This window comes from Pantoea sp. AS142 (assembly GCF_037152305.1).
In the GTDB taxonomy this organism is placed as follows: Bacteria; Pseudomonadota; Gammaproteobacteria; order Enterobacterales; family Enterobacteriaceae; genus Pantoea.
This window is the reverse complement of the sequence record NZ_JBBCMO010000005.1, coordinates 53,081-283,766: the sequence shown is the minus strand read 5'-3', so window position 1 is coordinate 283,766 and position 230,686 is coordinate 53,081. Positions and strand designations below refer to the sequence as shown.

Sequence of the window (230,686 nt, the reverse complement as noted above, 5' to 3'; positions counted from 1 at the left end):
GAATTTGAGATTGACACTGCGCGCCAGCAGCTGAACCTGCAGTTCGGCACCCGCGATCTCAATGGCTTCGGCGTGGAAAATGCGCACTCTGGACTGAGTGCGGCGGGCTGCCTGCTGCAATATGTCAAAGATACCCAGCGCACAACACTGCCTCACATCCGCTCGCTGAGCATGGAGCGGCAGCAAGACAGCATTATCATGGATGCCGCCACCCGCCGTAATCTGGAGATTACCCAGAACCTGGCAGGCGGCACCGACAATACCTTAGCCGCCGTGCTGGATAAAACGGTTACCCCGATGGGTAGCCGGATGCTGAAGCGCTGGCTGCATATGCCACTGCGTGACGTGCGTATCATTAACCAGCGCCAGGAGTCGATTGCTGAACTGCAAAATCTCAGCGAGGTTCTGCAACCGGTGCTGCGTCAGGTCGGCGATCTGGAGCGAATCCTGGCTCGCCTGGCACTGCGCACCGCACGTCCGCGCGATCTGGCCCGCATGCGTCACGCGTTTCAGCAGCTGCCGGAACTTAATCAGCGGCTGGCTGATGTTGAAGCACCACAGTTGCAAAAGTTACGCACCCAGATGGGCGAGTTCACCGCGTTACGAGCGCTGCTGGAGCAGGCGGTGATTGAGTCACCGCCGGTACTGATTCGCGATGGCGGAGTGATTGCGCCGGGCTACAACGCCGAGCTGGATGAGTGGCGCGCGCTGGCCGATGGCGCAACCGACTATCTGGACCGGCTGGAGATCCGCGAACGCGAGAAGCTGGGACTGGATACGCTCAAGGTCGGCTTTAACGGCGTACATGGCTATTACATCCAGGTCAGCCGTGGACAGAGCCATCAGGTTCCGATGCACTATGTCCGTCGGCAGACGCTGAAAAACGCGGAACGCTACATCATCCCCGAGCTGAAAGAGTACGAAGACAAAGTACTCACCTCCAAAGGTAAAGCGCTGTCGCTGGAAAAAAGCCTGTATGAAGCCCTGTTCGATCAACTGCTGCCGCACCTTGAAGCGCTGCAGCTGAGCGCCGCGGCGCTGGCCGAGCTGGATGTGTTAAGCAACCTGGCAGAACGCGCCTGGTCATTGAACTATTGCCGTCCGGTGTTGCAGGATAAAGCCGGCATTAAAATCAGCGGCGGTCGCCATCCGGTAGTTGAACAGGTTCTGAAAGAGCCGTTTATTGCTAACCCACTGTCGCTGGCACCCCAACGCAGAATGTTGATTATCACCGGCCCCAACATGGGCGGTAAGAGCACCTATATGCGGCAGGCGGCGCTGATTGCGCTGATGGCATGGATTGGCAGTTTCGTTCCCGCCGATGAAACACTGATTGGTCCGCTGGATCGCATCTTTACCCGCGTCGGTGCTGCTGATGATCTCGCTTCCGGCCGCTCGACCTTTATGGTTGAGATGACCGAAACCGCCAACATCCTGCACAATGCCACCGAAAACAGTCTGGTATTGATGGATGAAATTGGACGCGGAACGTCAACCTATGACGGTCTGTCACTCGCCTGGGCCTGTGCCGAGAATCTGGCAAACCGGATCAAGGCGATGACACTGTTTGCGACTCATTACTTCGAGCTAACAACTCTGCCGGAAAAAATGGAAGGCGTGGTGAACGTCCATCTGGATGCGGTTGAGCATGGTGAGACCATCGCCTTTATGCACAGCGTCCAGGAGGGTGCAGCCAGTAAGAGCTATGGTCTGGCGGTCGCTGCGCTGGCTGGCGTGCCCAAAGAGGTGATTAAGCGGGCGCGCAACAAGCTAAAAGAACTAGAGAACGTTTCAAACCACTCAGCGTCATCAACGGTCGATGGTTCTCAGCTGCCGCTGCTGGTGGAGGAAACCTCGCCTGCGGTAGAGGCGCTTGAGGCGCTGGACCCGGATACGCTGACACCGCGTCAGGCACTTGACTGGATTTATCGTCTTAAATCGCTGGTGTGATGGCACGCCGCACCGCGTTAATGCGCGGTGCGGCGTGGATGTTCATACACAACCGACTTTTCTGCAGACATAAAAAAAGCGATGGTTTTCACCATCGCTTTTTGCATTCTTACTCAGACCATCTTACAGACGGTTATTCACGAAACAGTGCTTCAATGCTGAGGCCCTGCGCCTGCAGGATTTCGCGCAGACGGCGCAAGCCTTCAACCTGAATCTGACGTACACGCTCGCGGGTTAAGCCGATTTCACGACCGACATCCTCAAGAGTTGCCGCTTCGTAGCCCAACAGGCCGAAACGACGAGCCAGCACTTCACGCTGCTTGGCGTTCAGTTCGAACAGCCATTTGACGATGCTTTGTTTCATATCATCGTCTTGCGTGGTGTCTTCCGGGCCGTTGTCTTTCTCATCGGCCAGAATATCCAGCAGCGCTTTTTCAGAATCACCGCCCAATGGCGTATCAACTGAGGTAATGCGTTCGTTAAGACGTAACATGCGGCTTACGTCATCAACCGGTTTATCTAGCTGCTCGGCAATCTCTTCCGCACTCGGCTCATGGTCGAGCTTGTGGGAAAGTTCACGCGCAGTACGCAGATAAACATTCAACTCTTTAACAATATGAATCGGCAGACGAATGGTACGGGTTTGGTTCATGATTGCCCGTTCAATAGTCTGACGAATCCACCAGGTGGCGTACGTTGAGAAACGGAACCCACGCTCAGGGTCAAATTTCTCTACGGCGCGAATCAGGCCGAGGTTACCTTCTTCAATCAGGTCCAGCAGGGCTAAACCACGATTGCTGTAACGACGGGCGATTTTCACCACCAGGCGTAAGTTACTTTCGATCATACGGCGACGGGAAGGGATATCACCCCGCAATGCACGACGAGCGAAGAAAACTTCTTCCTCTGCCGTTAACAACGGAGAATAGCCAATCTCCCCGAGATAGAGCTGCGTCGCGTCTAACACACGTTGCGTCGCACCCTGTGATAGCAACTCTTCTTCCGCTACGTCGCTATCACTGGCTTCGTTTTCAACGAGTGCTTTCTCGTCAAAAATTTCAGCTCCGTTCTCATCGAATTCCGCGTTCTCATGTAACTCGTTTACTTTCAGCGTATTCTGGCTCATAAGCGGCTCCTACCCGTGATTCCAGGGCAGAACATAAAAGGGTTTGTTCTGCCGGATTATCGCTGCGGTAAATAACGCAACGGGTTTACGGATTTCCCCTTGTAACGAATTTCAAAGTGTAATCTGACTGAACTGGTTCCGGTGCTACCCATGGTAGCGATCTTTTGCCCCGCCTTAACTTCCTGTTGCTCCCGAACCAGCATTGTATCGTTGTGGGCGTAGGCACTCAGGTAATCATCGTTGTGTTTAATGATGATTAAATTACCGTACCCCCGGAGTGCATTACCTGCGTAAACCACTCGTCCCGAAGCAGTAGCGACCACAGATTGTCCGCGCGTTCCGGCGATATCGATACCTTTATTGCCACCTTCGGCGGCAGAGAAGTTATCGATAATCTTCCCGTCAGTCGGCCAACGCCAGCTTCCGACCGGCGTTGAACTGTTGGTTGTACTGCTAACCGTTGGGGGTGCGGTAACTACTGGAGCTGTTGTCGTTGCAACATTTGCTCCTTTCGAAGGCAACAATTTGCTGCCACCCGAATTACCTGAATCATCAGAATACGTAATAACAGGTTGCTGTGCAACAGCAGGCGATTTAATTTGTGGCGCCGCCGGAACACCGCCCTGCGTTGCATCAGCAACGGTAATGGGATTACCGCCGGTAATCGGCTGACCAGACCCATTGCTAATCTGTAAAGTTTGCCCGACATTCAGGCTGTAAGGCGCTGCAACGTTGTTACGCTGGGCTAAATCACGGAAATCATTGCCAGTAATCCAGGCAATGTAAAACAGTGTGTCGCCACGCTTAACGGTATAAGTTTCACCGGAATAGCTACCCTTGGGAATATTCTGGTAGCTACGGTTGTACACTATCCGGCCATTCTGCATCTCAACATTACTGTTGGTACTAATCATTCCACCGTTGCTGGGTACAGATGCTGAATTTCTGCTTAACATTTGTCCCTGGGCTGGCGTGGCAGGAATGCCACCTGAACCCGTATCTGCTCCAGCCTGACTATCATTCATGCCGGCGTTATCGCCGACGCGACTGATGGGTGCCTGTGCGTTGTCGCTGGAGCTGCAGCCTGCCAGCCAAAAACCTACCAGTGAAAGCGCCGCCAGACGGCGTAACTGAAAAAGTGTGCTTCCCGTGCTCATTGATCCCCCGTGATGGCAACTCTGATCTATCTGTTTCACTGTACCTGCCAGCGGAATGCTCTGCGTGGCACGATAATTTCTGCGTTTTCGTTGATTAAACTGGATAGTAACAATATCAAGTAGGTGGTGCCATGAAACAGTTGTGAAGGAATACGAAGAGAGTCAGGCCAGATCGCCCTGTACCAGCGGGACAAAACGCACCGGCTCAATAGTCTCTTCTGTTACCTCTTCGCCCTGACGACGCAGGCGCTTAAGTACCTGCTGATCTTCGCCAACCGGCAGCACCATAATGCCGCCTTCTGCCAGTTGTGCTATCAGCGCAATCGGAATTTCCGGTGGTGCGGCTGTCACAATAATGGCATCGAAGGGACCACGTGAAGGCCAGCCCTGCCAGCCATCGCCATGACGGGTAGAGACATTATGCAGATCCAATTGTTTAAGGCGGCGCTTGGCCTGCCATTGCAGTCCTTTGATGCGTTCCACTGAATAAACATGATCTACCAGATGGGCAAGAATCGCCGTCTGGTAACCTGAACCCGTACCAATCTCGAGTACACGTGAATGCGGATTAAGCCCAAGCAGCGCGGTCATCCGCGCGACCATGTAGGGTTGTGATATCGTCTGACCGGAGCCGATAGGCAAGGCAACATTGTCCCAGGCTTTATGCTCGAAGGCTTCGTCGATAAAACGTTCGCGTGGCACCTCGCTAATGGCTTTCAGCAGGTTGTCATCATCAATGCCCTGCTGACGCAGTTGTGACAGCAACGTCTCAATACGCCGATTCACCATGCCAGGTTCACCTCAGCTTTAGCCAGCCAGTCACTGAGCACGTTCTGCGCGCTGTGCGCCGTTAAATCGACATGCAGCGCCGTGACAGAAACGAAGCCCTGATCCACGGCGGCGAAGTCCGTATCCGGGCCTGCATCCAGTTTTTCACCTGGTGGACCAATCCAATAGAGTGTATTGCCGCGGGGATCTTGCTGCGCAATCACCTGATCCGCAGGATGGCGGCTGCCACAGCGCGTCACGCGGATACCTTTGAGTTCGGCCAGCGGCAGATCGGGTACATTAATATTGAGAATGCGGCCGGTGCGCAGCGGTTCATGCGTCAGCGCCCTGAGAATAGCGCAGGTCACAGCCGCTGCGGTGGCGTAGTGTTGATGGCCATTCAGCGAAACTGCGATTGCCGGTAAGCCAAGATGCCGCCCTTCCATCGCTGCCGCCACCGTGCCGGAGTAGATCACATCATCGCCCAGATTGGGGCCAGCATTGATACCTGACACCACAATGTCGGGACGTGGCTGCATGAGTGCATTCACCCCCAGATAGACACAATCGGTCGGGGTGCCCATCTGAACCGCGATATCACCGTTTTCATAGGTGAAGGTGCGCAGGGGCGTTTCCAGCGTTAATGAGTTCGAGGCACCGCTTCGGTTACGATCGGGGGCAACCACCTGCACGTCAGCAATCTGCCGCAGGGCTTTCGCCAGAGTCTGAATACCTGGTGCATGAATGCCGTCATCGTTGCTGAGCAATATCCGCATTTCGTTCTGACCTTTTTTTATTCGACTGGTCGCCGTGACTGAACCTGTTTTAACGGCATGGCAACAGGTGAGGAATGGACAGCGATTTTTGCATTCTAGCGAGGCGCGCAAGGAAGTGGTAGGCGTAAATCACACGACGGTGGGGGTTTGCCACAACATTATCCACACTGCGGGTAATGTTGCGACAAAGATTACTCATCAGGCTGATCGGGCGACTCTGCGTGAGTCAGCAGTTCCCGGACTACGCTGGTGGCAAAGCTGCCCGCGGGCAGCCAGAACGCCAGTTCCAGCGTAACGTCATCCCACCAGCTCCACTGCATATCGCGCGGCACCACCAGCATAGCGCGGCGTGCTGCATCGACCTTCTCTCGTTCAATCAGTCCGGGCAGCAGCGTGTCATCAGCCAGCGTCTGCTGTTCAAAAGCCAGCGCGTCAGCCTGCGGGCCCGGTTCGCCGCCTCCCGGTAGCGGCGCGGTGATGCGCAGCTCATGCTGATCAACCCGGCGCTGTGATTCAGCCAGTTCTTCAGGCTGTGCGACAAACCAGCTGCCTCGCCCGGTCAGCTGCAACGCATCGCCGTTAAGCACCTGAGTCAGTCCGCCCTGCTGTTGCAAACGCGCACTGGTCACCTGATTAAACAGCGCACTGCGCGCGGCAGAGAGCATCAGGCTGCGCTTGTTGCGGTCGCGTATGATGATCTCATTGCGCGCCCACTTCTCTGCCATCACCAGGTTGTTGCCACCGCGACCAAAACGCTGTTCACCAAAATAGTTCGGCACGCCCGCATCGCGAATCTGCGCCAGACGCGTTTCAACCGCATCACGGTCACTGATCTGACGGATGATCAGACGGAACGCATTCCCCGCCAGTGCGCCAATGCGTAGCTTACGTTTGTGGCGCACCGCCTGCAGGATCTCGACCCCTTCCAGCGCGAAACCGCGCAGATCGGGCATTGCATTACCTGGTAAGCGAAAACAGAGGGTCTGTTCAGTCACGGCATGGCGGTCTTTCATTCCGGCATAACTCATGTCGCGCTGATGAACACCGAGGTACTTAGCCAGCGCCTCAGCCACAAAGCGGGTATTCGCCCCCACTTTACGGATACGCACCAGCAGGTGCTCACCTTCACCATCCGCGCCATAACCGAGATCTTCCACCACCACGAAATCTTCCGGATTGGCTTTGATCACGCCGGTGGCCGCGGGCGTGCCGTGCAGGTAATTCAGAATCATTGGCTATCCGCTTTCAGTACTAACGCCACCGCTTCACAGGCGATGCCTTCACCACGCCCGGTAAAGCCGAGCTTCTCGGTGGTGGTCGCTTTAACGTTAACCGCATCCATGTGGCAGCCCAGATCTTCTGCGATGTTGATTCGCATCTGCGGCACGTGCGGCAGCATTTTCGGTGCCTGCGCAATAATCGTGACGTCGACGTTCCCGATGCGATAGCCTTTGGCTTCGATACGACGCCAGGCCTCACGCAGCAGGCCCCGGCTATCTGCCCCTTTAAAGGCCGGATCGGTGTCAGGAAACAGCTTGCCGATATCGCCCATCGCCACTGCGCCCAGCAGCGCGTCAGTCAGCGCATGCAGCGCCACATCGCCATCCGAATGGGCGATAAAACCCTGCTCAAACGGGATCCGCACACCGCCAATCACTAACGGACCTTCTCCGCCAAAGGCGTGAACGTCAAAACCGTGACCGATACGCATCATGCGCTCTCCTTTAATTGAATCTGACTCAGATAAAAAGCCGCCAGCGCCAGATCTTCTGGCCGGGTGACTTTGATGTTATCACTGCGTCCGCTGACCAGCAGCGGATGGTAGCCGCAATACTCCAGCGCCGAGGCTTCATCGGTGATGGTTGCGCCTTCCGCCAGCGCCCGCGTCAGGCAGGCGGTGAGCAGCGCATGCGGAAAAAATTGCGGCGTCAAAGCGTGCCAGAGATCGTCGCGCTCTACGGTATGGGCCACTGCGGCTTTGCCCGGCTCGCCCCGTTTCATGGTATCGCGCACGGGCGCAGCCAGAATCCCGCCCACGTGGCTCTGTTGACGCACGTTGAGCAGTTGCTGAAGATCGTCGGGATGCAGACAGGGACGCGCAGCGTCATGGACCAGCACCCAGGCTGAACCCTGCGCGGCCTGCAATCCGGCCAGCACCGATTCGGCGCGCGTCTCTCCGCCTGTCACCCTGAGCACGCGCGGATCGCGTGCCAGCGGCAGTGAAGCGAAGTGCTGGTCATCAGGGCTGAGGGCAACAATAACCTGTTTGATGGCGGGATGGGAAAACAGACGCGCAATGCTGTGTTCCAGAAGGGTGTGCTGACCAATCGTCAGATACTGCTTAGGACAGGTTGCCTGCATGCGGCTGCCGATCCCGGCAGCGGGCACCACGGCAATCACATCCGCAAGGGAGGCCAGAGTGTTCATGTTTTTATCGTTGTTGGTTTTGCGCAGCTTGTTGCGCGTTGCGTTTGTTCTGGTCAGGCACCAGGCGATAGAAAGTCTCACCAGGCTTAATCATGCCCAGTTCATTGCGTGCACGCTCCTCGATCGCTTCCGAGCCGCCATTGAGATCGTCAATTTCGGCAAACAGCTGATCGTTTCGCGATTTCAGTTTGGCATTGTTTGCCTGTTGCACCGCGACATCATCATTGACGCGCGTATAGTCATGGATGCCATTTTTCCCCAGCCACAACGAATATTGCAGCCAGCCAAGCAGCACCAATAACAGTAACGTCAGTTTTCCCATCCCGCCCCCTAAAAACGGCCCAATCATCCCATAACTTTGCACAGGACTCCACACCAGCCGAGAAAATGGCGTGCTTTGCTGCGCGTGTGCGCAATCAGTACCGATTCTGACGGGAAAAGATTTGTAACCTGCCGATGCGTTTGCACATCAGCACGGGCGCAGTGACGGCTTACCAGCCGGAGAGAAATGAGAACATTAACCAGAAGAGCGTGACCACCATAATCACTGTGGCGAGCGCGGCCCAGAGCCACTGTCCGCTGAGCAGTGTATTCAGTGCAATACCTGTGACCACGGCAACCGGCAGCAGCGCCAGAAAGAATGGCCAGGTATAAAGAAAGAAGAACAGCGTGTTAGAGCCGAACAGCAGGAAAGGGAACGCCAACGCGCACCCGTAAGCGAGAAAGCCGATAACGCCGCCCGGCAGCAGTGAGCGCGGTTCATCCGGGGCGGAGTCATCTTTACGAATGAGCATTGGGGTAATGTTCTGCATAGGCATCCTGTTGGCGCGAGGGCGGCAAACCAGAAACCATTTGCCGCTGTCTCTTCAGGATTTAATGATATCGCGGTCACGCAGCAGGTCTAACAATTGGGCGGCTACTTTTGTAACCAATTGTTCGCCATCCAGCTGGATTTCCGGACTATCCGGCGCCTCATAGACACTGTCGATGCCGGTGAAATTACGCAGCTCACCGGCGCGCGCTTTGCGATATAACCCTTTCGGATCGCGCGCTTCACACACGGCTAATGGCGTATCGACAAACACCTCAATAAACTGCCCTGGCTCCAGCAGGTCGCGCACCATCTGACGCTCGGCGCGATGCGGCGAAATAAAGGCGGTGAGCACCACGAGCCCGGCATCCACCATCAGTTTCGCCACTTCACCGACCCGACGAATGTTCTCTTTGCGGTCGTCATCGCTGAAACCGAGGTCACGGCACAAGCCGTGGCGCACATTGTCGCCATCCAGCAGATAGGTGCTGACACCAATGCGGTGCAGCGCCTGCTCCAGCGCGCCTGCGACCGTGGATTTCCCCGAGCCTGAAAGCCCGGTGAACCACAGCACCACGCCCTGATGGCCGTGCTGCTTTTCGCGTGAGGCGCGTGTTACCGGATGGTCATGCCACACCACGTTATCATCGTGCAGAGCCATTATTGACCGCCCAGCAGGTCGCGCGCGTTCCAGTGTGGGAAGTGACGGCGCACCAGCGCATTCAATTCCAGCTCAAATGCGCTGAACTCGCCGGTGTGAACCGGGGCATCCTGGTTTGGCTGATGGATCATGCCGGCACCCACGGTGACATTGCTCAGGCGATCGATAAAGATCATGCCGCCGGTCACCGGATTCTGCTGATAGCTGTCGAGCACCATCGGTTCATCAAAGGTTACCTCTATGCGACCGATTCCGTTCAGCGGCAGCGTATCGACCTGACGCGTTTCCAGCGAATTAATCTCGACCTGATGCAGCACCTTCTCTACCCGGCCACGGGTTTTCTTACCGGCGATTTTCAGGTCATAGCTCTGACCAGCCTGCAGCGGCTGTTCCGCCATCCACACCACGTCAACGCTGGCAGATTGCACCGCAGACAGCGCTTCGCTGGCATCCACCAGCAGATCGCCACGGCTGATATCAATCTCATCCTGCAGCACCAGGGTGATCGCTTCGCCTGCCCCCGCTTCCTGCAGATCGCCATCAAAAGTCACGATGCGGGCAATGGTCGACTCCACGCCAGAGGGCAGCACTTTAACCCGCTGGCCTACCTGCACGCTGCCTGACGCCAGGGTACCGGCATAGCCACGGAAATCCAGGTTAGGACGGTTAACATATTGCACCGGGAAACGCATCGGCTGATGATCGACTACACGCTTCAGCGCCACGTTTTCCAGCACATCCAGCAGTGTCGGGCCGCTGTACCACGGCATGGTCTGACTGGCGGAGGCAACGTTATCCCCTTCCAGCGCCGACATCGGTACAAAGCGGATATCAAGGTCTGCAGGCAGCTGGGCAGCAAAATCGAGGTAATCCTGTTTGATCTGCTCAAAGCGCGCCTGATCGTATTCCACCAGATCCATCTTATTGATCGCCACTACCAGGTGTTTGATCCCCAGCAGCGTCGAGATAAAGCTGTGGCGGCGGGTCTGATCCAGCACGCCCTTACGGGCATCGATCAGCAGGATCGCCAGATCGCAGGTTGATGCGCCAGTCGCCATGTTGCGGGTGTACTGCTCATGTCCCGGCGTGTCAGCGATAATAAATTTTCGCTTTTCGGTCGAGAAATAGCGGTAAGCGACATCAATAGTAATGCCCTGCTCACGCTCAGCCTGCAGGCCATCTACCAGCAGCGCCAGATCGAGCTTCTCGCCCTGCGTGCCGTGACGTTTGCTGTCGTTGTGCAGCGATGAAAGCTGATCTTCATAGATCTGTCGGGTGTCGTGCAACAAACGTCCAATCAGGGTACTTTTTCCGTCATCAACGCTGCCGCAGGTCAGAAAACGCAACAGGCTCTTATGCTGTTGGGTGGTGAGCCAGGCTTCAACGCCGCCCTGGTCGGCAATCTGTTGTGCAATTACAGTATTCATCTGGCGTCTCCTTAGAAATAACCCTGACGTTTTTTCAGTTCCATCGAGCCGGACTGATCGCGGTCGATCATGCGGCCCTGACGCTCGCTGGTGGTGGAAACCAGCATCTCTTCAATGATCGCCGGCAGCGTCTGCGCCCCGGACTCTACCGCGCCAGTCAGTGGCCAGCAGCCGAGCGTACGGAAACGAACCATCCGTTCGGTGATCTCTTCACCCGGCTGCAGGTTGATGCGATCGTCATCAATCATCATCAGCATGCCATCACGCTCCAGCACCGGACGTGGCGCAGCGAGATAGAGCGGCACGATCTCGATGTTTTCCAGGAAGATGTACTGCCAGATATCCAGTTCCGTCCAGTTCGACAGCGGGAAGACGCGAATGCTTTCACCCTTGTTGATCTGGCCGTTGTAGTTGTGCCACAGCTCAGGGCGCTGGTTTTTTGGGTCCCAGCGATGGAAACGATCACGAAATGAATAAATACGCTCTTTGGCACGTGACTTCTCTTCATCACGGCGTGCGCCGCCAAAAGCGGCATCAAAACCATATTTGTTCAGCGCCTGCTTCAGCCCTTCGGTTTTCATGATGTCAGTGTGTTTGGCACTACCATGGACAAAGGGGTTAATCCCCATCGCCACGCCTTCGGGATTGCGATGAACCAGCAACTCTGCGCCCATCGCTTTCACGGTGCGGTCACGAAACTCGTACATTTCACGGAATTTCCAGCCGGTATCCACATGCAGTAACGGGAACGGCAGCGTACCTGGGTAAAAAGCTTTACGCGCCAGATGCAGCATGACCGACGAGTCTTTGCCGATGGAGTACATCATCACCGGGTTGCTGAACTCCGCCGCCACTTCGCGAATGATATGGATACTCTCCGCCTCCAGTTGACGCAGATGAGTGAGTCGTTTTTGGTCCATGATTTTCCCTCAAGCCAGATTGACAACGGCGGACTCGCGAGCCCCCTGCTGTGCTGAATGTTTAAACCAGGCGAGTTGCCCGTGCAGATTAACCACTTCTCCGATCACCAGCAGCGCCGGAGTGGGTGCCGAGGCGGCCAGCGCCTCGAGTTGTTCTAAGGTGCCAGTCAGCACCTGTTGATCCTGGCGGGTGCCGCGACTGATCACCGCGACCGGCGTCAACGCCGCGCGACCATGCTGAATCAGCGCCTCGCTGATGGCAGCCGCTTTAACCGTGCCCATGTAGATCGCCAGCGTCTGGCGCGCGCGCGCCAGCGATGGCCAGTCAATATCATCGCCATCGGGACGGCAGTGACCGGTAATAAACATCACGCTCTGCGCGTAATCACGGTGCGTCAGCGGAATACCGGCATAGGCAGTGGCACCGGCAGCTGCGGTGACACCGGGCACCACCTGGAACGGAATACCCGCCTGCTGCGCCGCCTGCAGCTCTTCACCGCCCCGGCCAAAGATAAAGGGATCGCCGCCCTTGAGGCGGACTACCCGCTTGCCTTTAAGCGCCAGCGCGACCAGCATCTGATTGGTTTCTTCCTGCGGCACCGAATGCGCACCCGCCCGTTTGCCGACGCAGATGCGATCGGCATCGCGGCGCACCAGCTCCAGCACCTCATCACTGACCAAATGGTCATAGAGCACCACATCGGCTAACTGCATTACCTGCAAACCACGCAGCGTCAGCAGGCCGCTGTCGCCCGGCCCGGCCCCCACCAGAAAGATCTCGCCCTGACGGGTCGGCTCTTCCAGCAGTTCACGGTCAAGTGTGCGTTTCGCCTCATCGACATTACCGGCTGACATCTGACTGGCGAACAGACCATCAAAGGCCCGCTCCCAGAAACGGCGACGGTCAGACATGCGGCTGAAGCGTTGTTTGACTTTATCGCGCCAGAGTCCGGCGACCTCAGCCATCTGGCCCAGGCTCGCGGGTAGCAACGTTTCAAGCTTTTCACGCAGCATCCGTGCCAGCACCGGTGCGGTGCCACTGGAAGAGATCGCTACCACCAGCGGTGAGCGGTCAACAATCGAAGGGAAGATAAAGCTGCATTTGGGCTGGTCATCCACCACGTTGACCAGCTTCTGCCGCGCATTAGCGGCTTCAAAAACCTGGGCGTTGAGATGATTGTCGTCGGTGGCGGCAATCACCAGGAAAACGCTATCCAGCTGGGCCGGATCAAACGCGGTCGCCAGCCACTCCAGCTGCTGGTTATCCAGCAATGCCTGCAGTTCCGGGCAGAGTTCACGTGCGGCGATCTGAACGCGCGCACGCGCACGACGCAGCAGTTCAATTTTTCGCGCCGCAATATCTCCACCGCCGACAACCAGAACCGGGCGGCCAGAAAGATCGGCAAAAAGAGGCAGATAGTCCACGTTAACCTTGATGTTTTAACTTTGTATTAACGCGACTATACGTTGCTGAGTTTATCCAGATGAAATTACGAATTGGAATGAGTAGTTACCGAATGGAATAACAACGCCGTAAAGCACAGAACAATTTCTTCTTAACGGATGAAATTTAATGGCTTTTTCGTGAACAGGCTCACATATTTAAGACCGTGCCTGCAGCAGCAAAAGCAGATAAGTGCCCGCGATAAACGCCCGTTCACGGTTTCGGTTGAAGCAGCGCCCGATTCCGCTAACAAACTCGCGGGACAAAAAGGGTATAATACGCCCGGCATGACCGGCCCTGTGCCGCATGCCGCTCGGCTCCTGGATAATGAAAAGAAGGATGTACTATGTTTTGTTCCCTCCGCTTGAGGGTAGCGACAGTTTTGTTTGGCGCACTCATCTCCCCGCTGGCTCTGGCCACCCCACCGGGTGAGTTTGCCGAGCAACAGGTTCGGCATATCGCCACTTATTTTCCTGGCCGGATGAGCGGCAGTCCGGCTGAGCTGATGGCAGCAGATTACCTGCAACAGCAATTTACCGCGTTGGGTTATAAGACCAATACCCGTCAGTTCAACACCGGCTATAAGTGGCAGGAAGATGACGGCACGCAGCGCTGGCATAAGCTCACGGCCACCTCGGTGATTGCCGCGCGTGCAGGCAGCGTGCCGCAGGAGATTCTGATCGTGGCACATCTGGATACCTGGACGCCGCAAAATAGCAGCCAGGCCCACCACAATCTGGGCGGCTTACGCCTGCAGGGCGTCGATGATAATGCGTCGGGTCTTGGCGTGATGCTGGAGCTGGCGCAGCAGCTGAGTCACAAACCACTGCACTATGGCATCCGCTTTGTGGCGCTGAGCGCCGGACAAGCCGATCTGCACGGCATGGATGATTATGTTGAGCGAATGAGCACGCGTGAGAAAAAGAACACCCTGCTGGTCATCGATCTGAATAGCCTGATAACCGGCGATCATCTCTATTTCAATAGCGGTATGAATACGCCCCGGGCGGTGCGCAAGCAGACCAGCGATCGCGCTCTGTCACTGGCACGTCAGCAGGGTATTCCCGCTGCCAGTCATCAGCTGAATCGTAAGGACTTCAATGGTCTGAATGCCTTCGACAAGGCAGGCTTTCCGCTGCTGGATGTGACCGCCGGTAACTGGACGCTGGGTAACAACGATGGCGCGCTGCAGCGTCATCGCAGCCACCACTTTCCTGATGGCGTCACCCGCCATCAGACTGACATGGATAATCTAAGCTATCTCGACCGCTGGCTGCCAGGTCAGATAGCCTTGCGAACCCGCGACAGCGTCCGCGTACTGCTGCCGCTTGTCAGTGAACTGACTAATCCCAAAGTGTAAGGATCTGACATGTACGTGGTCTTTCTGAATTACGTTCGTCCAATAGAAGAAGTTGAAGTGCTGCTGGCAGCCCATATCGAATGGCTCAATCGCTATTTTGAAGCGGGCTTTTTTATTGCCGCGGGTCGTAAAGATCCGCGCACAGGCGGCATGTTGCTGGTCAGGGATATCGAGCGTGAACGGCTGGATGCGATGTTAGCGGAAGACCCATTTGTCGCCGTAGCGCAATATGAGGTGACAAAAGTGAATGTGACCCGGGCAGCGGAGGCGTTTGCCGGATTACAAGGCGTTTAACTGTCCACCCTGGCAAACCGGGGCGCTTCTCTCCCTGTATTCAGGGAGAGAAATCCTGCGTTAGCCTTCGTGCAGCCCGCACTCGCGCTTGAGACCAAAGAAGCGCGTCTCTTCTTCTGCCATACCCGGCTCCCACTTGCGGGTGGTATGGGTATCACCCACCGAAAGGTAGCCTTCATCCCACAGCGGATGGTACTTCAGCTTATGCTGTTCCAGGTATTGATGAATCTGGCGGTTATCCCAGTCGATAATCGGCAGTAGCTTAAAGACGCCACGCTGGACGCCCAGCACCGGCAGATTCGCCCGGCTACCGGACTGGCCGCGGCGCAATCCGGCAAACCAGGTCTGCGCGCCCAGGGTTTCGATAGCGCGATTCATTGGCTCGACTTTGTTGATCTCGTTATATTTCTCAATCCCCTCGACACCCTGCTCCCACAGTTTACCGTAGCGCGCTTCCTGCCAGGCCGGTGAAGTTTCGGCGCGGAACACGTTGAGGTTGAGATTGAGCTGATCTGCCAGTTCATCAATAAAACGGTAGGTCTCCGGGAACAGATAGCCAGTGTCGGTCAGGATCACCGGAATATCGGGCTGCTGACGCGTCACCAGATGCAGCGACACCGCGGCCTGAATACCGAAACTGGAGGAGAGCACGTAGGCGCCCGGTAAATTCTCCAGCGCCCAGCTGACCCGCTCTTCTGCTGATGACTTCTCCAGCTGTGCATTGGTCGCGGCCAGCGCCATCGCACGCTGGACTTTGGACATCTCATTCAGTGCTGCGAGGTCAAGCTGACTCATTTTGCTTCCTCCCAGAAGTCGCGTGCCGGGTCCAGCACCGGCGCAACAATGCCTGCGCGGATGGTGAAGTCACCAAAGCCTTCAGCGGCCTGGCGTTCGGTGGCCCAGCGTCCCACCAGCTCATCAATGGTGGCGAGAATTTCGCTTTCGTTAATGTTTTCACGGTACATACGGGGAATACGCGTTCCGCTGCGGTTTCCGCCCAGATGCAGGTTGTAGCGGCCTGGCGCTTTACCCACCAGACCCAGCTCAGCCAGCATTGCACGGCCGCAACCGTTCGGACAACCGGTAACGCGTAACACGATGTGCTCATCGCCGACGCCATGCGCGTGCATGATGCCCTCGACTTTGGTCACAAACGCGGGCAGGAAGCGTTCGGCTTCTGCCATCGCCAGCGGACAGGTCGGGAACGCAACGCAGGCCATGGAGTTTTCGCGCTGTGGCGTCACATGATCCATCAGACCATGTTCGCGGGCGATCGCTTCAATCTGCGCCTTTTCGCTTTCCGGCACGCCCGCCACAATCAGGTTCTGGTTGGCAGTCAGGCGGAAGTCGCCCTGATGGATTTTCGCAATTTCCGCGATGCCGCTTTTCAGCGGTCGGCCCGGATAGTCGAGCAGGCGACCGTTTTCGATAAACAGCGTCAGATGCCATTTGTTGTCGATACCTTTAATCCAGCCTATACGATCGCCACGGGTGGTGAACTCATACGGCCGGATTGGCTCAAACGTCACGCCTGCGCGTTTTTCAACTTCCGCTTTAAAGGTCTCGACGCCAACGCGTTCCAGGGTGTACTTGGTTTTCGCGTTTTTACGGTCGGTTCGGTTACCCCAGTCACGCTGGGTCGTCACGACCGCCTCGGCAACGTCGAGGATCTTCTCTACCGGGAAGTAACCAAACTCGCTGGCAGTGCGCGCATAGGTCGCTTTGTTACCGTGCTCAATCGACAGCCCGCCACCCACCAGCAGGTTAAAACCCACCAGTTTGCCGTGTTCGGCGACAGCGACAAAGTTGAGATCGTTGGCGTGCAGATCCACATCGTTATGCGGCGGGATCACTACGGTGGTTTTGAATTTACGTGGCAGGTAGGTTTGACCGAGGATCGGCTCTTCGTCGGTGGTGGCCACTTTTTCCTTATCCCACCAGATCTCTGCGTAGGCACGGGTGCGCGGCAGCAGATGCTCAGAAAGCTTCTTCGCCCACTCATACGCTTCCTGATGCAGCTCCGACTCAACCGGATTCGACGTACAGAGCACGTTACGGTTGACATCGTTGGCGGTCGCCAGCGCATCCAGCCCCACTTCATGCAGCATCTGATGCGTCGGCTTGACGTTCTTCTTCAGAATGCCGTGAAACTGAAAGGTCTGACGGTTGGTCAGACGGATGCTGCCATAAAGGGTTTTATCGGTGGCAAATTTGTCGATAGCCAGCCACTGGGTCGGCGTAATAATGCCGCCCGGCAGTCGGCAACGCAGCATCATGGCGTGGCGCGGCTCCAGCTTCTGCTCCGCACGTTCGGCACGAATGTCGCGATCGTCCTGCTGGTACATGCCGTGAAAACGGATAAGCAGGAAGTTGTCGCCAGTAAAGCCGCCTGTCAGCCCCTCTTCCAGATCTTCTTTGATGGTGCCGCGCAGATAGTTGCTCTGCTTTTTCAGACGCTCAGCGTCTGCTAATTTGCCTTCTACAACCAGCGGTCCAGGGTGTTTATCGCTCATTAGTAAACGTCTCGCTGATAACGGCGCTCAATGCGCAGCTCACTTAAAAATTCGTCGGCCGTTTCACGATCCATTCCGCCGTGTTCGACCACCACATCCAGCAGTGCCTGCTCGACGTCTTTTGCCATACGATTCGCGTCGCCACAGACATAAAGATGCGCGCCCTCTTCAATCCAGCGCCAGACTTCGGCCCCTTTCGCGCGGATCTTATCCTGTACGTAAATCTTCTCTGCCTGATCGCGTGACCAGGCAAGGTCGATATGGGTCAGCAGACCATCCTTAACATACTTCTGCCATTCCACCTGATAGAGAAAATCGTCGGTGAAATGGGGATTGCCAAAGAATAGCCAGTTTTTGCCGCTGGCCCCGTCGTTGTCGCGCTGCTGCATAAAGGCGCGGAACGGCGCGATGCCGGTGCCCGGGCCAATCATGATCACCGGCGCATCCGGATTAGCTGGCAGGCGGAAATTGTCGTTGTGCTCGATGAAGAGCCGTACTTCGCCCTCTTCTTCGATACGATCGGCCAGCCAGGTCGATGCACCGCCGCCGCGCTGACGACCTTCAATATCAAAGCGGACAGCACTCACAGTGATATGGACTTCGGTATCCGTTTCAGCCTGTGACGAGGCGATAGAGTAGAGTCGCGGCGTCAGCGGTCGCAGCAGTCCGGTCAGTTGTTCAGCGCTAAGTTCAGCCGGTGCCAGACGCACCATATCCACAATCGGATAGTGCTGTGCATAGTGCTGCAGCCTGGCTTTATCATCCACCAGCGACAGCAGCTCTGCGTTGCGTGACAGCTGGGCGTATTGCGCCACGATTTGCGCAGTGTTAACCGTCAGCTCGAGATGTTTTTGCAGTGCCTCAGCCAGAGGCAAAGTTTTGCCCTGAATCTCTACCGGCTCATCCCCTTTCAGCCAGACCAGCGCCAGCAGTTCGCTGACCAGTGCCGCATCGTTTTCATACCAGACGCCCAGCGCATCACCGGGCTGGTAACGCAGACCGGAGTCGCCCAGATCGATTTCGATATGGCGCACATCTTTGTCTGAGTCACGTCCGGTAATTTTCTGATTCACGGCCAGACTGGCGCTGAGCGGTGACTCTTTAGTATAGGGGCTGGTGGTGACTTCATTGATGCTGCCTGCCGCTGTCGCCTCAGCCTGCGCCGGGGATTCGGTCGGAACGCGCTGTTTGAGAATGTCTGTCAGCGCAATGCGCCATGCCGCGGCCTGCTCCGCATACTCAACATCCGCATCAACCCGATCCAGCAGCCGCTCGCCGCCCAGTTCTGCCAGACGGCTGTCAAAATCTTTGCCCGCCTGACTGAAGAATTCATAAGAAGTGTCGCCCAGGCCAAACACTGCGAAGGCGGCACCCTCCATTTTCGGCGCCTTTTTCGACATCAGGAATTTATGTAGCGCTACCGCCTCTTCTGGCGGTTCGCCTTCGCCCTGAGTCGAGGTCACGACCACCAGCATTTTTTCCTGGCTAATCTGTTTGAACTTGTAATCACCGGCATTCACAAGGTTTACGTTCAGTTTCGCGGCCAGCAGGTCATCACGCAACTGCTCAGCCAGACGACGGGCGTTGCCGGTCTGGGAAGCAGAAAGCAGCGTAATGGCAGGTGCTGCAACCGGAGCGGGTGTGCTGCTGGCAACGGCGCTACCTGGCGTCTGTTCTACCCGGCCCCAGAAATAACCTGACAGCCATGCCAGTTGAGTCGGGGAATAATCTGTCGTAGCCGCCTGTAAGCGGGCGAGTTGTTCCGGGGAGAGCGGAAGCATTGAACCAGGTGCCTGAGTCGTCATCGCGTTAAAAATTCCAGTATCTGAAGTCCGGACCGTAAAATGGCGGAAGAGTGCGTAGGTTACCGGTCCGTATATTAACGATTAAATACACCTTCGACATATCAAATAACCAAAATGACTAAATGGTTTTACAGGTAGAGGTAATCATTAAAAGTGGTAAGTCAGGCGAAAAGATAGTCGTTAATGGGTTGGATACCTGTCGGCAATAGGGTGTGAAAAGGATCGCTTTGTGCGGTGCGGGTGCGATAAAAACGGTTATCAGGTAGAATTCAGCGGTTTTTTAATGTCTGAGAACCACTATGTCTACCACCTTGTTTAAAGAGTTCCAGTTCGAAGCCGCGCACCATTTACCGAATGTGCCGGCCGGACACAAATGTGGCCGTCTGCACGGTCATTCGTTCCTGGTTCGTCTGGAGATTACCGGCGAAGTGGATGCGCATACCGGCTGGGTTATGGATTTTGCTGAACTGAAGGCGGCGTTTAAGCCGGTCTACAATCGGCTGGACCACTACTACCTGAATGATATTCCTGGCCTGGAAAATCCCACCAGCGAAGTGCTGGCAAAATGGATCTGGGAGCAGATGAAGCCGCAACTGCCACTGTTAAGCGCGGTCATGATAAAAGAAACCTGTACTGCGGGCTGCGTTTACCGCGGCTAACCCTGTCGGATCGAACCCTTCGATCCGACGTTGTTTTCCTCTGCGTCCCGCGTCTGACGTACACCGCTTCCCTGTGGTTAACGGATCAAACCACAGCTTTATCAGGCGATATTGAGATATTTGTGGGTCTGCATCGACAGACGCCAGTTACGTGCAATGCAGGTCTCAATGCAGAGTCGGGTTGCATCATCTTTACGACTGATCGGCTGCAGGGCGATGATACGGGCTTTGGTGTCACTAATCCCTGCCAGCAGCAAATCCAGCGCTTCCACATCACGCTCGCGTGCCACCGGATGTTTGATTTCATCGGCCCGGCTCAGCGCCTGGGGCAGAACATCGTAGCCGCCGCGCATGTTGACCTTCGGGGAGACGGTCACCCAGGTCTGCTCAGAACAGTGAATCTCATGGGTGCCACTGGTCTCGATCTGGCACTGGAAACCGTGCTGTTCCAGCGCATAGGTTAACGGACGCAGGTCGTAAATCGCCGGTTCACCGCCAGTGATCACCACGTGACGCGCCGTCCAGCCCTGCTGCTCAATGGCACTCACCAGGGTCGCCGCGTCGGCATCCCCCCAGGCATCGCTTTCCACCGTCTTGATCAAAATATCGCCCAGTGACGTCTCCCGTTCTGCCCGCTTTTCCCAGGTGTGTTTGGTATCGCACCAGCTACAGCCCACCGGGCATCCCTGCAAGCGAATGAAGATGGCAGGCACGCCGGTGTAATAACCTTCGCCCTGCAGTGTCTGGAACATTTCGTTAATCGGGTAGAACATTTTTTACTCGCCTGGATAGCTCGGGGCGCTGATTATGCCAGCGTGTGCCGCACAACAACAGCGGCGCGACACGAAAAAGCAAAAGCCCCGCATAGGGCGGGGCTTTCAAATTATGCGATGCCGCATTAAGCGACATCCGCACAGAGTCATTACTGGCCTTTAACTTCTTTCAGACCGTTGAATGGCGCTTTAGAACCCAGCGCTTCTTCGATGCGGATCAGCTGGTTGTACTTAGCAACACGGTCAGAACGGCTCATTGAACCGGTTTTGATCTGGCCCGCTGCAGTACCTACCGCCAGGTCAGCGATGGTTGCATCTTCGGTTTCGCCTGAACGGTGAGAGATCACGGCAGTGTAGCCCGCATCTTTCGCCATTTTGATCGCAGCCAGGGTTTCGGTCAGAGAACCGATCTGGTTGAATTTAATCAGAATGGAGTTAGCGATACCTTTATCGATACCTTCTTTCAGGATTTTGGTGTTGGTTACAAACAGGTCGTCACCCACCAGCTGGATTTTGTCGCCCAGTACTTTGGTCTGGTAAGCAAAGCCATCCCAGTCAGATTCGTCCAGGCCATCTTCGATAGAAACGATCGGATACTGCTTAGTCAGATCTTCCAGGAAGTGGGTGAACTCTTCAGAGGTGAACGCTTTACCGCCCTCACCGGCCAGAACGTATTTGCCATCTTTGTAGAACTCAGATGCCGCACAGTCCATCGCCAGGGTGATATCTTTGCCCAGCTCGTAGCCTGCTGCTTTTACCGCTTCAGCGATAACAGCCAGTGCTTCGGCGTTGGAACCCAGGTTTGGTGCATAACCACCTTCGTCACCGACTGCGGTGCTCATGCCTTTGCTTTTCAGCACTTTTGCCAGGTTGTGGAACACTTCAGAACCCATACGGATAGCTTCTTTCAGGTTCGCAGCGCCAACCGGCTGAATCATGAATTCCTGGATATCGACGTTGTTGTCGGCATGTTCGCCGCCGTTGATGATGTTCATCATTGGCAGTGGCATTGAGTATTTGCCTGGGGTACCGTTCAGTTCAGCGATATGCTCATACAGCGGCTGACCTTTAGAGGCTGCTGCGGCTTTAGCCGCTGCCAGTGAAACGGCCAGGATGGCGTTAGCACCGAAGTTAGATTTGTTCTCAGTACCGTCCAGGTCGATCATGATCTTGTCGATGTTCGCCTGATCTTTCGCGTCTTTGCCTTTTACCGCTTCAGCAATCGGACCGTTTACCGCAGCAACGGCTTTGGTTACGCCTTTACCCAGGAAACGTGATTTGTCACCGTCACGCAGTTCCAGCGCTTCGCGTGAACCAGTAGAGGCACCTGATGGCGCAGCTGCCAGGCCTACGAAACCGCCTTCCAGATGCACTTCAGCTTCAACAGTCGGGTTACCACGTGAGTCGATAATTTCGCGACCGATGACTTTTACGATTTTGGACATTACGATTTTCCTCAGTACAAGTTAGTCAATCCTAAGACAAACAACGCGCGAAAAGTTCGCGCGCTGCCTGTGAAACTTACTTCGCTAAACGCTTCTGATGCTCATGCGCGGCTTTAACAAAGCCGGCAAACAACGGATGGCCGTCGCGTGGGGTCGAGGTAAACTCAGGGTGGAACTGGCAAGCGACAAACCATGGATGGTTTGGAATCTCGATAATCTCAACCAGTTGATCATCACCAGAGCGACCCGCTACGCGCAGACCGGCTGCTTCAATCTGCTTTAAAAGCATATTGTTCACTTCATAGCGGTGACGATGGCGTTCAACGATGGTATCAGAGCCGTAAAGCTGGCGAACCTGGCTGCCCGGCGTTAATTGACACTGCTGGCTGCCCAGACGCATGGTGCCGCCCAGATCGCTCTGTTCGCTGCGGACTTCGACGTTGCCATCTTCGTCACGCCATTCGGTGATTAACGCCACCACCGGGTATTTACAGTCTGGCACAAATTCTGTGGAGTTGGCGCCCTGCATACCAGCGACATTGCGGGCGAACTCCATTAGTGCGACTTGCATGCCCAGGCAGATGCCGAGATACGGCACGTTGTTTTCACGTGCGTACTGCGCAGTCATCAGCTTGCCTTCAACACCACGGTAACCAAAGCCACCTGGGATCAGAATCGCATCCAAATCTTTCAATAATTCGACACCGCGTGATTCAACATCCTGCGAATCGATCAGTTTGATGTTCACGGTGACGCGATTTTTCAGGCCGCCATGTTTCAGCGCTTCGATGACGGACTTATAGGCATCCGGCAATTCAACATACTTGCCCACCATACCGATGGTGACTTCACCACCCGGATTGGCTTCTTCGTAGATCACCTGCTCCCACTCGGCCAGGTTAGCTTCCGGTGCATTCAGGTTGAAGCGCTTGCAGATATAGTCATCCAGCCCCTGCGATTTCAGCATGCCAGGAATCTTGTAGATGGAATCAACGTCTTTCAGCGAGATAACGGCTTTTTCAGGGACGTTACAGAACAGCGCGATTTTGGCACGTTCGTTGGCCGGTACGGCACGGTCAGAACGGCAAATCAGCACATCTGGCTGGATACCAATCGACAGCAGCTCTTTCACCGAGTGCTGGGTCGGTTTGGTTTTCACTTCACCGGCAGCCGCCATATACGGCACCAGCGTCAGGTGCATATACATGGTGTGTTCGCGGCCCACATCAACGGCCATCTGGCGAATCGCTTCCAGGAACGGCAGTGATTCGATATCTCCGACCGTGCCGCCGATTTCGACCAGCACCACATCATGACCTTCACCGCCTTCAATAATGCGTTCTTTGATGGCGTTGGTGATGTGCGGGATAACCTGAATGGTCGCGCCCAGATAGTCGCCACGGCGCTCTTTGCGCAGGACTTCTGAGTAGATACGGCCAGTGGTGAAGTTGTTACGGCGCGACATTTTGGTACGGATGAAGCGCTCGTAGTGACCCAAATCGAGATCGGTTTCAGCGCCGTCATCAGTGACGAAAACTTCACCGTGCTGCGTCGGGCTCATGGTGCCTGGATCTACGTTGATATACGGGTCCAGCTTCATGATGGTCACGTTCAGACCACGGGCTTCGAGAATGGCTGCGAGGGAGGCTGCGGCAATGCCTTTACCCAGAGAGGAAACGACCCCGCCGGTCACAAAAATATAATTCGTTGTCATGCTGAACCTGAGAGTTTAGGTTTAAAGACGGTGGAATAACCAGGACGGGAAAACAGTATACTGGAAACCGCTATCAGCCACAATTGATGAATCACAGCCATCCTCCAACGCATTGCTGCGGCTAACATAGCCGATAGCCGCCGATGAAATGTTGATGTGCGTCACAAAGTTGCTGCACGGCTGAATCGAGTAAGCTAAACGGCTAATTTATGCTCAGCGATGGAATAATCAGCGCTTTTCGCCCGATTTTACCTGCTGCCAGGCGGCTTCCATCTGCTCCAGCGTGGCACCCGGCATACTTAGTCCCTGTGCCGCAATGATCGCTTCGACTTCGCGGAATCGGCGCTCAAACTTATCATTGGCCTTTTGCAGAGCGGTTTCCGCTTTACTGCCAAGATGACGCGACAGGTTGACCGTAGCGAACAGCAGGTCGCCAATCTCCTCTTCCAGCTTATCGCCATCCACCACGCTCTGCTGCGCCTCGTGCATCACTTCATCAATCTCTTCATGCACTTTAGCCACCACCGGCCCCAGTGTGGTCCAGTCGAATCCGACATTGTGACAGCGTTTCTGAATCTTGTGAGCGCGCATCAGTGCAGGCAGTGCCTTAGGGATATCGTCCAGCGCTGAATGCTGGGCTTTATCAGCCCGCTCGGCAGTTTTTATCGCTTCCCAGTTTTTCAGCACCTCGCTGCTGGTTTCTGCTATAGCATCACCAAAAATGTGCGGATGACGGTGCTCCAGTTTGTCGCTGATCGCGTGGCAGATATCCTCAAAATTAAAGTGGTCCTGTTCGCTGGCCATCTGAGCATAAAACACTACCTGAAACAGCAAGTCGCCCAACTCACCGCGCAGATCGTCAAAATCCTGGCGCTGAATGGCGTCGAGCACCTCGTAAGTCTCTTCCAGCGTATAGGGCGCGAGGGTGGCGAAGGTCTGTTCACGATCCCACGGACAGCCATATTGGGGATCGCGCAGGGTTTTCATTATGCCAAGCAGGCGCTCAATCGCGTTCATTCAGGAGGCTCCTTGATTAGTCAGATGACAGGCAACAGGCGACGACGCGAGGCGTGCACTGCCGGATGGGGTAAACCGCATCCGGCAGTCGGTCATGATGCAGAAAATGCCCGCGCAACCTCCTGCTGCCGGTTGCTTCAGTGCCTGACTGAATATCAGTGCAGGCGGCGAGCGTCAATGATATCAGAGACCTGATTCAGGCGCGCCAGGACACGTCCCAGTACCTGATGGTTGTAGATCTCAATATCCATATCGATGGTCGCCAGCTGCTTTTTGGTATCGCTGCGACTTGAGACACCCAGCACATTGACTTTCTCGTTGGCGAGAATGGTGGTGATATCACGCAGTAAGCCGCTGCGATCGTTAGCCGTCACGCGCACCACCAGCGAATAACCGCTGGAGTAGCTTTCGCCCCACACCGCATCAACGATACGTTCCGGCGCATGCGAAATCAGTTCAGCCAGCTGGTCACAGTCAGCGCGGTGAATCGAGATGCCGCGTCCCTGGGTGATGAAGCCAACAATATCATCCCCCGGAATCGGCTGGCAGCAGCGAGCAATGTGATGCATCAGATTGCCCACGCCTTCTACCACTACGCGTCCACTCTCTTTGCGTGCGGGCTGCGTGTACGATTTCTGCGTCAGCTGGCGCAGCGCTTCGCGATCTTCCTCTTCGGCACTCGGTTTGTTGAGCTTCGCCTGCAGGAAATTGACCATCTGGTTGAGACGAATATCACCGCCGCCAATCGCCGCCAGCAGCTCTTCAAGTGAGGTCACGTTGTAGCGCGGCAACAGCAGTTTTTCCGCTTCACGCAGGCTGATATCGAGCTGATTCAGTTCGTTATCCAGAATCTGCCGTCCGGCGATAATGTTCTTGTCGCGATCCTGCTTGCGGAACCAGTTATGGATTTTCGAGCGTCCACGGCTGGTGGTGATGTAACCCAGATTCGGATTGAGCCAGTCACGGCTCGGATTCGGCTGTTTCTGGGTAATCACTTCAACCTGATCACCCATCTGCAGCTGGTAGGTGAACGGCACGATGCGGCCACCAATTTTCGCGCCAATACAGCGGTGACCGATGTCACTGTGAATATGGTAGGCAAAGTCGAGCGGCGTCGATCCGGCCGGCAGATCTACCACGTCGCCTTTCGGGGTAAAGACGTAGACCCGGTCGTCAAACACCTGGCTGCGGACTTCTTCCAGCAGCTCGCCAGAGTCTGCCATCTCTTCCTGCCAGCTGATCAGCTTACGCAGCCAGGCGATTCGCTCTTCATGACCGGCCGCACCACGCGCACTGCTGGAGGTGGGCCCCTCTTTATATTTCCAGTGCGCCGCTACGCCCAGTTCAGCATCTTCATGCATCTGGCGGGTACGGATCTGAATCTCTACCGTTTTGCCCTGCGGCCCTAACACCACGGTGTGAATTGACTGGTAGCCGTTTGGTTTGGGGTTAGCGACGTAGTCATCAAACTCGCTGGGCAGATGGCGATAGAGGGTGTGCACCGTACCCAGCGCGCCATAACAATCCTGCAGGCGGTCGGCCACGATACGAACCGCCCGGACGTCAAACAGCTCATCAAAAGCCAGCGACTTCTTCTGCATCTTGCGCCAGATACTGTAGATATGTTTCGGACGACCATAGACTTCGGCGCGAACGCCCTCTTTGGCCATCTCTTTGCGCAGATTGCTAACAAAGTTATCGATGTATTGCTCACGGTCGATCCGCCGCTCATGCAGTAATTTGGCAATGCGCTTATATTCGTCGGGATGAAGATAGCGGAAACAGTAATCTTCCAGCTCCCATTTCAACTGACCAATACCGAGACGGTTAGCCAGCGGCGCATAGATGTTGGTGCTCTCTTTAGCAGCCAGCACCCGTTCATCTTCTGGTGCATCTTTCATTTCGCGCAGGTTCATGATGCGTTCGGCCAGCTTCAGCACCACGCAGCGAAAATCTTCCACCATCGCCAGCAGCATGCGCCGGACGTTATCCACCTGTTCAGAGGCCATGGAGTCATTGTGAATCGCTTTCAACTGGCGGATGGCGTCCATGTCGCGTACGCCGTGTACCAGCGAGACGATGCCTTTACCGACGGCGTTTTCCAGCTCTTCCTCACTCACCACTTCATCGTTAGCCAGCGGGAAAATCAGCGCCGCACACAGGCTTTCAATATCCATGCTGAGCATTGAGAGAATTTCTACCATCTCGATACCACGCCACAGCAGCAGCGACTGATCGGGATGGCCCTGCGTCTGCGCTTCGCAGTAGCGCCAGGTCTCGGCAACGCGTTGACATGATTGCGGGTTGGCAATACCGAGACTGGCGATCCACTGGTCGAGGGCGAAATCCCCCTCAGTATTTAAATGCGCACTTCTGACCGCAACCATAACCTCTCCTGCACAACGACATACATCGCTTATATTTTTCTGAACAGCACCATGGATTCGAGATGACGGGTATGTGGGAACATATCCAGCATTGCGACCCTTTCCAATTGGTAGCCTGCCGACAGCAACATCTGGCTGTCGCGGGCGAGTGTAGTGGGATTACACGAAACATAGACCACGCGTTCTGGTGCAAGTTTAACCAGATGCGTCATGACGCCCGCAGCCCCGGCGCGTGCCGGATCGAGTAAAACCTTGTCAAATCCCTGTGCCGCCCACGGCTGGCGCGACATGTCCTCTTCCAGATTATGCTGAAAGAAACTGACATTTTTAAGATTATTCAAATCAGCATTATACGCTGCCTGCCGCACTAATGCTGTAATCCCCTCCACACCAACCACATTATGTACGAAGATTCCTATAGGAAGTGTGAAGTTTCCCATGCCGCAAAACAGATCCAGCACCCGATCTTCCGGTTGCAGATCGAGCCAGGTGATCGCCTTTGCCACCATCTGCTGATTGACGCCATCGTTAACCTGAATAAAATTCTGTGGGTTAAAGGTTAGCTTAAGCTGATGAGCCTGATAAAACGGCGTCAAAGCACTTAAAGAGGTCAATTCTGCATCACCTGCATCCAGGAACAGCATCAGCTGATGCTTATGCGAAAACTGTTCCAGTTTTTCACGGTCATTCGCATGCAGCGCATCAAGATGGCGCAGAACCATCAGCGGGCCGTTGTCCGCCAGCACCAGTTCCACATGCCCAAGACGCCTGCCAGCCCGCAATCCGCTGAGACACTGGTGTAGCGGAACCAGTAACGCCTCAAGTTCGGGCGCTAAAATGGGGCATTGTTGAATATCGACCAGATCGTTGCTGGCCGCCTGGCGGAATCCCATCAGCAACCGCTGCGCCCTATTTTGCCATTGCAGACCCAGACGAGCGCGACGACGATAGCCCCACGGCTGACCGGCGATAACCTCATCTACCGCCACGTTTTGTGCCGCGGCCTGGCTCAGCATCCGGCTCAGCGCCTGGGTTTTGCTTTGCTGTTGCAGCGCCACATCCGCATGCTGCTGCTGGCAGCCACCGCAGCGTTCATAGTGCGGGCAGCGCGGCGTGACGCGGGCCGGACTGCGACTAATCAGTCGTGTCACTTTCGCCCGGGCAAATTGACGTTTATCCTCTGTCAGCACAATCTCCGCCTGTTCACCAGGCAGGGCTCCGGCGACAAAAAGGGTTTTGCCCATATGACGAGCCACCCCTTGTCCATACGGATCGAGCGCCTCAATGGTGACGGTGATCCGTTGTTGCGTCGTCACGCGCTGTTTTGCAACGTAAAATTGCGCCATAGTGTTATTAATTCTCTTTCTTGAAAACGGCCTGCATCGTTTTGTCGACAGGATGCACAGGGACGTTAATGCCGGAGTAGCCAGGCGACTATTATGACCAAATACAGCCTGCGGGCGCGAATGATGATTTTAATTCTGGCACCTACACTGATGGTTGGCCTGCTGCTCAGCTCATTTTTTGTGGTGCACCGCTACAATGAATTGCAGCGGCAGGTGATCGATGCCGGGGCCAATATCATCGAACCACTGGCGATCTCCAGCGAATACAGCATGACCTGGCACAACCGTGATGCCATGCGTGAACTGGTCAGTTTGCTGCACCGCCGCCACTCGGGTATCGTCCGGGCGATCTCGGTGTTTGATAACCAAAACCAGCTTTACGTCACCTCCAATCACAAGCAAAACCTCAGCCTGCTGCAACAGGATGATATCCGCGCCCTGCCCGACGATGTTTCAATGGAGCGTCACGGTAGCATATTGATTCTGCGCACACCGATTACCACCGAACGTTACGATGTGGATGAATTACCGGATGAAGATGCCAAGCCATCGGGCAATCCGCTGGGCTATGTGGCGATAGAACTGGATTTGCAGTCGGTGCGCCTGCAGCAGAATAAAGAGGTGTTTGTCGCTACGCTGATGCTGCTCTTCTGCCTCTGCCTCGCCATGCTGTTTGCCTATCGTCTGATGCGCGATGTCACCGGCCCGATCCGCAATATGGTCACCACTGTTGACCGCATCCGTCGCGGCCAACTCGACAGCCGCGTTGAAGGTTACATGCTGGGTGAACTCAGCATTCTGAAAAACGGTATCAATGCGATGGCGATGTCGCTGACCGCCTATCACGAAGAGATGCAGCACAATATCGACCAGGCAACCTACGATCTGCGGGAAACGCTGGAACAGCTGGAGATTCAGAACGTCGAGCTGGATCTGGCGAAGAAACGCGCCCAGGAAGCCGCGCGTATCAAATCTGAGTTTCTGGCTAATATGTCGCATGAGCTGCGAACGCCGCTTAACGGCGTGCTGGGCTTTACCCGACAAATGCTGAAAACTCAGTTGCGCACCACCCAGCGCGACTATATGCAAACCATTGAGCGCTCTGCAAATAACCTGCTCAGTATTATCAACGACGTGCTCGATTTTTCGAAACTGGAGGCAGGTAAGCTGATGCTGGAGGCGATCCCCTTCCCGCTACGTGCCACGCTGGATGAAACACTGGTGCTGCTGGCCCCTTCAGCGCATGACAAAGGGCTGGAGCTGACAGTGGTGTGTGACAGTAGCGTACCGGACAATGTGATTGGCGATGCGCTGCGCCTGCAACAGATTTTGATTAACCTGATCGGTAACGCCATCAAGTTTACCGAGCAGGGATACATTGCCCTGCGCGTCGGACAGCGGGTAATGACTCAAACGCGCGTCGAGCTGGAGATTCAGGTTGAGGATAGCGGTATCGGCATCTCTGAACAGCAACAGACGCAGCTGTTTCAGGCGTTCCGTCAGGCGGACGCCAGCATTTCACGGCGTCATGGCGGTACCGGACTGGGGCTGGTCATCACCCAGAAACTGGTGCGGGAGATGGGCGGCGAAATCACCTTCAGCAGCCAGCCGGATCAGGGCTCTACCTTTGTGATTCGCGTGCAGCTGGATCTCAATCCTAATGCGCCTGGCATGCCACGCGTACTTGATGCGCTGTCACATGCGCGCATCGCCTATGTGGAAGCGGATGCCATCGTCGCCAACGCGGCGCTGGAGATGTTAAGCGCCACGCCGTTGCAGATCGATTACAGCGCAACGCTGGAGGGATTAAAAGCGTCACACTATCCGCTGCTGCTGATGGCAATGCCGGTCGGGATCAGCCAGCCCGAGCTACTAAATGAGCGCATGATCAACGGGTTGCTGGATAGGGCAGACAATGTCCTGATGGCGCTTCCCAGCCCGATGATGTTGCTGGCGGATGAGCTTAGGGTACGCGGCATTGACGGCTGTATCGCTAAACCGATCTCTCTGACACGACTCCTGCCGATGTTACTGGATCTGCACACCCGCCAGGTCAGTGAATTGCCGCTTTCACCGCGTCTGCCGCTGACGGTGATGGCCGTGGATGATAACCCCGCCAACCTTAAGCTGATTGGCGCGCTGCTGGAGGAGCAGGTGCAGCACATTCTGCTGTGCAACAGCGCCGAACATGCCATCCGCGAGGCTCGCCAGCAGTCGCTGGATGTGATTCTGATGGATATTCAGATGCCTGACATCGATGGCATCCGTGCCAGCGAAATTATTCGCACTCTGCCCCATCATGCCAGTACGCCCATTGTGGCGGTGACCGCTCATGCAATTGATGGCGAACGTGAGCAATTGATCAAGGCGGGCATGAATGACTATCTGGCCAAGCCCATTGATGAGAGCAAGTTAAGACAACTGCTGGCACGCTATACGCCTCCACCGGTGGTGTCCGTGCCGGAACTGCTGCCGATATTACCGACGCTGGACTGGCAACTGGCGCTGCGTCAGGCGGCAAATAAACCCGATCTGGCGCGCGATCTACTGCAGATGCTGCTGGAGTTTTTGCCGGAAGTGCACACAAAGATGGCGCAGTTTATGGCGACTAATGAGGTCAACGCCCTGCGTGAGATTATCCATAAGCTGCACGGCAGTGCCAGCTACAGCGGCGTGCCGCGCATGAAGCAACTCTGTCATCAACTGGAAAGAGAACTGCTTCAGGCCAGCGATATCGCCGCGCTGGAGCCGGAACTGCTGGAGCTGCAGGATGAGATGGAGAATGTCGCCAGAGAAGCCCGCCAACTTTTAGGGATCGGCTAAGTCATGCAACGGCTGCCGCCGATTTTGTCGCTATCGCAGAAATTAGCCGGGACGTGCATCAGCGGTCATCCAGCCACGGCCCGGCGCGGTAAAGAGCGTGCGGTTTAAGCCATGAGTTTCAGTATCGACGCCCTCTTTACAACAGGCTGAATCCGGCCCGTATTGACTGGCCGGGTGAGGCTGGTGGTCAGTTAAACCCGGCCAGTTTTAGCGTGGCCGCCACATTACGCGCGGTCATCTCAACATTCTTTGCGGCACTGGCAAGTGCCTCATCCAGCGTACAAATGCTATAGAGTACGCTGAACACCGCATCGATCCCGTGCTGATGCACCACGCCGACATCCGCCGTCAGGCTTCCGGCGATGCCAATGACCGGCTTGTTAAAGCGCTTTGCGACGCTGGCGACTCCAATCGGCACCTTGCCATTAATACTCTGGCTGTCGATACGCCCTTCACCGGTAATCACCAGGTCAGCATCTTTAACCTGTTCAGCCAGCCCCAGCGCCTCCGTGACAATCTCAATGCCGCGACGCAGTTCCGCCTGACAAAAGGCGTGCAGCGCCGCCCCCATACCGCCCGCCGCGCCGCCGCCTGAAATATGCAGCACATCAATATCGAGATCGCGGTGAATAATCGCGGCGTAATGGGCCAGCGCCTGATCGAGCTGCTGCACCAGCGCCGGTGTCGCCCCTTTTTGCGGACCAAAAATGGCCGATGCGCCCTCTTTGCCGGTCAGCGGATTGGTGACGTCACAGGCCACTTCAATGCGACACTGATGAATGCGGGCATCCAGCGCGTCAATTTCAATTGAGGCGAGATCAGAGAGCGCACCGCCTCCGTAACTAATCTCGTTGCCACTGGCGTCCAGCAGCCGGACGCCCAGCGCCTGCATCATCCCGGCTCCGCCATCATTAGTGGCGCTGCCGCCGATACCAATGATGATGTGGCCAACCCCCTTATCCAGCGCATGTCTGATCAACTCGCCGGTGCCAAATGAGGTCGTTATCATCGGGTCACGCTGTGGTGCGGGCACCCGCTCCAGACCGCTGGCCGCGGCCATTTCGATATAGGCGGTGGACTCATCGCCGGACAGGCCATAAAAAGCGTCGACCTGCGTACCCAGCGGCCCGGTCACCTTCAGCCTGACGATTTTTCCCTTCGTCGCCGCCACCATCGCTTCTACCGTTCCTTCGCCGCCATCGGCAACCGGTATTTTCACGTAATGCGCCTCGGGAAAGATGTCACGGAAACCCGCTTCAATCGCCGATGCCACATCCAGGGCGGATAAACTCTCTTTATATGAATCCGGTGCGATTACGATTTTCATAGGCAATCCGAGCACAGTTGAGTTATTGAAACGGCCCTGAAACCAGTCCGCTACCCGCAGAGATCGGCACCGGGTTTTAGCGGGCGATGTCAACCTTCGCTAACTTCTCATAATAGCAGGCCAGCGCACTGTGGTCGGCGTTGCCCTGACCGTCGTTACGCAGCGCTTGCATCATCTCCATTACCGCCGCCGTCAGCGGCAGATGCGCACCGATGCTGTGCGAAGTATCCAGCGCGTTCGCCAGATCTTTGATATGCAGGTCAATACGGAAGCCGGGTTTGAAGTTGCGATCCATCACCATCGGCGCTTTGGCGTCCAGGACCGTGCTGCCGGCCAGGCCGCCACGAATCGCCTGATAGACCAGTTCCGGATTCACCCCTGCTTTAGTCGCTAGCGATAACGCCTCTGACATCGCTGCAATATTTAGCGCCACAATTACCTGGTTGGCCAGCTTCGTTACGTTACCCGCGCCGATGTCGCCGGTATGCACCACCGATCCCGCCATCGATTTCATGATGTCGTAGCAGTGATCAAACACCGCTTTCTCACCGCCAACCATCACCGAGAGCGTACCTTCAATCGCTTTGGGTTCGCCGCCGCTGACCGGCGCATCCAACATTTTTATCCCTTTTTCTGCCAGCGCATCATGGACTTCACGGCTCGCCAGCGGTGCAATAGAACTCATGTCAATCACCACCAGGCCAGGCTTCGCCCCTTCGATAATGCCATTTTTCCCCAGGCAGACGTCAATAACCTGCGGCGAGTTGGGCACCATGGTAATCACCACATCACACTGCTCAGCCACCTCTTTTGGCGATTTCGCCACGGTCGCGCCCAGTTCAGTCAGTTCCGCTTCGTTGTCAGCGTTGTGATCGCGCACCACCAGTGAATACCCGGCTTTCACCAGATTTTTACTCATTGGTTTGCCCATAATGCCCAGGCCGATAAATCCAATTTTCATTACGTTTCCCCTTGATTGATTAGCGCTTAAATTTGTCGCATAACGCCTGCGAAGCGTTGCGGAACATCCCCACATCGCTGCCGACGGCCACAAAGGTGGCTCCCCACTCCAGATAGCGACGCGCGTCTGCTTCCACCGGGGCCAGAATGCCGCTCGGCTTACCGGCGGCTTTGGCACGTTCAAAAATATGTTTAATCACTTTCAGCACGTCAGGATGCGCGGGCTGGCCGAGATAGCCCAGCGCAGCAGAGAGATCGCCCGGCCCGACAAAGATACCGTCGACACCGTCAACCGCCGCGATGGCGTCAATGTTGTCGACCGCCTGCTGGGTTTCGATCTGCACCAGCACCGTGATGTTATCGTTAATGCTACTGTTGTAATCCGGCAGCGTGCCGTACATGTTGCTGCGGTGCGACACAGAGACACCGCGAATCCCGGCGGGCGGATAGCGGGTTGAGGCGACGGCACGCAGTGCTTCTTCTTCGGACTCGACAAACGGCACCAGGAAGTTGTTAAACCCGATATCCAGCAGACGCTTAATGATGACCGGTTCATTGCAGGGCGGCCGCACCACAGGCGCGCTAGGGCTTCCTTTCAGCGCCATCAGCTGCGGCACAAAGGTAGTGATATCATTGGGCGCGTGTTCTCCATCCAGTACCAGCCAGTCGAAACCGGCCAGCCCCAGGATTTCAGTAGAGACGGGATTGGCCAGCGCGCACCAGCTGCCAATCAGGGTATCGCCCGCTAACAGGCGGCGACGAAATCCATTTGGCCAGGCTGCATTACTCATGGTTGAACTCCTGTGACGATGGCTCCACAGAGGAAGCCAGAAAGGTTAACGTACCAGGCACGGACGTTTATTGTCGAAGGTCCATCCCTGCACTAAAAATTGCATCGCTTCGGCATCGTCACGCGCACCCAGCCCCTGCTTCTGATAGAGCGCATTGGCCTGCATCACCTGATCCATATCCAGCTCAACGCCGAGACCGGGCTTCTGCGGCACCTGCACCATGCCACCTTTGATCTGGAATGGCTCTTTGGTCAGGCGCTGATTGCCCTCCTGCCAAATCCAGTGGGTATCAATGGCGGTGATCACGCCCGGCGCGGCGGCGGCAACATGGGTGAACATCGCCAGCGAAATGTCGAAGTGGTTATTGGAGTGGGAGCCCCATGTCAGGCCGAAGTCGTGACACATCTGCGCTACCCGCACCGAGCCCTGCATGGTCCAGAAGTGTGGGTCAGCCAGCGGAATGTCCACCGACTGCAGCGACAGGGTATGGCCCATCTGACGCCAGTCGGTGGCGATCATATTGGTGGCAGTTGGCATGCCGGTGGCGCGGCGGAACTCCGCCATCACTTCACGGCCGGAGTAGCCCTGCTCCGCGCCACAGGGATCTTCCGCGTAAGCCAGCACATCTTTAAGCTGTTTGCCGAGCATGATCGCTTCGTTGAGCGACCAGGCCCCGTTGGGATCGAGGGTGATGCGGGCTTCAGGAAAACGTTTTGCCAGTGCCGTGACGGCTTCAGCCTCTTCGCCGCCGCGCAGCACGCCGCCTTTGAGTTTGAAGTCGTTGAAGCCATATTTCTCATATGCCGCTTCAGCCAGACGCACCACCGTATCCGGGGTAAGCGCCTCTTCGTGGCGCAGGCGATACCAGTCGCACGGATCGCTCTGCTGGTTCTGATAAGAGAGCGAGGTTTTATTGCGATCGCCGATGTAGAACAGGTAGCCGAGCATCTCAACGCGGTCGCGCTGTTGTCCGTCACCCAGCAACGAGGCGACGTTAACGCCCAGGTGCTGGCCCAGCAGATCCAGCAGCGCCGCTTCAATACCGGTCACCACATGGATAGTGGTGCGCAGATCAAAAGTCTGGTTGCCACGCCCGCCCGCATCGCGGTCGGCAAAGGTGCTGCGCACCAGGCTGAGGGTATTTTTGTACTCACCCAGCGTTTTGCCGATCACCAGCGAGGCGGCATCTTCCAGCGTCTGGCGAATTTTCTCGCCGCCGGGGATTTCGCCGACGCCAGTATGTCCGGCGTTATCTTTGATAATCACAATGTTGCGAGTAAAGAATGGCGAATGAGCGCCACTGAGGTTCAGCAGCATGCTGTCATAGCCTGCAACCGGAATAACCTGCATGGCGGTGACTTTCGGTGTTGAACTCATCTCCTGCTCCTTATGCTGTTGCACGGCCAAATGCCGGGCGTTTGCGATCAAATGTCCAGCCGGGGACCAGATATTGCATCGCCGTAGCGTCATTACGCGCACCGGCGGGCAGTGACTGATAAAGCTGATTGGCTTTGTTTACCTGCTCCCAGTCGAGCGCAATGCCCAGGCCAGGCGCATCCGGCACGGCAATTTTCCCGTTGCGGATTTGCAGCGGATTTTTCGTCAGGCGCTGATCGCCCTCCTGCCAGATCCAGTGGGTATCAATCGCGGTAGGGTTGCCTGGCGCCGCCGCACCCACATGGGTGAACATCGCCAGCGAAATATCAAAGTGGTTATTAGAGTGACACCCCCAGGTGAGGCCCCACTCATCGCACAGCTGTGCGACCCGTACGGCACCGCTCAGCGTCCAGAAGTGAGGATCCGCCAGCGGAATATCGACTGCATTGACCATTACGGCGTGATTCATCTCGCGCCAGTTGGTGGCGATCATATTGGTGGCTACCGGCAGGCCAGTGGCACGCCGGAACTCGGCCATCACTTCACGCCCTGAATAGCCCTGCTCTGCGCCGCACGGATCTTCAGCGTAGCTCAGCACATCCTGCATTCCTTTACAAAGTGCTATCGCCTCGTCCAGCAGCCAGGCTCCGTTCGGGTCAACCGTAATGCGGGCTTCGGGAAAGCGCTGCTTCAGCGCCGCCGCCGTGGCAATCTCCTGTTCGCCCGGCAGCACCCCCCCTTTGAGCTTGAAATCTTTAAAGCCATATTTATCCGCAGCCGCCTCAGCCAGCCGCACCACAGCATCGCTGGTCAGCGCTTCCTGATGACGAAGGTGATACCAGTCGTGACTGGCTTGCTCACCACAGAGATAGGGCAAATTGGTTTTGCAGCGGTCGCCAAGATAGAACAGATAGCCCAGCACCGTGACTTCATCACGCTGTTTACCTGGCCCCAACAGTTCAGCCACCGGCACGCCCAGGCATTGTCCCAGCAGGTCGAGCAGTGCCGCTTCCAGTGCGGCTACAGCATTGACCCGCAGCTCAAAAGTCCAGGCCCCGTTACCAAACGTCGTGAAATCAGCCGACTGGTTCCCCTTGTGCACCTGCTGCACCAGACGATTCATTCGGGCAATCTGCTGCCCTTTAACCTGAGGAATCGCCGCCACCAGCGTCTGATAAATGGTGTCGCCGCCGGGTGCTTCACCAACACCGGTGTGACCGGCGCTATCGGTGAGCACCACAATGTTGCGGGTAAAACAGGCGTTGTGCGCACCGCCAATATTGAGCAGCATGCTGTCGTAACCGGCGACCGGGATAACCTGCATCTCAGTAATCACCGGCGAACTTTGCGTATTCATGATGCGTCCTTACCGGGCCAGGATTTTAGTTCGACACGTTTAATATCCCCCGCAATCACCAGGAAGCTGAATGCGGCGACAAAGGCATGAAGACCGACATAGACCAGCGCACCTTCAAAAGATCCGCTGGTGGCAATGATGTAACCGATGGCGATAGGGGTCACGATGCCGGAAAGATTACCAAACATGTTGAACAGACCGCCGCTCAGACCGCTGATCTCTTTCGGTGCGGTATCCGCCATCACCGCCCAACCCAACGCACCGATTCCTTTACCAAAGAATGCCAGTGCCATGAAGAACACCACCACCCATTCGGTATCGGTGTAGTTGCACATCACCATTGAGATGGAAAGCAGCATGCCGAGTACGATTGGCGTTTTACGCGCGATATTCAGTGAGCCAGTTTTACGCATCAGCCAGTCAGAGATCACCCCGCCCAGTACGCCGCCAAGGAAGCCGCACACCGCCGGAATCGAAGCTATAAAACCCGCTTTAAGGATCGACATGCCGCGTGCCTGCACCAGATAGACCGGGAACCAGGTGATAAAAAAGTAGGTTAAGGCATTGACACAATATTGACCGAGGTAGATACCCAACATCATGCGTGAGGTCAGCAGCTGTTTGATCTGGAAACACTTCTCGCTCCAGCTCACTTTGCGGCTATCTTTCTTGACATCCATGTTGGTCAACGCGCCGCCTTGCTCCATATACTCCAGTTCAGCTTTATTCACGCCAGGGTGATCGGTGGGATCGTGGATCACTTTCAGCCAGATGAAGCTGAGGATGATGCCCAGGCCGCCCATGAACCAGAATACGTGCGCCCAGCCCACTTCAGAGACCAGCCAGCCCATGATGGGTGCAAAAATCACGGTGGCGAAGTATTGCGCGGAGTTGAAGATCGCCACCGCCGTGCCGCGCTCCTGCGCCGGGAACCAGGCGGCTACAATCCGGCTGTTGCCAGGGAAGGAAGGCGCTTCAGCCAGCCCCACCAGGAAGCGCAGGATAAACAGCGACATGATGATGCCGAAGCCGCTGAACAGATCGACGAAGCCCTGCAGCAGCGTAAACAGCGACCAGGTAAAGATGCTCCAGAAATAGACGCGTTTAGAGCCGAAACGGTCGAGCAGCCAGCCGCCCGGAATCTGCCCGATAACATACGCCCATGAGAAAGCAGAGAAGATATAGCCCAGTCCGACCGAATCGAGGCCGATATCTTTGGACATCGCCGAACCGGCAATCGAAATGGTGGCGCGGTCACCGTAGTTGAATGAGGTGACGATAAATAACATCACCACAATCCAGTAACGGGCATTGGTGCGTTTCTGCACCGCTTCCGCGGTCTGGCTGAAACTATTCATGATGCACTCCTGAAATATAGCGTGAGCTACATTCGCTCTGACTGCATACACATCGCGTTGGGTATCAGAGAGAAGTTGGGTTAACACGGCGATCTTTTTGTTTTGGCAAACTTTTATTTATCCATCCGGCAGCTGGCCGCCGCGGCCGGTAATGCACCTTTGCCGCCGCTGCGGATGAGTAATACGTCGTGACAGATAACCTGACTTTGGGCTAACGGAATTCAGTATAAGAACAGCCTGTGGCGATCACATTGGCGCTTCGCCCTGGAATTACCGATGCGCTGAACTTATTATCTGGCGGATGCACAAAACCCTGCGGGATGGCTCACGAAAGTGGTAAATACCTTTGCGAATTCCGCCTCAGTTAACACTTTCCCCCGCTGTTTGTGAGGATCTTCACTTGTTTTTGGATAATCGACCCAAAACAGCAAGGTGAATTGTCTTAATGGTGGTCATTTGCACAATGCGCGACTCGCCCTGCCTCCCTATACTGAAGCTGGCAAACACTATGCATGTGACAGATCAGATCATGACAGCGTGCCGCACAAGTACGGTACGACAGACAGGAAGGTGAGCGATGAACCCTAAATCAGATGAACAACCGCTCTATATCAAAGTCCATGAGCACGACAATGTGGCAATTGTGGTCAATAGCCTGGGTCTGCCAGCCGGTACGCAGTTTGCAGATGGTCTGACACTCACTGAACATGTGCCGCAGGGCCACAAAGTGGCGCTGCGCGCGATTAACCAGGGTGCTGAGATCGTGCGTTATGGCGAAGTGATTGGCTTTGCGCTGCGGGATATTGCCCGGGGCAGCTGGATTGATGAGTCTCTGGTGGCGCTACCCGAGGCGCCTCCGCTGTCGAGCCTGCCGTTAGCCACTCAGGTTCCCCCTGATTTGCCGCCGCTGGAGGGCTATACCTTTGAAGGTTACCGCAATGCGGATGGCAGCGTGGGCACGCGTAACCTGCTTGGCATCACCACCAGCGTCCACTGCGTGGCGGGAGTGGTAGATCATGTCGTACAGATCATTGAACGGGATTTACTGCCACGCTATCCGAATGTGGATGGCGTGGTCGCCCTGAATCATCTCTATGGTTGTGGCGTGGCGATCAATGCACCCGCTGCGGTGGTGCCGATTCGCACCATTCACAACCTGGCACTGAATGCGAATTTTGGTGGCGAAGTGATGATCGTCAGCCTCGGCTGTGAAAAGTTACAGCCGGAGCGCCTGCTGACCGGCTCGCCTGACGTGCAGGCGATTTCACTGGACGACCATGACATCGTGCGTTTGCAGGATGAGAAACTGGTGGGCTTTGGTGCGATGGTGAATGAGATTCTGCAGGTGGCGGAGCGTCATCTCCAGCGGCTGAATCGGCGTCAGCGCGAAACCTGCTCCGCTGCAGAACTGATTGTCGGCATGCAGTGTGGTGGCAGTGATGCGTTCTCTGGCGTGACGGCGAATCCGGCGGTGGGCTTCGCGTCCGATCTGCTGGTGCGCTGTGGTGCCACCGTAATGTTCTCTGAAGTGACTGAAGTGCGTGATGCGATTCACCTGCTGACGCCGCGGGTGATTAATCAGGAAGTCGGTAAGCGCTTACTTGAGGAGATGGCCTGGTACGACAACTACCTCGACCAGGGCCAGACCGATCGCAGCGCGAATCCATCGCCGGGCAATAAAAAAGGTGGGCTGGCGAACGTGGTGGAAAAAGCGCTGGGGTCGATCGCAAAATCGGGGCGCAGCGCCATTGTTGAAGTGCTCTCTCCCGGCCAGCGCCCCACGCGACGTGGATTGATCTACGCCGCGACACCCGCCAGCGATTTTGTCTGCGGTACACAGCAACTGGCATCGGGTATCACCCTGCAGGTATTCACCACCGGTCGCGGTACGCCTTACGGTCTGGCAGCCATTCCGGTGATCAAGATGGCGACGCGTAATGCGCTGGCAGAGCGCTGGTACGATCTGATGGACATCAATGCCGGGACGATTGCGACCGGTGAAGAGAGTATTGAGCAGGTGGGCTGGCGGCTGTTTGAGTTGATTCTGGATATCGCCAGTGGCAGGAAGCAGACCTGGTCCGATCGCTGGGGCATCCGTAATCAACTGGCGGTGTTTAACCCGGCACCGGTTACCTGACAGCGCCGTGCGCACACGCCAGGCTTATCCTTATGCTGCTAAAGCAGAGATAAGCCTGGCGTCGCTATCAAAGCTGCGCGCCCCAGGCTTCAACCCACGGAGAGGTCACTGCTTCCGGCTCAGGATTTTCAGTGGCATCAACCAGTAACACCTCACCAATCCGCTGCGCGCCCTGCTCCTGCAGCAGCGCATCGAAAGCTTTACCCGCGCCACAAAAATGGTCGTAACTGCTGTCACCCAGCGCAATCACGCCGTAACGCAATGCGGGCTGATGACCGAGCTTATCTTTAACCGCATGGAACAAACCAGAAATTGTGTCGGGAAAATCGCCCTGCCCGGTGGTTGAGGTGATGATTAACGCCACGTCGCTGGCAGCGTTCTGCCAGTCCGCCAGCGTCGGATCGTCAAACACGGTGACGCTGTGACCCTGCTGCTGCAGTAACGGCTCCGCTTCTTCTGCTACCAGCAGCGCATTGCCATATACCGTACCCACAAAAATGCCAATCTTTGCCATCTGCTTTCTCCCTTATTCTGAAACGTTATCCTGTCCTGGCGCTGCGTCAAACTCAACCCGCGGCACCTCTGGAATGCGATCCTGCCAGCCAAACTGGTTCATCAGATTCTGCCAGACGCTATCCAGTCCCGCGCGTAACAGCAAAGGTTCACCGGTCACCGGATGGGTCAGTGCCAGGCTGCTGGCATGTAGCATCAGGCGATTAGCGCCAAAGTGTTCGGCGGCGCCCCGGTTCTGGCGCAGATCACCGTGCGCCGAATCGCCAATAATCGGATGACGCAGGTGCGACATATGACGACGCAGCTGATGCTTGCGACCGGTTTTAGGGGCCATTTCAACCAGGCTGTAACGCGAAGTGGGATAGCGGCCAATGCCGACCGGCATCTCGACCGTCGCCAGTGACTGATAATCGGTGACGGCGGGCTGTGCGGTGCGCGCTTCAGTGGCGTGCTTGTCAGCAATTTTATCCCGCTCTTCGACCAGCGGGTAATCGAGCGTTCCGCCGCTTTCCAGCCACCCGCGTACCACAGCGTGGTAGGTTTTCTGCATCTGATGCTGTTCGAACTGCAGAGAAAGCAGATGTCCGACTTCACTGGAAAGCCCCATCAGCAGTACGCCTGAGGTAGGTTTGTCCAGACGATGCGCAGTAAACACATGCTGTCCAATCTGATCGCGAACGGTCTGCATGACAAACACCGTTTCATGCCGATCCAGCCAGCTACGATGAACCAGCCAGCCGCTGGGCTTGTTGACGGCAACCAGCCACTCATCCTGATAGAGTATCTCCAGCATCAGTGGGCTGCATCCTTGATCAACGCATCAAGCTGACGCAGGGTCAGCAGCAGCGGTGCAATGCCGGGCTGGTCAGGCACCAGCGCCATCTCGTAGTACGGTGCAACGGCAAAGTTTTGCGGTAACGGATGATGAGCAGCAATCAGGGCATGCATCCGGGGGACTAAGACCCACTGGAGCCACTGCAGCGGCTCAAGCGTATCCAGGCAAAAGGGTTCACGGCTATCAAGTGCGCCCTCGGCCGGAGGCGTACTTTGCCAGAGATGGTGCTCACGCATCACCGCTTCCAGTTGCTCCAGCCGTTGCGTAATCAATTGTTCAGGCGTCATGCGCCACCTCCAGCGAGCAGTCAAAAATGGGCGGCAAGCATATCATTTGTTGGCACAGGCACAAAAAAAAGGGAGCACTGTATTAACAGTGCTCCCGGTTCGTTTGCAGCCATCCCGCTACGTTAATGCTCCCTGCTCTTCCATGACAACTTGTCCCATGCGAACTCCTGTCGCGCATCGTCCTGATGTATCCTTAGCCTCCTGGCCCACCACCTCTTCTGAGGGGCTCTCATTCTCCATCCTGGAGGTGTCCCTTGCTCAATCCTGAGCTGTCCTGTTTCATCCTGAAACCTTCCGTGTGCCGTAAGCTCCGTTACGTTCCTGCCTCATGGCTTATCGTCATCCTGACGATAACTTTTTTCCTAAGCATCCTGCAGTGGGAAACATTTTGACAGAACTCGTTACGCGCACAAGGGACTTACAGGGAAACTTTACGAAATTTGCTGAGCAAATTCAGAAAAAGGCCATTAAGTTGATGATTCACAATATTTTTACATCTTAGCCTTCCAGATGTCTCAAGTGTTATATGGCGATCTCTCACAGCATATGTAAGAGATATCTCACAAGGCAACCGGCAAATAACTGCAATTCAGATGATAAACGGTTGTAATGTCTTAAGAAATATCTCAAGGTTTTCTGCGAGCACAACACGCTGTTTACGACCAGGCTGCTCCAGAATCACTTCGCCGCTGAGGTTAGAAAGGGAGATGATCTCCTGCTCTGAATCAGTAGTGGCAATAAACAGCGTAGGCGACTGTTTGAGGCGACGCTGCATCACCAGATGCCCAATCAGATTCTCCTGTAACCGCAGGAAATCATCTTCACTCCACACTTGCAGAAGTGTCAGGTGATTCTCACCAAAACTGGCCTGCATATCCCCGGCAAACTGCGTGGTATAGAAATCAGTGATGGGCGGCTGGAGTTGGATGTCGATCGCCCGCTCAACCGCATCGAGCGTCGGTGGCAGACTAAAAGGCTGCGGCTGCCAGACTACCCGCTGGTCGCGATCCTCCAGTGCACAGGGCGAGGGCACGCCATAGAGATCGCTACTGGCCGGCGCATGGCCAACCTCCTGCAGCCAGTGCTGGCAGTATCGGGTGGTAAAGTCGCGCAACGCGGCGGCAGTTTGCTGCATCATTCATATTCTCACTTCTGATGGGTTACACTTAGCCACTTTGATTAATTTTGGTGGTAACCGCAATGACTACTGACGAACAGAATCAGGCACTCAGCAACCTGACGCTGGGCAAATCCACAGCCTATCACGATCATTATGACAACAGCTTACTGCAGTCGGTACCACGTAGCCTGAACCGTGAACCTCTTGGCCTGTTTCCCGATAGTCTGCCCTTCACCGGCAGCGATATCTGGACGCTGTATGAACTCTCCTGGCTCAACAGCAAAGGTCTGCCACAGGTCGCCGTTGGCGAAGTCGTACTCGATGCGCAGAGCCGCAATCTTATCGAGTCGAAAAGTTTCAAACTCTACCTTAACAGTTTCAATCAGACCCGCTTTACCGACTGGGGCGAGGTCCGTCAGACGCTGGAACGTGACCTGAGTGCCTGTGCTGAAGGTCAAGCACGGGTTGCGCTGTTTCGTCTTAATGAAGTGGAAGGTCAGCCCATCGGTCAATTTGAGGGTTGCTGTATTGATGAGCAGGATATCGCAATAGAGGATTATCGCTTTAATGCTGACTATCTGGCTGATGCTATAGGCAGCGAAATCGTTGAAGAGACGCTGGTCAGCCACCTGCTCAAGTCAAACTGCCTGATTACACATCAGCCCGACTGGGGCTCAGTGATGATCCGTTATCAAGGTCCGCGTATTGACCGTGAAGCGCTGCTGCGCTATCTGGTCTCATTTCGCCAGCACAACGAATTTCACGAGCAGTGTGTCGAGCGTATCTTCAACGATGTGATGCGTTTCTGTCATCCAGAAGCGCTGACGGTCTATGCGCGCTACACCCGCCGTGGCGGGCTGGATATCAACCCGTGGCGCACCAATGTGCACTTCTCACCCGGTTTTTCGCGGCTGGTCCGCCAGTAGTTTGCGAGACTTCTCGCAGGTTGCGTGCAGTAAGCGCAGTTCCGCTTGAGCTATGCGGGCCGACAAAGCTACTCTGGTGATAGAGGTAACCTGTGGGTTGCCGACCAGGGATTTTCGTCACTGCCGTTGCAGTGCCAACACGCACCCAGGCGGGTGTAAAGGAGTTCATTTGATTACCCATATCAGCCCTCTTGGCTCAATGGATCTGCTCTCGCAGCTGGAAGTCGATATGCTCAAGCGCACAGCCAGCAGCGACCTCTACCAGCTATTCCGCAATTGCTCTCTGGCGGTGCTCAACTCCGGTAGCCAGACTGACAGCAGCCACGAACTGCTTTCCCGCTTTGAAAACTTCGACATCAATGTGCTGCGCCGTGAGCGCGGCGTCAAACTCGAACTGATCAATCCACCGGAAGAGGCGTTTGTGGATGGCCGAATCATCCGTTCACTGCAGGCTAATCTGTTTGCGGTGCTGCGTGACATCCTGTTTGTCAGCGGCCAGCTTAACATGCCGGGTCGGTTCACCGCGGCCGAAGAGAACGATTCCGCCACGATCACCAACACCGTGTTTTCCATTCTGCGTAATGCGCGGGCACTGCACATCGGCGAATATCCCAACACCGTAGTCTGCTGGGGCGGGCACTCGATCAACGCCGTTGAGTATCAGTATTGTCGCAATGTCGGTACGCAGCTTGGACTACGCGAACTGAACATCTGTACCGGCTGCGGGCCGGGAGTGATGGAAGCACCGATGAAAGGGGCTGCTGTAGGTCATGCTCAGCAGCGCTATCGTGACAGCCGCTTTATCGGCCTGACGGAGCCCTCAATCATTGCGGCTGAACCGCCGAATCCGCTGGTGAATGAGCTGATCATCATGCCGGACATTGAAAAACGTCTGGAAGCTTTTGTGCGCATCGCTCATGGCATCATCATTTTCCCCGGCGGCGTAGGCACTGCAGAAGAGCTGCTCTATCTGCTGGGCATTCTGATGAATCCGCAGAACAATGATCAGGTTTTACCACTGATTCTGACCGGACCGGAAGAGAGCGCCGATTACTTCCGCGTGCTGGATGACTTCATTGTTAATACGCTGGGTGAACAGGCACGTAAGCATTATCAGATTATCATCAACGATGCGGCAGAAGTGGCGCGTCTGATGAAGAAAGCGATGCCGCAGGTAAAAGAGAATCGGCGCGAAACCGGCGATGCTTATAGCTTTAACTGGTCGATTCGCATTGAACCCGACTTGCAGGTGCCGTTCCTGCCAACCCATGAAAATATGGCGAACCTCAATCTTTACACTAACCAGCCACCCGAGAAACTGGCTGCCGACCTGCGCCGTGCCTTCTCAGGCATCGTTGCCGGTAACGTTAAAGAGATGGGCATCCGCGAAATCCGTGAAAAGGGACGTTACAAACTGCATGGCGATCCCGCCATCATGCATCGCATGGATGAGCTGCTGCAGGGATTCGTCGCACAGCAACGCATGAAACTGCCGGGCACCGCCTACATCCCCTGCTACGAAATAATCAAATAAACCAGGAGGCAGCCCCTGGGCTGCCCATACGCTCATGGCTCTTCATCTTGTTATTATTGACGCGTTGAATCTGATACGCCGTCTCCATGCGGTGCAAGGCTCACCTTGTGTCGAAGGCTGCGTGGCCGCGCTGCGCCAGGTATTGGGTCACACTCGTCCGACCCACGCTGTGGCGGTATTTGATGGCGAAGCACGTCATCAGGGCTGGCGTCATCAACTGCTACCCGATTACAAAAGCGGCCGCCCGCCGATGCCAGACGATTTACAGGCGGAGATGCCGGCGTTACAAGCGGCTTTTCGCGCCGCAGGCGTAGGCTGCTGGATAGCGGGCGAGGATGAGGCGGATGATTTAGCGGCAACGCTGGCAGTGAAAATGGCCCAGGCCGGACATCAGGCCACCATCGTTTCCACTGACAAAGGCTACTGTCAGCTGCTGGCACCTGAGATTTTCATCCGCGACTACTTTCAGAAACGCTGGCTCGATCTGCCCTTTATCGAGGCTGAATTTGGCGTACCCCCACAGCAGTTACCCGATTACTGGGGGTTATGCGGCATCAGCAGCAGCAAAATTCCGGGCATCACCGGCATCGGCCCGAAAAGCGCGAAACAGTTGCTGGCAGAATTTCACACACTTGAAGGGATCTATCAGAACCTGAACCAGGTGCCAGCCAAATGGCGGGAAAAACTCACTGAGGGTCAGCAGATGGCAGAGATCAGCCGTCAGGTGGCAACCCTGAAGCGGAATCTGGTGTTGCAGGGGAACCTGAATACGCTGCGTTATACCGGCTGAGTGCGGTTGCACTCAGCCCGGCGATTAACGTTCGTCGCGACGACCACCGGCAGCCGCCCAGATACGGCGCACATGTACCGTCACCTCTTCGCGGTCGTGATAGAGCTGGCGGGCGCGAATCTGTACGTTAATGCCATTCTCATCAAACCGTTCCTGCATCATTGCCAGATTCTGCGTCACCTCTTCATAACGCTTTTTCATAGGCAATTTAAGGTTGAAGATCGCCTCACGGCACCAGCCGTTGACCAGCCAGTCGGTCATCAGGTTAGCCACGCGTACCGGTTTCTCCACCATGTCACATACCAGCCAGCTGATGTTAGTGCGTGGCGGACGAAATTTAAATCCATCGGCCTTTTCGTGCATCACCTGGCCCGTATCCATCAGGCTCGGGGCCATCGGTCCGTTGTCCACCGCATAGACCATCATGCTGCGCTGGACCAGCTGATAAGTCCAGCCACCCGGGCAGGCACCGAGGTCTACGGCGTACATGCCGCTGGCTAAACGCTCATCCCACTCATCCGCAGGAATAAAGACGTGAAACGCCTCTTCCAGCTTAAGGGTAGAACGACTTGGCGCATCGGAGGGGAACTTGAGCCGTGGAATACCCATGTAAAATGGCGAGCTGTTTTCCCTGATGGAATAGCCGACGTAGCAGGTGCCCGGCGCGATGAAAAACACATGTACCACCGGGCGTTTCGGGCTTTCGTAGTTCAGTAAGATCTTGCTTTCACGCAGTGCCGCGCGCAGCGGCACGGTGAACTTGCGACAGAATTTTGTCAGCTCTTTTGCTTCGTTGGTGTCCGGCACTTCAACACGCAGTTCGCCGCCCTTCTCCACCACGCCGGTCAGCATACCGACAATCGGGGTAATGCGATCTTCCTGCGGCAGGTCACGTAGCATTTCGCCGACAACCAGTATTTGACGGGCAAAAATCAGTTCGTCAAACGGCAACTCACGCGCCAGCCGCTCAGCGTCTTCAAACTGATAGCACTCAAACAGCACGTAGCCGGAGTCATCTTTAACCCGTGGAAAGCCGTAGATTTCACTTTCAGCCGCTTTGGCGCTGATTTCCGCAGCACACTCTTTTTCGAAACCGGGACGACAATAGAGTAAAACTTTATTCATGGCGTTCTGCCTTTCGTTTAAGACGCAGCGCGCCAATCAACATCAATACCCAACCGGCGAGGAAACAGACTCCGCCCACTGGTGTGATAAAAACCCAAAACTTCAGATGTGACAGCGCCAGAAAATAGAGGCTGCCACTAAACAGCACGGTGCCGAGCGCCATCAGCGCGCTGCTCCAGTAAAACCAGATATTGGCACGGCGTAACATTGCGGCCCCCAGTCCCATCACCGCTAAGGTATGATAAGCCTGATATTCCAGCCCGGTATGAATCCAGGCCATTTCAGCCGCGCCAAGCGACTGACTTAGAACGTGGGCACCGAATGCGCCAAAAGCCACCAGCAGAAATCCGCTGATCGCAGCAAAAACAAACATGGCACGACTGGACATTAACCGATCCTCAGAGTCCTTTTGCATCGTAATGCAAATAAATCAAGACGTTATTATTGGTAACGAAAGTGGAATTTTTCTTGTTCGGTTGCGGCTTTTGCCAGGATCCACTGTCGGAAGGCGGCTATTTTACCCAGTTCTGCCTGACTGTCATGACAAACCAGATAAAAAGCGTTTTTACTGACTAATACATCGTTAAACGGGCAGATTAATCGTCCGGCTTCTATTTCGCTCTGCGCCATGACGTTATTCGCCAGCGCCACGCCCTGACCATGAATCGCCGCCTGCAATACCATGGCGCTGTGGCTGAAGATCGGCCCCTGCTGCACATTGATATGCTGCAGCCCCAGCTGCCGGATATAAGATTGCCAGTCACGGCGGGAGGCATCATGCAGCAGGGTAAACCGCGACAGATCCATCGGCGTTTTCAGCGGATTATCCCCGGTCATTAGCGACGGCGAACAGACCGGCAGCAGATATTCGGCATAGAGTTTCTCAACCCGCAGGCCAGGCCAGTTACCCCGTCCGTAAAAAATCGCCACGTCGACATCATCGGCCAGTTTCTCTTCGTCCCGGTCAACCGCCTGAATACGCACGTCGATTCCCGGATAAGCCACATTAAAGCTGGAGAGGCGGGGAACCAGCCATTGAATGGCAAAGCTCGGCAGTAAACTGACGGTCAGCGCACCCTTGGCACTGCGCGCCTGTAGTTTGCGGGTCGCTTCGTTGATCGCCGAGAAAATCTCTTTGATATCGAGATAGTAGCTTTGTCCTTCTTCGGTCAGTAACAACGAACGATTCCTCCGGCGAAACAGCTTTAACCCCAAAAAATCTTCCAGAGATTTAATCTGATGGCTTACCGCAGCCTGGGTGACAAACAGCTCTTCAGCAGCTTTGGTAAAGCTTAAATGGCGCGCAGCTGCATCAAAAACACGCAGTGCGTTGAGAGGAGGAAGGCGTTTCGACATGGTTTTCCGTATCCGGAGCGGCGAAAAATACACAGGCTAATACCAGGCGCTTACGTATTAGAATTTTTAATCCGAGACATTATAATTTGTCCGTTGAGGAACCTCCAGCAAATACCTATAGTTGCTGCACTTCCTGAGCCGGAACGAAAAGTTTTTAGATTTGTGAGTGAGTTCGCAGATTTTCTGAAAGCTTTTGGCTTGTGGTCGTGATGTTGTGTTTGCAATTTTTGATCCGACGATTGCGGATCAAACTCTTAATTCCTGTAGATTTACCCTGTCTGTCCATAGTGATTTTTAAATAGCACCGCAAACTGCGGTGCTTTTTTTTGCTGCTTATTTGCCTGACTCAACCATTTCTTTGACATCAGAGCGGTTGATTTGCTGCTCGTTGCCATTCGCATCTTTATAGCTGATCATGCCGGTATCATTATCGACTTTAGGCTTGCCGGCAGCCACAATGGTGCGTCCATCATTGGTATGCATCACGTAATTGCTAGAACAGGCAGTCAGGGTAAATGCCAGACTACACACGGCCAGTACTGCGGTAAGTTTTTTCATCTGCTATCTCCTTGTCGATTGATTGCATCAAACCACCCGCGTTACGCTAACCAGAGGCAGCCGATAAGTGAGATCGACTATATAACGTCCGATCGTTATGCGGGTTTGGTTCAAACCTTGCAATATTCAGCATAACGCGCTTTTCCAGCTTTGCCAGACGCTGACCATTCTTTCAGTTTGGTCCTAATTTTTCTCATCATGGGCCAGGCATGACCGCATTTAATCCCACCGCATTTCGCCAGCAATTTCCCGCGCTTGCCGACGCCGGCGTTTATCTCGACAGCGCAGCCACCACGCTGAAGCCGCAGGCCGTCATAGACAGCACGCAGCAGTTTTACAGCCTCAGCGCGGGAACCGTACATCGCAGCCAGTTTACCGCCGCACTTGCCTTAACCCATCGCTACGAGCAGTCACGAGACCAGGTTACCCGCTGGCTTAACGCCGCTGAGGCTCGTGAAATTGTCTGGACGCGCGGCACCACCGAAGCCATCAACCTGGTGGCGAACGGCTGGCTGCGCCCGCGCTTACAGCCCGGTGATGAGATTGTGGTCAGCGAAGCAGAACATCACGCCAACCTGGTTCCCTGGCTGATGGCTGCTCAGGCGTGTGGTGCCCGCGTCGTAAAATGGCCGTTAGGGCCGGATCGCCTGCCGGATATTAGCCAGTTACCCGCCCTGCTCAACAGCCGCACCCGCCTGCTGGCTGTCGGTCAGATGTCGAACGTCACCGGCGGTTGCCCCGATCTTGCTCAGGCAATTCCGCTGGCCCATGCCGTGGGCGCTAAAGTCATGGTCGATGGCGCGCAGGGCGTGGTGCATTGTCCGCCTGATGTGCAGGCGCTGGATATCGACTTTTACGCCTTTTCCGGACATAAGATTTACGGTCCGATGGGCATTGGTGCGTTATATGGCAAAGCGGAACTGCTGGAGGCGATGGAGCCCTGGCAGGGCGGCGGTAAAATGCTAACGGAAGTTGATTTCAGTGGCTTCACGCCGCAACCGGTGCCGTGGCGTTTTGAGGCAGGCACCCCGAATGTGGCGGGCGTGGTGGGCTTGAGTGCGGCACTGAGCTGGCTGGCGCAGTACGATCTGCCCGAAGCGGAGCGCTGGAGTCAGCAGCTTGCGACGCTGGCGGAGGAGCAGCTGGCAGAATTGCCCGGCTTTCGCAGCTTCCGCTGTGGTAACGTCAGCCTGCTGGCATTTGAATTTGCTGGCCTGCATCACAGCGATCTGGTGACGCTGCTGGCTGAGCAGGGAGTCGCCCTGCGCGCCGGCCAGCACTGTGCGCAGCCGTTGCTGGCGGCGCTGGGCGTAAGCGGTACGCTGCGGGCTTCTTTTGCACCCTATAATAATGTGCAGGATGTTGATGCGCTGGTGCGCGCCATGAAGCACGCCATTTCGTTGTTATCGGAGTTTTGATTATGCGTTCATCGCTGTTAGCGCCACACCCGTTTGGCGAACAGATTACCGTTGCCAGCCTGAAAGAGAGCTTCAACCGCTTTCATCATTGGGAGGAGCGTTATCGTCATCTGATCCAGCTGAGCCGCCAGTTGCCTGCAATGCCGGAGGCAATGAAAACAGCGGAAATTGAACTGAGCGGTTGTGAAAATCGGGTCTGGCTGGGTAGCCAGTTATGTGAGGATGGCTCGCTGCATTTCTATGGAGAGAGTGAAGGACGTATCGTGCGCGGCCTGCTGGCAGTATTGCTGACCGCTGTTGAGGGCCAGACGCCGCAACAACTGCTGGCAATGGATCCCTTAACACTGTTTGATGAGCTGGGCCTGCGCACCCAGCTCAGTGCCTCCCGCAGCAGCGGCCTGCAAGCGCTGGCCGCTGCGGTAAAGCATTCAGCGCGTCAGGCGCTGACGGCGTCCTGACGGGCGGCGCGCGCCAGAAATTTCTTCAGCGCATGCGAAACGGCAACAAAGCCGAAGGTGGCGGTTACCATGGTGGCCGCGCCAAAGCCGGATGTGCAATCCATTCTCTTCGGACCCTCTGCGGTGCTGCGTGAAGCACAGACGCTGCCATCCGGCTGCGGATAGACCAGTGCTTCGGTAGAAAAGACACAATCGATGCCGAGTTTACCTTTGCTGCTTTTCACCACGCCCAGGCTTTTCAGTCGCTCGCGCAGCTTTGCCGCCAAAGGATCCTGAATGGTTTTCGCCAGATCAGCCACCTGGATCTGAGTCGGATCAATCTGCCCCCCCGCCCCCCCGGTGGTGATCAATGGGATCTTATTCCGGCGACACCAGGCGATCAGGGCCGCTTTAGGCCGCACACTGTCGATAGCGTCGATCACATAGTCGAAACCGTCTGCCAGCAGGTCGGCAGTGTTCTCTGGCGTAATAAAGTCATCAATGCAGATCACCTCGCAGTCAGGATTGATCCCGCGCAGCCGTTCCGCCATCACGTCCGTTTTGGCTTTACCAACGTTGCCCTGCAGCGCATGGAGTTGGCGATTGGTGTTGGTGATACAGACATCATCCATATCAATCAGGGTGATTTTACCAATACCGGTGCGCACCAGCGCTTCCGCCGCCCATGATCCGACGCCGCCGATACCGATGACACAGAAGTGTGCGTCAGCAAAACGTTGCAGCGCATCCTGTCCATAGAGACGCGCCGTGCCACCAAAGCGCTGATGCCAGGCGTCATTTAACACTTTCATAGTTTAACCCGTCACGTCGTGCGGGCCCGGAGGCCCGCAGAGAAGAAGTTAATTAGAGCCAAGAAGCAGTGAACCATTATTCCCGTTTTGCGGGCTGGAGAACAGCGGCTGTCCTGCACCCGGTGCGGCTTTGATCACCCATACACGTCCATAGTGATTATAGAAGCCCGCCAGATGCGCGGCGTCCGGGCCGATGCCCTGATAGATATCAAAGTGCTGCCCTTTAATCGCGCCCCCCACGTCGAGTGCCACCATCAGGCGCATCTCATATTTGCCGTTGAATTTGCCCTTCTCATTTAACTGCGGCACTTCAGCCAGCAGCACGGTGCCCGCCGGAATAATTGAGCGGTCAGATGCGACAGAGGCTTTCGCCACCAGCGGTACTGCGCTGGCACCGCGCACTGGCGTAAACGGCTCCGCCTTAAAGAAGACGAACGATGGGTTGGTTTCCAGCAGCGCACGTACCTCCTGCGGTGAGTGCGCCTGCGCCCACTGGCGAATCGCCTGCATCGACATATCTTCGCGCTTCACTTCGCCGCGATCGATCAGCTCTTTACCAATGCTGTGATAACCCCAGCCATTTTTACCGGCGTAACCAAAGAAACTCATCGGGCGGCCATCGCCAAAGTCGATGTAACCACTGCCTTGCACATCCATCATGAAGTTATCAATCAGCGAGTTGCTGTAGGCGATGATGTAGCGATCATCGAGTCCGCCACTATAGATAGAAGCGCGGCTTGGTAATTTTTCACCGCGTTTGCGCGGCGGCATGCGGTAGATTGGATACTGGAACTCACCCTGACGGGTGTAACGCGCTTCCACCACCGGCGTGTAGTAACCCGTGAACTGCACGTTACCGTAGTTGTCCGTACCCTCCATCTGCCAGGCATTGAGCCCATACTGACGAAGCTGTCGGGTATCAGCACCCGCCATCAGCCAGCTTTCAATCGCGCTGTATGTACCGTTCTGACGACTATAAAGGGCGGATGAGGCAGACTGAATCTGTCGAACCTGCTCGCCAAAGTCCCTGCCATTAACCGGCGCACCTTTGGCATTGGGCTGATTCACCAGCGCCAGCGGCTGTTCCAGTTTGCCATCTTTATATTGCTGACCGCGATCGGTCGGTTTAGAGCTACAGGCCGCCAGCAGCGTGATTAACGCGCCCGTGAGCGCATACTTCACCCAATGTGATTTCATTATTTTCTCTTTTTATAACTGTTCGCCCCGCGACGATAGCAAAGCCCCCGACAGAATGAAATGCATCCGCTTTGACGTGGCGCATATCAGTTCAATAATTAGTCAGATGGTTGAATCCTTCAGCAACTGGCTGTTAATTTGGCTTTTATCTTTAAAAAGGGGTTGCATCAATTAGCGCGGAGAGTATAGTGCGCTTCCACGGACGCGGGGTGGAGCAGCCTGGTAGCTCGTCGGGCTCATAACCCGAAGGTCGTCGGTTCAAATCCGGCCCCCGCAACCAATACTTCTGCAGCAGTTTTACAGAAGTCACAATGTGAAAAGTCGCAAAGCGCAATACGGACGCGGGGTGGAGCAGCCTGGTAGCTCGTCGGGCTCATAACCCGAAGGTCGTCGGTTCAAATCCGGCCCCCGCAACCAATACTTCTGCAGTTGTTTTACAGAAGTCACAATGTGAAAAGTCGAAAAGCGCAATACGGACGCGGGGTGGAGCAGCCTGGTAGCTCGTCGGGCTCATAACCCGAAGGTCGTCGGTTCAAATCCGGCCCCCGCAACCAATCATTTAAACACCTGAAAGGGTGTTTTTTTGTTTCTGCCGTTCCTGAGTTACTCTTTAGCCTCCCTGCGCCATAAAAAGCGCGCGGCTAGCCTTGCCTTCTACCCGCCCCCCTTTACCGATGGGCCAGCGCCGCCCCACTCTCCACATAAGCTTTGATGCCGTTCAGAATCGCCTCCGCGACCTGATGCTGATAACGGGTGGTTCGCAACTTTCGCTCCTCTTCCACGTTACTGATAAACGCAGTCTCCACCAGGATTGACGGAATATCAGGGGCTTTCAGCACCGCAAATCCAGCCTGATCTACGGTGCGCTTGTGCAGATGGTTGATGTGCCCCATGCGATGCAGCACCTCTTTGCCGAATTTAAGGCTGTCACTAATCGTCTGACGCTGCACCATATCGAACATGGTGTGATCCAGATAGCGGTCACCGCTTTTGCTGACGCCGCCAATCAGGTCTGATTCATTCTGGGTCTGAGCCAGGAAACGAGCAGCCGCCGAGGTGGCCCCGCGGGTTGATAAGGCAAAGACCGAAGAGCCACGTGCCGCACGACTGGTAAACGCATCCGCATGGATCGATACAAAGAGATCGGCGCGCTGTTTGCGCGCTTTGGCGACCCTGACGCGCAGAGGAATAAACACATCTTCATTGCGTGTCATATACGCTTTCATATTGGATTCTTTATCGATCAGCGCCTTAAGTCGCCGTCCGATCTTCAGCACAATATCTTTCTCGCGGGTCTTATATTTGCCGTGTGCGCCCGGATCCTCCCCCCCGTGACCGGGATCGATCATGATGATAATAGGACGATCGCGCCCCGCTTTGCCCGGCAACGGCGCCTGCACCCCTTCATCTTTCTCCATATCGCCCTGGTTATAATCTTTCAGTAAGGCCAGCAGCGGATCGTCTTCAATTGTGTTCTGACTGGGGTAGAGATCGACCACCAGCCTGTGATTGATCCCGGCGACCGGTGCCAGATTAAAGATTTTCGGTGCCACGTTACGTTTTAACTCCAGTACGACGCGCACCGTGTTGTTGTCGAACTGGCCAACCCGGGCATTTTTAATAAAGGGATCGTCGACCCGAACCTGCTTATCCACCCCTTTCAGAACCGGATTGAGATGCAGGCCCTGAATATCTATCACCAGCCGTTCAGGATTGCTCAGCGCAAACTGCTTATACTTCAACGCGACACTGGACTCCAGCGTCATGCGCGAGTAGGTGGATGAAGGCCAGATACGTACCGCCACAATGTGGTTCTTTGCCGCCATACCTGTCCGGCTGACGCTTAACAGCAGTAAGGCGCCTGTCCCCTGTAAAAATCGTCTGCGGGAAAAATGGGAATTAACGTCTGACATGCCGCTCCCGCTGCTGTGTTATGTGTAAAAAATCGCCTGTTAATAAAATGGCGGCGAAAACTTTACCGAATCCGCAGCATGATGTCACCCCGGAAACCCTAAATAATGCAGGCTGTTAGCGGCTTTGGCACCCAAAAAAACGTAAATTTTCGTCAGGATTAAGGCTTGCAAAATCACAGCTAAAAGCATAAAAATACAAAAAATACGAATAATCATTCACTGAGGGTTGGCCGTGAAGGAACGTAGTACTGAATTGGTTCAGGGTTTTCGCCATACCGTTCCCTATATCAATGCCCACCGGGGTAAAACCTTTGTCATCATGCTGGGTGGGGAAGCGATTGAGCATGAGAACTTCTCTGGCATTGTTAATGATATCGGTCTGCTGCACAGCCTGGGCATCCGCCTGGTGGTGGTTTATGGCGCACGGCCGCAGATTGATGCCAGCCTGGCCCAGCAGCAGCTGGAGCCGGTTTATCATAAATTTACCCGGGTGACCGATGCGCAATCGCTGGAGTTGGTGAAGCAGGCTGCCGGCCGGCTGCAGTTAGATATCACTGCCCGCCTCTCAATGAGTCTCAACAACACCCCACTTCAGGGCGCGCATATCAATGTGGTCAGCGGCAACTTCATTATTTCACAGCCGCTCGGCGTGGATGATGGCGTGGATTACTGTCACAGCGGTCGTATCCGTCGTATTGATGAAGAGGCCATTCATCGCCAGCTGGATAACGATGCTATTGTGCTAATGGGCCCGGTTGCGGTTTCTGTTACCGGGGAGAGTTTTAACCTGACCTCGGAAGAAGTTGCTACCCAACTGGCGATCAAACTCAAAGCGGAAAAAATGATCGGCTTCTGCTCAGAGCAGGGCGTGCTGAACAATGAAGGTGAAATCATTTCCGAGCTCTTCCCAAATGATGCGCAGGCCCGTATCGACGAGATTGAAAACGAAGGCGATTATCTTTCCGGCACTGTCCGCTTCCTGCGTGGTGCCGTGAAAGCCTGCCGCAGTGGTGTGCGACGCAGCCATTTAATCAGTTATCAGGAAGATGGCGCGCTATTGCAGGAGCTCTTTTCACGTGACGGTATCGGTACGCAGATTGTTATGGAGTCAGCAGAGCAGATCCGTCGCGCCACCATCAACGATATCGGTGGCATCCTCGAACTGATTCGTCCGCTGGAGCAGCAGGGCATTCTGGTGCGTCGCTCACGCGAACAGCTGGAAATGGAGATTGATAAGTTCACTATCATTCAGCGCGACAATCTCACCATCGCCTGTGCAGCACTCTATCCGTTTATGGATGAGAAGATTGGCGAAATGGCCTGCGTGGCGGTGCATCCTGACTACCGCAGCTCTTCACGCGGTGAGATGCTGTTGCAGCGCGTGGCGCTTCAGGCAAAGCAGATGGGTCTGAAAAAGCTCTTTGTGTTAACCACCCGCAGTATCCACTGGTTCCAGGAACGCGGCTTTACGCCGGTGGATATCGAGTCACTGCCGGAGAGTAAAAAAGAGATGTATAACTATCAGCGCCGTTCAAAAGTGTTGATGGCCGATCTCACCTGATTCATTCCATAAGGGACATGCACCACCATCGTGGTCTGTCCCCCTCTTTTCAGCCGATTTCCCCCAGTCGATCCACCAGACCGCTGCGACGCTGCGTTTGCAGTTGCACGGCACGCTGAAACACGCTTGGTTCGCTGTAAATTGTCAGTTGCCGACGTGCGCGTGTAATCGCGGTGTAGACCAGTTCACGAGTCAGCACCGGCAGAAACTGCGTGGGCATCACAAGGGCGGTGTGATCAAACTCCGAGCCCTGCGATTTGTGCACCGTCATCACCCAGGCCGTTTCATGCGAGGGTAATCGGCTCGGCTGGATCGCCTTGATCGACCCATTCGGCAGTGGAAAAAAGACCTTCAGGTTGCCCTCTTCCTCACGCAGCGTAATGCCGATATCGCCATTAAACAGGCCGAGCGCGCTGTCATTTCGGGTGATCATTACCGGACGCCCGGCATACCAGCGGCTGCCGATGCCAGGACGCCGGATCCGCTGCAGCTGCATCAGTCGCTGCTCAATGCGCTGGTTCAGGCCCTGCACGCCAAATGGCCCATCACGTAATGCACACAGCAGCCGATAACGGCCAAAAGCCGCAATCACCTCAGCAGGTGGTGCCTGCTGTTTGATCAGTTGCAGGAAGGGTTGATAGGCCTGGGCGACCTCATCGAGCATTGTCTGATACGCTTCCGCGCTGTTCAGCGACTGGTAACTGACATCTTCAGGGGCCGCTGCAAACACCGCCCTGACCTGCTCTGCATCGCCACGGTTAATCGCTTTTGCCAACTGGCCGATACCTGATGAGGCGTCAAAACGATAGCTTTTCTGCAGCAGACAGATGCTGTCACGTACCGCCGGTGCCTGCGCATCGTCACTGCCCTGCAGGGTGCAGCCGGTCAGCAGTGCGAGCTGTTCTGCCCGCGCCAGGCTGTAGCCGCTTTCAGTGCAGCGGCAGATATCGCCCAGCACCGCGCCCGCTTCAACAGAGGCCAGCTGATCGCGATCGCCCAGAAACACCACGCGGGCATGGGCAGGCAGCGCGGCGATCAGTTTTGCCATCATAGAGAGATCGACCATTGACGCTTCATCAACCACCAGCACATCAAGATGCAGTGGGTTACCGGCATGGTAGCGCAGTCGTTGAGTATCGGGCTGTGCGCCCAGCAGACGATGCAGCGTGGTGGCTTCAGCGGGGAAACGCTGCCGTTCTTCGTCGCTGACCACCAAATCCTGCAGTGCCCTGCCTAACGACTCGGTCAGACGTGCGGCAGCTTTGCCGGTCGGTGCCGCCAGCTGAATCCGCAGTGCACCGGGATTCAGACGAATCAGGGCGGCGAGCAGTTTCGCCACGGTGGTGGTTTTGCCGGTTCCCGGCCCGCCGGAAATGACCGCAGTCTTACGGGTTAGCGCTACGGCAGCAGCAATTTTCTGCCAGTTCTCTGGCTGGTCACCAAACAGACTGTTCAGCACGTCGCCGGCGGCACGCATATCAAACGCGGTTTTTACTTCCTGTGCAGCAAAAAAGTCGGCGACCCGGCCTTCGCTTTGCCACAGCCGATGCAGATATAAACGCTGGTTACTCAGCACCAGCGGCGTAACCAGGCTGCCGTCACTGACAGCCGACCAGTCAGCAAAGCGTAATGGCCAGTCATCTGGCGCGCCAGCAGCCTGCCAGATGGCCTGCGCCAGCGCAGGCTGACGGCCGGCAAACAGATTGGCTCCGCTAAGATTGCTCAACGGCAAACAGACATGTCCCTCACCCGCCTCAGCGCTGACGCAGGCGGCGGCAAGCAGCAGCGCAGGCTGTGATTCCGGGGCCAGCAGCTGGGCAAACTGAATATCCAGCGGCCGCAGGAGACGCTTGTCTACCGCCTGCAGTAGCAGACTTAGCATGTCACTCATAACATCTCCCCGGTTTCACCAAACAGTGCATCGATCTCATCCACAAAGGCTTCAGAAGGTCGGGTAGAAAAAATGCCGTTGTCCGGCGATCTGCCATCCATCCCGCGCAAAAACAGATAAATTACCCCCCCAAAATGGCGCTGATAACAGTAGTCCGGCAGACGATGTTGCAGATAGCGATGCAGCGCCAGCGTATAGAGCTGATACTGCAGATCGTAGCGGTGGCCAATCATCGCCTGAGCCATCGCCTCTGGCGTGTAAGCGGCGTGATTTTCCCCCAGCCAGTTCGATTTGTAGTCGAGCAGATAATATTTTCCCTGCCAGCGGAAGACCAGATCGATAAATCCTTTCAGCATGCCCTGCACCTGACGAAACTCCAGGACGGCGGCCTGCTGAGACAGGCTGTCGTGTCGGCGCAGCAGATCGTCAAGATCAGCCGCAGTCAGGAGATTGTTGATGGGCAGATAGAATTCCATCTCAATCAGGCGTTCGCTGCTTTTTATTGCCGATAGCGTCAGCCCCTCAGTGTTGAGCGGCGTATGTAAGACCCGCTCAATCCACTGTTCCAGAACCGGCATCCAGCTCAGCGGATAGCCATTATTCTGCAGTTGATCTTCCAGCCAGATGCGGTCCGGTGGTTTGGTAAAGTCGAGAGACTCAAACAGACCATGCAAAAAAGTACCCGGGGCCGCACCGCGCGGAAAATGATGCGGCGTCAATGCCGCCTCTTCCCCCTTCTCTTCTTCGCCTGCCGCATCAATATCGAAGTTGGGCAGCGCATCCAGCAGCGGCGAACTATGATGCTGTTGCAGGCCTGAATAACTGGTTACCCGCCAGACATCCGTCAGCGCGCGGGTAACGTTGCGGCTGCTTAACGCCTCATCGCCGTGCTGCATGTCCTGCCACATTACTCCCGGCAGTAAATCGGCTTCAACCAGCGCAATCCCTTCACCGGTTAACGCATTCAGTCGCTGACTCAGCTGCTGCGCATCAGCCGCCTCGCCCTGCTGCACCAGATAGCCCAGCGCGCTCTTGTGCAGATCACTGTCGCCCTCTTTTTTGCGGGTGCCCTTTATTAGCGGTGCGATGCCGACGCTGCAGTGATAGACAGAACGGGTCAGGGCCACGTAGAGCAGACGCAGATCCTCCGCCAGACGCTCCTCTTCGGCCAGCGCCAGACTTTGTACATCACCCTGTACATCCAGCAGCGCCGTGAAATTGTCGCGATCGTGATAAAGTGCGCTGGCCGCCTCGCGGAACCCGGCAGCAAACGGCAGCCAGACCAGCGGATATTGCAGCCCTTTTGATTTATGGATGGTGATGATCTGCACCAGATGGCGGTCGCTTTCCAGCCGCAACTGCTGACTGGAGGCCTGGCTGTTTGGCCGGGCAATCTGCTGCGCCAGGAAGCGTATCAGTGCGTGCGGACTCTCCAGTTGTACCGAGGCTTCCTGCAGCAGCTCTCCCAGATGCATCAGGTCAGTCAGGCGACGCTCACCGTTCGCCGAGGCCAGCATATTCTCAGCAAGCTGCCGCTTGATCATGACATCACGCAGCATCGGTAACACGCCGCGCTGATGCCACAGCTGCTGCCAGACGGCAAACTGCTCCACCAGCGCATCCCACTCGCGTTCATTCTGTGTCAGCGCGTCCAGCGTCGCCGCATCAATGGCAAAAACAGAGGTCGCCAGCGCGCTGCGCAGCAGCCGTTCCTGTTCAGGTGCCTGGATCGCCTGTAGTAACCAGAGTAATTCCCGCGCTTCCGGCGTGGTGTAGACACTGTCCCGGCTGGAGAGATAGACCGACGGAATCGACAGCGCATTCAGCGCGTCGCGGATTAAACCGGCCTCATTGCGACTGCGCACCAGCACGGTGATATCGGAAGCCCGAACCGGCTGTAGCGCCTCGCCTTTACCCAGCCAGGCTCGTCCCTGCTGTCCTGCCACCAGCCAGCGGCTGATATCGGCGGCACACTGCTGAGCCATAAACTGCTGGTAATCGCTGTTACCGACGCCCTCACCAGGCTGTAGCCAGAAACGTAACGCCGGTTGCTGCTGCTCGTCAAAAATCAGCCTCAGCGACTGATTGGGCGCAGCGGGCTTCACCGGCTGAAAGGGGATCGCCGAGAACAGGAAAGGCGAATCAAGCGGAGAAAAGAGGCGGTTAACGCTCTCTACCATCTCAGGTGAAGAACGCCAGTTGGTATCGAGTGTGTAGTGAGCACTGACTTCATTTCGGGCCCGCAGATAGGTAAAAATATCCGCGCCGCGAAATGCATAAATTGCCTGCTTGGGATCGCCAATCAGAAATAGTGCCTGTTCTGGCTGATTAATATAGAGCGAGCGGAAGATGCGGTATTGCTGCGGATCGGTATCCTGGAATTCATCAATCAGGGCCACCGGGAAACGCCCCCGGATGGTTTCTGCCAGCAGAACACCGCCAGGCTGCTGCAACGCCTCATCCAGCTTACTCAGTAAATCGTCAAAGCCTAAGAGCGCACGTAACCGTTTCTCGCGCTGCATGGTGGCACGCACCTCGATTAGCGCCTGAGCAATAATCACATCCCGCAGTGACAGCGGTTCTGCCAGAAACTGATCAATCGCCTCAAACAGCGAATGACGCGGAGCTTCGCCCTTTTTGGTTTTCTCATCCAGTACCTGCTGCCCAAAGCGCTCCAGCTCTTTGGGTAGCTGATAATCCAGCGTATCGCTGCTGGCCCACTGCGTGACGCGGGCGACCCAGTTGGGCAGATGTTTACTGCTGTAGCTGCGCTTATCCACGCCCGAGGCACTGATAATCCTCTCAATGTCGGCGCTGATCGCCTGCCACTGCTGCTTGATAGCTTTGATGCGCGCCAGGTTGCGGGTGTGGCGTGATTCCAGCGTCTCATCGGCTGCGGGCGGACATTTCAGTTCCGGCGACTCCCCCTGTAGCCAGGGGCGCAGCGTAGCCAGCAGGCTGTCGGGTCCGCTCCACTCTGTGGCGATGACGCGTGCCACATCCAGACTCAGTGGATAGCACTGACGACGCCAGAAATCGGCGGTCGACTGTTTCAGCAGCGCCTGCTCATCTTCAATCAACTCCTGTTCGAACAGCATGCCCGATTCAAAGGCATTGAGATTGAGCATTCGCTGACAGAAGCCGTGAATAGTGAAGATGGCAGCTTCATCCATCTGCCGTTCAGCGGCCAGCAACTGCGCTGCGGCCTGATTCAGGTCTGGCATCTGCTCCAGCAGTAACTGATGCATCGGATTGCTGCTTTTGCCACGGATACAGGCCAGACGTAACTGATGAATGTTCTCGCGGATTCGCCCGCGCAACTCAGCGGTTGCAGCCTCGGTAAAAGTCACCACTAAAATTTCTTCTACCGAGAGCGGTCGGCTGTACGCGTTTTCACCGCCCAGTCCCAGCAGCAGGCGCAGATAGAGCAGACCAATGGTAAAGGTTTTTCCGGTGCCCGCTGACGCCTCAATCAGCCGCTCGCCTCTGAGCGGCAGCGTTATAGGATTCAGAGAAACGGAAGGTAACTGCTTCATTGGGTCTCACTCTTTACCGATAGCGACTGCTGCAGTTGCGCCACTTCATTCCAGGTTTTCCAGCCAGGCTGGCGGGCAAATTCAATTTTGCCATTGCCGGTGCCTGCAATCTGCGAGGTCATCACCATGCCCTGGTGCTCGATCACGGCCTGCCGGAAAAAGTTTGCCAGGCTGGCCGGGGTTAACTGCTGAACCTGCTCTATCACTTTTTGCCGGGTGTTGAATTGATCATTCTGCCGATCAAAGTCGCGGCTAAAACGATCCGCTTCCTCAAAGAGCGTTTGAGGCCGCTGTTGCAAATCATTGATCATCGCCTGCTGATACTGCGCAAAGTCTGCCTGGCTCATGCTGCGCAGACGTTTTTCCGCCTGTGGATAGAAGGCCCGGTAGCGCTGCAACAGCCAGCCCGGTTGTTTACTGTTGCTTTGCAGCAGGAAGCCGATGCCCCACTGACGACCCACTGGCATCTGAAAGGCAAATACCGCGTAGCCAAGCTGCTCTTTGGTCCGCAGTTGATTGTAGAACCAGGGCTGCACAATCTGGCTCAGCATAGAGCTGTGCGCCATGCTCTGATATTCACTGTATCCCAGTGGAACATAGAGAGCGGCAAGGGCTGAGTCGGTGCTGCTGCCCTGCTTTTGCAGGTTGGCTTTCAGCGGTTTTTTAATGGTCACATACGGGCTGTGCCAATCGCGGGTCGCATTACTCTGCATCTGTTGTCTTAGCTCGTGTCCCAGCTGCTTCACGCTCTCAGCACTGAGATTACCCACCACCAGCATCTCAGGGGTGGCGTCACGGAATAGCGTGTCGCGGTAGGTCGTCACATCCTTAAGTGAGAGTGTACTTACCAGCTTGCGGCGGGTTTCGCGCTGGGTATAAGGCAGCTGCGACAGCAGTTGCATCGGCTGAATCGCCTGTTCAAACGCCTTGCCTTTTTCCGCCGCGTCCAGCTGCTCCAGATACCAGGATTTGGCCTGCTCCAGCTGCTGCTCTGTCGGCTGGAAACTGGCATAACCTTCTACCAGTTTCTTCAGCAACGTTGGCAGGCGCTGAGTGAAACCGTTGGCGCTAAACACCAGCCCTTCATCTTCACCGGTTGAGAAGCTGATGCCGCCCACTGAGGCCTGTGAGTTAAGTTCATCCAGCGCCAGGCTTGAGAGGTAATCATTGAGGCCAAACAGCACCTGCTGACGGGCATCGCTAATGGCGTGCCTGTTGCGTAACGCCAGGGTGATCGCCGCTTTTGGCTCGTCAGAATAAAAACGGCTGGGCATCCAGTAAATGCGCATACCGTCTTCGTTATCCAGCCTGACCGGGTGCTGATACGTTTTACCGTCTGACGGCAATAGGGTGAAGTCATCCGGGATATAAGGGTTCAGCGCGGGCATCGCCAGCGTAATCTGGCTGGCACGTTGCTGCCAGTCTGCAAAGGTTTGTGGGGTGATCTTCTCAACCTGATACGGCGCATCAACAAAATAGGCTGTTTTGTTGTGCGGCTCCTGCGGGCTGGTATACCAGATGCGCGCATTCTGCGGGGTCATCTCCTCCAGCCGGGCTTTAATCGCGGCGGCATCGTACTGGTCCGCCAGATAAGGCGCATCCAGCGTGTGTTCAACCGGCACGCGCAGCATGGTATCGACCAGCCATTCGATGTAATCCATATCGCGGGTGATGGAGGGATAGCGGAAGTCGAGCGCCAGCACGTGTGAAACTTCATCGAAATAGCGCCTGTCATCGGCCTGCTGACGCAGCAAATTGATGTAGCTGAATATGGCCGCTACCACTTCGTCCCGCTGTGCCAGTCCTTTATCGGTGAGTGATGCGGTAATCGCAAATACACCACTGTTACGCTCGGTCATCGGGTCAGCGCCCGCATTGACCCCGTCGGCCAGCCCCTGCTTTTGCAGCCAGTCAGTCAGCGTGTTTTTGCTGCGATTACTGAGTAAGTAGCTAATCAACGTGTCGGTTTTACTGCGGAATCTATCGCTATTGTTGGCAATGCGGAATTCAATTTTGAGCTGCTTGCGCGGCTGGGCCGGAACGTAATGAATGATGATGCCCTGCTGCGCATCCGTCACCACCGGCACCGTAATTTCCGGCACGCTGGCATCATGATTTTTCACCCGGCCAAAGGTTTTCGCCGCGATCGATGCCATCTCCGGCAGCGGTTTGTTGCTGTAGATCACCGCCTTCATCAGGTTCGCGGAGTAATGGGTGTGATAAAAATCCAGCAATGCCTGATGCAGTTGGCTGCCGGGCTTATCTTTTAGCGTCTCAAGATTGCCGCCCGAGAAACGTGACGCCGGATGCGCCGGGTTCAGGGTTTCTGCGCCGACCTGGGCCATACGCAGGCCATCGCGCGATCGCGCCATGGTTAGCTCGGCGTTCACGGCATGGCGCTCACGGTCTGCGTTAACCGGATCCAGCAGCGGCTCAGCCACTGCATCTGCCAGTCGATCAACCGCCGGTTCCAGCGAATCATTTTCCACTTCCAGATAAAAGGCAGTGCGGTATGAGGCTGTACTGGCGTTGTGGCTGCCGCCATGCTTTTTCAGGAATTCGGCCAGGTTTTCCGGCTGCGGGTAACGCTTTGAGCCCATCAGTACCATATGCTCAAGGTAGTGCGCCAGTCCCGCCTGCTGGTCGGGATCGTCCAGCGATCCTATCGGCAGCGTCAGCGCCGCCAGTGATTTAGGTGCGACAGGATCGGAAACCAGTAACACCGTCATCCCGTTATCAAGCCGGATAGCCTGATAGTGGCGGGGATCCTGTTCACTTTTGCGAATGGTGCCGTTAACTGGCTGCCAGCCTGATGATGCCTGCCCCAGTGCTGTACAAGCCACCAGGCTTAACATTAGCGACGCTATCCAGCGTGCGTGTACCCGCATGTAAACCCCTCTCGTTTCCCGATAAGCCGCCAATGTCTGACGCGGCGGCTCAAAGCAGAGCAAAATTTCTGTGTAATGTGTCAGTAAGCAAAACTACTCTCTGACCTGCTATTCATCATCCTGATGTGCAGCAAGCACCGGTAAATACCAGCGCTGTGCCGCCTCAGTTATTTGCTTCAATTGTGGCTCATCCAACACCCGGCAAAGACGTTGCAGGTAGGGATCGCTGCCTTCACCCTCAACCTGATAGCTGCCTGACCAGGCCGTCAGCAGGCGATTACGCGCCTTGAGCCGGGTTGCCTCGTCAGTCAGTAACTGCTGACTTTTTTTGTCATAGCTGGCAGTCAGCCATGCGCCGCCACTCTTGTTAAGCAGCATCAGCGGCTGACGCATCCCGGTGAGATAGCCGCTGACATACTCATTCAGCGCAGCAATGGCCTCTGTCTGCGGCACGGCAAGGAAACACCAGCGGCTCTGCTGCCGGCCAAACATCCGGCTGCTGCCGGTGCCTCCCAGCGCGCAGTAAACCAGATGCTCCAGCCAGAGTAACACTCCGTCGTTCATGTTGAGCACGCCAGGCCGCCAGCGCAGCAATCCATCACTCTGAACCTGCGTCAGCCAGCCGGTTAAGCTAACCTGCTCCAGTTGCAGATTCACTTCCCAGCTCTCACCGTCGCTGCGCTGAGTGACCACGTCTGCGGCCACTTCCTGCATCTCATCACGCTGCGCCTGCCAGAAAAGCTCACCAAACGCACCATAGGGCAGATTACCGGCTGCACGATGGTGCGAATAGAGACGCTGGGTGTCCTCGCCTTCGACCAATGCATTCAGCAACTGCGCGTTGATCTGGTAACGCTCCAGGTTGTCGAGCGCAAACGGTTCACTGTCGGGCAGTTCATTCTCCTCCAGCCAGAAACTTACGCCGAGCCGCTGATGGAACCAGGCACGAACCGGATGTCGCCAGAAGCGCAGAAACGCCTCCAGCGTCAGCGCATCAATTAACGGCATCTCAAGCGGCTGAACAAAATCGGGTTGGGGCTGCCCCGTGCCCTGCGCGGCAGGCAGCCACTCGCGGGCAAAACTCTGCAGTCTCGCAGCAGGCTGGAAGTTTTCTGCGGCAAACGGCATCCTGCTGTGCAGGTGCTGCAGGTGCATCTGCACCCGTTCGGCACTCTCATCCAGCTCAAGATGACCCTCGCCGTCCAGATAAAAACTCTGTCCAATGTAATCCAGCAGTTCTGTGACCAGCACCGACGGGTAGCGTTCCGTATTATCCTGAATCGCCCGACCGATGTAACTGATGTAAAGCTGTCGCTGTGCTGAGATCATCGCCTCAAGAAAGAGATAGCGGTCGTCATCGCGGCGGCTGCGGTCGCCTTTACGGGACTGCTGCTGCATCAGATCAAAACCTAACGGCGCTAAGGTACGCGGATAGACGCCATCGTTCATGCCCAGCAAACAGACCAACTGAAAAGGAATGGAGCGCATCGGCATCAGGGTACAGAAGTTGATCTGTCCCGCCAGAAATCGCTGGCTGATGCGCTGCTGATCAAGCCGGCTCCGCAAATCATCGCGCAACAGTGCCACCGGAATCGCCTCGTCAAACCGGGCATCCATGCCATATTCAATCAATTGCCGCCATTGCTCTTCCACCAGCAGCAAAGCGGCCTCTGTTTCTGCATCAGGGCTGAAAAAGGCGTTTAGGAGTTCCCGACACATTGGCAGCCAGGCCGCCAGTGGCCGGGGTACGGCCAGCAACTGTCGCCAGTGATTAAGCCGTGAGAGCAGATCTGCCAGATGTCCCGCCAGCTCTCCCACCAGACCACTCGACTCGTCATAAGGCAGAATCCCTTCCCAGTCTCCGTTATGGCTCTCCATCGCATAACCCAGCAGCATACGTTGCAGGCCAAAGCGCCAGGTATGCTGACCGGTAATCGGTAACGACAGGGCTTCTACGCTGGCATCATCCAGCCCCCAGCGTACACCCGACTCACTGACCCAGCGTCGCAGTAAACGCAGGCCGCTTTCATCAATGGAGAAGTGGGAAGCCAGCGCTGGGACATCCAGCAGCGCCAGCACATCCTCAGAGACAAAACGGCTGTCAGGTAGTGCCAGCAGATGCAGAAATGCCACAATGGCCGGATGAGCCTGACTGGCGCGGCGATCTGAAATCGCAAAAGGCAGATAGCGATCGGCAGGCGCATTGGCGAATACCGCCTGAATAAAAGGGGCGTAGGCGTCGATATCGGCCACCATGACAATAATGTCACGCGCTTTCAGCGTTGGATCGGCCTCCATCATCGCCAGCAGATGATCCTGCAATACTTCAACTTCACGCTGGGCGCTGTGGCAGACCTGTATGGCAATCGAGCGATCCTCAGGATCAAGGCAGCGCTTCTGATCGCTGTGTGCCAGTTCCGCCGCATTCAGTCCGATGATGGCGTTATCCTGCAGATTGAGAAGATCGTGCTGCATGCAGTGCAGCACGTTGTCCGGCTCAACATCCACAAACGCATCAATATCGTCGTTTGACTCCATCTGACTAAGAAGAAACAGGTTGTCACGTCCCAGCTTGCCCCATGAGGCGAGCAGTGGATTGGTCAGTTGCTGTTCGCCGGCGTCGTTAAACAGCGCCGGTGCCTGCTCTGCATCCCGGAAGAGTCCGCATGATTCATCTGTCCCATGGCGTCGGCGCTGACGGCTTTGCAGTTTCGCCAAAAAGGCATAATCCTGAATATCGCCCCAGTAATCGCGGCAGGGATTGGTGAACAGCAGATGGATGTCGATGTGACGTCCCAGCGCCTGCAACGCCTGCAGATAGACAGGCGGCAGTGCAGAGATACCACAGATGAAAACCCGTTTGGGCAGGTTTTCCGGCGTGCTTTTCGCCTGTTCCAGCGTCTGGATAAATCGCGCATAAAGGTTAGCGCGGTGCCATTCAGGCTGGCGCAGGGTCTGAGTATAACTGACCAGATCGCGCCACAGTGCGGCTTGCCAGCGCTGCGCTTCACCCAACTCCTCAATGGTTTCGCCGCGTTCCCAGCTGTTGAGCCAGTCAGCACGATAGACCAGATACTGGTCGAACAGATCGGCCACGCGGGAGCTGAGCTGAAACAATTTGCGTTTATCGCCGTCGTCATGGAGGTAGTGACGTAAAGAGGTGAACTCTTCATGTTCCAGCATCACCGGCAGCCGGTGCATCAGCTTCCAGCCCATGCTGGCCTTACTGAAGGCACTTTCTACCGGGATATCGGGCAGTACGCGGACGAACATCTCCCAGATAAAACTGGCGGGCAGAGGGAATTCGATATTGGCAGCAATACCAAAGGTTTGCGCCAGCTCCATTTGCAGCCATTGCGCCATACCTGGACTCTGCACCAGCACCATTTCTGAGGCGAAAGGATCATCAAGAGGATCATGTTTAATCACCGCAGCCGCCAGAATCTTCAGCACATCAAGCTGATTTGAGTGATAAACGTGAAACATGAAAACTCCTGTGATAACTCAGAACATGACGGCGGTATTGCGGCTCTGTCACTTTACCGCGTATCGCGGTTGAAACCCATCAAAAGGGCGACCCGCGACGTTTAACATCGCAGCCGTGTCAGGGTGGCTCTGCGCTGATAGGCCCCGTCACGTCAGCCCGTTCCAGGGTGCAGCCTGAAGGGCCGCTCTGCTGTTGCAACGTTGAGGACCAGCCGGGATTCTCATGCCCCATCAGTTGCTGCTCAGCAACCCGCCAAGCCTCACGTTGATACCACTGCTGGCTGAATCCCACTGCCAGTACACGATGATAGTGCAACAGCGTGCTGCTGCTTAATGCCATTAACAGTAGAGCAAACAACACTTCTAACAGGCTGAATCCACCGCGCTTACTGGCAGGTTGCAGGAGGCGTGAGCGGACAGTAGTCGATCCAGCCGTGCGGCAACGCTGTAATCTGATCACCCCGCAACCGGACCCAATGCCAGACCGCCATGCCGCTGCCGCTGCCGCTGGCCTCACCTTTAAGCAGACCTTCATCCTTTTCACCTCTCTGTAAACAACTGCGCCAGCCCTGGCGATCATCCTGCTGACAGCGGGCCGTCTCACTGGCTGGCCAGCTTAGGGATAAGCCCCATTGCAGCGCAGACTGTGCCCGCCAGAAATCCTGAACGAATTGCTGCTCATCAGCCAAAAGTCGCATTCCCTGCTCTGACATCCTGCGGCTGGCATGTAGCGTAAAGCTACCGATGACCATAATCATCAACACCATGCCAAGGGCGCTGCTGCCTTGCTGCTTCACAGATTTTCTCTCTCAACCCAACTCTCCACGGTTTCAAGCCAGTGACCGGCCCGCCCCTGTAGTACTATTCTTACCTGCGCGCTCTGCCAGCTGATGCTGAACTGCTCCAGCGTCATAAAGGCCGGATCGGAGAGCCGCTCCCAGCCCGCTGAGTCACACTGATCAACACCGCGCTGCATCTCTAGCTGTTGTTGTCGCAGGCGATAACCGTAATAGTCACTCTCTCCATGGCTCACCGCTTCCCATTTACCGTTACTGTTATCATCCCAGCGTAACAGCAGACAGTTCTCACTGATTTTCAGTGCGCCATTGCCACACTCACCATGACAATATCCGGCTCGCCGCACCGCCTTTTCCAGCGTCGCCATAATCTGATGTAACTCCTGACGCAGCTGCGCCCGTTGCAGCAGACCGGCGTTCTCAGCTAGCAACAACGGCAGAAAACGACCAGCACTTAACATCACGACTGCACTGATTGCCAGCGCGATGAGCATTTCCAGCAGGCTGAAACCGGCGATTTTCAACGGCATGTCTCCTCATCCGTCATGCAGAGGCGAATACGGGATCTGGCCGAAATAATCAGCCTTATGCGTCCGGCGCTGTTGCCCAGCTCAATGCTGCCCGCCCGGGCTACATTGCGGCGGCCATAGAAACCCGGCTCCCCCCGGATGCCATAAAGCTCCACGCCAGAATATGGTGCCACGAAATGCAGCCTTTTCCCGTTACTACATCCCGTAGCAGGGAGTCTTCCGGCACCGATGCACCAGGGATCGCCAGGCTGCGACCATAAAACCAAATCGCTATTTTGCCGGTTGGCCTGGGCACGCAGTCGTAAGAGAAATACCTGCAGTTGCTGAGCGCTGTCGCGCAATTGCTGTCGCTGTTGCCAGCCCTGCCAGCCATGGAGCGCGGCAAGACTCAGCATGCCGGCAATCACCATTACCAGCAGCAGTTCCGGCAGGGTAAAGCCGCGTAAGTATGCTGTTTTCATAGCCCCAGACTGCGGGCTATAGACAGGTGAAACAAGGCGTGTTGTCGCAGGCTGGAAAGCGAGTCGCAGAGAAAAGGCGCGGCATACAGGCAGTGGCAGATGCATGCGAGGGGTGCTGCAGATTTACCGATGTGAGGACAAAAAAAAGCCCCGGCGACGTGCCAGGGCGTTATCTATCTATCTATCGCGAATTAAATGGCGACAGGCGCTTTGATTGCGGGATGCGGATCGTAGCCCTCAATCTCAAAATCTTCGAACTTATAGTCAAACAGTGACGCCGGTTTGCGTTTGATCACCAGCTTCGGCAGCGGACGCGGTTCACGAGTCAACTGCAGGCGCGCCTGCTCCAGATGGTTGCTGTAGAGGTGCGTATCACCGCCAGTCCAGACAAAATCGCCCACCTGCAGATTGCACTGCTGCGCCACCATATGCACCAGCAGTGAATAGCTGGCGATATTAAACGGCAGACCCAGGAAGATGTCGCACGAGCGCTGATACAGCTGGCAGGAGAGCTTGCCGTCCGCCACGTAGAACTGGAAGAAGGCGTGGCAGGGCGCCAGCGCCATCTCACTCAGTTCACCGACGTTCCAGGCAGAAACGATAATCCGGCGTGAGTCGGGATCGCGCTTCAGTTGCGCCATTACCTGGCTTAACTGGTCAATTTCCTGGCCACCAGCCGTTCCCCAACTACGCCACTGTTTGCCATAAACCGGGCCGAGATCGCCTTGCTCATCCGCCCACTCATCCCAGATTGAGACGTTGTTTTCCTTGAGATAACCGATGTTGGTGTCACCTTTCAGGAACCACAACAGCTCATGAATAATCGAGCGGATATGGCATTTCTTGGTGGTGACCAGTGGAAAACCATCCTGCAGATTGAAACGCATCTGGTGACCAAAAATTGAAAGCGTACCGGTGCCGGTACGGTCAGCTTTTGGCGTGCCTTCGTGCAGCACATGTTGCATTAAATCCAGATACTGTTTCATTTTTCCTCGCGAAATTGTGGCTGCGGGCGACGACGATACGCCCAGATCATCATAATAATACCGGCAACAATCATCGGCACAGAGAGGATCTGTCCCATACTGATTCCGCCTTCAAACAGGCCAAGCTGGGCATCCGGCTGGCGGAAGAACTCAACGATAATACGGAAGGCACCATAGCCTATCAGGAACAGGCCAGAGACACTGCCCATCGGGCGTGGCTTGCGAATAAACAGGTTCAGGATAATAAACAGCACCACGCCTTCCAGCGCCAGTTCATAGAGCTGAGAAGCATGACGTGGCAGCACGCCATAGGTGTTGAGCAGTTCCTGATATTGCGGATTGGTGGCAGCCAGCGCCACATCTTCGCTGCGGGAGCCAGGGAACAGCATGGTATAGCGGAAGCCAGGATCGACGCGGCCCCAGAGCTCGCCGTTAATGAAGTTACCGAGACGACCGGCGCCCAGACCAAATGGGATCAGCGGCGCAATGAAATCAGATACCTGGAAGAAATTACGTCTGGTACGGCGGGCAAAGATCAGCATCACCACAATCACCCCGATCAGGCCACCGTGGAACGACATGCCGCCATCCCAGACTTTGAACAGATAGAGGGGATTCTCCAGGAACAGCGGTAAGTTGTAGAACAGCACATAGCCGATGCGCCCGCCCAGGAAGACGCCGAGGAAACCGGCGTAAAGCAGGTTCTCGACTTCCTCTTTTTTCCAGCCGCTGCCAGGCTGATTTGCACGGCGTACCGCCAGCCACATGGCGAAAACAAAGCCCACCAGATACATCAAACCGTACCAGTGAAGCGAAACCGGTCCGATCGAGAAGATCACCGGATCGAACTGCGGAAATGCAATATAGCCGTTATTCATCATTCACCGTCTATTTTTTCAACCCTGAAAAAGGGCGTTGTCAGCCACGTAAATTAAGGCTGCGCATCATAGCACAGCCGGTTTTATGAATTGTCGCGCAAATGTAACGCGGATAACGCGTAAAGCCTGGCCCGTCAGGCGTACATTGTTGCAGTCAGTCTGGCCACAGACAGTGCGGAACAACCGGAGCGTACACGTCGTACGTGAGGACTGTGAGCACTGCCCAGGGCCAGGATGGCAAATAAATAGCCTGCCCCGTCAGGCGGTTAGCGCCCACCACGGATCAAACCGCCCAAGCCACGCCGCTCCATAAAGGCCGAGACCTGATGGCGAACTTCAGTGGCGGTGTGAGCATTCATCCCCTGCTCGCTGAGCTTCTGCGTTTCTTCATGATCCAGATGACGCAGCAGGTATTTAACGCGCGGGACGTTTTTACCGTTCATGCTGAGATGGTGATACCCCAGGCCCACCAGTAACGCAACGCACATCGGATCGCCCGCCATTTCACCACACAGGCACAATTCCAGATTAGCCAGACGGGCTTCCTGCGCGATTGCATTCAGTGCGCGCAGCATCGCCGGATGCAGCGAATCGTAAAGGTTAGCGACGCGGGTGTTGTTTCGGTCCACCGCCAGCAGATATTGCGTCAGGTCGTTGGTGCCGACCGAAATAAAATCGACCCGTGACGCCAGATGCGGGATCATAAAAAGCATCGACGGCACTTCAATCATGATGCCAATACGCGGCGCGGGAATTGCATAGCCCAGCATCTCTTCCACTTCGCGTCCGGCGCGATCGATCAGCTTTTTCGCATCGTCGATCTCGTCGATATGACTGATCATGGGCAGCAGAATACTGAGATTGCCGGATGCGGCATTGGCACGCAGCATCGCGCGCACCTGCACCAGGAAAATTTCCGGCTGGTCAAGCGTAAGGCGGATGCCGCGCCAGCCCAGGCAAGGGTTCTCCTCACTGATCGGCATGTAGGGCAACTGTTTATCTGCTCCCACATCCAGCGTACGCAGCGTCACAGGCTTGTTGTGAAACAGCTGTAACATGCCCTGATACTGCGCTACCTGCTCCTCTTCGGACGGGAAGCCGCTCTGCAACATAAACGGAATTTCGGTGCGGTAGAGGCCGATGCCATCCACCCAGCTGCCCAGCGCCTGCTCATGTTCCGGGCTTAATCCGGCATTCAGCATCACCTGCACGCGTTCGCCACTTTTTAGCTCACCCGGTTGATCGACCACGCCTTCCGCCATTTTGCTCAGCGCATTCTCTTCACTGATCAGCCGCTGATACTCCTGCACCAGCACCGGCTCGGGATCGATCAGCAGCTCACCGCGATAACCGTCGACGATCAGCAGACGCTTGTTGAGCTGATGAGGCTGGATATCAGCGCCCATGACCGTCGGAATCCCCATGGCGCGGGTCAGGATCGCCGCATGGGAGTTGGCTGCGCCATCACGCACCACCACGCCAGCCAGCCGCTCCTGCGGCAGTTCAGCTAAGGTGGTTGCAGTCAGTTCATCAGCCACCAGCACAAAGCGTTCCGGCCAGGCATTGGTGCCAACCAGGGTGTCATCGAGGTGAAACAGCAGACGCTGGCCCAGTACTCGCAGATCGCCCGCACGTTCACGCAGGTAGTTGTCAGTAAGGCTGGCGAACTGTTCAGCAAACTTCTCGATCACCTGTTTCACCGCCCATTCCGCGACCGATCCGCGCTCGATTTCATCGAACAGATCTTTCTTCAGACGCGCATCGGTTAACAGGTGGGAGTAGAGGTCGAAAATGGCTGCGCTCTCTTTCTGTGCGCTGGCGCTGAAACGTTTGCTGAAACGACGAAATTCACTGGCCGCTTCGCTCATGGCGAGCGACAGACGCTCACGTTCACGCTGAACATCCAGCGTTGAGGCGGCCGATACCTGATCGAGCAGAGGCTGCGTTTCATCGACCCAGCCCGGCGCCACCGCTACGCCAGGCGCTGCCGCAATAGCGCGAACCCGCGTCTGCCGGAACTGACCAAACAGCTGCCCCATCTGAGATTGCGACAGCAGCGCTGCCATCTGGGTAGCCAGCGTGACCAGGAATGACTCTTCGCTTTCATCAAACTGACGGTGTTCGCGCTGCTGCACCACCAGCACGCCAAGGAGCTGGCGACGGCTGATAACAGGTACGCCGAGGAAGGAACGATAGCGTTCCTCTTTGACTGCGGGGATATATTTAAAGCTGGGGTGACTCTGGGCGTCAGCAAGGTTAATCGGTTCGGCCAGACGGCCAACTAAACCGACAATCCCTTCGTCAAACGCCAGGGTCACGGTGCGGCCACGCGGTTTTTTGAGTCCGCGCGTCGCCATCAGGTAATAGCAGCGATGATCGTGGTCGGCGAGGTAAACGGAACAGACTTCCGTTGCCATCGCCAGACAGATCTCATTGACCAGGATGTCGAGTGCTTCATTGAGACGCGGCGCACTCGCCACTTTTTCTACAATTTCGCGCAACTGAGTGAGCATAAAGGGCGTGGCCTATCCTCTCTTACGTCGATGGGCAGGATGATTTCGCTGCCCCGCACTCTCCTGCATAGACATCACCACGCCAGCGAATTCCTTCATCACCCGACGATAAACGTCGCGCTTAAAGGAGACAACCTGACGCACCGGATACCAGAAACTGACCCAGCGCCAGCCATCGAACTCCGGCGTGCTGCTGTGCTGCACATTGATATCCGCGTCATTACACATTAACTGCAGAAGAAACCACTTTTGTTTCTGGCCGATACATACCGGCTTTGTGTCCCAACGCACCAAACGTTTTGGCAACTTGTAACGCAACCAGTTGCGGGTAGAGGCAAGTATTCGAACATCTTTCCGGTGTAAGCCGACCTCTTCGAACAGTTCGCGATACATCGCCTGTTCTGCGGTTTCACCGGGATTGATGCCTCCCTGAGGAAATTGCCAGGAGTGCTGTCCAAAGCGCCTGGCCCATAACACTTGTCCCTGCCGGTTACAGATTACGATACCAACATTCGGGCGGTAGCCATCATCATCGATCACCGGACTACCTCAAAGCAAAATTTGAATGGTCTGATTGTTTCACACTCCTTACAGGCGGTAAACCACTGGATTCATGGGGGGTTCAGCCATCCATGCCGGGATAACTCACAGAAAAGGGCAAAGTTATAAACAAAGACCGCAGAAAAGATCGATCTTATTCACCTTTTCTGTGGATAGCTTTGTGCAGAACGCGGGAGTTAACTGAATAACCTTTTCGCCGTGCGCGGAAAGGACGAAAAAAGGGCACAGTTCATCTATATGATTTTTAATCAAATTAAATCTTTCAGACTTGCCATGAAACTTTCATAAAACGCTATTAATTTCGCGGCAACGAACAATTGATTAAAATTTAAGCACACAGCTTTTTATCCACAGATAATCGCTCAGGGTTAGGCCAGAGCGATGAAATTATGGTCAGATAGTGAAAAGTCAAGGCTGTAAATGGAACCAGTACCGCACGGATAAGGTGGTTATCCCATTTTTCTGTGGATAACCGGGCTGCAGATCCTGTTCATTGTTGCGGGTAAACTGGGATAACCCTGACTCACTGTGGATAGCGCAAGTTCAATCCGCTTAAAAAAGCATGATCTATCATGTTATTATCGATCCCTTGCCCGGTTTATTTTAGAAAGACAATTTACTCACCCGTCACTGTACAAATTTTAATCATTGTAGGTTATTAACATGAGTTACCAGCCAGGACCACCCGAAGATGAAATCGGCCTGCTGGCACGCGCGCAGGCTTTAGCTGGATTAACCCTGGAAACGCTGGCCGCTCGTGCTAGTTTGCCAATGCCTGCGGATCTTAAACGCGATAAAGGCTGGGTCGGCATGCTTCTGGAGTGGCATCTTGGTGCCAGCGCGGGCAGCAAAGCAGAACAGGACTTTGCCCATCTGGGTATTGAACTGAAAACTATCCCGATTGATGCGCAGGGAAAACCGCTGGAAACCACCTTTGTCAGCGTCGCGCCGCTGACCGGCAACAGCGGCGTGACCTGGCTCACCAGCCATGTGCGACACAAGCTGGCACGGGTGTTGTGGATCCCGGTTGAAGGCGGGCGTGAAATACCGCTGCGAGAACGCCGTGTCGGCGCGCCGCTGTTATGGAGTCCAAATGCGGAAGAAGATGAGATGCTGCGTCAGGACTGGGAAGAGCTGATGGATATGATTGTGCTGGGGCGTGTTGAGCAGATTACCGCACGACATGGGGCCTGGCTGCAGATCCGCCCAAAAGCCGCCAACAGCAAAGCGCTAACAGAGGGGATCGGCGATCAGGGCCAGCCAATCATGACTCTGCCACGCGGTTTCTACCTGAAGAAGAGTTTCACCGGGCCACTGCTGGCGCGCCATTTTCTCCTCTGAATCTCGCCGTCCGCGCTGACGGGTCGCAATTTTGTGGGAGATCGGCGAATTGAATGCGTATAATCGCCGTTTACTTTTCGTTTAGGATTGAATGTCGGTATGTTTGAGTGGATTTCCGATCCCAACGCCTGGCTGGCGCTGGGCACCCTGACCATCCTTGAGGTGGTGCTGGGTATTGATAACATCATTTTTCTGTCGCTGGTGGTCGCTAAACTGCCAAAGCATCAGCAAGCCAACGCACGCCGCATTGGGCTGATGGGCGCGATGCTGATGCGTCTTGGCCTGCTGGCTTCTATCGCATGGGTTGCGCGTCTGACTAACCCGCTGTTTACGCTGATGGATCATGCATTCTCGGCACGCGATCTGATTCTGCTGTTCGGTGGACTGTTCCTGCTGTGGAAATCGAGCATGGAGATCCATGAAACGATCGACGGTAGCGAAGGTGAACACAACACCCGCGTCCATTCGTTCCTTGGCGCGATTGTACAGATCATGATGCTCGACATTATTTTCAGCCTCGACTCGGTGATCACGGCTATTGGCCTCTCCGATCATCTGTTCATTATGATGGCGGCGGTAGTGATTGCTGTACTGATGATGATGTTCGCTGCACGCGCCATCGGTGAATTTGTTGAACGCCATCCGTCAGTGAAAATGCTGGCACTCTCATTCCTGATTCTGGTCGGATTTACCCTGATTCTGGAGAGTTTTGCGGTCCACGTACCAAAAGGTTACATTTATTTCGCAATGTTCTTCTCAATGGCGGTTGAGTGTCTTAACCTGATGCGCAGTAAGAAAAAGCACGCCTGAGAAAGTCAAGGGCGAGCCTGCTCGCCCGGTTATTTTCAGATTCCTACGATTAACCCCGCCGGCAAAACCATTTATTACTACACTGTTTGCACTTGACGATTTGTGAGGATAAGGCGTGATGAAAGGGTTGGCAGGCGTAGCACTGGTAATGGTAACCGCCGCATTTTTAAGTGGATGCAGTTCTGATTATGTCATGGCGACCAAAGATGGCCGGATGATCATGACTGAAGGCAAGCCGAGCATTGACAAAGAGACCGGCCTGGTGGAGTACACCGATCAGACGGGTCACGCGGTACAGATTAACAGCGATGAGGTCTCAACGATCATTGAACGTTAAGTGCCCGACTTAATCACCTGCCACCGATTCCCCGCTGGCAGGTGATTTCCCCGACTTTTCCCCCTTCCTTCCCCGCCATTGCTCGCGCTATAGTCCCTGAGGACACAACATTCCATTCCATAAAGAAAAGGAAGCTGGCAATGCACTATCATCGTATTCCCCACAGCACGCTGGAAGTGAGTCAGCTGGGGTTGGGCACCATGACGTTTGGCGAACAGAACAGCGAAGCCGACGCTCATGCTCAACTGGATTTGGCTGTCCGTTCCGGCATCAACTTTATTGATACCGCCGAGATGTATCCGGTGCCACCGCGCCCGGAAACCCAGGGTCTGACCGAACAATATATTGGTAGCTGGCTTAAACAGCGCGGCAGCCGCGACAAAATCATTCTCGCCAGTAAAGTGGCTGGGCCATCGCGCGGCAATGATGCTTCGATTCGCCCGGATATGGCGCTGGATCGTAAAAACATCCGCGCGGCACTTGATGCCAGCCTGAAACGCCTTAACACCGACTACCTTGATCTCTACCAGCTGCACTGGCCACAGCGTCAGACCAACTATTTTGGCAAGCTTGGCTATCAGTACAGTGAAACCACCGCTCAGGTAACACTGCTGGAGACGCTGGAAGCGCTGACCGAACAGGTGCGCGCCGGTAAAATCCGCTATATCGGGGTGTCGAACGAAACCGCGTGGGGCGTGATGCGTTATCTGCAGCTGTCGGAGAAACATGAACTGCCACGCATCATCAGCATTCAGAACCCCTACAGCCTGCTGAACCGTAGCTTTGAAGTGGGTCTGGCCGAAATCAGCCAGCATGAAGGCGTTGAGCTGCTGGCGTATTCCAGCCTGGCGTTTGGTACGCTGAGCGGCAAATACCTTAATGGTGCGCAGCCTGCGGGCGCACGTAACACGCTGTTCAGCCGTTTTACCCGCTACAGCGGTGAACAGTCACAGCTGGCGATTGCCGAATATGTGGCATTAGCACAACAGCATCAGATCGATCCATCGCAGATGGCGCTCGCCTATGTGCGTCAGCAGCCGTTTGTGGCCAGCACGCTGCTGGGTGCCACCACGCTTGAGCAGTTGCAGATCAATATCGACAGTTTCAATCTGACCCTGAATGCAGAGATCCTGGAAGGCATTGAGGCGATCCACCGTCGTTATACCTATCCAGCACCCTAAGCGCCTTGTTGCCAGCCGCCGCTGTGGCGGCTGGCCTCTCTTACAGATCGCGATAATAGAGTTTTACAGGCTTATCGGGATACTCCAGCGCTTCTCCCTGTAGCAGCCAGCCAGTCCGTTCGTAGTAGCCGCCAAACGTTGACCATAGCCATAACCGTGGATAGCTCTGCGCCTGTGCATAGTCAATGACATGCTGCTGCAACGCCTCACTGATACCTTTACCCCGTTCCGGCTCATCCACATAGAGCGCCGCCAGCCAGGGAACGAGATCCTGACGGCTGATCAGATCGCAGCGCCAGAATCCCACGGTGCCGACTGCCCTGCCCGCCTCCACGGCGACAAAGGTGACCGGAAAATCGGCACCGGTCAGGCTGCTGTTCACCACGCTGGCGAAGAACGCCCGGCTACTCGCTTCGCCAAATGCGCGCCACTGCCAGTCGATAATCTGATCGGCAAACCGGGGCACATCGCTGAGCGGTACAATTTCAATCACATCCGTTTCCTTTAACAATGGGCAATGCGTCCGACGTCAAGATATTGCGGCAGCCTGTGCCAGGGAATGTCATCTCTTCAGAGATTCCGGACCGATACCACCCATTGTACGGAATACGGTGAGAAAGACAGGCGGCACGGTAGCCGCCTGAATGAGGTGATTAGCTGATTTCCAGTGCCAGCAACGACTGAATAGTTTGCGCACGGCGAATTTCGCGCGGCTGGCCCTGCTCAAACAGCACTTCCGGGATCAACGGACGGCTGTTGTAGTTTGAGGACATGGATGCACCGTAAGCCCCGGTGTCGTGGAACACCAGGTAATCGCCAACCTTTGCCGCCGGAATCGCGCGCGGTTCGACCATGCCGCCCTCCAGCTGGGTAAAGACATCACCCGACTCGCATAACGGACCGGCCACTACCGTGTCGAGGGTCTGCTGCTCATCAATCGCGCGCTCATCGCCCGCCATCAGCGAGATATGGTGATAGCTGCCATACATTGAGGGGCGCATCAGGTCACTGAAACCGGCATCGACCAACACGAAGTGACGGCTGCCCATCGACTTCACCGCCCGCACCTGTGATACCAGCACGCCAGCTTCGGCCACCAGGAAACGGCCCGGTTCGATCTCCAGTTTTACCGGGTGACCCAGATGCTGAGCAATACGCTGCCGCGCTGCGTCCCACAGACCAAAATAGTGCTCGGTATCGATCGCCTCTTCGCCATAGCGATAAGGCACCGAGAGGCCGCCGCCCGCGGAGATCGCTGTCAGATCCTGACCCGACGCCATCACCAGTTCGACCATCGCATCACAGACCTGCTGCAGATGCGCATAATCCACGCCGGAGCCGATATGCATGTGAATGCCCACCAGCTGCAGGCCGTGCTGCTTAATGGCTGTCAGCGCTTCGGCTAAATCGCCGTGCCAGATACCGTGCTTGCTGTTTTCGCCACCGGTATTGGTTTTCTGACTGTGGCCGTGACCAAAACCAGGGTTGACCCGCAACCACACTGCGTGTCCCGGTGAAACTGCGCCAAGCTGATGCAGCATATCGATCGAACCGGCATTGACGGGCACCTTTAACGCGGTAACCCGCTCCAGCGTTGGCTGATCGAACAGGTCTGCTGTGAAGACGATTTCGTCTCCGCCTGGCTGATAGCCGGCGGCCAGCGCACGTTCGATTTCGCCCAGCGATACCGAGTCGACTTTCACGCCTGCCGCGCGCATCAGGCGCAGGATATGAATATTTGAGCAGGCTTTCTGCGCAAAACGCACGACATCAAACACCTGCAGCTGAGCAATACGCCCCTCAATAATCTGTGCATCATAAGTCCAGAATGGCCCGGCATAATGGCGTGCCAGCGGCAGAAGATTCGCGGCGTTGAGGGCGGTTTCGGTACTCTGTAAGGAACGTGGCATAACAATTCTCCTGTGGCGATAACTGCATTAAGCCAGAATCGTGTCATAGCGAAAAATATCTGTTTTAATAGCATCTATTCAGAATGGATATAGAGCAATTGCGTGGCGAACATTAACTGGCGACATATCGAGATTTTTCATGCGGTGATGACCAGCGGCAATCTGACTCAGGCCGCCACGCTGCTGCACACTTCACAGCCGACCGTGAGCCGGGAACTGGCACGTCTGGAACAGCAGCTGGGATTACAGCTGTTCGAGCGGGTTCGCGGTCGTCTGCAACCCACGGTGCAGGGATTACGTCTGTTTGAAGAGGTGCAACGCTCCTGGTACGGGCTGGATCGCATCATGGAAGCGGCGGAGGGGCTGCGCCAGTTCCGTCAGGGTGAACTGTCGATCGCCTGCCTGCCGGTTTTTTCGCAGTCGCTGCTGCCACCGCTGTGTCAGCCTTTTTTACAACGCTATCCGGATGTGAGCCTGAATGTGATTCCGCAGGAGTCGCCACTGCTGGAGGAGTGGCTGTCGGCACAACGCTACGATATCGGATTAACCGAAACCCAGCACGCTCCGGCCGGTACTGACCGCCTTGCCCTGCTGACCTGCGATGAAGTATGCGTATTACCGCAGCATCATGCCCTGAGTCAGCGTACAGAGCTGACGCCGCACGATTTTGCTGGCGAACAGTATGTGAGCCTGTCGCGCAGCGACAGCTATCGTCAGCTGCTGGATGCGCTGTTTCATGAGCAGGGAGTAGAGCGGCGACTGGTGATGGAGACGCACAGTGCCGCTTCGGTGTGCGCCATGGTCAGAGCGGGGGTGGGCATTTCGATTGTGAATCCGCTGACGGCGCTGGATTACGCCGACAGCGGTGTGGTGATGCGTAAGTTCAGCGTGGCGGTACCGTTTACCGTCAGCCTGGTGAGGCCGCAGCACCGCCCTGCGTCGGCGCTGGTCGATACTTTTGTCAGCCATCTGCAACAGCAGGTGGCTGACTTTCCGGCACGCATCGCCGCCCGCCTGGCCTAAGCACGAACCCTGGCGGCTGCACGGCCCGATTTGCGGAAGGTGATCAGGCAGACCAGCAGGCCGATTGCCGCCAGTGCAGCGGCAGCAACCGGCACCGCCGTCAGGCCATATCCACGGCCAATCACCGCACCGCCGACCCAGGCACCCAGCGCATTGCCAATGTTAAACGCCGAGATATTCAGGGTTGAGACCAGGTTGGGTGCCTCTTTACCGTGACGTACCACGTTGATCTGCAGGCCCGGCACCGTTGCAAAGGTCGCCATCGCCCATAGGAACAGGGTGATCTCCGCCAGCCACAGCGCATGGCTGGTCCAGCTGAACAGCAGCGAGAAAATGGCGATCAGTGAAAAGCTAAGGATCAGGCTGAAGGAGACTTTCCAGTCAGCCAGTTTGCCGCCAAGAATATTGCCGGCCGTCAGGCCCGCGCCAATCAGAAACAGCGTCCAGCTAACGCCGCGATCGCTGATGCCGGTCACCTCTAACAATAGCGGCGCAATGTAGCTGAACAGCGCAAACATCGCTGCCGCAAAAAACACCGTCATCAGCAATGACAGCCACAGTTTCCCGCTGGCCAGTGCGCCAATTTCACTCGCCAGGTGAACCGGCTTTTCCTGTTTATTGTTGGGCAGACTCACGATCAGGGCGATAAACGCCAGCACGCCGATCACCGCCACGCCCCAGAAGGTAGCCCGCCAGCCAAACATCTGTCCGAAACTGGTCCCCAGCGGTACGCCCAGCACGTTGGCTAAGGTCAGTCCGGTGAACATCAGTGCGACAGCGGAAGCCTGACGACCGGCTGGCACCAGACTGGCAGCGACCACCGCACCAATCCCGAAGAAGGCCCCGTGACACAACGCGGTGACGATGCGTGCCAGCATCAGCAGGTTATAGTTGTAAGCCAGCGCGCACAGCAGGTTGCCGACAATAAATATCACCATCAGCAAAATCAGCGTTTTTTTGCGCGGCAGTCTGGCTGTCAGCAGCGCCATAATCGGCGCACCCATCGCCACGCCGAGCGCATAGCCGCTAATCAACCAGCCCGCCGACGGGATCGATACCTGAAGGTCACGCGCCACCTCCGGCAGCAATCCCATAATGACAAACTCGGTGGTTCCGATGGCAAATGCACTCAACGCCAGCGCCATTAATGCTACAGGCATAACACTCTCCCAATCCCATTTGCAGGTGAACCACGCAGATGCGTAGCCCCTCGACGCTTATTAAAATTTGATCTGCGTCACGGTGAGTATTACAGCACAGCCCTGATTCGCGACATAGTCTGCGCGCAGCAAAGGATTATTGCCGCGGCAGCAATAATCCTGCCGCTTTGCCAGAACAAATCGCTCTGCCAGCCTGCGGACAAAGCCCGAAAAACCCGTAAAGCGCGAATCACCTGGCGTCAGGTTGTCATTTCCCGCTAACCGGTTACGCTTTTTAGTGCGTAATTAATTAATAAATCCGTAACGTTGCCGATATATCCCTTATCAATTGCCAGGTGATGTAATCAACTTCTGACGCAGGGAGAGAGAATGCAACGACTCATAGCCTTAATGGTTTTTGGCTTAACCGGCTGCTCGGTGGGTCATTATGAGTACAGTAAAGAAGCGGAAAAACGGGTCGATATGACCGTGACTGGCATTCCCACCGTGCTGGGCTTAGGCACGCTCGGTACCACCATCCCATTGACCCCGGAGTACAGCCTGACCGCCGCGCACGTAGCGAAATTTTCGCTTTACCGGGTCAAAGCCTGGCATCCGGAATGCGATCTGGCGGTGGTCTACCACAAAAACAGTGAAATGAACCTGCCACCCAGTTTCCGCAACAGCCATATCGGTGACCAGGTCAATCTCTACGGCTACAGTTTTATTTCGGCAATGCCGGTCAGTTCCAGCGGTCAGAACCTCATTAATACCACGCTGGCGAACAGCTGGAATAAGCCGGACTGCGTCGTAGTGGCGGCGAATGCGGGTGTGGTTAAAGGCATGTCGGGTGGCGCGGTTTATAACGCCTCTGACGATACGCTGGCGGGCGTGATTATCGGCTACAGCAATAACATTAATGACAATCTTAGCGGCAAGACACTCTATAAGAACGTTGCGCTCTATGTACCCTATGCACGGTTCCAGGCCTGGCTGAATGGCGTGATGAAAACCTGATGGCCGCTGAACCGACAGATGTAAAAAAGGCCGGAGGATCCGGCCTTTCTATGACTCACAACGATTACTTGCTACCTGGACGCAGTGCCGGGAACAGAATTACATCGCGGATAGTGTGGCTGTTAGTAAACAGCATCACCATACGGTCAATACCGATGCCCAGACCGGCGGTTGGCGGCAGACCATGTTCCAGTGCGGTGACATAATCTTCGTCGTAGAACATCGCTTCGTCGTCACCAGCATCTTTGGCATTTACCTGCTGCAGGAAACGCTCAGCCTGATCTTCCGCATCGTTCAACTCGGAGAAACCGTTACCGATTTCACGACCACCAATGAAGAACTCAAAGCGATCGGTGATTTCCGGATTCTCGTCGTTACGACGAGCCAGTGGGGATACTTCAGCCGGATATTCGGTGATAAAGGTCGGCTGTATCAGATTGGCTTCTGCCGTCTCTTCAAAGATCTCAGTTACGACGCGGCCAAGACCCCAGCTCTTCTCCACTTTAATGTGCAGTGATTGCGCAATCGCCACCGCTTTATCAAAGTCTTCAAGATCGGCCAAATCCGTTTCCGGACGGTATTTCTTGATCGCTTCACGCATGGTCAGTTTTTCAAAAGGCTTGCCGAAATCAAACTCCTGTTCACCGTAAGGCACTACCGTGCTGCCGAGTATATCCTGCGCCAGTGTACGGAACAGGCTTTCAGTCAGCTCGATCAGATCTTTGTAATCCGCATAGGCCATATAGAGTTCCATCATGGTGAACTCTGGGTTATGACGTGGCGAAATACCTTCGTTACGGAAGTTACGGTTGATCTCGAACACGCGATCGAATCCGCCCACCACCAGACGCTTCAGGTAGAGCTCTGGGGCGATACGCAGATACATGTCGATATCCAGCGCATTGTGATGGGTGATGAACGGACGCGCAGACGCGCCGCCAGGGATCACCTGCATCATCGGGGTTTCCACTTCCATGAAGTCGCGGCCCACCATGAACTGACGAATGCCGGCCATGATCTGCGAACGAATTTTGAACGTGTTGCGAGATTCCTCGTTGGCGATCAGATCAAGGTAACGCTGACGGTAACGGGTTTCCTGATCGGCCAGGCCATGGAACTTGTCTGGCAGCGGACGCAGCGCTTTGGTCAGCAGGCGCAGTTCAGAACAGTGAATCGACAGTTCGCCGGTTTTGGTTTTGAACAGTTTGCCGCGCGCGCCGAGGATATCGCCGAGATCCCACTTTTTGAACTGCTCGTTGTAAATCCCTTCAGCCAGATCGTCACGCGAGACATAAAGCTGAATGCGGCCACCCACATCCTGCAGAGTCACGAAAGAGGCTTTACCCATGATACGACGGGTCATCATACGTCCGGCGACGCTGACTTCGATGCCGAGATCTTCAAGCGCTTCGTTGCTCTTCTCGCCATAGCTCTCATGCAATTGCTCTGAGAGGCTGTCACGACGGAAATCGTTAGGAAACGCCACGCCATTTGCACGCAGCACGCTCAGCTTTTCGCGACGCGTTTTCAGTTCGTTATTTAACTCAACGGCGGCGTCAGCGCTCTGCGGTTGTTGTTCAGACATGTCGGTTCCTTATAACCCTGCTTTTAAACTAGCTTCAATGAATCGATCCAGATCGCCGTCCAGCACCGCCTGGGTGTTACGCGTCTCTACGCCGGTGCGCAGATCTTTGATGCGTGCATCATCGAGAACGTAGGAACGGATCTGGCTTCCCCAGCCGATGTCGGACTTGTTGTCCTCCAGCGCCTGTTTCTCAGCATTTTTCTTTTGCATCTCAAGCTCGTACAGTTTTGCTTTCATCTGCTTCATCGCCTGATCTTTGTTCTTGTGCTGAGAACGATCATTCTGACACTGAGTGACGGTACCGGTTGGAATATGGGTAATACGTACCGCAGATTCTGTCCGGTTAACGTGCTGACCGCCCGCACCTGACGCGCGATAAACGTCAATGCGCAGATCGGCTGGATTAATGTCGATATCGATATCGTCATCGACTTCCGGGTAAATAAAGGCGGAGCTGAATGAGGTGTGACGACGGCCGCCGGAGTCAAACGGGCTCTTACGCACCAGGCGATGCACGCCTGTTTCAGTGCGCAACCAGCCAAAGGCGTAGTCGCCTGAGACGCGAATGGTCACAGATTTAATGCCTGCAACTTCACCTTCAGACTCTTCAATAATTTCGGTTTTGAAGCCTTTGGCTTCAGCCCAACGCAGATACATACGCATCAGCATGCTGGCCCAGTCCTGCGCTTCGGTGCCGCCGGAACCCGCCTGCAGATCAATGTAGCAGTCGGCGCTGTCATACTCGCCAGAGAACATGCGACGGAATTCCAGCTCGCCCAGCTTGCCCTCAAGCACATCCAGCTCGGCAACCGCTTCGTCGAAAGTCTCTTCGTCTTCCGCTTCTACCGCCAGTTCAAGCAGACCCTGCACATCTTCCAGGCCTTGCGACATCTGTTCCAGCGTCTGTACGATCGCTTCCAGCGAGGAGCGCTCTTTGCCCAGCGCCTGAGCGCGCTCAGGTTCGTTCCAGACATCAGGCTGTTCCAGTTCGGCATTTACTTCTTCGAGGCGTTCTTTCTTGGCATCGTAGTCAAAGATACCCCCGAAGAACGTCGCTGCGCTCACTGAGGTCCTGAATACGGTTTTTGACCGGGTTAATTTCAAACATGGCTTTTGCGTCTTTCTTATGTTCGATGGGACAGGAAAATTAACGCACAAGTTTACCCGAAACTGACGGCAGATTGTAGCGCTGAGACAGCGGGCTGATGCCAGGGCGGCGTGATGCGTCACATTTGCTTATCGGCCGAGAGTAAATCCTCTCACAATACAGATAGCGCAGGCGGGAATCAGGCTGACGCGCATCTGCCGTGACCGGAGACACGCGCACCATACCGAACTCAGTTCAGCGGCCAGAGATGGCTGATGATCAGCTGTACCGAGCGGTTACCCCGATACTCATTGATATCCAGCTTATAGGCCAGTTCGACCTGACGAATGCTGCTGTCGGGCCACAGCGTGGTATCGACATTAAAGGCGATCCCATCGATCAGCGGACCGCCGTTCAGCGGTTCGACCATCACTTTCAGATGTCGCTCGCCCACCAGCCGCTGTTGCAGTAGCTTAAATTTGCCATCGAAAGCGGGTTCCGGGAACGCCTGGCCCCAGGGACCCGCTTCGCGCAACATCTCAGCGGTCTGTAGCGAAAACTCCTGCGGCTGCAACGCGCCATCAGACCAGATGATGCCCTGCAGAGATTCGCCATCCAGCCACTCACCGACCAGATCGGCAAAGCGCTGACGAAACTCTTCGTAGCGTGCGGTTTCCAGTGATAAACCTGCCGCCATGGCGTGACCGCCAAACTTCAGCATCAGGCCGGGGTTAAGCGTATCCAGACGCTCCAGCGCATCGCGCAGATGCAGACCGGCAATCGAGCGGCCCGAGCCTTTCAGCGTGCCGTCGCCCGCCGGCGCAAAGGCGATCACCGGACGATGGAAACGCTCTTTCAGACGCGAAGCGAGGATCCCCACAACACCCTGATGCCATTCGGGATGATAAAAGGCCAGCCCCAGCGGCAGATTGCTCTGCTCACGTTCCAGCGCCTGACACAGCGCCAGCGCTTCGCTCTGCATCCCCTGCTCTATCTCTTTGCGCGTCTGGTTCAGCGCATCCAGCTCACTGGCTAACATCCGTGCCTGGCTGAGATCGTCAGTCATTAACAGCGCCACGCCCACCGACATATCGTCGAGCCGGCCTGCGGCATTGAGCCGTGGCCCCAGCGCAAAACCGAGATCGCTGGCCGCCATCTGACGCGCATCGCGATTAGCAATCTCCAGCAGCGCCCGGATGCCTGGCCGGCATTTTCCCGCCCGGATGCGGCTAAGTCCCTGCCACACCAGAATGCGGTTGTTGACGTCAAGCGGCACCACATCGGCAACCGTGCCGAGTGCTACCAGATCCAGCATCTCCGCCAGATTCGGCTCGGTGCGGGTGGTGCCAAACCATCCCTGCGTGCGCAAATGGGCGCGAAGCGCCAGCATCAAATAGAACGCAACGCCCACGCCCGCCAGTGCGCGCGAGGGGAAATTGCAGTCGGTCAGATTGGGATTAACGATCGCCTCAGCAGCCGGTAAGGTCTCGCCCGGCAGGTGGTGATCAGTAATCAGCACCGGAATGCCGTGCTGATGCGCGCACTCAACGCCAGCGTGTGAAGAGATGCCGTTATCGACCGTCAGGATCATCGCGGCGCCTCGCGCCCGCGCCTGCCCGACCACTTCAGGACTGAGGCCATAACCATCTTCAAAGCGGTTAGGCACCAGATACTGCACATTGCTGCCGCCCATGCTGCGCAGCGCCATAACCGTCAGCGCGGTACTGGTCGCACCATCGGCATCAAAGTCACCCACCACCATAATGCGACGCCCATCCAGCAGTGCCTGATGCAGCAGTTCAACTGCGCTATCAATCCCGCTCAGGGACTGGAACGGCAGCAGATTTTTCGCACCGCGATCCAGCTCTGCAGCATCGCGCACGCCGCGTTGCAGATAGAGTCGTTTCAGCAGCGGCGGCAGCGTGGCCGGTAGCGCATCGTCAACCGTCGCCTCACGGCGACGGAGTTCCACATCCTGTTTTACCACCGATTAACCACCACGTTTCTGATTGTCCAGCACCTGCTTCAGCTCCTGCGGCGACTGATAACCCGGGATCATCATGCCGCTATCAGTCAGCATTGCGGGCGTGCCCTGAATGCCGAACAGCACACCCAGTTTATAGTGCTGGGCAATATCGATTTTACAGCTATCTGGTGCGGCCATCTTCGGCGCATTGCCTTTCATTGCCTCATCAAACGCTTTATTGCGGTCAGCGCTGCACCAGATCGCTTTCATCGCCGGTTTGATCTGACCATTCAGCCCTTCACGCGGAAACGCCAGGTAGCGCACGGTGATGCCCAGCGCATTGTAGTCTGCCATCTGCTCATGCAGTTTATGACAGTAGCCGCAGGTAATGTCGGTGAATACTGTGATCACGTGCTGCTCTTTTGCCGCTTTATAGACGATCATTTCCGGCACCAGCGCCTCGACTTTTTTATCCAGCAGTTGGTTGGTGACGTTGACCGGCTGTTTACCGCTGACGTCGTAGAGCGGTCCCTGGATCATATGTCTACCGTCGTCGGTAACGTAGAGCACGCCGCTTTCTGACAGCACGGTTTTAAACCCCGGCAGCGGTGACGGGCTGATCTCCGTCTGGTTCAGACCGAGCTTTTTAAGTGATTGCTGAATGGCGCTGTCATCGGCCTGTGCCAGACCGGAAAAGGTGCTGGCTAACAGGGCCAGCATGGCAAAATGCTTGTTCATTTTTGTCCTTATCGCCGCGGTTCAGGCCCGCGGATGGTGTTGTTGATGCAACTGACGCAGGCGCTCAGTGGCGACGTGCGTATAAATTTGCGTGGTGGAGAGATCGCTGTGTCCCAGCAGCATCTGTACGACACGCAGATCGGCACCGTGGTTCAGCAGATGGGTCGCAAAGGCATGGCGCATCACATGCGGTGATAACTTTTCGCTGTCGATGCCCGCCAGCGTGGCGTAATGCTTGATGCGATGCCAGAAGGTCTGGCGCGTCATCTGCTGCGCCCGATTACTGGGAAACATCACGTCCAGCGTCTGACCGTTGAGCAGCCACGGACGACCATGTTCCATATATTGCTCCAGCCAGTAAACCGCTTCTTCACCTAAAGGCACCAGCCGCTCTTTATCCCCTTTACCGATAACCCGGACAACGCCCTGGCGCAGACTGATGTCGCTGAGCGTCAGGCCAATCAGTTCGGAGACGCGCAGGCCAGTGGCGTAGAGCAGCTCCAGCATCGCTTTGTCGCGCAACTCCAGCGGAATATCACTATTTGGTGCCTGCAACAACCGCTCAACCTGCGCCTCGCTGAGATCTTTCGGCAAACGCTGCGGCAGTTTTGGCGCAGACAGCAGCGCGCTGGGATCGTCCGGGCGCAGCTTTTCGCGGTAAAGATACTGGAAAAGGCGACGCATGGCGCTGAGCAGCCGCGCTGAGCTGGTCGCCTTGTAGCCTCCCTCCAGCCGTTCAGCCAGAAACTGCTGCAGATCCAGCGGCGCCACGCTAAGCAGCGTCAGCTGATGATGCGCCAGCCATCCGGTCAGCGTCTGGAGGTCCTGGCGATAAGAGGAGAGAGTGTTCTGCGCCAGATTGCGTTCAATCCAGAGCGCATCAAGAAACTGTTCTGTCAGATCGCTGTCCTGCACGTTATCTCCGCCGTCTGGTGTAAAATCATGCTCATTATGCCTGATTCAGCAGCGCTTCTGGTACAATTGCGCCAAAGTCAGTCTTTACAGAGTGTTATCTGCATGAAAATCGGTCTTTTTTACGGTTCCAGTACCTGTTACACCGAAATCGTAGCGGAGAAAATTCGCGATTTTATTGGCGAAGAGTTAGTGACGCTGCATAACGTGAAAGATGACGATCCACGCCTGATGGAACAGTACGATTTGCTGATCATGGGCATCCCGACCTGGGATTTCGGTGAGTTGCAGGAGGACTGGGAGGCAATATGGACGCAACTGCCCGCGCTGAATCTGCACAACAAGATTGTCGCGCTGTATGGCATGGGTGATCAGATTGGCTATGGTGAGTGGTTTTTAGATGCACTCGGCATGCTGCACGAATTGCTGCAGCCGATGGGGGTACGTTTTGTCGGATACTGGCCACTTGAAGGCTATGAGTTCACCAGCCCTAAACCTCTGAGTGCCGATGGCTCGCAGTTTGTTGGTCTGGCGCTTGATGATGTGAATCAGTTTGAGGTCACCGATGAGCGCGTTGAACAGTGGTGCGAGCAGGTGTTAACCGAAACCGCCGCACTGCTCTGACCGGCCCGACCTGAGCGTTTGCCTGTGTCCAAACAGCATGCGAACAGATTAACGGCCGTCACCGGCTTGCCTGCCCGTCGGCTGTTAATGCCGCACCTTGCTGAAGCAGCAGGCGCGTAACGCCCGCCATTCGTCAGGCTGCATAGTGTCCTGCATCAGCCACCAGCGTAGCATAGCGCCCTGTTCGCTCTTCGCCACCAGCAGCACGCCAACCGGTAACCAGCGCAATGGCTGAGTGGGCCGCCAGCGTTTTCCCTGCCAGAGCCAGCAATGGACGCTTTCCCGCTGTAACGGGCCGTGCCGCTGATTCAACCGCCGAAAGCTGTACCCGCCCTCAGTCAGCAATAGCAGAATAATCGGTCCCCTGATTAACCAGCCGCCCACAGGTGGCGTCATCAGCGCGACGCCGGTCACTGCTGCCACCAGCCAGGCGCACAGTATTCCGCGCGCCAGGCGAGAGGGCCGCAGCTTACATTGCCACCGGGCCGCGATCATGATTACGCTGCTGGATCAGATTCACCATCCGCTTAAGTTCCGGATCCTTTGGCTCACCGTGATTCATCAGCCAGTTGAACAGGTCGGGATCGTCACTCTTCAGCAGGTCAACAAAGACCTGCTTATCGGTGTCGTTCAGCGTGTCATACTCAAATTTGAAGAACGGCATAATAGCCACATCCAGTTCCAGCATGCCGCGACGGCAGGCCCACTGAATACGTGATTTATCATTAATATCCATGCATCAATTTCCACCATTCACAACGTGGCGCCCAGTGTAACCTGGTTTTATATGGCTCGCAGGCGCAGCATCGCACGCTGTGCAACCTGACACACTTCAGACCGAATCTTTTCAGGGTTATCACGCCTTTTGTGCGCCGTTTTCCGTAAACAGGTTGCATTGCCAGTCGGCTCTTTTAACATTGAAAGCATTGTTCCGGATGAACCGTCTTATACAGGATATCTCCATGCCCACTTTTACTTTACCGCCGCGTCAGCCTGCCGCGTCGTCTCGTCTGCCGTTAACCCTGATGTCACTGGATAGCTGGGCGCTGGTTTCCATTACCGGTGCCGACAGTACCGCTTACCTGCAGGGTCAGTTAACGCTGGATGTCGCGGCACTGGATGCAGACCACCATTCACCTGCCGCACACTGCGATGCCAAAGGCAAAATGTGGAGCAATATCCGCCTGTTCCATCGCGATGAAGGCTATGCCTATTTGATCCGTCGTGAACTGCGCGACACCCAACTGACCGAGTTAAAGAAATACGCCGTGTTTTCGAAAGTGTCGATGGTGGCTGACGATGAGGCAGTATTGCTGGGCGTAGCCGGTTTTCAGGCGCGCGCCGCGCTGGCGAATCTGTTTGATAGCCTGCCCGACAGCGAAAAACCGGTGGTGGTGCACGCAGAAACTACGCTGCTGTGGTTTGCGCACCCGACCGAGCGTTTTCTGATTGTCACTTCGCAGGCCATGGCAGAGGCGCTGAAGCAGAAGCTCAACGCTGATGCGCAGTTCAATGACAGTCAACAGTGGCTGGCGCTGGATATTGAAGCGGGAATTCCGGTGATTGATCCCACCACCACTGTGCAGTTTATTCCGCAGGCCACCAACCTGCAGGCGCTGGATGCCATCAGCTTTAAAAAAGGCTGCTACGCCGGTCAGGAGATGGTGGCACGGGCGAAATATCGCGGTGCCAATAAACGCGCGCTCTACTGGCTGGCGGGTCAGGCAAGTCATTTGCCCGAAGCCAATGCCCCGCTGGAGTTGCAGATGGGTGAACGCTGGCGTCGTACCGGCAGCGTGCTGGCTGCGGTACAGTTAGATGATGGAATCAGCTGGATTCAGGTGGTGCTGAATAACGATCTGGAACCGGATAGCGTGCTGCGGGTTGAAGGTGATGAAGGCGGGCATCTGACCATTCAGCCATTGCCCTACTCGCTGGATGAGAGCTGATTGAGCCGTATGGCCCTTCCGTGAAAGGAAGGGCCTTTGCCGCTGTTCAGCCTTAAATTAGCGCACATAAAAGTAAATAGCGCCGAAGTGGCAGAGACTGCCGCCCAGCACGAACCCATGCCAGATGGCGTGATTAAAAGGAATGCGGTACGCCACATAAAAAATCACCCCCAGCGAATAGATAATCCCGCCTGCCGCAAGCAGCCAGATGCAGCCCGGCGGCAGGATCATCGCCAGCTGATAAACCACAATCAGCGACAGCCATCCCATACAGAGATAGGTCACCAGCGATAGCGCTTCAAAGCGATGCGCAATCGTGAGCTTAAACAGAATACCGGCCAGCGCCAGCCCCCAGATCACCCCCATTAATCCATAAGCCAGCGGCGTCCTCAGTCCGACCAGCAGAAATGGCGTATAGGTGCCGGCTATCAGCAGATAGATGGCGCAGTGATCCAGCTTCTTCAGCCAGGGTCTGGCCGGTCCATCCGGAACCGCATGATAGAGCGTCGAGGCCAGAAACAGCAGAATCATGCTGCCACCATAGAGGCTATAACTGATAAAGGTGACGGTATCAGCCTGCCTCTCAATGGCCTGATTAAGCATCAACACCAGTCCGACCATGCCGAACAGGCAGCCGAGGCCGTGACTGATACTGTTGGCAATTTCCTCGGCGACCGAATAGCCCGCAGCGGGGTGATGTTTGGGAGAAATTGTGGTGGTCATAACAGGTTCCTGAAGAGCGCTATAGCGGTGATAACGCTATCCAGCGTAGCCAACAATTTTTTCAGTGTACACTTGTACGCTAAAATTATCTGGTGAAATTCAGTAAGCGTTAAACCGGGTGATGAATCTGGTAAACTGACCAAAGGTCAACTGTTCAACGAGTCATCCATGTTTTCGCATCGCGATCTCGCCCGTCTTAACGATCTGGAAATGCAGGTCTATCAGTTCATCATTAAGCACCGCGAAGGCGTCAGCTATATGACGATCCGCGAGCTGGCTGAGCAGACGGGTGTCTCTACCACCACCGTGCTGCGTTTTTGCCGCAAAATGCACTGTGAAGGCTGGTCAGAATTCCGCATCCGCCTGCGCTTAAACGAAAAGAGTGCGCCGCTGCTCAACACGGCGGGCGTCAGCGAGATGCTGAGCTTTTTTAAGAGCATAAATAACCCTGAGTTTGAACAGATCATCGCCCAGGCCGCGCTTAAGATTAATCAGGCTGAGCGGGTGTTTTTTATTGGCGTCGGCACCTCAGGCAGCCTGGCAAAATATGGCGCACGCTTTTTTTCTAACCTGGGTAAATTCAGCCACGCAATAGATGATCCCTATTATCCGGTCAGTCCCGATCTCTATGAAAATGCCATTGCCATTATTTTATCGGTATCCGGCGAAACCGAAGAGATCCTGCGCATTGCCAGCCAGTTCAGCCTGAATAAGTGTAAAATCATTGCGATAACCAACACGGAAACCTGCTCTCTGGCGAAGATTAGTGATTTCAATCTCTGCTACCATGTGCCGATTATCCGCATGGCGGACAATTCTGACATTACGACTCAGGTCCCGGTCACTTATATTATTGAAGCCATTGGCCGCCAACTGGGGAAATAAAACAGCCTGTTTTTGGGATGTCACAAACACCATTATTCGCGCACTGTTATAACGTGACTTTCATTATTGCCTTGCTACACTCAGCGCAATTTCAATATCCGTAATGGGGTGAAGCATGAGTGCAGAATTGCAGTTACCGAAGGGCTTTCTTTGGGGCGGCGCGGTGGCAGCGCATCAGGTTGAAGGCGGCTGGGACCAGGGCGGCAAAGGCGTCAGTATTGCTGATGTGATGACCGGCGGTTCACATGGCGTTGACCGGGTGATTACCGATGGCGTGCAGCCTGGCCATTTCTATCCGAACCACAAGGGTGTGGAGTTTTACTCCCACTACAAACAGGATGTCGCGCTGTTTGCCGAGATGGGCTTCAAATGTTTCCGCACCTCGATTGCCTGGACCCGCATCTTCCCTAACGGTGACGAGCAACAGCCCAACGAAGCGGGCCTGCAATTCTATGACGACCTGTTTGATGAACTGCTGAAGTATGGCATTGAACCGGTCATCACCCTTTCGCACTTCGAAATGCCTTATCATCTGGTCAAAGAGTATGGTGGCTGGCACAACCGCAAAGTGGTCGACTTCTTTGTGCGCTTCAGCGAAGTGGTGCTGAACCGTTATAAAAACAAAGTGAAATACTGGATGACCTTCAACGAGATCAACAACCAGCGTAACTGGCAGTATCCGCTGTTTGGTTACTGCTGTTCAGGCGTGATCTTTACCGAACATGAGAAACCTGAACAGGCGATGTATCAGGTGATGCACCACCAGTTTGTTGCCAGTGCAAAAGTGGTGAAACTCGGCCACGACATCAATCCTGACTTTCAGATTGGCTGCATGATCGCCATGGTGCCGGTCTATCCCTTCTCCTGCCACCCGGACGATGTGGTACTGGCGCAGGAATCGATGCATCAGCGCTATGTCTTCAGTGACGTCCAGATGCGCGGCTACTATCCGGCCTACACCCTGACAGAGTGGGCGCGCAAGGGTTACGATATTCAGATGGAAGCGGATGATGCCGAGACGCTGCGCCAGGGCTCTGCAGACTATGTTGGTTTCAGCTACTACATGAGCAACGCCGTGAAGAGCGATGCCAGCGGGGTTGATGACCCGATTACCGGTTTTGAAGGTGTAGTAAAAAACCCGCATGTGAAAGCGTCAGACTGGGGATGGCAGATCGACCCGGCAGGCCTGCGCTATGCGATGAGCGCGCTGTATGAGCGTTACCAGAAGCCGCTGTTTATTGTAGAAAATGGCTTTGGTGCTATCGACAAGCCAAACGCTGATGGCCTGATTGAAGATGATTACCGCATCGACTATCTGAAGGCGCACATTGAAGAGATGAAGAAAGCCGTAACGTATGATGGTGTGGATTTAATGGGCTATACGCCGTGGGGCTGCCTGGATTGCGTCTCTTTCACCACCGGCCAGTACGACAAGCGTTATGGTTTTATTCATGTGAATAAAAACGATGATGGCAGCGGCGATTTTTCTCGTGCGAAGAAGAAGAGTTTCGTCTGGTATCAGCAGGTTATCGCCAGCAACGGCGAAAACCTGTAATTCATAACGACGCAGCTCAGACGAAGCTGATTAACGCCCACCGGCAGCGTCAATGATGCTGCCGGTGACGTAAGAAGCCGCGTCGCTGGCCAGCCAGACGATCGCTTCCGCCACCTCTTCTGCTTCACCGCCACGTCCCATCGGGATCATGCTGGCAAGCCTGTCCACTCTGCCTGGCTCTCCGCCATCGGCGTGCATCTCTGTATAGATGAATCCAGGACGTACGCCGTTAACCCGAATCCCCTGCTGCGCCACTTCCAGCGACAATCCTTTGGTGAGGGTATCCATCGCCCCTTTTGAGGCGGCGTAATCCACATATTCGCCTGGCGCACCGGTACGGGATGCTGCCGATGAAACGTTTACAATCGCGCCGCCCTGACCGCCGTGATGCGTGCCCATCCGCTTAACCGCCTCACGACAGCAGAGAAAGGTCCCGATAACGTTGGTGGCAAAGACCTTATGCAGGCGCGCCGCATCCAGCTGCTCGGTGCGGGACTGCCGAAACAAAATTCCGGCGTTGTTCACCAGCAACGTCAGCGGCACAGCGTGCTGATCAAGCTGCGCAAACATCGCCATCACCTCTGCCTCATCACTGATATCCGCCTGAATCGCAAAGGCGTCACCGCCATGCTGCTGGATCTGTGCCACCACCTGTTGAGCTTCCGCCTCGCGCTGGCGATAGTTCACCGCAATCCGATAACCCCGGGCAGCCAGTAACAGCGCTGTTGCCCGTCCGATACCGCGGCTGCCTCCCGTAACCAGTGCCAGTTTCATGCTGCTTCTCCAGTAAAAAAGGGCCGACGAAGCAGCCCTTGATAGTTAACGTTTGTCTGCGGGGAGATTACTGATAGTCGCTCATCGGCACGCAGGAACAGAACAGGTTACGGTCACCAAAGACATCATCCAGACGTTTTACTGTTGGCCAGTATTTGTTGTGGCTGCCCGCAGGGAAGACTGCCAGTTCACGGCTGTAGGGATGTGACCACTCACTGACGATTTCCAGTTGGGTATGCGGCGCATTGACCAGTGGGTTGTCGTCCAGCGGCCATTCGCCTGTCCCCACCCGGTCAATTTCCATGCGGATAGCCAGCATCGCGTCGATAAAGCGATCCAATTCGATTTTGCTCTCTGACTCGGTCGGCTCCACCATCAGGGTGCCCGCCACCGGGAAGGACATCGTCGGCGCGTGGAATCCGTAATCGATCAGGCGTTTAGCAATATCCAGCTCACTGATGCCGGTTTGCTCTTTTAGCGGACGGATGTCGAGAATACATTCGTGCGCCACGCGACCGTCACGGCCTGTGTAAAGCACCGGATAAGCAGACTGCAGGCGGCTCGCAATGTAGTTGGCATTCAGAATAGCGACTGAACTTGCCTGTTTAAGCCCTTCTGCGCCCATCATGCGAATGTACATCCAGCTGATTGGCAGAATGGATGCACTGCCAAACGGCGCCGCGGATACGGCACCCTGTTGCGTTAGGACACCGTCGATCTGCACCACGCTGTGTCCCGGAACAAACGGGGCCAGGTGCGCCTTGACACCAATCGGTCCCATACCCGGACCGCCGCCGCCGTGCGGAATGCAGAAGGTTTTATGCAGATTAAGGTGGGAAACATCCGCACCGATGTAGCCTGGCGTGGTGATACCGACCTGCGCATTCATGTTCGCGCCATCCAGATAAACCTGACCGCCATACTGATGCACAATCTGGCACACTTCACGAATGGTCTCTTCATAGACGCCGTGAGTAGAAGGGTACGTCACCATAATACAGGAGAGCTTGTCGCCGGCCTCGGCCGCTTTTTCACGCAGATCGCCAAGGTCGATGTTGCCCTGTTTATCGCAGGCCACCACCACCACGTCCATGCCCGCCATCTGGGCTGATGCCGGGTTGGTGCCGTGCGCCGAGCTCGGGATCAGGCAGAGATGACGCTCGCCCTGGCCGCGGCTTTCGTGGTAGCGACGGATCGCCAGCAGCCCGGCATATTCCCCCTGTGCGCCGGAGTTTGGCTGCATACAGAGTGCATCATAGCCAGTAAGTTGCACCAGCCACTGTGAAAGCTGACCGATCATCTGCAGATAGCCCGTGGCCTGCTCAGCCGGGCAGAACGGATGCAGTTCAGAAAATTCCGGCCAGGTGATTGGGATCATCTCTGCTGCGGCATTCAGCTTCATGGTGCAGGAACCGAGCGGGATCATGGCCTGGTTCAGCGCCAGATCCTTTTTCTCCAGACTGTGCATGTAGCGCATCATCTCTGTTTCGCTGTGATGACGGTTGAACACCGGATGGGTCAGGATTTCGCTGTGGCGTTGCAGACCTGCAGGAATAGCGTGGCTTTCGCTGGCCACTTCGCTGTCGAGCTTTTCCAGATCCTGACCGTGCTCGTCACCCAGCAGAATGGCGAACAGCGCCAGAATATCTTCGCGGCAGGTGGTTTCGTCCAGCGTGATACCGACTGCATTATGGATATCGCTACGCAGGTTAACGCCAAAGCTCAGGGCACGGCTCAGCACGGCGGCTTTGTCTGCCACCTCGACCGTCAGCGTATCGAACCAGTACTGATGGCGCAGCTTCAGGCCGCCTTGTTGCAGTCCGGTCGCCAGAATAGTGGTGAAGCGGTGAATGCGTGATGCAATGCGTTTCAGACCCGCCGGGCCGTGGAACACCGCATAGAGACCGGCGATGTTCGCCAGCAGCACCTGCGAAGTACAGATGTTGGAGTTGGCCTTTTCACGGCGGATATGTTGTTCACGGGTCTGCATCGCCATACGCAACGCCGTGTTGCCCGCGGCATCACGTGAAACACCAATAATGCGGCCTGGCATAGAACGTTTATGATCGTCGCGGCTGGCGAAGAAGGCCGCATGTGGGCCGCCATAACCCATTGGCACGCCGAAACGCTGGGCCGAACCAAAGACGATGTCTGCACCCTGCTTGCCTGGCGCTTCCAGTAAGACCAGTGACATAAAGTCCGCCGCCACGCTGACCACCACTTTGCGTGCTTTCAGCCCGGCAATCAGCGCGCTGTAATCGTGCGCTTCGCCGGTGGTACCCACCTGTTGCAGCAGCACGCCAAACAGGTCGTCATGATCGGGTGCTTTGTCGGCGCTATCGATAATCAGTTCGAATCCGAATGTCTCCGCACGGGTACGGACCACATCCAGTGTCTGTGGATGGATATCATCCGCAATGAAAAATTTATTGGCGTTTTTGAGTTTACTGACGCGTTTTGCCATCGCCATCGCTTCGGCAGCCGCGGTCGCTTCGTCCAGCAGAGAGGCGGATGCGATATCCATGCCGGTAAGATCCAGCGTCAACTGCTGGAAGTTCAACAGCGCTTCCAGGCGGCCCTGCGAGACCTCAGGCTGATACGGGGTATAGGCGGTGTACCAGCCCGGATTCTCCAGCATATTACGCAGGATGACTGGCGGAGTGATCACCGCGCTGTATCCCATTCCGATCCAGGATTTGTAACGCAGATTCTGGCTGGCAATGGCTTTAAGTTCGGCCAGCGCCTGCTGTTCAGTGGTGGCTTCGCCAACCGCGGGCGGCCCTGGCAGTTGGATGTCTGCAGGCACAATCGTGCTGATTAACGCTTCCAGAGAACAGGCACCCACAGCGTCAAGCATCAACGCCTGGTGCTCAGGTGAAGGACCAATATGGCGCTCAATAAACGCACCGTTGTGTTCAAGCTGGCTGAGAGTCTGAGTCATTAGCAGTAAATCCTGAATCGGGCTGGGGAAACCGGAGAGCAAACAGAAATCTGCGGCCTCTGCACGAGGCCGCCTGACGACTACTCGTCGATAGAGGCTTTATAAGCATCCGCATCCAGCAACGTGTCGATTTCAGACGCGTCGCTGGCTTTGATTTTGAATAACCAGCCGCCTTCATAAGGCTCGCTGTTGACCTGCTCGGGTGAGTCGGTCAGGGCATCGTTGACCGCCACAATCTCACCGCTGATTGGCGCATAGATATCCGAAGCCGCTTTGACTGATTCCGCAACCGCACACTCTTCACCCGCAGCAAACGTTGCGCCCACTTCAGGCAGATCGACAAACACCATGTCGCCCAGTAACTCCTGCGCATGTTCTGTAATACCCACGGTGTAACTGCCATCGGCTTCTTTGCGCACCCATTCGTGGCTGTCGCGGTACTTCAACGCATTCGGCACATTGCTCATTGGCCATTTCTCCTGAATAAATTTTACTGAGCGACCGGTTTACCGGCGCGGACAAAAACGGGACGGGTAACCTGTACAGGCATCTGGCGGTTACGGATCTCAACGATGGCGGTGCTGCCGACGGTGGCAGGAACACGCGCCAGGGCGATGCTGCAACCCAGCGTCGGTGAGAAAGAACCACTGGTAATGATCCCTTGCTGCAGTTGCCCCTGGTCATCGGTGAAACGCACCGGCAAGCCGTTACGCAACACCCCTTTTTCTGTGAGGATCAGCCCCACCAGCTTTTCGGTACCGCGTTCACGCTGCAATTCCAGCGCTTCCCGGCCGATGAAATCGCGGTCAGCGGGTTCCCAGCAGACGGTCCAGCCCATGTTGGCTGCCAGCGGTGAAACGCCTTCGTCCATCTCCTGACCATACAGATTCATACCAGCTTCCAGACGCAGCGTGTCGCGTGCGCCCAGTCCGGCAGGTTTTACACCAGCGGCCAGCAGACGCTGCCAGAAATCGGCCGCCTCGCCTGCGGGCATGGCAATCTCATATCCCGCTTCGCCGGTATAGCCGGTCGTGGCGATAAACAGGTCACCGGCCTGAACACCGAAAAATGGCTTCATTCCTGCGACAGCCTGACGCTGCTCCTCGCTGAACAGCGTCTGCGCTTTCTGTTGCGCCTGCGGTCCCTGCACGGCAATCAGCGCGAGGTCATCGCGTTCGGTGAGCGTAATTCCATAGCCCTGAGCGTGTTGGCTGATCCAGGCGAGATCGTTTTCGCGGGTGGCGGAGTTCACCACCAGCCTGAAAAATGACTCGCTCATAAAGTAAACAATCAAATCGTCAATGACGCCACCTGAGGCATTCAGCATACCGGTGTAGAGCGCTTTGCCCGGTTGTGTCAGTTTTGCCACATCATTTGCCAGCAGGTAGCGCAGAAATTCCCGGGTACGCGGGCCTGCCAGGTCGACAATGGTCATGTGAGAGACATCAAACATACCGGCGTCAGTGCGCACCACATGATGTTCATCCATCTGGGAGCCATAGTGCAGCGGCATCATCCAGCCATGAAAATCCACCATGCGGGCACCGCAGGCCTGGTGCTGTTCAAACAGAGGTGTTTGCTGAGTCATAACCATCCTGTGCAGAAGCGAGTGAGTGCAAAAGTGCGCCGGAATTCAGTACCGACGCAAACGTTCTCTTACGGCTGACGTTACCACCGAATCTGACGATTAACCATAAGCAAAACGGGGTCGAAAACAGAAGAACAGCCTAACCAGGATCGCCTGCTAACAGGATAAAAACCTATATTTTTGTGATTAATCGCGCAGTAAATGCAGAGTTTATAAATATGCGCAGCAAATTTATGCGATATACGGTTCAGGATGTTAAAAAAATCCCGCTGGTAGTGGAGGCATAAATGAGAAAAAGTAATGCGAATACAGCCGCAAAATTAGAATAAATCAAACGAAGATCGCTACTGGTGCAGCATTGCCTTTTTGTGGTGCAGAAGGGGGGCAGACATAAAAAAGCCAGCATAGGCTGGCTTATCAGAAGGCACTAATTTAGCGTAGCCAGGCGGGCAAATCATTCAGGCCCATCGCCTGCTTCAGCATCACGGGTTTGACCCCCGGCAGGCGGTCAGCCAGTTTCAGACCGACGTCACGCAGCAGTTTCTTCGCCGGATTATTGCCAGCGAACATTTCACGGAAGCTCTGCATACCCGCCAGCATCATGGCGGCGCTGTGCTTACGACTGCGCTCGTAGCGACGCAGATAAAGGTGCTGGCCAATATCTTTGCCCTGCTGATGCAGACGGCGAATCTCACCAATCAGTTCGGCTGCATCCATAAAGCCAAGGTTAACACCCTGACCTGCCAGCGGATGAATGGTGTGAGCCGCATCGCCCACCAACGCCAGACGGTGTGCTGCGAAGTTGCGGGCATAGCGCGCCACCAGCGGAAACGATTTGCGCTCGCTCTCCAGCTGACACAGACCGAGCCGCATATCAAACGCCACTGAGAGGTGCTGATTGAACAGCGCTTCCGGCATGGTTTCCAATCGGTTCGCTTCCTGCGGCGAGAGCGACCAGACGATTGAACTTAGATGCGGATCCTGCATCGGCAGGAAAGCCAGAATGCCGTCGCCGTAGAATACCTGGCGTGCCACCGCGTCGTGCGCCTTTTCCGTGCGGACGTTAGACACTAACGCATGGTGATCGTAATCCCAAAAGGTCAGCGGAATATCAGCTTTGTTGCGCAGCCATGAGTTCGCACCGTCAGCAGCAATCATTAATCGCGCGCTTAACATGCTGCCATCCTGCAGGGTAATAAAGGCTTCGTTGTCGCCAAATGCAACCTGCTGTAACTGCGAAGGTGCCATCAGCGTCACGTCGCTGCAGGCGCTGGCTCGTTGCCAAAGCGCATTGTGGATCACAGGGTTTTCGATGATATGGCCCAGATGCGATAAGCCCTGATCCTGGTCATCAAAGGTGATAGAGCCGAAACTGTCCTTATCCCACACTTCCATGCCGTGATACGCGCGGCAGCGCAGCGATAGTATGGTTGACCAGACATCCAGCTTCTGCAGCAGCCGTTCACTGGCGGCATTAATAGCGGAGACGCGAATTGACGGTGACGCACTCAACGTCAGTGGCGGCTCAGGCGATTTTTCCAGTACGGCGATGCGCAGTCCGCTGCCCTGCAAGCCGCAGGCCACCGCCAGCCCCACCATACCGCCACCGGCAATCACCACATCAAAAGTTTGCATCTGAGCCTCTTTATTAACGCTTAACCCAGCCAAGCGTGCGCTCAGCCAGTTGATTTCGTAGCCACGGCAGATGATCCATCGCCAGCAGGCCCAGGTTACGTCCTGCCACCAGCGGGCCATAGCGATTCGCAAAGACACGAACCAGTCCGTCAGTGATACCAATGGTGGTAGCGCGATCGGACTGACGACGCTGCTGATAGTGATTCAGCACCGCATAGCTGCCGGGATCCTGCTGTTGCCGATGCGCCATTGCCAGCGTTTCAGCCAGCGACATAACATCGCGCAGGCCAAGGTTAAAGCCCTGCCCGGCAATCGGATGCAGCGTCTGCGCCGCATTGCCTACCACCGCCACGCGATGCGTCACCGGCGAGACCGCCTGGTGTAGCCCCAGCGGGTAATATTCGCGCTGGCCGGTGTGGGTGAATTTCCCCAGTCGCCAGCCAAAAGCACGCTGCAGCTGGCTGAGGAATTCAGCCTCGCTCCACTTCGCAATCTGTTCACGTTGCGAAAGAGGATGGCACCAGACCAGCGACAGACGGTTGCCGGACATAGGCAGCAGCGCTAGCGGGCCGTGCTCGGTGAAACGCTCAAACGCCCGGCCCTGATGAGGCAGCGTGGTGGAGACATTGGCAATTACGGCAAGCTGCTGATAGTCGTCCCGGTGCCATTGAATGCCGCACGAGGCGGCCAGCGCAGAGCGCGTGCCATCCGCCGCCACCAGCAGTTTGCCGCTGAGTTGCTCGCCACTGTCCAGCGTCACCTCAACCTGCTGCTCGCTACGGTGAGCCTGGGTAACGCGTGCCGGACAGCGCAGCGTCACGCCTGGCGCTTTTTCCAGTTCAGCAAACAGCCGCTGGCCGACGTCAAACAGCTCGACCACCTGTCCCAGCGCCGGAATACGGTAGTCCGCCGCCGCCAGCGACACAAAGCCAGCGTGACCACGATCGGAAACATGAATGTCGGTAATCGGCGTGGCACAACTGGCAATGTGCTGCCACAGGTTGATATCCGCTAACTGCTGGCAGGTTCCGGCAGAGAGCGCAATAGCGCGGCCATCGAAACCGGGATGCGCCCGGCTGCCAGGCTTACTGCTCTCTATCAGCGTGACTGGCAGTGTGCCCTGGGTCAGATGGGCGATCGCCAGCGCCAGCGTCGCCCCGGTCATGCCGCCACCGGCAATCAGAATCGTCATGCCTGTTTTGCCGCCGCCATCAGCGCCTCAATATCATCGGCCTCTTTCACCACACTGTCTGTGAGATTTTCATTGCCATCTTCAGTGATCACAATGTCATCTTCGATTCGGATACCGATGCCGCGATACTGCGCTGGCACGTCCGCATCCGGCGCGATATAGAGGCCCGGCTCGACAGTTAACACCATGCCCGGTTCCAGTACCCGTTCGCGGCTGGGAGTGCCGTAGTGGCCGACGTCATGAACATCGAGCCCTAGCCAGTGGCCCAAACCGTGCATGTAGAACGGCCGATGCGCTTCTTCAGCGATCAGGGTATCGACGTCCCCCTCCAGGATGCCCAGCTCAACCAGACCAGTGATCATGATGCGCACCACTTCATCATTCACTTCACGAATGCTAACGCCAGGCCGGAATAGCGCAAGCGATCGATTCAGTGAAGCCAGAACGATGTCATAAATCGCGCGCTGCGCCGGACTGAATGTGCCGTTAACCGGGAAGGTGCGGGTAATATCGCCCGCATAGCCGTGAAACTCACAGCCTGCATCGATCAGCACCAGGTCGCCGTCACGCATTTCACTTTCGTTTTCGGTGTAATGAAGAATGCAGCCGTTATCCCCGGCACCCACAATGGTGTTATAGGAGGGGAAGCGCGCACCGTGACGGGTAAATTCGTGATGAATTTCCCCTTCTAGTTGATACTCGAATAGGCCCGGCCGACAGGCTTGCATGGCGCGGGTATGCGCCATTGCGCTGATTTTCCCGGCGCGGCGTAACAGCTCAATCTCATCCGCATCTTTAAACAGGCGCATCTCATGCACCCAGGGACGCCAGTCAGTAACGGTGGCGGGGGCGCTGAGATTTTGTCGGAAACCGCGACGCAATTTATCCAGGGCGCTGAACACCAGTGCATCCGCATGGGCATATTCGCCCTGGGCGTGGTAAATCACATCCAGGCCATTAAGCAGTAGGTGCAGCTGTTCACCGATATCGTTCCAGGGCAAGGCGCGATCAACACCCAGTTTGTCGGGCGCGGCCTCCTGGCCAAGCCGACGGCCAGACCAGATTTCCGCCGTCAGGTCACGCACGCGGTTAAACAATACGCTGTGATTGTGATTCTCATCGCTCTTGATCAGCACCAGCAGCGCCTGCGGCTCGTTAAAACCGGTGAAATACCCGAAGTCGCTGCTCTGGCGGTACGGATATTCAGTGTCATTACTGCGCGTCACTTCTGGCGCAGCAAAAATTAACGCTGCGCTGCCAGGCGCCATCTTCGCCAGCAGCGCCTGACGACGCTGCAGGTATCGTTCCAGTGAAATCATCTCTGCACTCCCTGTAAACTGACCAGTTGAATTCGTTGACTTGACACGTCAGGCTTAGTGTAGCGTCGGTTTTTGTACTTCTGGCGCGGTTGACTGCGGACGGGTAAATGTATCGTGGCACAACAGTGCGGCAACACGCACATACTCAATCACCTCTTCCAGCGACTGCTCCAGCTCTTCCTGGTCTTCATCTTCTTCGTAACCGAGCTGTGCAATAGTGCGCAGGTCATCGATTGCTTCGCCGGTTTCGCCGGTGACTTTATCTAGTTTAGGCTGTGTTACGCCCAGCCCGAGCAGAAAATGGTTAACCCAGCCTGCCAGCGCATCAGCTCGGTCAAATACGGTGATGTCATCATCAGCAGGCAGCAGCAGCTGAAACAGGAAGCCTTCATCTTCCAGCGTGGTTGCCGTGTGCTCGTGCAGCGCCGCCAGCGGCACGGCGAGACTGTGTGAAAACGCCATGCCTTCGTTAGCCAGATCGTGTACCAGCGTCTTCCAGCTGGTGTCCTGGTTACCGCCGCAGAGGATCCCGCTTAGCAGGCCATGCATTTCCGCGGGCGTCATTCCAACGCCCTGCTGTAAGAGCACTGCTGCAAGCGCGTTGTAATCGGGGGTTGCGTTCTGTGAGGACATAAGTTTTCATCGTCGTTGGCAGAATAAGTTCGTGTTATGCTACCACTAGCTGCCTCAAGGTTTCCAGAAAAGGGGTTGTATCTTATTTCGTGGGTCTATATAGTTGCCCGCCTCCCAAGCCATTGACTGCTAAGGGAGTTGCGAGCGAAGTAATCAGTCAGGAAGGTGGCATGTCTGCACAACCGGTAGATTTACAAATTTTTGGTCGTTCGTTGAGAGTGAATTGTCCGCCAGAGCAGCAAGATGCGCTCAATAGCGCGGCTGAAGATCTCAATCAACGGTTGCAAGATCTAAAAGTTCGCACTAGAGTCACCAATACAGAACAACTGGTGTTCATCGCCGCGTTAAACGTTTGCCACGAGCTGGCGCAAGAGAAAGTGAAAACGCGCGATTATGCTGCTAATATGGAACAGCGTATCCGTATGTTGCAGCAGACGATTGAACAGGCATTAGTTGAGCAGGGTCGCATCTCTGAGCGTGAGGGTGCGAAGTTCGAATAAAACTTCATGGTTGCTATACTTAAGTAACGGTGAGGTAAATTTTCTCTGAGATGTTTGCATGTGGGCCAGTCCCCTGAGCCGATATTTCGAAAAAACAGAATGTGACGCTCTGTAACCTGTGTGCATGCTCGGTTCGTCCGAGAAGCCTGATGGTTACGACGGCATGTTCACCTTGAACCAAGGGTTCAAGGGTTACAGCCTACGGCGGCATCTCGGAGATCTCCCTTCCTGTTAGTCCTGCTTTTTTCCCCTGAACGACATGTTATAGTCGCTGCTCAGCGACTTATCCGGCGGGGAAATTATGTCAGAACCTTCCATGTCAGAACCTTCAATGATACAGCGTCAGGCTATCCGGCAGCAGATGCGCCACCTGCGTCGTGCATTGACTGATGAGCAACAAACCCTGGCGGCTGAACATCTCGCTGAACTTGCCCTTAACTACGCTCCCCTTTCTGCCGCTCGCAATGTTGCCCTGTTTTTATCGGTTGATGGTGAGCTAAATACCCGTCCGCTGATTGCCAGGCTCTGGCACCAGAAAAAAGCTGTCTATCTGCCGGTTCTACACCCCTTCTCTCCCGGTAATTTGTTGTTTCTACGCTACTCGCCTGATACCCCGTTGATTACAAATAAACTGCGCATTCCTGAACCGCCACTGGATATCCGGCAGTTGATCACCCTTGATCAGCTGGATTTGATGGTGGTGCCGCTGGTGGCGTTTGATCAGCATGGGCAACGTCTGGGGATGGGCGGAGGCTTTTACGATCGCACCCTGCAGAACTGGCGACAGCACGGTTTTTTGCCCGTGGGTCTGGCACACGATTGTCAGCAGGTCGATACCCTGCCGATTGCGGAATGGGATGTGCCTTTGCCGGCGGTGATGACGCCGTCAAAACTCTGGCTGTGGGAGTAAAAGAGTCGCTTTTTCAGGCGGCTGAAAAGCCCGAACCAGAGTGAATCTGGCAGCGATGAAATAGCTCAACGCGCAGGGAACACGGTCAGAAGAGGAAAGCGGCCCATGACAGCGACAAAAACGCCGGGAGCGTTTTTGAACAACGCAAAGCGTTGGCCCGGCCAGGCTTGCACCTCAGGGATGAGGTGCGTAATTGCGCGGGCCGAGCAGTCATGGATGACGTCTTTGCGACTTTCCGATCTGACCGTGTTCCCTTAGCAGGCTCAGTCTCACAGCAGATCGGGCCAGACTTTGCCAGTAACCCCAAGTGTCGCCATCCAGCGCGACCGGCGGTACAGATCGCTTAGTAAAGCAGACGGGCACGGATGGTACCTGGAATCGCCTTCATTAGCTGCAGCGCGTTCTCTGCCACTTCTGGTTCCGCATCAATGTCGATAACCACATAGCCCATAAACGGCGAGGTTTGCAGATATTGGGCGGCGATGTTGATGCCCTGCTCAGCAAAAATCTGGTTGATGGCCGTCAGCACGCCTGGACGGTTCTCATGAATGTGCAGCAAACGACTGGCGCTGACACCGTGTATCGGCAACGACACTTCCGGGAAATTTACCGCCGACAAGGTAGAACCGTTATCGGAGTATTTCGCCAGTTTGCCTGCGACTTCAATGCCGATGTTCTCCTGCGCTTCTTCGGTCGATCCGCCAATGTGCGGGGTCAGGATCACGTTGTCGAACTCACTCAGTGGAGAGATAAACGGCTCGCTATTGGTGGCCGGCTCTACCGGGAACACGTCGATAGCTGCGCCACCCACCTGTTTACTGGCCAGCGCATCACACAGCGCCGGAATATCCACCACCGTGCCGCGTGAGGCGTTAATCAGCAGCGCGCCAGGCTTCATCTGAGCCAGTTGCTCTGCGCCGATCATGTCCTGCGTGGAGAGGGTTTCCGGTACATGCAGGCTGACAACGTCGCTCATGTTGAGCAGATCAGCCAGATGGCGTACCTGAGTGGCATTACCTAGTGGCAGCTTGTTTTCAATGTCGTAGAAGAAAACATGCATGCCCAGACTTTCTGCCAGCACGCCCAGTTGCATCCCGATATGACCGTAACCGATAATACCCAGTTTTTTGCCGCGTGCTTCAAATGAGCCTTTGGCATTCTTGTTCCAGATGCCACGATGTGCTTTCGCATTCGCTTCCGGGATGCCACGCAGCATCAGCAGCATCTCACCAATCACCAGCTCCGCAACCGAACGGGTGTTAGAGAACGGCGCGTTGAACACCGGAATACCACGGCTGGCAGCCGCCTGCAGATCCACCTGGTTGGTACCGATACAGAAACAGCCAACGGCAACCAGCTTTTCAGCCGCCGCAAAAATCTCTTCAGTAAGCTGGGAGCGGGAACGGATACCGATGAAGTGCGCATCGCGGATCGATGTTTTTAACGCGTCGGAGTCCAGTGCGCCCTTGTGGAATTCGATGTTGGTATAGCCTGCAGCCCGCAGGTTTTCCAGCGCGCTCTGATGGACACCTTCCACCAGCAGGAACTTAATCTTATCTTTTTCCAGTGATACCTTTGCCATTTCCCGATCCTATTCAGCATTCAATGAGGACTACCATAAGCCAGCCTTCTGTCAAAATATCAAAAAAATCGCGCCGGGCAATACAAACGATTGCCCGCCAGCCAGCACGGCAATAGCTGACAGCAGCACATTGCCGGACAAAATCATGAGGTCGGGGGATAAGAGAGAACGAAACCGCTGCCGATGGCGGTTATGTGACATAAGTCACCAAATTTAACCCAGGCGAGAAAAGATGATTTGCAGGCAGAAATAACCGGCGCCGGACGGACGCCGGACAGATCATTTTTTGATGGTTTTGACCCCATCTGGCCTGCCAATCAGCGCGATATCGGCACCGCGCGCGGCAAAAAGGCCCACGGTGACCACGCCAGGCAAGGCGTTGATGGTTTTTTCCAGCTCAATCGGATCGAGAATCCGCAGATTATGCACATCGAGAATAATGTTGCCGTTATCTGTGACCACATTCTGACGATACTCAGGTAAACCGCCCAATTTCACCAGCTGACGCGCCACGTAACTGCGCGCCATCGGAATCACCTCGACCGGCAACGGGAAACGGCCCAGCACATCGACCTCTTTTGAGGCATCAGCGATACAGATAAAGGTCTGGGCCACCGCGGCCACGATCTTTTCGCGCGTCAGCGCTGCGCCGCCCCCTTTAATCATCTGCATCTGGGGGTTGATCTCATCCGCGCCATCTACGTACACCGACAGCACGTCAATCTCGTTCAGGTCGAATACCTGTATACCCAGGCTCTTCAGCTTCTGGGTTGAGGCGTCCGAGCTGGAGACCGCGCCTTCAATCTGATGCCTGACCGTGGCAAGCGCATCGATAAAGTGGGCGGCGGTGGATCCGGTGCCCACACCAACAACGGTGCCCGGCTGCACGTACTCAAGTGCAGCCCAGCCAACGGCTTTTTTCAGTTCATCCTGGGTCATGGTATGTTTAAAACCTGTGCGACAACGAAGTGCGCGTAGTATAAAACAAGGCTTGCTGAAAATGCTCGGCTGACTGACGTGGATTTATCGCTTTGGAAGCCAGCCCACAAAAAAAAGAGAGCCATCACAGGTGACACTTTTGTGACATAGTGACGTCCATCCTGAAGGAGAGAGAAGAATAATGAAACGCCCGGATTATCGAACGCTTCAGGCGCTGGATTCAGTAATCCGCGAACGCGGATTTGAGCGTGCCGCTCAAAAATTATGCATCACTCAGTCGGCGGTTTCGCAGCGTATCAAGCAGCTGGAGAATCTGTTTGGTCAGCCGCTGCTAGTGCGCACCGTGCCACCACGTCCGACCGAACAGGGTCAGAAACTGCTGGCGTTACTGCACCAGGTGGAACTGCTGGAAGAGGAGTGGCTGGGCGATGAGAACAGTGGCACCACGCCGCTGCTGCTGTCGCTGGCGGTCAATGCTGACAGTCTGGCGACCTGGCTGCTGCCTGCGCTGAAAGATGTGCTGGCAGATTCACCCGTACGCCTGAATCTACAGGTAGAAGATGAAACCCGCACCCAGGAGCGTCTGCGTCGTGGTGAAGTGGTGGGTGCGGTGAGTATTCAGCCGCAGCCGCTGCCTAGCTGCCTGGTGGATCAGCTTGGCGCACTCGACTACCTGTTTGTAGCATCACGCGACTTTGCCGATCGATTCTTCCCTAACGGCGTCACCCGCTCTGCCTTGCTGAAAGCACCTGCTGTGGCGTTTGACCATCTTGATGACATGCATCAAGCCTTCCTTCAGCAGAACTTTGACCTCTCACCAGGTAGTGTGCCCTGCCACATCGTCAATTCCTCTGAAGCCTTTGTGCAAATGGCAAGACAGGGTTCGACATGCTGTATGATCCCGCACCTGCAGATTGAGCGTGAGCTGGCGAGCGGTGAGTTAATTGATCTGACGCCAGGTTTGTGTCAGCGCCGGATGCTTTACTGGCATCGTTTTGCGCCGGAAAGCCGGTTAATGCGTCGGGTGACCGATGCGCTGATTGCGCATGGACATCGGGTGCTGCGTCAGGATCACGTTGTAGCCTGAAAACAAAAACGGGGCGCAAACCCCGTTTTGCATTATGGCGTGTTGGGCTTGATCTCAAACACCACATCAACCTGATCGTCAAAGTTGATGCTCTGCTGATCGTAGGTCTCCTGCGCCGAGGTATCTGCCGCTGAAGCCGCTTTATACATGCGGTTCATCGGCATCGGCTGATAATTGGCAACCTGATAACGAATGCTGTAAATTGATCCCAGTTTTGCGTTAAAGCCTTCAGCCAGTTGCGATGCCTGCTGAGTCGCATTTTTAATCGCCGCTTTACGCGCCTGCTCTTTATAACTCTCCGGGTTTGCCACGCCTAACTCGACGCTACGCACCTCATTCAGACCGGACTTCAGCGCCCCATCCAGTAGCTCATTCAGCTTATCCAGCTGACGCAGGGTTACCTGTACCTGACGCACCGCACGGTAGCCTTTCAGAACTGATTTACCCTCTTTGGTGTAATCGTACTCTGGCTGGGTGCTCAGGTTAGCTGCATCGATATCTTTCTTCTCAATGCCGTTTTTCTGCAGAAAATCGAAATATTGTGCAACCCGACTATCTGCCTGCTTTTTTGCATCTGCGGCATCTTTTGATGACACGTTTACCACAATAGAGAGCGTCGCAATATCGGGACGGGCATCGACCGTTGCCTTGCCTGAGGTCACCACATGCGGCCCGTTCGGTAACTCATCAGCGTATACGCCAGGCAATGCCCCGGCACTCATGATTGCGGCCAGAGCCAATGCTTTCAGTCTCATGAAAGTCCTCCTTGAAAAGGTCACTATGACGGCTTCCAACCGGCGAAGCCAAACAGCGCATCGGTATGCGCCATGCTTTGAGTGGTCATTATGGCAAAAGTTCGCCCGCAGCGCGGCAATTACCGCTGCGGACAGGCGCTGTGATCACAAACCGGTTATGCCCTGGCGCGCCAGTTGCAGGGCGATAAACCACATGACTGCACCCACCAGCAGGTTAATGATTCGCTGTGCTTTGGCAGTACGCAGACGCGGCGACAGCCACGCGGCCAGCAGGGCCAGGCCAAAGAACCACAGGATCGACGCGCTGATGGCGCCCAGCGCGAACCACTGACGCGCAGTGGTGGTCGGCAACTGACCGCCAAGACTGCCCAGCACCACAAAAGTGTCGAGATAGACGTGCGGATTGAGCCAGGTAACCGCCAGTAGCGTCGCGATAATGCGTCCTCTGCTCTGCTTTAACGGTCCACCCTCTGCCAGACTGACGTCGCTTTGAAAAGCGCTACGCAGCGCGCCCCAGCCATACCAGAGTAAAAAGGCTACGCCCGCCCAGGTGATCACCATCAGCAGCAACGGAGACTGGCTCAGCAACGCGCTGCCACCAAAGATACCGCCGCAAATCAGCAGAATATCGCTTAACGAACAAAGTGCCGCCGTCATCAGGTGGTATTGACGCTTCACACCCTGATTCATCACAAAAGCGTTCTGCGGCCCTAGCGGCAGAATGAGCGCGGCGCTAAGGGCAAACCCCTGAAAGTAGAGAGATATCACAGGATTACTTCCTCACGTCGTCAGATGTTGAGAAGTATAGAGAGAGGGAATGATTAGCGGAAATTGAAAAAATTAATCAGGGATTAGCAAAATGAATGGGCGACGCAGGCCGCCCATTGGAAGATTACTGTGGCTGAGTCTCTGGCGCAGTTGCGTCAGATTGTCTGACACGGTGCAGATGCACATCCATCTGCGGATAAGGAATACCAATCCCTTTTCCATCCAGTGCGCGCTTGAAATTCTTCAGCAGATCCCAGTACACGTCCTGCAGATCTCCGCTGTTGCTCCAGCAACGCACCACAAAATTCATTGAGGAAGCCGCCAGCTCATTCAGACCGATCTGCACGCCTTTATCCTGTAATACACGGCTGTCAGCATCGACCACATCACGCAGCAGCGTCAGAACTTGATCAACATCGGCATCGTAAGAGACGCCAATGATAAATTCATTACGGCGTACCGGCTCACGCGAGAAGTTAACAATGTTTCCGGCAATGATTTTCCCGTTAGGCACCACCACTCGCTTGCCGTCGGCTGACTTGAGCGTGGTGGAAAAAATCTGCACATTCATTACCGTACCCATAATACCGCCAAGATCGACAAACTCGCCGGCACGGAAGTGACGGAAAATCACCAGCAGAACGCCCGCAGCAAGGTTTGACAGCGAATCTTTTAATGCCAGACCCACAGCCAGACCGGCCGCACCGAGGATTGCGATGACCGAGGTTGTCTGTACGCCAATGCGCCCAAGCGCCGCGATAAGTGTGAATGCGATAATGCCGTAGCGCACCAGCGCAGACAGAAAATCAGCAACCGTCGTATCAATGTGGCGGGCGCGCAGCAGACGATTAACAGTATTGGAGATGATACGTGCAATCATCATCCCCACAACGATAATCGCAATGGCTGCGACAATGTTTACCGCATAGCTAATCAAGAGCTCCTGATTACGTACTATCCAGTTTCCGGCGTTGTTAAGTTCACCGAGCATACCCGTATCCTGCATGTAACCATCCTGTAATTAAATTCCCAAGGGAAGTTGACAACACATTGCCAGAACCGCTCTGACAATCCCTGACAAAAGGGTAAACAATAAATGCCAGTGTGCCAAACCTGCATGACCTTTGATGCAAATCTGGCGATAAAAGGCCAAAAAAAAGGCCCTTTCGGGCCTTTTTTGTACGGTAACTGAATTTCAGTTACAGCACGTCGACAGCGTTAAGCTCTTTGAAAGCCTGCTCCAGACGCACCACCATAGAGGCCTGGGCAGAACGCAGCCAGACGCGTGGGTCGTAATATTTCTTGTTTGGTTTGTCATCGCCTTCCGGGTTACCCAGCTGCGACTGCAGATAGCCTTCGTTCTTTTTGTAGTACTGCAGGATGCCGTCCCAGGTTGCCCATTGGGTATCGGTATCGATGTTCATCTTGATCACACCGTAGCTGATAGACTCTTCAATTTCTGCCGCTGAAGAACCTGAACCGCCGTGGAAAACGAAGTCCAGCGCATTGTGCGACAGGCCATGTTTTTCACACACATATTTCTGCGAATCACGCAGAATGGTTGGGGTCAGTTTCACGTTACCTGGCTTGTAAACGCCGTGTACATTACCGAATGATGCCGCAATGGTGAAACGCGGGCTGATAGCGTTCAGTTTTTCGTATGCGTAGTTCACATCTTCTGGCTGGGTGTAGAGCGCAGAAGCATCCATGTGGCTGTTATCAACACCATCTTCTTCACCACCGGTGCAGCCCAATTCAATTTCCAGCGTCATGTCGAGTTTCGCCATGCGCGCCAGGTATTTGCTGCTAATCTCGATGTTCTCTTCCAGGGACTCTTCTGACAGGTCGATCATGTGAGAAGAGAAGAGTGGCTTACCATTTTTCTGGAAATATGCTTCACCCGCGTCCAGCAGACCGTCAATCCACGGCAGCAGTTTCTTGGCACAGTGGTCAGTGTGCAGGATAACCGGCACGCCATACTGCTCAGCCATCAGATGAACATGGTGCGCACCAGCGATAGCACCAAAAATCGCCGCGCCCTGTGGTTTGTCAGTCTTGAAGCCTTTGCCGGCGATAAATGCGGCACCGCCGTTTGAGAACTGGATGATGATTGGCGCTTTGACTTTTGCCGCTGCTTCCAGTGCCGCATTGATAGAGTCAGTGCCGACGCAGTTTACGGCTGGCAGTGCGAATTTGTTCTCTTTCGCAACTTTGAAGATCTTCTGTACGTCATCACCAGTGACAACGCCGGGTTTTACGAAATCAAAAATTTTAGACATGATTGTGTCCTGTTTCGTGACCGTTGTTCCCCTTAGGGAACGTCGATTTAAACGCCCATACGGGCAAGACTTCAGGCGATGCCACCAGGCATCACCCCCAAAGGATTACTGCTTCGCACGCTCTTCCAGCATGGCAACTGCAGGCAATTTTTTGCCTTCCACGAACTCAAGGAATGCGCCGCCGCCGGTAGAGATGTAGGAAATTTTGTCTTCGATACCGAACAGGTCGATAGCCGCCAGGGTATCGCCACCGCCTGCAACAGAGAAGGCATCGCTGTCTGCAATGGCGTTAGCCACGATCTCGGTGCCTTTACGGAAGTTAGGGAACTCAAACACGCCCACCGGGCCGTTCCACAGGATGGTTTTGGCATCCTTCAGGATAGCAGCCATTGCTTGTGCAGTTTCATCACCAAAGTCCATAATCTCTTCGTTATCCGCCACTTCCGAAACCTTTTTCACGGTAGCTGGTGCAGTTTCAGAGAATTCTGTGCCGACACGTGAGTCAGTTGGAACCGGGATACCGTGCTGATCGCGCAGGCCTTTGGCCGCTTCAACAAAGTCTGGCTCATAAAGTGATTTACCGACATTGTTGTCGATAGCCACGAAGGTGTTAGCAATGCCGCCGCCCACAATCACGGTGTCGGCGATTTTGACCAGTGATTGCAGCACGTCAAATTTGGTAGAGACTTTAGAACCGCCGACCACAGCCACCAGCGGACGCTCCGGGTTGCTCATGACTTTGCCCAACGCTTCCAGTTCTGCAGAAAGCAGCGGGCCAGCACAGGCGATAGGGGCAAACTTGCCGACGCCGTGCGTAGAAGCCTGTGCGCGGTGCGCGGTACCAAAGGCGTCCATCACGAATACGTCGCACAGGGCAGCATATTTTTTAGACAGCGCTTCATCATCTTTCTTTTCGCCTTTGTTAAAGCGAACATTTTCCAGCACAACCAATTCGCCAGCGCCCACTTCAACGCCATCGAGGTAATCTTTTGCCAGCGTCACGTTCGTACCGCTAAGCTTCTCTTTCAGATAGTTAACTACCGGCAGCAGCGAGAACTCTTCGTTGTATTCACCTTCGGTCGGACGACCCAGGTGAGAGGTAACCATTACTTTCGCGCCCTGTTTCAACGCCGCTTCAATGGTGGGCAGAGAAGCACGGATACGTGCATCAGACGTCACTTTACCTTCTTTAACTGGTACGTTCAGATCAGCACGGATCAGAACGCGTTTGCCAGCCAGATCCAGATCGGTCATCTTAATTACAGACATGGTGAACCCTCTCGTTGATTCTCATAAGTTTTGCCAGACGCAAACCGCGTCTTACCTGAAACCGCTTGCGGCCATCGCTAACGTCGTGTCGAGCATTCGATTAGCAAAGCCCCATTCATTGTCACACCAGACCAGGGTCTTGATAAGGTGTTGACCGCTGACCCGCGTTTGTGTTCCATCCACAATGGCACTGTGCGGATCATGGTTAAAATCGACTGAGACTAACGGTAATTCCGTATAGTCAACTATACCACGAAATGCCCCTTCTGCCGCGCTTCGCAACAGGGTGTTAACTTCATACGCCGACACCGCCTGATGCACAGAAACACTGAGATCAATGGCTGTCACGTTAATTGTCGGAACGCGGACGGCTATCGCCTCAAAGCGATCGTTGAATTTCGGAAAAATACGGGTAATCCCTGCCGCCAGGCGAGTATCCACCGGGATGATCGACTGACTGGCGGCACGTGTACGGCGCAGATCGCTGTGATAAGCATCGATCACCTGCTGATCATGCATCGCCGAATGGATCGTGGTGACAGTGCCGGATTCGATACCAAACGCATCATCCAGCAGTTTAATCACCGGGATAATACAGTTTGTGGTGCAGGACGCGTTGGAAACAATGCGGTCGCTGGCGGTCAGTGCCTGCTGGTTCACGCCATACACCACTGTTGCGTCGAGATCGTTGCCGCCGGGATGAGAGAACAGCACTTTTCTGGCACCAGCCTGCAGGTGCGCTTCGCCATCAGCGCGTAAGCCATAGACGCCGGTGCAGTCAAGGACCACATCCACGTCAAGTTCACGCCACGGCAGATCGGCAATGGCTGCCCGGTGCAAAATGCGCAGGGTATCCCCCCCCACCCACATCACATCGCGCTCCTGCCGGACATCGAAAGCAAAACGGCCATGGCTGGTATCGTATTTCAGCAGGTGCGCCATACCGGTGGCTTCTGCCAACTCGTTGATCGCGACCACGGTGATCTCTGTACGTCGGCCCGTTTCATAAAGCGCACGTAGGACGTTGCGTCCAATCCGGCCAAAACCATTTATCGCTACCCGTACCGTCATTTCTCTCCTGCCACGTCAGATTGAAAAAAACGTGCCGTTAGCCTGAGCGTTTCACTGCATTTTGTACAGGAGATTCTTACCCGGCATTGTCCGAAACCAGGGTTGGTTGCCCGGTAACTGAAACGGTTCAGCTACAATAATAGAAGGAAGGAATAACAGGAATGACTGTGATCAATCTGGTTGCTTAAAATTGGATCTTTGTCACAATTTAAGGCCAAAGGTAATTATTACTACAGGAATAAATAAGTAAAAGGGACGAGATTTTCGCCCCTTTGTTTTTGTGAAAGCCAGACGGGAGCAGGCCCCGCTAACTGGCTTTTTACGCCAGCAGCGCTTTCGCTTTCGCGACCACGTTGTCGACGGTGAAGCCAAACAGCTCAAACAGCTGATCCGCAGGTGCAGATTCGCCGAAGCCGGTCATCCCCACGATAGCGCCGTTCAGGCCAGTGTATTTGAACCAGTAATCCGCAATGCCCGCTTCGATCGCGATGCGTGCACTGACTGCTTTAGGCAGCACCGATTCACGGTACTCATCGCTCTGCTTGTCGAAGGCATCCGTTGACGGCATAGAGACGACGCGCACTTTGCGGCCTTCGCTGGTGAGTTTGTCCCATGCCCCGACAGCCAGTTCAACTTCTGAACCGGTGGCGATCAGGATCAGCTCAGGGGTGCCGTCGCAATCTTTCAGCACATAACCGCCGCGTGCCACGTTAGCCAGCTGTGCAGCGTCACGCTCCTGCTGCGCCAGGTTCTGACGAGAGAAGATCAGTGCCGTCGGGCCATCTTTGCGCTCAATGGCATATTTCCACGCCACAGCGGATTCAACCTGGTCACAGGGACGCCACAGGCTCATATTTGGTGTGGTACGCAGGCTCGCCATCTGCTCAACCGGCTGATGCGTCGGGCCATCTTCGCCCAGACCGATGGAGTCGTGGGTATAGACCATGATCTGACGGATCTTCATCAGTGCCGCCATACGCGCGGCGTTACGCGCATATTCAACGAACATCAGGAATGTCGCGGTGTAAGGCAGGAAGCCGCCATGCAGCGCCAGTCCATTGGCGATAGCGGTCATACCGAACTCACGCACGCCGTAATGGATGTAGTTACCCGCAGCATTTTCGTTGATTGGCTTAGAGCCAGACCAGATAGTCAGGTTGCTAGGTGCCAGATCGGCTGAGCCGCCCAGGTATTCCGGCAGAATTTTTCCGAAGGCTTCGATAGCATTCTGTGAGGCTTTACGGCTGGCGATCTTCGCCGGGTTCGCCTGCAACTGCTCAACAAACTTCTGCGACTCTTCCTGCCAGTTCGCGGGCAGTTCGTTGCTAATGCGACGTTTAAACTCGGCAGCCAGTTCAGGATATGCCTGCGCATAAGCGGCGAATTTCTCATTCCATGCAGATTCTTTCGCCTGGCCCGCTTCTTTCGCATCCCACTCCGCGTAGATATCAGAAGGAATAACGAACGGTGCGTGGGTCCAGCCCAGCTGTTTGCGGGTCAGAGCGACCTCTTCATCGCCCAGCGGTGCGCCGTGTGAATCATGGGTGCCCGCTTTGTTCGGTGAACCAAAGCCGATAATGGTTTTGCACATCAGCAATGAAGGCTTGTCACTGACGCTCTTCGCTTCGTCAATCGCTTTAGCAATCGCATCAGCATCGTGACCATCGACACCACGCACCACGTGCCAGCCGTACGCTTCAAAGCGCTTAGCGGTGTCGTCGGTGAACCAACCATCAATGTGACCGTCGATTGAGATGCCGTTGTCATCATAGAACGCCACCAGTTTGCCCAGCTTCAGCGTACCGGCCAGTGAGCAGACTTCGTGCGAGATACCTTCCATCATGCAGCCATCACCCATGAAGACATAGGTGTTGTGGTCTACGATGTCATGATCCGGGCGGTTGAACTGTGCGGCCAGCGTGCGCTCAGCAATGGCGAAACCCACGGCGTTAGCAATGCCCTGACCCAGTGGACCGGTAGTGGTTTCAACGCCCACGGTGTAGCCATATTCCGGGTGACCTGGAGTTTTTGAGTGCAGCTGGCGGAAGTTTTCCAGCTCGCTCAGTGGCAGATCGTAGCCGGTCAGGTGCAGCAGACTGTAGATTAGCATTGAGCCGTGGCCGTTAGAGAGCACAAAACGGTCGCGGTCAGCCCACAGCGGGTTGGTTGGGTTGTGATTCAGGTAGCCGCGCCAGAGTACTTCAGCGATGTCCGCCATACCCATTGGGGCACCCGGATGTCCCGATTTCGCTTTCTGTACTGCATCCATACTTAACGCACGAATGGCGTTGGCAAGCTCTTTACGAGAGGGCATTTTCTACTCCAGGTCGGATTAATGCTTCACACCTTAACTTATTGTTATTGATGAGTTAATGGGCAAAACAAGGAAAAAGTTGCCCATCAATGTACATGAAAATCGGGGCAAAAGTACATGTTGTAAAACGCTAAATGTGCCGCTTCGTATGGCTTTTCCGGCCAACTCTGCTAGCAAAGTGCAGACTGGCACGCTATAACCAAATCGTTTATTCACCTGACTGAGTTTCAGGTATTTGTTTTTCTTACCTTGTTATGAATGGGATAGAGCATGAAAATCCAGAAAACGGTGTTAGCGCTTGGGCTGGCAACGCTGCTGAACGGCTGTCAGGGTTTAGACAATAATGCGCTGATGCAGTCGGGCACGCAGGCATATCAGGCTTATACCCTGAGCGACAATCAGGTAAAGCTACTGAGCGACAAATCCTGTGAGCAGATGGACAAAGATAACCAGATTGCGCCTGCTAACAGTGAGTATCAGCAGCGCCTGAACAAGATCGCGGCCGCACTGGGCGATAACATCAACGGCGTACCAGCTAACTACAAGGTTTATCAGACTAAAGATGTCAACGCCTGGGCGATGGCAAACGGCTGTATTCGCGTTTACAGCGGCCTGATGGATATGATGACCGACAATGAAGTAGAAGGCGTGCTGGGTCATGAGATGGGTCACGTCGCGTTAGGTCATACCCGTAAGGCGATGCAGCTGGCGTATGCTACGACCGCAGCCCGCACGGCGGCCGCTTCGGTTGGGGGTGTGATTGGTTCACTGTCGCAGTCGCAGCTGGGCGAATTGGGTGAAAAACTGGTCAATGCGCAGTTCTCCCAGACTCAGGAGTCACAGGCGGATGACTACTCCTACGATCTGATGAAGAAACGCAACATTGATCCAATGGGCCTGGTCACCAGCTTTGAGAAACTGGCGAAGCTGGAACAGGGACGTCAAAGTTCGATGTTTGACTCCCATCCCGCTTCTGAAGCGCGCGCCGCACACATCCGTGAGCGTATCGCTGCTGACGCGAAGTAATGCAAAACGCGGGCGCATGCACGCTGTTACGTGCATGCGCCCGTATAGTGAATCAGGTCACACTATCACTGACCTAACGTTTGAATATCTGATCCACCATTGAGCCTAAATCGAGTTTATTCTCATGCAGCGACGCTTCATCCATGTGCCCCTGGGGTGACATCTTGTCGATCAACTGCGGCAGGATAACGGCCAGCGTGCCTGCTGCGCCCTGCACGTCTGTTCCCAGCTTATCCGCCAGTGACTGTAGCTCAGCCTGACCAAACACCGAGTGGATGTCGCTGTGCGCCACAGGCTGATTACTGCCGGTACCGATCCACGAACCAAACACCTCACCCAGCCCGCCCTGCTGGAATTTTTGCAGCAGCACTTCAATCCCCCCCTGCTCCTGTACCCAGTGCCAGACCGCCTGCAACTGTCCAGGTAAATGCCCTTCACTCTGGCTGCCCTGCAGTGATCCCGCCAGTTCATCAAGAAAGCCCATGGCTGCCTCCACGTTGAGAATTGATATCAGTCAGTTTAGTTGCTGATGCGAGTTTGCGCCTGAGGCGCGTGGATGGGACCAGCAGGGTGTCACAAGGGGAAGCAAGGTACAGGGGAAAGCCGATGGGAGTTATTGTCAGCACTGCGCCGCGTCAGGCGGCGGCGCAGTGCCTGCCAGGTAACCCCGGCTGGCCTCTCTTGCCCCGGAGGGGGATTAGCCTTTGTTGACTGCCTGAACATGCAGCATATCCAGCGCCAGCGTAGCTGCCGCCAGTGCGGTTAGATCAGCATGATCATAACCGGGTGCAACTTCCACCAAATCCATGCCGACAATGTTCATGCCCTGCAGACCACGGATCAATTTGGTGGCTTTATCGGTGGTCAGGCCGCCAATCACCGGCGTGCCAGTGCCAGGCGCATGAGCCGGATCCAGACAGTCGATGTCGAAGGTCAGATAGATCGGGAGATCAGCAACGGTGCGTTTCACTTCGGCCAGGATATCGTCAACACTGCGATCATTGACCTGCGCGGCATCCAGCACGTTGAAACCCAGGCTTTTGTCGAATTCAGTACGGATACCGATCTGCACTGAGTGTTGTGGATCGATTAGACCCTCTTTCGGCGCAGTAAAGAACATGGTGCCGTGGTCGAAGGTCGGGCCGTTGGAGTAGGTGTCGGTATGCGCATCAAAGTGTACCAGGGCCATCTTTCCGAAGTGTTTTGCATGAGCGCGCAGCAGTGGCAGCGTGACGTAGTGGTCGCCGCCAAAGGTCATCATGCGCTTGCCATTAGCCAGCAGCTTCTCAGCATGGGCCTGTAATTTGTCGGAGAGATCCTGCGAATCGCCGAAGGCGTAAACCAGATCGCCGCAATCAACGACGTTCAGACGCTGACGTAGATCGAAATCCCACGGCCAGCGGCAGCCTTCCCAGGCCAGATTAGTGGAGATCTGGCGAATCGCGCCTGGCCCCAGGCGGCTGCCCGGACGACCAGAGGTCGCGGCATCAAACGGCACACCGGTGATAACCCACTCGGCGTCGCTGTCATAAGGCTGGAAATTCAGCGGAAAACGCATGAAGCCAAAGGCGTTAGAAACCAGGGAGTTGTCGTACTGATTGCCAAGCGTGTTATACATAATTGCTCTCTCTATGTGCGTAAGTCGGGCCAGGCCCGCAAGCCATTAAGGTTGAGATGAAAAAAATCCCCTCCGCGTCGTTAGGCCCGACGAGGAAGGGATTGAGTGAATCAGATTATCGACATAGTTAACGGCAACTGCAATATGCGATTGCGGGCTGCCTGGGTCGATTATTCATCTTCTAAATAGGTGTATCCGTAGAGGCCGCTCTCAAACTCTTCCAGGAACTGCGCGCGCAGCTCCTCGTCAAGATCGGACGCCTGAACCTGATTACGGAACAGCGCCATCAGCTCATTGGGATCAAGCTGCACGTAACGCAGCATGTCTGCCACGGTGTCGCCTTCATCGGACAACTGCACTTCCACTTCACCATTTTCACGCGCGTAGACATCCACCGCTTCGGTGTCACCAAACAGGTTATGCATGTTGCCCAGGATCTCCTGATAAGCACCCACCATAAAGAAGCCAAGCATTGGTGGGTTATCAAGGTCATATTCCGGCATCGGCATGGTAGTGGCGATACCGTCGCCATCCACGTAGTGATCGATGGTGCCATCGGAGTCACAGGTGATGTCGAGCAATACTGCACGGCGCTCTGGCTTCTTGTTCAGCCCTTCCAGCGGCAAGACCGGGAACAGCTGATCAATCCCCCACGCATCCGGCATTGACTGGAACAGCGAGAAGTTAACGTAGATCTTATCTGCCATCCGCTCCTGCAATTCGTCGATGATCGGGCGGTGTGCACGGTTGCTTGGATCAAGATGCTGCTGAATATAGTGGCAGATGCTCAGATAGAGCTGCTCAGCCCATGAACGCTGCTTGAGATCGTAGGTGCCGGAAGAGTAGCCGGTATGGATATCAAACAGATCCATCTGGCTGTCGTGCAGCCACTCACGCAGCGAACGACGGGTGCTCGGCTCATGCATCTCCTGCCAGGTTTCCCACATGCTGAGGATTGGGCGTGGCGCATCTGCATCTGGCGTTTCGGGTTCGCTGAACTCGTTGCGCTCCACACCAATGATGTTGGAAACGAGAACGGTATGGTGCGCAGTCACCGCACGACCCGATTCCGTGATCACCGTCGGATGCTCCAGACCGTGCTCATCACAGGCAGCACCAATCGCCCAGATTACATTATTGGCGTACTCATTCAGGCCATAGTTGACCGAGCAATCAGACTGCGAGCGCGTTCCTTCGTAATCGACGCCCAGACCACCGCCGACGTCGAAACATTTGATGTTCACGCCCAGCCTGGCCAGTTCGACATAGAAGCGCGCAGACTCACGCACACCGGTGGCGATATCGCGGATGTTGGACATCTGTGAGCCCAGATGGAAATGCAGCAGCTGCAGGCTGTCAATACGACCGGCTTCGCGCATGATCTCAACCAGTTTCAGCACCTGCGTGGCTGACAGGCCAAACTTCGACTTTTCGCCGCCGCTCGACTGCCATTTACCGGAGCCCTGCGAAGCCAGACGCGCACGGATACCAAGACGCGGCACCACATTCAGACGTTCCGCTTCTTCCAATACCAGCCGCACTTCGGTCATCTTTTCCAGCACCAGATAGACCTTGTGGCCCATCTTCTCGCCGATCAGCGCCAGACGAATGTATTCACGATCTTTATAGCCGTTACAGACGATCACCGAGCGTGTCTGTCCGGCATGCGCCAGCACCGCCATCAGCTCTGCTTTCGAACCCGCTTCCAGTCCCAGCGGTTCGCCGCAGTGGATCAGCGACTCAATCACGCGTTTGTGCTGGTTAACTTTAATCGGATAAACCAGGAAGTAGTCGCCGGTGTAACCGTAAGATTCACGCGCACGTTTAAAGGCGGCGTTGATGGAGCGCAGACGGTGTTGCAGGATTTGCGGGAAGCAAAACAAGGCGGGCAAACGCTGGCCCTGTGCTTCACGCTCTTTGACCAGGCGAGCTAAATCGACACGCACATCCGGACGATCCGGATCGGGGCAGACACTGATGTGGCCCAGTTCGTTAACGTCATAATAGTTGTTGCCCCACCAGGCGATGTTGTACGTACGCAACATTTTGCTCGCATCCTGATCGTTCATTGCAACCTCCTGCATAGAGCGGAGCGTACCCTGTTCGCCAGCTGACGAACCTTTGATATTCTTCATGTCGTCAGACATCGCGAACCTCAATTTTCCGTTGAAAGATTAAACTGTTAACCGGCTTTATGGCCGCTAATCTGAAAATCTGTTGCCACATTAAACGCAATGTCCTGTTCACCTGACGTTGCCGTCAGCACCATTCACGCATGAGAGATAAGTGTAAAACACCCTGGCCATTTCCGTTTCAGCAGAGAACATTTAACCGATCTGTATTGACCATGGATAACCTGCGTCGTTCCACTGCACGCGCGCAGAGAAGAGACAAACCCTGAGAACAGAAGTAAAGATTAGCCGGCGCCTGTGTCGGTAAAATTACCGCATCGGGCATCGTGTCGCAGGAAAGAGAAACAGATGGGAGGCAGGAAAGAGCCAGCGCCACAGCGCAGATAACAGGAAGAAGAGAAAGCGTGGTTCATTACTTGTATCACCTCCGCATATGCCAGGGACACATGGAAAACAACCTGGGTGAAAGCCAGACCAGAGTCTGACAGGCGCGCCGCAAACCGTGGCGTCATCCTTGCTGCTGCTATCAAAGCAGCGGCGTTTTATACCGTTTACAGCGGTAAAATGCAAAAACATTCTCCGGGGATTGCGTGCAGTGTCAGCAAATTATGCCGATAACGATGACAGGTTAAATGCTGTAACAGAAAAAGGGCTGGTAATTAGTTTACCCTCTATCCTAAAATAGCCGTCCAGATGGTTTTCCATCTAAACAGGTTACTATCCAGGCGGTGTTGGCCTGCTGTGCTGACACAACCTCACTGCTCGCGGCTTTGCCTGAAGGGGCGTCAGGTCAGACAACCTCACTGGCGCTATGCAGTCGTACTCAAACCATATTTAAGGTAAAGAACAAAATGGCTAAACACCTTTTTACGTCCGAGTCCGTATCCGAAGGACATCCCGATAAAATCGCCGACCAGATCTCCGATGCTGTGCTGGATGCAATCCTTGAACAGGATCCTAAAGCGCGCGTGGCCTGCGAAACCTACGTTAAAACCGGTATGGTGCTGGTTGGCGGTGAAATCACCACCAGCGCCTGGGTCGATATTGAAGAGATCACCCGTAAAACCGTACGTGAAATCGGCTATGTTCATTCCGATATGGGCTTTGACGCCAACTCCTGCGCGGTTTTAAGCGCGATTGGTAAACAGTCTCAGGATATCAATCAGGGCGTTGACCGTACCGATCCGCTGGAACAGGGCGCGGGCGACCAGGGCCTGATGTTTGGCTATGCCACTAACGAAACAGACGTGCTGATGCCTGCGCCGGTGACCTATGCACATCGTCTGGTACAGCGTCAGGCTGAAGTGCGTAAAAACGGTACACTGCCGTGGCTGCGTCCGGATGCCAAGAGCCAGGTCACTTTCCAGTATGACGATGGCAAAATCGTGGGCATCGATGCAGTCGTGCTCTCTACCCAGCACGCTGAATCCGTCAGCCAGAAAGATCTGCAGGAAGCGGTGATGGAAGAGATCATCAAGCCGGTTCTGCCAGCAGAATGGCTGAGCGCCGCAACCAAATATCACATCAATCCAACCGGTCGCTTTGTGATCGGCGGCCCGATGGGCGATTGCGGTCTGACCGGTCGTAAAATCATCGTGGATACCTACGGCGGCATGGCTCGTCACGGTGGCGGTGCGTTCTCCGGTAAAGACCCTTCAAAAGTTGACCGCTCTGCAGCTTATGCGGCGCGTTATGTGGCGAAAAACATCGTCGCGGCTGGTCTGGCTGACCGTTGTGAAATCCAGGTCTCCTACGCTATCGGCGTGGCTGAACCGACTTCCATCATGGTGGAAACCTTTGGTACCGAGAAAATCTCAACCGAACAGCTGACACTGCTGGTACGCGAGTTCTTCGACCTGCGTCCATACGGCCTGATTCAGATGCTGGATTTGCTGCACCCAATCTATAAAGAAACCGCAGCTTACGGTCACTTTGGTCGTGAACATTTCCCCTGGGAAAAAACCGACAAAGCGGCCCTCCTGCGTGAAGCGGCTGGCCTGTAAGGTCATCACCTGCTGATAAAAACCCTGCCCTCGCGGTGGGGTTTTTTATCGCCTTTTCAGCCCCAGGGCTGACCGGAGAAGTTTTGCTCCCGCCCTCTTTCTGAACGGCATACCAGCACGCTTTTCGGCGAGCACCAGACGGTAAAAAAACAAATCTGCGCACCATCTTCTTCACTCTGCAGCAAATTTTCAGTTATCAGCTACACTTCCTTTCGCTTTTTCTGACGACAAAATGTTAGCGATTACAAATTGAAAAGCTTTGTTTATCCAATATTTAGGAATTAACGCACGTAGTTATTATGCTGAAAATGCGTTATTTTCAGCGTCGTCTGATAGCCAATAAATAGAGCATTGTCAGAAACTTAATGAGTGCTATACCTCACTGGTTAATTAATCTTTCCGGGAAAAATATGCTGAATTTCAGGGTTTCAGCGTGTGTAAGCGATTACACTGATGTGATCAAACTCACTTTTTTCCCGCAAAAGGTTTTTTAACATTGATAAAAACAATGATGGATAAACCTGGAGGCTCCCATGCCTGGTAATACACACAAAAGCAGAACTTCAAATAAGGCGATGACCTTATTTGTCTGCTTTCTGGCGGCCCTTGCGGGTCTGCTGTTCGGTCTGGATATCGGCGTTATCGCCGGTGCTCTGCCGTTTATCGCAAAGGACTTTAATGTCACGCCTCATCAGCAGGAGTGGATCGTCAGTTCCATGATGTTTGGTGCGGCGGTGGGGGCTATCGGCAGCGGCTGGATGTCATCCCGCCTGGGCCGTAAAAAAAGCCTGATGGCTGGTGCGATTCTGTTCGTTATCGGTTCACTCTGGTCGGCGATGGCGCCAAACCCGGAAATGCTGATCAGCGCCCGCGTTCTGTTGGGTCTGGCGGTGGGTATCGCTTCTTATACCGCCCCGCTTTATCTTTCTGAGATCGCTCCGGAAAAAATTCGCGGCAGTATGATTTCGCTTTATCAGCTGATGATCACCATCGGTATTCTTGGCGCTTACCTTTCTGATACGGCGTTCAGCTTTACCGGCAACTGGCGCTGGATGCTGGGCATCATCACTATTCCGGCACTGTTGCTGCTGGTCGGCGTTTTCTTCCTGCCAAACAGCCCACGCTGGCTGGCGGCGCGAGGCAACTTCCGCGATGCACAACGCGTTCTGGATCGTCTGCGTGACACCAGCGAGCAGGCAAAACGTGAGCTGGAAGAGATTCGTGAAAGTCTGAAGATCAAACAGTCTGGCTGGGGTCTGTTCACCAGCAGCAGCCATTTCCGCCGTGCGGTCTATCTCGGCATCCTGCTGCAGGTGATGCAGCAGTTTACCGGCATGAACGTCATCATGTACTACGCGCCTAAAATCTTTGAAATCGCAGGCTTCACCAACACCACTCAGCAGATGTGGGGCACAGTGATAGTGGGTCTGGTCAACGTGCTGGCAACCTTTATCGCCATTGGTCTGGTGGATCGCTGGGGTCGTAAACCTACTCTGATTCTGGGCTTTATGGTGATGGCAGCCGGCATGGGCGTTCTGGGTACCATGCTGCACTTCGGCATTCACTCACCGGGCGCGCAGTACTTCGCGGTAGGTATGCTGCTGATGTTCATCATCGGTTTTGCGATGTCCGCCGGTCCGTTGATTTGGGTACTCTGTTCCGAAATTCAGCCGCTGAAAGGCCGCGATTTCGGTATCACTGTCTCCACCACCACCAACTGGATCGCAAACATGATCGTGGGTGCGACCTTCCTGACAATGCTGAATACGCTGGGCAACGCGAACACCTTCTGGGTTTACGCACTGCTTAACCTGTTCTTCATTCTGCTGACGGTGATGCTGATCCCTGAGACCAAAAACGTCTCGCTGGAACACATCGAACGTAACCTGATGGCAGGTAAAAAACTGCGCGACATCGGTTCACGCGACTAACTTTACCCGGTAAAAAAACGGCGGGGTTTCTCTGGAAACCCCGCCGTTTTTATTTGTTCAACGCCCCACTACGCTGTGGTTACCCGCGTTACCGGCAGGGGCCGCCGTATGCAGCAGAGTGCCAGCGCCATAATGAAAATGGTGGCGGTCTGATTATAGGGCAACACCGAATCGGTCAATCCGGTGATAAATAGCGCCAGCATCGGCAACGCCACGCCACGCAACTGACACTTCTTCAGCCAGCCAGCCAGCGTAGCCAGATAGAGCAGCGCCAGCGACAGCATACCCAGCCAGCCCTGCAGCGTCGTGACTTCCAGAAACTCATTATGCATGTTGTATTTAACATTGGTGTAGCCTTCACTATTGCGAGGATAGTGCGCCATGATGAATTTACGCGCCTCGGTGGTACGCGCATCCGGCGTCGCAAAACCACCATGGTGTTCAATAAAGTTGACCGCCCCGCCCCAAATGGCGACACGTGCGCCCAGCGATGTCGAACTGTTTGAACCAAAGTTCTCAATATCCTGCACCCCTTCCACCCAGCGGTTGCTGGTCATCAGAATCAGCACCGCCATTACGCCCACCAGCAGAGCGCTAATCCGCCAGTTAGTCAGCAGCGACAGCCGGTAAGTCTGCACCAGGAACAACAGCCCCACAGCAATCAGCGCAATCAAAGTCACGCGGGTGCCGCACAGGTAAAGCAAGGCAAAGGTTACAGCCAACGCAGCGATATCAGCCACTTTCCAGTAAACCTGCGTCTCATAGCGGCTTAGCCACAGCCAGGCACAGTAGATAAACAGAATCATGTAGGAGGACATGGAGGCGGCTTCAGTGGTGAGCTTGATGCGGATATTCTCAGTATAGAGATGCTCGTGGATACCAAAGCCCAGCGTAATCAGCAGTCCGGCCAGGATTAACACTTTTCCGATGCGTAGCGTGGTTGTAGAAATCCGATGCCCGTAAATGGCCAGACTGAGCAGCACAAAAGCCCCCATCAATAGCCGCTTCGCGCCCAGCAGATAGTTGCCCATATTAGTGATGGCATCGCTTGAGGGCGCTGTCTCAATCCCCTTCACGTGAATCGCCCAAAACAGACGAATCAGGGCAAAGATAATCAGCACAGCAAACAGGGCGATATAAAAACCATTCTCTTTAAAATCCTCTCGCCGGCGCACCAGGCCATACAACACGGACGCGACAGAGAGATAAGAGACCAGATAGAATATTTTTTGCGGCAGGCCAGTAACAAACATATTCAGTGACAGCGCCAGGCAGATCGCAATGACTGAAAAATTAACCATTAACGTTAATCCATTGCGCTCGGTTTTATTCGTCATGCTTAACCTCAGTCAGGCGGTTAAACACACTCATCAGGTGCTTCATATAATTTTCCTCATAGAACCCGGTAATGCTCGCTTTAATAACCTGATGATCAGGGAAGTGGAAATCCCCGCTCATGGCGTTGAGAATAGCGGCCAACGCCATGCTGTCGTTGGTAGGGTAGAGCTGGCCATTGAGACCGTTCTGAATAATTTCCGCTGGACCACTGATGCAGTCGGATGAAACGCAATAGACGCCCCGCGACATCGCCTCAAGCAGAATCAGCGGGAAGCCTTCAAAGTTAGAGGTCATGATCAGACAGGTAACCTGCCTGATATGGCGGATGACGTACTCCCAGGCATTCTCCTGCCAGCCATGCCAGATGATGCGATCCTGAATGCCGAGTTGCGCAACGTAGTGCTGACACTGGGTCATATCTTCCCCGTCACCCACTATCTCCAGCGTCCAGGGCGCATCCAGCTGCTGCAGGGCGTCAAACAGATCTTTAAGTTGTTTCTGCCGCTGATAATGGACGCGACCGATATAGAGAAACTTCAGCGCCTGGGGTCTGCCGATAACGGCGTCATTACGCTTGATCGGGTTATAGATCACGTCAATGTCAGTGGCGCGTGCGCCCAATTCCACTAGCTGCGCTTTGATCTGATTACTGATAGCAAAATGGTGATCGGCCCGCAGCAGATAGTGAGGGCGGTAGCGTTCCCGCGGTGGCAGGTGCATCCAGCTCGACAAAACGATTTTGCGTCCTGACAGCCCAATGGCCCGGCGCGTCATCAGACAGGGAATGGTGTTGAGGGTCAGGACATGATCGGGCTGATAGCGACGAAAGAAGGCGGCCATTCTCAGGGTGTGAATAAGATTTTTTATTTTCTTGTTGCGCAGCGTGCAGACGCTCTCTGCCAACACCGCGTTGGCGGTCCAGCCGCGGGAGTGGCTCTCCTCTCCGCTGTTGATAATAAACAGCCCCGCTTCCGTTCCGGGTTCCGCATTCAGGGCGGTGATCAATTGGCAGGTCACATTCTCCATACCGCCGCGGCCAGCCATTAAATCGGTAACCAGCACAATCCGCTGTTTCCTGATGTTATTATTTTTCATTGCGATGTCCGTACACTGTGCCTTCCGCGTCTCATCCATTCACTGTGCAGTGAACATTATCAATAGGATATTCTAAAAAAGACCATAACAATATTTAATCCAGAAAATTCAGCCAATGGCAGAGGGCACTTCAGGTGACGCACCTACTGCAGGACCATATCACTGGAAACGGGCGGCAGAGTCTGGCCACTGCGTGACCGTTTTCGCTGGCAACGTTGAGTTCCTGCGCTGCGGCGATTATTCTGAGCCCCATGAAAACACCTCGTCTCCCCATTGCCCTGCAGCAGGCCGTGATGCGATCGCTGCGCCAGTCGCTTGAGCGTGCGAATCAGGCACTAAACACCCATTACCCCGAACCAAAACTGCTTTACCAGCAGCGCGGTACGGCGGCAGGCACCGCCTGGCTGGCGTCATGGGAAATCCGCATCAATCCGGTGCTGCTGCTGGAAAACCAGCAGGCGTTTATCGATGAAGTGGTGCCACATGAGCTGGCGCATCTGCTGGTCTGGAAGCAGTTTGGTCGCGTTGCACCGCACGGCAAAGAGTGGAAGTGGATGATGGAGCAGGTACTGGCTGTTCCGGCACGGCGCACCCATCAGTTTGAGATAGCATCCGTGCGCAGCAATACCTTCGCGTATCGCTGTCAGTGCCAGCAGCATCAGCTTACGGTGCGCCGCCACAATCGGGTGCGTCGCAAAGAGAGTGAATATCGCTGCGTGCGCTGTGGCAGCCTGCTGACCGAGGGCGAGTTTGTCGCTTCCTGAGAACACTCCCCATTCCGCCCTATTCCACATTCTGTTAATCTGCCGCCCTTTTTCTAACTAAATAGAAATCTGGAATATGTCTCGCATAATTACTCTTACGGTTGCGCTGCTGTTCGTGCCCGCCGCTAACGCCCTCAACCTGAATAACTATCATCAAAATAATTTTCAGCAAGCCAAAACCTTTGCAGCAGCAATCAACGCCGATGCACCAGGTTCTTTTTACTGTGGCTGTAAGATTCATTGGCAGGGGAAAAAAGGCATTCCCGATCTCAATAGCTGCGGCTATCAGGTTCGCAAAAACGCCAATCGCGCCGCACGCATTGAGTGGGAACATGTGATGCCGGCCTGGGAGTTTGGCCATCAGCGCCAGTGCTGGCAGGAGGGTGGCCGTAAAAATTGCAGCAAGGATGCCGACTATCGCCGCATCGAAGCTGACCTGCATAATCTTCAACCTGCGGTGGGCGAAGTGAATGGCGACCGTGGTAACTTCGCTTATAGTCAATGGAACGGCAGCGAGAAGCAGTATGGCCAGTGTGAGATGAAGATCGACTTCAAACTCAAACAGGCGGAGCCACCCGCGCGCGCGCGGGGAGCCATTGCCCGTACCTATTTCTACATGCGTGACCAGTATCATCTACGTATTTCGCGCCAGCAGACGCAGCTGTTTACTGCCTGGAACACGCTCTATCCCGTATCGAAATGGGAGTGCGAACGCGACCAGCGCATTGCGAAGGTTCAGGGCAATCACAATCCTTATGTGCAGCAGGCTTGCCAGCACTAAAAACCCTGCCCTACACTAGCTGTTTTTCCAATGACGCCGCTGCAGCACGGCGTCCGGTCTCAGGAACCTTATGCGCATACCTCGCATCTATCACACCGGGCCATTAAGCACCGGCAGTGAAATTACCCTGGATGAAGATGCATCCAATCATGTAGGCCGGGTACTCCGGATGACGACAGGTCAGCGTCTGGAACTCTTTGATGGCACTAATCTGACTTTTGCTGCAGAGATCACGCATGTCGATAAAAAGCGTGTAAAAGTATCGGTCACAGCGAGCCAGCCGGACGATCGCGAGTCGCCTTTACATCTGCATTTGGGTCAGGTGATGTCGCGCGGTGAAAAAATGGAATTCACTATCCAGAAATCGATTGAACTTGGCGTAAATGTCATTACACCCTTGTTTTCCGAGCGCTGTGGCGTAAAGCTTGATGCTGAACGTCTGGCTAAGAAGATCCAACAGTGGCAGAAAATTGCTATTGCCGCCTGCGAGCAGTGTGGCCGTAATCGCGTGCCGGAGATTCGTGAAGCGATGACGCTGGAAGCCTGGTGTGCGGAAGCTGACCGCGGTCTGAAGCTCAACCTGCATCCACGCGCCAGTCACAGCATTAATACGCTGCCACAGCCTGTTGAGCGGGTACGGCTACTGATTGGCCCGGAAGGCGGATTGTCAGCCGACGAGATTGCGATGACGGCGCAGCATGATTTTACTGACATTCTGCTTGGCCCACGGGTACTGCGTACCGAAACCACCGCGCTGACGGCCATTACGGCACTTCAGGTGAGGTTTGGCGACCTGGGTTAAGCGATACTTTCAGCGGGGAGAAAGCAGGCATGATGTCCTGACCAATCGGCCCACTGCAGACCGAACCAGACGAGGCGGTAAATGCCGCCTTACCGAGGAGATAATAATGATTAAACTTGGCATCGTAATGGACCCTATTTCGTCCATCAATATCAAAAAAGACACCAGCTTCGCCATGCTGCTGGAAGCACAGCGCCGTGGTTACGAAATTCACTACATGGAGATGCACGATCTCTCAATGCGCGGTGGCGTGGCGTCTGCCCGTACCCGCCTACTCAGCGTTGAACAGAACGCAGATAACTGGTATCAGTTCGGCTGCGAGCAAGTGATCCCGCTGGCGGACCTGAATGTGGTACTGATGCGTAAAGATCCCCCATTCGATACCGAGTTCATCTATGCGACCTACATTCTGGAACGTGCTGAAGAGCTGGGTACCCTAATCGTTAACAAACCGCAGAGCCTGCGTGACTGCAACGAAAAGCTCTATACCGCCTGGTTTGCCGAGTTTACGCCTGATACCCTGGTGACCCGCAGCAAAGCGCAGCTGCGCGCCTTTTGGCAGGAGCATGGCGACATTATCATGAAGCCGCTGGATGGCATGGGTGGCGCCTCGATTTTCCGCGTGAAGAAAGATGATCCAAACTTTGGTGTAATTACCGAAACCCTGACCGAGCATGAGAGCCGTTTCTGCATGGCGCAGAACTATATTGCAGCGATCAAAGAGGGTGACAAACGCGTGCTGGTCGTGGATGGCGAGCCGGTGCCTTACTGCCTGGCACGTATTCCGCAGGGCGGTGAAACACGTGGTAACCTTGCCGCGGGTGGTCGCGGTGAAGCGCGTCCGCTGAGCGAAAGCGACTGGGAAATTGCGCGCCGTGTGGGTCCGACGCTGAAAGCAAAAGGGCTGATTTTTGTCGGTCTGGACATCATCGGTGATAAACTGACTGAAGTTAACGTGACCAGCCCAACCTGCGTACGTGAAATTGAGGCTGCGTTCCCGATCTCCATCACCGGCATGTTGATGGATGCCATTGAGAAACGCCTGGGCTGAGCATGACGCCGGGGCGAGGCTCCGTGATCAACCCAATACCGGTGCGGACGTCGCGTGCCGGTTATTTTTTTGGTGCATCGTGTGAGAATGAATTTACAACATCACTTTTTGATTGCCATGCCTTCATTGCAGGATCCTTTCTTCAAACGTTCTGTGGTTTATCTCTGCGAACACAACGAAGAGGGTGCAATGGGACTGATCATCAATAAACCCATGGAAAACCTGACGGTAGAAGGCATTCTGAAGAAGCTGAAAATCTCTGCCGACGATCGCGATCCAGCCATCAGGCTGGATAAACCGGTGTTCACAGGCGGTCCGCTGGCGGAAGATCGCGGCTTTATCCTGCACTCAGCACAACGCACTTTTACTTCCAGTATTCGCGTCTCAGATAACACGATCATTACCACCTCCCGTGACGTGCTGGAGTCGATCGGTACCGCGTCTCAGCCCACCAATGTGCTGGTAGCACTGGGTTACTGCGCATGGGAAAAAGATCAGCTAGAGAATGAGCTGATGGAAAATGCCTGGCTAACCACGCCAGCCAACAGCAACATCCTGTTCCAGACGCCTATTTCAGAGCGCTGGCGCGAAGCGGCGCGCAGTATTGGCGTCGATATTCACAACATGGCCAGCGACGCCGGACACGCCTGATGTCAACTCAAACTCTGTTAGGTTTCGACTTCGGCACCAAAAGTATTGGTGTCGCCATAGGGCAGGAACTCACTGGCAGCGCCCGTCCGCTGACTGCGCTGAAAGCGCAGGATGGCACCCCGGACTGGCTGGCAATCGAAAAGCTGCTGAAAGAGTGGCAGCCCGATTTTGTGGTGGTAGGTTTACCGCTAAACATGGATGGCACTGAGCAGCCGTTAACGGCTCGCGCGCGTAAATTTGCTAATCGCCTGCACGGTCGCTTTGGTATCCGGGTCGAGTTGCAGGATGAACGACTCAGCACGGTAGAAGCGCGTGCTGGCCTGTTTGAACGCGGCGGCTACCGCGCACTCAATAAGGGATCGGTCGATTCGCAGTCCGCTGCCATCATTTTGCAGGACTGGTTCGAAAACCATTACTGACACCCTCACTCAATCAGTCCGGCTGCCTGACGCGCCAGCCGACTCTGCTCAAACGTCTGCATACCGGCCTGTGCGCCGGTCTGTAACAGTGCAGGGATCTGGTGCATCTTGCCTTCTCTGATCAAATTCGTGATGCCGGGTGTCGCGACCAACACTTCAAACAGTCCGATGCGCGATTCGGCAATAGCAGGCACCAGCCGCTGCGCAATCACCGCTTTCAGGCTGCCCGCCAGCTGTGTACGCACCAGTTGCTTCTCCTCCGCCGGAAAGACATCCACCAGCCGATCCACTGCCTGTGCCGCGCCACGCGTGTGAAGCGTTGCCAGCACCAGATGGCCAGTCTCCGCCGCCGTCAGCGCCTGACGAATGGTGTCACTGTCGCGCAGTTCGCCCAGCAGAATGACGTCGGGATCTTCACGCAGCGCCGCCTTTATCCCCAGCGAAAACGAACCACAGTGCAGGCCAATTTCGCGCTGTTGGATCAGCGACTGCTGGCTGTGATGGATAAATTCAATCGGGTCTTCCAGCGTGATGATATGACGCGCCTGCTGACGGTTCAGCGCATCAACCAGTGCCGCCAGCGTGGTAGATTTGCCGCTGCCGGTCGCGCCGGTCACCAGAATCAGTCCATCCTGCTGCTCAAGAAGCGCCGGGACAATGTCGGGCAGTTGCAGGCTCTCCAGCGTTGGGCACACCGTGGCTATTATACGTAGCGCCAGCGACAGGCCATTGCGCTGCATAAACAGATTCGCACGCAGACGCTGGCCGTCGGCCAGACTCAGGGCGAAATCGAGCTGCCCTGCGCGCTCCAGCTGCAGACGCTGAGGGGCACTGAGCCAGCGTGCCATAAACTGCTCCATCCAGTCCGCAGAGAGCCTGGCCTGCTGCGGAATCGTCTCCAGCCTTCCCTGCCGCCGCCAACAGGGCAAATGTCCGCTGCAAAGGTGCAGATCGGCGGCATTATGCTTTACACTAAGCCCCACCATTTCATCCAGATTCATAATTTCTCCTGACTATGACCTCAATCCAGCAGAACCTACAGCAAGTACGGCAACGAATCGCTGCCGCTGCCGCGCGTTGCGGCCGCACACCAGAAGAAATTACCCTGCTTGCAGTCAGTAAAACCAAACCTGCGAGCGCGGTCGAAGAAGCCTTTGCCGCTGGCCAGATTGCCTTTGGTGAAAATTACGTCCAGGAAGGGGTTGAAAAGGTTCAGGTACTGACCGCACATCCTGAGCTGGAGTGGCACTTCATCGGCCCGTTGCAGTCCAATAAAAGCCGTCTGGTGGCGGAAAATTTTGCCTGGTGTCACACCATTGACCGTCAGCGCATTGCGCAGCGGCTAAACGATCAGCGGCCTGTCACTCTGCCACCGCTGAATGTGTTAATTCAGGTAAATATCAGTGACGAGAACAGCAAATCTGGCATCATGCTGGAGGCTGTTTCCGGCCTGGCTGAACAGATCGCAACCCTGCCGCAACTGCGTCTGCGCGGATTGATGGCGATTCCGGCGGCTGAGAGGGATTACCCGCGGCAGCTGGCGGTGTGTCAGCAAATGGCGGATGCCTTCCGGCAGTTGCAACAGCAGTATTCGCACATTGATACGCTTTCACTGGGAATGAGCGATGACATGGAGGCGGCAATCGCTGCAGGCAGTACGATGGTGCGTATCGGCACCGCCATTTTTGGCGCACGAGATTATGCGCAAAACTCACAACAATAATAGAGGAACTTCATGTTAACACTGACGTTTTTAGTAAAAACGCTGATCGATCTCTACGTCATGGTGCTGCTGTTACGCATCTGGATGCAGTGGTCCCGCTGCGATTTTTACAATCCAGTGGCGCAGTTTGTCGTAAAAGTGACACAGCCGATTGTTAAGCCGCTCCGCCGCATACTGCCGGCGCTGGGACCGATTGATACCGCGTCGCTGCTGCTGGCCTTTGTGCTGACCACGCTGAAATACCCGATTTTATTACTGATTCAGGTGGGCGTCTTCTCGGTCGACCCGACCAATCTGCTGGTCGGCCTGCTGTCGCTGGTCAAATCCGCCGGCTATCTGGTCTTCTGGGTGATTATTATTCGCTCCCTGATGAGCTGGATCAGCCAGGGCCGAGGTCCTGTCGATTATCTGCTGGTGCAGTTAACCGAGCCGATGATGGCACCTATTCGCCGTATTCTGCCTGCGATGGGCGGCATCGATTTCTCAGCGATGATCGTCATCCTGGTGCTGTATGCCCTGAACTTTCTCGGCATGGACCTGTTCCCGGGTCTCTGGTATCTGCTGTAAATGAATCAAACTGGAACTGTTATGCAAAAAGTTGTCCTGGCAACCGGCAATCCCGGCAAAGTGCGTGAACTGGCGGAGTTACTCTCCGCCTTTGGTCTGGATATCGTCGCACAAACCGACCTTGGGGTTGAATCGGCGGAAGAGACCGGCCTGACCTTTATTGAGAACGCGATTCTCAAAGCGCGTCACGCGGCACAGATCACCGGCTTACCGGCCATTGCCGATGATTCCGGTCTGGCCGTTGACGCACTGGGCGGCGCGCCCGGCATCTACTCGGCGCGCTACGCCGGTGAGGGAGCCAGCGATCAGCAGAACCTGGGTAAGCTGCTGCAGGCGCTGGAAAACGTGCCGGACGGTCAGCGCCAGGCGCAGTTCCACTGCGTGCTGGTCTATCTGCGTCATGCGGAAGATCCGACCCCGCTGGTGTTCCATGGCAGCTGGCAGGGTGAGATCACCCGCTCGGCCACTGGTGCCGGTGGCTTTGGCTATGACCCGATTTTCTCTGTACCGGCGCTGGGTAAAACCGCGGCCGAGCTCAGCAAAGCGGAGAAAGGTGCTGTTTCTCACCGGGGTAAAGCATTGACGCTATTGCTGGAAGCGATGCGTAATGCCTAATCTGCCGCCGTTGAGTCTCTACATCCACATTCCATGGTGCGTACAGAAGTGTCCCTACTGTGATTTTAACTCCCACGCGTTGAAAGATGAGGTGCCGCACGTTGAATATGTGCAGCACCTGCTGCGCGACCTGGAGATCGATTTACCGCTCATCAATGGCCGGAAAGTCCGCACGATCTTCATTGGTGGTGGCACGCCCAGCCTGCTGAGCAGTAGCGCGATGCAGATGCTGATGGATGGCGTGCGGGCGCGTCTGACGCTATCGGATGATGCGGAAGTGACCATGGAAGCCAATCCTGGCACCGTGGAAGCGGACCGGTTCAGCGCCTATCAGCGCGCCGGTATCAACCGTATTTCCATTGGCGTACAGAGTTTCAGTCCGCAAAAGCTGCAGCGTCTTGGCCGTATTCATGGCCCGGAAGAGGCGGTTCGCGCCGCTGAACTGGCAGAGTCGCTGTCGCTGCGCAGCTTTAACCTCGACCTGATGCATGGCCTGCCCGATCAGTCGCTGGAGGAAGCGCTCGACGATTTACGTCAGGCGATTGCGCTGAATCCTCCGCATCTCTCCTGGTATCAGCTCACCATTGAACCCAACACCCTGTTTGGCTCACGTCCGCCGGTGCTGCCGGATGATGATGCACTGTGGGATATTTTTGAACAGGGCGATCAGCTGCTGCGGGCCGCCGGTTATCAGCAGTATGAAACTTCCGCCTACGCGAAGCCGGGTTATCGCTGTGAACACAACCTCAACTACTGGCGCTTTGGCGACTATCTGGGGATTGGGTGTGGCGCACACGGCAAGCTGACGCAACCGGATGGCCGCATTGTCCGCACGGTGAAAACCCGTCATCCGCGTGGCTTCATGCAGGGTAACTACCGCGAAAAGCAGTATGAGGTTGCCGACAACGACAAGCCGTTTGAATATTTCATGAACCGTTTTCGCCTGCTGGAGGCCGCGCCGCGCGACGAGTTCAGCCGCTACACCGGTTTGTCAGAACAGGTGATCCGTTCGCAGATGGATGCCGCAATTGGTGCCGGTTACGTGACCGAAACCGCTGAGCAGTGGCAGATTACGGAGAAAGGGAAGCTGTTCCTGAATTCGCTGCTTGAGCTGTTTTTAGCGGAAGAGTAAGCGTGGAAGGGTAAAAAAAGCGCCTCAGCCCGTCAGGCTGAGGCGTTAACTTATTTTTTCAGTGCGCGGGTAAGCTGTTTACGCTGATCTTCCAGCGAAATAACGCGATTACACACTTCGTGTCCGAAGTTCTGGAAATCCTGCTCCTGCTTGCTCCACTCAGCCTGAATCGACTGTTGCAGACCGCCCAGATTGCCCATAATCGCCTGTAGCGGATTACTGCCACCGCTGCCCTGCTTACTGCCCATCTCATTCAGACTATCCTGCATTACGCCGCCCAGCGTCGACTGCACCAGCCTTTCACCTTCGGCGCGCACCTGATCAATCGCCTGATGGTGGAACGTCAGACCGTCTTCACGGTGTTCAATGATGCGGTTCATCTGCTGTTTCAACTGGCCATTCAGCGTGGTCAGGCGATTACGCACGTTGCTGTCGGTGCCCAGTTTTTCAACGATGACCCGATCCAGTGCCACACGCCCTTTCTCCAGACGGGACGTCGCCCCGCTGTCAATCCACGGCAGATCGCGACGCAGCGCGTTCTGATAGTCGATCGCTTTCTGACGTTCAGCGATATCCAGCGAAACTTTCTGGCCGTTGAACTGCACGTCGCCCTGCGGCGAGATTTCCATATTGCCACTGGCACCGACCACCTGCACACTCTGCGGCCTGATGACCACATCGTCCTGCGGCTTAACGCTGCATTCATACGCAGCCTGAGCCTGAGTCGCTGCCATCAGCAGCACAGCAAGAAGCGCTTTACGCATCATATAAACTCCCTAACATCTGGTCTGTAACCGTTCAGAGATCGGGCCTCAGCCCGACGCTGTGTGACGACTTAGTCCCACCAGACGTCAAAGAGTTCAGTCATCTGCACGTCCTGCAGCTTGCGCTCTTCCAGCCATTTGCGGACCAGCGCCCGATGCTCATCGGTACATTTGCCGGTTTTCTGCAGGCAAACCAGACCTTCCCACACCAGGTAACCACTGCCATCAAAGGCCAGACCGTTAGGGTCGATCGCTTCATTGATGAACTGGTTCAGCGTCTCATCAATTTCACTTTCGCTGGTGCCTTCCGGGAAGCGCCAGGCAACCGAGAAACCCAGTTCCTGAAACTCGTCGATGTGCAGTTTTTTACGTAATCGGCGGCTGCGTTGTGTGGCCATTATTTCACCCTCTCAAACATTAAATCCCATACGCCGTGGCCTAAACGCTGCCCGCGCTGCTCAAATTTGGTCAGTGGACGCGTCTCGGGACGCGGCACATAATTCTGTTGCTCAGACTGGTTGCAGTAGCCATCAATGCTGTTCATCACTTCAAGCATATGCTCCGCGTAGGCTTCCCAGTCGGTCGCCATGTGGAAGACGCCGCCCAGCTTTAGTTTGCGCATCACCAGCTCGGCAAAGGGCACCTGGACGATACGGCGTTTGTTGTGCCGCGCTTTATGCCACGGATCGGGGAAGAAGAGCTGGACCATGCGCAGCGAGTTATCCGGAATCATCTTCTCCAGCACTTCTACCGCGTCATGACACATCACCCGCAGGTTCTGTACATCCGCGTCTTTGGCGGCGGCCAGACAGGCACCCACGCCCGGCGCATGCACTTCAATGCCCAGGAAGTTCTGATGCGGCGTGTTCTGCGCCATGGTCACCAGAGATGCGCCCATACCAAAGCCAATTTCCAGCGTCACCGGGGCCTCGCGGCCAAACAGCGCGGGCAGATCAATCGGCTCCGGCTGATATTCCACCCCCATGACTGGCCACAGGGTGTCCAGCGCCTGCTGCTGGCCTTTAGTTAAGCGACCCTGGCGGCGCACAAAGCTGCGGATCCGGCGTAATGGCCGCCCGTTCTCATCAAATTCTGGGGTGATGACGTCATTAATCATGTAAAAGCCTGCTGGTTAGCCTGTTCCGGGAAACGGGCATTATGCAAAGTTCATAAGCAGAAGCAAGCCTTTGCAATCTTCCGGTTTACACCCAGGTGCGCATGTGCTGGAATTCCTGCCTGAGTGTAGAGTAAACACGGAAAATTTCCTTCTTATGATGCAAGCGCCGCAGTTCGCGCAACAGGTGCTGGACTGGTATCAGCGCTTTGGTCGCAAAACCCTGCCGTGGCAGCTGGAAAAGACGCCTTATAAAGTGTGGCTCTCGGAAGTCATGCTACAGCAAACCCAGGTTGCCACGGTTATTCCCTATTTTGAACGCTTTATGGCGCGCTTCCCCACGGTCACCGATCTGGCTGCAGCTCCGCTGGATGAAGTGCTGCATCTCTGGACCGGCCTCGGCTATTACGCCCGTGCGCGTAATCTGCACAAAGCCGCAAAACAGATTGTCGAGGTTCATCAGGGCGAGTTCCCGCGTAATTTCAATGATGTCTCTGCCCTGCCCGGCGTTGGCCGCTCCACGGCGGGCGCAATCCTGTCGCTGTCACTGGGGCAGCATTTCCCGATTCTGGATGGCAACGTCAAGCGCGTGCTGGCCCGTTGCTATGCCGTCAGCGGCTGGCCGGGTAAAAAAGAGGTCGAAAAGCGGCTCTGGCAGATCAGCGAAGAGGTCACACCCGCCGAGGGCGTCAGCCAGTTTAATCAGGCGATGATGGATCTGGGTGCTATCGTCTGTACCCGCTCCAAGCCGAAGTGTGATCTCTGCCCGCTGAACAGTGGTTGTGAGGCGTATGCCAACAGCAGCTGGGCGAGCTATCCCGGCAAGAAGCCTAAGCAGGTGCTGCCGGAGCGGAGCGGCTGGTTCCTGATGATGCAGGATGGCGATGATGTCTGGCTGGAGCAGCGTCCGCCCGTGGGTTTATGGGGGGGGCTGTTCTGCTTCCCCCAGTTCACCACCGAAGCGGCGCTGACCGACTGGCTGGCGGCGCGTGGCATTCATGCAAAACCGCAGCAGCTCACCGCCTTTCGTCATACCTTCAGCCATTTCCATCTCGATATTGTGCCAATGTGGCTGGCGTGGCCTTCTGTCGGGGCGGCGATGGATGAAGCAGGCGGTCTCTGGTATAACTTAGCGCTGCCACCATCCGTGGGTTTAGCCGCACCCGTTGAGCGCCTGTTACACGAGCTGCGCCACCCCCGACAACTGGCTTTGAACAGTTGTGAGATTAATGAGGAAGAATAATGAGCCGCACCATTTTTTGTACTTTTTTACAGCGCGACGCGGAAGGGCAGGATTTTCAGCTCTATCCGGGCGATCTGGGTAAGCGCATTTACAATGACATCTCTAAAGAAGCCTGGCAAAAATGGATGGCGAAACAGACCATGTTGATCAACGAGAAGAAGCTCAACATGATGAATCCCGATGATCGTAAAGTGCTGGAGAAGGAGATGATCAATTTCCTGTTCGAAGGTAAAGACGTTCATATCGAAGGCTATACACCGCCAGAAGCGTAAACATTCCGGGCCTCATCGCTGAGGCCGGTCATCCAGGTCAGGCTTGCACTCCCAATGAATAAAAAATTAATCGCCCTGCTGGTGATAGCACCACTTTTGGTTTCCTGCTCCGGGTCAAAGAATCAGCAGTCCCACGAGGAGTGGGTAAAAGATACCAACGGCTTTGATATTCTGATGGGGCAGTTTGCTCACAATATTGAGAATATCTGGGGTATCAATGAGGTCCTGATCGCTGGGCCTAAAGATTACGTCAAATACAGCGACAATTATTACACCCGCAGCCACATCAACTTCGAAAGCGGTAAGCTGACCATCGAGACGATTTCTGGCACTGATCCGATGGCCAGCCTGCGTCAGGCGATCGTGACCACCCTGTTGATTGGTGAAGATCCGGGTAATGTCGATCTCTACTCTGACGCCAATGACATTGAGATCAGTAAAGAGCCGCTGCTGTATGGTCAGGTGCTGGATAATACCGGTCAGCCCATTCGCTGGCAGGGCCGCGCTGAAGCCTTTGCAGACTATCTGATCCAGAATAAATTGCAGCGCCGCACCTCGGGCCTGCATGTGATTTACACCATTTCGATTCCGATGGTGCCGAACCACCTGGATAAGCGTGCGCACAAATACCTGCCGATGGTGCGTAAAGCCGCGGAACAGTATGGTGTCGATGCCTCGTTGATCCTGGCGATCATGCAGACCGAGTCGAGCTTTAACCCCTACGCCGTAAGTCATTCTGATGCACTGGGTCTGATGCAGGTGGTGCAACATACCGCCGGCGTTGACGTGTTCCGCATGAAGGGGAAATGGGGCAAGCCGAGCCGCAGTTATCTGCTGGATCCGGAGAACAATATCGATGCCGGTACAGCATATCTGTCGCTGTTGCAGCGCAGCTATCTGGGCGGTATTCAGGATCCGCTGTCACGCCGCTATGCAGTGATCACCGCCTATAACGGTGGTGCGGGCAGCGTGTTGCGCGTCTTCTCCAGCGATAAAGATCGCGCGTTCTCAATGATTAACGGCATGTCACCCAACAAGGTTTATTCGACCCTGGCGAATCAGCATCCGTCGGCCGAGTCACGGCGTTATCTGTATAAGGTGAGTACCGCGCAGAAGAGTTATCGGGGATTCTGATCGGAGCTGCTGTAGCGGGGGGTTGTTCGCTGCGCGAACGGGCTCTGAGAAGGGTTTCGTTCGCCTGATCAGTTGGGCAGTTTCAGACATGCCTCTGCAGGCGACCGACAAGGGGCGCCAGTCGCCGCGCCCCTTGCCCCCCGGCTCCGGCCTGCTTCACCGCCGCTTCGCGGTTCCTTCGCGTCTTCCGGATTTCTCACGGACCGGCAGGACGCGCCATCCCTGGCGCGAACCCGCCTCTTCGCGACATCCCTGTCGCTCGTCCTGAAATCCCTCATCCGCTCAGCGGCTCTGACGGCCTCCCTACCCCCCTGCTGTTATCTCTTCTTTCTATGTTGGGTACTTTATCGCTGTGGTTTTTTTGGGACTGGCTTTGACTGTGGCTTTAAGTCCAGCAGACTACACAGCACCACAGTTAACACAAAGAAATCACAGGCAGGGGTTTCTCAAAGGCATCCGAAGCGCTGAGGAACAACCGGAGGCAAGGATGAGCCGACAGGACGTCGGCGAAAGGACAGTTCGCGCCAGGGATGGCGCGTCCGGACGGTCCGTCGGCCGCAGGGCGTGACGAGGGTACCCCGCAAAGCGGGGCGCGCAGGCAGCCGGACGCCGGGATTGTTAAGGGGCGGGCGTACGCCCCTTAACGCGTCCGCCTGCACCGAGAACCTGAAACTGCCCATCGCCTGGCGGGCGAAACCTTCTCCGTGCCAGCCCGCTGCAAGCGAAACCTTCTCCGTGCCAGCCCGCTGCAAGCGAAACCGTCTCAGTGCCAGCCCGCTGCGAAGCGTGCCCCGTTCGCGCAGCGAACCAAAGGCAGGCGGGCCGCTCCCCGCCTCTGCCCCCGCTCAGATCAGCGCCCCACCATCATATTCGCCACCAGATACTTCCGTCCCTGTTCATCCTCCTCGGTATAAACACCCTGCAGTTCGGGCGAGAAGCCTGGCAGCAGATTAAGCCCCTCTTCCAGCGCAAGGAAGTAACGCTGCACCGCGCCGCCCCAGACTTCACCGGGCACCACGCACAAAACACCTGGTGGATAAGGCAGCGCACCTTCCGCGGCGACCCGACCCTGGGCTTCGGCTATCGGCACCAGCTCCACTTCGCCGCGAATATAGGCCTGATGCGCATCCTGCGGATTCACCCTGACCGGCGGGAACTCCGCTGCCCGGAACATCAATCGCTGCAGATCCTTGACGTTATGGCTGACGTAAAGATCGTGCATCTCCTGACAAAGGCGACGCAGGGTATATCCGGCATAGCGCTCGGCGTTTTTACGGTAAATGGTCGGCAACACTTCGGCCAGCGGCGCATCCTCTGTGACGTGCTGCTCAAACTGCGCCAGCATCGCCACCAGATTCGCCATCTTCTCCGGGCTCTCTGCCGGGGTCAGCAGGAACAGGATTGAATTGAGATCGCACTTCTCAGGCACAATGCCGTTCTCACGCAAATAGTTCGCCAGAATGGTCGCCGGAATCCCGAAATCACTGTATTCACCGCTGGCCGCATCAATCCCCGGCGTGGTTAGCAGCAGCTTGCAGGGATCCACCCGATACTGATCGCGCGCATAACCGGCGAAACCGTGCCACTGAGCCTGCGGTTCAAAGCTGAAGTAGCGCAGATCGCGGGCGATGGTCTCTGTGGGCGCATCCTGCCAGCGCTGACCATCCACCGTTTCCAGCACAAACGGCAGGATCATTTCACAGCGGTCCAGGATTGCTTTGCGCGCCTCGATACCCAGCGTGACGCACTCATCCCACATGCGTCGCCCCGCTTCGCCCTGATGCATTCTGGCGTTGATATCCAGCGCGGCAAACAGCGGATAAAACGGACTGGTTGATGCGTGTAGCATGAAAGCGTTATTCAGTCGCTTGTGCGGGCAGAAGCGCCGCTGTCCACGAATGTGATTATCTTTTTTGTGGATCTGCGAAGTCTGTGAAAAACCTGCCAGCTGCTTATGCACTGACTGAGTGACAAAAATACCGGGATCATTCTCATTTAGCTGCAGGGTCAGTGGCGAACAGCTTTCCATCAGTGGAATGAACTGCTCATAGCCGAGCCACGCGGAATCAAACAGGATGTAATCACACAGATGACCGATGCGATCCACCACCTGACGCGCGTTGTAGACCGTACCGTCATAAGTGCCCAACTGAATGATCGCCAGACGGAAAGGTCGTGCCTCAGCCGCGCGCTGCGGAGCTACTGCCGCGATCTGCTCACGCAGATAAGCCTCATCAAAGCAGTGCGCGTCAATACCACCAATAAAGCCGAAAGGATTGCGCGCCGCTTCAAGATAAACCGGTGTCGCGCCTGCCTGAATCAGCGCGCCATGATGGTTCGACTTGTGATTGTTACGGTCAAACAGCACCAGATCGCCCCGGGTCAGCAGCGCATTGGTCACCACTTTGTTAGCGCTTGAGGTGCCGTTGAGCACAAAGTAGGTTTTATCGGCGTTAAACACTTTTGCCGCATATTTTTGCGCATCTTTAGCTGAGCCTTCGTGGATCAGCAGATCGCCCAGTTTGACGTCGGCATTACACATATCCGACCGGAAAACATTCTCACCATAGAAGTCATAAAACTGTTTGCCCGCCGGATGTTTTTTAAAGAACGCGCCGCCCTGATGGCCGGGACAGGCAAAGGTGCTGTTCTGCATATCGACATAGCGGGTCAGCGTCTCGAAAAAGGGTGGCAGCAGTGCCGCTTCATACGCCTGCGCAGCCGCTTCAAGGGCGATCCACGCCTGCGGATCACCATCCAGCTCCCCGCTGACGCCGGGCAGATGCATGACTTCTTCTTCAAACGCATTAGCGACAAACACCGGCAGATTAAAGCCGGTGTGACGCAGGAGTGCCAGCACACCGCTGCGGGTATCCGCCAGCGAGACGACCACCGCCGCCACATCCGTAAAGTCGGTGTTATCCAGCGTCACCACATCACGCGCGGTGTTCAGGGTCAGATTGGGTGCTACAGCGGCGCTGGCAGCAATTTTCAGTGGAGTCATAACAGAATCCCTAACGTCAGGGAGGAGGTGCCAGAGGCACAATTATGGGGACAGCGCCCCGGCGAATAATTAACAGTCAGAAGGCATTCCGCAGCCGATGGAGAGCAGATCCATAGCGGCTGCCTGGCTGGCCTCACCGCATGGTGGATAACGAAGATAGCGGAAAAGAGGAAAACCCGGTGTGCGCCGGAAAAAGCGAACGGTAATCCGGGCGGATGCACGGTGAACCGGACATGGGGACGTCCTCTGCGATAAAGAAGCTGGGTCAAAAAGTGGCGGTCATAATGTCATCTTTTTTATGCACGGACAACCCGAACCAGGCAATTATTCAGCCACCCGATAAAAACATAACAATATGATTTTTATACACTATTTATCTTAATAAATTCGTAATACGACTAATTATTTGAATTATATGCTGATTTATGCAGCGGGCACACTGCAGTTGTCAGCCTGCTTTTACGGTTCTGCCGTCTCCTTCCCCCGGAGAGGCGGCCATTGCCCTACCGCATTGTCTCTGCCAGGCGTAAACTGCTCTCCTCTTTCCCACTCTGCCGGAGGCTGCATGTTCAAGGCACTGGTCATTGAAAATGACGAACAGGGTTACCGTTCCCTGCTGAAAGATCTCCCCGAATCTCAACTACCCGATCACGATGTCACGCTCGACGTCAGCTACTCATCCCTGAACTACAAAGATGCCCTGGCCATCTGTAACAAAGGCCCGATTGTGCGCCAGTTCCCGATGGTGCCGGGTATCGATTTTGTGGGGCGGGTGACGGCCAGCCGCCATCCCGACTGGAAAGAGGATGATGTGGCGCTGCTGACGGGCTGGGGTGTGGGCGAAAAACAATGGGGCGGCCTGGCTCAGAAAGCCAGCGTCAGCGGCGACTGGCTGGTCCGTGCACCCGCCACGCTGAGTCCGTTGCAAACCATGGCAATCGGTACCGCGGGACTGACCGCGATGCTCTGCGTGATGGCGCTGGAAAAACAAGGTATCACGCCTGAACATGGGCCGGTGCTGGTGACCGGAGCCAGCGGCGGCGTCGGCAGCTATAGCGTCAGCCTGCTGGCGCGTATGGGCTATCAGGTGATCGCCTCCAGCGGGCGCGCCAGCGACCACGCGTATCTGATCGACACGCTGGGCGCGGCATCAGTCATTGACCGCGATGAACTCTCCCAGCCCGGTAAGCCGCTGGTAAAAGAGCGCTGGGCCGCCGCGATAGACAGCGTAGGCAGTCACACCCTGGCGAATGTGCTGGCCGCCACCCAGCGGGATGGCGCAGTTGCCGCCTGCGGGATGGCGCAGGGACTCGACCTGCCAGCCAGCGTCGCACCCTTTATTTTGCGTGGCGTTACGCTGGCCGGTGTTGATAGTGTGATGTGCCCGAAACCGCTTCGTCAGCAGGCGTGGCTGCGACTCAGTGAGCTGATGGATAGCGAACGACTCAGCAAGCTGAGCCGGGTGATCCCGCTCAGCGAAGCCAGAGAGGGCGCACAGGCATTGCTGGATGGCAAAGTGCAGGGTCGCCTGATTGTCGACTGCCGTTAATCCGCTTTTGAAGGCGCGTTTCTCGCATCAAATAGCTCACAAAACCCATTCACGGTGAATCTGGCCGCAACGTATAAATTCAGAGCGCAGGGAACAGGATCAGAGGAGGAAAGCAGCCCGTGCCATGGACAGCGCGGGCCAGGCGGCCATGGATAGGCTTTAGTGTCTTTCCGAGCTGGCCCTGGGTAGTACGCAGGCTCGGTGTTAAAGCTAACCGCTCCAGAATTTATAAGTAACATCTTCGGCGGTCGCCAGATGTCGTCCGGAGAAGAGTAAAATATTACCCAGTTGCTCAGCCGTTTTATCTAATGATTTTGCCATTATGGTCTTCTTAGTCGTCTGTCCGGAAGTTCCAGGCATAGCGCAAAACCGGTGAATAAAACTATGCAAGTCAATGTTTTTTAAGCGAAACGGTTTAAATCCGTAGCTGGATATGTGGTTGTCCACTCTCCACATGCGCCACCACCTGCAAATCAGCCTGATACCAGTGCGTTAGAGTCGCTTCAGTCATCACCGTCTGTGGCGTGCCCTGAGCCACCAGCCTGCCTGCGTGCATCAGCAGTAGACGATCGGCCCACAACGACGCCTGATTCAGGTCATGTAACACGGTACAAACGGTGAGATTCCCGGCACGCGTGAGCTGACGCAGTAAACGCAGGATTTGCTGCTGCCAGAAGAGATCCAGCGCTGACGTCGGTTCATCCAGAAACAGCCATCCGCGCGGTGCGCCATCCTGCCAGAGTTGCGCCAGTACCCGTGCCAGTTGCACCCGCTGCTGCTCACCGCCGGAGAGCTGACGGTAATCGCGCTGCGCTAACGAATCACAGCCGGTCAGTTGCATGACCTCAGCCACAATCTCCTGCGTCTGCGCCTCCGGCCAGGGCGCACGACCCATCGCCACCACTGACTGCGCCGACTGTGCAAAAGTCAGGTTGTTCTGCTGCCGCATCACTGCCCGACGACGCGCCAGTTCCTCACGCGGCCATGCTGCCAGCTGCCGATCGCCCAGCCAGCAATCGCCCCGGTCGGGCGACAGAAAGCCGGTGAGCATTCGCAGCAGCGTCGATTTACCCGCGCCGTTAGGGCCGATTAGCGCCACCAGCGCGCCGCCTGACAGCGTGACGCTGAGATTATCGATAATGGTTTTTCCACCGCGTGCGAGACACAATCCTCTGGCTTGTAAAACTTCCATCATTCGAACCCTCGCTGTTGACGCAGGATCAACCAGAGAAACCACGGGCCGCCAATTAAACTGGTCAGCAGCCCGACCGGCATCTCCGCCGGAACCACGATGGTACGCGCCAGGGTATCGGCCAGCAGCAGCAGAATGGCCCCGGCCAGCGCGGAACCAGGCAGCAACCAACGATGATCGCTCCCGAGACAAAAGCGCATTACATGCGGTACCACCAGGCCAACAAAACCGATCACACCACTGACCGAGACGGCCGTGCCCACCAATAGCGCGCTGAGGGTCAGGAGCTGATGCTGGGTACGTTTCACATCAACCCCCATGTAGTGCGCATCTTCTTCGCCTGCCTGAAGCAGATTGAGGTGGCGGGCGCGGGTCTGTAACAGCAATAAGGCAGGCAGAATCAGCAGCAGGCAAATCAGCAGCATGGGCCACTGCGCCTGGCTGAGGCTGCCCATGCCCCAGAGCGACAGCTGGCGTAATTGCTGGTCGTCGCTCAGCCAGGAGAGCACACCCACCGCGGCCCCGCACAGCGCATTAATCGCAATGCCCACCAGCAGCAGCCTGGAAAGATTGCCGCGTGCCAGCTGGCTGAAACTGAAGATCAGCAGCGTGACCACCAGGCTGCCGATAAACGCGGCGATCATCGGGATCCATAATGTCAGCGGTGGCGACAACGCCAACGGGAGAATGATCGCCAGTGCCACCGCCAGTCCGGCTCCGCTGCTGATACCCAACAGGCCCGGATCGGCCAGCGGATTGCGAAAGACGCCTTGCATCACCGCACCTGACACCGCCAGCGCCATGCCGATCACCACTGCCAGCAGCACGCGCGGCAGACGAATATCCAGCCAGACCTGCCAGATGAGATCGCTGAGCGGTGCCTGCCACAGCGCCCGCAGCGACAGCGATATCGCCCCCAGATTCGCCGCCAGCACCATCGCAACCAGCAGAACAATCAGCATCAGCACCAGGCCACGCAATGCATTGCCATTAATCATCGTGGAGCGATTCCGCAGCCTGACGCAGTTTCACAATTGCCCCCGGCGTATCAAGGCCAAATCCCAGCAGCGCCATGGTGTCGATCACCAGCAGACGGTGATGCTGCCCGGCTGGCGTCAGCGCCAGGCCCGGTAACTGCCAGAGCTGTGCTTCGCCGCCGAGGGTTTTCAGACCATCCTCGCCCATCACCACCAGATCCGGCGCGGCGGCGATCACGCCTTCCTGCGACAGCGCCTGATAATGTGGCACTGAGCCCATAGCATTCTCCAGCCCGGCGCTGCGAATTGCGCCATCGGCCGCGGTCTGATTTCCAGCCGCCATCGACTTCATGCCGCTGTTCGCCATGATGTAGAGCACTTTTACTGGCAGCGGTTGCTGTGGCAACTCGCGAATCTGCTGCGTCACCCGCTGCGCCAGCATCTGAGCCTCACTTTCGCGCTGCATTGCCTGACCCACCGTCGCGATTTTCTGAGGGATTGCCTGCAGGCTGTTTTCGCCGCTCACCGTTACCACTCTGACGCCAGCGCGGGCAATCTGTTGCAGCACAAGCGATGGCTTCGCCAGCTCGCTGGCAATCACCAGCGTCGGTTTCAGCGCCAGAATACCTTCGGCGTTGAGCTGGCGCATATAACCCACGTCCGGCAGCCGGGCGGCCGGCGCCGGACGCAGGCTGGTACTGTCGCGCGCCACCAGTTGTGACTGCGCATCCAGCGCGTAGATAATCTGAGTGATGTCACCGCCAATCGACACCACCCGCTCCGCCGCCAGCGTCAGTGATGGCAGCGCCATCAGCAGCCACAACAGACTCAGACGTTTCATGCCGCGGCTCCTGGCGTGCAGAGTGCACGTACCTGCTCACGCCAGCAGGCTTGTTCTGGCGTGCCTTCCGTGCGCTGTCCATAGAGCTGAGCGATCTGCGTGCCGTCGGCCGCGAACAGTTCCAGGCTGGTCACGAAGCCATCCCCGGTTGGCTTGCGCGTTACCCAGCTTTCGCTTATCTGGTCAGCCATCAGGTGCAGCGTGAACTGAGGGTTGAAGATGTTGAGCCAGTTCTCCATTGGCAGCAGCTTCTCCACCCTGCCGGTGAAAATCTGGGTGCAGCCCCGGTTGCCGACAAAAATCATAATCTCATTGCCTGCCTGCTGTGCCATCTGCAACACGCGCTTAAGCGCATCGTTGCTGGTTCGCCAGGCAAGATCCTCACCTACCGCGCGGAACGCCTGAGGCCGTGAAACCTGATGGCGTTTCAGCAGCGCAAAAAACTGATGAACATCGGTCATGGCGCGCCATTCACGGTCAATGGTGGTGACATCAATCGCGTCGGTCAGGGCGGTTGCCGCAACCGGCTCAACCCTCAGTGGCGCGACGTCGCCAGCACTAAAACGGGCGATAAGCGCCTGCCACGCTGCCATACTGGTCTGCTCTGTCACATAGATCTTCAGCACCGCATCACCATGGCGATCGAAAATCTGAATACTGTGACGCACACCCTGTGCGGACCGCTCCTGCAGGGCAAAAGCGCTGAACCACTGGGCGACAAACAGACGCAGATCGAGCGCACGTGGATTGAGCACAATGCCGCCATGTGCGCCGATCTGCACATTGTGGTACTCGCCCAGATGCTCATGTACCGCATAAGCATTACGGGTGATACTTTTGGTCTCGCCAACTGCCCCCAGCGCGTTTAGCAATGCGGGGAAATCATGTTTCAGCGCCACGGCATCAACGCCGATGCGCGCTTCGCACAGTTCCGCTTCACTGATACCGATCAGCGCAGCCAGATCGCGGGCATATTTCTTCGGATGTTTAACCTTAAGGGTGAGATAGTGCTGGTATATCGGATTCATCGTTCAGGCTCTCATGGCAATGCCCTGCGTGATGCAGGGCGACGGTTATCAAAAGTCGACGTTAACACCCAACTGGAAGGTGCGGCCTGGCATCACGGCCAGCGCCTGATCGTTGCGTTCCTGCTGGGTGGCGCTGGTCAGTTCACGGCTGCTGAGATAATCCCAGTATTTGCGATCGGTAATATTATAAAGTCCACCACTCAGCCTGACGTTGTGCGTAACGCGCCAGTAAGCGGTCATATCCACCATGCCATATCCTGGCACCCGCATATAATCGGTGCTGGAATCGCTCAGGCTGCTGCCGGTGTTGGCAAAGCTGTTGCGATTCGTGGCGCTGGCTTTTTTGCCTTTGACAAAGGTTGCGGTGACGGCGGCTCCGTAGCCGCGTGCCTCATCGTCCCAGGCGAGTCCGACAATGGCTTTCATCGGTGCAACGCTCTCCAGATCGATGTAGCGATCACCGAGGTAGCTCGACTTTGCCGCGCCCTGGGTATAGCCAAAGGCCAGATTTGCGCTCAGCCCCGCGACCTCGCTAAACCAGCTGCCGAAGTTCACTTTGCTGCTGATTTCAGCCCCATAGATGTAGGCTTTGTCACGGTTTTCTGCCTGATAGGTGGTGTAGATGTTGCTGGGTACATTGACAAACTTATCCGGATTCGCCGCCCGGCTGTAACGGGTAAAGGCGATGAAGTTTTTATAGTCGTTATAAAACGCAGCTGCATTAAACGTGACGCCTCTTGCCACCTGACCTTTTACGCCCCACTCGATGTTGTTGCTGGTTTCAGTTTTCAGGTCTGCATTGCCAATCAGCGCGTACTGCGCGGTACCGGCATAGCTGGAACCAAGGTTCCATGAGCCATAAAGCTGGGAGTCGTTGGGGAACTGCGCGCCACGGGTATATTGCAGATAAGTCATTAGCTCAGGCGTCAGATCGTACTCGAAAGCGATCGATGGCAAGACCTGGGTGTCGCTGTTTGGCGAACCATAAAGCGCTGAGACTTCGCTGGCGTCGAGCACGCTGCTGTTGGTGGTCAGCGTCGCCACATCGCGCGGTCGGGTATTCTGATAGGCCACACGTACCCCCGGCACGATGGCCGCCCGGTGTCCGTCAGCATCGAAGCTGATACTATCCTGCAGATAACCGCCCAGGGTGTAACTGCGGCTGTTAGCCTGTGGCTGCATGATGGCGGTATAGGCGCTCGGCGTGGGTGACTGACGGAAAGGCCGTTCCGTGTCCACCAGACGCGCATTCAGCCCCGCGCTCAGTTCATGTCGCCCGATGTTTTTGAGCGCACGGGTGTCAACACCATAGCTGTCACTGTTGTAGTCGGAATAAACCGTTTGTCTGGCAGTGGCGCTTGATGGCATCCGGGTACTATCATGGGCCTGGGTTTGCTGCCAGTAAATACGGGTCGTCAGGCTGTCGATCAGGTCATTGTAAGGGGTATATTCATCCGCCAGGCTGATGCCCCAGCGGCGGGTATCACTCTGCTGCTGTGCCTGACCCCATACGGTATTGCCGGTAGTGCTCCAGCTGTCGTAATGGCTGTGGTTAGTTTTATGATAGTAATCGACGGTTGCGCTGAGCTTGTGCGCATCATTGGGCTGCCAGATGCCGGAGGTCATAAAGGCGTCGGAGTGCCAGTTGGCCGGATAAGCATCGAGCGTATCGCTGTTGTTACGGGTCTGCTGTCCATCGCGGCGACTATAAACAAAAATCCCACGCAGCGTGTCATCGCCTGCCGCTGCAGTCATGCCGTTGTGCCAGCTGCGACTGGATGAGTCATAGTCGCTTTGATAACCTAAAAAGGTGGGCTTGCCGGGATGCAGATAGTCGTCCGGGGATTTGTTACGGAATGAGACGTTACCGCCAATCGAGGTGTTCGGCTGATCCACTGCTGTGGCGCCCTTTTCGATCTCAATACGGCCAAACATATAAGGATCGATGTAATCGCGGCCAATGCCAAAGCTGTCGAGACCGGCGCGTCCCACATAGCTTCGGCCGGTGGCCTGCGGCAATGGAATGCCATCCACATCCAGACCGACGCGGTTGCTCTCCAGACCACGAATGTTGTAGCCGGTATACCCTGCCCGATCAAAGCCACTTTTCCCGGCTGAGGAACCGCCACTGCTGCCGGTGGCACTGATCAGCGGTTCATAGCGCATGATCGACCCAAAGTCAGTGGCGCCACGTTGTTGCAGATCGCTGGCAGAAAGCGTGGTTTTGCTGCCCGCCGTTTTTTTGATTTCCGGCGCCGTCACCGTCATTACCGGCTCGGCACTGCTGCCATAGCGGTCAGAGAGGGCTAGCGTGGCAGATTCACTGCCCGCAGCATACGTGCAGGTGGTATTGATGAAAGTGGCGAGCAACGCCAGTTGAGTCAGACGCGGTTGCATCAATCTCTGAAAACGTGGTGACATAGGCGCGAATTACCTGATTAATTGTTAGTATTCGCTCACTTGCTTGCTGGCAACGTAAAAACGGCTCTGTATAAACGCCGTGAAAAGTCAGAACATCATGCTGGTGTAATAATTATCGCCGGGAATTTAATGCAACTGATAATCATTATCAATATTATTTACATTTAGATATAAACCACAGCGCACAAATTGTTAACCCGAATGCATTGGCATTTATCAACACGTAAAGGAATAGAGTTATGGCGCAAAAACCTGTGGTTGTTATTCACTACTGTATGCAATGCAACTGGCTGATGCGGTCAGCATGGATGGCACAGGAACTTCTGCATACCTTCGCTGAGGATCTGGCGGAGGTGACGCTGAAACCGGGCACCGGCGGTGTTTTTGAGATTACGCTGGATGGGCATCTGCTGTGGGAACGTAAGCGGGATGGGGGTTTCCCTGATGCGACCACGCTGAAACAGCGTGTGCGCGATATCTGTTTCCCGGATCGTACGCTGGGTCACATCGACAAACACAAAACTGAAATCAGCTAAGTCCGCTATTCACTGTGGGTGATTTTTTCTGCCGCGTCGTGCAGCACCTTAACCAGCGTCTGCAGCGCGGCATCAGAGATATCTTCCTGCGACAGCCGGCAGTTCAAAGCGATTTTTAGCCCATGAATCGCCTGCTCAACAGCCGGAATGCTGCGGTTATTGACCAGAATCGCCAGCGCAGAGAGCCGGGTAATCAGACGGGTGACCGTTTCGCGGTTATCCGCTAACAGTGCCTCTCCCGCCGCCGTCAGGCGGTAGGCTTTACGCGTTGCCTGCGCATCCACAACCTGAATCGCCTCCCTCTCTTCCAGCAGCGTCAGATTGGGGTAGATGATCCCCGGACTGGGCGAATACTCTCCCTTTGACAGATCCTCAACTGACTTGATCAGCTCATAGCCGTGCGCCGCATTCTGCGCCAGGAAATGAAGCATCAGCAGGCGAACCTCACTCGCTTCCAGCCTCTTTTCACGTCGTTTGCGTCGTCCGCTGCAACCGCCTGCGCGCGCAGTCTGATCGTCAGATGCAGTGGAAGTCGGGTACTGTTTCATGGCCTGCCCTGCGGGGAAGAAAGGGGGTTGATGGTAGTCCGCCGCCTGGCAAAACTCAATTACCAGAGCGGCTTACTTCTGATGCCAATAGGCTACCGCCCGCACGAAGTCGCTATCCAGGCCGCGCTGCACCGTGAAGTAGTCACACAGCGCTTTAACAAACTCCCCTTCGCCGGTCAGCCAGACAAAGTAATTTTCCGTCGGGATAGTGATCTGATCCAGCTGGGTAATCAGCTGGCTGAGCTGCGCTTTCTGCATCTGACCACTGCCAAGCCAGTTTGTCGTCAGATTAGCAGTATCAGATAAATAGTCGCGGCCCGTCGCTTCATCGGTAAAGGCATAGAGATGCAGCGCCTGCGCCCGGGCGTCACGCTGACGGCGCGCAAAGGCAGGCAGCCCGGTTTCGTCGCAGACGTAAAGCTGGAATGCGTAATCGGTCGGCACCACCAGCGAACCGCGTGGCCCACCGACAATTAATTGATCGCCAACCTGCGCCTGAGTTGCCCAGTCACTGGCTACACCCTGCTGATGAATATAAAAATCGAGGGTCAGTGAAGACTCACCATCGAATTCCAGCGGCGTGTAGTCGCGCGCCTGCGGTCGTAAACCTTCGGGCCAGACAATCCCCGCCTCAGTAATGTGTGGCAGAACCAGTTCAGCCCCTTCAACTGAAGGGAAAAACACCTTGATGTGGTCATCAAAGCCCGGAGACGTAAAGCCTGCCAGATCGCTACCGCTGAATCGGATACGCCAGAATTTACCGGCAATGTTAGTTTTACTCGCGACCTGGATATGGCGGAAACGCAGTTCATTACGGACGCGCTGCGGTGCACGCTGATTGGCTGATGTCGTCAAAATCTCTCTCCTGAAACAGGGTGTATGCCCGCAATTCACGGGCATGCTGGCCATGATTAAACAATAATTGAATAACAATCATTCTCACCTTAAGCCGCAAGATTAGCTATGATATATCTTCATCACAAGAACGAAAAATGCGATTCTGCGGCTAAAGATATATTTTATACATATTGAGATGTGCGTAACGCAGGCGGAGAGCGGCCTGAATAAGAGAGATCAGAGGGAGGTAAGCAGCCGGCGCGGCGCGTTTACGCAGGCAGACAAGGCTGAGGCTGTCCGGCTCCTGACGAGCCGGCAATTTTGCCCCCGCTGAGTGTGGCAGCGCACCAACACTTACCGTGTGTCGTTGGATCCGGAGAGGGAAGAGTTACTGCTGGTGTGTTCCGGCAGCTCACCGTCTCCCAGAATTTCATGCTGAGAGATCTGAGAGTGCGGATGCAATCCGGCAGGCGGTGAGAAAGGTTCAGCCTGCTGCGCCATCGCCATGACAGGCAATGCCAGAATCAGTGAAATTATTACGCGTCGCATAGTTGTCTTCGTTTGTCGTTTTGGCCAGAAACGGCCTGAAATGCAGATGAATGTTCCAGCCCCATCACAGATCTACGATGATTAAGGTATGACAGGGTTTCGGGAGAAGATTTTACGCCAGACTAGCGAGTTATTTTATAGAATCGTGCGGTTTGTCACGGTTTACCGCACGAAAGATGCATTACCAGGGCCACACGCGCTGCGCTACTGGCTACGCCTGCATCACCGGAATAGAAAATACGCCGCTCAGCCAGTCGGACTGACAATGCGCAAAATCGAGACGCAGTAAATCTTTACCCTGACGCCGTGACACACCCATTTTTGGCAGATGCTGATAGTAGATGTCTTCAATAAAGCGCGTTAGCTGTTCCGGCCTGCCGCTCCAGCGGATCAACGCATAGTGACCTCGAATCTCGCTCCAGCTGGCGGTGTTGTCGCCTAGCAACCCGGCATGTTGTGGCTCCAGCGCCTGAAACAGGCTAATATTTTGCTGGTCAGCAGAACTATGGCCGGGGCCATATTGAAAGCCTAACCAGCCCTGCGTTGCGTGGCTGCCCGCCCGCGCAACCAGTTGCCGCGCCTGCTCAGCGACACGGTGATCGTGATCGGCGATATAATCACCAAACTTACACTCCCATTCCAGCGTCTCTCCGCACAGGTGAAGTTCTTCCTCGCGTTCCACCAGCGTTGGGTGCTCAACTGGCGATCGCACCAAAATGCGGCCATGAAAGTTTTTAACCGGCAAATGAGGAATACGGCGAAATGCACCCGGCGTCAGCGAAAAGTGACCTTTAAATACCCGGGTAAAATTTTGCTGGTTGTCGAAACCAAAACGTACGGCAATATCGATCAGTGTCATGCGCGTCAGACGCAGCGCCATGGCGGCCATTGTCAGACGCCGTTTACGGGTATAGGCCGCCAGTGTCTGTCCGGTCGTCTCTTTGAACATGCGCTGCATGTGCCATTTGGAATAACCTGATTTAAGGGTGATTTGATCGATATTGATATCGTCGGTGAGATTGGCTTCTATCCACTCGACCAGATCGTTGATGTGCTGTTTTTTAATGGCCTGACTGAGCATGATGGCGATTTACGACGCGGGTTAGGACTGGGATTTTCGTTACAAAAGCATAACAAAGATCGCGAATCGGTGTAAGGAATGGGTAAGGAGCGCACGCCAGTTCGGAGCGATTCCGCATTAATTGCTTAGCTTACTAACTAAAAAAGAGTGACTGACGCCAGCCTTCTGATTATTTGCACAGTTTAGACTGGAAGCGGTGAGATCGCGCCTGCCAGCTATCAGAATTTACCGACGTCATTTCCAGACAGTTCACAAACTTAAAGTGATGGGAGCGTACGCCTGGAGTAAAACAGCGCGGGTCACGGATGGCCCGCGCTGAGCCTGCCGGGGATTGCGTCTGTGCGGAAGGCGTATGTTCCCTGAGCCTGTTCTGGCCTCTGCCAGACAGTTAGTGGCTGCGCATACCTGCTGCTGTCATCATCATGCGGAACAGTGAGGCGACCACGCCCAGCGCCAGCACGCTGGCGGCATAGATACACACCAGCCACATCACACGCTTCCACCACGGCGCTTTCGTTTCTTCATTGTGGTCTTTCATGCTGCTGAGGCTTTTCATATCAATGATATCCTGCGTCTGCTTTGATTTTTCCACGGAACACGTAGTAGCTCCAGAAGGTGTAGCCCAGAATCATCGGAATAATCAGCAGGCTACCCACCAGCATAAAGGCCTGGCTCTGTGGCGGTGATGCGGCAGCCCAGATGGTGACTGATGGCGGAATAATGTTTGGCCAGATACTGATGCCCAACCCCGAGAAGCCCAGGAAGATCAGCGCCAGCGTCAACAGGAACGGTGAATAATGCGCTTCGCGTTTAATGGCACGCACAATGCCCCATGAACAGAGCAGCACCAGCACCGGAACCGGCAGAAACAGAAACAGGTTTGGCTTGCTGAACCAGCGATGAGCGATATCGGCATGGGCAAATGGCGTCCACAGGCTAACGATGCCGATTATCACTAACAGCGCCATCACCAGCGGTGTGGCCAGCGCAGACATTTTACGGTGCAGCTCATTTTCGGTCTTCATGATAAGCCAGGTGCAGCCCAGCAACGCATAGGCAACAACCAGACCCACGCCGCAGAACAGCGGGAACGGTGCCAGCCAGTCCATTGCGGAACCGGCGAAACGGCGTCCCTCGACCGGAATGCCATCCAGCAATGCCCCGACTGCCACACCCTGACTAAAGGTGGCGATGATCGAACCGGCTATAAACGACTTGTCCCAGAATGCCCGATGGCCTTCAACTGCCTTGAAGCGGAACTCAAAGGCAACACCACGGAAAATCAGGCCAATCAGCATGGCGGTCAGCGGTATCGACAGCGCATCTGCGATTACTGCATAGGCCAATGGAAATGCACCAAACAGGCCTGCGCCGCCCAGAACCAGCCAGGTTTCATTACCATCCCAGACCGGCGCGACGGTGTTAACCATCATGTCGCGCTCACCCGCATCTTTATTAAACGGAAACAGCAGACCAATACCCAGGTCGAAACCGTCCATCACGATGTACATCAGGGTTGCGAAGACGATAATCACAAACCAGATAACGGAATAATCGATCATCTTAGTGGTCTCCATCCTTAAAGGTGGCAGCCGAAAGCGGACGCGCCGGTGTTTTCTTCTGACCAGGTCCACCCTCTTCGGTGATATGGCCTTCGCCGACAACCGGTCCGTGCTTAATCAGGCGCATCATGTAGTGATATCCCACTCCGAACACTGAGCTGTAGACCAGAATAAAGGCCAGCAGGCTGATGCTCATATGCATGTCGCCATGTGCCGAGACCGCATCGAGGGTGCGCTGCACGCCATAAACTACCCATGGCTGACGACCGATTTCGGTGGTAAACCAGCCAGCCAGAATCGCAATCAGCCCCGATGGCCCCATCAACAGGGCAAACCACAGGAAAGGACGCGACTCATAGAGACGTCCTTTGAAACGCAGCCACAGGCTGACCACGCCCAGCGTAATCATCAGCAGGCCCAACGCCACCATCACGCGGAAGGACCAGAAAATCACCGTGGAATTGGGTCTGTCCTCTTTCGGGAACGACTTGAGCGCCGGAACCTGTTTGTCCAGGCTGTGCGTCAGAATCAGGCTGCCGAGATAAGGGACTTCCAGCGCATATTTGGTGCGCTCCTGCTCCATATCGGGAATCCCGAACAGGATCAGCGGGGTGGCTTCACCCGGCGGGTTTTCCCAATGTCCTTCAATCGCCGCGATTTTGGCGGGTTGATGCTCCAGGGTGTTCAGACCATGCGCATCACCAATCATCGCCTGAATCGGCGCGACAATCAGCGCCATCCACAATGCCATTGAGAACATCCTGCGGATGGCGGGGTTGTTATTCCCCTTCAGCAGATGCCAGGCCGCCGACGATCCTACAAAGAAGGCGCTCGCCAGGAAAGCCGCCACCGACATATGGAACAAGCGGTAAGGGAAAGAGGGATTGAAGACGATTTTGAACCAGTCCTGCGGAACCACGATGCCATTCTCGATGATGAAGCCCTGAGGCGTCTGCATCCAGCTGTTAGAGGCGAGTATCCAGAAGGTCGAAATCAGCGTGCCGAGAGCGACCATACAGGTGGCAAAGAAGTGCAGTCCGGGACCCACACGATTCCAGCCAAACAGCATCACGCCCAGGAAGCCCGCTTCCAGGAAGAACGCCGTCAGCACTTCATACGTCAGCAGCGGACCGGTGATGCTGCCAGCAAACTCCGAGAAGCCGCTCCAGTTGGTCCCGAACTGATAAGCCATGACCAGGCCTGATACCACACCCATACCGAAGTTAACGGCAAAAATTTTCGACCAGAAATGGTAGAGATCGCGATAGGTGTGATCGCGGGTTTTAAGCCACATACCCTCGAGTACAGCCAGAAAGCTGGCGAGACCGATGGTGATGGCGGGAAAGATAATATGGAAGGAAACAGTAAATGCGAACTGAATCCTGGCCAGATGAAAGGCATCTAATCCGAACATTGCTTACCTCTTTGCCACATAGAACACTATGTATTTACTTATAATTAACAACCTGAGCTTGATGCGCTGAATTCTCTGCGCTTATTGAAATTCCCGCGGCAAATGTAAAACCATTCGCGACGAGGAAAAAGAAACAGTGGAGTTAATGAAAACTATAACAGTCTTTTTTGATTTTTATCATTGTTTTTGGTGGGGATTTTTTATTTAAAAACAAGGCATGAAGGTTAATCATAGTGTGCTTATGTGTCGTTATTGTTACGGTAATTGCCACTTTAAAAATAGAGTGAGCTAAAGCAAATCCTGTCTGAAAAACACCTACAACGGGCTGTTTTCAGGCACTATTTCATAGTAATCCCTGATAACAAAAAGGGTAAAAATGAGGTTACAGCAATTAAATAGGCTTATTTTTTAACAGGTTAAAAGCGTAAATTATCACCTCTGCCGTGTTGTTTTCTTTTTTGTTTTACCCATACCAATCCCGCGATGAAATCTGACGTAATAAATTGACAACGGCGCAGTTAAGCCGCCCTTAAAAATGTTAATAAAATGAGTCAAAAATCAGGTTTGGATTAACTGGTTACTCCAGGCAGTCGATTATTATTGGCCAGAGACTGACAAAACGATTTAATAAGCAGTAATGGTGCGAAAAGCCGCCGGGTTTATTTGCACCATCGTTACATCATTGCGATGTCGGAGAGTCAGACGACAGAAAAGCGGGGTCAGAAATTTTCCGGAAAGGTTACACATGCCACCACATTCTGACGGCTGATGCGAAAATCATTTTACTCTACTGCGGATTTAGGGCGCTGTGACAGAATCCTTCCCAGGTTCAGCTCCAGCCAGTCCGCCAGCCCCACAACCTGTTCGCCAACTTCGCGACCAAGCGGGGTCAGGCGATATTCCACGTGCGGCGGTACCACATCGTAGGCGATACGCTGCACGAAGCCATCTTCTTCCAGGTAACGCAGATTCTGCGCCAGCATCCGTTCGCTGACGCCACCGACCGCCCGGCGCAATGCACTAAAGCGCAGTGTCTGGTCCTGCAGGGCCAGTAAAATCAGTACGCTCCAGCGGCTCGTCACACGTTTCAATACGTCACGCGACGGGCAATTGACGTTGAGCAACTCACCACGACTAAATTTTTCACTCAATTTTTCAGACATTTAACTTGCACGCTCCAAACTAACAATTCTGTAAGTACTTACTAAAAATTAGTTTATACCCTAATCTGAATCTCACCAATAGTCAGATAGTCGGAGTATTAACATGATTGCAGTAACAGGTGCCACCGGCCAGCTGGGCCGTTTCGTGATCGATGCATTACTGAAAAAAGTTCCGGCGGCAGAAATCGTCGCCGCGGTTCGTACACCCGCCAAAGCGGCTGATCTGGCGGCGCTGGGTGTCATTGTCCGCCAGGCCGATTACAGTCAGCCAGAGACGCTGGAGGCCGCTTTTGCAGGTGTGGACAAACTGCTGCTGATCTCCGGCAGTGAAGTTGGCCAGCGCGAAATGCAGCATAAAGCCGTTATTGAGGCTGCACGTGCGGCGGGCGTGGGCTTTATCGCCTACACCAGTCTACTGCATGCCGATACTTCACCGCTGGGCCTGGGCGTTGAACACCGCGCGACAGAAGCGCTGCTCAAAACCTCTGGAATCCCGTTCGCCCTGCTGCGTAACGGCTGGTACAGCGAGAACTATGCAGCCAGCATTCCACCGGCACTGGCACATCATGCGTTTATCGGCGCGGCGGGTGAAGGCCGCATCGCCTCGGCAGCCCGTCAGGATTACGCTGAAGCGGCAGCTGAAGTGATGACCCGTGCGGATCAGGCGGGCAAAGTGTATGAACTGGCAGGTGATGACAGCTACACGCTTGCACAGTTTGCGGCAGAAATTGCCGCACAGAGTGGCGAGAAGGTCGATTACGTTAATCTGTCCCAAAGTGACTTTGCCGCAGCGCTGAAAAACGCAGGTCTGCCAGAGGGACTGGCGGAGATGCTGGCGGATTCAGATGCCGGTGCAGAAAAAGGCGGTTTGTTTGATGATTCCCGTCAGTTGAGTACACTGATTGGTCGCCCGACCACCACCTGGCAGGCAGTCATTCGCACGGCGCTGGCGAATCAATAATTCTGTCATTCTCCGAGCGGGCAACCAGGCCCGCTCATCTCCCTCGCCTGTCCGACCTTCCGTTACGTATGCCACTTTCTGCACCCTTTTGCAGCTACGATTTCTTTTACAAAATGTAAACAGAAGCCCGTTTTCTTCAGGTTAAATTTTTTATTCATGGCGCTAAGAGATTCATCTGAAATGCGTTTTTTGTAGACACTGTTATATTTGGTTGAATTGTCTGGAATTTATTCAAAAACCTCGATTAATCGACAATTTTTATTGGGTTCATAGATATTCTGCATTGTTGTTCCATCGGATGAGAGGTCTATAATTTGTCCTTTGTGCAACCATGACCGCTCAGGAGGCCGCTATTAATACTTATCGCCAGCAACAAAATGCACTTGAAGAGGTTCGTGCCGGGGCGGAAGTTGAGTATCAATACGATCCCCATGAACTGAAACTGGATCGCATGCAGGATTCTGAGCCGGAGCCGGAGTTGATTGAAGGCTTACCGGCTCCAGATGCGTTGACACCTGCCGATCGTTATCTGGAACTGTTCGAACATGTCCAGATGTCGCGAATTTTTGAGGACAGTAAAACCTTCCCCGATTGTTCGCCCAAGTACGATCCGCTGGATGTGCTGATGCGCTATCGTCGACAGAAACGCAGCAGTGATTTCGACCTGTCGCGTTTTGTCGCCGATCACTTTTATCTGCCTGGCGTAAACGAAAGCTTTTATGTCTCCAACCCGGATAAATCGCTCAATGAGCATATCGACGATCTGTGGCCGGTTTTAACCAAAATGCCGCAGCAGCATATGCCGCACTCGTCGCTGCTGCCGTTACCGAAACCCTATGTGGTGCCAGGCGGACGCTTTGGCGAAACCTACTACTGGGATTCCTACTTCACCATGCTCGGCCTGGCAGAATCGGGCCGAGATGATCTGCTGCGTCACATGGCGGATAACTTCGCCTGGCTTATCGACAACTACGGTCATGTTCCAAACGGTAACCGCACTTACTATCTCAGCCGCTCTCAGCCGCCGGTGTTTGCCCTGATGGTGGAGCTGTTCGAAGAAGATGGCGTGCGCGGTGCAAAGCGCTATCAGGAACAGCTAATGAAGGAGTATCAGTTCTGGATGGACGGTGCCGGTTCATTAATGCCGAACCAGGCTTATCGTCACGTGGTTCGGATGCCAAACGGTTCGCTGCTAAACCGATACTGGGATGACCGCGATACGCCGCGTGATGAGTCGTGGATCGAGGATGTGGAAACCGCTCGCGAGTCTAAACGTCCGGCCAGTGAAGTCTATCGAGACCTGCGTGCAGGCGCAGAGTCGGGCTGGGATTACTCGTCGCGCTGGCTGCGTAACCCAAAACGGCTTTCGAGCATCCGTACGACGCAGTTTATTCCTGTTGATTTGAACTCATTCCTGTACAAGCTTGAGCTGATGATCGCCACATTGTCGCACGCCAAAGGTGAAGAGCTGACAGCACTGGCGTGGCAGAAAAAAGCGGAAGCTCGCAAACGTGCCATCACCCGTTATCTGTGGGATAGCACCGCAGGCGTGTTTCGTGATTATGACTGGCGTCGTGAGCGTTTCGGTGCGTTTACCGTTGCCTCTGTGGTTCCGCTGTTTGTAGGTCTGGCGACGCCACACCAGGCACACCTGCAGGCGATCTCTTTACGTCACCTGCTGCTGAGCAACGGTGGTCTGCTGACCTCAATGGTTGAGAGTGGTGAGCAGTGGGATCGACCCAATGGCTGGGCACCGATGCAGTGGATGGCGATCGTCGGCCTCAATAACTACGGTGAAGAGACACTGGCGAGTGAAGTGGCGGTAAACTGGCTCAACACGGTGAACAATTTCTATCAGTTGCATCATAAACTGGTCGAAAAATATGACATCAGTGGCGATCGCGCCCGTCCAGGCGGCGGCGGTGAATACCCGTTACAGGATGGCTTCGGCTGGACAAATGGCGTTACCCGCAAACTGATGACGATGTATGGGCATTTAATGGCTGACTGAGTATCGCAGCCTGTAAACCTTTAAAACGCAAAAAGCCGGGTTATCCCGGCTTTTTCATGTTTCATACAGGCTATTCAGCGCTACTTCTTCGCTTCAGTGCCTGGTTGGGACGCACGTTGCAGGAACTTCTGTGTCACTTCAGGCAGGTGCTGCTGCAACCACTCCGCCATCGCCACTTCCTGGTCACGGATCTCACTAAGTACGCGTACGCCCTGAGCATCACCGACCTGCTCAGCCGCGGCGATCAGGCTGGTGTAGCTGGCGATCTCGGCATTCTCGAATACATAGCCACTGATGGCGCCCTTCACCACTTCATCTGAGTTAAACATGCCCCCCACGGCCTGGCCGGTGGCTGCCATTTTGCCCATCGCATCTTTCATTACGGAGTGATCGATACCGTGGCTATCGAGCAGTTGCTCCAGCAGAGTCAGCTGATGTTTAGTTTCATCCAGATGTTGCGCCAGACGCTGTTCCAGCGCCGGATAGTGTTCAAGACGACCTGACATCTTGCTCAGCATGCTTTCTGCTTGTTTTTCCATCGCATGCGCATCGCGCAGCCAGTCGTGATAATGTTCAATCGCAGTCATGTGTTACTCCTTAAGAGACGGTAATAGACTCGGCTACCGAGGTGAGCTTCTCATCCGTTTGCTTCTCTTCATTCAGGGTGGCTTCCAGTAACTGCGCGGCTTTGGTGTAACCCAGCTTCAGCGCCAGCGCCTGCAGCGTACCGTAGGTGGCAATCTCATAGTGCTCCACTTTCTGCGCTGCACCGATCAGCCCCTGATCGCGAATCTCACCTTTCTCAACTGAGTCGATAATTTCCTGCGCTTCTTCAACCAGACCTTCCAGCGCATGGCATTTCATTCGTTTAATTTTGACTTCAGGTGTTACTTCCACCAGTTCGTCGAGTCGTTCAATCTGAGCACGGGTCTCTTCCAGATGCTGATTAAACGCAGCGATAAGATTTTCGTCAGTGGCTGCACGCGCCATTTTAGGCAAGGCACGGGTTATCTGTTTCTCAGCGCTGTATACATCGGATAAGTCGTGGATAAACAGGTCGTTTAACGTTTTCACTGTCATAAGATAGCCTCATTGGTTAAAAAGCTGGGTCGGTAATAACGCAACGCCAGTGATATCGTTGACACCTGAAAATTCTAGTGGAGATTTTTAATATCACACACTGTGTCAATGTGAATTGAAGATAAAAGTAGCATGTGAAATGCATTTTCCTTTTTACAGCAATATGTTAGCTAAAAAATGTTTTTTATGGTTGCGGCTTCGCTAATAGTATTGAGATTGTACAAAGCGATAAAATTTTGTATAAATTTTTAGAATAAATGCACTAAAACTGTGCCAGTTAAATGTTACCTGTACAGGGTTTTATTAAACTGCATAACTTCAGACTTTCATAAATAAAGAACCGGAAGGGATACCCCATCCGGTTCAATTAATAATCACTGGCACTATCAATGATTGAGCACCGACATAATTCAGCAGGTAATTATCTTGCAGGAAAATCAAACAGATTCTGTCTAGCCCGGCAGACGAATTAAACTGCTGTCACAGCAGCATCAAAGGCGCTTAGCTCCGGCGGCTAACCTTACCTCCCTTGCGCCCCGCTTCAATGGCACGTTCAGGATCGTTTTTGAAATTCCCACCGCTTTTCTGACCGCCTTTGCGCCCGGCTTCAGCAGCACGTTCTTTGTCGGCTGCAAAGTTTCCGGCTCCGCCGCGATATTGAGTCATTCTGTGTTCCTCTTTGAATTTAAAATTAGAATTGTCACAGTTAACGCTTCATCAGACCGATTCAGCAACCTAAATGTAGACAGAACATCGGGCCGATCAAGTACCAAAAATAAAAAACCCGTCACGGTTCTTAATTATTGGTGGCACTAGCCTTACCAATGGCAATAACGCAATTCAACTCTCGCTCTTTTGCATTCAAAAAAAGAGCGTCGGCGCGAAACCTTTATAACGAAAATCGCCGCGCCCTATTAATCGTTCATTTTCAAAAAATGTACAATTAAAAAATTATAAGCGAAGCGCTAAATAGGATAATGCGGCCCTGTTTTCACTACGAAAATAAGCGAAGCGTAAGGTATTGATCGCATCGTGTGTAAACAATCGATAGTGATCAATAAATAATCGATAATCATGAATTAGAAAAATTTTTAATCTGAATGAAACTCCAGGCTTATCTCTTTTTTTCAGAATAAACGAAGCGGTAAAAAGAGGGAGTTTGCTGCAGGAAGTCAGGATTTAGGATTAGTACTAAAAAGTGTTTTCTGTCAGAGTGCGCAAATATCCTCCGCGCTGGAAAAGGGTGTGGTACAAAAATAAGGGTGTAAATGAGGCATGTGAGGAGAAGCGTTTTGCCCTGACGGCTTGTAAAAAATCTGTCCGGCTAAGCAGAGTTGTGGCGTCAGAAAGAATCAGGCAAGGAGGGATCGAAGGCTACACCGCGCTTGCCATTCTTTTTAATGCGATACATCGCCTCATCGGCGCGCGCGAGTGCGGTATCAAAATCATCTGTTCCCTGCACCTGTGACACCCCCACTGAAGCGCCTATCAGAGCATGGCCATTGGCCATGTCGAAAGGTGTAAGCACCGCATCAAGGCAAGCTTGCGCAAGCTGCCTGACCTGCGGATGATCCAGTGTAAGGGGCATTAACAGGACAAATTCATCGCCGCCGAGCCGGCCAATAATCACCTCTGCCGGAGAGAGTTGAGTCAGTCGCTGACTTAACTGGATCAGCACGTCATCACCGCTGCGATGCCCCAGGGTGTCGTTGACGTGTTTAAAATTATCCAGGTCAAGAAAGATAACGCAAAGCGGTCCCTGCGCTTTCATTTCACAGAAATAATTTTGCAAGGCATGGCGATTGTTGAGCAGCGTAAGTGGATCGTGCAGCGCCAGCATGGCGAGCTGCTCTTCATATTGTTTCTCTTTAGTCATATCGATGTGAGTGCCGATCACTTTGACCGGCTCGCCATGGGCATCCCACTCGCTCACCCGGCCCCGATCCAACACCCAGGTAATACTGCCATTTTTAGCAATCATGCGGTGGAGTGCCTCATAGTAAGGCGCTTTCCCGATGATATGATCGTTAAATGCCTGTAAAACCTCGGCGGCATCATCGGGATGCAGGCTCTCTTTCCATGATTCGAAGTTGGCGTCGCTTTCTTTCGGCTGAAAGCCCAGCATCGCGCCCCAGCGCCGGTTGAAGATCACCAGTTTGCCGCTAGGAATATCAAGCTGCCACAGGAACAGTCCGGTGCCATCCAGTGCCGCGTTGAGTTTTGTGCGAGCATCATGCGCTATACGCTTGAGACGCGCATTGTGCTTTTTCAGGTTCTGTATCTGCAGGCGTAGCGCTTCTTCTGACATGACCGTAAGAGAGCTGGAAAAAGGGTTATTGTGCCTGTCAGACTGATTCTGTAAAGCGTGGCTTATAAAACACGATTAGTCGCGCTCAATTGCAGGCTGGGCAGGATATCAGGCGGCAACATTCTGGCAACGCAGCACAGAGCCGGTGCGGCAAATTGATTTCGCCGTGAAATCTGTTTGCATTGCTACAGACTTGTAAGGGGGAATACGCTGGGCAGAGGTGAAATTCGGAAATTTCGGGGAGGTGGCGAGTCTGTCGAACCTTCGATAACGGGGTCGCGCCAGAATGGCTTTGTTGAATAAATAGAACTTTTGCCCATCGTCAGGATCGGATCACCGCACGCCTGGTCCTGCAGCGATATCACGTGGCAAAACAAACGTTCAAAATCACCAACCGGGCTACCTGCAATAAGGCGCTCATCAATCGGGGCTCACTGACATGCTGGCCTGATGAGTCGGCTATTCAGGCCTGGTATGACGAGTTCAACACATCCTCACATGGTCCTCCGCAACGTTATTCTGAGCTCGCTATTGCTACCGTACTGATGCTCAAACGCGTTTTTCGCCTCACGCTGCGCGGCGCGCAGAGATGCCAGAAAGTGGGCGGATTGCCTGAGGAAGTCAGTGATGGGGGCGCTTTTATCTAAATCCGATTTATTCAACAAAGCGGCGTGAAGCTGTTTCGTGCTGGCCTTTGGCCTCAATTTTACGCAGAGGAAGAAGTAGGTCACGAGTGGTTAGCTTCGTAATATCTTTTGAACCAGGGACCGGGAAAAGATGATTGATGAGGCTGTTTAAACTGGTTCACTATGCTGAGGTATCCACCGCTCACTGACCAACTTTTTTTGTGCCAATCGTGCTACAGCTTCAAACGTAAAATCTCCACGCTCTTCAGCCTTTTTTGTCGAAGTAGGTATATCCAATGGCTAACAAATATTTCATCTCTAAGGCGTGTACGAGCTTCTGCGAGTGATACGCAAGGTGAAGTGCCAATTGAGAAGACTTTTTCCTTACCATCATAGCGATAAGCAGATTGGCAGTATTTAGTGCCGTTGGGATGAATAAGAAGATACCGGCCTTTACCATCTGATAGCTTGATCTGCTTGTCGGAAGGCTTGGCGTTTTTTACAGCAATATCCGTTAGCGCATGGCGAGCCTCCGGTGAGGTAGATCTGGGTGAAAAACTCATCGAACTGAGTTTACCCACTCTATTACCAACAAAAAGTGGTGACTGCCAGTGTATTTTAATGAACAGAAGTGAACATGAAGAATGGGGTAACATGTTGACTTTATAAAGCAAAACGGACGCCAAAGGGCGTCCGCTTCTGAATGGTTGGTGCCCGAACCCGGAATCGAACCAGGGACACGGGGATTTTCAATCCCCTGCTCTACCGACTGAGCTATTCGGGCAACGGGGCGCATTAAACCAAAGCGGCCCGGCAGCGTCAAACGCTTTTCACCAAAATCAAAACGACTGACCGCTTTTCCACCAACTCAAATACCGGGTTTGATCTGGCGCAATACCCTACGGCTGGCCGGATAAATTTTAGTCAGAAGGCAGCCAGAACCTGCATTGTGCCGCGATATTGCCGATATATGTGGCGAGGCCAACACTAATAATAAGGATCGCCATGTTTTCCACCATTACATCTGGTATTGCTTCACGCCACCGCTGGCAGAAGCGATCGCACTCAGCCGCCACGCTGAGCTCACTCAACGGCTCCATCGCCATGATTGAATTCTCCCCCGATGGCACCATTCTCAGCGCTAATGCGCTGTTTCTGGCGCGCATGGGCTACACCCTGGCGGAGATTGAGGGCCAGCATCACAGCCTGTTTTGTACCCCGCAACAGCTTCAGTCGCGGGAGTATCAGGATTTTTGGCTGCGGCTTAACCGGGGCGAAAGCTTCAGCAATAAGTTTCTGCGTATGGCGAAAAACAGCCGTCCGGTATGGCTGGAAGCCAACTATGTGCCGGTGCAGAACCGACATGGCCGGGTGATTAAAATCGTCAAACTGGCCACCGACATCACCGATCATATCAACGACGCGCAGGAGCAGCGTGCCATCACCACCGCCATTGAACGATCAATGGCGGTGGTCGCTTTTAACCTCAAAGGCGAGGTGCTGAAAGCCAATAACAATTTCCTGAAAACCATGGGCTACCGTCGTGAGGAGGTAGAGGGTATTCACCACAGTCGTTTCTGCTCGCAGGCGCTGCGCGACAGCCGCGAATATAGTGAGTTCTGGCAGCAGCTGAACCGGGGGGAATTTGTCTCTGGTCAGTTTCCCAGAGTCAACAAAAAGGGCGAGACGGTCTGGCTGCGCGCCACCTACAACCCGGTGTTTGATGAACAGGGCCGGCTCTACAAAATCGTGAAATTCGCCACTGATGTGACCGCACAGGTGGAAAAGAATCAACAGGAGCATGATGCGGCTCAACAGGCTTATCACACCGCGCTGCAAACGGATCACAGTACAAAGCTGGGTGCCGATGTTATCGCCAGCAGCGTGCAGACCATGAATGCCCTGGCGGGCGAACTGCAGGGAATCTCCGGTGATATCACCGGCCTGAGTGAATCCTCAGATCGTATCGGCGCGATTGTGGAAGGTATCCGCCGGATAGCCGATCAGACTAACCTGCTGGCGCTGAATGCCGCCATTGAAGCAGCGCGCGCCGGAACCCATGGCCGCAGTTTTGCGGTGGTGGCTAACGAAGTCCGCACGCTGGCGGCCAACATTAACCGCGCCACCACAGACATTGAAAATCGGGTACAGCAAAACCATCTGCTGGCGAACCGGGCACTGAAAGGAATTGAGTCGAACCTGAAGCGCGCCGATCAGGGCGTGCAACTGGCCCAGGAAGCGGGCGGCGTGATTGCGGACATCCGTGAAGGCGCAACGGACGTGGTGCGCGCCATTGGCCAGGTGACTAAAACGCTTAAAATCTGACGCTCTGTGGGGGCAATCGCCCCCTTTTAAGGGGTTGCCTGAACCGGCGCGTCTGGCGTCGACGGGATAAAGATATGGTCCAGAATATCCCGCATCACTGGCGCTGCCGTTACCCCTTCCCCGCCACCATTCTCCAGAATCAACGCCACCGCCACTTTCGGCTCATTAAAGGGCGCAAAAGCGGTATAAAAAATATGGTCACGCAGTCGCACCGGGATCATTTTCGCGTTATAGGTCTGGTTCTGACGCAGGCTGAACACTTGCGAAGTCCCACTTTTCGCGGCGATGCCATAGGGTGCCGTATGGAAATATTTATATCCGGTGCCGTTGGGCGCGTTCGCCATGCCAAACATCGCGTGCCGCACCAGCGACCAGTACGGTGAATGTGGGTCGCCAATCTGCGTCTCGCGCTGCTGCGGATGGTAGTTCTCCACCAGGTTGCCGCGCTGGGTTTTCTCCAGCAGATGGGGGGCAATCACCCGCCCATTGTTGATCAGCGCCACCATCGCTTTTACCATCTGAATCGGCGTTGCAATCCAGTAGCCCTGACCAATGCCGACTGAAACCGTATCGCCCTGATACCAGGGTTTCTTATGCACTTTCTGCTTCCACGCTCGGCTCGGCAGTAAACCGTTGTACTCCTCATTTAGGTCGATACCGGTCAATTTGCCATAGCCAAACTGACTGAGCAGAGTATGAATCCGATCAATGCCCATCATAAACGCCACTTGATAGAAAAAGGTGTCAGCGGACTCTTCAATGGCCCGGGTCACATCCAGCATGCCGTGCCCGGTTTTCTTCCAGTCGCGATAGCGCCGGTCAGTGCCTGGCAGCGTCCAGGTGGGCGCGCCAAAGAATTGCGACTGTGGCGTAATCACATGGGTCAGCAGCGCCGACATCGCCATGTAAGGCTTCACCGTTGAGGCGGGCGGATAAAGTCCCTGCGTGACGCGGTTGATCAGCGGCAGGTCTTTATCCTGTAACAGCTTTTTGTAGGCCTGATAGCTGATGCCTTTCACAAATGGATTGGGGTCGTAGCTGGGGCTGGAGACCATCGCCAGCACGGAGCCGTCGTGCGGATCTTCAATCAGCAGCGCCGCACGCTGTCCCGCCAGTCGGCTCTCCACATACTGTTGCAGGTGCAGATCCAGCGTCAGCGTCAGGTTCTTACCCGCGACCGGCGGCACCTCTTTCAACACCCGTACAATGCGGCCATGGTTATCCACTTCCACTTCCTGATAACCCGGCTTGCCATGCAGCAGCGCTTCGTAAAAACCCTCAATCCCCTGCTTACCAATGTTGTGATCTGCCGCATAGCTTTCGGCGATACCCTCAGCATTTAGCCGTTTGTAGTCGCTATCATTGATTTTCGACACATAACCGATGACGTGCGCCAGATCCGCGCCATAGGGATATTCACGATCCTGGTAGGTTTCAATGCTGGCGCCGGTAAAGTGAAACTGATTGACCGCAAAGCGGGCGACCTGCTCTTCGCTCAGCTCCTCTTTCAGCACCACCGGCTTGAAACGGCTGGTCTGCTTCAGCGCATGGCGAAAGGTATCAATCTCGTCGGGCGTCAGATTAACGATCGGCGTCAGCGCCCGCAGCGTAGCGTCCATATCGGCGATTTTGTAAGGCGTCAGCGTAATGGCATACCAGCTGACATTACGCACCAGCGGAATGCCGTTGCGGTCATATATCAGCCCACGCGTCGGGGCGATGGGGATCATCTTGATGTCGTTCTGATTGGAGCGTGTCTGATAGTAGCCATGGTCACGTACCTGTAAGCGAAAAAGGTTTATGCCAAGAATGGTGAAACAGATACAGACCAGAGCAAAGGCTATCGCGGCGCGGCGGGCAAACAGCTTCTCTTCAGCTTCGAAGTTACGAAAGTTCATCAGGGGGCATGATCAGGCGATTAATTATTATCGGTTGTTGCACACCATGATAAAGCGCGAACATAGCCGTACCAGCGCGAAGATGCACAAGCCTGAGCAAAAGTGTATCATTTGATGTGAATGTTACGGGGAACCGGCGGGGAAAGGCAGATCCTCCGGTTAAGGAGGATCTGAGCAGGGGATCAGTCAGCAGGCGAGAATACTCACCCACCACGCGGATCAATCACCCAGCAGGACAGACTCCAGCGCAATCTTAATCATGTCGTTGAAGGTCGTCTGACGCTCAGCAGCAGTGGTCTGCTCGTGCGTACGGATATGGTCTGATACGGTGCAGATGGTCAGCGCTTTAGCACCGAACTCAGCGGCCACACCGTAGATACCAGCGGCTTCCATCTCAACGCCGAGGATGCCATATTTTTCCATCACGTCGAACATCTGCGGATCCGGAGTGTAGAAGAGATCGGCAGAGAAGATGTTACCTACGCGCGCTTCAACGCCCAGGTTTTTCGCCGCATCAACCGCGTTACGCACCATGTCGAAGTCAGCAATCGCCGCGAAATCATGATCTTTGAAACGCATACGGTTCACTTTGGAATCGGTGCAGGCACCCATACCGATCACGATATCACGCAGTTTTACATCGGCGCGCACAGCACCACAGGAGCCCACACGGATGATCTTCTTCACGCCAAAGTCAGTGATCAGCTCTTTGGTGTAGATAGAGCAGGAAGGGATACCCATTCCGTGACCCATCACAGAGACTTTGCGGCCTTTATAGGTGCCGGTGTAGCCCAGCATCCCACGCACGTTGTTCACTTCTACCGGATTTTCCAGGAAGGTTTCTGCGATATGTTTTGCACGCAGCGGATCGCCGGGCATCAGCACGACGTCGGCGAAATCGCCCATTTCAGCATTAATATGAGGGGTTGCCATTGTTTAATCCTTATTAAATTGCTGATTTACAGCATGTTCTTGCCATAGTCCATCTCGGACAGGCCAAAATAGTGTGCGATTGTCTGACCAATATCGGCGAAGGTTTCGCGGTACCCAAGTGAACCCGGCTCCACTTTCGGTCCATAGATCAGAACAGGAATATGCTCACGTGTATGCTCAGTGCCTTCCCAGGTCGGATCACAGCCGTGGTCAGCAGTCAGGATCAGAATGTCATCTTCTCCGACCCGCTCCATCAGCTCAGGCAGACGACGGTCAAACAACTCCAGGCCGCCAGCATAACCGGCCACATCACGACGATGCCCCCAGGTTGAGTCGAAATCAACAAAGTTAGTGAAAACAATCGCCTGATCCGGCGCCGTTTTCATCTCCTGAATCGTGGCGTCAAACAGCGCATCCAGACCGGTCGCTTTAACCTTTTTGGTAATGCCCTGTTCAGCATAGATATCGGCGATTTTACCCACTGAGATCACGTGACCGCCCTTCTCATCCACCAACTTTTTCAGCATGGTGGCTGACGGCGGCTCCACCGCCAGGTCGTGACGATTGCCGGTACGCTCGAACTGACCCGCTTTGTCACCCACAAACGGGCGGGCAATAACGCGGCCAATGTTGTAGCCACCTTCGGTCAGCTCTTCACGCGCGATTTCGCACAGCGCATAGAGACGATCAAGTCCAAAGGTCTCTTCGTGACAGGCAATCTGGAACACGGAATCCGCAGAGGTATAGAAAATCGGCTTGCCGGTTTTCATATGCTCTTCGCCCAGCTGGTCGAGAATCACCGTACCTGAAGAGTGGCAGTTACCGAGATAGCCCGGCAGGTCTGCGCGCTCAACCAGCTTGTCCAGCAGTTCCTGCGGGAAGCTGTTCTCTTTGTCGCTGAAGTAGCCCCAGTCAAACAGCACAGGTACACCCGCAATCTCCCAGTGGCCTGATGGCGTATCTTTACCTGACGAAAGTTCGCTGGCGTAAGCGTACGCCCCGGTGATCTTCGCCTCAGGATCCAGACCCGGTGGGAAGCGGCCGGTCGATAGCTCAGCGGCTTTGCCCAGACCCAGCGCGGTGAGATTTGGCAGATGCAATGGACCTTTACGTCCCTTATCTGCTTCGCCTTTAAAACAAGCTTCGGCGATATGACCTAAGGTATCTGAACCCACGTCGCCGAATTTATCGGCATCTTTGCTGGAGCCAATTCCAAAGGAATCAAGCACCATAATAAAAGCACGTTTCATGCAAGTCTCCTGCGCATTGGCGCGTGACAAGTCAAAAAAAAGCGATCAGATCAGTATACCCGAATGCATCGCGGCTGGCACCGGTTACTGGTCAGTTAGCTGATAGCGCTCACACGGCGATAGACAACCGGCATCTCAGCCGGGGCGGAATCACCCAGCACCAGCGCGGCTTTGACCGCAGCGGCGGCCTGCTGCCATTTGTCTTCACTATTGGCGTGAATGATCGCCAGCGGACGCTGCGCATCGGCACGTTCGCCCAGCGTGATCATCTCGCTCAGGCCGACGCTATAGTCAATGCTGTCGCTGGCACGCTGACGCCCGCCCCCCATTGCCACCACAGCCAGACCCAACGCACGAGTATCCATGCTACTGACGATACCTGGCTGGTCGGCATAGACCGGTTTGCTCAGCATTGGCGCGGGCAGATAAGTGTCATAGCGTTCAACGAAATCAGCGGGTCCCTGCTGGGCGGCGATCATGCGACCAAACACGTCGGCAGCCTTGCCGTTATCCAGCACCATCATCAGCTTTTGACGCGCGTCGGTATCGCTGGCGGCCAGTTGGCCGGAGATCAGCATTTCGCTGCAGAGCGCCAGCGTCACTTCCAGCAGGCGCGGATTGCGCTGTTCACCAGTGAGGAAGCGCACCGCTTCTCGCACTTCCAGCGCGTTACCGGCTGAAGAGGCGAGAACCTGATTCATATCAGTCAGCAGTGCGGTCGTCCGGCAGCCTGCGCCGCTGGCAACGCCAACAATCGACTGCGCCAGACTTTCTGACGCTTCATAGGTTGGCATAAATGCACCGGAACCCACTTTGACATCCATCACCAGCGCATCCAGCCCTTCTGCCAGCTTCTTCGCAAGAATAGAGGCGGTAATCAGTGGAATGGAATCGACGGTGGCGGTGATGTCACGCGTGGCGTAGAAGCGCTTATCCGCCGGGGCTAGCGAGTGGGTCTGACCGATAATCGCCACACCGACCTGCCTGATTATCTCGCGGAAACGGTCATCGCTGGGGAAGATCTCGAAGCCCGGAATCGCTTCCAGTTTATCCAGCGTGCCGCCAGTATGGCCCAGGCCACGACCAGAGATCATCGGCACATATCCGCCACAGGCGGCGACCATCGGCCCTAACATCAGCGAAGTGACATCGCCGACACCGCCGGTCGAGTGCTTATCCACCAGCGGTCCATTAAGGTTGAGTGACTTCCAGTTAAGCACCGTACCGGAATCACGCATCGCCATGGTCAGCGCGACCCGCTCAGGCAGCGTCAGGTCGTGGAAATAGATGGTCATCGCCAGCGCGGCAATCTGACCTTCCGAGACGGTGTTATCACGCACACCGTTGACGAAGAAGCGAATCTCCTCTTCAGTCAGCGCATGGCCGTCACGTTTTTTGCGAATAATTTCTTGTGGCAGAAACAAAGTCGCCCCCTGGTTCAGGGAAATCAGGATGGGGAACAGACGGTCAGCGACCGCCTGAGGGATCAGTAACCCGCTTTGCTGGTGTCGCTGTCATGACCCAGGGTATTAAGCAGGCTCGCCAGCAAGCTGGATGCACCAAAACGGAAATGACGCGCATCGGCCCATTCGACACCCAGCGTCTCTTCCGCCATTTGCAGATAGATCGCGGCATCCTTAGCGGTGCGCACGCCGCCCGCAGGTTTAAAGCCAACCTGTTGACTGACGCCTTTATCACGGATCACGTTCATCATGATCTGCGCAACTTCAGGCGTGGCGTTAACCGGCACTTTACCGGTTGAGGTTTTGATGAAATCGGCACCGGCATCAATAGCCATTTCAGAGGCCTGACGGATCAGCGCTTCCTGCTTGAGTTTACCGGTTTCGATGATCACTTTCAGCAGCACGTCCGCTTCGGCACAGGCAGTTTTACAGGCTTTCACCAGATCGAAACCGACCTGGCTGTTACCAGCGATCAGCGCGCGATACGGGAACACCACATCCACTTCATCAGCACCGTAGGCGATGGCGGCGCGGGTTTCTGCCAGCGCAATGTCGATGTCGTCATTGCCGTGCGGGAAGTTAGTCACCGTGGCGATGCGGATCTCCGGGGTACCCTGTTCACGCAGCGTTTTACGTGCAATCGGAATAAAACGTGGATAGATACAGATGGCGGCGGTGTTGCCTGCCGGGGATTTGGCCTGATGACACAGGGCGACCACTTTGGCGTCGGTGTCGTCGTCATTCAGGGTGGTTAAATCCATCAGTTTCAGGGCACGCAGGGCAAGGTGCTTGATATCAGTCATGAGGCTCTCCAGGGAATCGGGGTGCTAACCCACCGGCTCGCCGGCGGAATGTTATAATAATAACACTGTGAAGCGGCCTATTATGCGCGAGAAGTCACATAAGAATAAGAGATTAGTGAAATAATACCACGGACACTGTGACTAATGTCACATATGACACTATCTGCTGGCCATTATAGGCCAGCCAGCGCAATGTTAACATTATCACATTAAGGCGTAATCGGTGTAGATCGCCCGGGATAGGGCCAGTCAGTTACGTCGCGCCGGGAAAGCGGGATTGAGCTGAAACAATTGCTGGCTGTTGTGCCACAGCGCATCGGCAATTTTATCAGGTGACTCTTCACGCAGACTGCACAGTACTTCCCACACCTGACGCGCCCGCTCTGGACGGTTTGGCTGGCCCTGAAAGCCCTGCAACGGCATGTCGGGTGCGTCGGTTTCCAGCAGCAGCGAAGAGAGCGGCAGCTGTGCCACGGTCTGACGGGTTTTGCTGGCGCGTTCATAGGTAATGGTGCCGCCGATGCCAATCGCATAACCCAGCTTAACAAAGGCCTGCGCCTGCTGCAGGCTCCCGGCGAAACCATGCACCACGCCACGACGTGGCAGATCATGACGACGCAGAATCTGCGCCAGCTTGTCATGGGTTCGGCGCGAATGCAGGATCACCGGCAGCTGATAACGCTTTGCCAGTTTAAGCTGCGCCTCAAGAAAGCGTTGCTGCTTATCAAACTGCGGGTCGTCGCGATAGAGGTCCAGCCCGATCTCGCCGATCGCCACCAGCTTACGCGGTCGCTGTTGCAGTAGGGTTTCCAGCTGGTCGAGGTGCATCTCCTGATGATTTTCGATCACGATCGGATGGAGCCCCAGCGCAGCATAGAGCGCCGGATGTGCCGCTGCCAGCGCACAGACCCGCCCGAAGCGGCTGGCATCGATTGCCGGGACGATGATCTTTTCCACGCCAGCCTCAGCAGCGCGCGCCAGGCTGGCAGGAATATCCCCTTCAAACGGGGGAAAATCAAAGTGGCAGTGTGTGTCAATAAACGTCATGCCAGCGATCCTTTATCGTAATCAGCATCATTGTCCGCCAGCGGCGGCGTGATGATCTGTCGGGTATCGAATGCGTTGGCTACCGGCGCTGGCGGCCTGACGATGCGCGCTGAGGTCATTGGTTCTGCATCGATCAGCCACTGGCCCAGCGTGGCGAGGAAATAGCGACCGCAGCGCCGTCCCAGATGATAATCCTGATTCAGCGAGGTGATGCGGCTACCCAACGCACTGCTGGCCAGTGCATGCGGCGGAAAGATTTCAATAATGCGCAAATCATCGGGGGGATTCTCAATGAACTGCTGAATTTCCCGATAGCTCTGTTCATGCTTATTCAGCACGTTAATCATCGGCTGCAGTGCCCCGGTGCTGATCCACCGCTCCATCCGTTTAAACCATTTTGGGGTATAGAACATCTGCGATGGCACCGTGCGGATCACGACAATGGTATCGGCACCGCGGCGGGCGGCTTCACGCACCGGAATCGCATCGCTGATGCCCCCATCGAGATAACTGATCCCTTCCAGATTGACCCCCAGCCGGTAAAAACCGGGAATGGCACTGGAGGCTTTAATCAGATCCAACCAGTTGTCGGCGGTGGGGTTGAAATAACCGGGTGTGTAGTCGTCGCTGCGGCAGGCACACATATAAAATTCGCGGCCACTAGAGAACCACTGTTCCGCGCTGCTCATTGCCAGCGGAAATTCAGTGCGGGTGATATCGATCAGCCAGTCGAGATCAATCAGATTGCCCCCACGCACAAAGCGCAGCGGATCAAAAAAGAGCTTACTGGTGGTATAGCGGGTAATGACACGACGGGCATAGCCAGGCTGGCCACAGATAAAGGCAGAGAGATTTTGTGCGCCGGCAGAAGTGCCGAGCATCAACTGAAAAGGATTGAATCGTGCACGCTGGAATTCATCTAATACGCCTGCGGTGAAAATGCCGCGCTGACCGCCGCCTTCACAAACCAGGGCAATTTTCTGAGATTTAAACGGTGTCAGGGCCAGAGGTTCAATGGCACCGAGCGTGACGGGAATACGTAAACCCACTGTACGAACCTCAAAAGGGTTCCGGGCATGCTGGAGGATCGATCCGTTAATTACGGCAGCATTCCGGAGAACCAGTCATATGTTCCTTTAACCGGCTGGCCAGCTGGACTGGCTTACCATTGCAGCGATGTGAAGGTGTCCCTCTCTTCACGTCATTCGCTACAGATGACTGGTCTCCGCTCTATGCTTTGCGTTGCATTACACCGCAGGACTCATCGGCTAAAGCTTTTTACGGCCGGTAAACAGGCTGATGAGGAACAGGATAATACCTACGACGAAGACAACTTTAGCTGCCCATGCTGCTGTGCCCGCTAAACCGCCAAAACCTAACGCTGCAGCGATCAGTGCGATCACCAGAAAAATAATGCCCCAACGAAACATAAGCCTCTCCTTACCCTATTTAAAAATCGAACTGCTTATTTCATCCCCGGATGGGTCTCTTTTATTCGTGCGGCCACAGCGATGACCGCACGTTTGCTATTAAGATTTAACCGTCAGGTCATTCTTAACGCTTTTCACGCCTTCAATGGCTTTAGCGATGCTTTCTGCACGATCTGACTGTGCCTGAGTAGCAACATGCCCTGAAAGCTGAACAACACCGTCGGTAGTCTCAACTTTTACGTTGCGCGACGGAACAAGGTCATCTGCTAATAGCTTAGCTTTAATTTCGCTGGTCGTAGCGGCATCACCGGCATAACCTTTCACTGAAGATGATTTGCTGTCTCTGACGTGTAGTTTGTCGCTGACGGATTTAACACCTTCGATTTTTTGCACCACAGCCACAGCCTTTTCAGCCTGATCCTGTGAGGTGACGAAACCGCTTAAGGTTACGACGCCCTGATGCGTTTTTACCGAGATATCCGTGCTTTTAATGGCGTCGTCATCTACCAGTGCCGCTTTGGCTTTGGCAGTGATGCCGCTGTCATCCATATAGCCATCGACTTTTTTCATAGAACTATCGATTTTTGAACCCGCGCTGTCGGCTGTCTGCGACGTTTTCTGAGAAAGCGATTCGTCGGCCAGTGCGCTGCCGCTGATCAGTGCTGAGCCAATCATGGCGGCCATCAGGGTTTTAGCAATCTTAGTCTTGTTCATCGATATCTTCCTTCTATCAGTTAACTCACCCAAAAACTGTGGGCGCAACAGAGGCAACCAGGGCCGCTGCGTTACAGGACGTAAGGACAAGAGAAGTCTCTTCCGCCGTCCGATAGAGTAATCATAGACGGCATTTTGCGGTTTGCCTGGCTAACTGGTTGATCACACGTTAAAACAGAAGAAAAACGGGGTTTTTAGGAGGAGTCTGTAGCAGGGAAAACAGGGCCACTCGCAGCTGGAATGGCCCGGAAACAGGCGATTAGTGCTCGCGCGTTTTACGGAAACGGACGTCGGGATAACGTTCCTGCGTAATAGTAAGATTGACCATGGTCGGCGCGATATAAGTCAAATTATTACCGCCATCCAGTGCCAGGTTAACTTCGTTTTTACGCTGGAAGTCTTCAAACTTTTTCGCATCGTCGCATTCGACCCAGCGCGCCGTTGAGACGTTGATCGCTTCGTAGATTGCTTCGACGTTATATTCGCTTTTCAGACGTGCCACCACCACATCAAACTGCAGTACCCCAACCGCGCCAACGATCAGATCATTGTTATGCACCGGACGGAACACCTGAACCGCACCCTCTTCTGACAGCTGAACCAGCCCTTTCAGCAACTGTTTCTGCTTCAGCGGATCGCGCAGACGGATACGCCGGAACAGTTCGGGTGCGAAGTTCGGAATACCGGTGAACTTCATGTTTTCACCCTGAGTAAAGGTGTCGCCAATCTGAATGGTGCCGTGGTTATGCAGGCCGATGATATCGCCGGGAAACGCTTCTTCAACGTGTGAACGGTCGCCCGCCATAAAGGTCAGGGCGTCGGAGATCACCACATCTTTGCCGGTGCGCACCTGACGCAGCTTCATTCCTTTCTCATATTTACCGGACACCACACGCATAAAGGCCACGCGGTCACGGTGTTTCGGGTCCATGTTGGCCTGGATCTTAAACACGAAGCCGGTGAACTTATCTTCTTTGGCTTCAACCGTACGGGTGTCGGTCTCACGCGGCATTGGACGCGGCGCCCAGGAGACCAGGCCGTCCAGCATATGGTCAACGCCAAAGTTACCCAGTGCGGTGCCAAAGAAGACCGGCGACAGTTCGCCACTCAGGAAAGCTTCCTGCTCAAACTCATGCGATGCACCCTGAACCAGTTCCAGCTCTTCACGCAGCTGTGCCGCCAGATCTTCACCCACAGCGGTGTCGAGATCCGGGTTGTTCAGCCCCTTCACGATGCGCACATCCTGAATGGTGTGGCCTTTACCGGTCTGATAGAGATAGGTCTCATCTTTGTAGAGGTGATAAACCCCTTTGAACAGCTTGCCGCAGCCGATGGGCCAGGTAATAGGTGCGCAGGCCATTTTCAGCTCGCTCTCAACCTCATCCAGCAGCTCCATGGGATCGCGGATGTCACGGTCAAGTTTGTTCATAAAGGTCAGGATCGGCGTATCACGCAGACGGGTCACTTCCATCAGCTTACGGGTACGATCCTCGACGCCTTTGGCGGCATCAATCACCATCAGACAGCAGTCAACGGCAGTCAGGGTGCGGTAGGTATCTTCCGAGAAATCTTCGTGACCGGGTGTATCCAGCAGGTTCACCAGACTTTCGCGATAAGGGAACTGCATCACCGAGGTGGTAATGGAGATACCACGCTGTTTCTCCATCTCCATCCAGTCTGACTTAGCGTGCTGGTTAGAGCCACGGCCTTTTACCGTACCGGCGGTCTGGAGAGCCTGTCCGAACAGCAGCACTTTTTCGGTAATGGTGGTTTTACCGGCATCCGGGTGCGAAATGATCGCGAAGGTGCGGCGACGTGCCACCTCTTCTAAAAAGGGATTAGACATGGAATTCTTCTCAATGGAGCAGCACAACTTACAGGCGCTGCTGATAAATCACGGTGGCCGGCAGAACCTTACCGGCGGGTAAACGGTGCCAAAACGACCTTTCATCGTTGACGAGTCAGCGCGAAGTTACATTGGCGTGAATTCCGGTTACCTGGTCAGCTTTAAGGCGGCATAGCATACAATATTTTGCGCGCGCGGCCTACAGGGAGAGGGGCAGGATTTCAATGGCGGAAAATCGGGGAACGGGGGATGCTGCAACCGGGCGGGACGGATCGGCGCCCGCCCCGCTCCCGTTATCCCAGCACCTTTCTGACGCAGGCTTTGAAAATCTGCACACCAATCTCCAGCGAGCTGAGATCGAAATGCATATCGGGATGATGCAGTCCTGGCGTCAGGTTAGTTCCCAGCCCCCAGAAGCCTGCCTTCACACCCGGACGTTTCACCGGATAGTAGAAAAAGTCCTCGCTACCAGGCGTGGTTCGGGTCGGGAGTGCGCCCTCTTCTCCCAGCACCTCGACGATCGCGGCGCGGATTACCGCCGTCGCCTCATCATCAATTTCGGCGGCGGGCATCTCTTTCAAAACGCGGACCTCGGCAGTGGCACCCAGAGCGGCCACGCTTTGGGTAATGGCGCGCGTGACCTGCTCTTTCAGCAGCGTCATCGGCCCGTTCTCCTGCGAACGCAGATCCCACACCACGCGGGCTTCATCCGGCACCGAGTTGGTCACCCCGGCATCACACAGGAAGCGGGTTGCTTTGACGCTCCAGGTCAGGCCGGGTGAAAGGTGGATGGCATTGACCGCCTGAACTGCCTGCACGGCAGCATCCAGCGCATTGACGCCAAGATGCGGACGTGCCGCATGGGCAGGCTGACCTTTGATGGTCGCTTCCAGCGTGCTGCAGGCCGAATAGAGCACCGCAGGCACCGCCTGGCCGACGACGCACTCTTCCAGGGGACGCAGATGGAACCCCAGAATCATCTCCACATCATCCAGTGCGCCACCTTCAATCATCGATAGCGCGCCCGCGCCCAACTCCTCGGCGGGCTGGAACAGGATCTTCAACCGGCCACGCTTCACCGTGCCCTCCTGCAGCAGAGCCGTCGCCGCCGTCAACACCACGGAAGAGTGACCGTCGTGACCACAGGTGTGACGCGCACACGGCACGCCATCAATGATGTGCCCCAGCGCATCCATATCCGCGCGCAGCGCCAGCACCGGACCCGGCACACCGCTGTCAATCTCCGCGACAATGCCGGTGGTGTTATTGATGTTGCGCGTCACCTTCAGGCCCGCTTTCTCCAACTGGTCAGCGATGTAGGCCGAGGTTTTCACCTCCTGGAAACCCAGCTCCGGAATTTCGTGTAAATAGTGGTAATGCTCTAATACCTCAGACACAGCGTTACTCCTGAATAAACAGACGCATAACAGACATCGCGATCAGCGCGTTGATAATGCTCACCAGCATCAGCAGCGGCCAGTATTTTTTTGGCACATCGGCCACGCCCAGCAGCCGTCCCATATATTGCAGCTGCGACCCCATCAGAAAAATCGCCGGAGCCAGAATAGTGATATCCGCGCCGGTCAGCAGCCCTTTGGTCAGCAGGCTTACTGCCACGCCAGTGCCCGCCGATGATGAGAGCCAGGCGGTGAGCAGCACGGTAATCGCCTCGCCCGGCAGGCCGAACAGCCCCATCACCGGCGCAAAAACATGCCCGAGAAATTGCATAATACCGAGCAGATTGAGCACTTCTGCCAGCACGTAGGCCATCACCACATTCGGCATCAGGTTATGAATGGCGATGTGAAAGCCTTTGCGCGCGCCGGTAACAAACACATCAAATGGATTAGTGCGGGTTGCCATATTATTTTCCATCGGCGAAATCCTTCTTATAAACACTGTTTAGCACCGCGCGCGTTATCGCCGCACCGACAAATTTCATCACGAACATTAATAACAGCGGAATAATAATCGGCAGCGTCATTGAGGCGAACAACGCTGACCCGATGGCAAAGTAATTATTGATCAATCCGGCACCGGAATATTGCCAGGCACTCATCACCACCACCTCTTTTTTATCGATCTGTTTCTGGTCAGCCATCTCTTTTGTTAATGCCGCACCCGCGTCGGTACTTTGCAGGTCGGTGATTAACGCCAGGCCGCAATGGCCCGGTAACCCCATCAGCGGCTTAAGCAAGGGTGTCAGCAACCGGTGCGCCGCGCGAATCGCGCCGTAATGGGTGAAAATTTCCAGCACCCCCAGCGCTAGCATCACCGTGGGCGTCAGTGACAGTGCAAACAGGAAACCCGCTTTGGCACTGAGTCCGCCTGCGCCGAGAAAGGTATTGCTGGCGGGATCTTTCATGGTGCCAAAACTGCCGCCCAGCGTGGTGAAGTCAAAGGCACCCAGCCATTTGAGACCCTCAACGTTATAAAACAGCCCTGAAAAAAACAGGATGGCAACAATTAACGCGGCATAACTCCCTTTGGTCGCGGTCATTTTTACCGGATTTACCACACTCTCATCTGACATGACTTTCTCCTGATAACTGCCTTGCCGCAAATCCCCCTGGCGTAGCAAATTTCAATTTAGGGAACGGAGTTGCAAGCAGGATTTATGCCAGAGCAGTTCAGAGCACGATTATTACTGTCTCGTCTGTCGCGACTGGGCGTTTAATCCGCCCCATCCGTCTGTCGCTCGGCGTAATAACTTTTTCAAGCCGCGAGCTTCTATTTTCGGGACGTCATCAGATGGCGGCTATTTCGCCTGCTTCAGCAACAGTTGCACCAGCAGGACAACACCCGCCCGCACTATCGTGGTGCTGATCCTCCTGACGTTGTTGTCTGACAAAGGGGGATGCAGAATGAGAATTGGTCGCATTCAATTTCCGAAATAATTATAGTTAAATCAATTAGATAAATTGGCTTATTTTGTCGAAAAGGCTTCACTTTACTAACATGTTTGATGCATAATTCACCGCCTATACCTCTATTTTTAACATCTTATTAAAAGGACTCGGCCATGCTGACTGCTGAAATGACTGGGCGTTTAAACGACCAGCTGAACCTGGAATTTTTCTCTGCCAATCTTTATCTGCAAATGAGCGCCTGGTGCAGCGACAAAGGCTTTGAGGGTGCCGCTTCCTTCCTGAAGATGCATTCACGCGAAGAGATGCAGCACATGCAGCGTTTGTTTGACTACCTGAGCGATACCGGCGGCATGCCGGTGCTGGGTACCATCGCTGCGCCGCCAGTCTCTTTCACTTCACTGAATGAAATCCTGCAACAGGCGCTGGAGCATGAGCAACTGATCACCAGCAAAATCAACGAACTGGCCCATGCCGCCATGACCTCACAGGATTACTCTACTTTCAACTTCCTGCAGTGGTATGTTGCCGAGCAGCACGAAGAAGAGAAGCTGTTCAAAACCGTGCTGGATAAACTGGCGCTGGTCAGCAACAGCGGCAACGGTCTGTTCCTGGTCGATAAAGATCTGGGCCGCATGAGCACCGAGAACCACGCAGAATAATATCTGTTGGGGCCGCTCCAAAGCACTGACAAATCCTAATCAGATATCAGGCAGCAACGATGGGGCATAGGTAGCAGGGAATACGGTCAGAGGAGGAAAGCGTCCCGCGCCATGAATGGCGCGGGACGAACAGGTCATGGATGACGGCCTTTGCGTCTTTCCGATCTGACCGTATTTCCTGCGCATGCACGATCTCATAGCAATGCAGATCCGGTTTTGCTATTCCAGCCGGTAACGCGCGGCTTTCTCGCCATTCACCCACAGTTCCCGGCTTTCACCCGCAGGCAGTAACAGCGCGATCTCCCGCCAGGCGGGCTGATAATCTCCACGTTTTTCCACCGTCAGGTCGATACGCGTTGTACCGCTACAGAGCGTCCAGCTGAGCCACAGTGCATTGCCCTGTTGCCAGCCGTGGCTCTCGCCATCGTCATCAAACATTTCGCCTTGTGTCTTCATGCCTTCGGGGGCAGGCCATAGCTGCCATTGCCGCACCGTATCGCGCCGCGCATCGGTGGTGCTTTCGCACTCGCCCAGCGGAATCACCGCACCGGCCCGCACCAGCAGCGGCAGCCGATCCAGTGGCGCATCCAGCGTGATGGTCTCGCCGCCCGCAAACACTTTGCCGCTGTGCCAGTCATACCAGCCGCCGCGGTTACGTGGCAAATAGACCTGACGGCTGCGCGCGCCCTGCTCCACGACGCTGGCGACCAGCAGATCGCGTCCCAGCATAAAATCATCACACTCCTGATACGTTAACGGATCCTGTTCATGATCGAGGAAGGTCGGGCGCAGCATCGGCTCATCTTCTGCACTGGCCTGCCACGCCAGGTTATAGAGGTAAGGCATCAGACGATAACGCAGCCGGATCGCCTCGCGGATCATCGGCGTGACCTCCGGGTACATCCACGGCTCGTTCACGGTGTGGTCATCATTCCACGAATGGATGGTAAAACGCGGATGCATCACCCCATTCTGAACCCAGCGCACAAACAGCTCGGCATCCGGCTTGTCGCCCGAGAAGCCGCCGACATCGTGTCCGACATTAAACAGCCCGGAAAGGCTCATTCCCAGCCCCATTCGGATGTTGTAACGCAGGGTTTGCCAGCAGGTGCGGTTATCGCCGCTCCAGGTCTGCACATAGCGCTGCATCCCGGCACAGCCAGAACGCGAGATGAGATAGGGACGCTTGTGCGGCGCAAACTGCTGTTGTGCTTCCATCGAGGCGCGCATCATCAGCAGCGGCATCACCGGTCGGATATGCTTGATGGCGATCGGCTGACCAAAACCGTGACAGCGCGCTTCGCCATCCCACACCTCATATTCGTTGTTATCGTTCCAGGTGGAATCGATGCCCTTTTCCAGTAGCTGCTGGGTGATATTCTCCTGCCACCAGCGCACCGCCTGCGGATGGGTGAAATCGAGGTGCGATCCCTCATCATCCCAGAAAACCGAACGCTCCGGACGATCGTACTCAGAGTCACGAATAAACAGCCCCTGCGCCGCCACTTCCTGATAGCGCGGATGATCCTGCAGCAGGCAGGGCTTGATGTTGGCCGCCAGCTTCATTCCGGCGCGGTGAAATGCGTCGCTCAACGCATTGGGCGTCGGGACTTTGTCGTAGTTCCAGTTGAAGACATAGCGCTTGTTGTTGATCGAGGTGTAGCCGGAAGAGAGCTGGAACGAGTCGCAGGGAATTTCATGCTCACGACACAGACGGATAAAGGATTGCAGCTGCTGCTGCGCGTCGGGGGCGTCGGTGTAGTGCATGGTGGACCCGCTGTAGCCCAGGCTCCATTTCGGCTGAAACAGGGTGCGCCCGGTCAGGCGGACAAACGCTTTGGTGACGTCGAGCAGCGTCGGCCCCAGCATCATGTAGTAGTCGAGATCGCCCGCCTCTGCGTGGTAACGGCGATAAGGGAGATGGTAGTTATCCAGCTCATTACCCAGATCAAGCCAGCTGCTGCTCAGGTTGTCATAAAACAGGCCGAAGCTGACGCCATCGCGCTGCGTCAGGGTAAATGGAATATGTTTGTAGAGGGGATCGGTGCTGGCGGCGTTATAGCCCATGGCATCGAGATTCCGCATCTCGAAACGCCGGTTAACGCGATTTAGATCGCCGCTTTTTTCGCCCAGGCCATAAACCCGATCCTGCGGCTGGCGACGCTGATAGTGCTCGACGCCGTCGCCGTGGGCATTGAGCAGATAGGCACCGGTGTGACGATCGGCGGTCAGCGGCTGCCAGCTCTCACCATCAAACTGTTCCCAGCTCAGGCAGAGCGGCTGATGCACCGTGACCCGCAGCTGCTGCGTGCTGATGCGCAGCTGCTGCGCATCGTGCTCTAGCTGAAATGCTGGCAGCGTGAAGCCGTCCAGCGCCTCGCGGTCACGTCCCTGCCAGGGCACATCACTGGCAGGCGCAATGCTCCAGGTACGATTCAGCGCCAGCTCACCGTCGCGCTTCAGCAGCACGCGCATCAGCTTTTCTTCCAGCACGTAAAGTCTCAGGAAATGTCGATCTTCGACCTTGAGTTCAACAAAGTGATCGGCCTGCTGATGCAGCGTCCAGTTCTTCAGGGTTTTCATCGCGATATCCTTATGGGTTGGCAGGCCGCTGGCGGCGTTCGGCGATCAGCATCACCAGGAAAACGGCACCAATCAGGTCAAAGAAGCCCATCGCCACAAACAGCGGATTGAAGCCGATGGTATCGGCGGTGACGCCGATAATCAGCGAGAAGATAAAGCTGGCGATCCAGGCGCAGGAGCCACGCATGCCATTGACCGTGGCCATCTGGCGGCGATCAAAACGCTCTACCACCAGCGCGCTCAGCATGCAGGAGATCACCTGATGACCAAAGCCACCGATGGAAATCAGGGCGATTGCCAGCCAGGGATCTTTCACCAGGGTCATCAGTGCCAGCGAGACCATCAGCAGTGCACCGGTTACCGAACTGGCAACAATCGAGTTCACGCGGGTGAACCCGAACCCGCGCACATAGATTTTGGTCAGATAGCCGCTGGCGACGCTGCCAAGATCGGCGGCCAGAAACGGCAGCCAGGCGAACATCACAATCTGCTTGAGATCCATGCCGCGCTCATTGGCGAGATAGAGCGGCACCCAGAAACTCAGTACCGCCCAGGCGGGTTCGGCCAGAAAGGCCGGGATGGCGATGCCATAGAATTTCTTCTCCTTACCAATTACTTTCAGCGCGGTGAAGAACGGCAGCTTTTCACCGATCGCTTCGTTGTCCTGATTAATAAAGGCGCGCTCTTCAGTTGAGAGACGAGGATGGCTGTCCGGCGAGTGATAGCCCCACCACCAGAGTGCCACCCACAGCAGTCCCAGCCCGCCGGTCAGTAGGAATGCGCCCTGCCAGCCAAAGGTAATGTGCGCGATATAAATAATTGGTGGCGCCAGCATCGCACCAATCGAAAAGCCGACGCCCGCCCAGCCCGCGGCGACCGGGCGCTCCTTTTTCGGAAACCAGTCACCGATCGCTTTGGCGTTAGCGGGCGTAGCCGCCGCTTCCGACGCGCCCATGACAAAACGCAGCAGCGCCAGATGCAGCCAGCTTCCCGCACCAGCGTGCAACAGACAGGTCACCGACCAGATCAGCGCGCAGATCAGGAAGCCCATCTTCAGTCCGATCACATCGATCAGCCAGCCGCAAATCGGCTGAAACAGGGTATAGGCCAGCTGAAATGCCGCCACTACCCAGGAGTACTGTTCGGTACTCATGTTCAGGCTGTTTTTCAGTTCCGGTGCCAGAATGCCGAGCGAATTGCGGGTGAGGTAGTTAACGGTCACACCCAGCAGGAACATTCCCAGCATCCACCAGCGTAAATTTTTAATCACGCGCACCGTGCGTGAAGCACTGATGGGTTTCGTCGTTGATTCGAGGCTCATTGTGCCACTCCTGATTGCCATTAATGACGCACACCGCCTGCTGGCGTACCGCGTGTTCTGTTAGCGAACTTAGAAAAGTGCGAAACGTGGGGACAGCCACTTTTTTGCAACGCTTTTCATGGCAGGCTTAATCGCGGCATAAATTGGCACTGAAACGCTTATCTGACGCGATTCAGCAAGCTATGAAAAATTTTTCATCGGCAGATTTGAAGGCGATCACAGAATGAAACAAAGGCTGAAAATAGGCGAGATTGCGGCGCTGAGCGGGGTCTCTATCAGCACGGTATCGCGGGTGCTGGCGGGGAAAGCCAATACCCGACCTGCTACCCGTGACAAAGTGCTGGCCGTGGCACAACAGCAGGGCGTGCTGAACAACCTGCACAGCGGTCGCCTGCTGCTGAATAATCTGATGGTCTTTGCGCCGCCTCGTGCCTTTGATGTGCGCAGTGACATCTTCTACTACAAGGTGATTCAGGGGATTAGCCAGGCGGTGGAGCCGCATGAAGTGCGGCTGCGCTATTGCCCGCTGGAAGAAGTAGAAAGTGACGCCGCGCTGTTTATCGATAAGATGCAGCAGACCGAAGCGGCGCTGCTGATCGGCATTGATGATGAGCATATTCATCAGCTGGCGGCGGAGATGAACAAGCCCTGCGTGCTGATTAACGCCCGCGATCGCCGCATGCGCCTGCCTTCAGTCTCGCCGCATCATCAACTGATTGGCGAATTCTCAGCGCGTTATCTGTTTGGGCAGGGGCACCGGCAGATCCTGTCGCTGCACTGCCTGCGCCGCTACACCATGGAACAGCGGTTACAGGGCGTGCGCGATGCCTGGCAGGCGATGAACCTGCGCTTTGACAGTCGCCAGCATCTGCTGACCCTCAACAGCTTCAGCAGCAATGAAGCCGCGGAGCGGCTCAGTGAATACCTGCGCCACTGCCCCCAGGCGCTGCGCCCGACCGCGATTCTCGCCAGCGGTGATTACATTGCAGCAGGCGCCGTCACTGCGCTGGAGCAGGCCGGCCTGCGGGTGCCGCAGGATATTTCGGTGATGAGCATGGATGGTTTTAACCTGGCCGCTATCCATGATATTCCGCTGACCTCGGTGCAGGTGCCGCGTGATGAACTGGGCGCAGCGGCAGTAAGAATGCTGCAAGAGATGCGACTGAATCCCGGCACACCCACCGGCAGCCTGCTGATGAATGGCAGGCTGGTGGTGCGCGAGTCGGTGCGCCGCATCCGCGATAACCTCAGCCATGCGCCGGTCCAGCAGCATGGCCTCTATGATTAACCCAGCATTGATTAACTCAGCATCGATTAACCCAGTGTTTTCAGCCGCAGTTCCGACGGCTGAGGCCGACCGAACAGGAAGCCCTGGAACAGCGTACAGCCCTCATCGCGCAGCTGAGCGAATTGCTCATCGCTCTCCACACCTTCGGCGGTAATCTGAATATCCAGGCTGCGGCTCATGCCGGTGATGGCGCGGATAATCGCCAGCGCCTCGCGACTGTCGCCCATATCGTTGATAAAGGATTTGTCGATTTTGATTTTGTCGAACGGGAAAGATCGCAGATAGCTCAGCGACGAATAGCCGGTGCCAAAATCATCCAGCGCAATCTGCACGCCCAGCGCCTTGAGGTTTTGCAGGGTACGGATATTCCCCAGCGAATCATCCAGCAGCACCGATTCGGTGATCTCCACCTCCAGTCGCGCCGGATCCAGACCCGACGCCTTCAGCGCGCCTTCAACCACCGGCACCAGCGAGCTGTTTTTAAACTGCAGCGGTGAGAGGTTGACCGACACCGATTGCTCCCCCTCCCAGCTCGCCGCTTCACGGCAGGCTTCATAGAGTGCAAACGCCCCCAGCATATGAATCAGGCCGGTTTCTTCCGCAATCGGGATGAAGTCGTTGGGCATGATCAATCCCCGGATCGGATGATGCCAGCGCATCAGTGCCTCGTAGCCAATAATCGTGCGGTGATCGCCGTTGGTGATGGGCTGATAGTAGAGCCGCAGGTGCCCGCCACTGATCGCATCGCGCAGATCGTTTTCAATCAGGCGTCGGCTGCGCGCCACATCGTCCATCTCCAGCGTGAAGTGCTCATAACGATTGCGACCGTTGCGTTTAGCTTCATACAACGCCATGTCAGCACAGCGCAGCAGCTGCTCCGGTGTATTGATGATGGTGGTGCTGAGCGCAATGCCTACGCTCAGCCCGACCGACAGATTATGGCCTTCAATGTTAACCGGTGGACGAATTGCCTCGATCAGGCGCTGCGCCACAATGCTCACCTCTTCATTACTGGTTACTGAGGGCAGCACGATGGCGAACTCATCCCCGCCAATACGCGCCAGCGTATCCTGATCACGCAGCACGTTACGCAGACGCTTAGCCACGCTGCGCAGCAACTCATCGCCAATCTGGTGGCCCAGCGCATCGTTCACATTTTTAAAGTTATCAAGATCAAGGCAGAGCGCGGCGGTCTGGCGCGGTGTCTGAGCCGCGGTGCGCAAAGCCTCACTCAGACGCTGGCGGAACAGCATGCGGTTCGGCAGGCTGGTGAGATTGTCGTGGTGCGCCATATGGTGAATACGGGCGTCGGCCGCGCGCTGGTCGGTGACATCTTCCACCAGCAGCATCAGGTAGTTGCGGCGTGCATCCTGGCCATTAATTGCGGTGGCGCGGGTATGCAGAATGCGTTCGCCGCTGGCGGTCATTAGCAACTGCTCACGCGCATGTATGCCTTCACTGCGCAGCGCAACATCCGCCAGATTATTGAAGTAGTCGCTGAGTTCAGGCGACATGCACTCGTGCGGGCGCTTGTTCATGATCAGTGATTTCGACAGGCCGAACAGTTGTTGGGTACGGTCGTTAACCAGCAGGATCTCGCGGGTGATGGCATCTTCAACAATCACGCAGGAGGGAATGTTGGCAATGATGTTATCCAGGAATTTAGACAGCGCGGTTTTCTGGATGCTCTGAGCTTCAGCCAGATCACGGGCGCGCAGCACCTGCTGCTCCTGCTCACGGCGCTCCGTGCGGTCACGGGTGATCTTGGCGAAGCCGACCAGCTTACCACTATCATCGTGGATCGCGTCGATCACCACATGCGCCCAGAAAGCACTGCCATCTTTGCGGTAGCGCCACCCCTCATCTTCAAAGCGGCCGGTTTTCAGCGCGATACCGAGGTTAGCTTCCGGCGTCCTGTTCAGCCGATCCTGGGCACTGTAAAACAGCGAGAAGTGCTGACCTACCACTTCGTCCGCTTTGTATCCTTTGGCGCGCTGGGCACCGGCGTTCCAGTTCACCACCACGCCGTCGACATCGAGCATATAGATGGCGTAATCGGTGACGCCTTCGACCAGCAGACGGAAACGCTGTTCCTGCTGCCGCTGCTGGCTACGGACGCGCTGCTGTTCGGTGCAGTCGCGAGTAATTTTGGCGTAACCCAGCAGCTTGCCCTGATCGTCGCGGAGCGTGTCGATCACCACATGCGCCCAGAAGGCACTGCCATCTTTGCGGTAGCGCCAGCCCTCATCTTCAAAACGGCCGGTGCGGTAAGCAGTTTGCAGGTTCTGACTGGGAACATGATTGAGTCGATCCTGCGCGCTGTAGAAGCGGGAAAAATGCTGGCCGACAATCTCTTCTGCCACATAGCCTTTGGCGCGTTGTGCGCCAGCATTCCAGTTCACCACATTACCGTCATGATCGAGCATATAGATGGCGTAATCAGTGACGCCCTCTACCAGCAGACGGAAGCGCATCTCCTGTTCCCGCTCTTTGCGCTGCTGCTCCTGCTGCCGGGTACAGTCGCGGCAGACAACAGCGAATCCCACCAACTGAGACGCTTCATCGCGGATCGGATAGATCACCACGTATGCCCAGAAGGTGCTGCCATCTTTACGACAGCGCCAGCCTTCGATTTCGTAACGCCCGACGGTGGCCGCACTATCGAGTTCGCGCTGCAGCTGACCGCGACGACGATCCTCTTCGTTGTAAAACAGGGTGGCGTGCTGACCAATAATTTCGTCTGGCCTGTAACCAAGGACATGCAGACCCCCGCCGTTCCAGCTGGCGACGGTTCCGTCCGGTTTAAGCAGGGTGATCGCGTAATCGATCACGCTTTGTACCAGCATGCGATACATGACATCAGAGTTATTATCCATTGTTATTTGCCTGCTGCTCGGTAGCCGGGTAATGGCTTAGAAATATTCTTAAACGCGAGCCGGGACTAAAGCGGAAAAGGTCTGCAAAGACAAGCGTAGTAAGAAGAATAACTCATCTTAACAGGGGATATATCGGCAGCGGCGGGCAAAGGTTCAATGGTGTGACAATCAGAATATGCGAGTAGGCGTGACCGTTAAAAGTGATTTCAGAAGCGGTCAGGAGAAGCGCGAGGCATGCCCGCGCTTAATCATTTAGCGACTGGTCCGGGTGTTTACACATCCATCTGTTGCTGTAATTGCATAGCGGCGATGGGTTGCCAGATCTCTGTTAATGCCCCCTCTTTGCCGGTAAAGGGATCCTGCGGTGGCAACGGCACTTTTTTCACCTGCGCCTGCGCCATTTTAAGCTGAGCCGGCTCATCGCGCAGCGTCTCCGGCGACATGCCGTGCGGATAAGCGCCGATCACCATAAAATCTTCACTGGCGCTGACCTGCCGATGACCGACGCCCGCCGGAATCAGTACCGCATCGCCTGCGTGCAACGTGACCATCCGGCCACTGTCGCCGCCGAACAGCACTTCCGCCCAGCCTTCAGCGACGCCCAGCAGTTCATGGGTGTTGGGATGATAGTGGGTATAAGGAAAAATCGGATAGCGCCAGGCGGGCGGCCAGCCATTTTCATCGAAGGTTTTCTCAAACCACGCAGCGATCTCCTCCTCTTCCGGCACCACACGCGGCCAGATAATCAGAGGTAACGGGTTATTGGGCACGCCGCCCGATGGGGTGGCGAACATCAGATGTTGAGGATTATCAGAGGCCCCGGCCGAGAAGGTCACTGCGGCAAAAGACATCATTAATAACAGACTGGAGGATGAGGCTGGCATACAGGTTCTCCGGTTTTTTTTTAAGTGTGGCAAACCTCCGGCACAATGCAATGTGCGCCAGACGACACAATTGATATAATTGACTGATATCGCTGACTAAAGCCAAATGTGTCGTTAACAATAGGGTGAGCTTGTGGCTGTACGGCGGCGGGTAGCGGTTCTTACTGCAGCAAAGTGTTGCAAAATGTCAGGCGGCCAGAGACCCGGGTGCGGCAGCCCGATTCACCGGCAGGCGTTTTATAAACTGTTATACAAAAACCACACAGATCTGTTTCTGATATGCTTGACTGTTATCTGTTGTAATAGCTAACAGATGACAATGAGGTAACAAATGGACGCTATTAAACAAATCCTGATTGACGAGATCGCCACGCTTAACCGCGAAGAACGTCGCGACAATTTGCCGCGCTTTAGCCTCTCGTTTCTGAAGAACCACCCCGGCCTCTGGGCAGTCATGTACCTCTGCTATGGCCTGTGTGTGGCGCTGATTTTCACCACCGAGATGCTTGGCTGGCCCGCCTTCTGGTTTGCCACCGTGTTTGTGCTGGTGATGAGTGTGTTGATGCTGCTGGATATCAACCCGAAATATCGCTTTGAAGATATCGATGCGCTCGATCTGCGCGTCTGCTACAACGGCGAGTGGTATTACGTTCAGCCGGTACGTGAACAGGCGATCTCACGCATTCTGTCGCTGCCTGAAACACCTGAACGGGTGAAAAGCGGAATCCAGCGCCTGCTGACGCAAAAAGGGGAAGTGGACTTCTATGATGTCTACTACCTGACCTGGGGCCACAAGGAAGCGGCACACGTCTAATCCGCCTGCCGTTCCGCCATCAACTGACCCAGCGTTTCTATCGCCGCCTCGGCCCGACTATCCCATGGCCAGGCGGTATTCAACCTGAAGCAGTGACTGAACTGCTCACCTGCCGAAAACAACTGCCCCGGTGCAATACTGATCCCCTGAGCCAACGCCTGTTGATAAAGTCGGGTGGTATCGATGCTGTCCGGCAACGTCACCCAAAGAAAATAGCCACCACGCGCTTCGCTGACCGTGGCCTGTGGCGGCAGCACCTTCAGCAATGCCTGGCGTACCAGCTGCTGGCGCTTCGCCAGAATCTGTCGCAGCCGCTTCAGGTGCGTATCGTAACGCCGTGTGGCGAGAAAATCGGCCAGTGCCAGCTGCATCGGCGCGCTGGTGGAGAGCGTGCTCATCAACTGCAGGCGTTGAATACGCTGCGCATGTTGTCCCGCCGCGACCCAGCCGACGCGAAAGCCCGCTACCAGCGACTTTGAAAACGAGCCACAGTGCAGCACATTCCCCTGGCGATCCCAGGCTTTCGCAGGCAGCGGAGGCGCATCACCCGCCCAAAGTTCGGCATAGACATCATCTTCAATCATCGGCACCTGATAACGCGCCAGGAGGGCTATCAACTGCTGTTTGCGTTCCGGGGTTAAGGTTACGCTCAGTGGATTCTGCAGGGTGGTCATCAGCCAGCAGGCTTTCACCGGCCAGCGCTGCAGTGCCTCCTCCAGTTGGGCGAGATCGATGCCATCCCTGGCATCGACCGGGATCGCCAGCGCCTTGAGCTTGAGCCGCTCTATCGCCTGCAGGGCGCCATAAAACCCCGGATGTTCAATCACCACATAATCGCCCGGCTCGGTCAGGGATTGCAGACTGAGGTTCAGCGCCTCCAGCGCTCCGCTGGTGATGACAATCTCATCCGGCGACAGGGTGATGCCCTGACGCGCATAGCGCTGCGCCAGTAGCTGTCGCAGCGTGGCGTTGCCGGGCGGCAGATTGTGCAGCGCATCGGTTGGGGTCAGATGATGGGAGACGTTAGCCAGCGAGCGCATCAGCTGGCGCTGCGGGAACAGTGCGGGATCGGGAAAAGCGGAGCCAAACGGCACGATGGCGGGATCGCGCGTAGCCTGTAACACATCAAACACAAAGTCGTTGATATCGACCTGCTCACTGATCGCCACGCTCAGCGGTGCGGGTGCTAAAGCACGCGGTGCCACATAGTAACCCGACTGCGGACGGGAGACGATCCAGCCCTGACTCTCCAGTAATTCATAGGCATGCAGCACCGTCATCAGGCTGACACCCTGCTGCGCCACCTGCTGACGCAACGAAGGCAAACGCGTGCCCGGCAGCCAGATCCCGGCCTCTATTTGCTGCTGAATCTCATCCATCAATCGCTGGTATTTCGCCACGGGTCGCCTCTCCTTGTTTAACCGCAAGTCGTTTAACCGCGAGACTTTATCACGCACAGCGGCCAATGACAGGCGGTGCGAATCGCTTATCTTAGATGATCGCGCTGATTCTGCCCTGCTTCAGGTGCATCAGATCACAGCCACCTGCGGCATCAGCGGTTGATTGGCTTCAGCAATCAGGCTCCTATCTGTCACCGCCTCTTCACTTTCCGCCACCACAAAGTTAGCCAGTTCCGGCACCTGCTCCGGGGGGACCGGCTTGCCCAGCAGGTAGCCCTGCAGCGTATTGCAGCCCAGAGTGGTCAGGAAGGCCTGTTGTTCAGGGGTTTCAACACCCTCGGCCACCACTTTCAGTTGCAGTGACTGTGCCAGCGCCACAATCGCCGAGACGATGGTGGCATCTTCTTTCTGATGCTGCAGTTCACTAACAAAGGCCCGATCGATCTTAAGCTCGCTGGCCGGTAGCCGTTTCAGATAGAGCAGGCTGGAGTAGCCGGTGCCGAAGTCATCAATCGAGGCTCTCACCCCAAGCTGGGTCAACTCGGTGAGAATACGCACGCTCTCGTCGGGATCGCGCATCGCGGTAGTCTCGGTCACTTCCAGCGTCAGCAGTTCGGCCGGAATCTGATGTGTTGCCAGCGCATCCATTACCGTCTCTACCAGATTCGATTGCTCAAACTGCAATGCCGACAGGTTCACCGCCACCGACCAGTCCGGATGGCCCTGCAGATGCCACTGGCGCAGTTGGCGACAGGCTTCATGGATTACCCAGCTACCAATGCTAACAACCATTCCGGTCTTTTCCGCCATCGGCAGGAATTTATCGGGCGACAGCATGCCGTGCTGCGGATGCTGCCAGCGAAGTAGCGCTTCAAAACCGAGAAGCGGGCCGCACGGCGCACAATATTTTGGCTGATAGAACAGGCGCAGCTCATCATTATCCAGCGCCTGCCAGAGATCGTTGTTCAGCTGAAGCTGGCTCTGCGCCTGAATGTTCATTGAGGGCTGAAAGAAGGTGTAGCCGTTGCGGCCATTATTTTTGGTGTGATACATCGCCGCATCAGCGTTGAACATCAGTTCGCGCTCATCCACGCCATCGCCAGGATAGACCGCGATACCGAGACTCAGCGATACCACCAGTTCATAGCGTGAGATATCAAACGGACGGTCCACTGCTTTGACCAGTTTATCGGCAATGGCCGCCGCATCATTGGGATCGTCGATCTCCACCAGCAGCACGAACTCATCACCGCCGAGACGCGCCAGCGTGTAGTAGCCGGTCATCTGCTGACTCATCCGCTCGGTCACGCCCACCAGCAGACGGTCGCCAATGTGGTGCCCGAACGCATCGTTAATCGCTTTAAACCCATCGAGATCCATGAACATCAGGGCAAACTGCATCTGCTCACGGTTCGCCTTGTTGATCGCCTGCTCCAGCCGATCTTCCAGCAGAATACGGTTCGGCAGCCGCGTCAGGTTGTCGTGCAGTGCCAGCTGAGCCAGCTCATGATTGGCGTCAGCCAGCGAACTGGCAAGAATCGAGGTGCGCGTCTGCATCCGCGCATCCAGCGTCGACACCAGCAGGGTAATGCCCAGGATTGAGATGGTGACCACCGTGACCAGAATCGCCAGCCAGTTGCTGTTAACGCCCTGCCCGACCGGATGACTGTGGGCAGGAAACTCTGCCGCCATCATGCCGGTGTAATGCATGCCCGCAATAGCGCATCCCATCACCACGGATGCGCCAATGCGCAGTAAGGTGACCCGGCCGGTCTGCCCCTCACGCAGGTTGAACGCCAGCCACAGCGCCGCACCCGAGGAGGCCAGGGCGATCGCCACCGACAGTGCCACCCAGCCCCATTTCCAGACGATGCCGGGAGAGAACATCAGGGCCGCCATGCCGGTGTAGTGCATCGCTACCACGCCGCTGCCGAGGATCAGCGCGCCGCCCGTCAGTCGCGGTAAAGGCAGATCGCCATTGCAGACCAGCCACAGCGCAAATATTGAGGCACAGACCGCGATGGCCGCGGAGAGGGCGGTTAGCCCGGCGTTGTAGCTCATAACCATCTCCATGTTCATCGACAGCATGCCGATAAAGTGCATCGCCCAGATGCCAATACCCATGGAAAAACCGCCGCCGACCAGCCAGACCAGCGCGACTTTGCTGGTTGAATGCACCACCCTTCCCGCCATATCTAAGGCGGTAAACGAAGCCAGCATGGCGACAAGAACTGAAACGATGACGATAAAAGAGTCGTATGAGGTCACTAACATAGTGCATTCCCGCGAAAGCCGAGCTTGTGGTTGGGCAGAGGGTTTTAAAAGTATTCTCTTGGTTATCGGCACGGTCCGGCGGTTACTGAGCCGCGAACCGTGCATCCTTTCACTCATTCTGAGTGCTGAAATCTATCGTCCGTGTCAACCGGATACTGACGCCACCGGCTGTCGCAGTCAGGGAAAACTCAACGCTTCAACCCGGTCCGCTGGCGTCGTCTTGCCCAGCAGATAACCCTGCAACGCATCAAAGCCTAAGCTGGTGCGCAAATCCTGCTGCTCTTCAGTCTCACCCCCTTCCGCTGCCCTGCACAGATTGAGGCTCTGCGCCAGCGTCACTATGGCGCTGACCCTCGTGGCATCTTCACTGCCAGATCGCAGGCAGTCGATAAAGCTGCGATCGATTATGTGTTCACTGGCAGCCAGATCGTTGAGCTGCAAGCAGGTTGGCATAGCCAATGCCGAAATTATCAATAGCGATGCTGACACCCGCGGAGAAACGGGTGCGGCTTAAAGTCATAAAAGTGAGATTAAAAACACCCTGGGGGTGAAAGTGATTAAATTCCGGTATTTCGTGGCCCCGAAGACCGGGCAAAACACGCCAATAAACGCAGGATATTTACAACCTGCCTCTTATTACCCGTCCGCGAAGGCACCCGGTAAATCGTTATTATGTCTGATTGGTACATGAACATATCACCGAAACTGAAAGCATGCCAGATGGCGAAAAAACAAAGGGTTTTGTTTTGCCGTCTCGCTTTTATGCCTTGTTATTACTGGGTTATCGGCCACAGAGACCGTTTGATTAATACAAAATAAATGGCAGGGCTTCGCGTAACGCTTTAACTGTTCTATAGTAAGTAAAACTGATATAAATCATTATTCTTAAGCATCGGATTTTTCTTAAGACTGCGGTATTGGCCGCCTTGTTATTTTTATTACCTTATTTTGGGTTGAATCGTTAAAAAGCACTGGGTGGAAAAGCACTGATCCTCAATAATCCGTTAGGAAATATTATGAAATTCAAGCTTTTTCTGGTTGCTGCGGCAGGATTCACCGTTGCAATTACGCCATTCACCCAGGCGGCTACGACCTCGGGAACTATCAATGCCACTCTGACGCTGACCACCGGTTGTCTGGTGAACGGTCAGTCCGCCACGGCGGGCGTTAACTTCGGTACCCTGAACTTTGGTAGCAGCGCAGCCACTTTTGATACTCTGAACGCCACGCTGGTCGGTGCGGCGGGTAACGGCATTTTTGTGCGCTGCACGACCGGTCAGGATTACAACGTGGTTGTGACCAGCAGTAATGCTGCGCCGGCAACCATCTATGGCACCGCTTCAACGTCGCCACGTTATCTGATACTGGGATCGAATAATGCCCAGGGCATCGCCTACACCCTCTACAGTGACGCCTCCTTCACCACAGCGATCGCCAACAATACGCCAATTGCGGCCAGTGGGACGACTGATCCGACGCTGGGAACCAACTACGCCATCTATGGCCGGGTAGTCGGCGGCGGCTTTAATCCCCTGATCCCTGCAGGAACCTACACCGATACGATCAACGTTGCCGTGAACTATTAACTGCTGTCGCAGGTAAATAAGGGTGGTTCTCTGGCGATCCTGCCTGATGGTCGCACACGGTCTGCCCCTGCTGATAGGGAGTGTCAGCGCCTGGAGTCTGCCCACCAGCACCTTCCAGGTCACCGCTTCGATTGTGGCAGGCTGTGTCATATCCGGTACCGATACCGGTGTTTTTGGCACGCTTAATTTCGGCACGCAGTCTGGAGTGGCAGCCAGTACCATCAACGCCAGCTATCTGCAGAGCACCTCCATTAATCTGGCCTGTACACCAGGCACCACGCTGAGCATGAGCATTAATCAGGGCACCCACTTCACCACCACCCGTAATCTGAAGCTGCCCAATTTCAGCAATTCCGTTCCCTATACGCTTTTTAGCAACGCCAGCCGCACCACGGTGATCCCGGTTAACCAGGCGTTGCCACTGAGCTACAGCAATGCCAATAACATTACGCTGCCGATCTATGGCCAGCTACAACTGCCCGGCACTGCGCGCGCCGGCGTTTATACCGACACGCTCACCGTCACCCTGAGCTGGTGAGGCGATAAAAAATAAGGATATGATCATGAAGCCACTGCGCGCCCTGCTGCTGCTGAGTCCCACCCTGCTCTCTCCGGCCTTCGCCGCTAATTCGGTGATGATCTGGCCAATTGACCCCGCGATTAATCCTGAAGAAAAAGCCAGCGAACTCTGGCTGGAGAATCGCGGTAACAGCACCACCCTGATGCAGATCCGCGTCTTCAGCTGGCAGCAAATCAACGGCCAGGAGCAGTACCAGACTCAACAGCAGGTGGTTGCCAGCCCGCCGATGGTGCGGATGGAGCCGGGCCAGAGACAACTGGTCAGGCTGATTAAACAGACGCCCCCAGCGGCCGGTAAAGAGCTGGCCTATCGGGTGGTGATGGATGAGATCCCCATGCCGCGCAATCCCGGCGAGAACCAGGCCGGGTTGACCTTCCAGATGCGCTATTCGGTGCCGCTGTTTGTTTATGGTACCGGGCTGAACACCGACAGCGCCCACCCGACTCTGCGCTGGCAACAGGTCAGCGAGGGCGGCAGGCGCTGGCTCCAGCTGACCAACAGCGGCAACGGGTATGCCCGGCTGAGCAATGTGGCGATTGGCGGTCGCAAACTGGGCGAAGGTTTATACGGCTATGTACTGGCTGACAGCTCTCATCGCTGGCCGCTGACTGCGCCGGTCAGCGGCGAACTCACCGCGGAGGTCAACAAAAGCCAGTGGCACAGCGCTGCCCAGAAATAAGCGCTGAATGAGACCTTTTTCCCTGCATTCCTGCGCACTGGCGGTGGTCAGTGTCATTTACGCCTTTTCGCCGGATTCTGTGCTGGCGGAGACGTATTCATCCCTGCCCCCCCCGCCCAGCCTGCAGACCCGCGGCAACGCTCAGCAATATATGCTGGAGCTGGTGATTAACCAGCAGGCGAACGGCAACATTGTGCCGGTTGAGCAGCGTGACGGTCATTTCTGGCTGCGCAGCGGCGATCTTCAGCATGCCGGCCTGCCACTGGATAAACTGGGCCAGCAGCCGCAGGTCGATGTCAGCAGCCTGCAACCGATAAACGTGCAGTATGACGCTGCGCGGCAGCGCCTGCTGCTTTCCGTGCCACCTGAGTGGCTGCCCGGTCAGGTGATTGGCGAAGCGCAGAACGGGCAGCATTATCCGGGGCGCACCAGCAGCGGCGCGTTAATTAACTACGACCTCTACGCCAGCCGCACCGATAACAGCGGCAGCCGCCTTTCCGCGTGGAACGAACTGCGGCTATTTGGCGATGCCGGACACTTCACCACCAACGGCGTCTGGCAGCAGCAGCTGGAAGGCAATACGTCTTATCAGGATGATGGCTATATCCGCTACGACAGCGGGTGGAGCAACGAAGACGAGAACGCAGCGGTAAGCTGGCGGGTCGGCGATCTGGTGACCGTCTCACTGGCATGGAGCAGCAGCGTGCGGCTCGGCGGCATCCGCATCGGTCGTGATTTCAGCGTCCGTCCCGATCTGGTGACCTATCCGCTGCCCGCCTTTTCCGGCCAGGCTGCCGTCCCCTCTACCGTCGATCTCTTTATCAATGGTTATCGCTCCAGCCAGGCAAACGTGCAGCCCGGCCCCTGGTCATTGACCAATGTGCCGTTTGTAAACGGCGCGGGTGACGCGGTGATCACCACCACCGATGCGGTAGGCCGACGCGTCACCACTACCATGCCATTTTACGTCTCCAGTAACCTGCTGAAATCCGGGCTGTCGGACTACGCATTTTCTGCCGGAGCGATCCGTGAAAACTACGGTATTAAAAACTTCGATTATGGTGAGGCCGCCGCCAGCGGCTCGTATCGCTTCGGCATGACGGACTGGCTGACGCTGGAGAGTCACGCTGAAGGCAGCGAAAGTCTGGCGATGGGCGGGCTGGGAGGTCAGCTGCGCGTCGGCAGTTGGGGCGTAGTTAACGGCGCGGTGGCGCAGAGTCAGCTCGATGGCGAGAGCGGCAGGCAATATAGTTGGGGGTATCAGTACAACAACCGCTGGTTCAACATCGGCACGCAGCAGACCCAGCGCAGCAGCGACTTCGGTAATCTGGCGCTGGTCGGCAGCCGTGCCGGTAGCCAGGCGGACACCCGCTACGCACTGTCACGCCGCAGTGCCCAGTACAGTGCCAGCGTGTCGCTGAACCGCTTTGGCAGCGTCGGCGCCGCTTTCATCGATATCACCGACGGCCAGGGCGATCGCACCCGGCTGTGGAACCTCTCATGGAGTAAAAACCTGTGGGGTAACAGCAGCTTCTATGTCTCGGCCAGCCGCGATCAGCTGGAAAAGAGCTGGACGGGTGCCCTCTCGCTGGTGATCCCCTTTGGCGAACAGGGCAGTGCGGCCATCAGCACAGAACGCGATCAGCGCGGCCGCGACAGCCAGCGTGTTTATGCCTCCCGCGCCATGCCCAGCGACGGCGGGTTCGCCTGGGATGCCTCCTGGGCGAATCAGAGCGGTGACAGCGGCGATTATCGGCAGGGCAGTCTGCGCTATCGCAACAACCAAATCGACACTTCGGCGGGCTTCTATGGCGATGATGATAACCTCACCCAGTGGGCCGATCTCTCCGGCGCATTGGTGTTAATGGACAAAGGCGTCTTTGCCGCTAACACCATCAACGACGCCTTTGTGCTGGTGAAAACCCGCTATCCCGACGTTACCGTGCGCTACGAAAATCAGTCGATGGGACGCACCAACCAACAGGGCTATCTGCTGGTGCCCGCCATCAGCAGCTACTATCCGGCCAAATATGATATCGATACCCTCGACCTGCCCGCAGATATGACCACGCCCCGGGTTGAGCAGCGCTTCGCAGTGAAGCGCCAGAGCGGTTACCTGCTCAATTTCCCGGTGGAGAAACTACGTTCAGCCAGTGTGATCCTGCTCGATACGCAGGGCCAGCCGCTGCCGGTCTCAAGCCTGGTGCTGCGTCCTGATCGTTCCACCGGGTATGTCGGCTGGGATGGCATGGTCTGGATGGAGGATCTCACCGCCAATAATCCGATAGCGGTGGTGACGCCCGATGGTCGACGCTGCGAAACCGAACTGCGTATCGCCAGTGGTCAACCTCAGGCGCTAAAAACCTATGGCCCCCTGATCTGTGCGCTGCCCGCGCCTGCCACAGGCAGTGCTGCCTCTCCCGCTGAATCTTTTACGTCTGGAACCCAACCATAATGAAATCTCTATTACTGGCTGGCCTGCTGCTGTTACTGCCGTCACTGAGTTACGCCGCCTGCACCCTGCCCGCCTCCACCGCCAGCTTTGGTTCTGTCACCACCTTTGTAGCGAATACCACCGTCAGTTCCACCACCACGAATGCCAACGTCAACTGTGGCGCGGGTGCGGCGCTGTCGCTGCTGGGCAATAACCAGATAACCTTTCAACTGACTGGCGCGACCAATAGCAATGGCACGCGCGGTACGCTGAAACGCAGCGGTGATACCGGCAGCGATAATGTGCCGGTTCGGCTCTGCACCGACACTGTCTGCGCCAGTGAACTGACAATTGGCGGCGCGCCGTTTGTCTTTGGATCGCAGACCCTGATTAATCTGGCGGGTTTGCTGGGCAGCCTTAACTTCGCTATTCCGATCTATCTGCGCACCGTTCCCGGGCAGGTGGTCGCCGCCGGAACTTATCAGGTCACACTGAATATGGCAGTGACCTACCGCATCTGCACCAGCATCGGCGTGGGCAATCTCTGTTTAAGCGAGCAGAACGGCAGCGGCGTGATCCCGATTACCGTTACCGTCATCCTCACCAACGATTGCACGACGATTACCGCACCCAATGTCAGTTTTGGCAGCGCGCCGCTGGTCGGCAGCTTCTCCGCCGTATCCCAGACCCTCAACGTGCTGTGCAGCAAAGGCAGCACCTATACCGTCGGGCTGAGCAATGGCAGTTATCCGGTGGGCAACGTCAGGAATATGGCGAGCGGTGCAAATCGTCTGAGCTATGAGATTTATAAAAGCACCACCAGCAATCGCTGGGGATCGGCAGGCACTGAACGCTGGAGCAGTACGACCTCGACGGCAGTATCCACGGATGGACTGACGCGCGGTTTTGACTACACCGCGCGCATCCTGACCACGCAGAACACGCCGCCAGCCGGAAACTACAGCGACAGCGTGGTGGTCGATTTGTCGTTTTAGAGTGCAGCACTGACCGGCGTGCCGCTGTGACGCAACTGATACTGCTTCACCATCCGGCCAATCAGCAGCGTACCAATCAGCCCGCAGACTGCAGCAAAGGTCAGCCAGATGCCCGGCATTGCTTTGTCACCGGTAGCGTGGATCAGATAGCTGGAGATCGCGGGTGTGAAGCCGCCAAACAGCGCCGTCGCCAGGCTGTAGGCCATAGAGAAACCGGCTGCACGCACTTCTGCAGGCATAATTTCAGCCAGATAAATTACCATCGCACCGTTATAACTGGCATAAAGAAACGACAACCACAGTTCCGCTTCCAGCAGGTGGGCAAAGCTGGCCGATCCCACCAGCCAGTGCAGCACCGGCCAGGTGGTGACAATCATCAGCAGGGTAAAAATGATCAGCAGCGGACGGCGTCCGACGCGGTCCGACAGCGCCCCCATCAGCGGCAGCCAGATGAGGTTTGAGACACCGACACAAAGCGTCACCAGGAACGCCTGCTTGTCACTCATCATCAACACCGTTTTACCAAAGGTCGGGGTAAAGGCGGTGATCATGTAGAACATTACCGTCGTGGTGACCACCATCAGCATGCCTGCCAGCACCAACGCCCAGTTGCTGGCGACCGACCGCATGATTTCCGTCATGCTCGGGTGATGTTTACGTTTGCTGAACGCTTCGGTCTCTTCCAGCATCCGGCGGATATAGAACAGGAACGGCACAATCAGACAGCCAACTACAAACGGGATACGCCAGCCCCACTCTGTCACCGCCTCTTTGGCCAGCAGATGATTCAGCATCAGCCCCAGCAGGGCGGCAAAGATCACCGCAATCTGCTGACTGCCCGACTGCCAGCTGACGAAAAAGCCTTTGCGTCCTTCAGGCGCGACTTCCGCCAGATAGACCGACACGCCACCCAGCTCAACGCCCGCCGAGAAGCCTTGCAACAGCCGTCCCAACAGAATCAGAATCGGGGCCGCCACGCCCAGGGTGGCGTAGCCTGGCACCACCGCAATGGTCAGGGTGCCAATTGCCATTAAGCCCAGCGTCAGCAACAATCCTTTGCGACGACCATGATGGTCAATGTAGGCACCCAGGATAATGGCCCCTAGCGGGCGCATCAGGAATCCGGCACCAAAGGTCATCAGGGTCAGCATCAGGGAGGCAAACGGGTCGTCACCGGGGAAGAAGGTTTTAGCAATGGCGGTGGCGTAGTAGCCAAATACCATAAAATCGTACATCTCCAGGAAGTTACCACTGGTGACGTTAAAGATGGTTCGGGCGGCACTTTTCGGCGGCTTTTGTAAAGACGGGGCGTGGCTCATAACGGCTTCCTGTTGTTTTTTAGCCGTTTTAGCCTGCCTGAGGCGGGAATAATGTGATCTGGCTCACCATTGCTCTTTACAAAACTATGTACATAAGTAACAACTAATTAACAAACCGTGTCAGGTAGCATAAGTGGTTGGCCTGCTACTGATTTGCCTGATTTTGTGTGGTCGCAGAGCGGCCATAAAAAAAGGCGACTGAAGTAGTCGCCTTTTTCGGGTGCTGGATAACCCGCTATTTCTTCACGGTTTCCATGCCCATCAGACCAATTTTCAGATAGCCCGCCGTGCGCAGCTTATCCATGACGTTCATCAGTGTTTCATAATCCACCGACTTATCCGCCTGGAAGAAAATCGTCGTCTCTTTGTTGCCCTGCGTCTGGCTGGTTAACACGTTAACCAGCGAATCCGGCGTCACCTGATCGTTTCCGACGTAAAGCTGCTTATCCGCTTTAATCGACAGGTAAACCGGTTTTTCCGGACGCGGCTGAGGGGCGCTGGTTGAAGCGGGCAGATTGACGCGCACGTCGACCGTGGCCAGTGGCGCGGCCACCATAAAGATGATCAGCAGAACCAGCATGACGTCGATAAACGGCGTCACGTTAATCTCATGCATTTCACCATCGGTTTCCAGATCGTCGTTTAATCGCATTGCCATAAGAACTTACCCTAAGCGCAGTTTCTGGGCGGTCGCAGGACGCGGAACATCAGTGGCGACAGTGCCCAGGTCGATATCACGACTCTGCAGCAGCATCACCTGAGCGGCGACATCACCCAGTGAGGCTTTGTAGTTGGCGATCATGCGGGCGAAGACGTTGTAGATCACCACCGCCGGTATTGCAGCAACCAGACCAACCGCGGTCGCCAGCAGCGCTTCAGCGATACCCGGTGCCACGACCGCAAGGTTGGTGGTCTGGGTTTTGGCGATGCCGATAAAGCTGTTCATGATGCCCCATACGGTGCCGAACAGGCCGATAAATGGCGCAACCGAACCGATGGTTGCCAGGAAGCCATTGCCCCGGCCTGCATGGCGGCTGAACGCAGCGACGCGGCGCTCAAGACGGAAACTGGTGCGATCTTTAATCCCGTTGGTATCTTCCACACCAGCCGACAGTTCAAGTTCATTCTGCGCATCATTCAGCAGCACTGTACTGTGGCTCTGGCCGGTGAACGACTGGGCAATGCGGGCGGCGTCATTCAGATTGCGGGCTTCGCCCAGTGCCAGTTGCTCGCGCTTCAGGCGGCGCTTAGCGGCGCTAAGTTCGGCATATTTGCTAAAGAAGATCGCCCAGGTCACCACTGAGGCCAATAACAGGCCAATCATGACCACCTTTACCACGATATCGGCATGTTGATACATGCCCCAAACGGAGAGGTCCGTTTGCATCAAATCACTGGCTACCACGCTGCTTCTCCAACTTCTGATTCAGGGATGCGAGACAAGCGCGAATAATAGCAAAACGGCGGCGAATTGATAGTAGTTCTCATTAGTATTTACAAAGAAGATCGCCGCCATTTACCCGCAATTGACCAGGCCGAAACACTTTTAGCAAGGGGATTTCGACACTATGAAGTTGCATTAAATTCTCTTTAAACACCGCTTCAACATAAGGCAGCATACATTCAATCCACATTGCTGCATGTTACTGGTGCGCGTTTTCACTATCCTGGCTCCCCACGCCCCTCTGCGGTCAGCCCGCGACCCACGCAACTCGGTTCTCTTCATTGGCGACCGGCGGTATGTTGACCCTCTCCTCACTATTTGCCGCCGGTATATTTCCTGGCAAGCAGCCGATCGCGACCGCATCAGGGGGCGATCCGGTTCACTTCAGCATGATTAGGCTGACTAACCTGAGTATCGGACTGATGATGCCGCCGGTTGGCACCGTGCTGTTTATTGCCAGCGCAGTGAGTAAACAGAAGATTAAGCAGGTGGTCGGGACAATGCTTCTGTTCTACGGCATGCTGATTGTGGTGCTGATGCTGATTACCTCTATTCCCGCCATTTTACTCGGGTTGCCGCGCCTGACGGGCGTGATGTAGCACAATGAAAATCGGCCCGTGCGCGAGGCCGTTTTTTATCCTGCGGCGCACGCTGATAATCACCATTGAGTCTCAATCCTACTGGTCGTTTCGTGGTAACGTAGGGGGCTTAGTCAGAAGCAGCGAAGGCAACTCATGACCACCAGAAAAATTGATACCACGCTCGTCAGTGCAGGACGCAGCAAGCGTTATACCCAGGGCTCGGTGAACAGCGTAATTCAACGAGCCTCCTCGCTGGTTTTTAACACGGTCGCGGAGAAAAAACGCGCCACTGCCGGTCGGGCAAAAGGCGAACTCTTTTATGGCCGTCGTGGCACCCTGACGCATTTTGCACTGCAGGATGCAATGACAGAACTGGAAGGTGGCGCGGGCTGTGTGCTCTACGCCTGCGGCGCAGCGGCTGTGGCTAACGCGATTCTGGCGTTTGTCGAAGCGGGTGACCACGTGCTGATGAGCGGTGCGGTCTATGAACCGACACAGGACTTCTGCACTAAAATTCTGGCTAAGCTGCAGGTGACGACCGGCTGGTTCGATCACTGCATCGGCAGTGAAATTGGCGCACTGGTGCAGCACAATACCCGGGTAGTGTTCCTGGAATCTCCCGCCTCAATCACCATGGAAGTCCAGGATATTCCGGCGATTGTGGCAGCGGTGCGTGCTAAAGCACCCGAGGCGATCATCATGATCGACAACACCTGGGCGGCCGGTATTTTATTTGATGCGCTGGCGCACGGTATCGATATTTCGATTCAGGCTGGCACCAAATACCTGATTGGTCACAGCGATGCGATGATCGGCACCGCGGTCGCTAATGCGCGCTGCATCGATCAGCTGCGCGAGAACTCTTATCTCATGGGCCAGATGGTCGATGCCGATACCGCCTATATGGCGAGCCGGGGTCTGCGCACGCTGGGCACCCGTCTGCGTCAGCATGAAGAGAGCGCGATTCAGGTGGCAGAGTGGCTGGCAGCGCGTCCCGACGTGGCGCGGGTTAATCACCCGGCGCTGGCACAAAGCAAAGGCCATCAGTTCTGGCAGCGCGATTTTAACGGCAGCAGCGGCCTGTTCTCTTTTATCCTGCAGGAAAAATTGAGTGCGGACCAGCTGGCGGAATATCTCGATCACTTCCATCATTTCAGCATGGCTTACTCCTGGGGCGGCTTTGAATCGCTGATCCTGGCGAATCAGCCGGAAGAGCTGGCAGAGATTCGTCCGGCGGGCGGAGTGGATTTCACCGGCACGCTGGTGCGCCTGCATATTGGTCTGGAGCATGTTGATGACCTGCTGGCTGATCTGGAGGCCGGTTTTTCGCGCCTGACGCGCTAAATCCGCTAAACAGCCGGTAAACCGGGTAGCGCCTGCCCGCAGTGTTGGCCGGACAACGGCATAGTTATTGTTAAAATTTATCCCGCATCGTTCAGGTTGTCAGTGAGATCACTGCGCTATCTGAACGCAGACGGATTGTTCCTTGTGACGTGATGGAATCGCTAATGGGTGTTTTACACGAGATTGTCCAGGCGCTCTGGCATCAGGATTTTGCCGCGCTGGCAAATCCGGACGTGGTATGGGTGGTGTACGGCGTGATGTTCCTGACGCTGTTTCTGGAAAATGGTCTGTTACCCGCCTCTTTCCTGCCGGGCGACAGCCTGCTGCTACTGGCAGGGGCGATGGTGGCTAAAGGGGTAATGGATTTTGTGCCAACGATGGTGATCCTCACGACTGCCGCCAGCCTCGGCTGCTGGCTGAGCTATCTGCAGGGTCGCTGGCTGGGCAATACCCGCCTGGTGAAGAGCTGGCTGATGCATCTGCCAGCGCAATATCACCAGCGCGCCTGGAATATGTTTAACCGTCACGGCCTGATGGCGCTGCTGGTCGGCCGTTTTCTCGCCTTTATCCGCACGATTCTGCCTACTATGGCGGGCATTGCGGGCTTACAAAATGGTCGCTTTCAGCTGTTTAACTGGCTCAGCGGCGTGCTGTGGGTTGGTATTGTGGTTGCCTTTGGCTATGGCATCAGCCAGGTGCCGTTCATCAAGCGTCATGAAGATCAGGTGATGGCGATTCTGATGATACTCCCGATGGTGTTGCTGGTGCTCGGCCTGTTCGGCAGCATTGTGGTGATCTGGAAAAAACGTCGGCAGAAACAGGCCTGACGTCAGCGTGTAGCGTCGGGATCCGCCGCCACTCAGGCGGACGGATCTGCTACCGTCTGCCTGACACGATTGACCTCTTCACCCGGTGTCACGCCAAAATAACGCTTAAATTCCCGCGAAAACTGAGACGGGCTTTCATAGCCTACCCGCACGGCCGCTGCACTCGCTTTCAGTCCATCATGCAACATCAGCAATCGCGCCTGATGCAGCCGATATCGCTTAAGATACTGCAACGGCGACGTCTGCGTAACCGCTTTGAAGTTATGGTGAAAGGCGGAAACGCTCATGTTTACTTCTGCCGCCAGCGCATCGACGCTGAGGTTTTCCGCATAGTGATTCTCAATCCGTCGCAGGGCACGCGCGATCAGGCTGAACTGCGTCTGTCGGCTCACCAGTGAGAGCAGCGCCCCCCCAATTGGGCCGGTCAGCACATAGTAGATAATTTCCCGCACGATGTGCGGTCCCAGCACCCGCGCATCGCGCGGCTGGGTCATTACATCAAGCAGTCGCTCAGCAGCGCAGAGCATCGGTTCCGTCAGCCACGCCGAGTGAATTCCCGAGGTCTGAGGCTGCGGCTGGAACTGATCGTCATCGCCGATTTCAATCAGGAGATCCTGCAGTCTGGCGGTATCGACATTAAGACACAGCCCGGCAATGGGTATCTCCGGCGAGGCCCAGGTTTCGCACTCCACTGGCAACGGCACCGTGAGCATCAGGTACTTGCTGGCGTCATACTGAAACACGGTGCTGCCGAGATAGCCGGTTTTGCTGCCCTGAAACAGGATAACAATGCCGGGCTGATACATCATCGGCGTACGGGGAAGATAGTGTTTAGCGTAAATCAGCGACACATTTTCGACCGGACAGAGACGGTCATGACCATGCGTCATTAAGGTAACTACCTGCTGTGCCAGCCGGTGACACAGAGCATCATGCGCCATAGCGACTCCTTATCCGGGCAAAAATCCAGTGTGCCGTGCGAATGCCTGAATCACCAGTAGCCTGGAGAATCAGGCAAGAAATTTACCGAATTGGGCACGGCAACAGAACGCCTGTTGTTGTCTGAGCTAAGCAGGCTGAAAATTGTTGGCTAGACTTAAGCACAGTGAAATCTCACGGGTTAACCGCAACGGAAAGGAGCAACTATGGCAGACCAACCCACCATCAAACTGCGCGATGGCACTATGATGCCGCAACTGGGGCTCGGCGTGTGGCAGGCCAGTATTGAAGATGCGCGTCATGCGGTGCTGAAAGCGCTTGAGGTCGGCTATCGCTCAATCGATACCGCCGCCGCCTATGAAAATGAAGAGGCGATTGGCCAGGCACTGCAGGAAACTGACGTGCCGCGTGAAGCGATTTTCGTGACCACCAAACTGTGGAACGACGATCAGCAGAACGTTCAGCAGGCGATGGAAACCAGCCTGGAGAAACTGAAACTGGAGCAGGTCGATCTCTATCTGATGCACTGGCCGTGCCCGGAGAAAGATCACTATGTCGATGCCTGGAAGCAGATGATTGAACTGCAGCAGCAGGGTCTGACCAAAAGTATCGGCGTCTGTAACTTTCATGAAGCGCATCTGAAGCGACTGCTGGATGAAACGGGTGTGACACCGGTGGTGAACCAGATTGAGCTGCACCCGATGTTACAGCAGCGCACGCTGCATGCGTGGAACGCGTTGCACCAGATCCAGACCGAATCCTGGAGTCCGCTAGCCCAGGGCGGTAAAGGGGTCTTTGACCAAGAGATCATCAAGTCGCTGGCGAAGAAATATGGCAAGACACCAGCACAGATCGTTATCCGCTGGCATCTGGATAGCGGCCTGGTGGTGATTCCGAAGTCGGTGACGCCAGCACGCATCGAAGAGAACTTTAAGGTGTTTGACTTCCGTCTGGACAAGCATGAAGTGAGCGACATCGCGAAACTGGACAGCGGCAATCGGCTGGGACCCGATCCGGAAACCTTTAATTAAGGCTGTGAGTCACCTGGTGAACTCACCTTGTCTGCCCTGCGGCTGCCGGGCAGACAGCAATTAACGCGGTCAGGCGGGTTGTCTCTGCCTGACCGCGCTGTTATGAGGTGGGCTGCACCACCAGCTGACCCGCGGTACCGCGATCGGCCAGTTCCAGCGTCTGACTGTAATAAACGAATGGGAAATGATCTGATGAACTTTGCGGGAAGCTGACCATCAGTTCCACGCTGCCATCAACCCATACCGTATCTTTCCACCCCCGATCTTCGCCCATTGGCTGTGCACCATTCACACTTTTAATCAGGAACATGACGCCCTGAATATGCAGCGACTGTGGGCGGTCGGCGTGCAGGATCCAGCGCTCAAAGGTGCCCTGCTGCGCGGTGGTGTCAATGCGATTCATGTCCCAGAGCACGCCATTAATGCCCGGCATGCTGTCACCGATGCGGAATTCGCGTGTGCGCACTGCCACGCCATCCAGAATCTGATCGGCCAGCAGCCGCATCGGCAGATTGTCCGTCACCAGCGGCAGTAAGCCGGTTGGCCGCAGCGTCAGGATCAGAGTAGAGGTCAGGATAGAGGATGGCTCAAAGAAACCACGCAGCCGATCCATAATGCCCGCCGCCGTACCTGCAGTAATCGACACTTCATCGCCCTGCGACATATCCACCAGCACTTCGCGGCGTTCGCCCGGTGCCAGTGACAGACGCTGCACCGCTACCGGCGCAGACAGATAGCCCTGATCGCTGGCAATCACCATAAATGGGCGATTGTCGCTGAGCACCATCTCATAACGCCGTGCATTCGAGGCGTTCAGCAGACGCAGACGGACCCAACCGCGTGACACCTCAACAAAGGGATTGCGCACGCCATTCACCAGCAGCGTGTCACCCAGGAATCCACCATCGCGCGGCGGATCATAAACTGGCGTGGCAAAGTTATCGAGCCGCTTGTCCTGAATGATAATCGGGAAGTCATCGACGCCGTAATGCTTCGGCAACGGCAACTGTTTGCCGATATCATCTTCCACCAGCCACATGCCCGCCAGACCGTTGTAGATGTGCGGAGCCATGCGGTTGGGCGTGTTGGCGTGATACCAGCAGGTTGCGGCCGCCTGACGAATCGGCAATACCGGCGACCAGTCGACACCGGCCGACATCATACGCGGCGCGCCACCCATCAGTGCGCCCGGCAACTGCAGGCCGCTGATGGTCATAGAGACAGGCTCGTTCAGCCGGTTGCTGTAGATCAGCTTAACGTCGTCACCGCTGTAAACCCGAACGGTCGGACCAAGATAGAGGCCATTAATGCCCCACACCGGCACTTTGTTGTTGTCGCCATTAAAAGACCAGTGGCTGCGCTGCATTGTCAGAAACAGCGGCTGGCCGCGACGGGATTCCAGCAGTGGCGGAATCGGAAGTGGCGTATCGCCATTAGCTGAAGAAGCGGCGTGCGCTGCATGCGGTATAGCACTGGCGCTAAGCGCCACTCCAGCAGAAAGCTGGATGAACTGACGTCTGCTGAAAGACATAAAACTTCTGACCCTTTACCCGTGGCGCTGAGCGCCGACCCTGTTTTTATTGCTCTGTTTTTTGCTGTGCTGCGTTCACGGCGAGCCTAAGAGCCCGCCGTGCGGCATCCATGCAGGATAGTTCGGCAGATAGTTCGCCGGTCAGATATTTCCGTTTTTTTCGCGTTCTGCGACTTCGGCGTTAAGCTCTTCCAGCTTCGCTGCCATCAGTTCGCGACAGTGAGTGGCCAGCTTACGCACCGAAGAAGACTCGAACGCCTTCACATCAACCGGTGGCAGCATCTCAACGATCACCAGCCCGTTTTTCCAGCGATTGAGATTGATCTTGCCATGCGTGTTGGAGACCACAATCGGAATGATCGGCACACCCGCCGCCACGGCTGCGTGAAAGGCACCGGTTTTAAACGGCAGCAGGCCGCGACCACGGCTACGCGTCCCTTCCGGGAACATCCAGATGGAGATGCGCTTACGCTTGAACTGATCCACAAGCTCACCGATAGTGCCGCGCGCTTTGGCTCGATCATCGCGATCAATCAGCAGGTTGCCGGTCAGCCAGTAGAGCAGGCCAAAAAAGGGCACCCATAACAGGCTTTTCTTGCCCACCGTCACCGTACAGGGCTGCACAATTTTGGCCGCGGTGACCATGTCGTAGTTATTCTGATGGTTCGCGATGTAGATTGCATTACCATAATCCTCAGCCCCTTCCGGTCTGCGCAGTTCTACTTTAAGGCCAAATACCGTCGACAATTTGCCGAGCAGATGGCCAAAAGTGGCGACGTGACGCGGATTGCGCGGTGAAAAAAGGCACCAGATGCAGCCAAATATACAGACTAAGATCGAATAGACGACGACGATAATGGTACGCAGAATCAGTAACATAGTTCCCTCATTGAGCCACGGCTGACGCAAGGTCAGCCGGGTAGTTTACGCTTCGCTATCCGGGCTCACCGGACGCGCAGGCGCATCCAGCTCAACACGATCAATTTTTTGTAGGCCGCGCGGTAACAGCGTGCCGCGACGTCCGCGATCGGCGCGGAATTTCTGTAGCTCCTCACTGCGCAGCAGCATTTTACGTTTGCCAACGTGCAGCGTGATAGCGCTGCCCGGCGGCAGGATCATCAGCCAGGCCAGTTTGTCCTGACCGGCGGCCGCTTCCGCTGATGGAATCGAGATGATTTTGTTACCCTTGCCTTTCGACATCTGCGGCAGCTCGCCGACCGGGAACATCAGCATCCGTCCCGCCTGCGTAATCGCCAGCAGCATGTCATCTTCATGATGCACCGCCATCGGCGTCATCACGCGGGCGTTTTCCGGCAGCGTCAGCAGTGCTTTACCGGCGCGGTTACGCGACACCAGATCGCTGAAGGTACAGATAAAGCCATAACCCGCATCAGAGGACATCAGCAGCCGCTGGTCGTCTGGCTCCATCAGCACCTGCTCAACCACCGCACCTGGCGGCGGCGTCAGCTTGCCGGTCAGTGGCTCGCCCTGCCCGCGCGCTGAAGGCAGCGATGTTGGATCCAGCGTGTAGCTGCGGCCGGTGGAGTCGATAAAGGCCACTGGCTGATTGCTCTTGCCGCGTGCAGCAGCCAGATAGCTGTCACCCGCTTTGTAGCTAAGCCCGGCGGGATCGATATCGTGACCTTTGGCACTGCGCACCCAGCCCATCTGCGACAGCACAATGGTGACCGGTTCAGAGGGCACCAACTCAGTTTCGCTCAGGGCTTTGGCTTCTTCACGCTCACGCAGTGGCGAACGACGCTCGTCGCCGTAGCTGGCGCTGTCAGCCTGTAACTCTTTTTTCAATAGCGTGTTCATCTTGCGTTCAGAGGCCAGTGTAGCCTGCAGCTGATCGCGCTCTTTTTCCAGCTCCGCCTGCTCGCCACGAATCTTCATCTCTTCCAGTTTTGCCAGGTGGCGCAACTTCAGTTCGAGGATCGATTCGGCCTGGGTTTCACTGATGCCAAAACGTGACATCAGGACCGGCTTCGGCTCATCCTCAGTACGGATGATCTCGATCACTTCATCGATGTTCAAAAACGCGACCAGCAAACCTTCCAGGATATGCAGGCGGCGCAGCACTCGCTCCAGTCGGTAATTAAGACGACGTTTGACCGTATCGCGGCGGAACACCAGCCATTCGGTCAGGATCTCATGCAGATTTTTAACCGCCGGACGGTTGTCCAGACCGATCATGTTGAGGTTGACGCGGTAGCTCTTCTCCAGATCGGTGGTAGCGAACAGATGGTTCATCACTTGGTCGAGATCGACGCGGTTGGAGCGCGGAACGATCACCAGGCGGGTCGGGTTCTCGTGGTCAGATTCATCACGCAGATCCTCTACCATCGGCAGCTTTTTATTGCGCATCTGGCTAGCAATCTGCTCCAGCACGCGCGCGCCTGACACCTGATGCGGCAGCGCGGTGATCACCGCCTCACCCTCTTCTTTCTTCCATACCGCACGCTGGCGAATAGAGCCGCGACCGGTCTGATACATTTTGCGAATCTCGTCACGCGGCGTAATGATTTCCGCCTCTGTAGGATAATCAGGCCCCTGGACAATATCCAGCAGCTGTTCCAGCGTGGTTTTCGGTGCGTCGATCAGTGCGATGGCGGCCTGAGCCACTTCGCGCAGGTTGTGTGGCGGAATATCGGTCGCCATGCCGACCGCAATACCGGTGGTGCCGTTCAGCAGAATATTGGGCAGGCGCGCCGGCAACATCTTCGGCTCCTGCAGCGTGCCGTCAAAGTTCGGCTGATAATCTACCGTACCCTGACCCAGCTCCCCCAGCAGCAGCTCGGCATATTTTGACAGACGGGATTCGGTATATCGCATCGCCGCAAATGACTTGGGATCATCCGGCGCACCCCAGTTACCCTGACCGTCGACCAGCGGGTAACGGTAGGAGAATGGCTGCGCCATCAATACCATCGCTTCATAGCAGGCACTGTCACCATGCGGATGGTATTTACCCAGCACGTCACCCACAGTACGCGCCGATTTCTTGAATTTTGCGCTGGCGCTAAGCCCCAGTTCAGACATGGCGTAGACGATACGTCGCTGAACTGGCTTTAATCCGTCGCCAATGTAAGGCAGGGCGCGGTCCATGATGACGTACATCGAATAGTTTAAGTACGCATTCTCGGTGAATGTATGCAGGGCAAGACGCTCTGCACCATCCTGAGTCAGTTCACTCATTAATTTCTCATCCTCACATCGTGGCCCACAACGGCGGGACACCCGGCGGTGGTTTGGCGAGGATAGTACCTTATTCGCTGGTGTTAGTCACAGGGGAAGCGCGGGACGGCAAGCGTTCCGCCAGCGCGATTTCACCCGCCGGATAAACGCCGGATTGAGACCGGCGAGAACCTGACCTCTCTGCGGAAGGGAGTCAGGGCTTTTCGCCCATCCACTGGCGTGCAATATCATGATATTCGCCAGTGGCGGTACTGAGATGAAGCCACTGATCGACATACAGCTTCCAGCTAATGTCATCACGCGGAATCATGTAAGCCTTCTCCCCATACTGCAGCGGTTTGTCGGCATTGATCGCACAGAGCGTCGGATAACGCTGCTGCTGATAACGTGCTTCAGAGGCATCGGTGATCATCACGTCCGCTTTGTTGTCCACCAATTGCTGGAAGATGGTGACATTATCGTGGAACAGCGTCAGTGATGCCTTTGGCAGATGGCTGTGTACAAAGGCTTCGTTGGTGCCGCCCGCCGGTTCGATCAGCCGGACATCGGGTCGGTTGAGCTGCCCGAGGGTCTGAAAGCGATCTTTATCGGTACAGCGCACCAGCGGAATTTTTCCATCCACATCCAGCGGCCGGGCGAACCAGGCTGTCTGCTGGCGTTTCAGCGTGACGGAGATGCCACCCACGGCGATATCACACTGCTTTGCCAGGAAATCGGGCATCAGGTTTTTCCAGCTGGTCGGTACCCACTGTACTTTCGCGCCGAGTGAGGTGGCCAGCGCGTTTGCCATGCTGATATCCAGCCCTTCAAACTGACCATCAGGTCGCAGAAAGCTGTAAGGTTTGTAATCCCCGGTGGTGCAGACCTTTAGCGTTCCAGAACTGAGGATGGTGTCGAGGTGAGATTGTGCGTGGACAGCACTGCTGCTGGCTAGCAGCAAAGAGAAGACGATTTTTTTCATTTTGATTTTTTCACGGTGGGTTTTCCTGCCGATGGTGCCATAAACTGGCGCATTGTTGCTGCCACAGCAAAAGTGTTGTGATCAACTTCCCATTTTTCTGCGTCCGCACTGGGCGTAAGCTGATTACCATATTCAGGAAACGAGGCAAAGTATTTATGAGCAGGATTTTAATTATCGATGGTGGTAAAACTTTTGCCCACTCTAAAGGCGAACTGAACCACACCCTGACCGATGTTGCAGTCAGCCAGCTGCGTGACATGGGGCATGAGGTGTCAGTGACCGTGGCTGACAGCGACTACGTGCTCGCCGATGAAGTGCAGAAATATGTCGACAGCGATGTGGTGATTTATCAGATGCCTGGCTGGTGGATGGGCGAACCCTGGACGGTGAAGCGTTATATTGATGAAGTCTTTACAGAAGGCTACGGATCGCTCTACGCCAGCGATGGCCGTACCCGCTCCGATGCAGCGAAGAAATATGGTTCCGGCGGTCTGCTGCAGGGCAAAAAATATATGCTTTCACTGACCTGGAATGCGCCACTGCAGGCCTTTACCGACCCGGAGCAGTTCTTTGAAGGCGTCGGCGTCGATGGTCTCTATCTGCACTTCCACAAAGCTAACCAGTTCCTGGGAATGGAAGCGCTGCCGACCTTTATCTGCAACGACGTGATTAAAGCACCGGACGTACCACGTGATATCGCCGCTTATCGGACCCATCTTAGCCGCATTTTTGCGTAAGATGACTGGGGGATACCCCCTAACTTCCCATGCATGAAAGAGGAATTTGCTAATGTTAACAGTCGTTGCTGAAATTTGTGTAAGACCCGGTCGCCGTCAGGCAGTACTGGATGCCGTGAAAAAGCTGATCCCGCAGGTTTTAGCGGAAGAAGGCTGCCATCAATATGATGCCCTGCTGGACCATCAGGCTCAGGTGCCGTGGAAGCAAAACTCGCCGGACTCCATTTTCATGCTGGAACAGTGGGAAACGCTCCGCCATCTGGAGCAGCATCAGCAGATGCCGCACATGGATGCGCATCGTGCCATCATCAAAGATGATGTCGTGGATGTGAAGATTCTGGTGCTGGAACCCAGCGCCTGATTATTGCTGAAGCCTAACCCCGGTTGTGTCAACGGGGTTAAGGCTGGTGACAAATTCCGGCCACAGTCGCTGTGAGATCGAGCCGGCACAGGGATCAGGGGATAACGGGCGCGGAAATCGTCCACCCGCGGCACAATCACCGACAGCATAAAGGGCGTAGCGGCGTTGACCCGCAGCCGTCCTGACGTTATTTCACACTGCTGGACATCTGCTCTTCAGCCTGCTCAACCCGGGGCCAGGATCGGGTGCGCATGCTCCAGAAAGACCCGCCCCTCTTCGGTCAGCGCCAGCCGTCGGGTGTGCGATGCCCCAGGGGGTCTGCAGCTTGCTCTGCAGCCGGGACAACGCCCGACTGATACCTAACTGGTTTGCGCCAGCGGGTATGCCGTCGCAGTTAATGGATCCGCTGTCCACCACCGCCATCCAGGCGCGTAACGCTTCCAGGATCATTTTCACAACGGTTGCTGACTCGGCTGAGTGGATCAGCTGTCCGATCGCAATCCGCTGGCGATGAATGAAACACAAAGAGAACAGGACGCTTTCGCGTCCTGTTTTTTAGACTTCAATATCGGCCATATCGCCTTTTTCCTGCAACCAGTTACGCCGGTCTTCGGAACGTTTTTTCGCCAGCAGCATATCCATCATACGCAGCGTCTGATCGATATCCTCTTCGCTAATTGTCAGCTGTACCAGACGGCGGGTATTCGGATCCAGCGTCGTTTCGCGCAACTGCAGTGGGTTCATCTCACCCAGCCCTTTGAAGCGCTGAACGTTAGGTTTGCCCTTTTTACGTTTCAGCAGCTCCAGCACGCCCTCTTTCTCATCTTCATCGAGCGCGTAGTAGACTTCTTTACCGAGATCGATACGGTAAAGTGGCGGCATGGCGACGTAAACGTGCCCGTTTCTGACCAGTGAGCGGAAATGTTTAACGAACAGCGCACAGAGCAGCGTGGCGATGTGCAGACCATCGGAATCCGCATCCGCCAGAATGCAGATTTTGCCGTAGCGCAGCTGCGAAAGATCTTCGCTGTCGGGATCGATGCCGATCGCCACTGAAATATCATGCACTTCCTGCGACGCCAGCACCTCATCGGAAGAGACTTCCCAGGTATTCAGGATCTTGCCTTTAAGCGGCATGATCGCCTGATATTCACGATCGCGTGCCTGCTTGGCCGATCCGCCTGCCGAGTCCCCTTCAACCAGGAACAGTTCTGTTTTATTCAGATCCTGCGCGGTGCAGTCCGCCAGTTTGCCCGGCAGAGCCGGACCGCTGGTAAGCTTTTTACGTACCACTTTTTTGGCTGCCCGCATACGTCGCTGGGCGCTGGAGATCGCCAGCTCAGCCAGTTGTTCAGCTATCTGAATGTTCTGATTCAGCCACAGGCTAAAGGCATCTTTTACTACGCCAGAGACAAAGGCGGCGCACTGACGTGAAGAGAGACGCTCTTTCGTCTGCCCGGCGAACTGCGGATCCTGCATTTTCACCGACAGCACATAGGCGCAGCGATCCCAGATATCTTCCGCTGAGAGTTTTACGCCACGCGGCAGGATATTGCGGTATTCGCAGAACTCGCGCATCGCATCCAGCAGCCCCTGACGGAGACCGTTAACATGGGTACCGCCCTGCATGGTCGGGATCAGGTTAACGTAGCTTTCGGTTAATAACTCACCGCCTTCCGGCAGCCACAACAGCGCCCAATCAACCGCTTCCACATCACCGGCAAAGCTGCCGACAAACGGTTTTTCCGGTAGCGTCGGTAAGCCATTCACCGCTTCACACAGGTAGTCTGTCAAACCATCTTCGTAGCACCAGCGCTGTTCGGTGTTGTTAAGCTTGTCTTTAAAGACAATCTCAACGCCAGGACAGAGCACCGCTTTAGCTTTCAGCAGATGTGATAAGCGCGATACCGAAAAGCGCGGGCTGTCGAAGAAGCTTTCATCAGGCCAGAAATGAACGCGCGTGCCGGTGTTGCGTTTAGCAACCGTACCGGTGACGGTAAGATCCTGTACTTTGTCGCCATTTTCAAACGCCATGTCATAGATTTCGCCATTACGGCGCACCGTGACTTCGACGCGTTTTGACAGGGCGTTAACCACCGAAATACCGACGCCGTGCAGGCCGCCCGAGAACTGATAGTTTTTATTGGAGAACTTGCCGCCCGCATGCAGACGACACAGAATCAGCTCGACAGCAGGCACGCCCTCTTCCGGGTGAATATCCACCGGCATGCCGCGACCATCATCAATAACTTCCAGCGACTGGTCAGCGTGCAGAATCACTTCAACCCGCTTCGCGTGGCCACCCAGCGCCTCATCGACGCTGTTATCAATCACTTCCTGACCCAAATGGTTGGGCCGCGTCGTATCGGTGTACATCCCCGGGCGACGGCGAACAGGCTCAAGGCCAGTCAGGACCTCAATGGCATCCGCGTTATAGTTAGATTGACTCATCGTAAATGTCTGATTAGAAGGGTGAAATGGGGTGCGATTTCCGCATTACTCAGGGATGATTCAGACCAAGAAAGTCCAGAATCTGCGGGAAATGGCGCTCGAATCCAGTAAATGCATGATTTCCGCCCTCTTCTACCGTGTGACGGCACGCACTGTAATAGTCGAGCGCCTGTCGGTAATCGAGAACTTCATCGCCGGTCTGTTGCAGCAACCAGAGTAAATCGGGCGCTTCCAGCGGGTCAATCTGCATCACTTTGAGATCGTAAATGTGGCGAGACTCTAACACATATTGCTGGCCGGTGTAGGGATTCTGATTTTCGCCGAGAAAATCCGCCAGCAGCTCAAAAGGCCGCACTGCGGGATTGACGACCACGGCTGGCAGCATAAAGCATTGCGACAGCCAGGTTGCATAATAACCGCCCAGCGAAGAGCCTACCAGCCCCAGGATTTCGCCACTGCGGTTCAGTACCAAATCTTCCAGCATGGCTGCGGCATCGGCCGGAAAGGTCGGCAGCTGCGGCACGATCATTTCGATCTCCGGATGCTGCGTTTCTAACCATTGCCTGAACTGAGCCGCCTTCGCCGACTGCGGCGAGCTGTTAAAACCGTGCAGATAGAGCAATGCCGCCACGCGTCAGTATCCTTCTGAGTCTAAGTCGGGACGAAACGCGTCGGTGTCGAGCCGGTTAACTTCGGTCTCAAGGCCGCCATCCGGATGCAGAGTAAACCAGCGCCAGCCTGGGGCCACGGTGTCAATCGTAAAGCTGGTGCAGTGTGGTTTGAACTGTACGCAGGTTGAAGGCGTGGCCAGCACCCGGCGGCCATGCCACTCAAGATCTAACTCCTGATGAATATGACCACAGACCAGCGTGCGGGCTAACGGGTAATGCTGCAACACCGCATCGAGCTGATGGGAATTGCGCAGGCTGTGCTGATCGAGCCAGGTACAGCCCGAGGCCAGCGGATGGTGATGCAGCAGGACCAGTGTATGGCGTTGTGGATAGCGGGCCAGTGCATCATCGAGCCACTCCAGCTGATAGTCGCTCAGCATCCCATGCGGTACACCTGAGACCTGGCTGTCGAGCAACACAATCTGCCACTGCTCACCTACCAGCACCTGCTTGTGGGCATTGATGTGGGCTGCCGCCAGCGTGTCGACCATTGCAGGCTGAAAATCGTGATTACCGGGCAGCCAGACGCAGGGCCGCGGCAACCGTGAGATGCCCTCAGCAAAATGCTGATAGGCTTCGATAGAGTGATCCTGGGCGAGATCGCCGGTGGCGATAATCAGATCGTAGTCGCGATGTTGCGCAATAATCGCATCCAGCACCGCTTCATAGCTCGACCAGGTGTTAACCCCAAGTAGCGATTCATGTTTTCCCGCAAACAGGTGGGTATCCGTGATTTGCAAAATTCTGATTTCGGAACCGTTCGCTGCAGGAAGAGTTAGCAGGCTATCCAAAGCGTTTCCTTCGTCTCCACGCCATTTACTGCATTATACGCATCAGCAGACCGGAACTGCCATCGCGCCATGTGCCAGGCAGTAGCGCAACCAGTCTGCGAGAAACTGGTTTATCTGATGTTTTTCATCGCGCTGATGCAATTTTTTATTAGGATAATCATAGCGCGCTTTGAAACGATAGATCTGTTGAGTTGAACACACTTCGGCGACCATCGCATCGTGATAGAGCCGTACTAACATCGAGGGCAGGCTCCAGTAACTCACGGCAGGTGCGACCTGGCGGATCTCCACCAGCGTGGTGTAGCGTGTCGACTCCTGAATCGTCAGCTGATAACGGGCGCCACTCACCTGATAGATCACCGATTCTCCCGCCTCATCGTTGCGCGGCAGCAAGCGGCGTAACTGGGCGAAATTGGTTTCGCAGAGCCGCATCATTTCGGGAAAGTCAGGGGTATAACGCTGTTTCATTTTTGTATCCACTCTTCGCGTAGTTTTTCATAGTGCAACGCCAGCCATTGCAGGGCGATGACAGATGCCGCATTGTCGATTATCCCCTCTTCCACCCAGCGGTAAGCCTGTTCGCGGCTCACTACATGGACAAGAATATCCTCATTCTCTTCCTCCAGACCATGGCATCCCTCTGCCTGGCTGGCATCCACTTCCCCAATCAGCACCGACAAACGTTCGCTGGTGCCGCCAGGGCTGGCCAGATAGTTAAGCACGGGCTTAATCCGGCCGACTGCTAATCCTGCTTCTTCAACGGCTTCACGGCGCGCGACCTGCTCAACAGATTCACCAGGCTCGATAATGCCGGCGACCATCTCCAACAGCCAGGGCGAAGAACTGCTGTCATAAGCCGGGATGCGGATCTGTTCAATCAGCACCACTTCATCACGTAAGGGATCATAAGGTAGCAGCACAGCGGCATGTCCGCGCTCAAAAACTTCGCGCTGCACTTCCCCACTCATTTCGCCATTAAACTGGCGGTGGCGGAAACGGTAACGTACAACGGAAAAAAAACCATCGTAGACGGTTTCGCGTGCAATAATTTCTACATCGTTTTTTGTGAAAGTCACAGGGGATTTTTTTTCTTCCGGCATCATCGGGTTCCTTGTGCAGATTGAGGTGGAGCGAAAAAAGCCTGTAACCGTGCTCCGTGTAAGTAGTTCTTTCTGAATTATTTACGTAAATTAGGGGGAGAAGGCACGTTCAGCCAACTTATCTCACAGTTGCCCTCTGCTAGAATCGGCGATAATTTTTTGGCTTACCCGGCAGCGCAAACACTGCAATTTGCTGCAACAAAAGGAATGCAAATGAAAAAACTGCTCCCATTTTTTATTGGGCTGAGCCTGGGCGGTTTCAGCTTCGCCAGCCAGGCCGAAGACCTGCTTCAGGTTTACCAGCAAGCACGTCTGAGCAACCCGGACCTGCGCAGCGCCGCTGCCGATCGCGATTCTGCCTTTGAGAAAATCAACGAAGCGCGCAGCCCATTATTACCCCAGCTCGGCCTGGGTGCAGACTACACCTACAACAACGGCTATCGCGACAGTAGTGGTATCCATTCCAACACGACCAGCGGCTCGCTGCAATTAACCCAGACTATTTTCGACATGTCGAAATGGCGCGCGCTGACCCTGCAGGAAAAAGCAGCCGGTATTCAGGATGTGACCTATCAGGTGGCACAGCAGGATCTGATTCTGAACACCGCGACCGCCTACTTCAACGTGCTGAAAGCGATTGATACTCTTTCTTACACCGAAGCGCAGAAACAGTCGATCTATCGTGAGCTGGATCAAACCACTCAGCGCTTTAACGTTGGCCTGGTTGCCATCACTGATGTACAGAACGCCCGTGCGCAATATGACAGCGTGCTGGCTAACGAAGTGACCGCGCGTAATAACCTCGATAACAACGTGGAAACGTTACGTCAGATAACCGGCATGGACTACATGTCGCTGGCTTCCCTGAGCATTGACCGCTTCAGAACCGATAAGCCAGAAGCAGTCAGCGCTCTGCTTAAGCAGGCGGAAAGCCGTAACCTGTCGTTACTCTCTTCGCGTCTGAACCAGGATTTAGCCCGTGAGCAGATTCGCTCCGCCGAAGCCGGACACATGCCGACGCTGGGTCTGACCGCCTCGACCGGCATGTCAAACAGCAAATATGGCGGCAGCCGTGCCAACCAGAGCACAAGCTCTACAGACTCGATTACCGGTTCTAACCAGGTAGGTCTGAGCTTCTCACTGCCTCTCTATAGCGGTGGCAGCGTGACATCTCAGGTGAAACAGGCGCAGTACAACTTTGTCAGTGCCAGTGAAGCGCTGGAGAGCGCACATCGCTCTGCGGTTCAGACCGTGCGCTCATCGTTCAACAATGTGAATGCGTCTATCAGTAGCATCAACGCCTACAAACAGGCGGTGGTCTCTGCGCAAAGCTCTCTGGATGCGTCGGAAGCGGGCTATCAGGTCGGTACGCGCACCATCGTTGATGTGCTGGATGCGACTACCGTGCTCTACAATGCTAAGCAGCAGCTCTCTGATGCACGTTATAGCTACCTGATTAACCAGCTAAATATTAGCTATGCGTTGGGTACGCTCAATGAGCAGAGCCTGCAGAAACTGAATAGCCAGCTGGGTAAAGAGATCCCGACATCACCGGAAACAGTGGCACCGGAAAATGCGCAGCAGACCGCACGGGTGGATAGCGGTCCGGTGGCAACCGGCTCTTCTGCGTCAGCGCGTCCTGCGGCTCGCCACAGTAGCGGTAATCCTTTCGGTAATTAATCAGTGGACGGGCTGCTTTGCGGCCCGTCTCTCTGTCGAACGTATAACTAAGTAAAGATCCCTGTTGTATCAAGCCTCCAGCTTCAATTTTACCCCCCCATCCCCTATTCTATGCGCTACCTTTGGGCACAGGATAATCATAATGAAACGCACAAAATCTATTCGCTATGCCGCTTTTCGCAAGAGCTGGCAGGCACGCCATTTAACGCCCGTTGCTATCGCCGTTTCGGCGGTATTTATGCTGGCTGGCTGCGAACAGAACGATGAAACTGTTTCGATGTACCAGAACGCGGATGACTGTTCGAAAGCTAATCCGGGCCAGAGTGCGCAATGCACGACCGCATTCAATGAGGCCAAAAAAGAAGCGGAACGCACCGCGCCAAAATATGCCACGCGTGAAGATTGTGTCGCTGAATTTGGCGAAAACCAGTGTCAGCAGACACCGGCTCAGGCTGGCGTGGGCACCACCAATGCGGAATCACAGCAGGGTGGCGGCAGCTTCTGGATGCCACTGATGGCAGGTTACATGATGGGCCGTATGATGGGCGGTGGCTCGGGCTTTGCACAGCAACCGTTATTCTCGCCAAAAAATGCCCGCAGCCCGGCCAACGGCCAGTTTGTTGATGCATCAGGCCGTAACTATGGCGCTGCCACCGCAGGCAAAACCATGACCGTGCCGAAAACAGCGCTGGCACCAAAACCGGCGACCACCTCGACCATTACCCGTGGTGGCTTTGGTGAAACCGTCGCGAAGCAGAACAGCATGCAGCGTAGCAGCGCTAGCAGCACTTCCAGCCGCTCAATGGGAGGCTAATGCCCCGATGGAACGCATTGCCATTTCAGAACGCCCAGGCTGGCGCGAAAAAGCCATCGAGTTCGGTTTCCGTTTTCACACCATGCATGGCGAACCCTACTGGTGTGAAGATGCTTATTACCAGTTCACGCTGGCTCAAATCGAGCATATTGAAGATGTGACCGCTGAGTTGCATCAGATGTGTCTGCAGGTAGTGGAAAAAGTGGTAAACAGCGAAGTGCTGCTGACCAAATTCCGCATTCCCAAACATACCTGGGATTTCGTGCGCGATTCATGGCATCAGCGTCAGCCGTCGCTTTACTCACGCCTCGACCTCGCCTGGGATGGTAAAAGCGATATCAAGCTACTGGAGAATAATGCCGATACGCCGACCTCGCTGTATGAAGCGGCGTTTTTCCAGTGGCTCTGGCTGGAAGACCAGCTCAACGCTGGTCAGCTACCCGCGGGCAGCGATCAGTTTAATAGCCTGCAGGAAAAGCTGATTCAACGCTTTGCCGCGTTACATCAGCAGCACGGCTTTAACTGGCTGCATTTTGCCTGCTGCCGCGACACCGACGAAGATCGCGGCACCGTGCAATATCTTCAGGATTGCGCCACAGAAGCAGGTCTGCCGAGTGAATTTCTCTATATTGATGAGATTGGCTTGGGCGAAAAAGGGGAATTTACTGACGCCCAGGATCAGGTGATTAGCAACCTGTTTAAGCTCTATCCGTGGGAATTCATGCTGCGTGAGATGTTCTCCACCAAGCTGGGCGATGCTGGCGTGCGTTGGCTGGAACCAGCATGGAAAAGCATCATCTCGAACAAAGCCTTGCTGCCGCTGCTGTGGGAGATGTTCCCGAATCACCCGAACCTGCTGCCCGCATGGTTTGCAGAAGATGACGTTCCGCACATGGACAAATATGTGGTTAAGCCACTGTTTTCGCGTGAAGGCGCTAACATCCGCATCGTGGAAAATGGTCAGGAGATCGCCCGCGTCGATGGGCCGTACGGCGAAGAGGGAATGATCGTCCAGCAGTTCCATCCGCTGCCCAAATTTGGCGACAGCTATACGCTGATCGGTAGCTGGCTGATTGACGATCAACCGGCCGGTATCGGCCTGCGTGAAGATCGCGACCTGATCACCCAGGATCTCTCTCGCTTCTATCCACACGCTTTTATAGGTTAACGCACCGCAGTTTTCATTGGCTGACACGTCGTGATAATAACAGGCCAGCTTCTGGCCTGTTTTCTCTTATTTTCTTTCCTAACCTACCTGAACCGACAACATGCTGATGGCCCCCATCTCCATGCCCTCAACCGGAAAGCTGATGGCGTCATCCGGCTGACGTGCGCCAAGTACATACAACAGCGGCAGATAGTGCTCAGGCGTCGGGTTAGAGAGCGCCGCACCGGGATGCGCCATAAAGTTGACTAGCGCATGAGAAGCGGCATCGCTCTTAACCACCAGGTTATCGCGGACGAACTGTTCAAAACTGCTTGCCCAGGGATAGACTTCGTTGCTGCCATCCCAGCGCACTTTACGCAGGTTATGTACCACATTGCCGCTGGCGACAATCATCACGCCCTGATCGCGCAGTGCAGCCAGTTTCTGACCCATCTCAAAGTGCCATGATGCAGGCCTGGTGCTATCAATGCTTAGCTGCACCACAGGGATATCGGCCTCTGGATACATCTTAATTAAGACGCCCCAGGAACCATGATCCAACCCCCATTCGTGATCCAGCTTCACCGCAACGGGCGCTAACTGCTCCACCAGCTGCTGAGCCAGTTCAGGCGATCCTGGTGCCGGATAGCGCGTATCAAACAGCGCCTGCGGAAAGCCACCAAAATCATGAATAGTTTTAGGATGTGCCATTGCCGTCACGGCAGTGCCGCGCGTATACCAGTGCGCGGAAACCGCAATAATCGCGCGTGGACGTGGCAGAGTGTCG

At 55.3% G+C, this 230,686-nt stretch carries 204 protein-coding genes, 4 tRNA genes, 1 other RNA gene and 4 pseudogenes (2 of these 213 cut by a window edge); 68 read left to right on the top strand and 145 right to left on the bottom strand.

Annotated elements, in window-relative coordinates:
* Window positions 1-1,950: the 3' portion of a DNA mismatch repair protein MutS gene (gene mutS / locus WFO64_RS12250; protein ID WP_337012030.1), read on the top strand. The gene continues 612 nt to the left of window position 1, outside the view; 1,950 of the gene's 2,562 nt are visible here — the last part of the coding sequence; its start codon lies beyond the left edge, outside the window; the stop codon is at window positions 1,948-1,950.
* Window positions 1,951-2,083: 133 nt separating this feature from the next.
* Here mutS and rpoS read toward each other — a convergent pair whose 3' ends face one another.
* The 13 genes from rpoS to cysG form a co-directional block, all read right to left on the bottom strand.
* Entirely contained in the window at window positions 2,084-3,076 is a 993-nt protein-coding gene (rpoS, locus tag WFO64_RS12245; RefSeq protein WP_003849090.1) for an RNA polymerase sigma factor RpoS, read from the bottom strand.
* A 56-nt stretch (window positions 3,077-3,132) separates the two neighbouring features.
* The gene (gene nlpD / locus WFO64_RS12240) at window positions 3,133-4,233 is read right to left on the bottom strand and encodes a murein hydrolase activator NlpD (protein ID WP_337012028.1); all 1,101 of its coding nucleotides are present in this window, start codon (window positions 4,231-4,233) and stop codon (window positions 3,133-3,135) included.
* Window positions 4,234-4,395: 162 nt separating this feature from the next.
* Window positions 4,396-5,022 (bottom strand): protein-L-isoaspartate(D-aspartate) O-methyltransferase, encoded by a 627-nt coding sequence (locus WFO64_RS12235; RefSeq protein WP_337012026.1) that lies wholly within the window; start codon window positions 5,020-5,022, stop codon window positions 4,396-4,398.
* The gene (gene surE / locus WFO64_RS12230) at window positions 5,016-5,777 is read right to left on the bottom strand and encodes a 5'/3'-nucleotidase SurE (RefSeq protein ID WP_337012024.1); all 762 of its coding nucleotides are present in this window, start codon (window positions 5,775-5,777) and stop codon (window positions 5,016-5,018) included. Before surE ends, WFO64_RS12235 begins: the two co-directional genes overlap by 7 nt.
* A 191-nt stretch (window positions 5,778-5,968) precedes the next feature.
* Complete coding sequence (gene truD, locus WFO64_RS12225) at window positions 5,969-7,009, bottom strand: tRNA pseudouridine(13) synthase TruD (RefSeq protein WP_337012022.1); 1,041 nt, start codon at window positions 7,007-7,009, stop codon at window positions 5,969-5,971.
* On the bottom strand, window positions 7,006-7,488 hold the full coding sequence (ispF, locus tag WFO64_RS12220) for a 2-C-methyl-D-erythritol 2,4-cyclodiphosphate synthase (RefSeq protein ID WP_010248541.1): 483 nt from the start codon (window positions 7,486-7,488) through the stop codon (window positions 7,006-7,008). Before ispF ends, truD begins: the two co-directional genes overlap by 4 nt.
* Window positions 7,488-8,204: a 2-C-methyl-D-erythritol 4-phosphate cytidylyltransferase gene (gene ispD / locus WFO64_RS12215; protein ID WP_337012020.1), complete on the bottom strand. Its 717-nt coding sequence runs from the start codon at window positions 8,202-8,204 to the stop codon at window positions 7,488-7,490. The genes ispF and ispD overlap by 1 nt, the downstream gene beginning before the upstream one ends.
* Window positions 8,205-8,208: 4 nt before the next feature.
* On the bottom strand, window positions 8,209-8,526 hold the full coding sequence (gene ftsB / locus WFO64_RS12210; protein WP_013358867.1) for a cell division protein FtsB: 318 nt from the start codon (window positions 8,524-8,526) through the stop codon (window positions 8,209-8,211).
* A 169-nt stretch (window positions 8,527-8,695) separates the two neighbouring features.
* Window positions 8,696-9,016, bottom strand: a complete 321-nt coding sequence (locus tag WFO64_RS12205; protein ID WP_337012019.1) for a DUF3561 family protein — start codon at window positions 9,014-9,016, stop codon at window positions 8,696-8,698.
* 54 nt (window positions 9,017-9,070) lie between these two features.
* Complete coding sequence (gene cysC / locus WFO64_RS12200) at window positions 9,071-9,676, bottom strand: adenylyl-sulfate kinase (protein ID WP_337012018.1); 606 nt, start codon at window positions 9,674-9,676, stop codon at window positions 9,071-9,073.
* Window positions 9,676-11,103, bottom strand: coding sequence for a sulfate adenylyltransferase subunit CysN (gene cysN, locus WFO64_RS12195; protein WP_337012016.1), 1,428 nt, complete (start codon window positions 11,101-11,103; stop codon window positions 9,676-9,678). The genes cysC and cysN overlap by 1 nt, the downstream gene beginning before the upstream one ends.
* Window positions 11,104-11,114: 11 nt before the next feature.
* The gene (gene cysD, locus WFO64_RS12190; RefSeq protein ID WP_337012014.1) at window positions 11,115-12,023 is read right to left on the bottom strand and encodes a sulfate adenylyltransferase subunit CysD; all 909 of its coding nucleotides are present in this window, start codon (window positions 12,021-12,023) and stop codon (window positions 11,115-11,117) included.
* A gap of 9 nt (window positions 12,024-12,032) precedes the next feature.
* A complete protein-coding gene (cysG, locus tag WFO64_RS12185) occupies window positions 12,033-13,448 on the bottom strand; it encodes a siroheme synthase CysG (protein WP_337012012.1) in 1,416 nt (471 codons plus the stop codon).
* Window positions 13,449-13,813: 365 nt separating this feature from the next.
* Here cysG and WFO64_RS12180 point away from each other — a divergent pair, with 365 nt between their 5' ends.
* Window positions 13,814-14,827 carry an aminopeptidase gene (locus WFO64_RS12180; RefSeq protein WP_337012010.1) on the top strand — a complete coding sequence of 338 codons (1,014 nt, stop codon included), beginning with the start codon at window positions 13,814-13,816 and terminating at the stop codon, window positions 14,825-14,827.
* Between the two features lie 9 nt (window positions 14,828-14,836).
* Complete coding sequence (locus WFO64_RS12175; protein WP_337012008.1) at window positions 14,837-15,121, top strand: YciI family protein; 285 nt, start codon at window positions 14,837-14,839, stop codon at window positions 15,119-15,121.
* 60 nt (window positions 15,122-15,181) lie between these two features.
* Here WFO64_RS12175 and WFO64_RS12170 read toward each other — a convergent pair whose 3' ends face one another.
* Genes WFO64_RS12170 through cysJ form a run of 3 tightly spaced genes read right to left on the bottom strand, consistent with a single transcriptional unit; the run spans window position 15,182 to window position 19,439 of the window.
* Window positions 15,182-15,916 carry a phosphoadenylyl-sulfate reductase gene (locus WFO64_RS12170; RefSeq protein ID WP_337012006.1) on the bottom strand — a complete coding sequence of 245 codons (735 nt, stop codon included), beginning with the start codon at window positions 15,914-15,916 and terminating at the stop codon, window positions 15,182-15,184.
* On the bottom strand, window positions 15,913-17,634 hold the full coding sequence (gene cysI / locus WFO64_RS12165) for an assimilatory sulfite reductase (NADPH) hemoprotein subunit (protein WP_337012004.1): 1,722 nt from the start codon (window positions 17,632-17,634) through the stop codon (window positions 15,913-15,915). Before cysI ends, WFO64_RS12170 begins: the two co-directional genes overlap by 4 nt.
* Window positions 17,634-19,439 (bottom strand): NADPH-dependent assimilatory sulfite reductase flavoprotein subunit, encoded by a 1,806-nt coding sequence (gene cysJ, locus WFO64_RS12160; RefSeq protein WP_337012002.1) that lies wholly within the window; start codon window positions 19,437-19,439, stop codon window positions 17,634-17,636. The genes cysI and cysJ overlap by 1 nt, the downstream gene beginning before the upstream one ends.
* A gap of 299 nt (window positions 19,440-19,738) precedes the next feature.
* Between cysJ and queD the strand changes: the two genes are divergently transcribed.
* Window positions 19,739-20,098, top strand: coding sequence for a 6-carboxytetrahydropterin synthase QueD (gene queD, locus WFO64_RS12155; protein ID WP_337012000.1), 360 nt, complete (start codon window positions 19,739-19,741; stop codon window positions 20,096-20,098).
* Window positions 20,099-20,199: 101 nt separating this feature from the next.
* Here the strand turns inward: queD and queE are convergent, their stop codons facing one another.
* From queE to rlmD, 6 genes are all read right to left on the bottom strand, one after another.
* Window positions 20,200-20,871: a 7-carboxy-7-deazaguanine synthase QueE gene (gene queE / locus WFO64_RS12150; RefSeq protein WP_337011997.1), complete on the bottom strand. Its 672-nt coding sequence runs from the start codon at window positions 20,869-20,871 to the stop codon at window positions 20,200-20,202.
* Between the two features lie 149 nt (window positions 20,872-21,020).
* The gene (gene eno / locus WFO64_RS12145) at window positions 21,021-22,316 is read right to left on the bottom strand and encodes a phosphopyruvate hydratase (protein ID WP_008927112.1); all 1,296 of its coding nucleotides are present in this window, start codon (window positions 22,314-22,316) and stop codon (window positions 21,021-21,023) included.
* A gap of 76 nt (window positions 22,317-22,392) precedes the next feature.
* A complete protein-coding gene (gene pyrG, locus WFO64_RS12140) occupies window positions 22,393-24,030 on the bottom strand; it encodes a glutamine hydrolyzing CTP synthase (protein WP_337011994.1) in 1,638 nt (545 codons plus the stop codon).
* Between the two features lie 228 nt (window positions 24,031-24,258).
* On the bottom strand, window positions 24,259-25,047 hold the full coding sequence (gene mazG, locus WFO64_RS12135; RefSeq protein WP_337011992.1) for a nucleoside triphosphate pyrophosphohydrolase: 789 nt from the start codon (window positions 25,045-25,047) through the stop codon (window positions 24,259-24,261).
* Between the two features lie 155 nt (window positions 25,048-25,202).
* Window positions 25,203-27,434 carry a GTP diphosphokinase gene (gene relA, locus WFO64_RS12130; RefSeq protein ID WP_337011990.1) on the bottom strand — a complete coding sequence of 744 codons (2,232 nt, stop codon included), beginning with the start codon at window positions 27,432-27,434 and terminating at the stop codon, window positions 25,203-25,205.
* Between the two features lie 29 nt (window positions 27,435-27,463).
* On the bottom strand, window positions 27,464-28,780 hold the full coding sequence (gene rlmD / locus WFO64_RS12125; protein ID WP_337011988.1) for a 23S rRNA (uracil(1939)-C(5))-methyltransferase RlmD: 1,317 nt from the start codon (window positions 28,778-28,780) through the stop codon (window positions 27,464-27,466).
* A 93-nt stretch (window positions 28,781-28,873) separates the two neighbouring features.
* On the opposite strand from rlmD, the gene barA reads away from it, so the two are divergent.
* On the top strand, window positions 28,874-31,603 hold the full coding sequence (gene barA, locus WFO64_RS12120) for a two-component sensor histidine kinase BarA (RefSeq protein ID WP_337011986.1): 2,730 nt from the start codon (window positions 28,874-28,876) through the stop codon (window positions 31,601-31,603).
* Window positions 31,604-31,790: 187 nt separating this feature from the next.
* On the opposite strand, the gene WFO64_RS12115 is transcribed toward barA, so the two are convergent.
* From WFO64_RS12115 to WFO64_RS12090, 6 genes are all read right to left on the bottom strand, one after another.
* Window positions 31,791-32,930 carry a glycerate kinase gene (locus WFO64_RS12115; RefSeq protein WP_337011984.1) on the bottom strand — a complete coding sequence of 380 codons (1,140 nt, stop codon included), beginning with the start codon at window positions 32,928-32,930 and terminating at the stop codon, window positions 31,791-31,793.
* A gap of 76 nt (window positions 32,931-33,006) precedes the next feature.
* Window positions 33,007-33,891 (bottom strand): 2-hydroxy-3-oxopropionate reductase, encoded by an 885-nt coding sequence (gene garR, locus WFO64_RS12110; protein ID WP_337011982.1) that lies wholly within the window; start codon window positions 33,889-33,891, stop codon window positions 33,007-33,009.
* A 19-nt stretch (window positions 33,892-33,910) separates the two neighbouring features.
* Complete coding sequence (garL, locus tag WFO64_RS12105; RefSeq protein WP_337011980.1) at window positions 33,911-34,681, bottom strand: 2-dehydro-3-deoxyglucarate aldolase; 771 nt, start codon at window positions 34,679-34,681, stop codon at window positions 33,911-33,913.
* A gap of 45 nt (window positions 34,682-34,726) precedes the next feature.
* Entirely contained in the window at window positions 34,727-36,058 is a 1,332-nt protein-coding gene (gene gudD, locus WFO64_RS12100; RefSeq protein WP_337011978.1) for a glucarate dehydratase, read from the bottom strand.
* 10 nt (window positions 36,059-36,068) lie between these two features.
* On the bottom strand, window positions 36,069-37,415 hold the full coding sequence (locus WFO64_RS12095) for an enolase C-terminal domain-like protein (RefSeq protein WP_337011976.1): 1,347 nt from the start codon (window positions 37,413-37,415) through the stop codon (window positions 36,069-36,071).
* Window positions 37,412-38,773 (bottom strand): MFS transporter, encoded by a 1,362-nt coding sequence (locus WFO64_RS12090; RefSeq protein ID WP_337011974.1) that lies wholly within the window; start codon window positions 38,771-38,773, stop codon window positions 37,412-37,414. Before WFO64_RS12090 ends, WFO64_RS12095 begins: the two co-directional genes overlap by 4 nt.
* A gap of 577 nt (window positions 38,774-39,350) precedes the next feature.
* Between WFO64_RS12090 and garD the strand changes: the two genes are divergently transcribed.
* The gene (garD, locus tag WFO64_RS12085; RefSeq protein WP_337011972.1) at window positions 39,351-40,910 is read left to right on the top strand and encodes a galactarate dehydratase; all 1,560 of its coding nucleotides are present in this window, start codon (window positions 39,351-39,353) and stop codon (window positions 40,908-40,910) included.
* A 67-nt stretch (window positions 40,911-40,977) separates the two neighbouring features.
* Here the strand turns inward: garD and WFO64_RS12080 are convergent, their stop codons facing one another.
* The 4 genes from WFO64_RS12080 to syd form a co-directional block, all read right to left on the bottom strand.
* A complete protein-coding gene (locus WFO64_RS12080; RefSeq protein ID WP_337011970.1) occupies window positions 40,978-41,424 on the bottom strand; it encodes a flavodoxin in 447 nt (148 codons plus the stop codon).
* Window positions 41,425-41,436: 12 nt separating this feature from the next.
* The gene (gene truC / locus WFO64_RS12075) at window positions 41,437-42,216 is read right to left on the bottom strand and encodes a tRNA pseudouridine(65) synthase TruC (protein WP_337011968.1); all 780 of its coding nucleotides are present in this window, start codon (window positions 42,214-42,216) and stop codon (window positions 41,437-41,439) included.
* Window positions 42,216-42,545, bottom strand: a complete 330-nt coding sequence (locus tag WFO64_RS12070; protein WP_337011966.1) for a YqcC family protein — start codon at window positions 42,543-42,545, stop codon at window positions 42,216-42,218. Before WFO64_RS12070 ends, truC begins: the two co-directional genes overlap by 1 nt.
* A gap of 589 nt (window positions 42,546-43,134) precedes the next feature.
* Entirely contained in the window at window positions 43,135-43,683 is a 549-nt protein-coding gene (syd, locus tag WFO64_RS12065) for a SecY-interacting protein (RefSeq protein WP_337011964.1), read from the bottom strand.
* A 62-nt stretch (window positions 43,684-43,745) separates the two neighbouring features.
* Here syd and queF point away from each other — a divergent pair, with 62 nt between their 5' ends.
* The 3 genes from queF to xni all read left to right on the top strand — a co-directional run bounded on the left by queF (window position 43,746) and on the right by xni (window position 46,915).
* Window positions 43,746-44,591, top strand: coding sequence for an NADPH-dependent 7-cyano-7-deazaguanine reductase QueF (queF, locus tag WFO64_RS12060; RefSeq protein WP_337011962.1), 846 nt, complete (start codon window positions 43,746-43,748; stop codon window positions 44,589-44,591).
* A gap of 169 nt (window positions 44,592-44,760) precedes the next feature.
* Window positions 44,761-46,125, top strand: a complete 1,365-nt coding sequence (gene ppnN / locus WFO64_RS12055; RefSeq protein WP_337011960.1) for a nucleotide 5'-monophosphate nucleosidase PpnN — start codon at window positions 44,761-44,763, stop codon at window positions 46,123-46,125.
* 34 nt (window positions 46,126-46,159) lie between these two features.
* Window positions 46,160-46,915, top strand: coding sequence for a flap endonuclease Xni (gene xni, locus WFO64_RS12050; RefSeq protein WP_337011958.1), 756 nt, complete (start codon window positions 46,160-46,162; stop codon window positions 46,913-46,915).
* Window positions 46,916-46,939: 24 nt separating this feature from the next.
* Here xni and rlmM read toward each other — a convergent pair whose 3' ends face one another.
* From rlmM to WFO64_RS12030, 4 genes are all read right to left on the bottom strand, one after another.
* Window positions 46,940-48,040: a 23S rRNA (cytidine(2498)-2'-O)-methyltransferase RlmM gene (gene rlmM / locus WFO64_RS12045; RefSeq protein WP_337011956.1), complete on the bottom strand. Its 1,101-nt coding sequence runs from the start codon at window positions 48,038-48,040 to the stop codon at window positions 46,940-46,942.
* On the bottom strand, window positions 48,033-48,428 hold the full coding sequence (locus WFO64_RS12040; protein WP_337011954.1) for a DUF423 domain-containing protein: 396 nt from the start codon (window positions 48,426-48,428) through the stop codon (window positions 48,033-48,035). The genes rlmM and WFO64_RS12040 overlap by 8 nt, the downstream gene beginning before the upstream one ends.
* Before the next feature lie 53 nt (window positions 48,429-48,481).
* On the bottom strand, window positions 48,482-49,396 hold the full coding sequence (locus WFO64_RS12035; RefSeq protein WP_337011953.1) for a transcriptional regulator GcvA: 915 nt from the start codon (window positions 49,394-49,396) through the stop codon (window positions 48,482-48,484).
* Window positions 49,397-49,729: 333 nt separating this feature from the next.
* Window positions 49,730-49,954 (bottom strand): YgdI/YgdR family lipoprotein, encoded by a 225-nt coding sequence (locus WFO64_RS12030; RefSeq protein ID WP_337011952.1) that lies wholly within the window; start codon window positions 49,952-49,954, stop codon window positions 49,730-49,732.
* Between the two features lie 209 nt (window positions 49,955-50,163).
* On the opposite strand from WFO64_RS12030, the gene csdA reads away from it, so the two are divergent.
* Window positions 50,164-51,372 (top strand): cysteine desulfurase CsdA, encoded by a 1,209-nt coding sequence (gene csdA, locus WFO64_RS12025; RefSeq protein ID WP_337011951.1) that lies wholly within the window; start codon window positions 50,164-50,166, stop codon window positions 51,370-51,372.
* Between the two features lie 2 nt (window positions 51,373-51,374).
* Window positions 51,375-51,830 carry a cysteine desulfurase sulfur acceptor subunit CsdE gene (csdE, locus tag WFO64_RS12020; protein WP_337011950.1) on the top strand — a complete coding sequence of 152 codons (456 nt, stop codon included), beginning with the start codon at window positions 51,375-51,377 and terminating at the stop codon, window positions 51,828-51,830.
* Here csdE and tcdA read toward each other — a convergent pair.
* Both tcdA and mltA read right to left on the bottom strand, forming a co-directional pair.
* Window positions 51,809-52,621, bottom strand: coding sequence for a tRNA cyclic N6-threonylcarbamoyladenosine(37) synthase TcdA (gene tcdA / locus WFO64_RS12015; RefSeq protein WP_337011949.1), 813 nt, complete (start codon window positions 52,619-52,621; stop codon window positions 51,809-51,811). The two genes, csdE and tcdA, sit on opposite strands and share 22 nt — an antisense overlap.
* Window positions 52,622-52,669: 48 nt before the next feature.
* A complete protein-coding gene (gene mltA / locus WFO64_RS12010; protein WP_337011947.1) occupies window positions 52,670-53,818 on the bottom strand; it encodes a murein transglycosylase A in 1,149 nt (382 codons plus the stop codon).
* A 203-nt stretch (window positions 53,819-54,021) separates the two neighbouring features.
* On the opposite strand from mltA, the gene WFO64_RS12005 reads away from it, so the two are divergent.
* From WFO64_RS12005 to WFO64_RS11995, 3 genes are all read left to right on the top strand, one after another.
* A tRNA-Met gene (locus tag WFO64_RS12005) sits at window positions 54,022-54,098 on the top strand.
* A gap of 60 nt (window positions 54,099-54,158) precedes the next feature.
* Window positions 54,159-54,235: transfer RNA gene (locus tag WFO64_RS12000), tRNA-Met, on the top strand.
* 60 nt (window positions 54,236-54,295) lie between these two features.
* A tRNA-Met gene (locus WFO64_RS11995) sits at window positions 54,296-54,372 on the top strand.
* 114 nt (window positions 54,373-54,486) lie between these two features.
* Here WFO64_RS11995 and amiC read toward each other — a convergent pair.
* Entirely contained in the window at window positions 54,487-55,731 is a 1,245-nt protein-coding gene (gene amiC / locus WFO64_RS11990; protein WP_337011945.1) for an N-acetylmuramoyl-L-alanine amidase AmiC, read from the bottom strand.
* A gap of 232 nt (window positions 55,732-55,963) precedes the next feature.
* On the opposite strand from amiC, the gene argA reads away from it, so the two are divergent.
* The gene (gene argA / locus WFO64_RS11985) at window positions 55,964-57,292 is read left to right on the top strand and encodes an amino-acid N-acetyltransferase (RefSeq protein WP_337011943.1); all 1,329 of its coding nucleotides are present in this window, start codon (window positions 55,964-55,966) and stop codon (window positions 57,290-57,292) included.
* A gap of 49 nt (window positions 57,293-57,341) precedes the next feature.
* On the opposite strand, the gene recD is transcribed toward argA, so the two are convergent.
* The 12 genes from recD to rppH all read right to left on the bottom strand — a co-directional run bounded on the left by recD (window position 57,342) and on the right by rppH (window position 75,798).
* Window positions 57,342-59,183, bottom strand: a complete 1,842-nt coding sequence (gene recD, locus WFO64_RS11980; RefSeq protein WP_337011941.1) for an exodeoxyribonuclease V subunit alpha — start codon at window positions 59,181-59,183, stop codon at window positions 57,342-57,344.
* Window positions 59,180-62,719: an exodeoxyribonuclease V subunit beta gene (gene recB / locus WFO64_RS11975; protein WP_337011939.1), complete on the bottom strand. Its 3,540-nt coding sequence runs from the start codon at window positions 62,717-62,719 to the stop codon at window positions 59,180-59,182. The genes recD and recB overlap by 4 nt, the downstream gene beginning before the upstream one ends.
* On the bottom strand, window positions 62,716-65,607 hold the full coding sequence (gene ptrA, locus WFO64_RS11970) for a pitrilysin (RefSeq protein WP_337011937.1): 2,892 nt from the start codon (window positions 65,605-65,607) through the stop codon (window positions 62,716-62,718). Before ptrA ends, recB begins: the two co-directional genes overlap by 4 nt.
* Before the next feature lie 108 nt (window positions 65,608-65,715).
* The gene (gene recC / locus WFO64_RS11965) at window positions 65,716-69,093 is read right to left on the bottom strand and encodes an exodeoxyribonuclease V subunit gamma (protein ID WP_337011935.1); all 3,378 of its coding nucleotides are present in this window, start codon (window positions 69,091-69,093) and stop codon (window positions 65,716-65,718) included.
* A gap of 118 nt (window positions 69,094-69,211) precedes the next feature.
* Window positions 69,212-69,454, bottom strand: a complete 243-nt coding sequence (locus WFO64_RS11960; protein ID WP_337011933.1) for a prepilin-type N-terminal cleavage/methylation domain-containing protein — start codon at window positions 69,452-69,454, stop codon at window positions 69,212-69,214.
* 25 nt (window positions 69,455-69,479) lie between these two features.
* Entirely contained in the window at window positions 69,480-69,890 is a 411-nt protein-coding gene (locus tag WFO64_RS11955) for a DUF2509 family protein (protein ID WP_337011931.1), read from the bottom strand.
* Window positions 69,887-70,414: a prepilin peptidase-dependent protein gene (locus tag WFO64_RS11950; protein WP_442956149.1), complete on the bottom strand. Its 528-nt coding sequence runs from the start codon at window positions 70,412-70,414 to the stop codon at window positions 69,887-69,889. The genes WFO64_RS11955 and WFO64_RS11950 overlap by 4 nt, the downstream gene beginning before the upstream one ends.
* Window positions 70,411-70,881, bottom strand: coding sequence for a prepilin-type N-terminal cleavage/methylation domain-containing protein (locus tag WFO64_RS11945; RefSeq protein WP_337011927.1), 471 nt, complete (start codon window positions 70,879-70,881; stop codon window positions 70,411-70,413). Before WFO64_RS11945 ends, WFO64_RS11950 begins: the two co-directional genes overlap by 4 nt.
* Window positions 70,882-71,072: 191 nt before the next feature.
* On the bottom strand, window positions 71,073-71,867 hold the full coding sequence (thyA, locus tag WFO64_RS11940) for a thymidylate synthase (protein WP_337011925.1): 795 nt from the start codon (window positions 71,865-71,867) through the stop codon (window positions 71,073-71,075).
* On the bottom strand, window positions 71,864-72,745 hold the full coding sequence (lgt, locus tag WFO64_RS11935) for a prolipoprotein diacylglyceryl transferase (protein ID WP_337012072.1): 882 nt from the start codon (window positions 72,743-72,745) through the stop codon (window positions 71,864-71,866). Before lgt ends, thyA begins: the two co-directional genes overlap by 4 nt.
* Window positions 72,746-73,011: 266 nt before the next feature.
* Window positions 73,012-75,258 carry a phosphoenolpyruvate--protein phosphotransferase gene (gene ptsP / locus WFO64_RS11930; protein ID WP_337011923.1) on the bottom strand — a complete coding sequence of 749 codons (2,247 nt, stop codon included), beginning with the start codon at window positions 75,256-75,258 and terminating at the stop codon, window positions 73,012-73,014.
* A gap of 12 nt (window positions 75,259-75,270) precedes the next feature.
* Entirely contained in the window at window positions 75,271-75,798 is a 528-nt protein-coding gene (gene rppH / locus WFO64_RS11925) for an RNA pyrophosphohydrolase (RefSeq protein ID WP_337011921.1), read from the bottom strand.
* A 684-nt stretch (window positions 75,799-76,482) separates the two neighbouring features.
* On the opposite strand from rppH, the gene mutH reads away from it, so the two are divergent.
* From mutH to WFO64_RS11905, 4 genes are all read left to right on the top strand, one after another.
* Entirely contained in the window at window positions 76,483-77,160 is a 678-nt protein-coding gene (mutH, locus tag WFO64_RS11920) for a DNA mismatch repair endonuclease MutH (protein ID WP_337011919.1), read from the top strand.
* A 99-nt stretch (window positions 77,161-77,259) separates the two neighbouring features.
* Complete coding sequence (locus WFO64_RS11915; RefSeq protein ID WP_337011917.1) at window positions 77,260-77,970, top strand: TerC family protein; 711 nt, start codon at window positions 77,260-77,262, stop codon at window positions 77,968-77,970.
* A 118-nt stretch (window positions 77,971-78,088) separates the two neighbouring features.
* Window positions 78,089-78,307 (top strand): YgdI/YgdR family lipoprotein, encoded by a 219-nt coding sequence (locus WFO64_RS11910; protein WP_337011915.1) that lies wholly within the window; start codon window positions 78,089-78,091, stop codon window positions 78,305-78,307.
* Between the two features lie 140 nt (window positions 78,308-78,447).
* Window positions 78,448-79,488, top strand: a complete 1,041-nt coding sequence (locus WFO64_RS11905) for an NADP(H)-dependent aldo-keto reductase (protein ID WP_337011913.1) — start codon at window positions 78,448-78,450, stop codon at window positions 79,486-79,488.
* Between the two features lie 40 nt (window positions 79,489-79,528).
* Here the strand turns inward: WFO64_RS11905 and WFO64_RS11900 are convergent, their stop codons facing one another.
* Together WFO64_RS11900 and lysA are read right to left on the bottom strand one after the other, a co-directional pair.
* A complete protein-coding gene (locus WFO64_RS11900; RefSeq protein ID WP_337011910.1) occupies window positions 79,529-79,981 on the bottom strand; it encodes a GNAT family N-acetyltransferase in 453 nt (150 codons plus the stop codon).
* A 160-nt stretch (window positions 79,982-80,141) separates the two neighbouring features.
* Complete coding sequence (lysA, locus tag WFO64_RS11895) at window positions 80,142-81,398, bottom strand: diaminopimelate decarboxylase (RefSeq protein WP_337011908.1); 1,257 nt, start codon at window positions 81,396-81,398, stop codon at window positions 80,142-80,144.
* A 102-nt stretch (window positions 81,399-81,500) separates the two neighbouring features.
* On the opposite strand from lysA, the gene WFO64_RS11890 reads away from it, so the two are divergent.
* On the top strand, window positions 81,501-82,421 hold the full coding sequence (locus tag WFO64_RS11890; RefSeq protein ID WP_337011906.1) for a LysR family transcriptional regulator: 921 nt from the start codon (window positions 81,501-81,503) through the stop codon (window positions 82,419-82,421).
* On the opposite strand, the gene WFO64_RS11885 is transcribed toward WFO64_RS11890, so the two are convergent.
* Window positions 82,418-83,581 carry an MFS transporter gene (locus WFO64_RS11885; RefSeq protein WP_337011904.1) on the bottom strand — a complete coding sequence of 388 codons (1,164 nt, stop codon included), beginning with the start codon at window positions 83,579-83,581 and terminating at the stop codon, window positions 82,418-82,420. The two genes, WFO64_RS11890 and WFO64_RS11885, sit on opposite strands and share 4 nt — an antisense overlap.
* 369 nt (window positions 83,582-83,950) lie before the next feature.
* Between WFO64_RS11885 and WFO64_RS11880 the strand changes: the two genes are divergently transcribed.
* Window positions 83,951-84,577 (top strand): serine protease, encoded by a 627-nt coding sequence (locus WFO64_RS11880; RefSeq protein WP_337011902.1) that lies wholly within the window; start codon window positions 83,951-83,953, stop codon window positions 84,575-84,577.
* A gap of 64 nt (window positions 84,578-84,641) precedes the next feature.
* On the opposite strand, the gene lysS is transcribed toward WFO64_RS11880, so the two are convergent.
* From lysS to xerD, 5 genes are all read right to left on the bottom strand, one after another.
* The gene (lysS, locus tag WFO64_RS11875) at window positions 84,642-86,162 is read right to left on the bottom strand and encodes a lysine--tRNA ligase (RefSeq protein ID WP_337011900.1); all 1,521 of its coding nucleotides are present in this window, start codon (window positions 86,160-86,162) and stop codon (window positions 84,642-84,644) included.
* A 9-nt stretch (window positions 86,163-86,171) separates the two neighbouring features.
* Window positions 86,172-87,270, bottom strand: a protein-coding gene (gene prfB / locus WFO64_RS11870) for a peptide chain release factor 2 (protein ID WP_163762505.1) whose coding sequence is annotated in 2 segments (ribosomal slippage) — window positions 86,172-87,194 and window positions 87,196-87,270 — 1,098 coding nt in all. Because the reading frame shifts where the segments join, the coding sequence is not laid out codon by codon here.
* A 229-nt stretch (window positions 87,271-87,499) separates the two neighbouring features.
* Entirely contained in the window at window positions 87,500-89,236 is a 1,737-nt protein-coding gene (gene recJ / locus WFO64_RS11865; protein ID WP_337011898.1) for a single-stranded-DNA-specific exonuclease RecJ, read from the bottom strand.
* Window positions 89,237-89,239: 3 nt separating this feature from the next.
* The gene (gene dsbC / locus WFO64_RS11860) at window positions 89,240-89,953 is read right to left on the bottom strand and encodes a bifunctional protein-disulfide isomerase/oxidoreductase DsbC (RefSeq protein ID WP_337011896.1); all 714 of its coding nucleotides are present in this window, start codon (window positions 89,951-89,953) and stop codon (window positions 89,240-89,242) included.
* Between the two features lie 21 nt (window positions 89,954-89,974).
* Complete coding sequence (gene xerD, locus WFO64_RS11855) at window positions 89,975-90,868, bottom strand: site-specific tyrosine recombinase XerD (protein WP_337011894.1); 894 nt, start codon at window positions 90,866-90,868, stop codon at window positions 89,975-89,977.
* A 102-nt stretch (window positions 90,869-90,970) separates the two neighbouring features.
* Between xerD and fldB the strand changes: the two genes are divergently transcribed.
* Entirely contained in the window at window positions 90,971-91,489 is a 519-nt protein-coding gene (gene fldB, locus WFO64_RS11850; RefSeq protein ID WP_337011893.1) for a flavodoxin FldB, read from the top strand.
* Between the two features lie 84 nt (window positions 91,490-91,573).
* Here fldB and WFO64_RS11845 read toward each other — a convergent pair whose 3' ends face one another.
* The gene (locus tag WFO64_RS11845; RefSeq protein WP_337011891.1) at window positions 91,574-91,984 is read right to left on the bottom strand and encodes a protein YgfX; all 411 of its coding nucleotides are present in this window, start codon (window positions 91,982-91,984) and stop codon (window positions 91,574-91,576) included.
* Complete coding sequence (gene sdhE / locus WFO64_RS11840; protein WP_179898483.1) at window positions 91,959-92,225, bottom strand: FAD assembly factor SdhE; 267 nt, start codon at window positions 92,223-92,225, stop codon at window positions 91,959-91,961. Before sdhE ends, WFO64_RS11845 begins: the two co-directional genes overlap by 26 nt.
* A gap of 226 nt (window positions 92,226-92,451) precedes the next feature.
* Between sdhE and ygfZ the strand changes: the two genes are divergently transcribed.
* Window positions 92,452-93,438, top strand: a complete 987-nt coding sequence (gene ygfZ / locus WFO64_RS11835; protein ID WP_337011885.1) for a tRNA-modifying protein YgfZ — start codon at window positions 92,452-92,454, stop codon at window positions 93,436-93,438.
* A 57-nt stretch (window positions 93,439-93,495) separates the two neighbouring features.
* Here ygfZ and trhA read toward each other — a convergent pair whose 3' ends face one another.
* Window positions 93,496-94,161 (bottom strand): PAQR family membrane homeostasis protein TrhA, encoded by a 666-nt coding sequence (gene trhA, locus WFO64_RS11830; RefSeq protein WP_337011883.1) that lies wholly within the window; start codon window positions 94,159-94,161, stop codon window positions 93,496-93,498.
* A 168-nt stretch (window positions 94,162-94,329) separates the two neighbouring features.
* Between trhA and WFO64_RS11825 the strand changes: the two genes are divergently transcribed.
* Entirely contained in the window at window positions 94,330-95,046 is a 717-nt protein-coding gene (locus WFO64_RS11825) for a MurR/RpiR family transcriptional regulator (RefSeq protein ID WP_337011881.1), read from the top strand.
* Window positions 95,047-95,161: 115 nt separating this feature from the next.
* The gene (locus tag WFO64_RS11820; protein WP_337011879.1) at window positions 95,162-96,601 is read left to right on the top strand and encodes a 6-phospho-beta-glucosidase; all 1,440 of its coding nucleotides are present in this window, start codon (window positions 95,162-95,164) and stop codon (window positions 96,599-96,601) included.
* Between the two features lie 30 nt (window positions 96,602-96,631).
* Here WFO64_RS11820 and WFO64_RS11815 read toward each other — a convergent pair whose 3' ends face one another.
* The 8 genes from WFO64_RS11815 to WFO64_RS11780 form a co-directional block, all read right to left on the bottom strand.
* Window positions 96,632-97,375 carry an SDR family oxidoreductase gene (locus WFO64_RS11815; RefSeq protein WP_337011876.1) on the bottom strand — a complete coding sequence of 248 codons (744 nt, stop codon included), beginning with the start codon at window positions 97,373-97,375 and terminating at the stop codon, window positions 96,632-96,634.
* 67 nt (window positions 97,376-97,442) lie between these two features.
* Entirely contained in the window at window positions 97,443-100,316 is a 2,874-nt protein-coding gene (gcvP, locus tag WFO64_RS11810; protein ID WP_337011874.1) for an aminomethyl-transferring glycine dehydrogenase, read from the bottom strand.
* An 80-nt stretch (window positions 100,317-100,396) separates the two neighbouring features.
* The gene (gene gcvH, locus WFO64_RS11805; RefSeq protein WP_337011873.1) at window positions 100,397-100,783 is read right to left on the bottom strand and encodes a glycine cleavage system protein GcvH; all 387 of its coding nucleotides are present in this window, start codon (window positions 100,781-100,783) and stop codon (window positions 100,397-100,399) included.
* A gap of 23 nt (window positions 100,784-100,806) precedes the next feature.
* Window positions 100,807-101,904: a glycine cleavage system aminomethyltransferase GcvT gene (gene gcvT, locus WFO64_RS11800; protein ID WP_337011871.1), complete on the bottom strand. Its 1,098-nt coding sequence runs from the start codon at window positions 101,902-101,904 to the stop codon at window positions 100,807-100,809.
* Between the two features lie 432 nt (window positions 101,905-102,336).
* Window positions 102,337-103,539, bottom strand: coding sequence for an FAD-dependent 2-octaprenylphenol hydroxylase (ubiI, locus tag WFO64_RS11795; RefSeq protein ID WP_337011869.1), 1,203 nt, complete (start codon window positions 103,537-103,539; stop codon window positions 102,337-102,339).
* A 13-nt stretch (window positions 103,540-103,552) separates the two neighbouring features.
* Window positions 103,553-104,731 (bottom strand): 2-octaprenyl-6-methoxyphenyl hydroxylase, encoded by a 1,179-nt coding sequence (gene ubiH / locus WFO64_RS11790; protein WP_337011867.1) that lies wholly within the window; start codon window positions 104,729-104,731, stop codon window positions 103,553-103,555.
* Window positions 104,728-106,050: a Xaa-Pro aminopeptidase gene (gene pepP, locus WFO64_RS11785; protein ID WP_337011865.1), complete on the bottom strand. Its 1,323-nt coding sequence runs from the start codon at window positions 106,048-106,050 to the stop codon at window positions 104,728-104,730. The genes ubiH and pepP overlap by 4 nt, the downstream gene beginning before the upstream one ends.
* Window positions 106,051-106,104: 54 nt before the next feature.
* On the bottom strand, window positions 106,105-106,683 hold the full coding sequence (locus WFO64_RS11780) for a YecA/YgfB family protein (RefSeq protein WP_337011863.1): 579 nt from the start codon (window positions 106,681-106,683) through the stop codon (window positions 106,105-106,107).
* 170 nt (window positions 106,684-106,853) lie between these two features.
* On the opposite strand from WFO64_RS11780, the gene zapA reads away from it, so the two are divergent.
* From zapA to WFO64_RS11765, 3 genes are all read left to right on the top strand, one after another.
* Complete coding sequence (gene zapA, locus WFO64_RS11775) at window positions 106,854-107,183, top strand: cell division protein ZapA (RefSeq protein WP_008925677.1); 330 nt, start codon at window positions 106,854-106,856, stop codon at window positions 107,181-107,183.
* Window positions 107,184-107,222: 39 nt separating this feature from the next.
* A non-coding RNA gene (ssrS, locus tag WFO64_RS11770) (6S RNA) lies at window positions 107,223-107,406 on the top strand.
* A 93-nt stretch (window positions 107,407-107,499) separates the two neighbouring features.
* Entirely contained in the window at window positions 107,500-108,093 is a 594-nt protein-coding gene (locus WFO64_RS11765; RefSeq protein WP_337012070.1) for a 5-formyltetrahydrofolate cyclo-ligase, read from the top strand.
* A gap of 343 nt (window positions 108,094-108,436) precedes the next feature.
* Here the strand turns inward: WFO64_RS11765 and serA are convergent, their stop codons facing one another.
* Both serA and rpiA read right to left on the bottom strand, forming a co-directional pair.
* Window positions 108,437-109,675, bottom strand: coding sequence for a phosphoglycerate dehydrogenase (serA, locus tag WFO64_RS11760; protein WP_337011861.1), 1,239 nt, complete (start codon window positions 109,673-109,675; stop codon window positions 108,437-108,439).
* A gap of 279 nt (window positions 109,676-109,954) precedes the next feature.
* Window positions 109,955-110,614, bottom strand: a complete 660-nt coding sequence (gene rpiA / locus WFO64_RS11755) for a ribose-5-phosphate isomerase RpiA (RefSeq protein WP_337011859.1) — start codon at window positions 110,612-110,614, stop codon at window positions 109,955-109,957.
* Window positions 110,615-110,795: 181 nt separating this feature from the next.
* Between rpiA and WFO64_RS11750 the strand changes: the two genes are divergently transcribed.
* On the top strand, window positions 110,796-111,701 hold the full coding sequence (locus tag WFO64_RS11750) for a LysR family transcriptional regulator ArgP (protein ID WP_337011857.1): 906 nt from the start codon (window positions 110,796-110,798) through the stop codon (window positions 111,699-111,701).
* Between the two features lie 32 nt (window positions 111,702-111,733).
* Here the strand turns inward: WFO64_RS11750 and WFO64_RS11745 are convergent, their stop codons facing one another.
* From WFO64_RS11745 to tkt, 7 genes are all read right to left on the bottom strand, one after another.
* Entirely contained in the window at window positions 111,734-112,456 is a 723-nt protein-coding gene (locus WFO64_RS11745) for an oxidative stress defense protein (RefSeq protein ID WP_337011855.1), read from the bottom strand.
* Between the two features lie 144 nt (window positions 112,457-112,600).
* Complete coding sequence (gene argO / locus WFO64_RS11740) at window positions 112,601-113,224, bottom strand: arginine exporter ArgO (protein WP_337011853.1); 624 nt, start codon at window positions 113,222-113,224, stop codon at window positions 112,601-112,603.
* A 124-nt stretch (window positions 113,225-113,348) separates the two neighbouring features.
* Window positions 113,349-114,230: a small-conductance mechanosensitive channel MscS gene (gene mscS, locus WFO64_RS11735; protein ID WP_337011852.1), complete on the bottom strand. Its 882-nt coding sequence runs from the start codon at window positions 114,228-114,230 to the stop codon at window positions 113,349-113,351.
* 193 nt (window positions 114,231-114,423) lie between these two features.
* Window positions 114,424-115,503, bottom strand: a complete 1,080-nt coding sequence (gene fbaA / locus WFO64_RS11730; protein WP_337011850.1) for a class II fructose-bisphosphate aldolase — start codon at window positions 115,501-115,503, stop codon at window positions 114,424-114,426.
* A 105-nt stretch (window positions 115,504-115,608) separates the two neighbouring features.
* On the bottom strand, window positions 115,609-116,772 hold the full coding sequence (pgk, locus tag WFO64_RS11725; protein WP_013358959.1) for a phosphoglycerate kinase: 1,164 nt from the start codon (window positions 116,770-116,772) through the stop codon (window positions 115,609-115,611).
* A 51-nt stretch (window positions 116,773-116,823) separates the two neighbouring features.
* Window positions 116,824-117,843: an erythrose-4-phosphate dehydrogenase gene (gene epd / locus WFO64_RS11720; RefSeq protein WP_337011848.1), complete on the bottom strand. Its 1,020-nt coding sequence runs from the start codon at window positions 117,841-117,843 to the stop codon at window positions 116,824-116,826.
* Window positions 117,844-118,162: 319 nt separating this feature from the next.
* Window positions 118,163-120,157 (bottom strand): transketolase, encoded by a 1,995-nt coding sequence (gene tkt / locus WFO64_RS11715; RefSeq protein ID WP_337011846.1) that lies wholly within the window; start codon window positions 120,155-120,157, stop codon window positions 118,163-118,165.
* Window positions 120,158-120,427: 270 nt separating this feature from the next.
* On the opposite strand from tkt, the gene WFO64_RS11710 reads away from it, so the two are divergent.
* Window positions 120,428-121,183, top strand: coding sequence for a M48 family metallopeptidase (locus WFO64_RS11710; RefSeq protein ID WP_337011844.1), 756 nt, complete (start codon window positions 120,428-120,430; stop codon window positions 121,181-121,183).
* Window positions 121,184-121,256: 73 nt separating this feature from the next.
* On the opposite strand, the gene WFO64_RS11705 is transcribed toward WFO64_RS11710, so the two are convergent.
* The 3 genes from WFO64_RS11705 to speA all read right to left on the bottom strand — a co-directional run bounded on the left by WFO64_RS11705 (window position 121,257) and on the right by speA (window position 124,948).
* Window positions 121,257-121,667 (bottom strand): YidB family protein, encoded by a 411-nt coding sequence (locus WFO64_RS11705; RefSeq protein WP_337011842.1) that lies wholly within the window; start codon window positions 121,665-121,667, stop codon window positions 121,257-121,259.
* A gap of 213 nt (window positions 121,668-121,880) precedes the next feature.
* Window positions 121,881-122,801: an agmatinase gene (gene speB, locus WFO64_RS11700; protein WP_337011840.1), complete on the bottom strand. Its 921-nt coding sequence runs from the start codon at window positions 122,799-122,801 to the stop codon at window positions 121,881-121,883.
* Between the two features lie 170 nt (window positions 122,802-122,971).
* Entirely contained in the window at window positions 122,972-124,948 is a 1,977-nt protein-coding gene (speA, locus tag WFO64_RS11695; protein WP_337011838.1) for a biosynthetic arginine decarboxylase, read from the bottom strand.
* A gap of 836 nt (window positions 124,949-125,784) precedes the next feature.
* Here speA and metK point away from each other — a divergent pair.
* Window positions 125,785-126,936 carry a methionine adenosyltransferase gene (gene metK, locus WFO64_RS11690; protein ID WP_337011836.1) on the top strand — a complete coding sequence of 384 codons (1,152 nt, stop codon included), beginning with the start codon at window positions 125,785-125,787 and terminating at the stop codon, window positions 126,934-126,936.
* Between the two features lie 533 nt (window positions 126,937-127,469).
* Window positions 127,470-128,867: a sugar porter family MFS transporter gene (locus WFO64_RS11685; protein WP_337011834.1), complete on the top strand. Its 1,398-nt coding sequence runs from the start codon at window positions 127,470-127,472 to the stop codon at window positions 128,865-128,867.
* A 68-nt stretch (window positions 128,868-128,935) separates the two neighbouring features.
* On the opposite strand, the gene WFO64_RS11680 is transcribed toward WFO64_RS11685, so the two are convergent.
* Together WFO64_RS11680 and WFO64_RS11675 are read right to left on the bottom strand one after the other, a co-directional pair.
* Window positions 128,936-130,204: an O-antigen ligase family protein gene (locus WFO64_RS11680; protein WP_337011832.1), complete on the bottom strand. Its 1,269-nt coding sequence runs from the start codon at window positions 130,202-130,204 to the stop codon at window positions 128,936-128,938.
* On the bottom strand, window positions 130,194-131,339 hold the full coding sequence (locus tag WFO64_RS11675; protein ID WP_337011830.1) for a glycosyltransferase: 1,146 nt from the start codon (window positions 131,337-131,339) through the stop codon (window positions 130,194-130,196). Before WFO64_RS11675 ends, WFO64_RS11680 begins: the two co-directional genes overlap by 11 nt.
* A 212-nt stretch (window positions 131,340-131,551) precedes the next feature.
* Here WFO64_RS11675 and WFO64_RS11670 point away from each other — a divergent pair, with 212 nt between their 5' ends.
* From WFO64_RS11670 to ruvX, 6 genes are all read left to right on the top strand, one after another.
* Window positions 131,552-132,064 (top strand): SprT family zinc-dependent metalloprotease, encoded by a 513-nt coding sequence (locus WFO64_RS11670; RefSeq protein WP_337011828.1) that lies wholly within the window; start codon window positions 131,552-131,554, stop codon window positions 132,062-132,064.
* Window positions 132,065-132,140: 76 nt separating this feature from the next.
* On the top strand, window positions 132,141-132,845 hold the full coding sequence (gene endA, locus WFO64_RS11665) for a deoxyribonuclease I (RefSeq protein ID WP_337011826.1): 705 nt from the start codon (window positions 132,141-132,143) through the stop codon (window positions 132,843-132,845).
* Window positions 132,846-132,915: 70 nt separating this feature from the next.
* Window positions 132,916-133,647, top strand: coding sequence for a 16S rRNA (uracil(1498)-N(3))-methyltransferase (rsmE, locus tag WFO64_RS11660; RefSeq protein WP_337011824.1), 732 nt, complete (start codon window positions 132,916-132,918; stop codon window positions 133,645-133,647).
* A 106-nt stretch (window positions 133,648-133,753) separates the two neighbouring features.
* Window positions 133,754-134,698 (top strand): glutathione synthase, encoded by a 945-nt coding sequence (gene gshB, locus WFO64_RS11655; RefSeq protein ID WP_337011822.1) that lies wholly within the window; start codon window positions 133,754-133,756, stop codon window positions 134,696-134,698.
* A gap of 87 nt (window positions 134,699-134,785) precedes the next feature.
* Entirely contained in the window at window positions 134,786-135,349 is a 564-nt protein-coding gene (locus WFO64_RS11650) for a YqgE/AlgH family protein (RefSeq protein WP_013358975.1), read from the top strand.
* Window positions 135,349-135,768 (top strand): Holliday junction resolvase RuvX, encoded by a 420-nt coding sequence (gene ruvX, locus WFO64_RS11645; protein WP_337011819.1) that lies wholly within the window; start codon window positions 135,349-135,351, stop codon window positions 135,766-135,768. Before WFO64_RS11650 ends, ruvX begins: the two co-directional genes overlap by 1 nt.
* A 5-nt stretch (window positions 135,769-135,773) precedes the next feature.
* Here the strand turns inward: ruvX and WFO64_RS11640 are convergent, their stop codons facing one another.
* Window positions 135,774-136,769, bottom strand: a complete 996-nt coding sequence (locus WFO64_RS11640; protein ID WP_337011817.1) for a type IV pilus twitching motility protein PilT — start codon at window positions 136,767-136,769, stop codon at window positions 135,774-135,776.
* 14 nt (window positions 136,770-136,783) lie between these two features.
* Between WFO64_RS11640 and WFO64_RS11635 the strand changes: the two genes are divergently transcribed.
* From WFO64_RS11635 to hemW, 4 genes are read left to right on the top strand one after another with little or no spacing between them, the layout of a single operon-like run.
* Entirely contained in the window at window positions 136,784-137,491 is a 708-nt protein-coding gene (locus WFO64_RS11635) for a YggS family pyridoxal phosphate-dependent enzyme (RefSeq protein WP_337011815.1), read from the top strand.
* A 12-nt stretch (window positions 137,492-137,503) separates the two neighbouring features.
* A complete protein-coding gene (locus tag WFO64_RS11630; protein ID WP_039388228.1) occupies window positions 137,504-138,058 on the top strand; it encodes a YggT family protein in 555 nt (184 codons plus the stop codon).
* Between the two features lie 21 nt (window positions 138,059-138,079).
* Complete coding sequence (locus tag WFO64_RS11625) at window positions 138,080-138,673, top strand: XTP/dITP diphosphatase (RefSeq protein ID WP_337011812.1); 594 nt, start codon at window positions 138,080-138,082, stop codon at window positions 138,671-138,673.
* On the top strand, window positions 138,666-139,805 hold the full coding sequence (hemW, locus tag WFO64_RS11620) for a radical SAM family heme chaperone HemW (protein ID WP_337011810.1): 1,140 nt from the start codon (window positions 138,666-138,668) through the stop codon (window positions 139,803-139,805). Before WFO64_RS11625 ends, hemW begins: the two co-directional genes overlap by 8 nt.
* Before the next feature lie 50 nt (window positions 139,806-139,855).
* Here hemW and WFO64_RS11615 read toward each other — a convergent pair whose 3' ends face one another.
* The 3 genes from WFO64_RS11615 to trmB all read right to left on the bottom strand — a co-directional run bounded on the left by WFO64_RS11615 (window position 139,856) and on the right by trmB (window position 141,686).
* On the bottom strand, window positions 139,856-140,572 hold the full coding sequence (locus WFO64_RS11615; RefSeq protein WP_337011808.1) for a DUF2884 domain-containing protein: 717 nt from the start codon (window positions 140,570-140,572) through the stop codon (window positions 139,856-139,858).
* Between the two features lie 68 nt (window positions 140,573-140,640).
* Window positions 140,641-140,967, bottom strand: a complete 327-nt coding sequence (locus WFO64_RS11610) for a YggL family protein (RefSeq protein ID WP_285087790.1) — start codon at window positions 140,965-140,967, stop codon at window positions 140,641-140,643.
* The gene (gene trmB / locus WFO64_RS11605; protein ID WP_337011804.1) at window positions 140,967-141,686 is read right to left on the bottom strand and encodes a tRNA (guanosine(46)-N7)-methyltransferase TrmB; all 720 of its coding nucleotides are present in this window, start codon (window positions 141,684-141,686) and stop codon (window positions 140,967-140,969) included. The genes WFO64_RS11610 and trmB overlap by 1 nt, the downstream gene beginning before the upstream one ends.
* A 154-nt stretch (window positions 141,687-141,840) precedes the next feature.
* On the opposite strand from trmB, the gene mutY reads away from it, so the two are divergent.
* From mutY to mltC, 3 genes are read left to right on the top strand one after another with little or no spacing between them, the layout of a single operon-like run.
* A complete protein-coding gene (gene mutY / locus WFO64_RS11600; RefSeq protein ID WP_337011802.1) occupies window positions 141,841-142,926 on the top strand; it encodes an A/G-specific adenine glycosylase in 1,086 nt (361 codons plus the stop codon).
* A complete protein-coding gene (locus tag WFO64_RS11595) occupies window positions 142,926-143,198 on the top strand; it encodes an oxidative damage protection protein (RefSeq protein ID WP_090965909.1) in 273 nt (90 codons plus the stop codon). The genes mutY and WFO64_RS11595 overlap by 1 nt, the downstream gene beginning before the upstream one ends.
* A 54-nt stretch (window positions 143,199-143,252) precedes the next feature.
* A complete protein-coding gene (mltC, locus tag WFO64_RS11590; protein ID WP_337011796.1) occupies window positions 143,253-144,332 on the top strand; it encodes a membrane-bound lytic murein transglycosylase MltC in 1,080 nt (359 codons plus the stop codon).
* Window positions 144,333-145,182: 850 nt separating this feature from the next.
* Here the strand turns inward: mltC and WFO64_RS11585 are convergent.
* A complete protein-coding gene (locus WFO64_RS11585; protein ID WP_337011794.1) occupies window positions 145,183-147,336 on the bottom strand; it encodes an ornithine decarboxylase in 2,154 nt (717 codons plus the stop codon).
* A 565-nt stretch (window positions 147,337-147,901) separates the two neighbouring features.
* Here WFO64_RS11585 and acuI point away from each other — a divergent pair.
* The gene (acuI, locus tag WFO64_RS11580) at window positions 147,902-148,885 is read left to right on the top strand and encodes an acrylyl-CoA reductase (NADPH) (RefSeq protein WP_337011792.1); all 984 of its coding nucleotides are present in this window, start codon (window positions 147,902-147,904) and stop codon (window positions 148,883-148,885) included.
* Window positions 148,886-149,300: 415 nt separating this feature from the next.
* Here the strand turns inward: acuI and WFO64_RS11575 are convergent, their stop codons facing one another.
* Genes WFO64_RS11575 through WFO64_RS11555 form a run of 5 tightly spaced genes read right to left on the bottom strand, consistent with a single transcriptional unit; the run spans window position 149,301 to window position 155,344 of the window.
* Complete coding sequence (locus WFO64_RS11575) at window positions 149,301-150,077, bottom strand: heme ABC transporter ATP-binding protein (RefSeq protein ID WP_337012068.1); 777 nt, start codon at window positions 150,075-150,077, stop codon at window positions 149,301-149,303.
* A complete protein-coding gene (locus WFO64_RS11570) occupies window positions 150,077-151,075 on the bottom strand; it encodes a FecCD family ABC transporter permease (protein ID WP_337011790.1) in 999 nt (332 codons plus the stop codon). The genes WFO64_RS11575 and WFO64_RS11570 overlap by 1 nt, the downstream gene beginning before the upstream one ends.
* Window positions 151,068-151,895: a heme/hemin ABC transporter substrate-binding protein gene (locus tag WFO64_RS11565; protein ID WP_337011787.1), complete on the bottom strand. Its 828-nt coding sequence runs from the start codon at window positions 151,893-151,895 to the stop codon at window positions 151,068-151,070. Before WFO64_RS11565 ends, WFO64_RS11570 begins: the two co-directional genes overlap by 8 nt.
* Window positions 151,892-152,923: a hemin-degrading factor gene (locus WFO64_RS11560; protein ID WP_337011786.1), complete on the bottom strand. Its 1,032-nt coding sequence runs from the start codon at window positions 152,921-152,923 to the stop codon at window positions 151,892-151,894. The genes WFO64_RS11565 and WFO64_RS11560 overlap by 4 nt, the downstream gene beginning before the upstream one ends.
* 48 nt (window positions 152,924-152,971) lie before the next feature.
* Window positions 152,972-155,344, bottom strand: a complete 2,373-nt coding sequence (locus WFO64_RS11555; protein ID WP_337011784.1) for a TonB-dependent receptor domain-containing protein — start codon at window positions 155,342-155,344, stop codon at window positions 152,972-152,974.
* Between the two features lie 239 nt (window positions 155,345-155,583).
* Between WFO64_RS11555 and WFO64_RS11550 the strand changes: the two genes are divergently transcribed.
* The gene (locus WFO64_RS11550; protein ID WP_337011782.1) at window positions 155,584-155,880 is read left to right on the top strand and encodes a SelT/SelW/SelH family protein; all 297 of its coding nucleotides are present in this window, start codon (window positions 155,584-155,586) and stop codon (window positions 155,878-155,880) included.
* Window positions 155,881-155,885: 5 nt separating this feature from the next.
* On the opposite strand, the gene WFO64_RS11545 is transcribed toward WFO64_RS11550, so the two are convergent.
* The 8 genes from WFO64_RS11545 to WFO64_RS11510 form a co-directional block, all read right to left on the bottom strand.
* Window positions 155,886-156,428, bottom strand: coding sequence for a PadR family transcriptional regulator (locus WFO64_RS11545; protein ID WP_337011780.1), 543 nt, complete (start codon window positions 156,426-156,428; stop codon window positions 155,886-155,888).
* Between the two features lie 72 nt (window positions 156,429-156,500).
* Window positions 156,501-157,283: a siderophore-interacting protein gene (locus tag WFO64_RS11540; protein WP_337011778.1), complete on the bottom strand. Its 783-nt coding sequence runs from the start codon at window positions 157,281-157,283 to the stop codon at window positions 156,501-156,503.
* Between the two features lie 336 nt (window positions 157,284-157,619).
* Window positions 157,620-157,814 carry a hypothetical protein gene (locus WFO64_RS11535; RefSeq protein WP_337011776.1) on the bottom strand — a complete coding sequence of 65 codons (195 nt, stop codon included), beginning with the start codon at window positions 157,812-157,814 and terminating at the stop codon, window positions 157,620-157,622.
* A 211-nt stretch (window positions 157,815-158,025) separates the two neighbouring features.
* A complete protein-coding gene (locus WFO64_RS11530; protein WP_337011774.1) occupies window positions 158,026-158,895 on the bottom strand; it encodes a helix-turn-helix domain-containing protein in 870 nt (289 codons plus the stop codon).
* Window positions 158,896-159,283: 388 nt separating this feature from the next.
* Window positions 159,284-159,451 carry a DUF2474 domain-containing protein gene (locus tag WFO64_RS11525; RefSeq protein WP_337011772.1) on the bottom strand — a complete coding sequence of 56 codons (168 nt, stop codon included), beginning with the start codon at window positions 159,449-159,451 and terminating at the stop codon, window positions 159,284-159,286.
* A gap of 1 nt (window position 159,452) precedes the next feature.
* Complete coding sequence (cydB, locus tag WFO64_RS11520) at window positions 159,453-160,457, bottom strand: cytochrome d ubiquinol oxidase subunit II (RefSeq protein WP_337011770.1); 1,005 nt, start codon at window positions 160,455-160,457, stop codon at window positions 159,453-159,455.
* Window position 160,458: 1 nt separating this feature from the next.
* The gene (locus WFO64_RS11515; RefSeq protein ID WP_337011768.1) at window positions 160,459-161,871 is read right to left on the bottom strand and encodes a cytochrome ubiquinol oxidase subunit I; all 1,413 of its coding nucleotides are present in this window, start codon (window positions 161,869-161,871) and stop codon (window positions 160,459-160,461) included.
* 782 nt (window positions 161,872-162,653) lie between these two features.
* Window positions 162,654-163,034: a winged helix-turn-helix transcriptional regulator gene (locus WFO64_RS11510; RefSeq protein ID WP_337011766.1), complete on the bottom strand. Its 381-nt coding sequence runs from the start codon at window positions 163,032-163,034 to the stop codon at window positions 162,654-162,656.
* A 103-nt stretch (window positions 163,035-163,137) separates the two neighbouring features.
* On the opposite strand from WFO64_RS11510, the gene WFO64_RS11505 reads away from it, so the two are divergent.
* On the top strand, window positions 163,138-163,995 hold the full coding sequence (locus WFO64_RS11505) for an SDR family oxidoreductase (protein WP_337011764.1): 858 nt from the start codon (window positions 163,138-163,140) through the stop codon (window positions 163,993-163,995).
* A gap of 331 nt (window positions 163,996-164,326) precedes the next feature.
* The gene (gene treF / locus WFO64_RS11500; protein ID WP_337011762.1) at window positions 164,327-166,006 is read left to right on the top strand and encodes an alpha,alpha-trehalase TreF; all 1,680 of its coding nucleotides are present in this window, start codon (window positions 164,327-164,329) and stop codon (window positions 166,004-166,006) included.
* Window positions 166,007-166,086: 80 nt separating this feature from the next.
* Here the strand turns inward: treF and WFO64_RS11495 are convergent, their stop codons facing one another.
* The 4 genes from WFO64_RS11495 to WFO64_RS11480 all read right to left on the bottom strand — a co-directional run bounded on the left by WFO64_RS11495 (window position 166,087) and on the right by WFO64_RS11480 (window position 169,394).
* A complete protein-coding gene (locus WFO64_RS11495; RefSeq protein WP_337011760.1) occupies window positions 166,087-166,593 on the bottom strand; it encodes a ferritin-like domain-containing protein in 507 nt (168 codons plus the stop codon).
* Window positions 166,594-166,603: 10 nt separating this feature from the next.
* On the bottom strand, window positions 166,604-167,086 hold the full coding sequence (locus WFO64_RS11490; RefSeq protein WP_337011758.1) for a YciE/YciF ferroxidase family protein: 483 nt from the start codon (window positions 167,084-167,086) through the stop codon (window positions 166,604-166,606).
* A 501-nt stretch (window positions 167,087-167,587) separates the two neighbouring features.
* Window positions 167,588-167,752 carry a general stress protein gene (locus tag WFO64_RS11485; RefSeq protein ID WP_004571242.1) on the bottom strand — a complete coding sequence of 55 codons (165 nt, stop codon included), beginning with the start codon at window positions 167,750-167,752 and terminating at the stop codon, window positions 167,588-167,590.
* Window positions 167,753-168,428: 676 nt separating this feature from the next.
* The gene (locus WFO64_RS11480; RefSeq protein ID WP_337011756.1) at window positions 168,429-169,394 is read right to left on the bottom strand and encodes a sensor domain-containing diguanylate cyclase; all 966 of its coding nucleotides are present in this window, start codon (window positions 169,392-169,394) and stop codon (window positions 168,429-168,431) included.
* Window positions 169,395-169,759: 365 nt separating this feature from the next.
* Here WFO64_RS11480 and WFO64_RS11475 point away from each other — a divergent pair.
* Window positions 169,760-169,981 (top strand): annotated as a pseudogene (locus WFO64_RS11475) (transposase); the annotation flags it as partial.
* 67 nt (window positions 169,982-170,048) lie between these two features.
* On the opposite strand, the gene WFO64_RS22580 reads toward WFO64_RS11475, so the two are convergent.
* From WFO64_RS22580 to WFO64_RS11465, 3 genes are all read right to left on the bottom strand, one after another.
* Window positions 170,049-170,144, bottom strand: a complete 96-nt coding sequence (locus tag WFO64_RS22580; protein ID WP_442956148.1) for a hypothetical protein — start codon at window positions 170,142-170,144, stop codon at window positions 170,049-170,051.
* A 109-nt stretch (window positions 170,145-170,253) separates the two neighbouring features.
* On the bottom strand, window positions 170,254-170,583 hold the full coding sequence (locus WFO64_RS11470) for an Arm DNA-binding domain-containing protein (protein WP_337012066.1): 330 nt from the start codon (window positions 170,581-170,583) through the stop codon (window positions 170,254-170,256).
* Between the two features lie 145 nt (window positions 170,584-170,728).
* Window positions 170,729-170,804: transfer RNA gene (locus WFO64_RS11465), tRNA-Phe, on the bottom strand.
* A 221-nt stretch (window positions 170,805-171,025) separates the two neighbouring features.
* On the opposite strand from WFO64_RS11465, the gene WFO64_RS11460 reads away from it, so the two are divergent.
* The gene (locus WFO64_RS11460) at window positions 171,026-172,345 is read left to right on the top strand and encodes a methyl-accepting chemotaxis protein (protein ID WP_337011754.1); all 1,320 of its coding nucleotides are present in this window, start codon (window positions 171,026-171,028) and stop codon (window positions 172,343-172,345) included.
* 26 nt (window positions 172,346-172,371) lie between these two features.
* Here the strand turns inward: WFO64_RS11460 and mrdA are convergent, their stop codons facing one another.
* The 14 genes from mrdA to WFO64_RS11390 all read right to left on the bottom strand — a co-directional run bounded on the left by mrdA (window position 172,372) and on the right by WFO64_RS11390 (window position 186,610).
* Window positions 172,372-174,243 (bottom strand): penicillin-binding protein 2, encoded by a 1,872-nt coding sequence (gene mrdA, locus WFO64_RS11455; protein WP_337011752.1) that lies wholly within the window; start codon window positions 174,241-174,243, stop codon window positions 172,372-172,374.
* 219 nt (window positions 174,244-174,462) lie between these two features.
* Complete coding sequence (gene deoD, locus WFO64_RS11450) at window positions 174,463-175,176, bottom strand: purine-nucleoside phosphorylase (RefSeq protein WP_010248951.1); 714 nt, start codon at window positions 175,174-175,176, stop codon at window positions 174,463-174,465.
* A gap of 26 nt (window positions 175,177-175,202) precedes the next feature.
* Window positions 175,203-176,426, bottom strand: coding sequence for a phosphopentomutase (gene deoB, locus WFO64_RS11445; RefSeq protein WP_337011750.1), 1,224 nt, complete (start codon window positions 176,424-176,426; stop codon window positions 175,203-175,205).
* A 95-nt stretch (window positions 176,427-176,521) separates the two neighbouring features.
* On the bottom strand, window positions 176,522-177,850 hold the full coding sequence (gene deoA / locus WFO64_RS11440; protein WP_337011748.1) for a thymidine phosphorylase: 1,329 nt from the start codon (window positions 177,848-177,850) through the stop codon (window positions 176,522-176,524).
* Window positions 177,851-177,912: 62 nt separating this feature from the next.
* On the bottom strand, window positions 177,913-178,692 hold the full coding sequence (gene deoC, locus WFO64_RS11435) for a deoxyribose-phosphate aldolase (RefSeq protein WP_337011746.1): 780 nt from the start codon (window positions 178,690-178,692) through the stop codon (window positions 177,913-177,915).
* Window positions 178,693-178,941: 249 nt separating this feature from the next.
* On the bottom strand, window positions 178,942-179,739 hold the full coding sequence (locus WFO64_RS11430) for a TatD family hydrolase (RefSeq protein WP_337011744.1): 798 nt from the start codon (window positions 179,737-179,739) through the stop codon (window positions 178,942-178,944).
* Entirely contained in the window at window positions 179,736-180,788 is a 1,053-nt protein-coding gene (locus tag WFO64_RS11425) for a patatin-like phospholipase family protein (protein ID WP_337011742.1), read from the bottom strand. The genes WFO64_RS11430 and WFO64_RS11425 overlap by 4 nt, the downstream gene beginning before the upstream one ends.
* A 219-nt stretch (window positions 180,789-181,007) precedes the next feature.
* The gene (locus WFO64_RS11420) at window positions 181,008-181,169 is read right to left on the bottom strand and encodes a DUF1328 domain-containing protein (protein ID WP_003848537.1); all 162 of its coding nucleotides are present in this window, start codon (window positions 181,167-181,169) and stop codon (window positions 181,008-181,010) included.
* A 99-nt stretch (window positions 181,170-181,268) separates the two neighbouring features.
* On the bottom strand, window positions 181,269-181,883 hold the full coding sequence (gene osmY, locus WFO64_RS11415; protein WP_337011740.1) for a molecular chaperone OsmY: 615 nt from the start codon (window positions 181,881-181,883) through the stop codon (window positions 181,269-181,271).
* 259 nt (window positions 181,884-182,142) lie between these two features.
* Window positions 182,143-183,729: a peptide chain release factor 3 gene (prfC, locus tag WFO64_RS11410; RefSeq protein ID WP_337011738.1), complete on the bottom strand. Its 1,587-nt coding sequence runs from the start codon at window positions 183,727-183,729 to the stop codon at window positions 182,143-182,145.
* Between the two features lie 293 nt (window positions 183,730-184,022).
* Window positions 184,023-185,126 carry a M20 peptidase aminoacylase family protein gene (locus WFO64_RS11405; RefSeq protein WP_337011736.1) on the bottom strand — a complete coding sequence of 368 codons (1,104 nt, stop codon included), beginning with the start codon at window positions 185,124-185,126 and terminating at the stop codon, window positions 184,023-184,025.
* 4 nt (window positions 185,127-185,130) lie between these two features.
* Window positions 185,131-185,604: a YjiG family protein gene (locus WFO64_RS11400; protein WP_337011734.1), complete on the bottom strand. Its 474-nt coding sequence runs from the start codon at window positions 185,602-185,604 to the stop codon at window positions 185,131-185,133.
* Window positions 185,594-186,262 (bottom strand): nucleoside recognition domain-containing protein, encoded by a 669-nt coding sequence (locus WFO64_RS11395; RefSeq protein WP_337011732.1) that lies wholly within the window; start codon window positions 186,260-186,262, stop codon window positions 185,594-185,596. Before WFO64_RS11395 ends, WFO64_RS11400 begins: the two co-directional genes overlap by 11 nt.
* A 225-nt stretch (window positions 186,263-186,487) precedes the next feature.
* Window positions 186,488-186,610, bottom strand: a complete 123-nt coding sequence (locus WFO64_RS11390) for a hypothetical protein (RefSeq protein WP_337011730.1) — start codon at window positions 186,608-186,610, stop codon at window positions 186,488-186,490.
* Window positions 186,611-186,751: 141 nt separating this feature from the next.
* Between WFO64_RS11390 and ftnA the strand changes: the two genes are divergently transcribed.
* The gene (gene ftnA / locus WFO64_RS11385; RefSeq protein WP_010248984.1) at window positions 186,752-187,258 is read left to right on the top strand and encodes a non-heme ferritin; all 507 of its coding nucleotides are present in this window, start codon (window positions 186,752-186,754) and stop codon (window positions 187,256-187,258) included.
* Window positions 187,259-187,477: 219 nt separating this feature from the next.
* Here ftnA and WFO64_RS11380 read toward each other — a convergent pair whose 3' ends face one another.
* Both WFO64_RS11380 and WFO64_RS11375 read right to left on the bottom strand, forming a co-directional pair.
* Window positions 187,478-189,841: a glycoside hydrolase family 31 protein gene (locus tag WFO64_RS11380; protein ID WP_337011728.1), complete on the bottom strand. Its 2,364-nt coding sequence runs from the start codon at window positions 189,839-189,841 to the stop codon at window positions 187,478-187,480.
* Window positions 189,842-189,851: 10 nt separating this feature from the next.
* The gene (locus WFO64_RS11375; protein ID WP_337011726.1) at window positions 189,852-191,162 is read right to left on the bottom strand and encodes an MFS transporter; all 1,311 of its coding nucleotides are present in this window, start codon (window positions 191,160-191,162) and stop codon (window positions 189,852-189,854) included.
* 223 nt (window positions 191,163-191,385) lie between these two features.
* Here WFO64_RS11375 and WFO64_RS11370 point away from each other — a divergent pair, with 223 nt between their 5' ends.
* The gene (locus tag WFO64_RS11370; RefSeq protein WP_337011724.1) at window positions 191,386-192,450 is read left to right on the top strand and encodes a LacI family DNA-binding transcriptional regulator; all 1,065 of its coding nucleotides are present in this window, start codon (window positions 191,386-191,388) and stop codon (window positions 192,448-192,450) included.
* A gap of 26 nt (window positions 192,451-192,476) precedes the next feature.
* On the opposite strand, the gene WFO64_RS11365 is transcribed toward WFO64_RS11370, so the two are convergent.
* Complete coding sequence (locus WFO64_RS11365) at window positions 192,477-195,326, bottom strand: sensor domain-containing protein (protein WP_337011722.1); 2,850 nt, start codon at window positions 195,324-195,326, stop codon at window positions 192,477-192,479.
* Window positions 195,327-195,598: 272 nt separating this feature from the next.
* Complete coding sequence (locus WFO64_RS11360) at window positions 195,599-196,210, bottom strand: cupin domain-containing protein (protein WP_337011720.1); 612 nt, start codon at window positions 196,208-196,210, stop codon at window positions 195,599-195,601.
* A gap of 331 nt (window positions 196,211-196,541) precedes the next feature.
* Here WFO64_RS11360 and WFO64_RS11355 point away from each other — a divergent pair, with 331 nt between their 5' ends.
* The gene (locus tag WFO64_RS11355; protein WP_337011718.1) at window positions 196,542-197,024 is read left to right on the top strand and encodes a YlaC family protein; all 483 of its coding nucleotides are present in this window, start codon (window positions 196,542-196,544) and stop codon (window positions 197,022-197,024) included.
* Here the strand turns inward: WFO64_RS11355 and WFO64_RS11350 are convergent.
* The 3 genes and pseudogenes from WFO64_RS11350 to WFO64_RS11340 all read right to left on the bottom strand — a co-directional run.
* Complete coding sequence (locus WFO64_RS11350; RefSeq protein WP_337011716.1) at window positions 197,021-198,424, bottom strand: aminotransferase-like domain-containing protein; 1,404 nt, start codon at window positions 198,422-198,424, stop codon at window positions 197,021-197,023. The genes WFO64_RS11355 and WFO64_RS11350 overlap by 4 nt on opposite strands.
* A gap of 129 nt (window positions 198,425-198,553) precedes the next feature.
* A complete protein-coding gene (locus WFO64_RS11345) occupies window positions 198,554-200,698 on the bottom strand; it encodes a bifunctional diguanylate cyclase/phosphodiesterase (RefSeq protein ID WP_337011714.1) in 2,145 nt (714 codons plus the stop codon).
* Window positions 200,699-200,875: 177 nt separating this feature from the next.
* A pseudogene (locus WFO64_RS11340) lies at window positions 200,876-201,191 on the bottom strand (EAL domain-containing protein); the annotation flags it as partial.
* 523 nt (window positions 201,192-201,714) lie between these two features.
* Between WFO64_RS11340 and WFO64_RS11335 the strand changes: the two are divergent.
* The 5 genes from WFO64_RS11335 to WFO64_RS11315 are packed head-to-tail and all read left to right on the top strand — an operon-like array spanning window position 201,715 to window position 206,972.
* Window positions 201,715-202,284: a spore coat protein U domain-containing protein gene (locus tag WFO64_RS11335; RefSeq protein WP_337011711.1), complete on the top strand. Its 570-nt coding sequence runs from the start codon at window positions 201,715-201,717 to the stop codon at window positions 202,282-202,284.
* Window positions 202,285-202,330: 46 nt separating this feature from the next.
* Window positions 202,331-202,822, top strand: coding sequence for a Csu type fimbrial protein (locus WFO64_RS11330; RefSeq protein WP_337012064.1), 492 nt, complete (start codon window positions 202,331-202,333; stop codon window positions 202,820-202,822).
* Between the two features lie 25 nt (window positions 202,823-202,847).
* Window positions 202,848-203,543 (top strand): fimbrial biogenesis chaperone, encoded by a 696-nt coding sequence (locus WFO64_RS11325; RefSeq protein ID WP_337011708.1) that lies wholly within the window; start codon window positions 202,848-202,850, stop codon window positions 203,541-203,543.
* A 7-nt stretch (window positions 203,544-203,550) separates the two neighbouring features.
* Complete coding sequence (locus WFO64_RS11320; protein WP_337011707.1) at window positions 203,551-205,998, top strand: fimbria/pilus outer membrane usher protein; 2,448 nt, start codon at window positions 203,551-203,553, stop codon at window positions 205,996-205,998.
* Window positions 205,998-206,972 carry a Csu type fimbrial protein gene (locus WFO64_RS11315; protein WP_337011706.1) on the top strand — a complete coding sequence of 325 codons (975 nt, stop codon included), beginning with the start codon at window positions 205,998-206,000 and terminating at the stop codon, window positions 206,970-206,972. The genes WFO64_RS11320 and WFO64_RS11315 overlap by 1 nt, the downstream gene beginning before the upstream one ends.
* Here the strand turns inward: WFO64_RS11315 and WFO64_RS11310 are convergent.
* The 3 genes from WFO64_RS11310 to exbB form a co-directional block, all read right to left on the bottom strand.
* Entirely contained in the window at window positions 206,969-208,291 is a 1,323-nt protein-coding gene (locus WFO64_RS11310) for an MFS transporter (protein ID WP_337011704.1), read from the bottom strand. The two genes, WFO64_RS11315 and WFO64_RS11310, sit on opposite strands and share 4 nt — an antisense overlap.
* A 235-nt stretch (window positions 208,292-208,526) precedes the next feature.
* The gene (exbD, locus tag WFO64_RS11305) at window positions 208,527-208,949 is read right to left on the bottom strand and encodes a TonB system transport protein ExbD (RefSeq protein WP_337011702.1); all 423 of its coding nucleotides are present in this window, start codon (window positions 208,947-208,949) and stop codon (window positions 208,527-208,529) included.
* Window positions 208,950-208,955: 6 nt separating this feature from the next.
* Entirely contained in the window at window positions 208,956-209,678 is a 723-nt protein-coding gene (exbB, locus tag WFO64_RS11300) for a tol-pal system-associated acyl-CoA thioesterase (protein WP_337012062.1), read from the bottom strand.
* 404 nt (window positions 209,679-210,082) lie between these two features.
* Between exbB and WFO64_RS11295 the strand changes: the two are divergent.
* From WFO64_RS11295 to WFO64_RS11285, 3 genes and pseudogenes are all read left to right on the top strand, one after another.
* A pseudogene (locus WFO64_RS11295) lies at window positions 210,083-210,334 on the top strand (TRAP transporter large permease subunit); the annotation flags it as partial.
* A gap of 135 nt (window positions 210,335-210,469) precedes the next feature.
* Entirely contained in the window at window positions 210,470-211,660 is a 1,191-nt protein-coding gene (metC, locus tag WFO64_RS11290; protein WP_337011700.1) for a cystathionine beta-lyase, read from the top strand.
* A gap of 164 nt (window positions 211,661-211,824) precedes the next feature.
* The gene (locus WFO64_RS11285) at window positions 211,825-212,487 is read left to right on the top strand and encodes a DedA family protein (protein WP_337011698.1); all 663 of its coding nucleotides are present in this window, start codon (window positions 211,825-211,827) and stop codon (window positions 212,485-212,487) included.
* A gap of 32 nt (window positions 212,488-212,519) precedes the next feature.
* On the opposite strand, the gene WFO64_RS11280 is transcribed toward WFO64_RS11285, so the two are convergent.
* Window positions 212,520-213,428, bottom strand: coding sequence for an AraC family transcriptional regulator (locus WFO64_RS11280; protein WP_337011696.1), 909 nt, complete (start codon window positions 213,426-213,428; stop codon window positions 212,520-212,522).
* 204 nt (window positions 213,429-213,632) lie between these two features.
* Here WFO64_RS11280 and dkgA point away from each other — a divergent pair, with 204 nt between their 5' ends.
* On the top strand, window positions 213,633-214,457 hold the full coding sequence (gene dkgA, locus WFO64_RS11275) for a 2,5-didehydrogluconate reductase DkgA (protein WP_337011694.1): 825 nt from the start codon (window positions 213,633-213,635) through the stop codon (window positions 214,455-214,457).
* Between the two features lie 100 nt (window positions 214,458-214,557).
* On the opposite strand, the gene ftsP is transcribed toward dkgA, so the two are convergent.
* From ftsP to WFO64_RS11255, 4 genes are all read right to left on the bottom strand, one after another.
* Entirely contained in the window at window positions 214,558-215,988 is a 1,431-nt protein-coding gene (gene ftsP, locus WFO64_RS11270) for a cell division protein FtsP (RefSeq protein WP_337011692.1), read from the bottom strand.
* A 141-nt stretch (window positions 215,989-216,129) separates the two neighbouring features.
* Complete coding sequence (locus WFO64_RS11265; protein WP_337011690.1) at window positions 216,130-216,867, bottom strand: 1-acylglycerol-3-phosphate O-acyltransferase; 738 nt, start codon at window positions 216,865-216,867, stop codon at window positions 216,130-216,132.
* Window positions 216,868-216,912: 45 nt separating this feature from the next.
* Complete coding sequence (gene parC, locus WFO64_RS11260) at window positions 216,913-219,186, bottom strand: DNA topoisomerase IV subunit A (protein ID WP_337011688.1); 2,274 nt, start codon at window positions 219,184-219,186, stop codon at window positions 216,913-216,915.
* A 193-nt stretch (window positions 219,187-219,379) separates the two neighbouring features.
* Complete coding sequence (locus WFO64_RS11255; protein ID WP_337011686.1) at window positions 219,380-220,147, bottom strand: transporter substrate-binding domain-containing protein; 768 nt, start codon at window positions 220,145-220,147, stop codon at window positions 219,380-219,382.
* A gap of 155 nt (window positions 220,148-220,302) precedes the next feature.
* On the opposite strand from WFO64_RS11255, the gene WFO64_RS11250 reads away from it, so the two are divergent.
* Both WFO64_RS11250 and WFO64_RS11245 read left to right on the top strand, forming a co-directional pair.
* The gene (locus WFO64_RS11250; protein WP_337011684.1) at window positions 220,303-220,884 is read left to right on the top strand and encodes an NAD(P)H-dependent oxidoreductase; all 582 of its coding nucleotides are present in this window, start codon (window positions 220,303-220,305) and stop codon (window positions 220,882-220,884) included.
* Between the two features lie 52 nt (window positions 220,885-220,936).
* Window positions 220,937-221,245: a putative quinol monooxygenase gene (locus WFO64_RS11245; RefSeq protein WP_337011682.1), complete on the top strand. Its 309-nt coding sequence runs from the start codon at window positions 220,937-220,939 to the stop codon at window positions 221,243-221,245.
* A 92-nt stretch (window positions 221,246-221,337) separates the two neighbouring features.
* Here the strand turns inward: WFO64_RS11245 and WFO64_RS22575 are convergent.
* From WFO64_RS22575 to nudF, 6 genes and pseudogenes are all read right to left on the bottom strand, one after another.
* Window positions 221,338-221,701: pseudogene (locus WFO64_RS22575) on the bottom strand (LysR family transcriptional regulator); the annotation flags it as partial.
* Between the two features lie 99 nt (window positions 221,702-221,800).
* Complete coding sequence (parE, locus tag WFO64_RS11240) at window positions 221,801-223,696, bottom strand: DNA topoisomerase IV subunit B (protein WP_337011680.1); 1,896 nt, start codon at window positions 223,694-223,696, stop codon at window positions 221,801-221,803.
* A gap of 49 nt (window positions 223,697-223,745) precedes the next feature.
* Window positions 223,746-224,327: an esterase YqiA gene (gene yqiA / locus WFO64_RS11235; RefSeq protein WP_337011678.1), complete on the bottom strand. Its 582-nt coding sequence runs from the start codon at window positions 224,325-224,327 to the stop codon at window positions 223,746-223,748.
* A gap of 3 nt (window positions 224,328-224,330) precedes the next feature.
* On the bottom strand, window positions 224,331-225,158 hold the full coding sequence (gene cpdA, locus WFO64_RS11230; RefSeq protein WP_337011676.1) for a 3',5'-cyclic-AMP phosphodiesterase: 828 nt from the start codon (window positions 225,156-225,158) through the stop codon (window positions 224,331-224,333).
* Window positions 225,159-225,200: 42 nt separating this feature from the next.
* Window positions 225,201-225,626: a DUF1249 family protein gene (locus WFO64_RS11225; protein ID WP_337011674.1), complete on the bottom strand. Its 426-nt coding sequence runs from the start codon at window positions 225,624-225,626 to the stop codon at window positions 225,201-225,203.
* The gene (gene nudF, locus WFO64_RS11220; RefSeq protein ID WP_337012060.1) at window positions 225,623-226,258 is read right to left on the bottom strand and encodes an ADP-ribose diphosphatase; all 636 of its coding nucleotides are present in this window, start codon (window positions 226,256-226,258) and stop codon (window positions 225,623-225,625) included. The genes WFO64_RS11225 and nudF overlap by 4 nt, the downstream gene beginning before the upstream one ends.
* 213 nt (window positions 226,259-226,471) lie before the next feature.
* Between nudF and tolC the strand changes: the two genes are divergently transcribed.
* The 3 genes from tolC to WFO64_RS11205 all read left to right on the top strand — a co-directional run bounded on the left by tolC (window position 226,472) and on the right by WFO64_RS11205 (window position 229,920).
* On the top strand, window positions 226,472-227,938 hold the full coding sequence (tolC, locus tag WFO64_RS11215; RefSeq protein WP_337011672.1) for an outer membrane channel protein TolC: 1,467 nt from the start codon (window positions 226,472-226,474) through the stop codon (window positions 227,936-227,938).
* Window positions 227,939-228,080: 142 nt separating this feature from the next.
* Window positions 228,081-228,752, top strand: coding sequence for a DUF1190 family protein (locus WFO64_RS11210; RefSeq protein WP_337011670.1), 672 nt, complete (start codon window positions 228,081-228,083; stop codon window positions 228,750-228,752).
* A gap of 7 nt (window positions 228,753-228,759) precedes the next feature.
* Complete coding sequence (locus WFO64_RS11205; protein WP_337011667.1) at window positions 228,760-229,920, top strand: glutathionylspermidine synthase family protein; 1,161 nt, start codon at window positions 228,760-228,762, stop codon at window positions 229,918-229,920.
* A gap of 78 nt (window positions 229,921-229,998) precedes the next feature.
* Here WFO64_RS11205 and ygiD read toward each other — a convergent pair whose 3' ends face one another.
* Window positions 229,999-230,686, bottom strand: the 3' portion of a protein-coding gene (gene ygiD, locus WFO64_RS11200) for a 4,5-DOPA dioxygenase extradiol (protein WP_337011665.1). 98 nt of this gene lie beyond the right edge of the window; the window shows 688 of its 786 coding nt (coding positions 99-786); its start codon lies off the right edge, out of view — the gene reads right to left on this strand; it ends in the stop codon at window positions 229,999-230,001.

Bases quoted from the DNA above. Each gene is read 5' to 3' on its own strand.
- rpoS (WP_003849090.1), bottom strand. From the start codon at position 3,076: ATGAGCCAGAATACGCTGAAAGTAAACGAGTTACATGAGAACGCGGAA.
- nlpD (WP_337012028.1), bottom strand. From the start codon at position 4,233: ATGAGCACGGGAAGCACACTTTTTCAGTTACGCCGTCTGGCGGCGCTT.
- WFO64_RS12235 (WP_337012026.1), bottom strand. From the start codon at position 5,022: ATGGTGAATCGGCGTATTGAGACGTTGCTGTCACAACTGCGTCAGCAG.
- surE (WP_337012024.1), bottom strand. From the start codon at position 5,777: ATGCGGATATTGCTCAGCAACGATGACGGCATTCATGCACCAGGTATT.
- truD (WP_337012022.1), bottom strand. From the start codon at position 7,009: ATGATTCTGAATTACCTGCACGGCACGCCCGCGGCCACCGGCGTGATC.
- ispF (WP_010248541.1), bottom strand. From the start codon at position 7,488: ATGCGTATCGGTCACGGTTTTGACGTTCACGCCTTTGGCGGAGAAGGT.
- ispD (WP_337012020.1), bottom strand. From the start codon at position 8,204: ATGAACACTCTGGCCTCCCTTGCGGATGTGATTGCCGTGGTGCCCGCT.
- ftsB (WP_013358867.1), bottom strand. From the start codon at position 8,526: ATGGGAAAACTGACGTTACTGTTATTGGTGCTGCTTGGCTGGCTGCAA.
- WFO64_RS12205 (WP_337012019.1), bottom strand. From the start codon at position 9,016: ATGCAGAACATTACCCCAATGCTCATTCGTAAAGATGACTCCGCCCCG.
- cysC (WP_337012018.1), bottom strand. From the start codon at position 9,676: ATGGCTCTGCACGATGATAACGTGGTGTGGCATGACCATCCGGTAACA.
- cysN (WP_337012016.1), bottom strand. From the start codon at position 11,103: ATGAATACTGTAATTGCACAACAGATTGCCGACCAGGGCGGCGTTGAA.
- cysD (WP_337012014.1), bottom strand. From the start codon at position 12,023: ATGGACCAAAAACGACTCACTCATCTGCGTCAACTGGAGGCGGAGAGT.
- WFO64_RS12180 (WP_337012010.1), top strand. From the start codon at position 13,814: ATGTTTTGTTCCCTCCGCTTGAGGGTAGCGACAGTTTTGTTTGGCGCA.
- WFO64_RS12175 (WP_337012008.1), top strand. From the start codon at position 14,837: ATGTACGTGGTCTTTCTGAATTACGTTCGTCCAATAGAAGAAGTTGAA.
- WFO64_RS12170 (WP_337012006.1), bottom strand. From the start codon at position 15,916: ATGAGTCAGCTTGACCTCGCAGCACTGAATGAGATGTCCAAAGTCCAG.
- cysI (WP_337012004.1), bottom strand. From the start codon at position 17,634: ATGAGCGATAAACACCCTGGACCGCTGGTTGTAGAAGGCAAATTAGCA.
- cysJ (WP_337012002.1), bottom strand. From the start codon at position 19,439: ATGACGACTCAGGCACCTGGTTCAATGCTTCCGCTCTCCCCGGAACAA.
- queD (WP_337012000.1), top strand. From the start codon at position 19,739: ATGTCTACCACCTTGTTTAAAGAGTTCCAGTTCGAAGCCGCGCACCAT.
- queE (WP_337011997.1), bottom strand. From the start codon at position 20,871: ATGTTCTACCCGATTAACGAAATGTTCCAGACACTGCAGGGCGAAGGT.
- eno (WP_008927112.1), bottom strand. From the start codon at position 22,316: ATGTCCAAAATCGTAAAAGTCATCGGTCGCGAAATTATCGACTCACGT.
- pyrG (WP_337011994.1), bottom strand. From the start codon at position 24,030: ATGACAACGAATTATATTTTTGTGACCGGCGGGGTCGTTTCCTCTCTG.
- mazG (WP_337011992.1), bottom strand. From the start codon at position 25,047: ATGAACGCGATTGAGCGCCTGCTTGGCATAATGAAAACCCTGCGCGAT.
- relA (WP_337011990.1), bottom strand. From the start codon at position 27,434: ATGGTTGCGGTCAGAAGTGCGCATTTAAATACTGAGGGGGATTTCGCC.
- rlmD (WP_337011988.1), bottom strand. From the start codon at position 28,780: ATGGCGCAATTTTACGTTGCAAAACAGCGCGTGACGACGCAACAACGG.
- barA (WP_337011986.1), top strand. From the start codon at position 28,874: ATGACCAAATACAGCCTGCGGGCGCGAATGATGATTTTAATTCTGGCA.
- WFO64_RS12115 (WP_337011984.1), bottom strand. From the start codon at position 32,930: ATGAAAATCGTAATCGCACCGGATTCATATAAAGAGAGTTTATCCGCC.
- garR (WP_337011982.1), bottom strand. From the start codon at position 33,891: ATGAAAATTGGATTTATCGGCCTGGGCATTATGGGCAAACCAATGAGT.
- garL (WP_337011980.1), bottom strand. From the start codon at position 34,681: ATGAGTAATGCAGCCTGGCCAAATGGATTTCGTCGCCGCCTGTTAGCG.
- gudD (WP_337011978.1), bottom strand. From the start codon at position 36,058: ATGAGTTCAACACCGAAAGTCACCGCCATGCAGGTTATTCCGGTTGCA.
- WFO64_RS12095 (WP_337011976.1), bottom strand. From the start codon at position 37,415: ATGAATACGCAAAGTTCGCCGGTGATTACTGAGATGCAGGTTATCCCG.
- WFO64_RS12090 (WP_337011974.1), bottom strand. From the start codon at position 38,773: ATGAATAGTTTCAGCCAGACCGCGGAAGCGGTGCAGAAACGCACCAAT.
- garD (WP_337011972.1), top strand. From the start codon at position 39,351: ATGAACCCTAAATCAGATGAACAACCGCTCTATATCAAAGTCCATGAG.
- WFO64_RS12080 (WP_337011970.1), bottom strand. From the start codon at position 41,424: ATGGCAAAGATTGGCATTTTTGTGGGTACGGTATATGGCAATGCGCTG.
- truC (WP_337011968.1), bottom strand. From the start codon at position 42,216: ATGCTGGAGATACTCTATCAGGATGAGTGGCTGGTTGCCGTCAACAAG.
- WFO64_RS12070 (WP_337011966.1), bottom strand. From the start codon at position 42,545: ATGACGCCTGAACAATTGATTACGCAACGGCTGGAGCAACTGGAAGCG.
- syd (WP_337011964.1), bottom strand. From the start codon at position 43,683: ATGATGCAGCAAACTGCCGCCGCGTTGCGCGACTTTACCACCCGATAC.
- queF (WP_337011962.1), top strand. From the start codon at position 43,746: ATGACTACTGACGAACAGAATCAGGCACTCAGCAACCTGACGCTGGGC.
- xni (WP_337011958.1), top strand. From the start codon at position 46,160: ATGGCTCTTCATCTTGTTATTATTGACGCGTTGAATCTGATACGCCGT.
- rlmM (WP_337011956.1), bottom strand. From the start codon at position 48,040: ATGAATAAAGTTTTACTCTATTGTCGTCCCGGTTTCGAAAAAGAGTGT.
- WFO64_RS12040 (WP_337011954.1), bottom strand. From the start codon at position 48,428: ATGTCCAGTCGTGCCATGTTTGTTTTTGCTGCGATCAGCGGATTTCTG.
- WFO64_RS12035 (WP_337011953.1), bottom strand. From the start codon at position 49,396: ATGTCGAAACGCCTTCCTCCTCTCAACGCACTGCGTGTTTTTGATGCA.
- WFO64_RS12030 (WP_337011952.1), bottom strand. From the start codon at position 49,954: ATGAAAAAACTTACCGCAGTACTGGCCGTGTGTAGTCTGGCATTTACC.
- csdA (WP_337011951.1), top strand. From the start codon at position 50,164: ATGACCGCATTTAATCCCACCGCATTTCGCCAGCAATTTCCCGCGCTT.
- csdE (WP_337011950.1), top strand. From the start codon at position 51,375: ATGCGTTCATCGCTGTTAGCGCCACACCCGTTTGGCGAACAGATTACC.
- tcdA (WP_337011949.1), bottom strand. From the start codon at position 52,621: ATGAAAGTGTTAAATGACGCCTGGCATCAGCGCTTTGGTGGCACGGCG.
- mltA (WP_337011947.1), bottom strand. From the start codon at position 53,818: ATGAAATCACATTGGGTGAAGTATGCGCTCACGGGCGCGTTAATCACG.
- amiC (WP_337011945.1), bottom strand. From the start codon at position 55,731: ATGTCAGACGTTAATTCCCATTTTTCCCGCAGACGATTTTTACAGGGG.
- recD (WP_337011941.1), bottom strand. From the start codon at position 59,183: ATGAGTGACATGCTAAGTCTGCTACTGCAGGCGGTAGACAAGCGTCTC.
- recB (WP_337011939.1), bottom strand. From the start codon at position 62,719: ATGAAGCAGTTACCTTCCGTTTCTCTGAATCCTATAACGCTGCCGCTC.
- ptrA (WP_337011937.1), bottom strand. From the start codon at position 65,607: ATGCGGGTACACGCACGCTGGATAGCGTCGCTAATGTTAAGCCTGGTG.
- recC (WP_337011935.1), bottom strand. From the start codon at position 69,093: ATGTTTCACGTTTATCACTCAAATCAGCTTGATGTGCTGAAGATTCTG.
- WFO64_RS11945 (WP_337011927.1), bottom strand. From the start codon at position 70,881: ATGAAAACAGCATACTTACGCGGCTTTACCCTGCCGGAACTGCTGCTG.
- thyA (WP_337011925.1), bottom strand. From the start codon at position 71,867: ATGAAACAGTATCTGGATTTAATGCAACATGTGCTGCACGAAGGCACG.
- lgt (WP_337012072.1), bottom strand. From the start codon at position 72,745: ATGAATAACGGCTATATTGCATTTCCGCAGTTCGATCCGGTGATCTTC.
- ptsP (WP_337011923.1), bottom strand. From the start codon at position 75,258: ATGCTCACTCAGTTGCGCGAAATTGTAGAAAAAGTGGCGAGTGCGCCG.
- mutH (WP_337011919.1), top strand. From the start codon at position 76,483: ATGAGTTACCAGCCAGGACCACCCGAAGATGAAATCGGCCTGCTGGCA.
- WFO64_RS11915 (WP_337011917.1), top strand. From the start codon at position 77,260: ATGTTTGAGTGGATTTCCGATCCCAACGCCTGGCTGGCGCTGGGCACC.
- WFO64_RS11910 (WP_337011915.1), top strand. From the start codon at position 78,089: ATGAAAGGGTTGGCAGGCGTAGCACTGGTAATGGTAACCGCCGCATTT.
- WFO64_RS11905 (WP_337011913.1), top strand. From the start codon at position 78,448: ATGCACTATCATCGTATTCCCCACAGCACGCTGGAAGTGAGTCAGCTG.
- lysA (WP_337011908.1), bottom strand. From the start codon at position 81,398: ATGCCACGTTCCTTACAGAGTACCGAAACCGCCCTCAACGCCGCGAAT.
- WFO64_RS11885 (WP_337011904.1), bottom strand. From the start codon at position 83,581: ATGCCTGTAGCATTAATGGCGCTGGCGTTGAGTGCATTTGCCATCGGA.
- WFO64_RS11880 (WP_337011902.1), top strand. From the start codon at position 83,951: ATGCAACGACTCATAGCCTTAATGGTTTTTGGCTTAACCGGCTGCTCG.
- lysS (WP_337011900.1), bottom strand. From the start codon at position 86,162: ATGTCTGAACAACAACCGCAGAGCGCTGACGCCGCCGTTGAGTTAAAT.
- dsbC (WP_337011896.1), bottom strand. From the start codon at position 89,953: ATGAACAAGCATTTTGCCATGCTGGCCCTGTTAGCCAGCACCTTTTCC.
- fldB (WP_337011893.1), top strand. From the start codon at position 90,971: ATGAAAATCGGTCTTTTTTACGGTTCCAGTACCTGTTACACCGAAATC.
- WFO64_RS11845 (WP_337011891.1), bottom strand. From the start codon at position 91,984: ATGATCGCGGCCCGGTGGCAATGTAAGCTGCGGCCCTCTCGCCTGGCG.
- sdhE (WP_179898483.1), bottom strand. From the start codon at position 92,225: ATGGATATTAATGATAAATCACGTATTCAGTGGGCCTGCCGTCGCGGC.
- ygfZ (WP_337011885.1), top strand. From the start codon at position 92,452: ATGCCCACTTTTACTTTACCGCCGCGTCAGCCTGCCGCGTCGTCTCGT.
- trhA (WP_337011883.1), bottom strand. From the start codon at position 94,161: ATGACCACCACAATTTCTCCCAAACATCACCCCGCTGCGGGCTATTCG.
- WFO64_RS11825 (WP_337011881.1), top strand. From the start codon at position 94,330: ATGTTTTCGCATCGCGATCTCGCCCGTCTTAACGATCTGGAAATGCAG.
- WFO64_RS11820 (WP_337011879.1), top strand. From the start codon at position 95,162: ATGAGTGCAGAATTGCAGTTACCGAAGGGCTTTCTTTGGGGCGGCGCG.
- WFO64_RS11815 (WP_337011876.1), bottom strand. From the start codon at position 97,375: ATGAAACTGGCACTGGTTACGGGAGGCAGCCGCGGTATCGGACGGGCA.
- gcvP (WP_337011874.1), bottom strand. From the start codon at position 100,316: ATGACTCAGACTCTCAGCCAGCTTGAACACAACGGTGCGTTTATTGAG.
- gcvH (WP_337011873.1), bottom strand. From the start codon at position 100,783: ATGAGCAATGTGCCGAATGCGTTGAAGTACCGCGACAGCCACGAATGG.
- gcvT (WP_337011871.1), bottom strand. From the start codon at position 101,904: ATGACTCAGCAAACACCTCTGTTTGAACAGCACCAGGCCTGCGGTGCC.
- ubiI (WP_337011869.1), bottom strand. From the start codon at position 103,539: ATGCAAACTTTTGATGTGGTGATTGCCGGTGGCGGTATGGTGGGGCTG.
- ubiH (WP_337011867.1), bottom strand. From the start codon at position 104,731: ATGACGATTCTGATTGCCGGTGGCGGCATGACCGGGGCGACGCTGGCG.
- pepP (WP_337011865.1), bottom strand. From the start codon at position 106,050: ATGATTTCACTGGAACGATACCTGCAGCGTCGTCAGGCGCTGCTGGCG.
- WFO64_RS11780 (WP_337011863.1), bottom strand. From the start codon at position 106,683: ATGTCCTCACAGAACGCAACCCCCGATTACAACGCGCTTGCAGCAGTG.
- zapA (WP_008925677.1), top strand. From the start codon at position 106,854: ATGTCTGCACAACCGGTAGATTTACAAATTTTTGGTCGTTCGTTGAGA.
- WFO64_RS11765 (WP_337012070.1), top strand. From the start codon at position 107,500: ATGTCAGAACCTTCAATGATACAGCGTCAGGCTATCCGGCAGCAGATG.
- serA (WP_337011861.1), bottom strand. From the start codon at position 109,675: ATGGCAAAGGTATCACTGGAAAAAGATAAGATTAAGTTCCTGCTGGTG.
- rpiA (WP_337011859.1), bottom strand. From the start codon at position 110,614: ATGACCCAGGATGAACTGAAAAAAGCCGTTGGCTGGGCTGCACTTGAG.
- WFO64_RS11750 (WP_337011857.1), top strand. From the start codon at position 110,796: ATGAAACGCCCGGATTATCGAACGCTTCAGGCGCTGGATTCAGTAATC.
- WFO64_RS11745 (WP_337011855.1), bottom strand. From the start codon at position 112,456: ATGAGACTGAAAGCATTGGCTCTGGCCGCAATCATGAGTGCCGGGGCA.
- mscS (WP_337011852.1), bottom strand. From the start codon at position 114,230: ATGCAGGATACGGGTATGCTCGGTGAACTTAACAACGCCGGAAACTGG.
- fbaA (WP_337011850.1), bottom strand. From the start codon at position 115,503: ATGTCTAAAATTTTTGATTTCGTAAAACCCGGCGTTGTCACTGGTGAT.
- pgk (WP_013358959.1), bottom strand. From the start codon at position 116,772: ATGTCTGTAATTAAGATGACCGATCTGGATCTGGCTGGCAAACGCGTT.
- epd (WP_337011848.1), bottom strand. From the start codon at position 117,843: ATGACGGTACGGGTAGCGATAAATGGTTTTGGCCGGATTGGACGCAAC.
- tkt (WP_337011846.1), bottom strand. From the start codon at position 120,157: ATGCCCTCTCGTAAAGAGCTTGCCAACGCCATTCGTGCGTTAAGTATG.
- WFO64_RS11710 (WP_337011844.1), top strand. From the start codon at position 120,428: ATGAAAATCCAGAAAACGGTGTTAGCGCTTGGGCTGGCAACGCTGCTG.
- WFO64_RS11705 (WP_337011842.1), bottom strand. From the start codon at position 121,667: ATGGGCTTTCTTGATGAACTGGCGGGATCACTGCAGGGCAGCCAGAGT.
- speB (WP_337011840.1), bottom strand. From the start codon at position 122,801: ATGTATAACACGCTTGGCAATCAGTACGACAACTCCCTGGTTTCTAAC.
- speA (WP_337011838.1), bottom strand. From the start codon at position 124,948: ATGTCTGACGACATGAAGAATATCAAAGGTTCGTCAGCTGGCGAACAG.
- metK (WP_337011836.1), top strand. From the start codon at position 125,785: ATGGCTAAACACCTTTTTACGTCCGAGTCCGTATCCGAAGGACATCCC.
- WFO64_RS11685 (WP_337011834.1), top strand. From the start codon at position 127,470: ATGCCTGGTAATACACACAAAAGCAGAACTTCAAATAAGGCGATGACC.
- WFO64_RS11680 (WP_337011832.1), bottom strand. From the start codon at position 130,204: ATGACGAATAAAACCGAGCGCAATGGATTAACGTTAATGGTTAATTTT.
- WFO64_RS11675 (WP_337011830.1), bottom strand. From the start codon at position 131,339: ATGGATGAGACGCGGAAGGCACAGTGTACGGACATCGCAATGAAAAAT.
- WFO64_RS11670 (WP_337011828.1), top strand. From the start codon at position 131,552: ATGAAAACACCTCGTCTCCCCATTGCCCTGCAGCAGGCCGTGATGCGA.
- endA (WP_337011826.1), top strand. From the start codon at position 132,141: ATGTCTCGCATAATTACTCTTACGGTTGCGCTGCTGTTCGTGCCCGCC.
- rsmE (WP_337011824.1), top strand. From the start codon at position 132,916: ATGCGCATACCTCGCATCTATCACACCGGGCCATTAAGCACCGGCAGT.
- gshB (WP_337011822.1), top strand. From the start codon at position 133,754: ATGATTAAACTTGGCATCGTAATGGACCCTATTTCGTCCATCAATATC.
- WFO64_RS11650 (WP_013358975.1), top strand. From the start codon at position 134,786: ATGAATTTACAACATCACTTTTTGATTGCCATGCCTTCATTGCAGGAT.
- ruvX (WP_337011819.1), top strand. From the start codon at position 135,349: ATGTCAACTCAAACTCTGTTAGGTTTCGACTTCGGCACCAAAAGTATT.
- WFO64_RS11640 (WP_337011817.1), bottom strand. From the start codon at position 136,769: ATGAATCTGGATGAAATGGTGGGGCTTAGTGTAAAGCATAATGCCGCC.
- WFO64_RS11635 (WP_337011815.1), top strand. From the start codon at position 136,784: ATGACCTCAATCCAGCAGAACCTACAGCAAGTACGGCAACGAATCGCT.
- WFO64_RS11630 (WP_039388228.1), top strand. From the start codon at position 137,504: ATGTTAACACTGACGTTTTTAGTAAAAACGCTGATCGATCTCTACGTC.
- WFO64_RS11625 (WP_337011812.1), top strand. From the start codon at position 138,080: ATGCAAAAAGTTGTCCTGGCAACCGGCAATCCCGGCAAAGTGCGTGAA.
- hemW (WP_337011810.1), top strand. From the start codon at position 138,666: ATGCCTAATCTGCCGCCGTTGAGTCTCTACATCCACATTCCATGGTGC.
- WFO64_RS11615 (WP_337011808.1), bottom strand. From the start codon at position 140,572: ATGATGCGTAAAGCGCTTCTTGCTGTGCTGCTGATGGCAGCGACTCAG.
- WFO64_RS11610 (WP_285087790.1), bottom strand. From the start codon at position 140,967: ATGGCCACACAACGCAGCCGCCGATTACGTAAAAAACTGCACATCGAC.
- trmB (WP_337011804.1), bottom strand. From the start codon at position 141,686: ATGATTAATGACGTCATCACCCCAGAATTTGATGAGAACGGGCGGCCA.
- mutY (WP_337011802.1), top strand. From the start codon at position 141,841: ATGATGCAAGCGCCGCAGTTCGCGCAACAGGTGCTGGACTGGTATCAG.
- WFO64_RS11595 (WP_090965909.1), top strand. From the start codon at position 142,926: ATGAGCCGCACCATTTTTTGTACTTTTTTACAGCGCGACGCGGAAGGG.
- mltC (WP_337011796.1), top strand. From the start codon at position 143,253: ATGAATAAAAAATTAATCGCCCTGCTGGTGATAGCACCACTTTTGGTT.
- WFO64_RS11585 (WP_337011794.1), bottom strand. From the start codon at position 147,336: ATGACTCCACTGAAAATTGCTGCCAGCGCCGCTGTAGCACCCAATCTG.
- acuI (WP_337011792.1), top strand. From the start codon at position 147,902: ATGTTCAAGGCACTGGTCATTGAAAATGACGAACAGGGTTACCGTTCC.
- WFO64_RS11575 (WP_337012068.1), bottom strand. From the start codon at position 150,077: ATGGAAGTTTTACAAGCCAGAGGATTGTGTCTCGCACGCGGTGGAAAA.
- WFO64_RS11570 (WP_337011790.1), bottom strand. From the start codon at position 151,075: ATGATTAATGGCAATGCATTGCGTGGCCTGGTGCTGATGCTGATTGTT.
- WFO64_RS11565 (WP_337011787.1), bottom strand. From the start codon at position 151,895: ATGAAACGTCTGAGTCTGTTGTGGCTGCTGATGGCGCTGCCATCACTG.
- WFO64_RS11560 (WP_337011786.1), bottom strand. From the start codon at position 152,923: ATGAATCCGATATACCAGCACTATCTCACCCTTAAGGTTAAACATCCG.
- WFO64_RS11555 (WP_337011784.1), bottom strand. From the start codon at position 155,344: ATGTCACCACGTTTTCAGAGATTGATGCAACCGCGTCTGACTCAACTG.
- WFO64_RS11550 (WP_337011782.1), top strand. From the start codon at position 155,584: ATGGCGCAAAAACCTGTGGTTGTTATTCACTACTGTATGCAATGCAAC.
- WFO64_RS11545 (WP_337011780.1), bottom strand. From the start codon at position 156,428: ATGAAACAGTACCCGACTTCCACTGCATCTGACGATCAGACTGCGCGC.
- WFO64_RS11535 (WP_337011776.1), bottom strand. From the start codon at position 157,814: ATGCGACGCGTAATAATTTCACTGATTCTGGCATTGCCTGTCATGGCG.
- WFO64_RS11530 (WP_337011774.1), bottom strand. From the start codon at position 158,895: ATGCTCAGTCAGGCCATTAAAAAACAGCACATCAACGATCTGGTCGAG.
- WFO64_RS11525 (WP_337011772.1), bottom strand. From the start codon at position 159,451: ATGAAAAGCCTCAGCAGCATGAAAGACCACAATGAAGAAACGAAAGCG.
- cydB (WP_337011770.1), bottom strand. From the start codon at position 160,457: ATGATCGATTATTCCGTTATCTGGTTTGTGATTATCGTCTTCGCAACC.
- WFO64_RS11515 (WP_337011768.1), bottom strand. From the start codon at position 161,871: ATGTTCGGATTAGATGCCTTTCATCTGGCCAGGATTCAGTTCGCATTT.
- WFO64_RS11510 (WP_337011766.1), bottom strand. From the start codon at position 163,034: ATGTCTGAAAAATTGAGTGAAAAATTTAGTCGTGGTGAGTTGCTCAAC.
- WFO64_RS11505 (WP_337011764.1), top strand. From the start codon at position 163,138: ATGATTGCAGTAACAGGTGCCACCGGCCAGCTGGGCCGTTTCGTGATC.
- treF (WP_337011762.1), top strand. From the start codon at position 164,327: ATGACCGCTCAGGAGGCCGCTATTAATACTTATCGCCAGCAACAAAAT.
- WFO64_RS11495 (WP_337011760.1), bottom strand. From the start codon at position 166,593: ATGACTGCGATTGAACATTATCACGACTGGCTGCGCGATGCGCATGCG.
- WFO64_RS11490 (WP_337011758.1), bottom strand. From the start codon at position 167,086: ATGACAGTGAAAACGTTAAACGACCTGTTTATCCACGACTTATCCGAT.
- WFO64_RS11485 (WP_004571242.1), bottom strand. From the start codon at position 167,752: ATGACTCAATATCGCGGCGGAGCCGGAAACTTTGCAGCCGACAAAGAA.
- WFO64_RS11480 (WP_337011756.1), bottom strand. From the start codon at position 169,394: ATGTCAGAAGAAGCGCTACGCCTGCAGATACAGAACCTGAAAAAGCAC.
- WFO64_RS11470 (WP_337012066.1), bottom strand. From the start codon at position 170,583: ATGAGTTTTTCACCCAGATCTACCTCACCGGAGGCTCGCCATGCGCTA.
- WFO64_RS11460 (WP_337011754.1), top strand. From the start codon at position 171,026: ATGTTTTCCACCATTACATCTGGTATTGCTTCACGCCACCGCTGGCAG.
- mrdA (WP_337011752.1), bottom strand. From the start codon at position 174,243: ATGAACTTTCGTAACTTCGAAGCTGAAGAGAAGCTGTTTGCCCGCCGC.
- deoD (WP_010248951.1), bottom strand. From the start codon at position 175,176: ATGGCAACCCCTCATATTAATGCTGAAATGGGCGATTTCGCCGACGTC.
- deoB (WP_337011750.1), bottom strand. From the start codon at position 176,426: ATGAAACGTGCTTTTATTATGGTGCTTGATTCCTTTGGAATTGGCTCC.
- deoC (WP_337011746.1), bottom strand. From the start codon at position 178,692: ATGACTGATATCAAGCACCTTGCCCTGCGTGCCCTGAAACTGATGGAT.
- WFO64_RS11430 (WP_337011744.1), bottom strand. From the start codon at position 179,739: ATGACGTTTATTGACACACACTGCCACTTTGATTTTCCCCCGTTTGAA.
- WFO64_RS11420 (WP_003848537.1), bottom strand. From the start codon at position 181,169: ATGTTTCGTTGGGGCATTATTTTTCTGGTGATCGCACTGATCGCTGCA.
- osmY (WP_337011740.1), bottom strand. From the start codon at position 181,883: ATGAACAAGACTAAGATTGCTAAAACCCTGATGGCCGCCATGATTGGC.
- prfC (WP_337011738.1), bottom strand. From the start codon at position 183,729: ATGTCTAATCCCTTTTTAGAAGAGGTGGCACGTCGCCGCACCTTCGCG.
- WFO64_RS11400 (WP_337011734.1), bottom strand. From the start codon at position 185,604: ATGGAAAATAATATGGCAACCCGCACTAATCCATTTGATGTGTTTGTT.
- WFO64_RS11395 (WP_337011732.1), bottom strand. From the start codon at position 186,262: ATGTCAGATGAGAGTGTGGTAAATCCGGTAAAAATGACCGCGACCAAA.
- WFO64_RS11390 (WP_337011730.1), bottom strand. From the start codon at position 186,610: ATGCGACCAATTCTCATTCTGCATCCCCCTTTGTCAGACAACAACGTC.
- ftnA (WP_010248984.1), top strand. From the start codon at position 186,752: ATGCTGACTGCTGAAATGACTGGGCGTTTAAACGACCAGCTGAACCTG.
- WFO64_RS11380 (WP_337011728.1), bottom strand. From the start codon at position 189,841: ATGAAAACCCTGAAGAACTGGACGCTGCATCAGCAGGCCGATCACTTT.
- WFO64_RS11375 (WP_337011726.1), bottom strand. From the start codon at position 191,162: ATGAGCCTCGAATCAACGACGAAACCCATCAGTGCTTCACGCACGGTG.
- WFO64_RS11370 (WP_337011724.1), top strand. From the start codon at position 191,386: ATGAAACAAAGGCTGAAAATAGGCGAGATTGCGGCGCTGAGCGGGGTC.
- WFO64_RS11365 (WP_337011722.1), bottom strand. From the start codon at position 195,326: ATGGATAATAACTCTGATGTCATGTATCGCATGCTGGTACAAAGCGTG.
- WFO64_RS11360 (WP_337011720.1), bottom strand. From the start codon at position 196,210: ATGCCAGCCTCATCCTCCAGTCTGTTATTAATGATGTCTTTTGCCGCA.
- WFO64_RS11355 (WP_337011718.1), top strand. From the start codon at position 196,542: ATGGACGCTATTAAACAAATCCTGATTGACGAGATCGCCACGCTTAAC.
- WFO64_RS11345 (WP_337011714.1), bottom strand. From the start codon at position 200,698: ATGTTAGTGACCTCATACGACTCTTTTATCGTCATCGTTTCAGTTCTT.
- WFO64_RS11335 (WP_337011711.1), top strand. From the start codon at position 201,715: ATGAAATTCAAGCTTTTTCTGGTTGCTGCGGCAGGATTCACCGTTGCA.
- WFO64_RS11330 (WP_337012064.1), top strand. From the start codon at position 202,331: ATGGTCGCACACGGTCTGCCCCTGCTGATAGGGAGTGTCAGCGCCTGG.
- WFO64_RS11325 (WP_337011708.1), top strand. From the start codon at position 202,848: ATGAAGCCACTGCGCGCCCTGCTGCTGCTGAGTCCCACCCTGCTCTCT.
- WFO64_RS11320 (WP_337011707.1), top strand. From the start codon at position 203,551: ATGAGACCTTTTTCCCTGCATTCCTGCGCACTGGCGGTGGTCAGTGTC.
- WFO64_RS11315 (WP_337011706.1), top strand. From the start codon at position 205,998: ATGAAATCTCTATTACTGGCTGGCCTGCTGCTGTTACTGCCGTCACTG.
- WFO64_RS11310 (WP_337011704.1), bottom strand. From the start codon at position 208,291: ATGAGCCACGCCCCGTCTTTACAAAAGCCGCCGAAAAGTGCCGCCCGA.
- exbD (WP_337011702.1), bottom strand. From the start codon at position 208,949: ATGGCAATGCGATTAAACGACGATCTGGAAACCGATGGTGAAATGCAT.
- exbB (WP_337012062.1), bottom strand. From the start codon at position 209,678: ATGCAAACGGACCTCTCCGTTTGGGGCATGTATCAACATGCCGATATC.
- metC (WP_337011700.1), top strand. From the start codon at position 210,470: ATGACCACCAGAAAAATTGATACCACGCTCGTCAGTGCAGGACGCAGC.
- WFO64_RS11285 (WP_337011698.1), top strand. From the start codon at position 211,825: ATGGGTGTTTTACACGAGATTGTCCAGGCGCTCTGGCATCAGGATTTT.
- WFO64_RS11280 (WP_337011696.1), bottom strand. From the start codon at position 213,428: ATGGCGCATGATGCTCTGTGTCACCGGCTGGCACAGCAGGTAGTTACC.
- dkgA (WP_337011694.1), top strand. From the start codon at position 213,633: ATGGCAGACCAACCCACCATCAAACTGCGCGATGGCACTATGATGCCG.
- ftsP (WP_337011692.1), bottom strand. From the start codon at position 215,988: ATGTCTTTCAGCAGACGTCAGTTCATCCAGCTTTCTGCTGGAGTGGCG.
- WFO64_RS11265 (WP_337011690.1), bottom strand. From the start codon at position 216,867: ATGTTACTGATTCTGCGTACCATTATCGTCGTCGTCTATTCGATCTTA.
- parC (WP_337011688.1), bottom strand. From the start codon at position 219,186: ATGAGTGAACTGACTCAGGATGGTGCAGAGCGTCTTGCCCTGCATACA.
- WFO64_RS11255 (WP_337011686.1), bottom strand. From the start codon at position 220,147: ATGAAAAAAATCGTCTTCTCTTTGCTGCTAGCCAGCAGCAGTGCTGTC.
- WFO64_RS11250 (WP_337011684.1), top strand. From the start codon at position 220,303: ATGAGCAGGATTTTAATTATCGATGGTGGTAAAACTTTTGCCCACTCT.
- WFO64_RS11245 (WP_337011682.1), top strand. From the start codon at position 220,937: ATGTTAACAGTCGTTGCTGAAATTTGTGTAAGACCCGGTCGCCGTCAG.
- parE (WP_337011680.1), bottom strand. From the start codon at position 223,696: ATGAGTCAATCTAACTATAACGCGGATGCCATTGAGGTCCTGACTGGC.
- WFO64_RS11225 (WP_337011674.1), bottom strand. From the start codon at position 225,626: ATGAAACAGCGTTATACCCCTGACTTTCCCGAAATGATGCGGCTCTGC.
- nudF (WP_337012060.1), bottom strand. From the start codon at position 226,258: ATGCCGGAAGAAAAAAAATCCCCTGTGACTTTCACAAAAAACGATGTA.
- tolC (WP_337011672.1), top strand. From the start codon at position 226,472: ATGAAAAAACTGCTCCCATTTTTTATTGGGCTGAGCCTGGGCGGTTTC.
- WFO64_RS11210 (WP_337011670.1), top strand. From the start codon at position 228,081: ATGAAACGCACAAAATCTATTCGCTATGCCGCTTTTCGCAAGAGCTGG.
- WFO64_RS11205 (WP_337011667.1), top strand. From the start codon at position 228,760: ATGGAACGCATTGCCATTTCAGAACGCCCAGGCTGGCGCGAAAAAGCC.